This is a genomic window from Pseudomonas sp. CP-1, from assembly GCF_021213715.1.
In the GTDB taxonomy this organism is placed as follows: Bacteria; Pseudomonadota; Gammaproteobacteria; order Pseudomonadales; family Pseudomonadaceae; genus Pseudomonas; species Pseudomonas aeruginosa.
In genome coordinates, this window is record NZ_JAJQKY010000007.1 from 1 (window position 1) to 211,895 (window position 211,895).

285 protein-coding genes (1 of these 285 running past the window's edge) are annotated in these 211,895 nt (G+C 56.3%); 34 read left to right on the top strand and 251 right to left on the bottom strand.

The window, feature by feature from the left end; all coding sequences use genetic code 11:
* From LT948_RS15275 to LT948_RS15305, 7 genes are all read right to left on the bottom strand, one after another.
* Nucleotides 1-138 (bottom strand): type IV pilin protein (locus LT948_RS15275; protein ID WP_232197104.1); only part of this gene is annotated, 138 nt, incomplete at its 3' end.
* Between the two features lie 45 nt (nt 139-183).
* A complete protein-coding gene (locus tag LT948_RS15280; protein ID WP_010792564.1) occupies nt 184-1,941 on the bottom strand; it encodes a GspE/PulE family protein in 1,758 nt (585 codons plus the stop codon).
* A gap of 2 nt (nt 1,942-1,943) precedes the next feature.
* Nucleotides 1,944-2,603, bottom strand: coding sequence for a hypothetical protein (locus LT948_RS15285; RefSeq protein ID WP_019439018.1), 660 nt, complete (start codon nt 2,601-2,603; stop codon nt 1,944-1,946).
* A 2-nt stretch (nt 2,604-2,605) separates the two neighbouring features.
* Nucleotides 2,606-3,082, bottom strand: a complete 477-nt coding sequence (locus LT948_RS15290; RefSeq protein ID WP_010792566.1) for a hypothetical protein — start codon at nt 3,080-3,082, stop codon at nt 2,606-2,608.
* On the bottom strand, nt 3,079-4,014 hold the full coding sequence (locus LT948_RS15295; RefSeq protein WP_010792567.1) for a hypothetical protein: 936 nt from the start codon (nt 4,012-4,014) through the stop codon (nt 3,079-3,081). Before LT948_RS15295 ends, LT948_RS15290 begins: the two co-directional genes overlap by 4 nt.
* Nucleotides 4,014-5,669 carry a type II secretion system protein GspD gene (locus LT948_RS15300; RefSeq protein WP_010792568.1) on the bottom strand — a complete coding sequence of 552 codons (1,656 nt, stop codon included), beginning with the start codon at nt 5,667-5,669 and terminating at the stop codon, nt 4,014-4,016. Before LT948_RS15300 ends, LT948_RS15295 begins: the two co-directional genes overlap by 1 nt.
* 13 nt (nt 5,670-5,682) lie before the next feature.
* Nucleotides 5,683-6,570: a hypothetical protein gene (locus LT948_RS15305; protein ID WP_021018427.1), complete on the bottom strand. Its 888-nt coding sequence runs from the start codon at nt 6,568-6,570 to the stop codon at nt 5,683-5,685.
* 127 nt (nt 6,571-6,697) lie between these two features.
* On the opposite strand from LT948_RS15305, the gene LT948_RS15310 reads away from it, so the two are divergent.
* Nucleotides 6,698-8,191, top strand: coding sequence for an HD domain-containing protein (locus tag LT948_RS15310; RefSeq protein ID WP_019439020.1), 1,494 nt, complete (start codon nt 6,698-6,700; stop codon nt 8,189-8,191).
* 42 nt (nt 8,192-8,233) lie between these two features.
* Here LT948_RS15310 and LT948_RS15315 read toward each other — a convergent pair whose 3' ends face one another.
* The 28 genes from LT948_RS15315 to LT948_RS15450 form a co-directional block, all read right to left on the bottom strand.
* Nucleotides 8,234-8,707: a hypothetical protein gene (locus LT948_RS15315; protein WP_010792571.1), complete on the bottom strand. Its 474-nt coding sequence runs from the start codon at nt 8,705-8,707 to the stop codon at nt 8,234-8,236.
* A gap of 5 nt (nt 8,708-8,712) precedes the next feature.
* Nucleotides 8,713-10,110, bottom strand: coding sequence for a helicase HerA domain-containing protein (locus tag LT948_RS15320; protein ID WP_010792572.1), 1,398 nt, complete (start codon nt 10,108-10,110; stop codon nt 8,713-8,715).
* A complete protein-coding gene (locus LT948_RS15325; protein ID WP_010792573.1) occupies nt 10,074-10,763 on the bottom strand; it encodes a hypothetical protein in 690 nt (229 codons plus the stop codon). Before LT948_RS15325 ends, LT948_RS15320 begins: the two co-directional genes overlap by 37 nt.
* A 47-nt stretch (nt 10,764-10,810) precedes the next feature.
* Nucleotides 10,811-11,716, bottom strand: a complete 906-nt coding sequence (locus LT948_RS15330) for a hypothetical protein (RefSeq protein WP_010792574.1) — start codon at nt 11,714-11,716, stop codon at nt 10,811-10,813.
* Entirely contained in the window at nt 11,710-12,510 is an 801-nt protein-coding gene (locus LT948_RS15335) for a hypothetical protein (protein WP_010792575.1), read from the bottom strand. Before LT948_RS15335 ends, LT948_RS15330 begins: the two co-directional genes overlap by 7 nt.
* Before the next feature lie 155 nt (nt 12,511-12,665).
* Complete coding sequence (locus tag LT948_RS15340) at nt 12,666-13,046, bottom strand: hypothetical protein (protein WP_010792576.1); 381 nt, start codon at nt 13,044-13,046, stop codon at nt 12,666-12,668.
* A gap of 113 nt (nt 13,047-13,159) precedes the next feature.
* The gene (locus tag LT948_RS15345; protein ID WP_010792577.1) at nt 13,160-13,753 is read right to left on the bottom strand and encodes a hypothetical protein; all 594 of its coding nucleotides are present in this window, start codon (nt 13,751-13,753) and stop codon (nt 13,160-13,162) included.
* A gap of 98 nt (nt 13,754-13,851) precedes the next feature.
* Entirely contained in the window at nt 13,852-14,622 is a 771-nt protein-coding gene (locus LT948_RS15350; RefSeq protein WP_010792578.1) for a hypothetical protein, read from the bottom strand.
* Nucleotides 14,623-14,695: 73 nt separating this feature from the next.
* On the bottom strand, nt 14,696-15,961 hold the full coding sequence (locus LT948_RS15355; protein WP_232197081.1) for a DUF3150 domain-containing protein: 1,266 nt from the start codon (nt 15,959-15,961) through the stop codon (nt 14,696-14,698).
* 158 nt (nt 15,962-16,119) lie between these two features.
* Nucleotides 16,120-16,398 carry a hypothetical protein gene (locus LT948_RS15360; protein WP_010792580.1) on the bottom strand — a complete coding sequence of 93 codons (279 nt, stop codon included), beginning with the start codon at nt 16,396-16,398 and terminating at the stop codon, nt 16,120-16,122.
* Between the two features lie 116 nt (nt 16,399-16,514).
* Nucleotides 16,515-18,569, bottom strand: a complete 2,055-nt coding sequence (locus tag LT948_RS15365) for a hypothetical protein (RefSeq protein ID WP_010792581.1) — start codon at nt 18,567-18,569, stop codon at nt 16,515-16,517.
* A gap of 2 nt (nt 18,570-18,571) precedes the next feature.
* A complete protein-coding gene (locus LT948_RS15370; protein WP_010792582.1) occupies nt 18,572-18,787 on the bottom strand; it encodes a hypothetical protein in 216 nt (71 codons plus the stop codon).
* Between the two features lie 167 nt (nt 18,788-18,954).
* Nucleotides 18,955-19,212 (bottom strand): hypothetical protein, encoded by a 258-nt coding sequence (locus LT948_RS15375; RefSeq protein WP_010792583.1) that lies wholly within the window; start codon nt 19,210-19,212, stop codon nt 18,955-18,957.
* A 131-nt stretch (nt 19,213-19,343) separates the two neighbouring features.
* Complete coding sequence (locus LT948_RS15380; protein ID WP_010792584.1) at nt 19,344-20,165, bottom strand: hypothetical protein; 822 nt, start codon at nt 20,163-20,165, stop codon at nt 19,344-19,346.
* Between the two features lie 11 nt (nt 20,166-20,176).
* A complete protein-coding gene (locus tag LT948_RS15385) occupies nt 20,177-21,298 on the bottom strand; it encodes an AAA family ATPase (RefSeq protein ID WP_010792585.1) in 1,122 nt (373 codons plus the stop codon).
* A gap of 159 nt (nt 21,299-21,457) precedes the next feature.
* Nucleotides 21,458-21,895 carry a hypothetical protein gene (locus tag LT948_RS15390; protein ID WP_010792586.1) on the bottom strand — a complete coding sequence of 146 codons (438 nt, stop codon included), beginning with the start codon at nt 21,893-21,895 and terminating at the stop codon, nt 21,458-21,460.
* A gap of 80 nt (nt 21,896-21,975) precedes the next feature.
* The gene (locus tag LT948_RS15395; RefSeq protein WP_010792587.1) at nt 21,976-22,149 is read right to left on the bottom strand and encodes a ribosome modulation factor; all 174 of its coding nucleotides are present in this window, start codon (nt 22,147-22,149) and stop codon (nt 21,976-21,978) included.
* 46 nt (nt 22,150-22,195) lie between these two features.
* Nucleotides 22,196-22,492, bottom strand: coding sequence for a hypothetical protein (locus LT948_RS15400; protein WP_010792588.1), 297 nt, complete (start codon nt 22,490-22,492; stop codon nt 22,196-22,198).
* Nucleotides 22,493-23,111: 619 nt separating this feature from the next.
* Nucleotides 23,112-23,609 carry a hypothetical protein gene (locus tag LT948_RS15405; protein WP_010792590.1) on the bottom strand — a complete coding sequence of 166 codons (498 nt, stop codon included), beginning with the start codon at nt 23,607-23,609 and terminating at the stop codon, nt 23,112-23,114.
* 62 nt (nt 23,610-23,671) lie between these two features.
* Nucleotides 23,672-24,622 carry a PD-(D/E)XK nuclease family protein gene (locus LT948_RS15410; RefSeq protein ID WP_010792591.1) on the bottom strand — a complete coding sequence of 317 codons (951 nt, stop codon included), beginning with the start codon at nt 24,620-24,622 and terminating at the stop codon, nt 23,672-23,674.
* Nucleotides 24,623-24,693: 71 nt separating this feature from the next.
* On the bottom strand, nt 24,694-24,834 hold the full coding sequence (locus LT948_RS15415) for a hypothetical protein (protein ID WP_019439024.1): 141 nt from the start codon (nt 24,832-24,834) through the stop codon (nt 24,694-24,696).
* Between the two features lie 470 nt (nt 24,835-25,304).
* Nucleotides 25,305-26,543: a DUF7146 domain-containing protein gene (locus LT948_RS15420; protein WP_010792592.1), complete on the bottom strand. Its 1,239-nt coding sequence runs from the start codon at nt 26,541-26,543 to the stop codon at nt 25,305-25,307.
* A 342-nt stretch (nt 26,544-26,885) separates the two neighbouring features.
* Nucleotides 26,886-27,023 (bottom strand): hypothetical protein, encoded by a 138-nt coding sequence (locus LT948_RS15425; RefSeq protein WP_153274579.1) that lies wholly within the window; start codon nt 27,021-27,023, stop codon nt 26,886-26,888.
* A 611-nt stretch (nt 27,024-27,634) separates the two neighbouring features.
* Complete coding sequence (locus LT948_RS15430; RefSeq protein WP_223198331.1) at nt 27,635-28,786, bottom strand: ParB/RepB/Spo0J family partition protein; 1,152 nt, start codon at nt 28,784-28,786, stop codon at nt 27,635-27,637.
* Between the two features lie 47 nt (nt 28,787-28,833).
* Nucleotides 28,834-29,733 carry a ParA family protein gene (locus LT948_RS15435; protein ID WP_010792594.1) on the bottom strand — a complete coding sequence of 300 codons (900 nt, stop codon included), beginning with the start codon at nt 29,731-29,733 and terminating at the stop codon, nt 28,834-28,836.
* A 174-nt stretch (nt 29,734-29,907) separates the two neighbouring features.
* Nucleotides 29,908-31,329 (bottom strand): hypothetical protein, encoded by a 1,422-nt coding sequence (locus LT948_RS15440; RefSeq protein WP_223198330.1) that lies wholly within the window; start codon nt 31,327-31,329, stop codon nt 29,908-29,910.
* A gap of 140 nt (nt 31,330-31,469) precedes the next feature.
* Entirely contained in the window at nt 31,470-32,330 is an 861-nt protein-coding gene (locus tag LT948_RS15445) for a ParB/RepB/Spo0J family partition protein (protein WP_010792597.1), read from the bottom strand.
* Nucleotides 32,331-32,391: 61 nt separating this feature from the next.
* Nucleotides 32,392-33,033 (bottom strand): hypothetical protein, encoded by a 642-nt coding sequence (locus tag LT948_RS15450; protein WP_019439026.1) that lies wholly within the window; start codon nt 33,031-33,033, stop codon nt 32,392-32,394.
* Nucleotides 33,034-33,174: 141 nt separating this feature from the next.
* On the opposite strand from LT948_RS15450, the gene LT948_RS15455 reads away from it, so the two are divergent.
* The 6 genes from LT948_RS15455 to LT948_RS15480 all read left to right on the top strand — a co-directional run bounded on the left by LT948_RS15455 (nt 33,175) and on the right by LT948_RS15480 (nt 43,545).
* Nucleotides 33,175-33,561 (top strand): response regulator, encoded by a 387-nt coding sequence (locus tag LT948_RS15455; protein ID WP_010792598.1) that lies wholly within the window; start codon nt 33,175-33,177, stop codon nt 33,559-33,561.
* Entirely contained in the window at nt 33,551-34,039 is a 489-nt protein-coding gene (locus LT948_RS15460) for a chemotaxis protein CheW (protein ID WP_019439027.1), read from the top strand. The genes LT948_RS15455 and LT948_RS15460 overlap by 11 nt, the downstream gene beginning before the upstream one ends.
* Nucleotides 34,040-34,050: 11 nt before the next feature.
* On the top strand, nt 34,051-36,060 hold the full coding sequence (locus LT948_RS15465) for a methyl-accepting chemotaxis protein (RefSeq protein WP_021018430.1): 2,010 nt from the start codon (nt 34,051-34,053) through the stop codon (nt 36,058-36,060).
* Entirely contained in the window at nt 36,057-36,848 is a 792-nt protein-coding gene (locus LT948_RS15470; RefSeq protein ID WP_019439029.1) for a CheR family methyltransferase, read from the top strand. Before LT948_RS15465 ends, LT948_RS15470 begins: the two co-directional genes overlap by 4 nt.
* 2 nt (nt 36,849-36,850) lie before the next feature.
* Complete coding sequence (locus tag LT948_RS15475) at nt 36,851-42,616, top strand: response regulator (protein WP_232197082.1); 5,766 nt, start codon at nt 36,851-36,853, stop codon at nt 42,614-42,616.
* An 89-nt stretch (nt 42,617-42,705) separates the two neighbouring features.
* Complete coding sequence (locus LT948_RS15480; protein ID WP_232197083.1) at nt 42,706-43,545, top strand: chemotaxis protein CheB; 840 nt, start codon at nt 42,706-42,708, stop codon at nt 43,543-43,545.
* A gap of 45 nt (nt 43,546-43,590) precedes the next feature.
* Here LT948_RS15480 and recA read toward each other — a convergent pair whose 3' ends face one another.
* From recA to LT948_RS15500, 4 genes are all read right to left on the bottom strand, one after another.
* A complete protein-coding gene (gene recA / locus LT948_RS15485; protein ID WP_232197084.1) occupies nt 43,591-44,628 on the bottom strand; it encodes a recombinase RecA in 1,038 nt (345 codons plus the stop codon).
* Between the two features lie 37 nt (nt 44,629-44,665).
* Complete coding sequence (locus LT948_RS15490; protein ID WP_079743070.1) at nt 44,666-44,968, bottom strand: hypothetical protein; 303 nt, start codon at nt 44,966-44,968, stop codon at nt 44,666-44,668.
* Between the two features lie 62 nt (nt 44,969-45,030).
* On the bottom strand, nt 45,031-45,993 hold the full coding sequence (locus LT948_RS15495) for a TraU family protein (RefSeq protein ID WP_079278433.1): 963 nt from the start codon (nt 45,991-45,993) through the stop codon (nt 45,031-45,033).
* Between the two features lie 83 nt (nt 45,994-46,076).
* The gene (locus tag LT948_RS15500; protein ID WP_232197085.1) at nt 46,077-46,622 is read right to left on the bottom strand and encodes a hypothetical protein; all 546 of its coding nucleotides are present in this window, start codon (nt 46,620-46,622) and stop codon (nt 46,077-46,079) included.
* Between the two features lie 118 nt (nt 46,623-46,740).
* Between LT948_RS15500 and LT948_RS15505 the strand changes: the two genes are divergently transcribed.
* A complete protein-coding gene (locus LT948_RS15505) occupies nt 46,741-47,202 on the top strand; it encodes a hypothetical protein (protein WP_232197086.1) in 462 nt (153 codons plus the stop codon).
* Here the strand turns inward: LT948_RS15505 and LT948_RS15510 are convergent.
* The 6 genes from LT948_RS15510 to LT948_RS15535 form a co-directional block, all read right to left on the bottom strand.
* Entirely contained in the window at nt 47,169-47,522 is a 354-nt protein-coding gene (locus tag LT948_RS15510; RefSeq protein ID WP_232197087.1) for a hypothetical protein, read from the bottom strand. The genes LT948_RS15505 and LT948_RS15510 overlap by 34 nt on opposite strands.
* The gene (locus LT948_RS15515; protein WP_232197088.1) at nt 47,519-49,087 is read right to left on the bottom strand and encodes a sigma factor-like helix-turn-helix DNA-binding protein; all 1,569 of its coding nucleotides are present in this window, start codon (nt 49,085-49,087) and stop codon (nt 47,519-47,521) included. Before LT948_RS15515 ends, LT948_RS15510 begins: the two co-directional genes overlap by 4 nt.
* 24 nt (nt 49,088-49,111) lie before the next feature.
* The gene (gene dnaN, locus LT948_RS15520; RefSeq protein WP_232197089.1) at nt 49,112-50,218 is read right to left on the bottom strand and encodes a DNA polymerase III subunit beta; all 1,107 of its coding nucleotides are present in this window, start codon (nt 50,216-50,218) and stop codon (nt 49,112-49,114) included.
* A gap of 170 nt (nt 50,219-50,388) precedes the next feature.
* The gene (locus tag LT948_RS15525; RefSeq protein ID WP_057382972.1) at nt 50,389-51,189 is read right to left on the bottom strand and encodes a hypothetical protein; all 801 of its coding nucleotides are present in this window, start codon (nt 51,187-51,189) and stop codon (nt 50,389-50,391) included.
* 185 nt (nt 51,190-51,374) lie between these two features.
* On the bottom strand, nt 51,375-52,127 hold the full coding sequence (locus tag LT948_RS15530) for a hypothetical protein (protein ID WP_232197090.1): 753 nt from the start codon (nt 52,125-52,127) through the stop codon (nt 51,375-51,377).
* Complete coding sequence (locus tag LT948_RS15535; RefSeq protein WP_123085494.1) at nt 52,114-53,526, bottom strand: hypothetical protein; 1,413 nt, start codon at nt 53,524-53,526, stop codon at nt 52,114-52,116. The genes LT948_RS15530 and LT948_RS15535 overlap by 14 nt, the downstream gene beginning before the upstream one ends.
* Nucleotides 53,527-53,681: 155 nt before the next feature.
* Between LT948_RS15535 and LT948_RS15540 the strand changes: the two genes are divergently transcribed.
* Nucleotides 53,682-54,008, top strand: a complete 327-nt coding sequence (locus tag LT948_RS15540; protein WP_123085493.1) for a hypothetical protein — start codon at nt 53,682-53,684, stop codon at nt 54,006-54,008.
* Here the strand turns inward: LT948_RS15540 and LT948_RS15545 are convergent.
* The 10 genes from LT948_RS15545 to LT948_RS15590 form a co-directional block, all read right to left on the bottom strand.
* On the bottom strand, nt 53,995-54,816 hold the full coding sequence (locus LT948_RS15545) for a PRTRC system ThiF family protein (protein ID WP_123085492.1): 822 nt from the start codon (nt 54,814-54,816) through the stop codon (nt 53,995-53,997). The genes LT948_RS15540 and LT948_RS15545 overlap by 14 nt on opposite strands.
* A 3-nt stretch (nt 54,817-54,819) precedes the next feature.
* Nucleotides 54,820-55,512: a hypothetical protein gene (locus tag LT948_RS15550; RefSeq protein ID WP_172688469.1), complete on the bottom strand. Its 693-nt coding sequence runs from the start codon at nt 55,510-55,512 to the stop codon at nt 54,820-54,822.
* Between the two features lie 9 nt (nt 55,513-55,521).
* Nucleotides 55,522-56,898 carry a hypothetical protein gene (locus tag LT948_RS15555; protein WP_232197091.1) on the bottom strand — a complete coding sequence of 459 codons (1,377 nt, stop codon included), beginning with the start codon at nt 56,896-56,898 and terminating at the stop codon, nt 55,522-55,524.
* A 105-nt stretch (nt 56,899-57,003) separates the two neighbouring features.
* A complete protein-coding gene (locus LT948_RS15560; protein ID WP_010792614.1) occupies nt 57,004-57,216 on the bottom strand; it encodes a PRTRC system protein C in 213 nt (70 codons plus the stop codon).
* Nucleotides 57,217-57,227: 11 nt separating this feature from the next.
* Entirely contained in the window at nt 57,228-57,722 is a 495-nt protein-coding gene (locus tag LT948_RS15565; RefSeq protein WP_010792615.1) for a PRTRC system protein E, read from the bottom strand.
* A 33-nt stretch (nt 57,723-57,755) separates the two neighbouring features.
* The gene (locus LT948_RS15570; protein ID WP_010792616.1) at nt 57,756-59,588 is read right to left on the bottom strand and encodes a PRTRC system ParB family protein; all 1,833 of its coding nucleotides are present in this window, start codon (nt 59,586-59,588) and stop codon (nt 57,756-57,758) included.
* Nucleotides 59,589-59,735: 147 nt separating this feature from the next.
* Nucleotides 59,736-60,149 (bottom strand): hypothetical protein, encoded by a 414-nt coding sequence (locus LT948_RS15575; RefSeq protein ID WP_038405153.1) that lies wholly within the window; start codon nt 60,147-60,149, stop codon nt 59,736-59,738.
* Between the two features lie 384 nt (nt 60,150-60,533).
* Nucleotides 60,534-60,998: a hypothetical protein gene (locus LT948_RS15580; protein ID WP_010792618.1), complete on the bottom strand. Its 465-nt coding sequence runs from the start codon at nt 60,996-60,998 to the stop codon at nt 60,534-60,536.
* 8 nt (nt 60,999-61,006) lie between these two features.
* Complete coding sequence (locus LT948_RS15585) at nt 61,007-61,369, bottom strand: hypothetical protein (protein WP_010792619.1); 363 nt, start codon at nt 61,367-61,369, stop codon at nt 61,007-61,009.
* Nucleotides 61,366-62,001 (bottom strand): hypothetical protein, encoded by a 636-nt coding sequence (locus LT948_RS15590; RefSeq protein WP_010792620.1) that lies wholly within the window; start codon nt 61,999-62,001, stop codon nt 61,366-61,368. The genes LT948_RS15585 and LT948_RS15590 overlap by 4 nt, the downstream gene beginning before the upstream one ends.
* A gap of 188 nt (nt 62,002-62,189) precedes the next feature.
* Here LT948_RS15590 and LT948_RS15595 point away from each other — a divergent pair, with 188 nt between their 5' ends.
* A complete protein-coding gene (locus LT948_RS15595) occupies nt 62,190-62,468 on the top strand; it encodes a hypothetical protein (RefSeq protein WP_010792621.1) in 279 nt (92 codons plus the stop codon).
* Here the strand turns inward: LT948_RS15595 and LT948_RS15600 are convergent.
* Nucleotides 62,465-62,797 carry a hypothetical protein gene (locus tag LT948_RS15600; protein ID WP_021018441.1) on the bottom strand — a complete coding sequence of 111 codons (333 nt, stop codon included), beginning with the start codon at nt 62,795-62,797 and terminating at the stop codon, nt 62,465-62,467. The genes LT948_RS15595 and LT948_RS15600 overlap by 4 nt on opposite strands.
* Nucleotides 62,794-63,192: a hypothetical protein gene (locus tag LT948_RS15605; RefSeq protein WP_019484869.1), complete on the bottom strand. Its 399-nt coding sequence runs from the start codon at nt 63,190-63,192 to the stop codon at nt 62,794-62,796. The genes LT948_RS15600 and LT948_RS15605 overlap by 4 nt, the downstream gene beginning before the upstream one ends.
* A 787-nt stretch (nt 63,193-63,979) precedes the next feature.
* Between LT948_RS15605 and LT948_RS15610 the strand changes: the two genes are divergently transcribed.
* Nucleotides 63,980-64,150, top strand: coding sequence for a hypothetical protein (locus LT948_RS15610; RefSeq protein WP_153274580.1), 171 nt, complete (start codon nt 63,980-63,982; stop codon nt 64,148-64,150).
* Between the two features lie 1,004 nt (nt 64,151-65,154).
* On the opposite strand, the gene LT948_RS15615 is transcribed toward LT948_RS15610, so the two are convergent.
* Nucleotides 65,155-66,249 (bottom strand): replication protein, encoded by a 1,095-nt coding sequence (locus LT948_RS15615; RefSeq protein WP_155362354.1) that lies wholly within the window; start codon nt 66,247-66,249, stop codon nt 65,155-65,157.
* A gap of 131 nt (nt 66,250-66,380) precedes the next feature.
* Between LT948_RS15615 and LT948_RS15620 the strand changes: the two genes are divergently transcribed.
* Nucleotides 66,381-66,740, top strand: coding sequence for a histone-like nucleoid-structuring protein, MvaT/MvaU family (locus tag LT948_RS15620; protein ID WP_010792626.1), 360 nt, complete (start codon nt 66,381-66,383; stop codon nt 66,738-66,740).
* A 47-nt stretch (nt 66,741-66,787) separates the two neighbouring features.
* Here LT948_RS15620 and LT948_RS15625 read toward each other — a convergent pair whose 3' ends face one another.
* Nucleotides 66,788-67,222, bottom strand: coding sequence for a hypothetical protein (locus LT948_RS15625; RefSeq protein ID WP_010792689.1), 435 nt, complete (start codon nt 67,220-67,222; stop codon nt 66,788-66,790).
* 157 nt (nt 67,223-67,379) lie between these two features.
* Between LT948_RS15625 and csrA the strand changes: the two genes are divergently transcribed.
* Nucleotides 67,380-67,556, top strand: coding sequence for a carbon storage regulator CsrA (csrA, locus tag LT948_RS15630; RefSeq protein ID WP_010792690.1), 177 nt, complete (start codon nt 67,380-67,382; stop codon nt 67,554-67,556).
* 940 nt (nt 67,557-68,496) lie between these two features.
* Here csrA and LT948_RS15635 read toward each other — a convergent pair.
* The 17 genes from LT948_RS15635 to LT948_RS15710 all read right to left on the bottom strand — a co-directional run bounded on the left by LT948_RS15635 (nt 68,497) and on the right by LT948_RS15710 (nt 77,229).
* On the bottom strand, nt 68,497-68,943 hold the full coding sequence (locus LT948_RS15635; protein ID WP_010792692.1) for a hypothetical protein: 447 nt from the start codon (nt 68,941-68,943) through the stop codon (nt 68,497-68,499).
* Nucleotides 68,940-69,644, bottom strand: coding sequence for a hypothetical protein (locus LT948_RS15640; RefSeq protein WP_010792693.1), 705 nt, complete (start codon nt 69,642-69,644; stop codon nt 68,940-68,942). The genes LT948_RS15635 and LT948_RS15640 overlap by 4 nt, the downstream gene beginning before the upstream one ends.
* A gap of 6 nt (nt 69,645-69,650) precedes the next feature.
* Nucleotides 69,651-69,896, bottom strand: a complete 246-nt coding sequence (locus LT948_RS15645) for a hypothetical protein (protein WP_010792694.1) — start codon at nt 69,894-69,896, stop codon at nt 69,651-69,653.
* A gap of 45 nt (nt 69,897-69,941) precedes the next feature.
* The gene (rdgC, locus tag LT948_RS15650) at nt 69,942-70,862 is read right to left on the bottom strand and encodes a recombination-associated protein RdgC (RefSeq protein ID WP_010792695.1); all 921 of its coding nucleotides are present in this window, start codon (nt 70,860-70,862) and stop codon (nt 69,942-69,944) included.
* A 112-nt stretch (nt 70,863-70,974) separates the two neighbouring features.
* The gene (locus tag LT948_RS15655) at nt 70,975-71,202 is read right to left on the bottom strand and encodes a hypothetical protein (protein ID WP_010792696.1); all 228 of its coding nucleotides are present in this window, start codon (nt 71,200-71,202) and stop codon (nt 70,975-70,977) included.
* Between the two features lie 12 nt (nt 71,203-71,214).
* Nucleotides 71,215-71,901 carry a hypothetical protein gene (locus LT948_RS15660; RefSeq protein WP_010792697.1) on the bottom strand — a complete coding sequence of 229 codons (687 nt, stop codon included), beginning with the start codon at nt 71,899-71,901 and terminating at the stop codon, nt 71,215-71,217.
* Nucleotides 71,902-71,912: 11 nt separating this feature from the next.
* Nucleotides 71,913-72,122, bottom strand: coding sequence for a hypothetical protein (locus LT948_RS15665; RefSeq protein WP_010792698.1), 210 nt, complete (start codon nt 72,120-72,122; stop codon nt 71,913-71,915).
* A gap of 52 nt (nt 72,123-72,174) precedes the next feature.
* On the bottom strand, nt 72,175-72,585 hold the full coding sequence (locus LT948_RS33340) for a helix-turn-helix transcriptional regulator (protein WP_010792699.1): 411 nt from the start codon (nt 72,583-72,585) through the stop codon (nt 72,175-72,177).
* Nucleotides 72,582-73,037: a hypothetical protein gene (locus LT948_RS15670; protein WP_019437999.1), complete on the bottom strand. Its 456-nt coding sequence runs from the start codon at nt 73,035-73,037 to the stop codon at nt 72,582-72,584. The genes LT948_RS33340 and LT948_RS15670 overlap by 4 nt, the downstream gene beginning before the upstream one ends.
* Nucleotides 73,034-73,750: a hypothetical protein gene (locus LT948_RS15675; protein WP_010792700.1), complete on the bottom strand. Its 717-nt coding sequence runs from the start codon at nt 73,748-73,750 to the stop codon at nt 73,034-73,036. Before LT948_RS15675 ends, LT948_RS15670 begins: the two co-directional genes overlap by 4 nt.
* Nucleotides 73,751-74,262: 512 nt before the next feature.
* Entirely contained in the window at nt 74,263-74,664 is a 402-nt protein-coding gene (locus tag LT948_RS15680; protein ID WP_010792702.1) for a hypothetical protein, read from the bottom strand.
* 91 nt (nt 74,665-74,755) lie between these two features.
* The gene (locus LT948_RS15685; protein ID WP_019438002.1) at nt 74,756-75,136 is read right to left on the bottom strand and encodes a WGR domain-containing protein; all 381 of its coding nucleotides are present in this window, start codon (nt 75,134-75,136) and stop codon (nt 74,756-74,758) included.
* A gap of 130 nt (nt 75,137-75,266) precedes the next feature.
* Nucleotides 75,267-75,509: a hypothetical protein gene (locus LT948_RS15690; RefSeq protein ID WP_010792703.1), complete on the bottom strand. Its 243-nt coding sequence runs from the start codon at nt 75,507-75,509 to the stop codon at nt 75,267-75,269.
* 147 nt (nt 75,510-75,656) lie between these two features.
* Complete coding sequence (locus LT948_RS15695; RefSeq protein ID WP_010792704.1) at nt 75,657-76,112, bottom strand: hypothetical protein; 456 nt, start codon at nt 76,110-76,112, stop codon at nt 75,657-75,659.
* 75 nt (nt 76,113-76,187) lie between these two features.
* Entirely contained in the window at nt 76,188-76,583 is a 396-nt protein-coding gene (locus tag LT948_RS15700) for a response regulator (protein WP_010792705.1), read from the bottom strand.
* Nucleotides 76,584-76,684: 101 nt separating this feature from the next.
* Nucleotides 76,685-76,906, bottom strand: coding sequence for a hypothetical protein (locus tag LT948_RS15705; RefSeq protein WP_021018443.1), 222 nt, complete (start codon nt 76,904-76,906; stop codon nt 76,685-76,687).
* A complete protein-coding gene (locus LT948_RS15710) occupies nt 76,903-77,229 on the bottom strand; it encodes a hypothetical protein (protein ID WP_010792706.1) in 327 nt (108 codons plus the stop codon). Before LT948_RS15710 ends, LT948_RS15705 begins: the two co-directional genes overlap by 4 nt.
* Nucleotides 77,230-77,379: 150 nt before the next feature.
* Between LT948_RS15710 and LT948_RS15715 the strand changes: the two genes are divergently transcribed.
* Nucleotides 77,380-77,712, top strand: a complete 333-nt coding sequence (locus LT948_RS15715; RefSeq protein ID WP_019438004.1) for a MarR family transcriptional regulator — start codon at nt 77,380-77,382, stop codon at nt 77,710-77,712.
* A gap of 44 nt (nt 77,713-77,756) precedes the next feature.
* On the opposite strand, the gene LT948_RS15720 is transcribed toward LT948_RS15715, so the two are convergent.
* The 13 genes from LT948_RS15720 to LT948_RS15780 form a co-directional block, all read right to left on the bottom strand.
* Nucleotides 77,757-78,329, bottom strand: coding sequence for a hypothetical protein (locus tag LT948_RS15720; protein ID WP_019438005.1), 573 nt, complete (start codon nt 78,327-78,329; stop codon nt 77,757-77,759).
* 34 nt (nt 78,330-78,363) lie between these two features.
* Nucleotides 78,364-79,113: a tetratricopeptide repeat protein gene (locus LT948_RS15725; RefSeq protein WP_176600778.1), complete on the bottom strand. Its 750-nt coding sequence runs from the start codon at nt 79,111-79,113 to the stop codon at nt 78,364-78,366.
* Between the two features lie 498 nt (nt 79,114-79,611).
* A complete protein-coding gene (locus tag LT948_RS15730) occupies nt 79,612-80,139 on the bottom strand; it encodes a DUF262 domain-containing protein (protein ID WP_019438006.1) in 528 nt (175 codons plus the stop codon).
* 101 nt (nt 80,140-80,240) lie between these two features.
* On the bottom strand, nt 80,241-80,477 hold the full coding sequence (locus LT948_RS15735) for a YheU family protein (RefSeq protein WP_019438007.1): 237 nt from the start codon (nt 80,475-80,477) through the stop codon (nt 80,241-80,243).
* 76 nt (nt 80,478-80,553) lie between these two features.
* Entirely contained in the window at nt 80,554-81,609 is a 1,056-nt protein-coding gene (locus tag LT948_RS15740; RefSeq protein ID WP_021018446.1) for a hypothetical protein, read from the bottom strand.
* Between the two features lie 8 nt (nt 81,610-81,617).
* Nucleotides 81,618-81,950 carry a hypothetical protein gene (locus LT948_RS15745; RefSeq protein WP_010792712.1) on the bottom strand — a complete coding sequence of 111 codons (333 nt, stop codon included), beginning with the start codon at nt 81,948-81,950 and terminating at the stop codon, nt 81,618-81,620.
* An 80-nt stretch (nt 81,951-82,030) separates the two neighbouring features.
* Nucleotides 82,031-82,546: a hypothetical protein gene (locus tag LT948_RS15750; protein WP_171886844.1), complete on the bottom strand. Its 516-nt coding sequence runs from the start codon at nt 82,544-82,546 to the stop codon at nt 82,031-82,033.
* Nucleotides 82,547-82,854: 308 nt separating this feature from the next.
* A complete protein-coding gene (locus tag LT948_RS15755; protein ID WP_019484866.1) occupies nt 82,855-83,259 on the bottom strand; it encodes a hypothetical protein in 405 nt (134 codons plus the stop codon).
* Nucleotides 83,260-83,276: 17 nt separating this feature from the next.
* On the bottom strand, nt 83,277-83,837 hold the full coding sequence (locus LT948_RS15760) for a hypothetical protein (protein ID WP_019438011.1): 561 nt from the start codon (nt 83,835-83,837) through the stop codon (nt 83,277-83,279).
* Entirely contained in the window at nt 83,834-84,175 is a 342-nt protein-coding gene (locus LT948_RS15765; RefSeq protein ID WP_044060644.1) for a hypothetical protein, read from the bottom strand. The genes LT948_RS15760 and LT948_RS15765 overlap by 4 nt, the downstream gene beginning before the upstream one ends.
* 744 nt (nt 84,176-84,919) lie before the next feature.
* Nucleotides 84,920-85,375 (bottom strand): hypothetical protein, encoded by a 456-nt coding sequence (locus tag LT948_RS15770; protein WP_010792716.1) that lies wholly within the window; start codon nt 85,373-85,375, stop codon nt 84,920-84,922.
* Nucleotides 85,376-85,908: 533 nt separating this feature from the next.
* Nucleotides 85,909-86,436, bottom strand: a complete 528-nt coding sequence (locus LT948_RS15775; protein WP_010792717.1) for a hypothetical protein — start codon at nt 86,434-86,436, stop codon at nt 85,909-85,911.
* Nucleotides 86,437-87,660: 1,224 nt separating this feature from the next.
* Nucleotides 87,661-88,227 (bottom strand): hypothetical protein, encoded by a 567-nt coding sequence (locus tag LT948_RS15780; RefSeq protein ID WP_128677596.1) that lies wholly within the window; start codon nt 88,225-88,227, stop codon nt 87,661-87,663.
* Between the two features lie 150 nt (nt 88,228-88,377).
* On the opposite strand from LT948_RS15780, the gene LT948_RS15785 reads away from it, so the two are divergent.
* Complete coding sequence (locus LT948_RS15785; RefSeq protein ID WP_021018453.1) at nt 88,378-89,079, top strand: YcbK family protein; 702 nt, start codon at nt 88,378-88,380, stop codon at nt 89,077-89,079.
* Nucleotides 89,080-89,094: 15 nt separating this feature from the next.
* Here LT948_RS15785 and LT948_RS15790 read toward each other — a convergent pair whose 3' ends face one another.
* From LT948_RS15790 to LT948_RS15805, 4 genes are all read right to left on the bottom strand, one after another.
* Entirely contained in the window at nt 89,095-89,757 is a 663-nt protein-coding gene (locus LT948_RS15790; protein ID WP_010792719.1) for an OmpA family protein, read from the bottom strand.
* 75 nt (nt 89,758-89,832) lie between these two features.
* A complete protein-coding gene (locus LT948_RS15795; RefSeq protein ID WP_010792720.1) occupies nt 89,833-90,114 on the bottom strand; it encodes a hypothetical protein in 282 nt (93 codons plus the stop codon).
* A gap of 18 nt (nt 90,115-90,132) precedes the next feature.
* Nucleotides 90,133-90,642 carry a hypothetical protein gene (locus tag LT948_RS15800; protein ID WP_010792721.1) on the bottom strand — a complete coding sequence of 170 codons (510 nt, stop codon included), beginning with the start codon at nt 90,640-90,642 and terminating at the stop codon, nt 90,133-90,135.
* 86 nt (nt 90,643-90,728) lie between these two features.
* Nucleotides 90,729-91,592: a hypothetical protein gene (locus LT948_RS15805; protein WP_019438016.1), complete on the bottom strand. Its 864-nt coding sequence runs from the start codon at nt 91,590-91,592 to the stop codon at nt 90,729-90,731.
* A gap of 108 nt (nt 91,593-91,700) precedes the next feature.
* On the opposite strand from LT948_RS15805, the gene LT948_RS15810 reads away from it, so the two are divergent.
* Nucleotides 91,701-91,988 (top strand): hypothetical protein, encoded by a 288-nt coding sequence (locus tag LT948_RS15810; protein ID WP_170831735.1) that lies wholly within the window; start codon nt 91,701-91,703, stop codon nt 91,986-91,988.
* Between the two features lie 9 nt (nt 91,989-91,997).
* Here LT948_RS15810 and LT948_RS15815 read toward each other — a convergent pair whose 3' ends face one another.
* From LT948_RS15815 to LT948_RS15825, 3 genes are read right to left on the bottom strand one after another with little or no spacing between them, the layout of a single operon-like run.
* Nucleotides 91,998-92,384 (bottom strand): hypothetical protein, encoded by a 387-nt coding sequence (locus LT948_RS15815; RefSeq protein ID WP_010792724.1) that lies wholly within the window; start codon nt 92,382-92,384, stop codon nt 91,998-92,000.
* Nucleotides 92,377-92,676 (bottom strand): hypothetical protein, encoded by a 300-nt coding sequence (locus LT948_RS15820; protein WP_010792725.1) that lies wholly within the window; start codon nt 92,674-92,676, stop codon nt 92,377-92,379. Before LT948_RS15820 ends, LT948_RS15815 begins: the two co-directional genes overlap by 8 nt.
* Nucleotides 92,669-92,956: a hypothetical protein gene (locus LT948_RS15825; RefSeq protein ID WP_054888504.1), complete on the bottom strand. Its 288-nt coding sequence runs from the start codon at nt 92,954-92,956 to the stop codon at nt 92,669-92,671. Before LT948_RS15825 ends, LT948_RS15820 begins: the two co-directional genes overlap by 8 nt.
* Before the next feature lie 168 nt (nt 92,957-93,124).
* Between LT948_RS15825 and LT948_RS15830 the strand changes: the two genes are divergently transcribed.
* The gene (locus LT948_RS15830; RefSeq protein ID WP_010792727.1) at nt 93,125-93,946 is read left to right on the top strand and encodes a glycosyltransferase family 2 protein; all 822 of its coding nucleotides are present in this window, start codon (nt 93,125-93,127) and stop codon (nt 93,944-93,946) included.
* A 46-nt stretch (nt 93,947-93,992) separates the two neighbouring features.
* Here the strand turns inward: LT948_RS15830 and LT948_RS15835 are convergent, their stop codons facing one another.
* From LT948_RS15835 to LT948_RS15890, 12 genes are all read right to left on the bottom strand, one after another.
* Nucleotides 93,993-94,190, bottom strand: coding sequence for a hypothetical protein (locus tag LT948_RS15835; protein ID WP_010792728.1), 198 nt, complete (start codon nt 94,188-94,190; stop codon nt 93,993-93,995).
* 33 nt (nt 94,191-94,223) lie between these two features.
* Nucleotides 94,224-94,889 carry a hypothetical protein gene (locus tag LT948_RS15840; protein ID WP_010792729.1) on the bottom strand — a complete coding sequence of 222 codons (666 nt, stop codon included), beginning with the start codon at nt 94,887-94,889 and terminating at the stop codon, nt 94,224-94,226.
* 58 nt (nt 94,890-94,947) lie between these two features.
* The gene (locus LT948_RS15845; RefSeq protein WP_019438019.1) at nt 94,948-95,448 is read right to left on the bottom strand and encodes an Arc family DNA-binding protein; all 501 of its coding nucleotides are present in this window, start codon (nt 95,446-95,448) and stop codon (nt 94,948-94,950) included.
* 106 nt (nt 95,449-95,554) lie between these two features.
* Nucleotides 95,555-95,833, bottom strand: coding sequence for a DUF5983 family protein (locus tag LT948_RS15850; RefSeq protein WP_010792731.1), 279 nt, complete (start codon nt 95,831-95,833; stop codon nt 95,555-95,557).
* Between the two features lie 60 nt (nt 95,834-95,893).
* A complete protein-coding gene (locus LT948_RS15855; RefSeq protein WP_010792732.1) occupies nt 95,894-96,463 on the bottom strand; it encodes a hypothetical protein in 570 nt (189 codons plus the stop codon).
* Nucleotides 96,464-96,486: 23 nt separating this feature from the next.
* Nucleotides 96,487-96,951 (bottom strand): hypothetical protein, encoded by a 465-nt coding sequence (locus LT948_RS15860; protein ID WP_019438021.1) that lies wholly within the window; start codon nt 96,949-96,951, stop codon nt 96,487-96,489.
* 20 nt (nt 96,952-96,971) lie between these two features.
* A complete protein-coding gene (locus LT948_RS15865) occupies nt 96,972-97,352 on the bottom strand; it encodes a hypothetical protein (protein WP_010792734.1) in 381 nt (126 codons plus the stop codon).
* An 82-nt stretch (nt 97,353-97,434) separates the two neighbouring features.
* Nucleotides 97,435-97,716, bottom strand: a complete 282-nt coding sequence (locus tag LT948_RS15870) for a hypothetical protein (RefSeq protein ID WP_010792735.1) — start codon at nt 97,714-97,716, stop codon at nt 97,435-97,437.
* Between the two features lie 233 nt (nt 97,717-97,949).
* Entirely contained in the window at nt 97,950-98,579 is a 630-nt protein-coding gene (locus LT948_RS15875) for a hypothetical protein (RefSeq protein WP_021018455.1), read from the bottom strand.
* Between the two features lie 287 nt (nt 98,580-98,866).
* Nucleotides 98,867-99,121 carry a hypothetical protein gene (locus tag LT948_RS15880; RefSeq protein ID WP_019438022.1) on the bottom strand — a complete coding sequence of 85 codons (255 nt, stop codon included), beginning with the start codon at nt 99,119-99,121 and terminating at the stop codon, nt 98,867-98,869.
* 41 nt (nt 99,122-99,162) lie between these two features.
* Nucleotides 99,163-99,759, bottom strand: a complete 597-nt coding sequence (locus LT948_RS15885; protein WP_010792737.1) for a glutathione binding-like protein — start codon at nt 99,757-99,759, stop codon at nt 99,163-99,165.
* Between the two features lie 85 nt (nt 99,760-99,844).
* Complete coding sequence (locus tag LT948_RS15890) at nt 99,845-100,957, bottom strand: hypothetical protein (RefSeq protein ID WP_038405156.1); 1,113 nt, start codon at nt 100,955-100,957, stop codon at nt 99,845-99,847.
* Between the two features lie 358 nt (nt 100,958-101,315).
* On the opposite strand from LT948_RS15890, the gene LT948_RS15895 reads away from it, so the two are divergent.
* Nucleotides 101,316-101,531 (top strand): hypothetical protein, encoded by a 216-nt coding sequence (locus LT948_RS15895; RefSeq protein ID WP_010792739.1) that lies wholly within the window; start codon nt 101,316-101,318, stop codon nt 101,529-101,531.
* Nucleotides 101,532-101,539: 8 nt separating this feature from the next.
* Nucleotides 101,540-101,740 carry a hypothetical protein gene (locus LT948_RS15900; RefSeq protein ID WP_021018457.1) on the top strand — a complete coding sequence of 67 codons (201 nt, stop codon included), beginning with the start codon at nt 101,540-101,542 and terminating at the stop codon, nt 101,738-101,740.
* 125 nt (nt 101,741-101,865) lie between these two features.
* On the opposite strand, the gene LT948_RS15905 is transcribed toward LT948_RS15900, so the two are convergent.
* The 12 genes from LT948_RS15905 to LT948_RS15960 all read right to left on the bottom strand — a co-directional run bounded on the left by LT948_RS15905 (nt 101,866) and on the right by LT948_RS15960 (nt 108,550).
* Entirely contained in the window at nt 101,866-103,041 is a 1,176-nt protein-coding gene (locus LT948_RS15905) for a phosphoadenosine phosphosulfate reductase domain-containing protein (protein WP_010792740.1), read from the bottom strand.
* A gap of 73 nt (nt 103,042-103,114) precedes the next feature.
* On the bottom strand, nt 103,115-103,726 hold the full coding sequence (locus tag LT948_RS15910; RefSeq protein WP_010792741.1) for a hypothetical protein: 612 nt from the start codon (nt 103,724-103,726) through the stop codon (nt 103,115-103,117).
* A 61-nt stretch (nt 103,727-103,787) separates the two neighbouring features.
* Nucleotides 103,788-104,369: a hypothetical protein gene (locus LT948_RS15915; protein WP_010792742.1), complete on the bottom strand. Its 582-nt coding sequence runs from the start codon at nt 104,367-104,369 to the stop codon at nt 103,788-103,790.
* A gap of 3 nt (nt 104,370-104,372) precedes the next feature.
* The gene (locus tag LT948_RS15920) at nt 104,373-105,122 is read right to left on the bottom strand and encodes a hypothetical protein (protein ID WP_232197092.1); all 750 of its coding nucleotides are present in this window, start codon (nt 105,120-105,122) and stop codon (nt 104,373-104,375) included.
* Nucleotides 105,123-105,216: 94 nt separating this feature from the next.
* Nucleotides 105,217-105,618, bottom strand: coding sequence for a hypothetical protein (locus LT948_RS15925; RefSeq protein ID WP_010792744.1), 402 nt, complete (start codon nt 105,616-105,618; stop codon nt 105,217-105,219).
* Nucleotides 105,619-105,633: 15 nt separating this feature from the next.
* Nucleotides 105,634-105,924 carry a hypothetical protein gene (locus tag LT948_RS15930; RefSeq protein ID WP_019484842.1) on the bottom strand — a complete coding sequence of 97 codons (291 nt, stop codon included), beginning with the start codon at nt 105,922-105,924 and terminating at the stop codon, nt 105,634-105,636.
* Between the two features lie 65 nt (nt 105,925-105,989).
* Complete coding sequence (locus LT948_RS15935; protein WP_010792746.1) at nt 105,990-106,229, bottom strand: hypothetical protein; 240 nt, start codon at nt 106,227-106,229, stop codon at nt 105,990-105,992.
* The gene (locus tag LT948_RS15940; RefSeq protein ID WP_010792747.1) at nt 106,226-106,822 is read right to left on the bottom strand and encodes a hypothetical protein; all 597 of its coding nucleotides are present in this window, start codon (nt 106,820-106,822) and stop codon (nt 106,226-106,228) included. The genes LT948_RS15935 and LT948_RS15940 overlap by 4 nt, the downstream gene beginning before the upstream one ends.
* 319 nt (nt 106,823-107,141) lie before the next feature.
* Complete coding sequence (locus tag LT948_RS15945) at nt 107,142-107,345, bottom strand: hypothetical protein (RefSeq protein ID WP_010792749.1); 204 nt, start codon at nt 107,343-107,345, stop codon at nt 107,142-107,144.
* Entirely contained in the window at nt 107,342-107,692 is a 351-nt protein-coding gene (locus LT948_RS15950; protein ID WP_010792750.1) for a hypothetical protein, read from the bottom strand. The genes LT948_RS15945 and LT948_RS15950 overlap by 4 nt, the downstream gene beginning before the upstream one ends.
* Nucleotides 107,693-107,697: 5 nt before the next feature.
* A complete protein-coding gene (locus tag LT948_RS15955) occupies nt 107,698-107,889 on the bottom strand; it encodes a hypothetical protein (protein ID WP_010792751.1) in 192 nt (63 codons plus the stop codon).
* A 19-nt stretch (nt 107,890-107,908) separates the two neighbouring features.
* Nucleotides 107,909-108,550: an HD domain-containing protein gene (locus LT948_RS15960; RefSeq protein ID WP_010792752.1), complete on the bottom strand. Its 642-nt coding sequence runs from the start codon at nt 108,548-108,550 to the stop codon at nt 107,909-107,911.
* Nucleotides 108,551-108,747: 197 nt separating this feature from the next.
* Between LT948_RS15960 and LT948_RS15965 the strand changes: the two genes are divergently transcribed.
* The gene (locus LT948_RS15965; protein ID WP_052437132.1) at nt 108,748-109,146 is read left to right on the top strand and encodes a hypothetical protein; all 399 of its coding nucleotides are present in this window, start codon (nt 108,748-108,750) and stop codon (nt 109,144-109,146) included.
* Between the two features lie 50 nt (nt 109,147-109,196).
* On the opposite strand, the gene LT948_RS15970 is transcribed toward LT948_RS15965, so the two are convergent.
* The 8 genes from LT948_RS15970 to LT948_RS16005 form a co-directional block, all read right to left on the bottom strand.
* A complete protein-coding gene (locus tag LT948_RS15970) occupies nt 109,197-110,552 on the bottom strand; it encodes an ATP-dependent DNA ligase (RefSeq protein ID WP_019484834.1) in 1,356 nt (451 codons plus the stop codon).
* Between the two features lie 130 nt (nt 110,553-110,682).
* Nucleotides 110,683-111,651: a methyltransferase gene (locus LT948_RS15975; protein WP_021018460.1), complete on the bottom strand. Its 969-nt coding sequence runs from the start codon at nt 111,649-111,651 to the stop codon at nt 110,683-110,685.
* Between the two features lie 160 nt (nt 111,652-111,811).
* Nucleotides 111,812-112,525: a hypothetical protein gene (locus tag LT948_RS15980; protein WP_010792755.1), complete on the bottom strand. Its 714-nt coding sequence runs from the start codon at nt 112,523-112,525 to the stop codon at nt 111,812-111,814.
* 67 nt (nt 112,526-112,592) lie between these two features.
* The gene (locus LT948_RS15985; protein ID WP_010792756.1) at nt 112,593-113,033 is read right to left on the bottom strand and encodes a DUF6283 family protein; all 441 of its coding nucleotides are present in this window, start codon (nt 113,031-113,033) and stop codon (nt 112,593-112,595) included.
* A 274-nt stretch (nt 113,034-113,307) separates the two neighbouring features.
* On the bottom strand, nt 113,308-113,736 hold the full coding sequence (locus LT948_RS15990) for a hypothetical protein (RefSeq protein WP_010792757.1): 429 nt from the start codon (nt 113,734-113,736) through the stop codon (nt 113,308-113,310).
* 50 nt (nt 113,737-113,786) lie between these two features.
* Nucleotides 113,787-114,803, bottom strand: a complete 1,017-nt coding sequence (gene yejK / locus LT948_RS15995; protein ID WP_021018462.1) for a nucleoid-associated protein YejK — start codon at nt 114,801-114,803, stop codon at nt 113,787-113,789.
* Between the two features lie 87 nt (nt 114,804-114,890).
* Nucleotides 114,891-115,622, bottom strand: coding sequence for a hypothetical protein (locus LT948_RS16000; RefSeq protein WP_010792774.1), 732 nt, complete (start codon nt 115,620-115,622; stop codon nt 114,891-114,893).
* Between the two features lie 174 nt (nt 115,623-115,796).
* The gene (locus LT948_RS16005) at nt 115,797-116,246 is read right to left on the bottom strand and encodes an ADP-ribosyltransferase-containing protein (protein ID WP_010792775.1); all 450 of its coding nucleotides are present in this window, start codon (nt 116,244-116,246) and stop codon (nt 115,797-115,799) included.
* Nucleotides 116,247-116,414: 168 nt separating this feature from the next.
* Between LT948_RS16005 and LT948_RS16010 the strand changes: the two genes are divergently transcribed.
* The gene (locus LT948_RS16010) at nt 116,415-116,717 is read left to right on the top strand and encodes a hypothetical protein (RefSeq protein WP_010792776.1); all 303 of its coding nucleotides are present in this window, start codon (nt 116,415-116,417) and stop codon (nt 116,715-116,717) included.
* Between the two features lie 53 nt (nt 116,718-116,770).
* On the opposite strand, the gene LT948_RS16015 is transcribed toward LT948_RS16010, so the two are convergent.
* From LT948_RS16015 to LT948_RS16030, 4 genes are all read right to left on the bottom strand, one after another.
* Nucleotides 116,771-117,361, bottom strand: a complete 591-nt coding sequence (locus tag LT948_RS16015; RefSeq protein WP_010792777.1) for a hypothetical protein — start codon at nt 117,359-117,361, stop codon at nt 116,771-116,773.
* Between the two features lie 143 nt (nt 117,362-117,504).
* Entirely contained in the window at nt 117,505-118,137 is a 633-nt protein-coding gene (locus tag LT948_RS16020) for a hypothetical protein (protein WP_010792778.1), read from the bottom strand.
* Nucleotides 118,138-118,229: 92 nt separating this feature from the next.
* Nucleotides 118,230-118,490, bottom strand: a complete 261-nt coding sequence (locus LT948_RS16025) for a hypothetical protein (RefSeq protein WP_010792779.1) — start codon at nt 118,488-118,490, stop codon at nt 118,230-118,232.
* A 3-nt stretch (nt 118,491-118,493) separates the two neighbouring features.
* Nucleotides 118,494-119,369, bottom strand: a complete 876-nt coding sequence (locus tag LT948_RS16030) for a hypothetical protein (protein ID WP_010792780.1) — start codon at nt 119,367-119,369, stop codon at nt 118,494-118,496.
* 155 nt (nt 119,370-119,524) lie between these two features.
* Here LT948_RS16030 and LT948_RS16035 point away from each other — a divergent pair, with 155 nt between their 5' ends.
* On the top strand, nt 119,525-120,373 hold the full coding sequence (locus LT948_RS16035; protein ID WP_010792781.1) for an HNH endonuclease: 849 nt from the start codon (nt 119,525-119,527) through the stop codon (nt 120,371-120,373).
* Here the strand turns inward: LT948_RS16035 and LT948_RS16040 are convergent.
* The 16 genes from LT948_RS16040 to LT948_RS16115 all read right to left on the bottom strand — a co-directional run bounded on the left by LT948_RS16040 (nt 120,370) and on the right by LT948_RS16115 (nt 131,492).
* Entirely contained in the window at nt 120,370-120,708 is a 339-nt protein-coding gene (locus LT948_RS16040) for a hypothetical protein (RefSeq protein ID WP_010792782.1), read from the bottom strand. The genes LT948_RS16035 and LT948_RS16040 overlap by 4 nt on opposite strands.
* Nucleotides 120,709-120,803: 95 nt before the next feature.
* Nucleotides 120,804-122,693, bottom strand: coding sequence for an AAA family ATPase (locus tag LT948_RS16045; protein WP_010792783.1), 1,890 nt, complete (start codon nt 122,691-122,693; stop codon nt 120,804-120,806).
* A 106-nt stretch (nt 122,694-122,799) separates the two neighbouring features.
* Nucleotides 122,800-123,420, bottom strand: coding sequence for a hypothetical protein (locus tag LT948_RS16050; RefSeq protein ID WP_010792784.1), 621 nt, complete (start codon nt 123,418-123,420; stop codon nt 122,800-122,802).
* Between the two features lie 161 nt (nt 123,421-123,581).
* The gene (locus LT948_RS16055) at nt 123,582-124,124 is read right to left on the bottom strand and encodes a hypothetical protein (protein ID WP_010792785.1); all 543 of its coding nucleotides are present in this window, start codon (nt 124,122-124,124) and stop codon (nt 123,582-123,584) included.
* Between the two features lie 102 nt (nt 124,125-124,226).
* Complete coding sequence (locus tag LT948_RS16060) at nt 124,227-124,454, bottom strand: hypothetical protein (protein WP_010792786.1); 228 nt, start codon at nt 124,452-124,454, stop codon at nt 124,227-124,229.
* Nucleotides 124,455-124,463: 9 nt separating this feature from the next.
* On the bottom strand, nt 124,464-124,793 hold the full coding sequence (locus LT948_RS16065) for a hypothetical protein (RefSeq protein WP_010792787.1): 330 nt from the start codon (nt 124,791-124,793) through the stop codon (nt 124,464-124,466).
* A 104-nt stretch (nt 124,794-124,897) separates the two neighbouring features.
* Nucleotides 124,898-125,554 carry a Bax inhibitor-1 family protein gene (locus LT948_RS16070; protein ID WP_010792788.1) on the bottom strand — a complete coding sequence of 219 codons (657 nt, stop codon included), beginning with the start codon at nt 125,552-125,554 and terminating at the stop codon, nt 124,898-124,900.
* A gap of 95 nt (nt 125,555-125,649) precedes the next feature.
* Nucleotides 125,650-125,985 carry a hypothetical protein gene (locus LT948_RS16075; protein ID WP_019437741.1) on the bottom strand — a complete coding sequence of 112 codons (336 nt, stop codon included), beginning with the start codon at nt 125,983-125,985 and terminating at the stop codon, nt 125,650-125,652.
* 9 nt (nt 125,986-125,994) lie between these two features.
* Nucleotides 125,995-126,444, bottom strand: coding sequence for a hypothetical protein (locus LT948_RS16080; protein ID WP_026031883.1), 450 nt, complete (start codon nt 126,442-126,444; stop codon nt 125,995-125,997).
* A gap of 102 nt (nt 126,445-126,546) precedes the next feature.
* Nucleotides 126,547-126,879 carry an Arc family DNA-binding protein gene (locus LT948_RS16085; protein WP_019437739.1) on the bottom strand — a complete coding sequence of 111 codons (333 nt, stop codon included), beginning with the start codon at nt 126,877-126,879 and terminating at the stop codon, nt 126,547-126,549.
* Between the two features lie 158 nt (nt 126,880-127,037).
* On the bottom strand, nt 127,038-127,427 hold the full coding sequence (locus LT948_RS16090; protein ID WP_010792791.1) for a hypothetical protein: 390 nt from the start codon (nt 127,425-127,427) through the stop codon (nt 127,038-127,040).
* Nucleotides 127,428-127,450: 23 nt separating this feature from the next.
* Nucleotides 127,451-129,265, bottom strand: coding sequence for a phosphoadenosine phosphosulfate reductase domain-containing protein (locus LT948_RS16095; RefSeq protein WP_010792792.1), 1,815 nt, complete (start codon nt 129,263-129,265; stop codon nt 127,451-127,453).
* Nucleotides 129,266-129,497: 232 nt separating this feature from the next.
* Nucleotides 129,498-129,923: a phage protein NinX family protein gene (locus LT948_RS16100; protein WP_010792793.1), complete on the bottom strand. Its 426-nt coding sequence runs from the start codon at nt 129,921-129,923 to the stop codon at nt 129,498-129,500.
* 42 nt (nt 129,924-129,965) lie between these two features.
* Complete coding sequence (locus tag LT948_RS16105) at nt 129,966-130,199, bottom strand: hypothetical protein (protein ID WP_019437737.1); 234 nt, start codon at nt 130,197-130,199, stop codon at nt 129,966-129,968.
* 93 nt (nt 130,200-130,292) lie between these two features.
* Entirely contained in the window at nt 130,293-130,784 is a 492-nt protein-coding gene (locus LT948_RS16110; protein WP_019437736.1) for a hypothetical protein, read from the bottom strand.
* Nucleotides 130,785-130,832: 48 nt separating this feature from the next.
* Entirely contained in the window at nt 130,833-131,492 is a 660-nt protein-coding gene (locus LT948_RS16115; RefSeq protein ID WP_019437735.1) for a hypothetical protein, read from the bottom strand.
* Between the two features lie 174 nt (nt 131,493-131,666).
* Here LT948_RS16115 and LT948_RS16120 point away from each other — a divergent pair, with 174 nt between their 5' ends.
* Entirely contained in the window at nt 131,667-132,218 is a 552-nt protein-coding gene (locus LT948_RS16120; RefSeq protein ID WP_043313053.1) for a hypothetical protein, read from the top strand.
* Nucleotides 132,219-132,473: 255 nt separating this feature from the next.
* Here LT948_RS16120 and LT948_RS16125 read toward each other — a convergent pair whose 3' ends face one another.
* The 8 genes from LT948_RS16125 to LT948_RS16160 all read right to left on the bottom strand — a co-directional run bounded on the left by LT948_RS16125 (nt 132,474) and on the right by LT948_RS16160 (nt 136,702).
* Nucleotides 132,474-132,851, bottom strand: a complete 378-nt coding sequence (locus LT948_RS16125; protein WP_023111044.1) for a hypothetical protein — start codon at nt 132,849-132,851, stop codon at nt 132,474-132,476.
* 407 nt (nt 132,852-133,258) lie between these two features.
* Nucleotides 133,259-133,963 carry a hypothetical protein gene (locus LT948_RS16130; protein ID WP_043313051.1) on the bottom strand — a complete coding sequence of 235 codons (705 nt, stop codon included), beginning with the start codon at nt 133,961-133,963 and terminating at the stop codon, nt 133,259-133,261.
* 96 nt (nt 133,964-134,059) lie between these two features.
* Nucleotides 134,060-134,383 (bottom strand): hypothetical protein, encoded by a 324-nt coding sequence (locus tag LT948_RS16135; protein WP_043313050.1) that lies wholly within the window; start codon nt 134,381-134,383, stop codon nt 134,060-134,062.
* Nucleotides 134,384-134,391: 8 nt separating this feature from the next.
* Nucleotides 134,392-135,012 carry a YkgJ family cysteine cluster protein gene (locus tag LT948_RS16140; protein ID WP_232197093.1) on the bottom strand — a complete coding sequence of 207 codons (621 nt, stop codon included), beginning with the start codon at nt 135,010-135,012 and terminating at the stop codon, nt 134,392-134,394.
* A gap of 66 nt (nt 135,013-135,078) precedes the next feature.
* Nucleotides 135,079-135,291, bottom strand: a complete 213-nt coding sequence (locus LT948_RS16145; RefSeq protein ID WP_043313046.1) for a hypothetical protein — start codon at nt 135,289-135,291, stop codon at nt 135,079-135,081.
* A gap of 132 nt (nt 135,292-135,423) precedes the next feature.
* Nucleotides 135,424-135,747, bottom strand: a complete 324-nt coding sequence (locus LT948_RS16150) for a hypothetical protein (RefSeq protein ID WP_043313044.1) — start codon at nt 135,745-135,747, stop codon at nt 135,424-135,426.
* Nucleotides 135,747-136,163 (bottom strand): hypothetical protein, encoded by a 417-nt coding sequence (locus LT948_RS16155; protein WP_023111049.1) that lies wholly within the window; start codon nt 136,161-136,163, stop codon nt 135,747-135,749. Before LT948_RS16155 ends, LT948_RS16150 begins: the two co-directional genes overlap by 1 nt.
* A gap of 314 nt (nt 136,164-136,477) precedes the next feature.
* Complete coding sequence (locus LT948_RS16160) at nt 136,478-136,702, bottom strand: hypothetical protein (protein ID WP_044060656.1); 225 nt, start codon at nt 136,700-136,702, stop codon at nt 136,478-136,480.
* Between the two features lie 421 nt (nt 136,703-137,123).
* On the opposite strand from LT948_RS16160, the gene LT948_RS16165 reads away from it, so the two are divergent.
* Nucleotides 137,124-137,348: a hypothetical protein gene (locus LT948_RS16165; RefSeq protein WP_052267637.1), complete on the top strand. Its 225-nt coding sequence runs from the start codon at nt 137,124-137,126 to the stop codon at nt 137,346-137,348.
* 1 nt (nt 137,349) lies between these two features.
* Here the strand turns inward: LT948_RS16165 and LT948_RS16170 are convergent, their stop codons facing one another.
* The 4 genes from LT948_RS16170 to LT948_RS16185 all read right to left on the bottom strand — a co-directional run bounded on the left by LT948_RS16170 (nt 137,350) and on the right by LT948_RS16185 (nt 142,368).
* Nucleotides 137,350-140,007, bottom strand: coding sequence for a DEAD/DEAH box helicase (locus tag LT948_RS16170; protein WP_043313038.1), 2,658 nt, complete (start codon nt 140,005-140,007; stop codon nt 137,350-137,352).
* Nucleotides 140,008-140,169: 162 nt separating this feature from the next.
* A complete protein-coding gene (locus LT948_RS16175) occupies nt 140,170-141,207 on the bottom strand; it encodes a hypothetical protein (RefSeq protein WP_223218633.1) in 1,038 nt (345 codons plus the stop codon).
* Complete coding sequence (locus tag LT948_RS16180; RefSeq protein WP_043313118.1) at nt 141,204-141,653, bottom strand: hypothetical protein; 450 nt, start codon at nt 141,651-141,653, stop codon at nt 141,204-141,206. The genes LT948_RS16175 and LT948_RS16180 overlap by 4 nt, the downstream gene beginning before the upstream one ends.
* A gap of 85 nt (nt 141,654-141,738) precedes the next feature.
* The gene (locus tag LT948_RS16185) at nt 141,739-142,368 is read right to left on the bottom strand and encodes a hypothetical protein (RefSeq protein ID WP_043313037.1); all 630 of its coding nucleotides are present in this window, start codon (nt 142,366-142,368) and stop codon (nt 141,739-141,741) included.
* Nucleotides 142,369-142,577: 209 nt separating this feature from the next.
* Here LT948_RS16185 and LT948_RS16190 point away from each other — a divergent pair, with 209 nt between their 5' ends.
* Entirely contained in the window at nt 142,578-144,083 is a 1,506-nt protein-coding gene (locus LT948_RS16190) for a Fic family protein (protein ID WP_044060657.1), read from the top strand.
* 2 nt (nt 144,084-144,085) lie between these two features.
* On the opposite strand, the gene LT948_RS16195 is transcribed toward LT948_RS16190, so the two are convergent.
* From LT948_RS16195 to LT948_RS16235, 10 genes are all read right to left on the bottom strand, one after another.
* Nucleotides 144,086-144,634 (bottom strand): hypothetical protein, encoded by a 549-nt coding sequence (locus LT948_RS16195; RefSeq protein WP_044060658.1) that lies wholly within the window; start codon nt 144,632-144,634, stop codon nt 144,086-144,088.
* 39 nt (nt 144,635-144,673) lie between these two features.
* Nucleotides 144,674-145,621 (bottom strand): hypothetical protein, encoded by a 948-nt coding sequence (locus tag LT948_RS16200; RefSeq protein WP_044060659.1) that lies wholly within the window; start codon nt 145,619-145,621, stop codon nt 144,674-144,676.
* Nucleotides 145,622-145,710: 89 nt separating this feature from the next.
* Nucleotides 145,711-145,959: a hypothetical protein gene (locus LT948_RS16205; RefSeq protein WP_043313032.1), complete on the bottom strand. Its 249-nt coding sequence runs from the start codon at nt 145,957-145,959 to the stop codon at nt 145,711-145,713.
* Nucleotides 145,960-145,985: 26 nt separating this feature from the next.
* Nucleotides 145,986-146,207, bottom strand: a complete 222-nt coding sequence (locus tag LT948_RS16210; RefSeq protein WP_043313031.1) for a hypothetical protein — start codon at nt 146,205-146,207, stop codon at nt 145,986-145,988.
* A gap of 90 nt (nt 146,208-146,297) precedes the next feature.
* Nucleotides 146,298-146,639, bottom strand: coding sequence for a hypothetical protein (locus LT948_RS16215; RefSeq protein WP_010792816.1), 342 nt, complete (start codon nt 146,637-146,639; stop codon nt 146,298-146,300).
* A 255-nt stretch (nt 146,640-146,894) separates the two neighbouring features.
* On the bottom strand, nt 146,895-147,263 hold the full coding sequence (locus LT948_RS16220) for a hypothetical protein (protein ID WP_010792818.1): 369 nt from the start codon (nt 147,261-147,263) through the stop codon (nt 146,895-146,897).
* Nucleotides 147,264-147,286: 23 nt separating this feature from the next.
* Nucleotides 147,287-147,781 carry a hypothetical protein gene (locus LT948_RS16225; protein ID WP_010792819.1) on the bottom strand — a complete coding sequence of 165 codons (495 nt, stop codon included), beginning with the start codon at nt 147,779-147,781 and terminating at the stop codon, nt 147,287-147,289.
* Nucleotides 147,782-147,784: 3 nt separating this feature from the next.
* Nucleotides 147,785-147,916, bottom strand: a complete 132-nt coding sequence (locus LT948_RS33160) for a hypothetical protein (RefSeq protein ID WP_010792820.1) — start codon at nt 147,914-147,916, stop codon at nt 147,785-147,787.
* A gap of 16 nt (nt 147,917-147,932) precedes the next feature.
* Nucleotides 147,933-148,424 carry a hypothetical protein gene (locus tag LT948_RS16230; protein WP_010792821.1) on the bottom strand — a complete coding sequence of 164 codons (492 nt, stop codon included), beginning with the start codon at nt 148,422-148,424 and terminating at the stop codon, nt 147,933-147,935.
* Between the two features lie 53 nt (nt 148,425-148,477).
* Entirely contained in the window at nt 148,478-148,816 is a 339-nt protein-coding gene (locus LT948_RS16235) for a hypothetical protein (protein ID WP_010792822.1), read from the bottom strand.
* Between the two features lie 208 nt (nt 148,817-149,024).
* Here LT948_RS16235 and LT948_RS16240 point away from each other — a divergent pair, with 208 nt between their 5' ends.
* Nucleotides 149,025-149,726 carry an ERCC4 domain-containing protein gene (locus LT948_RS16240; RefSeq protein WP_010792823.1) on the top strand — a complete coding sequence of 234 codons (702 nt, stop codon included), beginning with the start codon at nt 149,025-149,027 and terminating at the stop codon, nt 149,724-149,726.
* A gap of 79 nt (nt 149,727-149,805) precedes the next feature.
* Here LT948_RS16240 and LT948_RS16245 read toward each other — a convergent pair whose 3' ends face one another.
* The 29 genes from LT948_RS16245 to LT948_RS16380 all read right to left on the bottom strand — a co-directional run bounded on the left by LT948_RS16245 (nt 149,806) and on the right by LT948_RS16380 (nt 166,278).
* On the bottom strand, nt 149,806-150,534 hold the full coding sequence (locus LT948_RS16245) for a hypothetical protein (RefSeq protein ID WP_042931293.1): 729 nt from the start codon (nt 150,532-150,534) through the stop codon (nt 149,806-149,808).
* Between the two features lie 202 nt (nt 150,535-150,736).
* Nucleotides 150,737-150,913 carry a hypothetical protein gene (locus LT948_RS16250; RefSeq protein ID WP_010792825.1) on the bottom strand — a complete coding sequence of 59 codons (177 nt, stop codon included), beginning with the start codon at nt 150,911-150,913 and terminating at the stop codon, nt 150,737-150,739.
* Nucleotides 150,914-150,916: 3 nt separating this feature from the next.
* Nucleotides 150,917-151,063 carry a hypothetical protein gene (locus LT948_RS16255; protein WP_010792826.1) on the bottom strand — a complete coding sequence of 49 codons (147 nt, stop codon included), beginning with the start codon at nt 151,061-151,063 and terminating at the stop codon, nt 150,917-150,919.
* Between the two features lie 81 nt (nt 151,064-151,144).
* Nucleotides 151,145-151,324 carry a hypothetical protein gene (locus LT948_RS16260; RefSeq protein WP_010792827.1) on the bottom strand — a complete coding sequence of 60 codons (180 nt, stop codon included), beginning with the start codon at nt 151,322-151,324 and terminating at the stop codon, nt 151,145-151,147.
* 245 nt (nt 151,325-151,569) lie between these two features.
* Nucleotides 151,570-151,962 (bottom strand): hypothetical protein, encoded by a 393-nt coding sequence (locus LT948_RS16265; protein WP_010792828.1) that lies wholly within the window; start codon nt 151,960-151,962, stop codon nt 151,570-151,572.
* Between the two features lie 5 nt (nt 151,963-151,967).
* On the bottom strand, nt 151,968-152,345 hold the full coding sequence (locus tag LT948_RS16270; RefSeq protein WP_010792829.1) for a hypothetical protein: 378 nt from the start codon (nt 152,343-152,345) through the stop codon (nt 151,968-151,970).
* 37 nt (nt 152,346-152,382) lie between these two features.
* A complete protein-coding gene (locus LT948_RS16275) occupies nt 152,383-152,805 on the bottom strand; it encodes a hypothetical protein (RefSeq protein ID WP_010792830.1) in 423 nt (140 codons plus the stop codon).
* A 145-nt stretch (nt 152,806-152,950) separates the two neighbouring features.
* Nucleotides 152,951-153,247 carry a hypothetical protein gene (locus LT948_RS16280; protein ID WP_010792831.1) on the bottom strand — a complete coding sequence of 99 codons (297 nt, stop codon included), beginning with the start codon at nt 153,245-153,247 and terminating at the stop codon, nt 152,951-152,953.
* Between the two features lie 26 nt (nt 153,248-153,273).
* Nucleotides 153,274-153,504 (bottom strand): hypothetical protein, encoded by a 231-nt coding sequence (locus LT948_RS16285; protein ID WP_010792832.1) that lies wholly within the window; start codon nt 153,502-153,504, stop codon nt 153,274-153,276.
* Between the two features lie 556 nt (nt 153,505-154,060).
* Nucleotides 154,061-154,246, bottom strand: coding sequence for a hypothetical protein (locus LT948_RS16290; RefSeq protein ID WP_010792835.1), 186 nt, complete (start codon nt 154,244-154,246; stop codon nt 154,061-154,063).
* Nucleotides 154,247-154,256: 10 nt separating this feature from the next.
* Nucleotides 154,257-154,547, bottom strand: coding sequence for a hypothetical protein (locus tag LT948_RS16295; protein WP_010792836.1), 291 nt, complete (start codon nt 154,545-154,547; stop codon nt 154,257-154,259).
* A 207-nt stretch (nt 154,548-154,754) separates the two neighbouring features.
* Nucleotides 154,755-155,018 (bottom strand): hypothetical protein, encoded by a 264-nt coding sequence (locus LT948_RS16300; protein WP_060476988.1) that lies wholly within the window; start codon nt 155,016-155,018, stop codon nt 154,755-154,757.
* 2 nt (nt 155,019-155,020) lie between these two features.
* Entirely contained in the window at nt 155,021-155,398 is a 378-nt protein-coding gene (locus LT948_RS16305; protein WP_010792837.1) for a hypothetical protein, read from the bottom strand.
* Between the two features lie 165 nt (nt 155,399-155,563).
* Nucleotides 155,564-155,737, bottom strand: coding sequence for a hypothetical protein (locus tag LT948_RS16310; protein WP_020193474.1), 174 nt, complete (start codon nt 155,735-155,737; stop codon nt 155,564-155,566).
* A gap of 135 nt (nt 155,738-155,872) precedes the next feature.
* Nucleotides 155,873-156,007 (bottom strand): hypothetical protein, encoded by a 135-nt coding sequence (locus tag LT948_RS33165; protein ID WP_010792839.1) that lies wholly within the window; start codon nt 156,005-156,007, stop codon nt 155,873-155,875.
* Between the two features lie 84 nt (nt 156,008-156,091).
* Nucleotides 156,092-156,382: a hypothetical protein gene (locus LT948_RS16315; protein WP_019438414.1), complete on the bottom strand. Its 291-nt coding sequence runs from the start codon at nt 156,380-156,382 to the stop codon at nt 156,092-156,094.
* Nucleotides 156,375-156,959: a hypothetical protein gene (locus LT948_RS16320; RefSeq protein ID WP_010792841.1), complete on the bottom strand. Its 585-nt coding sequence runs from the start codon at nt 156,957-156,959 to the stop codon at nt 156,375-156,377. Before LT948_RS16320 ends, LT948_RS16315 begins: the two co-directional genes overlap by 8 nt.
* A complete protein-coding gene (locus LT948_RS16325; protein ID WP_010792842.1) occupies nt 156,952-157,167 on the bottom strand; it encodes a hypothetical protein in 216 nt (71 codons plus the stop codon). Before LT948_RS16325 ends, LT948_RS16320 begins: the two co-directional genes overlap by 8 nt.
* Entirely contained in the window at nt 157,164-159,410 is a 2,247-nt protein-coding gene (locus tag LT948_RS16330; RefSeq protein ID WP_010792843.1) for a hypothetical protein, read from the bottom strand. The genes LT948_RS16325 and LT948_RS16330 overlap by 4 nt, the downstream gene beginning before the upstream one ends.
* Before the next feature lie 44 nt (nt 159,411-159,454).
* Complete coding sequence (locus tag LT948_RS16335; protein WP_010792844.1) at nt 159,455-159,712, bottom strand: hypothetical protein; 258 nt, start codon at nt 159,710-159,712, stop codon at nt 159,455-159,457.
* Nucleotides 159,713-159,715: 3 nt separating this feature from the next.
* Nucleotides 159,716-160,321, bottom strand: a complete 606-nt coding sequence (locus tag LT948_RS16340; protein ID WP_010792845.1) for a hypothetical protein — start codon at nt 160,319-160,321, stop codon at nt 159,716-159,718.
* Nucleotides 160,314-161,024: a hypothetical protein gene (locus LT948_RS16345; RefSeq protein ID WP_010792846.1), complete on the bottom strand. Its 711-nt coding sequence runs from the start codon at nt 161,022-161,024 to the stop codon at nt 160,314-160,316. Before LT948_RS16345 ends, LT948_RS16340 begins: the two co-directional genes overlap by 8 nt.
* Before the next feature lie 88 nt (nt 161,025-161,112).
* On the bottom strand, nt 161,113-162,210 hold the full coding sequence (locus LT948_RS16350) for a hypothetical protein (RefSeq protein ID WP_232197094.1): 1,098 nt from the start codon (nt 162,208-162,210) through the stop codon (nt 161,113-161,115).
* 23 nt (nt 162,211-162,233) lie between these two features.
* Nucleotides 162,234-162,989 (bottom strand): head GIN domain-containing protein, encoded by a 756-nt coding sequence (locus LT948_RS16355; RefSeq protein ID WP_019438417.1) that lies wholly within the window; start codon nt 162,987-162,989, stop codon nt 162,234-162,236.
* Nucleotides 162,990-163,396: 407 nt separating this feature from the next.
* Nucleotides 163,397-163,537 (bottom strand): hypothetical protein, encoded by a 141-nt coding sequence (locus tag LT948_RS16360; protein WP_171902180.1) that lies wholly within the window; start codon nt 163,535-163,537, stop codon nt 163,397-163,399.
* A gap of 110 nt (nt 163,538-163,647) precedes the next feature.
* Nucleotides 163,648-164,064: a hypothetical protein gene (locus LT948_RS16365; protein ID WP_019438419.1), complete on the bottom strand. Its 417-nt coding sequence runs from the start codon at nt 164,062-164,064 to the stop codon at nt 163,648-163,650.
* Between the two features lie 364 nt (nt 164,065-164,428).
* Nucleotides 164,429-164,905: a hypothetical protein gene (locus tag LT948_RS16370; protein ID WP_019438421.1), complete on the bottom strand. Its 477-nt coding sequence runs from the start codon at nt 164,903-164,905 to the stop codon at nt 164,429-164,431.
* A 56-nt stretch (nt 164,906-164,961) separates the two neighbouring features.
* Entirely contained in the window at nt 164,962-165,393 is a 432-nt protein-coding gene (locus LT948_RS16375) for a hypothetical protein (protein ID WP_019438422.1), read from the bottom strand.
* Between the two features lie 27 nt (nt 165,394-165,420).
* Complete coding sequence (locus tag LT948_RS16380; protein WP_019438423.1) at nt 165,421-166,278, bottom strand: class I SAM-dependent methyltransferase; 858 nt, start codon at nt 166,276-166,278, stop codon at nt 165,421-165,423.
* A gap of 116 nt (nt 166,279-166,394) precedes the next feature.
* Between LT948_RS16380 and LT948_RS16385 the strand changes: the two genes are divergently transcribed.
* On the top strand, nt 166,395-167,234 hold the full coding sequence (locus tag LT948_RS16385; protein WP_019438424.1) for a hypothetical protein: 840 nt from the start codon (nt 166,395-166,397) through the stop codon (nt 167,232-167,234).
* A gap of 113 nt (nt 167,235-167,347) precedes the next feature.
* Here LT948_RS16385 and LT948_RS16390 read toward each other — a convergent pair whose 3' ends face one another.
* From LT948_RS16390 to LT948_RS16465, 16 genes are all read right to left on the bottom strand, one after another.
* Entirely contained in the window at nt 167,348-167,725 is a 378-nt protein-coding gene (locus tag LT948_RS16390; RefSeq protein ID WP_019438425.1) for a hypothetical protein, read from the bottom strand.
* A gap of 13 nt (nt 167,726-167,738) precedes the next feature.
* Entirely contained in the window at nt 167,739-168,005 is a 267-nt protein-coding gene (locus tag LT948_RS16395) for a hypothetical protein (protein WP_010792853.1), read from the bottom strand.
* A complete protein-coding gene (locus tag LT948_RS16400) occupies nt 168,002-168,478 on the bottom strand; it encodes a hypothetical protein (RefSeq protein WP_019438426.1) in 477 nt (158 codons plus the stop codon). The genes LT948_RS16395 and LT948_RS16400 overlap by 4 nt, the downstream gene beginning before the upstream one ends.
* A 143-nt stretch (nt 168,479-168,621) precedes the next feature.
* Complete coding sequence (locus LT948_RS16405) at nt 168,622-168,909, bottom strand: hypothetical protein (RefSeq protein ID WP_019438427.1); 288 nt, start codon at nt 168,907-168,909, stop codon at nt 168,622-168,624.
* Nucleotides 168,910-168,946: 37 nt separating this feature from the next.
* Nucleotides 168,947-169,303 carry a hypothetical protein gene (locus tag LT948_RS16410; protein WP_010792854.1) on the bottom strand — a complete coding sequence of 119 codons (357 nt, stop codon included), beginning with the start codon at nt 169,301-169,303 and terminating at the stop codon, nt 168,947-168,949.
* Nucleotides 169,304-169,343: 40 nt separating this feature from the next.
* Nucleotides 169,344-169,529: a hypothetical protein gene (locus LT948_RS16415; RefSeq protein WP_019438429.1), complete on the bottom strand. Its 186-nt coding sequence runs from the start codon at nt 169,527-169,529 to the stop codon at nt 169,344-169,346.
* Between the two features lie 51 nt (nt 169,530-169,580).
* The gene (locus tag LT948_RS16420) at nt 169,581-169,838 is read right to left on the bottom strand and encodes a hypothetical protein (protein WP_010794346.1); all 258 of its coding nucleotides are present in this window, start codon (nt 169,836-169,838) and stop codon (nt 169,581-169,583) included.
* 12 nt (nt 169,839-169,850) lie between these two features.
* The gene (locus tag LT948_RS16425) at nt 169,851-170,060 is read right to left on the bottom strand and encodes a hypothetical protein (RefSeq protein WP_019438430.1); all 210 of its coding nucleotides are present in this window, start codon (nt 170,058-170,060) and stop codon (nt 169,851-169,853) included.
* A gap of 76 nt (nt 170,061-170,136) precedes the next feature.
* Nucleotides 170,137-171,132 carry a ParB/RepB/Spo0J family partition protein gene (locus tag LT948_RS16430; RefSeq protein WP_019438431.1) on the bottom strand — a complete coding sequence of 332 codons (996 nt, stop codon included), beginning with the start codon at nt 171,130-171,132 and terminating at the stop codon, nt 170,137-170,139.
* A 189-nt stretch (nt 171,133-171,321) separates the two neighbouring features.
* Nucleotides 171,322-171,702: a hypothetical protein gene (locus LT948_RS16435; protein WP_010792858.1), complete on the bottom strand. Its 381-nt coding sequence runs from the start codon at nt 171,700-171,702 to the stop codon at nt 171,322-171,324.
* A 145-nt stretch (nt 171,703-171,847) separates the two neighbouring features.
* Nucleotides 171,848-172,285 carry a hypothetical protein gene (locus LT948_RS16440; protein WP_019438433.1) on the bottom strand — a complete coding sequence of 146 codons (438 nt, stop codon included), beginning with the start codon at nt 172,283-172,285 and terminating at the stop codon, nt 171,848-171,850.
* Between the two features lie 36 nt (nt 172,286-172,321).
* Complete coding sequence (locus LT948_RS16445; RefSeq protein WP_010792860.1) at nt 172,322-172,744, bottom strand: hypothetical protein; 423 nt, start codon at nt 172,742-172,744, stop codon at nt 172,322-172,324.
* A gap of 211 nt (nt 172,745-172,955) precedes the next feature.
* A complete protein-coding gene (locus tag LT948_RS16450) occupies nt 172,956-173,459 on the bottom strand; it encodes a hypothetical protein (protein WP_019438434.1) in 504 nt (167 codons plus the stop codon).
* 111 nt (nt 173,460-173,570) lie between these two features.
* Nucleotides 173,571-174,017: a hypothetical protein gene (locus tag LT948_RS16455; RefSeq protein ID WP_010792862.1), complete on the bottom strand. Its 447-nt coding sequence runs from the start codon at nt 174,015-174,017 to the stop codon at nt 173,571-173,573.
* 64 nt (nt 174,018-174,081) lie between these two features.
* Nucleotides 174,082-174,651, bottom strand: coding sequence for an oligoribonuclease (orn, locus tag LT948_RS16460; RefSeq protein WP_010792863.1), 570 nt, complete (start codon nt 174,649-174,651; stop codon nt 174,082-174,084).
* Between the two features lie 80 nt (nt 174,652-174,731).
* Nucleotides 174,732-175,136, bottom strand: coding sequence for a hypothetical protein (locus LT948_RS16465; RefSeq protein WP_019438435.1), 405 nt, complete (start codon nt 175,134-175,136; stop codon nt 174,732-174,734).
* A 308-nt stretch (nt 175,137-175,444) separates the two neighbouring features.
* Between LT948_RS16465 and LT948_RS16470 the strand changes: the two genes are divergently transcribed.
* The gene (locus LT948_RS16470) at nt 175,445-175,879 is read left to right on the top strand and encodes a hypothetical protein (RefSeq protein WP_021018564.1); all 435 of its coding nucleotides are present in this window, start codon (nt 175,445-175,447) and stop codon (nt 175,877-175,879) included.
* Here LT948_RS16470 and LT948_RS16475 read toward each other — a convergent pair.
* The 13 genes from LT948_RS16475 to LT948_RS16535 form a co-directional block, all read right to left on the bottom strand.
* Nucleotides 175,859-176,143 carry a hypothetical protein gene (locus LT948_RS16475; RefSeq protein ID WP_019438437.1) on the bottom strand — a complete coding sequence of 95 codons (285 nt, stop codon included), beginning with the start codon at nt 176,141-176,143 and terminating at the stop codon, nt 175,859-175,861. The two genes, LT948_RS16470 and LT948_RS16475, sit on opposite strands and share 21 nt — an antisense overlap.
* A complete protein-coding gene (locus tag LT948_RS16480) occupies nt 176,140-176,499 on the bottom strand; it encodes a hypothetical protein (protein WP_010792866.1) in 360 nt (119 codons plus the stop codon). The genes LT948_RS16475 and LT948_RS16480 overlap by 4 nt, the downstream gene beginning before the upstream one ends.
* A gap of 27 nt (nt 176,500-176,526) precedes the next feature.
* Nucleotides 176,527-176,862, bottom strand: a complete 336-nt coding sequence (locus tag LT948_RS16485) for a hypothetical protein (protein WP_019438438.1) — start codon at nt 176,860-176,862, stop codon at nt 176,527-176,529.
* Between the two features lie 350 nt (nt 176,863-177,212).
* A complete protein-coding gene (locus LT948_RS16490; protein ID WP_010792868.1) occupies nt 177,213-177,662 on the bottom strand; it encodes a hypothetical protein in 450 nt (149 codons plus the stop codon).
* 89 nt (nt 177,663-177,751) lie between these two features.
* Nucleotides 177,752-178,144 carry a hypothetical protein gene (locus LT948_RS16495; RefSeq protein WP_010792869.1) on the bottom strand — a complete coding sequence of 131 codons (393 nt, stop codon included), beginning with the start codon at nt 178,142-178,144 and terminating at the stop codon, nt 177,752-177,754.
* A 51-nt stretch (nt 178,145-178,195) separates the two neighbouring features.
* Entirely contained in the window at nt 178,196-178,840 is a 645-nt protein-coding gene (locus LT948_RS16500; protein ID WP_010792870.1) for a hypothetical protein, read from the bottom strand.
* Between the two features lie 289 nt (nt 178,841-179,129).
* The gene (locus LT948_RS16505; RefSeq protein WP_010792871.1) at nt 179,130-179,504 is read right to left on the bottom strand and encodes a hypothetical protein; all 375 of its coding nucleotides are present in this window, start codon (nt 179,502-179,504) and stop codon (nt 179,130-179,132) included.
* 147 nt (nt 179,505-179,651) lie between these two features.
* Nucleotides 179,652-180,014, bottom strand: a complete 363-nt coding sequence (locus tag LT948_RS16510) for a hypothetical protein (RefSeq protein WP_010792872.1) — start codon at nt 180,012-180,014, stop codon at nt 179,652-179,654.
* Nucleotides 180,015-180,129: 115 nt separating this feature from the next.
* A complete protein-coding gene (locus tag LT948_RS16515; RefSeq protein ID WP_044261477.1) occupies nt 180,130-180,585 on the bottom strand; it encodes a hypothetical protein in 456 nt (151 codons plus the stop codon).
* Nucleotides 180,586-180,593: 8 nt separating this feature from the next.
* Nucleotides 180,594-181,031: a Lar family restriction alleviation protein gene (locus LT948_RS16520; RefSeq protein WP_010792874.1), complete on the bottom strand. Its 438-nt coding sequence runs from the start codon at nt 181,029-181,031 to the stop codon at nt 180,594-180,596.
* Nucleotides 181,032-181,062: 31 nt separating this feature from the next.
* Nucleotides 181,063-181,365 (bottom strand): DUF7740 domain-containing protein, encoded by a 303-nt coding sequence (locus tag LT948_RS16525; RefSeq protein WP_010792875.1) that lies wholly within the window; start codon nt 181,363-181,365, stop codon nt 181,063-181,065.
* A gap of 101 nt (nt 181,366-181,466) precedes the next feature.
* Nucleotides 181,467-182,213: a hypothetical protein gene (locus LT948_RS16530; protein WP_021018572.1), complete on the bottom strand. Its 747-nt coding sequence runs from the start codon at nt 182,211-182,213 to the stop codon at nt 181,467-181,469.
* 149 nt (nt 182,214-182,362) lie between these two features.
* Complete coding sequence (locus tag LT948_RS16535) at nt 182,363-182,875, bottom strand: hypothetical protein (RefSeq protein ID WP_010792877.1); 513 nt, start codon at nt 182,873-182,875, stop codon at nt 182,363-182,365.
* Between the two features lie 112 nt (nt 182,876-182,987).
* Here LT948_RS16535 and LT948_RS16540 point away from each other — a divergent pair, with 112 nt between their 5' ends.
* On the top strand, nt 182,988-183,797 hold the full coding sequence (locus LT948_RS16540) for a hypothetical protein (protein WP_019438440.1): 810 nt from the start codon (nt 182,988-182,990) through the stop codon (nt 183,795-183,797).
* Here the strand turns inward: LT948_RS16540 and LT948_RS16545 are convergent.
* Nucleotides 183,767-184,882: a hypothetical protein gene (locus LT948_RS16545; RefSeq protein WP_010792879.1), complete on the bottom strand. Its 1,116-nt coding sequence runs from the start codon at nt 184,880-184,882 to the stop codon at nt 183,767-183,769. The two genes, LT948_RS16540 and LT948_RS16545, sit on opposite strands and share 31 nt — an antisense overlap.
* A 213-nt stretch (nt 184,883-185,095) precedes the next feature.
* Here LT948_RS16545 and LT948_RS16550 point away from each other — a divergent pair, with 213 nt between their 5' ends.
* On the top strand, nt 185,096-186,625 hold the full coding sequence (locus LT948_RS16550) for a GGDEF domain-containing response regulator (RefSeq protein ID WP_019438442.1): 1,530 nt from the start codon (nt 185,096-185,098) through the stop codon (nt 186,623-186,625).
* 53 nt (nt 186,626-186,678) lie between these two features.
* Here LT948_RS16550 and LT948_RS16555 read toward each other — a convergent pair whose 3' ends face one another.
* Genes LT948_RS16555 through LT948_RS16575 form a run of 5 tightly spaced genes read right to left on the bottom strand, consistent with a single transcriptional unit; the run spans nt 186,679 to nt 190,886 of the window.
* A complete protein-coding gene (locus LT948_RS16555) occupies nt 186,679-187,911 on the bottom strand; it encodes a hypothetical protein (RefSeq protein WP_010792881.1) in 1,233 nt (410 codons plus the stop codon).
* Between the two features lie 13 nt (nt 187,912-187,924).
* Entirely contained in the window at nt 187,925-188,500 is a 576-nt protein-coding gene (locus LT948_RS16560) for a hypothetical protein (protein WP_019438444.1), read from the bottom strand.
* Nucleotides 188,493-188,810 carry a hypothetical protein gene (locus LT948_RS16565; protein WP_010792882.1) on the bottom strand — a complete coding sequence of 106 codons (318 nt, stop codon included), beginning with the start codon at nt 188,808-188,810 and terminating at the stop codon, nt 188,493-188,495. The genes LT948_RS16560 and LT948_RS16565 overlap by 8 nt, the downstream gene beginning before the upstream one ends.
* Nucleotides 188,803-190,173: a hypothetical protein gene (locus LT948_RS16570; protein WP_010792883.1), complete on the bottom strand. Its 1,371-nt coding sequence runs from the start codon at nt 190,171-190,173 to the stop codon at nt 188,803-188,805. Before LT948_RS16570 ends, LT948_RS16565 begins: the two co-directional genes overlap by 8 nt.
* Nucleotides 190,155-190,886 (bottom strand): hypothetical protein, encoded by a 732-nt coding sequence (locus LT948_RS16575; RefSeq protein WP_010792884.1) that lies wholly within the window; start codon nt 190,884-190,886, stop codon nt 190,155-190,157. Before LT948_RS16575 ends, LT948_RS16570 begins: the two co-directional genes overlap by 19 nt.
* Before the next feature lie 448 nt (nt 190,887-191,334).
* On the opposite strand from LT948_RS16575, the gene LT948_RS16580 reads away from it, so the two are divergent.
* The 4 genes from LT948_RS16580 (at nt 191,335) to LT948_RS16595 (ending at nt 195,510) form a co-directional block, all read left to right on the top strand.
* Entirely contained in the window at nt 191,335-191,661 is a 327-nt protein-coding gene (locus LT948_RS16580) for a hypothetical protein (protein WP_010792885.1), read from the top strand.
* A gap of 1,184 nt (nt 191,662-192,845) precedes the next feature.
* A complete protein-coding gene (locus tag LT948_RS16585; RefSeq protein ID WP_010794288.1) occupies nt 192,846-193,859 on the top strand; it encodes a hypothetical protein in 1,014 nt (337 codons plus the stop codon).
* 21 nt (nt 193,860-193,880) lie between these two features.
* Complete coding sequence (locus LT948_RS16590; RefSeq protein WP_225317896.1) at nt 193,881-194,927, top strand: ParM/StbA family protein; 1,047 nt, start codon at nt 193,881-193,883, stop codon at nt 194,925-194,927.
* Nucleotides 194,928-194,934: 7 nt separating this feature from the next.
* Nucleotides 194,935-195,510 (top strand): hypothetical protein, encoded by a 576-nt coding sequence (locus tag LT948_RS16595; RefSeq protein WP_019438447.1) that lies wholly within the window; start codon nt 194,935-194,937, stop codon nt 195,508-195,510.
* Between the two features lie 55 nt (nt 195,511-195,565).
* Here the strand turns inward: LT948_RS16595 and LT948_RS16600 are convergent, their stop codons facing one another.
* The 17 genes from LT948_RS16600 to LT948_RS16680 all read right to left on the bottom strand — a co-directional run.
* Nucleotides 195,566-195,988, bottom strand: coding sequence for a hypothetical protein (locus LT948_RS16600; RefSeq protein ID WP_174218841.1), 423 nt, complete (start codon nt 195,986-195,988; stop codon nt 195,566-195,568).
* Between the two features lie 72 nt (nt 195,989-196,060).
* On the bottom strand, nt 196,061-196,609 hold the full coding sequence (locus LT948_RS16605) for a hypothetical protein (protein WP_019438448.1): 549 nt from the start codon (nt 196,607-196,609) through the stop codon (nt 196,061-196,063).
* Nucleotides 196,606-197,544 (bottom strand): hypothetical protein, encoded by a 939-nt coding sequence (locus LT948_RS16610; protein WP_010792890.1) that lies wholly within the window; start codon nt 197,542-197,544, stop codon nt 196,606-196,608. Before LT948_RS16610 ends, LT948_RS16605 begins: the two co-directional genes overlap by 4 nt.
* A 102-nt stretch (nt 197,545-197,646) precedes the next feature.
* Nucleotides 197,647-199,695, bottom strand: a complete 2,049-nt coding sequence (locus LT948_RS33170) for a hypothetical protein (protein ID WP_010792891.1) — start codon at nt 199,693-199,695, stop codon at nt 197,647-197,649.
* Nucleotides 199,688-201,112 (bottom strand): hypothetical protein, encoded by a 1,425-nt coding sequence (locus LT948_RS16620; protein WP_010792892.1) that lies wholly within the window; start codon nt 201,110-201,112, stop codon nt 199,688-199,690. Before LT948_RS16620 ends, LT948_RS33170 begins: the two co-directional genes overlap by 8 nt.
* A complete protein-coding gene (locus tag LT948_RS16625; protein WP_010792893.1) occupies nt 201,109-202,002 on the bottom strand; it encodes a TlpA family protein disulfide reductase in 894 nt (297 codons plus the stop codon). Before LT948_RS16625 ends, LT948_RS16620 begins: the two co-directional genes overlap by 4 nt.
* A 9-nt stretch (nt 202,003-202,011) precedes the next feature.
* Nucleotides 202,012-202,815, bottom strand: a complete 804-nt coding sequence (locus LT948_RS16630) for a sel1 repeat family protein (protein ID WP_010792894.1) — start codon at nt 202,813-202,815, stop codon at nt 202,012-202,014.
* On the bottom strand, nt 202,787-203,491 hold the full coding sequence (locus tag LT948_RS16635) for a transglycosylase SLT domain-containing protein (RefSeq protein WP_010792895.1): 705 nt from the start codon (nt 203,489-203,491) through the stop codon (nt 202,787-202,789). Before LT948_RS16635 ends, LT948_RS16630 begins: the two co-directional genes overlap by 29 nt.
* The gene (locus tag LT948_RS16640; RefSeq protein ID WP_010792896.1) at nt 203,488-204,147 is read right to left on the bottom strand and encodes a hypothetical protein; all 660 of its coding nucleotides are present in this window, start codon (nt 204,145-204,147) and stop codon (nt 203,488-203,490) included. Before LT948_RS16640 ends, LT948_RS16635 begins: the two co-directional genes overlap by 4 nt.
* Entirely contained in the window at nt 204,128-205,429 is a 1,302-nt protein-coding gene (locus tag LT948_RS16645; protein ID WP_232197095.1) for a hypothetical protein, read from the bottom strand. Before LT948_RS16645 ends, LT948_RS16640 begins: the two co-directional genes overlap by 20 nt.
* Nucleotides 205,430-205,432: 3 nt before the next feature.
* A complete protein-coding gene (locus LT948_RS16650) occupies nt 205,433-205,810 on the bottom strand; it encodes a hypothetical protein (protein ID WP_019438451.1) in 378 nt (125 codons plus the stop codon).
* Nucleotides 205,791-208,739 carry a VirB4 family type IV secretion system protein gene (locus LT948_RS16655; RefSeq protein WP_010792899.1) on the bottom strand — a complete coding sequence of 983 codons (2,949 nt, stop codon included), beginning with the start codon at nt 208,737-208,739 and terminating at the stop codon, nt 205,791-205,793. The genes LT948_RS16650 and LT948_RS16655 overlap by 20 nt, the downstream gene beginning before the upstream one ends.
* Entirely contained in the window at nt 208,739-209,212 is a 474-nt protein-coding gene (locus LT948_RS16660; RefSeq protein WP_010792900.1) for a hypothetical protein, read from the bottom strand. The genes LT948_RS16655 and LT948_RS16660 overlap by 1 nt, the downstream gene beginning before the upstream one ends.
* Nucleotides 209,200-209,523: a TraV family lipoprotein gene (locus LT948_RS16665; RefSeq protein ID WP_010792901.1), complete on the bottom strand. Its 324-nt coding sequence runs from the start codon at nt 209,521-209,523 to the stop codon at nt 209,200-209,202. The genes LT948_RS16660 and LT948_RS16665 overlap by 13 nt, the downstream gene beginning before the upstream one ends.
* Before the next feature lie 9 nt (nt 209,524-209,532).
* On the bottom strand, nt 209,533-211,056 hold the full coding sequence (locus tag LT948_RS16670) for a hypothetical protein (RefSeq protein ID WP_010792902.1): 1,524 nt from the start codon (nt 211,054-211,056) through the stop codon (nt 209,533-209,535).
* Nucleotides 211,053-211,847 (bottom strand): hypothetical protein, encoded by a 795-nt coding sequence (locus LT948_RS16675; RefSeq protein ID WP_010792903.1) that lies wholly within the window; start codon nt 211,845-211,847, stop codon nt 211,053-211,055. Before LT948_RS16675 ends, LT948_RS16670 begins: the two co-directional genes overlap by 4 nt.
* Before the next feature lie 2 nt (nt 211,848-211,849).
* Nucleotides 211,850-211,895, bottom strand: partial view of a hypothetical protein gene (locus tag LT948_RS16680; RefSeq protein WP_010792904.1) — the 3' portion only. 581 nt of this gene lie beyond the right edge of the window; only the last 46 of its 627 coding nucleotides appear in the window; the start codon falls outside the window, past its right edge; its stop codon occupies nt 211,850-211,852.

The window sequence follows — 211,895 nt, forward strand, 5'->3', positions numbered from 1 at the left end:
CAGCTTGGAGTCTTCACGCGCCTTGAGCATGCCCGGCAGGAAGAAAGCAGTCAGGATCGCGATGACCCCCAGCACGATGGCCAGCTCGATCAGGGTGAAGCCCTTCTGGCGCACACGCTTGGTATTACGTTCGATCATTGATCTATTCCTTTCTCTGTGTTTTTCCTGGGATGGACCTGGCGGTTACAGCTGTGGCACCAACGATGAAGTGCTCGCTTCGCGGATGGGGCGAATACCCGCTTTCTCATGTCGATTCTTCGGTGCGCCAACTCGATCCGAGAGGTAGGGCCGTAGCTCTTTTTCGAGCTGCTCGAACCCGATCACACCTTCGAACACTAGGCGCAAACCATCGTCCCAGAGGTCCTTGAAGGTCCCTTCTGCGATTTGGGAGCGTCTCAGCAAACTGGGGGAGATTCCATTCAAAATGGCCTCCTGAATTTCCGGCGTAAGCTCGAGTACCTCGATGACACCGCGCCGCCCTTTCAATCCGCCAGATTGGTGCGATCCGTTGTTACACACCTGACAGCCTTTGGGGTTTGCTCGATAGAGCTTGAGATCGCCGTTGCTGCCAAACACCGGGTTCGAGCCATACAAGGCGAATCGCTTCTCATCAGACCGGAAGAGGTATTCGACTTTGCAGCTTTTGCAGAGGCTGCGGACCAAACGCTGGGCCATGATGGCTTGCGTGTTGGTTGCGATAATGTCTGTCGGAATATCCATCCTGCCGAGGCGATCCAGCGACTCGTGGGCATTGTTTGTGTGCAAGGTGGTCAAGACCAGGTGACCAGTTTGGCCGGCTTTGAAAGCGTACTCGGCGGTTTCGTTGTCGCGGATCTCGCCAAGTAAGATCACGTCGGGGTCTTGTCGTAGCAACGCTCGGAGAGCGGTAGCAAACGACAAGTGCTTACCGCATTCGGTATGCGACATGCCCTCATGCTGGATCTCCACCGGCTCTTCGATGGTGTGGTAGTTCCGGTTCGGGTCCTGGCCATAGATGTCCAGAAGCATCGCATTGAGAGTTGTGGTCTTACCTGAGCCAGTAGGGCCTGTAACGATGATCAAGCCATTGGGGGCCTCACCCAACCGACGGAGCAGCGCCTTGTTTTCGGCTGACATGCCCAGTCTGTCCAGGTTGGCCAAACTCGTGTCGTTGCCCAATAGACGAACCACGACCTTGGGGGTACTCTCCGAGCCCTTGGTGACAGGAAGCGTGCTAACCCGCAGGTTGATTTTCTTATGGGTCGAGACCGCGAAATCAAACTTCCCATCCTGGGCTGCGTTCAGTTCCAGGGTAAGGCCGCAGTTGTTCTCGATGATCACTCGGCAAATGGCCTCGTGAATTTTGGACGTGTAGAGCTTGCGAGTCAGAAGTTCGCCGTCGATTCGCAACCGGACTTGAACCTGATCACCTTGTGTAGGCTGAAGGTGGATATCCGAGGCATTGAGTTTTGCCGCCTCGCGCACCAGGTCTTCAACTCGCTGTGTCGCGCGGGCCTTTAGCTGCTCGCTGTCATGGACCGCGCTATCGTCATCTTCAGTTTCGATCGCCTTGATCGCTTCCAAGCGGGTCAGGCTCACCACACCAACCTTCGGCTGGTGGATGTTGTTGGTCCTGGCGAACCCTGTGGCACGCTCGTGCATCCGTTTGTGGAACGGATTGGCCATGAAGATGGTGTTACCGTAAATGAACCATGGCTCCCCTTCAGGGCCCTGAGTAATCGAGAGCCCTTCCTCCAGCTCGAAGAACACTTCACGGCCGAGCGCCTTGCCGATCGCATGGGCAACTGCTTCGTCGTCCTTGCAGACGCGGAGGATGTCGGGAACAACCTGCTCGATGACTTCGGATACTGGCTGCGTATCTGCTTGCTGTTGCGTGATTTTCCCCGCCTCAACCAGATTCCGCAGGATCTTTCGTTGAATCCCCTGGATGTTATTGCTCATGGTCAGTCGTCCGCATAGCGTTTGGATTTGGTCCAATCGATTACCAGTTCCCGAGTGCCGTCAGGACCTTTGAAAACTGCCTTGTCGAGCCCAAATCGCTGCAGTGTGTAGTCGTTGACCTTTTCGCCATTGCGTACGATTCGGCGCCCTTGGCTGGTCATTACTACGATCGAGTCAGCCCGAACCTCGAGGAGCGCCAGAAAGTGTTTGGCCTTGTCTTCATCGTCGTCGGGGACGTTTTTCTGAGAGGAGCCAGGCTGGACTGGACCGCCTGGAGCAGCCTGTCCATTTGGTCCGCTCATCCCTAACGTAGGCTGGTCGAGCATGAACGGTGCGGCATTGGGGATGACTGGGTTTTGACCGAACGGGAGGTCAGCTTTATCGGGTTTAGTGCCTGCCTTGCGCACCTCTTTACCCAGAGTTGCGATATCTGTTACACCCAGTGGAGAGCCACTTTCGTCCACAATGAAGCCGGCATCCGACATTTTCTTGTAGGAGTCAGCCATTTCAGCCTGAAGTTTCAGCTGATCGCGCTTGTACTCCATGTCTCCAATCTTCCGACTGCGGTCACGATGAGTGTCTGCATCGTCCGCATCTGCAAGAGCATAGATAGGGAGCACAAATTGAGCTGCCATAAGAGTGCCGATGACAAGATTTTTCATAATCAGGTACCCACGACTACAAAGTTAAGTTTCATCACTCCGTTCGCAATGGAGTAATCGTAGAGATATAGGGGAATTTCCTTTTGAAGCGACCGCACACTTGATATCACTACCTGCGGATCGCCTATTACTTGGCCCGGCCAGCCTTTTAGCGGGCCTGAATAAGTATTCCCCATCTCCGAAGAATTGTTCGCGTCGAAGGTTTCGAACTTGAGCCCATCGAGTTCAAATGATGCAGTAGCCTTTTTCCAAGAGGTCACGAGTTTCGGAAGCTTTTCTAGCTCCGTATACCGCTGAACGTCTTGTCTTGAAGTTTCAATTACTGCATCGATCTGATCGAAGTCTCTTGGGAGAGTGCGGCTCTCCCCCATGGTCATGCTGAATCGAACGGCGCCAACTGCCACGGCTGCAATGACAATCAACATCAGATTCGAAAAGCCAAAGGTTGAAATAGACAGTTTTGAGCGCTTGATAATCATTGGTTGTCGCTCCCGCCAATTTCCGAAGGGTCAATTCGAATGACGTAATTCAGGTGGGGAGTGAATTCCGAAACTATGCCTCGGACTTTCTCAGCCGGATCGAATGGCAAGTATTTGCTCGTTACAAATTGGTGCAGCGTCGTGAACCCGACATGAGTTTCACCATCAGGTGAAGTTTCAAGGTTGTTATCGTAAGCAACCAGCTCACTGATCTTGCCGAGCTCAGCAGAGTTGTCCGGCCACTTATCCAGTCGTTCACGCAGTAGCTCGCCAATCTTGGTGTCTAACTCGTCTCTTTGAATTTGCTTGGTTTTATAGACCGCCATATCAGCGTTATACAGCGTGTACATGCCGTAGTTATATACAAGTGTGGCGATCAGCATCAGGCCGCAGATGCTTGCGACCATATACCAGCGTTTGGTTTGATCGTGCCTTTGCTTTTCGAATAGTTCTTGTCGGGTATATGCCGGACTGGTGGGTAACACCAGATCAAGATTATCAAGACTAATGCGAGAAGCATTTGAGAGGTCGTAGTCCATCCACTCAGGGATGAAATTATCTACAAACTCAGAAGAGCTCAGGATGCTCGAAGGCTTATGGACATCCGTACTAGAGTCCAACCGCAGATAAAGCCCGCGGTCAGGACCCATGGGGAAAATAATAACCTCGTTCCCCAGAGGAACGAGGTTGTTGGCGAACAGGAGCTGCCAGAGTCCATACACGTTAATGCCCGGGTACGACTCTCGCATCGACTTTAGTTCATCTTCGTCGATGTAGATCGCTGGCCGGCCGTCTTCGCGTGGCCCCTCAATGATGGTATACACCTCCGACTCGCGGGAGCTGCTGAGCGCCTGCGAGCCGATGGAGTCACGGCAGATGATGACCTCTTCGCCACCAATCTGGATTGGTACGCCAAGAAGCAACTGATTCATTAGAGAGCACCCTCCACCAATGTGGGGGTGACAACCAGGACCAGCTCACGTCTGTCGAGTTGATTGTTGATGTCCTGGGTAAGAGGGTTCAGCACTGCTTTGGTGACCAGATTCTGCCAAGGCAAATGGCGGAGAGCCTGGTTCATCTTTTTGGTGATGAGACCGCCAAGGTGTACTGCGCGACCAGAACTTGTGATCAGTTGTGTGCTGAACTCCTTGAGATTCACACGAGGAGTTTCGAACTGGAAATCACCGATGGCGATCGTGTCGTTGCCACTCAGGTTCGATATCACCGGCCAGATATCAACCAGGAGCTGGTCGTTATCGAGCACCCGCACAGTCACGCTAAGGGTCACGCCGACTTTCAAGCGGCCCAATTTCGGGGTAACGGTTACGTTGCCCGACTCATCTTGGGATTGCTCGACGTCAACAATGTAGGTGAGTTCTTCGCCCGCATAGATTTGGGCCGGGACACCATTCCGGACCGTAATGTTGGGCTGGTCGGTGAGCTCAACTCGACCGAAGGTTTCCAGGAATCGGATCAGAACATCGGCTTTGACATGCTCAGATTCGTAGGTTCCTTGGACATTCCAGAAAGGGTCGGTGGTTTCAGTCTTCGTGTTGAAGAAATGAAGTCCCAGCGGGTTACCGTTTACTGTGCTCTTAACAAGCAGATCCCAGTCGATCCCTTTCTGCTTGTCGTTGTTGAGGATGACGTCGTAGGCCTCAACTTGCACGTTCACAATTTTGGTGGCTTCGCCGATCGCTCGCTTGAGGAAGCGGTCGAGGATTTTCATTTTCGAGGGCTTGCCGCCGGCGGTGATAATGCCAACGGAGCGAATCCCCTCGATGTAGGGCTCAATTTCTTCGCTCGAGGTCAGGAGACCGAAATCTGCTGGCGAGGGCGCATCGAAGTTCAAACCGCTCGTCATGCCATTATTGTTGCTGCTGCCGTTGCTGTTTCCACCGACAGCCGCACTCGATGCACCTGCAGAACCCTGCGTGCGACCACGGCTACCTTTATCAGACTCTTTCTCGGCACCGATAATCGTCCGAGCGCCTTCCATCACTTTCAGCCACTCATCTTCAGAGAGTTGCAGACCGATGGTTGTGCCAGTCGAGACGTTGGAGTCTTGTTGGTTGTTGGAATCGTCGTCGCCTGCTTTAGCACCCCGAGTCTGAGTGGATGCGATGACGTTGTTGACGTTCCGAGTCGACGCAAAAGTGGCAAGGTTCCACTCGCGGGTTTCGAAGTCGCTAACGATTACACGCTTTCCTACGATCTCGATGTTCAGGTCTCGGGTCCCTTCGATGTATTCGATGAAATCTGCAAGGGTCATCCCAGCAGCAGCTACATCGATTGGATCGTTAAGGTTGACTTTGCCCTTCGGAATGATCGCGTACCCAGGCAGCGTGTCTTGCAGCACGCTTCGAAGCGGCTTGCTCTGTGCCGTTAGGAAAATCGGCCGGGCTTTCGCAATATCTTCAGTCCTGATCTCGCGTACGAAAGTGTTACCCCGGGCAGCCTGAAGAGCATCTTTCGCTTCGGGTCGCAGGGGGGCATTTTTCGCTTCTTCGGAAATGTCGAAGCTGCTGGTACATCCCAACAGGCCGGTGGCAACCAGCAGAGCCAGGGCAATGGATTTCATCTTCATGGGTGTGGCTGCCTTAGTTCGGGCGGTCGGTGATCAGGATCATGGGAGACGGATTTCCCTGTTCGTCAGTCAGGTCCCAGAAATACTGGTAGCGAACACGGGCGTCCCGGACGGAAGCCGTGAGCTTGCGCAGGGCGATGTCACGGGCGTCAGTGGAAATGAACTCGTAGCGGCGGGTCTCAAGCTCAGGCTTGTTGTAGAAGGCTGTTTTCACACGCCATCCGACCGGCATGATCCCTTCCACAATCTCCTTCAGAGTTGCCCCTTGGTATTCGGCCTCAACCGGTTCGTTGATCACCACGGTCGGGTCTACCCGCTCCAGGGTCACTCGTTTGCGAGCAGCCGTTTCGATCATCTCCGCGTTGTTCTCGGCCAGCATGAGAAGCTGTTTGCTTTCTGTGCGGATCTGTTCGATGTCCGTGAGCTGTGCGACCTGTACCTGATCAGCCTTCGACTGCGCCGCTCGGTTCAGTTCCAGGGCTTTACGAATCTCGGCCTCTTGCGCCAGCAGATCCTGCTTACGCTTTGCAGCAGCCTCGATCGCCGTCTTCTGCGCAGCGATGAGATTGCGTTCTGCTTCGCTACGTGCGGCAGTCAGGGCCTGGCGGTTTCGTTCCAGGTCTTCGAGAGTTTTCCTGTATTGCCGTTCGGTCTCTGTTTCTTCTACCGAGGCAACGGGGTTATCGATCGACAGGTCGATCATTGCCGCAGGTGCTGAAGGCGTTTGCGTAGACCGCTTGTAGTCGATGGGCTGCATCACCTGCTGCGCCCTGCCGGCTTCATAAGTGCGATCGAACGGTGAGAGAGTTTCGCTCCGCGCGAGGTGAGAATCATCAAAGGCGGAAGCGTAGGCGCCCTGGCTCAGGAGGCTGACGCCCAGGATGAGGATCGATTTTTTCACTGCGGAGTCCCATAGAGGCTTCTGTTACCTCAATAGTGGGAAGGCAGTGCTCCAAATCCGGGGTTTGGTTGGAAAATCTTTTTTAAAACCTGCATCGTGATCTTGTGTTCACCACGTTGAGATAGTCATGTCCGCTTCTACACCAAAGGTCAAAGCCTCATCTGGGGTTGTTGCCCTGATCGTCATGATTGCAGTTGTCATCCTGGGCTATGCGGCCTACTTAGAATCCACGCATAAGGCATTGGACTTCCAGGCTGAAGCCCTGTCGCCCCACTTCTACATGTTCAAGCCTCATGCAGTGGTTCAGCTCATCGCATCTGGTGGTTACGTAGGGACGCTGGTTGCAGTCCTGGTAGAAGTGCTGCACTGCATTTTCGCGGCCGCTATGGTCTACACCATTGCCAGGGTTGCAGCTTCCAGGTATTTCCGACCGCGGAACACTTCGACTGAAGCCACTGCGGTGAGCGACGATCCCTTCGAGTACGAATGCTCTATTCCAGGATCGACCATGATGATCCTGCTCAGGAACAACAAGGACCCTCGAACCGGAGAGGAAATTGGAGGGGTAACAGACCTCAACCCCTACAACCAACGCTTCTTCCGATGCAACCGAAAACAGGTAGCTCTGAGCCGGGAGCCGTCGACGCCCATTGAACACCTCGAACTGGCCGTGCATGAGTTACTAGCTGCTCATCCCACAGTCCCAGCCAGTGTCGGCGCTCACCATGCCGATGCCACGTTACGCGAGCATTCCCTCGCCATCGCCAAGGAGGTCTTGTCCTATCTGAAGCGCCAGAATGTGCAGGAACCTCTCGCTTATCTCGCTGGGCTGTCTCATGACTTGGATAAGTTATTGGCATATGCCGAGAAGGCGCCTGGCCAGTGGGTTAAGAACAAGGACGCAACACACCACAACACTTACAGCGCTTACATCGTGCGTCAGATGCCGGAGTTCGCGAAGCTCCAGCCGGAGGATCAGAACGTACTCACCCTTGCGCTGCGCTACTACCACCATCCTGCAATGCTTCCGGTTTCTTCTGGCCCGCGCGTTGAGAAGTTGGTCCAAGCGCTGAGACACGCTGACGGTTTCGTGATCCGTGCAGAGAAGCAAGATGGTATTCGCGCAGCCAAGGAAAGCTCCCAGACTGAGGAACTGATCAGGGAGGCCATCCTGAAATTTGTCGGCGAAGCCAACATCAACAAGTTCCGGGCGACTGGAGAAGCAGAGGGTTGGACGAAGGACGCCATGGAGTTCGTCATCATTCCGATGTCACGAATCCTTGAGTCGATCGGCTCACATTTGCCGCTGGAGTTGAGCCGTCAGCTTCAGATGGGAGTTGATACCCGTACCTTCACCCACCCTGCTATTCCGGTGATGCTGGAGACCCTCGAGGGTATGGGGCTTTTGCTCCATAGCTACAATCATCATGACAGCCCATCGGGCCTGTTTGATGTGAAGATTGGGGTGATCAACTTCAATGCTTGCGTATTGCTAGACAAGGAAACCCTGCAAGAGCTCCTACCCGGGGTTGTCGACCGTTGGGGTATGGCGAACTACAAAATTCAAGTTCGTCGCCCCACTCGAGATGGTGGCGCAGAAGAGGAATCGGGCGGTGATTGACCGCCCGATTTAGCATGCGAAACTCAAATCACTTGATGCTGCTCATTCGGTCCCGAGAATGCGAAGGGCAGCCTCAGTGCGAATAGTCCTCTCCGCTCTGTCTTCATGGCCGAGGTTGTTCCAGCAGGCATACGCCTCCGGATAATGCGCCTGCCGTTCCGAGAGTCGGCACATAGTGACCTTGTACTCGTCTCCCGAAAGGTATTCTTTTGCGAACTGAGCCAGCGTCTGGTCCCTCCCGGTTTCCCAGAGGAGAGAAATCACAGTGTCGATTGCGATTTTCCTGCTCTCTCCGTTGAGCCCCCAGAACTGGATTTTCAGATCGCCCTTGTCCGTTCTATAGACGTACTTGGAGAGGAGCTGCTCTGCCTCCTGGTACTGCCCTCGTTGAACAGCCTGCTGAGCCCCGAGTATAAGGCTGCGGTCCTGAATGTCCGCCGCGGTGACCGGGAGTATGGTTTTGCCACCAGTGCACCCAGTCAGGGTTAGGCAAAGAAGCAGAGCATATTTCTTCATCCCTACTACTCCTTAAAGTGGGTTACTAGAGTGAAGGCGTCCCCTGCGCTGAAGAGTACGTTCTGCCGGTTCTGCAGTTGCTTCAGAAGCGAAGGCTTGACCCCGAACATCCGACTTACTTCACCGTAAGTCGTCTCGGGGGTCTTGAGAAGGAAGTAGGTTGAGACGTTTTTCAGGAGGTCCGGAGTGACCTGGTCTGGCTGCTGAACCCCAGCCCAAACACCCACACCGTAACCGCGTCCCTCGGTCGCAATTCGGTTCACTGGACTCAGAGGCGAGGACGAAATTTGTTTGACGTGCTTCCCTTCGTCCGCGATCAGGATGTGGCTTGGGTACTCGGGATTGAAGAGACCAGACCTTCGAGTATCCATAACTCCCATTGCAAAGACACGACTTGCCACAATACGCATGATGATCTGCTGGTGTTCAGACGAGATATCGGTCAGGACGTATCGGTTGATTTTGCCCGCCTGTGATTTTGAAGGGTTACCAGTGAATAGACGGGATTTCACCATGCCCTGGATGATGCTGCGCAAGCCAAAAAGGGAATCCTTGGACCAGAACTCCCAGAACGTTCCGTTGCCAGTGGACTTGTTCTGCAGCGCCTGGAAATCCAGATGCTTTTTGGCGTAGCCATGCAGGACTCCTTCCAAGTCATCAAGGATCTCGTTGACCTTGTCCTCGATCTCTAATGGATCTTTGCCATCCGCCTTCATTTTGACGATGGCCTTCTCTGCCTTCGACTTGGCCTGGCCATAGGCTTTCATGATGTCGGATACCGACCCCGAATCCATGCTGGCCGAGATGGAGTTGAACACGAGATCGATCTCATCAAGGACCTGATCTAAGGTCGGGGAAGGTCTGATCCAGGACTCAATGTCGTCCTGGGAAATTCCGGCTTTGCGGTAAACCTCGTTCAGAATCTCTTCGAGGTAGTCCAATTGCCGCTTGCCGGTATTCGGTGCAAAAACCTTCACCAACTGCTTCATACCTTCGACTGTCATCAGTACCCCACCCCCCTCTTTCGTCCTCGGGACTTGGAGTGGGTTGAGGGAGCTGCCGCCCTCGAAGTAGTTGAACGTGATGTCGTTGAAGTCTTCCGGCCGAACCAGGTGGCTGAGACCAGCCTTTTCGAAACTCTCGTAGGAGAAGTCGCCTTTGATGTCCAGGACGTGGAATGTCATGCCACGGCTGTAGACACGCGCAAGTAGATTTTGAATCGTATGGGATTTGCCTGCGCCGCTTGCCCCTTCGAAGAGGACGTTAAAGTTGCTGGACTTTGCCAGCACCCAGTCCACGGTTTGGCCGCGGCTGTCGCTCCCGATCCTGATGGGATCATAGTGAGTGAGTCCGGCAATGGCCTGACTCAGCGCTGTAGGTTGGGATGGTGCAGCTTGATACATTTGATTCCCTCGAGGAATTTCAGGTCCGAGGCGATGCCCTCAGGCAGGGCAGAGTCTTGGGAAAGCCGGTGATATGGAAACTTGCATGAGGAGCACTCGAGCTCTTCTTCCTGAAGCTTCACGGAATTGCCAGTGGTGTCGGCGATAACAGCGATGGCCTCATCTCCACCACACTCGCACTCGACGGCAAGCCCTCCTTTACTGAGCTTTACGGGACGATCGTCGAACGTACCCTTTACCTTTGCGGCAGGCGTAGCGTTCGGTGCCAGAGTGAATAGCCACTCCTGCCAGTCTTCGTCATGCAACTTCCCGATCTCTTCGCCCTTCTGCTTGACGTCTATTGCGTGCAGGATGTGTGCGAGCTCGTGAGGGATTGCTTCGTCCACCATCGTCTGCATGTCCTGCTGCAGATACAGGGGCTGAATGCGGAGTACAGCTATGCCGTGCGCCTCCCCACTGATCATCATCACATCCAAAGCGGATGAAGTTGGGTCAGTCATTGAGGGGTCGAAACGAAGGTCCAGCCAGATCCTTTCAGCTGGGAAGTCGACGTTGGTCAGCAGCCGGTTAATTTCCTTCGCAGCGAAGAGCTCGCGTGGGTATTCGGCGTTGTGCTGTTTGATGCGGGCGAAAATGGGGATTTGGGCATTCATACCCCAATAGTGGGAGTTGAGTGCCCTATTCCGCCTCTAGGTCCGAGTTAGGAGTTTTTGAACATGTCAGCGATGCGGTTCCACTCCGTAAATTCCCCGGCGTTCCCGTCCTTGATTAACCGGTCCATCTGAGCGATAGGAGCAGAGTCCTGGATGAATTCGATGACATCTCTCGAGCCTTTCCAGCGTTGCATCCCAACGGCGTAGATTGCCTTTCTGCAACGCTCCAGCCTCACTGGATCTGGTTCATCCTCAGCCACACCACGATCATCGTCTTGCGTTCGCTGGGGGGCGGCTACGTTGTCCGATTTCGCATGCGAAACTGGGAAGGGAATGCTTGTCAGGTCGGTAGAGCTTGTATGCGCTTTCAGCAGCTCGAGGATCGCCACATCAGTGAATGTTGGATAGATCAGCTTGGCGTAACCAAGGCAGTAAAATTGCAGATGGATCACATCGTCATCCGATAGCCCAACCTGGATGGTCAGCGTACCTACTGCTTCCGAGTCGAACTCTGTTGCAGTAAGCATCCGGGCGAACTGGCCGTCCTGAAGAGTGAAGCCCTGGAGTCGTTTTGGAGATGCGCTCGCACGAACTATTTCGTATTCCAACCGCGGCTGCTGGTCAGAGAGCCAACGGTATAACTCACGTACCGCGCCGAGCCCAAGGTTGAGACTGAGCTTGTCCGGGTCGTCATTTAGTAGGTACCTGCCCTTCGCTTTATGGGAGAACGTGAGACGGAGTGCTGTGTGCACACTAATCGCCTCGCCGGCGGCATTCACGTCGTTTCGGATGTAGATCGCAGCGTTGAGAGCGTTATTGCTAAACACCTGGTGAGCAGCCAGGTACTTCCCCTTGGCCGGCATCTTCGGGTTGGCGGGTGTATACACCCAGCCAGAATCTGACGGCCGCCCTTTAAGATACTGTGTGTGCTCGGCCTTGAAGTCGATCAGCATGAAGCCCCCCTTTTCATGAAACGCCGGCGGTGGAACGCGATGAGGAACAGCGCACCAGCAATCCAGACCGAATGGGCGACTCCGCAAAGCATGTAGAACAGTTCTCGAACCAAATGATGGACCCGGGTGGCGCCCGCGCTATCAATCACGATTCGTGCCTCTCCCTTGTCCAGGTAATAGAGCACAGCTGCGACGCCATCATCCGAGAGGTCGTTGAACACACCGAAACCATGTCCTTGCGGGAATGGCTTGGGGTGAGCCCTGAAAAAGGAATCAACCCCCTTCAATTGCTCCCTAAGTTCGGGTTTGAAGGCCCCATCCTCGAATGCGGTGCCCCGCCAGCAGGTCACTTTTGCTTGCTCACATTTGGGGGCGAAAGACTCTGCAGAGGCTTCAACCAGGTTGTAGTTCGTCCAAGCGAGATCCTTTGCCCAGAGAGGAAGAACACGGTTCACGAGGACGAGGTGGAAAACGGCAGTGGTGAGACAAACACTGATCAGAGCTACCAAGATCAGGGTACGGTCCATTGTTCTCCACCGAGAGCGGGAAACCCTGATCGCCAGGCCGAAGATACCCAATGCCGCGACTCCTGCGGTGATGAACTGAGGATTTGTACCTTCATTCAGCAGTAGGTCGGCCAGGTCGAAAGTCAATTCCAGTTTTACGAATGTCCAGGCGAGCAAAAGCGCTCCGCAAGTGCCGGCGGCACGCAGAGTTGGTCGGATGGATAGGAAGGCTGCGAGGAATGAAACGAAGTAGATTAGGGTGTGATCGAGGTCAGCAAGATCGAGCATGGTAGGGCTTCCAAATGGGATGCCCTAGAGGTTACCGGCAAGGACTTGGCCTTCCAGTGAAAACGGGGGGCTGAGCGCCAGGGGGCTGATTCTCAGCCCCCTTCAGCGTGACCAGGTCCACGCGCGCCCTTGGCCGCTCCGATCTGCCGCGGAAATTACCGCAACAGCCGAACGCAGGCATCGAAGTCCCACAGCGAAGTGAGTACGTCGACTTTCTGGACGCCGCCCATAAAAGCTTTGAAGAAGGAATCATCGGCAAAGAGAACCAGCACGTGGTTCCCCGGATTCGCCATCTCGTCCGCAGGACTGAAAGCGTAATAACCCATGCCAGGAAACAGCCCCTGCAGCTTCCGGTTCCAGCGCTCGATGTGATCGCGAACGAGTTCAAGCGGCATTGAGTCTGGAAACATCAACTTGGGCGCTGTGTGGCGGGCTATGTTGCCTTCCACCCCTTTGGGGAAATGGCTCTCGAGTGTGAGCCCAGAATTCCCGAAGGATTTCAGCAGGTCGTAGGCTCTGTTCGATACACCGTTCATGATTCACCTCTCGATTTCGGTAAAGGGCGGACGCCACCTCCAAACGCCCTCGTCGAGGATGCTTGGAGGTGACGTCCGCCCTCCCCTAAGGGAGAGGCGGTGTCACTTCAGGCTTAGAACATCCGCAGCACTGCGGTAACCAATCCTTCGACGGTTACTCCCACGGACCAGCCGATACCAGCCATGAACAGATACCAGCCGAGAGCGCGAGCGCTACGACTGGATGCGTCATGGTCGGTGTACATATGGAAGAATTCGCGGTCACCGAGGTTGGCTTCGCCAACAATCAGTTCCGCTTCCTCTTCCTTCTTGGAGATCCCCAGGGCCAACTTAGCGTCGTAATCGATCGCCATGGCATCCCGGGGCAAAGGACGACCTTCGTTTGCTCCCATTGCCCACAGAACCACAAAGTGGCCGTTTGCAGGGTTGAAGATCTTCACCAGCTTTTTACGGCTGACGATCCCTGTTTTCTTGTTCTCCGATTTGATGTGCTGCCAGCCCAACCGAACAATCGACTGGCCTGCATCCTCCCGAGGGAGGCTGAAGACTTTGCCGAATGTCACGCCGTTTACAGGTGGTCGCGCGGCGAAGTGCTCCTGGACCGGCCTCGGGTCAAAGACCTTCACCAGTTTCCAGACAGCACCAGCCAGTTTCAGAACAACCACATCGGCAACAGCAGTCAGCTTTGCTTTCAGAACATGAGTCATGATGTTTCTCCTCTGGGAGCCGGAGCCCAGTTCGCACACTCGAGGGTGGCTGAATGAATTTTCAGGCCCCGCCGGCGCAGGGGTCTGTTCGCAGTGAGTTACTCGTCGCAATCAAAGTCGTCGTTTTCCATCTCTCGCATGAGCGAGTCGGAAACCGGTTTCTCTTCTTTTGCTTTCCGTGCCGCTGCACGCTTCTCCCGCATCTGGTCCCGTTTGGTCAACCTGCGGATCGTTTCCCCCGTTCGGGAGTTATCGATGAAGTCGTGCTGCGTCATGACCTGCAGGAAGGCCTGCAGGCATGCATACGGATCTTCATCCTCCTCCATCATGCGCAGCCGGATGGCGAGCACATGGACGGAGTTGATGATGAGCCAGCAGCAGGGGTCAGTGAACACCGGTTCAAGAGCATCCCTCGCGGAGGTCAGCACGAACTGGCGATTGAGTTCCCAGATCATCGAGCCTCGTTTTCCGAAAACTCGACTCCCCTTGAACGGCTTGCCTACTCGGCGGTACTGGTATCCGAGCTCGTCGGTTTGCCACTTGCCATCTTTGATGACCGGTGCCATTCCGAGAGCCTTCTCCAGGCGCTCGATCGTGGAATTGTCTGAACGGGTATCCGACGTCGAGAGTGCATCCGACAAATCATCATCCTCATCCAACTCTTTCACGCCAGGCAAATAACCGGAGGAGGACCAGAGGGCCTTCCTGTCGATTACCAGCCTAGTTGGGGCCTTTCGAACTGCTTTGGGTTTCTCAACTGCGGTTGATTGATTGATGGCTACTCCAAACAAATCCACCGGTGCATCCGCCTCCGAGGAGGGTTGAATGGGGTTGGATAGGATGGGTTCACCAAAGAGATCGACTTGCATAGTGCGCTCCATAGGGCGCACCACTCCCCTGACGGGGTGTGGTGGCCCGTCAGGGGTGGGAGGGAGGTATTGCTTAGAGGAACAGCGCGAAGTTCTGCGACAGAGCCGGTTTCGGCTCCTCATGCACAACAGGCGTGGACTCAACCGCGTCCGGGACCGTGGTTTCGTCCTCTTCGTCAGTAGCTTGTGCCACAACAACCGGAGTTGCGGTGGTTTGAGCTACAGCTGCTGCAGGTGCAGCAGCGCCAGCCTGTACAGTGCTCGCAACCGACGTTGCAGGCATGGACGCCGCGGCCGCCGAAGCGGTCGAAGCAGGCTGGTTCAAAGTTGCTTGCTGGGCTTGCCCAAGATTGGCTTGAGCAGTCGCAGGAGCTTGCTGAGTGATGTTGCTCAAAGCAGCAGTGGTTGCTACCTGGATCAGGGGTTGGCCATTCTTCAAGCGGTCCCAAACGATGGTCTGGTCACGCAGAGACTTCAGGCATTCCCGCAGATTTTGGAATTCACCACCAGTAAGGAAACCGTTAGCCGGCACCTTGTCCATTTCGCTTTTCAGGGCGTCATGGAGGGGACGGATAAGCGGGTGAATGAAAGCCAGGGAATTCAGCTTCACACACATCGCTTGAGCACGACGGACAGTTCGGGGGTTAACCTTCACTTCGCCCGATTGGCTCCCGGTTGTCTTCTTGTCGAGGGTTTCCAGGATCTCCATGGACTCTTTGCAGACGTGTTGAATGACTGCTCCGAGGACACCCTCCCGCAAAGCAACAACGCTGTCGCGTTGTGCTTCATACAGGTCCGCATCGAACTCGCCATCCTCCATTGTTACCGGAGTGACGACAAACTCGAATTTGAACCGTGCGGCTACCTCTTCCCAAGTTGGTTGGCGCTTACGAAGGTGTTCGGCCAGCAGCATTACCTGGGCAGAGTCGGCACCTTTCGCAATTGCCTTCTGGCTCATCTCTAGCAGGTGCTTGTCGCACATTGCCTGATAGCCAGGTTCATCTTTAGCGAGTTGCTGAGCCCACTCCTCCTTGATCTTGTTCAGCTCGCGGATCTTGATGACCGCTTCGCTGCGGCTCATCACCGCCCCAATGGAGCACATGATGGAGCCGTCTTGCTTCAGGAGGGTTTCGCCGTTTTCACGGAGCCGGGCGTAGTTACGGAGAAAGTCTTTCGGGAAGATCTTCTCAGTCACCAGCTTCCGGATCTCATCGTGCAACTCTTCAACCTTGATATTCAGCACGTCGAGGTCGATCTGACGATCGGCCGCCATCGCGGAAACCAGCAGGTTGATTACTACTACTTTGTTGTCATTTGCAGCGCTGATTACTTGAGTCATCGGTATTTCCTCGCACCCGCCGCGCACGGGGCATTGAGATGAACACCCGGGCGCGGAGCCGGGTGGTTTGAGATCAATGACCTCGAACAAACACCCGGCAGTGAGCCGGATGTTTGGTCCAGCTCACTGAGCAAGGAAGGCCCCCGTGGGGGCCACTGTTACAGCAGACGTAGAATCGTGCCCTCTCCCAGCGGAGTGCGTTGGGAATAGCCGTACTCTGTTTTGTCCAGCACATAGCTGTAGGTTGCACGCATCCAGCTGAAGCTCAAGACGAGGGTGTTGCCCTCATCCCGGACCCGAAGATCGCGCGCGAATGTTCCTACCTCCTCGATGTAGCCCTGGAGTTCGGCTTGGGTAAGACGAACTCCTGTGGACTCGCGACGAAAGTGCAAAACGCTGTCTACTGACCGTCCGTAGACTTGAGTTTGAGTTGCCATTGAATTGCCCTCCCCCGTCGCGCACGGGGTGATCATTGAGAACACCCGGGCGCGAGCCGGATGGTTTTCCAGCTCGTTGGAGAGAGGGAGGCCGCCCCGAAGGGCGGCATCAGTGGTTACATCAGCAGCTGCTTGGCTTGCTCCAGAAGAGCTGGACCAACGTCATCTGCGGTTGCAGCAACGGCGTACGGGATACCCGCCTCTTCCAGCCAGTCCTTTCGGACCTCATTGCCGATGAGGAGGTACACCACCTTGATTCCAGCGTCGACCGCTAACGCAGTCTGTTCTGTAGCCAGGGTCGCACACGACGGAGCACCATCCGTGAGGACAAACATCAGCTTCCTCTGTGCCGGATGGCTTGCCAGGCGTTGGGCTGCTTGGAAAACCGCCTCACCAATCGGGGTGTGATTCCCGCCGGTGATGCTGTCCAGACCGCCAATGCGGTCAACCGCGTTTTGATGGGAGTCCCCGAAGGTCCTCACCACCGTGTTGAGATGGCCAGTTTTTGGAGCAAAGCCCAAGAACTCGCGTGGAGTGTCGATCCTGTGGAACACCTTCTCCATGATCAGCAGGCTCTGCTGGATGGATTTGGCAACTGTCTGCACCTCGTACTCTTTTTCATTGATAGCTTCCCCAGCAGCAATGGCCTTGGCTTTCGCCTTCGCCAACGTCGCGAGAACGCTAGGATCAACCCAGCTTGTCGAGCTGGAAAGATCTGCAAGAACAGAGACCGCTGCGGTAGGGAGTACCGTTTCCTCTTTACGTTCGAAGATACGGCTGTCTCCCATACCTGCACGGTAGAGGTGAGATTGTCCGAGCGAACCGCGGCGCGTCGAGTAGACGTCCGCTTCTTCTCGGTTTAACAGGTAGGCCTGCAGTTTCGTGGCCAGTACATTGACCTTGCGGTCTAGCGCATCAGCCAGTTCACGTGCATGTTCCTTGTCAGCAGGGCAAACAAGCATCCCTTCGACCAGGTCCTTGACCGTTCCAGCCCCCAGTGAGGGTTGGTTCTCCACATCGCTCGGTTCAACTTCGAAAGCTGGAACCGGAGCAGCATCCTGATAGTCCGGGTTGGTACCGTTCTGGATGCTAGTCGCGAGTTGCTGAATCACTTTGTCCATATCCAGGACTTCGGAATCGTCACCACCATTGCTGCTGAGCATTTGCTCGATCAACTCGGCGAGGTCGACCCCGTTTTGCCCTTGGCTGTCGCCTTGGGCATTCTCGGATTGGTTATTGGCATCAGCGTCATCCTCGCCCGGCGCACCTTGGCCATCAGCCTTGGAGTCGGACTCGTCTTCAGCTTTACCGTCATCGCTACCCTGACCACCGGTGTCACCGTTGGTAGGTTCTTGATCATCTTTCTGGCCCTGGCCTTGGCCGTTGTCAGAGGTCTGATCGTCTTCCTGATTACTCTCATCATCCCCTTGCGAGGATTGCTGATCGTCCTGGTCATCCCCTTCGTCACCTTCCGAATTGTCGTCTTCAGGCTCCTCTTGGGGCTGCTCATCCTGCTGGTCACGCTGCTGCTTCAGCATTTCGATCAGCCGAAGGGTGAGATCGCCGGCGTCTTGAGTGGAACGAACGCTCGGGTACTCAGCCAGAAGGATGGTTTCCAGGTTTTCGCGCACCTGGTCGGCATGCTCACCGAAGTGGGCATCGAAGTTTTTCCGAACAGCCGCTAGAGGCTGCTGGTACTCACTCCACCGACGGCTGCGAAGGAAGCACAAGGTGTAGCTTGCAAATGCTTCTTGGGGGCTTTGGCTTCCGTCCCGGAACATGCCGCGATCGAACATGATCGCTGCTCCCTGACGGAAGAAACGCTCAGAACGTCGAGAAGACCGAGTTTGAGCGTATTCCATATACACGTCGTCGACAGCGTTCAGCAGCAGGCCCGCGAAGGCACCATGCTCCATGCTGAACTCCTGAAAAAACGGCACATCGCTGTGCATGATGTGGCCGACTTCGTGGTAACCCCAACGCTTGAACAGGATCAAGTCTTCCTCTGTCAAATTCGCCGGCAGAGACGGCAGGTACGCGACCTTACCGTCGGTGCACGGTCTGACATTCGGACGAATCACGAACTTGATCTTGGAGTTTCTTGCCAGAACACGAAGGAAGGAAATCCAACCGTCCTGGAACTGTTTCGCGGTACGTTGCAGCTTACTCATGATCAGACTCCCTTCCGGATTGCGTAGGCTTTCTGGGCGTGCTCATTGGCCTTCTCTCGCAGCACACGAAGTGCTTGAGTGGGGACCTTAAAGCGGGTGTAGATCACTTGGTCTGCAACGTACGTGGCCCGTTTCAGGTACATCCGAGCGGCAACCCGGTGGTACTTGAGCAGGACTTTGTCTTTTGCTGCTTTGATTGCTTTCTGAATCAGGTTCATGGGTATTTCCTCGCACCCGCCGCGCACGGGGCATCGAGATGAACACCCGGGCGCGGAGCCGGGTGGTTTGAGATCAATGACCTCGAACAACAACCCGGCTGTGAGCCGGATTGTTGGTCCAGCTCACTGAGCGGAGTGACTGCCCCCGAAGGGGCAGTCCGCATGGATCAGCAGGTTTCCCCGCGGATCAATTTTGCTTCCAAGTCATGACGCAGGACTTGGTGGCGATGGCTTAAAAACTGATCTTTGGCCCGCACTTGGTAGGCGGGGTTTTGGATCTCGTTTGCACGGCCTTGAACCTTTTGGGCGAGGCGCGCCGCCTTACGGCGGTAATGCGCACTCATCAAACGGTGGTAGGCATGCAGCACAACGCCAATCCAGAACTTATCCAGAGCAGCATCCAGTTTCGCGATTGCGATTTTCATGGTCTTACCTCTCACCCGCCGCGCACGGGCAATGTAGAAAAAAGCCCGGGCGCGGTGCCGGGCTCGTTAGAACAAACCCGGCATGAGCCGGATTTGTCCAGCTCACAAGGAGGGAGGCCCATGGGGCCTAGTTATAGGAACAGGGACATACCGATGTTGGTGGGCACCGAAACCTTGGTCCTGGAGCCACCTAGTAGACTGGCATCTTCAAGCACCTTCAGAAGGCCAGGGAACGTCTTGTACCAGTCCATTTCTTGAACGGACTGGCGTTGGAACGGTCGCTGGAAATCGAGGGTGTAGTCAGAGTCACTCGTTACCGAGAACTCGGCTCCGGCTTTGTTGAGCTCGGCAAGAAAAGCCCGTGCACAGACATCCAAAACCGACTCTTGGGTTCTAAATCGCCATAACCCCTTCCCGCTTGGCAGCAGGTTGGTGCTGTCGATAAAGCCCCTTTCCTCGAAAATTTCTCGCCCCTTCGGGGACATGGTTTCCCAGTCCCGTACCGAGGCGATGCCTTTACGAATCGAAGCCCCGTTCAAAGCGACTTCAAACTCATTGCCTACCATCCTGAAAGCTAGGGGATGACCCGCATCGATGAGCACCCGAACTACATTCTCTAAGTGGGCAAGCCCCTCATTGAACTGCTCTGCAGTGCAGCTTTTGACACGGACATAGATTCCCCGGCTTAGGAGGTCAAACTCAGCGACTATCGACTGGGCTGCATCGAGTTCCACGGGGGAATGATCGATTGGCTGCGACGAATAGCCGTTGCTTCGAGCGTCGGCAACCTGGGCACAAACATGCTCCCAGGCTTCCTCCGCTGTTCCGCAGAGCAACTCCTTCTTACCGGAAACACCTCGCATGACTGAACCTTCCCACACTGTCACGAGGAACGTATTCACGTCCCCACGTACAGCGATGAAACGTCCCGAATCGTTCGTCAGGTAGAACATCACCTACCTCCTTACGCTATCTGAGCCGCATTGCTAACCGCAGCTTTCGTCAGCGCATCCAGCTGGTCCGCCACCGAGGTGGTGTACTCTTCCGGAAGTACGAGGTCGCGATCGAAGGTTTCATCGAAGAGTTCGCGGGCCAGAGCCTGGTCCGCTTCTTCGAGGTTGCCGTAGATAGCGTCGACGAAGGATTCATCCAGATCATCATACAGAGCCATTTTGGTAACCCAGCGTTTGAGCTCACGGAAGGAGATGTTGTCGAACGCCTCCTCCTGCGAAAACGCAACACGGAACCGGAACGCGAACTCAACCATCAGTTGGATGTTGAGATCATCCACTCCAGTGTTCAGACCATGCAGAGCAGCCATCTCTTTCTCAGCCGACATGAAGTTGGCCTTGAAGGAGGTGAAGCGGCTACGTACTGCAGCGTTCTGTCCCTTCGTGCCGGCATACCGGGGATCACGCGAGGACTTACCACCAGTGTTATCGGTTGCGAACAGCCGGAACGACGGGTGACGAACGATGTTCATCCCACCTTCGAGGCCGAGGAGTTCCCTCGGGTCCAGTTCAGGGTCAATCCCGTGGTGTTTCAGCGTCACGACCTCATCACCTTGGAGGATGTCGTTCAGACTGAGAAGCACGCCGGGATTCAGGCTGCAGATTTCGTCGATGGTGCAGCTCAGCCCATGGCGATAGGCATAACTCAGCACACCATCAACACTTTTCACACCGTCCTTCCCAAGGGTACGGAACCCTACCAGGTAACCTTCATCAACACCGGGGCCGGCATTGATTGCGATTGACGGACGGTTAAGACGGCCATTGATCTGGTTGATGAGGGAGGACTTACCGGTCCCCTTCTCGCCTACCAGCATGATGGAGTCTTTCGTCGCCATGCTCAGGAGAACCCGGCGAACCAGGCTCTCATTGAACACGTAATTGCTGTCGACACTCGGCGAAAGCGGATGACGCTCTGCCGGTACCGGGATCGGTTTCTCAAAACCCTTCAGAGGGGTAGAGAAGCCGAACAGCTCGTGGACCATTACCGGCTCGAACTTCTGGCTGGTGACAGCTTGGATGTGAGCGGCTTTGATCTCTTCGACGGTGATGTTCTTCTTGGCTACGTTGTTCATTTGTATTTCCTCGCACCCGCCGCGCACGGGGCATTGAGATGTACACCCGGGCGCGGAGCCGGGTGTTGTGAGATCGGTGACCTCGAGCAAACACCCAGCACTGAGCTGGATGTTTGGTCCAGCTCACAGAGCAAGGAGAGGCCCCTAAGGGGCCCGTTATTAGACGGCTACGCGGTCGTACATGGGGATCGCATCCGAGTCGTAAAACCCGAACATGATCATCCCAGCGCACAGTCGCTCTTCTGCGAGTCCGATTCTCCGAGCCAGCTCGGGAACCGAGAGATGCAGATCGATTTGCAGGTTGTTCAGCACGGCCCAGAAGGAGCGTGCTGGCAATACCTGGACCTCAATGACCGGCAGGATGCCAACCATCACGATCTCTTCGATTTGCTCTGACTGAGGAACGTCGTAGACGGCTCCATGAACGAACCCCTTCTTCCACTCGTCGTAGGAGATGGTGTCGGGAGTTTCAGGGTTGTCAGATAAGGTCCGGCCTCGTAGCGCAGCCTGACGGCCTTGCTCCCAGCTGGTTGCCCCGAAATAGACTTCCTGGATGATCCCGAACAGTTCGTTGTCGCTGTATTGGCGTTGTTGCATTGCTAAAAGCTCCTACCCGCTGCAGACGGGAGAATTGAAGAGTTCACTCCCGCCTGCAGGTCGGGAGGGTCCGACCTGGCTTAGCCTGGTTGGTCGTCGTAGAGGCGTGCGATGTCGTCCCAGTTGCCTGGTTCTTTCGCTACCAACCAGCCCATTGCCCATGCCCTGCCCTCTTGGGACATGGATGGGTACGGATTGGATTGGTTGGAGTTGCCCGAACGATATGCTTCTTTGCCTTGTTGAAACGCCTTCATTGAATGCTCCTTCCCGAAATCCGGGTGATGGCCACCCGAAACCCGATCACCGGGCCGGTTTTCCGATGTGCTTCATTTCCGCATGACAGGCCGCGAGGGCCAGATCCAGGGCAAACCTCGTAGCGAGGAAAGCCATCCCCAGTGGGGTGTGGAGAAGAATCGGTTTGAGCAATTTTCGAATTATGTTCGTTGTCCGCAGCACGTAATCGGCAATGATCACCGACCAATACATCATCGGAACAATTGCTTTTGGTGCTGGTATATCTCCCCCGCAGCCAACATACAGGGCGAACCCGACTGATAGCTTTAGGTTAGAAACGAACTTGGATTTTTTGGTTTTCATGGTATTCACCTTCTAGTTTAGTTAGTTCATGGTTTTTCTCCTGTCCTAACCCCAGAGGTGATCATCCCTAAGGGGAATTTCACCCCCAGGGTATGTCCATGGAATTTATGGCGTGCTGCTTCGTGTACCAGCTACGTCGCCACCGGCACGCCGGCGCTCAACGTAATCACAACCCCAGTAAATTGCGAATGCAAGAAACAGGATTCCGAGAGTCACACTGAAAGACATGGTCGCATCCTCGCGATGAGTAATAAGAGATTCTTTCGATCCTCTACTCACCTAGGGGCTACGTGCACGCTTCTTTGCCCGACGCGATTTACGTTTTACCGTGCGCGTCGGCTTCATTTTAGGACGCTTCTTCCGTCCCTGAGCCGTTGAGTTCAACGTAATGAGTGCAGTCATCAATATGGAAACCACAAAGACTATGCGAAGTTCATTAGTAGACCATCCTACGAACAGGGAGGAGGCAGAAGCACCCATGATGGACGCGATGATCACGACCATCAGGTTTTTTATGTAGCTCATGTTGCCTCCAAAGTTACGCCGTCGCGTGTTATGTGAAACACGACCAGGGCGTCCCGCCGGAAGTGTTGAACTTCCGGCCCGAAAGGGCTGGAAATTAGCCCTCCGGTTGGAGGAATAGCGGTGGCATATCGTCAGTATCCAGAGAGAAGTCGAGCATGCCCTGCTTACGCAGTTCAACTCGGTCCTTAACTCTGGCTTCTAACTTGGCTTTGATTTCATCTCGAAGCTCATTGTGTTTCCACTTGGGCATCGAGCGGGACCACGAACCGAGGTAATGCGCACCGTGGAAGTCGCTCCGAATCCTCGGAGACAGCAACCTGTGCGTTAGTACCTGCTTATTCGAGCCCCATACCACATTGATGCCTTCCTCCCCGTCGGAGCTCATGATGAGTTCAGAGGAGTTGGCAATAAGCTGTAAACGCTCGTGGTACGACACCCTCCCAAACTCTTCAGCTAGTAAGGCGCCTTCGGCCAAGTAATTCCGCATCAGGAAATCACCAATCTTACGACTGGCGAGATCCTCAGCTTCCTTGTCACGGCGAATTCGTACAGCACGTTGAGCGTAGCGCTCCATTCGATAAGACTCACGCATGTAGCCTCCTCGAGGGCGCACCAGCCCCGTAGGGCTGTTTTGCCCCACAGGGTTGTTTAAATTCAGATTAGGTCTGCAAGTGTCAGACCTGCTTTAACGCTGTATCCCGACAAGCAACCTTCGAGGCATAGCCCCGCCATGTCACACCGTTTGGAGTGACTATCGCAGGGTGAGTCGTAGGCCATATGAGGGGCACGGAAAAACTCACCTGCGCGAAGCCGTTTGGCAACTACGCGGGCATATTCCACTGCTTCCTCAATGTCGGCCGCCGTCCGTTTTACCCAGTGGACTGGATGCCAGATGGCGTTCACAACTGATTTGGAGTCCGGTTTCGTGATGTTGGGCTTCTGCCCTGAGGCATAACCACAAAGCTTTGGCTCTCTGATTCCCAACTGCTGGCATGCTAATTTCACTGCCAGCCAGTAGTAGGTCAGCTGATACCCGTATCGGGAAAACAACTCACCCTCAGGCTGTGCAGCGGTTTTCCAGTCCAAGATCACGACGTCGCCAACATCAGCCAACATCTCCCCTTTCGGGTTGAATATTGGTTTTGTGCATTCACCGACAAAGTCGATTACTAGCGTGATGAAGGTACGCTCAGCGATTTTCAACTTGAACTGTCCTTCAATAATCAGTGGCTTGAGGCCAAGATTACGGAAGTAAGACGGAAAGCCTGCAGCTAATTGTTTACCAAGAACCTCTGCTGTTTCCCGAGACTTAGACTTGGCCATGCTTATCAACTTTCCGTCGGATAAACCTTCGAACTTGTTAATAAACTGAGTGGCCATTTCCTCCTCTGGAATGTATCCCTTGACGAACCCTTCGATCACCCAATGCAAGGCTGAGCCGAACAGTAGGTTGAGCGGGGTTGCCTCGGGTTTTACACGAGCTCGGTAGTACCCCAGCAGCCGAGTGCAAACCATGGATTTCATGATCTGCGTTGGAGACAGCGTTATGTCTACTTCATCCGGGAGTGGATTGAAGATGTAATGCGGATTCACGAACGAAGTCATGCGATCACCTTTTCTAGGCGCACACGACTACCCGAGGGCAATCTTGTCGCCCTCGTGGGTTCTTGAATGGTTTAGAAGTCTACGACTTCAGATTCTTTTTCAGGTTGGTCATCCTCTCCGCGGAAAAAACGCCCTTGCGCAATTTCCAATTGCTCACCTTCCGGCTGTTGCCACAAGGATGGAGCTTCGAGAAGTTCAACTTGGCCTGTCATGGTGTTTCCTCCTATATCCCCGCTGCACCGGGAATAAGCTCGCGAAGAGATCCCGTGCAGGGGTAAGCATTGAAGCTGGAGGGTGCCTTTGACTGGTTAGCGTGCGAACACACATACCGAAATGGCGGGGAGATACACGTTCCTGGAACACGTCTACCTTGCAGGAGCAAAGGACATGCCTGGTATCTCGAGATTGTGGACTGATCAGACGATCGTCCAGTCTGTTCCAACAATGTCTGTGCTCATCTAACTCGAATTCGAGTATCGAGTCGCACCCCAGAAAACCTCGGTGAATTCACCAACGTAGTCTGGGTTTGCTCTTTCGGAGAAAGGCAAATGGGACAGACACTTTTTAGCCGAGCACATCCTAGTAGTCAAGATGTCCAAGGTCGAAACAAAGCTACTCTGGGTTTAGCATGCGCAAAAAAAACCCCAGACCAGCAAAAGCTGGACCGGGGTTTCTTGAGCGCTCACGCACAGGCACTGAGCAAGCCATCTGCGTTGACTGGCTTGAAGCCCATGAAGATCCCACCTTCGCATGCTTTCGCACGCAGGAGGTGGAAGCGTTGCGGCAATGGCTGTCCAACGACCTTCTCAACCACGATGATATCTTCCCAATCCTGGCCCTTGGCTCCAGGAGTGTGAATCACATCGGGCAGCATGAAGGCCACCTCGAACCCTTTACGCATCAGCTCAATAAAGAGCTTCCACGCAAAGGTTTGTCCATCGCCATATTTCCCACGTGCTTCGTTGTATGGGTCGTTATCAGACCAGATAACTACCCTATCGAATTCAGCACGATCGACAAACAACGTCGCCAGAGTGGTGCAGGCATGCGCTACTCGAACAGACTCGCCTGTTGCCAGGTGGATTGCCCATCCTTTCTCTACGCCTTCGGTCACATGCAGCGTCCTGCAACCTTCAACGTTTGCTACTCGGATTGACGCTCCTTTGAAGCCAGACAACGGGGAATCAATTTTCTTCACCTTCGAGACACCTTCCAGCTTATGACCATCCGGAGTCAGGTAGATCTTGTGGAAATTCACCACTCGACCAGTCCTGCTCCGAAACGCCGACACGATGGCCGGGAACCGACCGATGAGCTCCTTCACAACCTGACCATCTTTCTTACGGGTTTCGTAATACTCGAGGGCCGGGTGGAATTTCACGTCACCAAGGTTGCTGTTAAGCGGGATACCGCGGTGTTGAAAGTACAAACGGCCAGGAAGAGCATCCGGGTGGGTTAGCGAGATCAAGCCTTCTGCAGTCTTGATGTGCTTCGCCTTCCGCTTCTGCTCATCCTCCGGACTTATGCCAGCCCGTGAATTGACCACTACAGGAGTGACCTTACGGGTATAGCTTTTGCCGTTTGTTAGTGCATCTCTGACTTTGAACATTACGTCGGTGAAGTTGCGACCGACGCCGTCCAGGATCAGAAGCTCTACTGGGTCCCGGCCACCGTCCTGCAAGCAGGAGCAGATAGCGCGGTCTTCGTAGCCCGGCTTGTTTGAGAATCTGAAATCACTCTTCCCTCCCCCATTCCGGTGACGGTGTGGGAAAGGGCAGTCGACCAGATGTCCATGGTTCTTGAGTGCAGCATCGAACGAGCTAGTCAAACGTGGGATCACGTTAAGCCAACCGCCGTTGCTCTTCACCAGCTCCAGGACTTCCTCAGACAGTTTCGGACGATTGTCGTCTTGACGATCCATAGCTACCTCCAATTGCAAGGCAGCCACGTCCCCTTAGGGATGGCTTGCCCTAAGGGTGGGAATTGCGCGAGCGCGAGTTTTTAAAGAACCCAGCTCCAGAATTCTGGGACTGGAATCTTCTCCAGACATCCGTGCGGAATTTCGCATGCGAAAGCTGGGGGAAAGATCACCTCCAACGCTAAGGAGGCCCCCAGCTGAAATCAAGGACATGAAGTCTACAAATGCAGAAAGGCCCGGTGCATCGCTGCGCCGGGCCTTTCGTCTCATCTGTCTAGGGCACCTCTAATACAGCCTGCAAAGGTTGTATTAGGGGTGCCCTTGACTAAGTCATAGGGCACGAGATCAGCATTCAACTCCAGCAGCTTCAAAGGAAGCACATCTGTCGTGTTGGACCTTCGTCATTGTGTTTCGCGCATCATCTCCCTGAAAAAGGAAGAGAGCAGCAGAAAGCGCAAAGGCAAAGGTGAGTGCATATTTCATGTCGTGGTCCTCAATGTGAATTGAGACGACCACTACCCTCCCGAAGGCGATGTGGATCGCCCTAGGGGTCGAGTGAGATTTGCTTAGAAAACACTCTGCGACGGAATAGCGAATGATGAGGCCAAGGGGGCACACACCAAACACCAAACCGAGCGAATGTCACCACAACGCAGCAACCAGCTCAGCAAAATTGGCGAATGGGCGTGTTCACACCAAAACGCAAAATCGCAGAGTGAAGTCCTTTACGAACTCACGCGACACTGACTTGTTAAAGAACGTGAAGCAGGTAGATCACGATGATCAAGATGCAATGCACCTGGAACATCGCAAAACGATGAACCAAGTGAAAAGCACCAGGTTCACCTTGAAGCGAGATGATCAGAACGGCGACTGAATACAGTCACTGAACCAATCTCCCACCACAACCCTTGAATTCAAAGGCGGGGGCGGGTTGTGATCAGCTATCAGTGAGTTCACCAACAGCGGGAGATCACGAGAAAACGCCTTCACGATAGGTCGCCCTACCCCGCCATTCAAGTACGCCGTGTCCCAAAATGAAAAAGGGCGCCTCAATTGCTTGAAGCGCCCTATTCCCCTACTGAAGATTTAGTTCAGCCATCGGTCTCCATCGCTGCGACGCTGACGATATCGATCTGATCCACCTTTATCTGCTTGGGCTGTTGTGATCCGCCGATCATCAGCATGCACCATGCCTTGGAAGGATCTTCGCTGACGCGATCATTCATCAAATACCCGGACGCTACCGCACTGTCCAGTGCAACCTTGATACCGATTACCTGACGCTCCGCAGTAATCGGTATGTATCCCTTACCATTCTTCTTCGAAGAACTATTCGGCGCAGCGGCCGGCCCCTGTTCCTGCGAAGGGGTGGTTACAACTGCTGGCGTATTTGTCTCGCCCTGGCCCTGGGCTTTTGACTGCCCCTCGGGTTTAGCATGCGAAACTGGGGACTGGTCGGTCTGACCAGGAGGGTTCGCCTGAGAAGAATTACCACCCTTCCCTACCCCATCTTGAGCTGGATGCCCGACTTTTCCAGCTTGGTGTTCAGTTTGCGGTTCTTGTGCCGGAGGAGCTTTCGTGGGCACTGTCTTGCCTTTTGCTGCTCTGACCGCATCACGTACTTGCTGCCTGCTGATGGAGCCTTCCGCTTTTGCCCTTTCAATGAATGCAGTGAACGTCTCGGGCTGAAGGTTCTTCAGTTGCTTCATTTCCCGTAAGACTTCGCTGTCGCTCGTAATGCCTCCTTTGATCAGGTCAACCAGTTCCTCGGGAAGGTCTGCGAGTCCCAAATGAATGGAGATGTAGGTCTCGCTTTTCCCCATGTAGGTAGCCAAGTCCTGGTTGGACAGGGGCTCCCCAGCAGCCTTAGCTTCAGCTTTGGCTTCAGCCAAGGCTTGACCAACCTCATAGGGGTTGAGATTTTGCCGCTGCTCGTTTTCGATCAGCTGCGAGAGGATCTCCTTGGCCGGCGTGCGTTTCTTGCCGTCAACGATAGCTTTCAGCTTAAAGCCTGGGCGAAGTACCGCAGCGGCATAGCGACGACCGCCTTTCTTCAAGGGGTACTTCTGAGTTTCAGGATTCATCGGACCAACGATGATGGGGGTTTGCTGCCCTTCGTCATCGTAGCTAGCTGCCAGTTCCTCGATCTCCTTGAAGTCTTTCCTCACCTGAGGTTTGACTTCGATCTGATCTACGCTGAGGAGAATAATCTGATTCTCCTGTGCGGCCCGGCCAAGGTCCATCAGGTCATTCAGTCGAGTCAAACTCCCTAGGTCTAATGTCTTAGCCATTAGATTGCCCCCACTTTCTTAGCGCGCGATTGGCTCTTTTTCTTTACCGGCTTTTTCTTCCGAGGCACCTTCGGTGCGATCACCACAGGCGTGATTTCTACGCCTGCTCGGTGCGCCATTTCCTCCATCAGCCTGATCATTTCTACGCCGGTCTCACGCTCAGCACCATTGGTTCGCATGCTCCAAACGGGCTTGCATTGGCGCAGCGCGGTATCAATTGCCCCTCGGATCGAGAGACTGTTTTGAAGAATTTTGGGACCAACTACTTTTCGCAGGTCCTCCAACGACTCGCGGTGAGCGTTCACGCGAGTGTTGTATTTGTTGCAGATGATCCCAGTAGGAGTGATCTGAGTGCCGAACAACGGCCCGACCATATCGAACGTCTCGATTAGAGAAATCACGCCATCTACAGCGAACGCCGCCAGCTCCACAGGTACAAAGATGTGATCCGATACCACAGATGCCGCAATCATCCGCACCCCATTGGTAGGTGGGGTGTCGATTACGATGTAATCGTAATCCTCTGCCAACTTTTGGATGTGCTTGGCAAAGGGACCTACCGCCGACAAGCCAATCTGCTCTACTGAACTCAACTCATCGTCTTTGTTCAGGGCATAAATCAAGTCGGCGCCGAGTGCCGTCTGGAGGGGCTTGAGATCAGGCAGTTCTTCTTTGAAGAGATGCGCGCTGCGGAGCCCTCCATTGCGGGAATCAGGCGCGAGTCGACTGGAGAAGTTGCCTTGGCTGTCCAGGTCGATACCCAGCACGCGGTATCCCTGCTCTACCAAGTAAACCAGCCAATGGAAATCGATCGTCGTTTTGCCTACGCCGCCCTTCTGGTTAGTAACAGCATGGACGTCGGCGAGCAGTTTTCTCTTCTTGAACGGGATTGCGGCCATGTGAGGCTCCTTGTCTGCAATGGAGTCCACTCTAACCGCATTGCAGTCCATTTCAAGTCAAAACACCTGCTTTGCAGCTTTTTTTCATGGCGGCGACCGCATTGCGAAATCTAAAAACAAAAAGGGGCGAATCCCCTCGCCCCTTCTCACTGAGTTTCGCATGCTAAACCGGCGTTACATCGGCACCTCTTGCGGGTGCACGGTCGCATGATTGGTATTGGTCGTGCGGTTTAAATACTCGACGCGCTTCGCTGCAGCGAGCTTGTCGTAAAAGCGCCCCATGTAAAGGTAGTACGTGCTCCCTTTGTGTACCGGTTCGAAATCCTTGATCCCGTAAGCTTCCAGGTAGCGCTGGAACTTCTGCCAGCTACCTTCATCCTTATAAACGTAGAGGACGTCGTAGATCACACGTGACTTTGGGGATACTACGATCGGTGCTGGGGACTGTACTGAAGATGTCACAGGGCCGCCGGCAAGCACCGCGCTACCAGCATCTGAGCCCCTCTGAATCACAACCGGAGATATCTTAGGCTCGAACTTGGCCACAGTTACTACTGGTGCCTGCTTGGATGCGATAGCCAGAGGCTTCGCATCTTGTTTGACCGGCTTGTCGTCAACCTTGGCGTAGGTGGTTGGCTTTTCACCATAGGAGCCTGCGTAGACCGCTCGACCAGTGACGACCGGGGCCACGACTGTAGCCTTTTTGATTTCAGCGCCGGCCGTCAAGGCCGCTACCTCTGTCCGGGCTTTGGCGGTGATTTCAGTTTTCTCACGCGCGAGTCGTGCTTTGATTTCGGCGATTCGGCTCTCTGTTAAGCTCCCGATCTCAGGCGAAGGCTGATCCGTAATTGCTGCTGTTACCGCCACAGGTGTCTGCAGCTGACGGGAGAGATCAGCCAATCGTTCATGCTCTTTCTGAGCCGCTGCCAATTTCGTCTCAAGCTGGGAGAGTTGCCCTTTCAGCTCACTAATCTGGTTATTGATTTCAACAACCGCATTTGCTGCTCGCCGTTCAGCGTCCGCGTTAGCTACCGCCATTGCAAAGCGTTGCTTCTCAAGAGTGCGGGAGCTTTCCGCCTTTTGTTCCGCAAGCTGAGCTTTCAGTTTCGCCAGATCGGCCTGCTTGGCTGCATCAGCAGCTTTCAACTGCTCAATCTCAGCCATTGCTCGATTCTCAGCCTCGAGTAATGCGCGGTCACGGTCATTCTCAATGATGGACTGGCGTATGGCCGCCTTTGAATTCTCTTCAGCAACCCGGGCCTGTGAGGCCTGGGTTGCCGCTTGGAACTCTTCAATCCGGCTCGACTCAGTTGAGGGAGCTTTACCCGAGCCTAGATCCTGTTCGTAGGCTGTTGTAGAAAGCGACGCCTCCAAGGCCTGCTTTTGCTTTTCGAGCGAATCAATCTGATCCTTGAACTCGTTCAGGCGGCGCATGTAGAGAATCTGCGATTCGGTGTACTTCTGGCTACCGAGACCATCCTGGATACGTTGATCGTACTGGGATTGAGGCTCGATGGAAGCTAGCTCCACCGGCTCATGGGTGGAGGTACAACCGGCTAACACTGCCGTCAGAGCGATAGCCAGCAGAGTTGGCACCGGGAATGGTCGGTTTAGCATGCGAAATTATACCTTCGGCCTCTGGCTACCCGCAGGATGGTCGGCAAGGTTCGGCAGGGCCATAACAATGGCTTCTGTCGTAATAATGGAAACGGAGTGCCCAAATTCGAGGGTAGGGGCTAACACTCGTCGACTTTGATGCCTAGCCGCTCCAGAAGCCCTGCGAATTGATCGTCACCTGTCATGAGAAAGCCCATCTGCCAATTGCCACTCGGTGTCTTCTGAATCACACAGGGATACCCCGTGTGATCGGATACCAGCCGGGTCAGACGTGCGATGTCGGCGTCTTGCTTGGGCAAGTTGACCTTTGGCTTAGGCTTGTTGAGGTGCTTGGCAACCTCATCTTCGATCTTCTTAACGCTCCACCCCAGCCTTACGGCTTTCGTCGCGACTTCACGTTGGATGCCTTTCGAGTCGAGTGAGCACAGCGGGCGAGCCTGAGTCGCCGTGAGTTTGCCGTGGATCAGGAAGTCCTTGGCAGTGATGTCCAAGGTGAGCAACCGCAGGTAGTTGGAGACGTGCGACCTGCTTTTACCCAGCTCCTTGCCTATTTGCTCGTGGGAGAGACCGGTTTCTTGTATGTCTGCATAGGCTTGAGCTTCTTCGATCGGGTTGAGTTGCACCCGGAGAACGTTCTCTACAGCAGAAATGAAACGGGCCTGGTTATCCGTGTAGTGCCCGATCCGACAATGCAGGCGGGGGATCATCTTGAGTTGCGCCGCGCGCCAACGTCGTTCGCCGGAAATGATGAAGTAGCCGCCCTGAGCCCGGGGACATAGCACCACCGGGGTTACATTCCCCCCGGCCTTGACCATGCTGTCACCTAGCTCTTCCAGCTCTGCAAGAGTGAAGTTCCGACGGGTTTGCCAGATGCCAGGCTGCATGAGATCAACATCGACGTCTCGGTGCTCAACAGGTACTAGGTTGATACCCAGGCAATGGGACTCTGTGGGGTTGATTCCGGTCTCTGATTGATACACGTGAAACCCTCGTGCGTTCGTGAAACATGATACACGAGGGATAACGGATTGGCCGCAAAAATCAACGCCCTAATGAGCTGGCCACCTGAATCGTTGCATCTTCGATTAGTCCCCAAGGCCGCCCTGCAGGACGTAAGCAGATCACCAGGCCAGGAGACTCGCCTCTGGAAGTGTAGGGTAGGGGGTGAGCAATGTGGGATGGATCATCGTCCGGCAAGAACCCATTCGAAACAAGTGCATCAATAACCGGTTTGCAGGCCGCGGTAACACTTTCTGGGTCGAGCAAGCTGCTCTCACCTGTGATGTATACCTCCTCGACCAACAAAGGATAGGTCGCAATGGCTATCCATTCCTCGAGAACAGCCTTGTAGGTGTATCGAAGGGCCTCCACTCGTTTCAGCCATGTGTTCTTCAGGCGGGTGGCCTTGGCGTCGTGGACGCGGAGCATGGTGTTGAGAGAGACCAGCTTCGCCCCGGGGAAGCAAATGGTCAGTACCCTGGATGTAGATTCCAGGCTAATCCTGTCTTTCCTCCCATCCATATTGGCGGTTTGGACTTTTTCGAGGCGCTGGACGGCCTTGCTCGGCTTTTTATCAGCAGGGGAGGGCGGGGTAGATGTTGGCTCGCTTTGGAGCTGCCTTGCAATCCGCTCCAGAAATTTGGGATCACTGGCGAATGCAGCCCGGTGGTTTGACTTACGCATAGGTCCTCCAGAAACAAGGGAGGACCATAACCGTGCATTGAGATATGACCAGTTTTTACCTGCTTGAGGTCGGTAAGGGCAGGTACGTCCAGAAGAGGGCACCTCCTGAACATTATTAGGGCATGAATCAGGAGTTGTTCCATGTCCAATATTCGATCTGTCTGCATCGTCGACGACTCCCCCGGAATGCGGAAGATGGGGGCCGGCTTTCTGCAGAAAGCTGATATCGAGGTTCACCTCGCAAAGGATGGGTACGAGGCCCTGCGTGTTATTCGCGAGGCTAGGCCTGATGCGTGCTTCATCGACATCGAAATGCCTAACCTGGACGGATTGAAGCTTGCCTCAATCCTACGAGCTTCGACTCAATTCAAGCACCTACCCATCGCCATGCTTTCCAGTGCGAGTTCACCTTTCGACATACAGAAAGGGCTCTTGGCAGGCGCAGATCTCTACCTGACCAAGCCGTTCACAGGCGACAAGATCGCGAAAGCACTCATTGATATGGAAGCGATTATCGATGAGCAGTGATATCTCCAGCGGTCGTTACAAGTGCATTGGGTATCGGATCGGCGATACCTACTGCTTGAGCCCTTCATTGGCGGTAAACGCCATCACTCAGGTTCCTGTTAGTCCCACGCAAGTGCCCGGAACGAAGCCCTGGTTGCTCGGGGCAACCAAGCTGGATGGAGACATCATTCCTTTCGTGAACATAGCTCGGTTCCTCTCGATCCCTCAGACCATGTCCAGGGCAGAACACAGTAACCCAGTGGCTTTGATCGTCCGGGGCGGAGCTGATGTGGGTGACGTAGGCGTCATCGTAGATCAAGTGGTTGGGTTCATCCCTTCGGGCAACCTCACTGACGCCCCAAATGCCAATTTGAAGATCCCACCCGGGTTAGGTGCTTGCCTAGTCGGAGTCGTAACAGGCGACGCCCGGACGTGGGCTGTCATCGACATTCAGGCGCTAATTGCCGATCCCAAAATGCAAACGATTGACCTCACATGAGACAGGACCGCATGAGCAACAATTTTTCCTTCGTTCCCCTTACCGCGGTCCTGCTGATCGCAACTGGCAGCGCGGCTGCATGGACTGGATACAGCTTCCTTAAAGACACTCGGGCTGATTCCTTTTATGTGGCTGAAACCTACGAACTGAAGTCCGCCGCTATGCAAACCATCTACTTGGCAGACAAAGCAGCGGCTGATGGTGCATATGCAAGCCAGCTCGTCGAGGCGGAAAGTCAGGTAGAGCGCGCCCTGATGCATCTTCGGAATGGAGACCCAATCAAGGGTATTCCCGGCGCACCGGAATCGGTACTGCGTAGCCTGGAGTCCCTGAGTGCTTCCTGGGATGGCATTGCCCCCTCGATCGCCAAACTGATCAGTGGACAGTCTGGGACCGAAGCCTTCAGCCGATCCGCCAAGGAGGCGAAGACGGCCGTTGTGAAAGTGATTGAGAGTGGCCGCTCGGCTGAAGCGCTGCTATCTAAGCTGAATGCTACTTCCCAGCAGAAGAGCCAGCTGGCTCAGGCCCTCACTGAGCTGGAAGCTGACGTAGCGGGAGTCACTGCTACTACAGTGGTCGATGCCACCGGGCTGCAAGGCGCAGAGGCAGGGGTTAGCAAGTATTTAGGCGCGCTCACCGCATTCGGGAATTCGTTGCCTCGTGACAAGGCGATGATGGATGAGTTGATCAAAAGCTACCGAAGCGCTCAATCCGCTCAGAGCCTGATCAGCCAGGCAAGCGGCCTTTCCGCCAACTCGGCCCAGAATCTTCCGCATGCTAAAGAAATCTGGCAGGCACGGGACAAGATCGCGTCTTCGACAGATACCTTGATCGCTTCGGTGAAGGCTTTGCCGGATGCACGAGCCATCAACCCAACTCTCGTGGCAGTCCTGGGTGCTCTAACTATCGGCCTCGCGATCCTGAGTGTCCTCTTGGTGGCTCGTGTATCTGCTTCTCGGGCTCAGGCGGTTGAAACCCGCGGCAGCACGATTGAGGGTAGTCAGCGTGAACGGTCCAAGGAGCTGAGTCTCCTTTTGACTGAAATTGAGCGAGTAGGGCGGGGAGAGTTGGACCTTACCCTGACAGATGATCGCGATTCCACCAAAGAGATCGCGAAACTGCTCAACCAGGTATTCGCGCGGTTCCATGAGATTTTCACCGAAACCAGCCAGACCGTAATGGGGCTTGCTGCGGCGACGGAACAAACCATCACCACAGCTCGCAATGTTGACCGCAATCGTGACGAGCAATTCCGGGCGATCGAGCACATCAGCTCTCTGATCGCAGACATGAATACCTTCATCAATCTGATCCAGCAGCTCATGGGTGATACCCAGCGCGTTGCCAACAGCGTGGCTAACAAAGTCCACGCCGGCAGTGAGTCTGTGAATGGTGTGCACGAAGGTATTTTGGTCCAGACCCAGCACCTGAACTCTATCCAGCATCGAAACAAGCATCTGATCGAACGGTTCCAGATGCTGGAAAGGATCAGTGAGTTCGTAAAAGAGGTTGCGACAAAGTCCGAGCTGGTTGCTTACAACGCCTACCTGGTATCGGACCAAGTCGAGGGCAATACCGAGCTGTCCCGTGCGATGGCTAAGAGCGGTGAAGCGGTCCAGGACCTCAGCACCCAGTCGAAAGCTGTGGTGAGCGAGATTGGGCAACTGCTCAAGGACATGAATGAAGCTGCTCGCGATACCCAGACCGCTGTTGACATATCACTGAGCGAAATGCAGGGCCTGCTGACCCGCTCCAATGCGGCGCTCGCTTCCCTGAAAGACATTCAGAGCATTACTGAGAGCCTCACCACGAGTGTTGACGACGTCAATCAGCGGACCAATAGCCTCATTTCTCAGTCGTCCGAGGTATCCGAGACGATGAGCTCTATTCGTCACTACGCTTCCGAAAACTCGGCTGCGAGCGAGCAGACTGCATCTGCAATGAACAACCTGAATCGCCAAGCTCAGAACCTGCACAGTGGCATTCAAGACTTCTACAGCAAGCAACGCGAACGCGCATGAATACAGTCGATGATCTGATTCTCGATGAGGGGATGGCCAACTCTTGGATGAAGATCATCGAGGAGCGCTTTGCCATCGAAATTGACGAGCACCGGCGTGTTGCCTTTGCGAGGGCCCTTACCAGTTTCGCATGCGAAACTGGTGAGACCCTCGAAAGCCTGTTCAAGCTGTTCGTGTCTGGGCGTTTGGAGGAAGCGCAGAGATTCCAGATTCTGCACCTGGCGACCAATCACGAAACTCGGTTTTTCCGATATCCCCCATCGTTATCTGCTATCCGTGACGCCTGTGCTGATATTCGTAGACCTCCCAGAGTCTTGTCAGTCGGTTGCTCAACAGGTGAAGAGCCCTACAGCATCGCATGCACATTGCTTCGCGCTGGACATGCAGCATTTCATGTGCATGGCACCGATGTGTCCCAGCCATGTATCGATAAAGCGCGGCAGGGGATCTACCGCGGGCACCCCGAGATACGACTCGATGTCGCTGCACCACAAGGCCAGCATGAGGTCAGGTTTCACGCCTGGATACGAGACATGGTCACCTTTGAGCAGCACAACATTCTTGCTGAGCGTCCGGTGAACTTCACCGCTCCTGACGTGATCATCACCCAAAACATGCTGATCTATTACCGCGTCGAAACGCGGCACCTAATACTGCAGAAGCTGGCGGCCATGTTGCCGATTGGGGGGTACTTACTGACCGGCCCCGCAGAGGACGGTAACTGGAATCCGCTGGGGTTGAAGCGACTCCCTAACCACCTTCTCAATCTCTTTGTAAGGGTTGCTTAGCAATGCCCAAGAATGTCCACGCGGCACATCTTTCCTGGATTCGGCCCCCGATCATCAAGAGCGTCGAGATCGCCAAGGCGTCTATCGACACCTACTTCAAAAAACATGCTGATCTACAGAATCCTCCTCAAGGGGCACAGGCTGAATGGTTTGCCAACCAGAAGAAGGCGATGGCCGATGCATTCCGCAACGTCAGTGAACACGTAGAGTTGATTCACTCTGCGCTGACTGTCTGCGATAGCCCCGGAGGCTCGGCTTTATCGGTTGAAATGCGGGTAGTCTGCACCAGTGTCCAAGAAAAACTCCTCGAAGAGGAGAAGGTGGCCCCCGCAATTCTCGCCATGATGTCCGGCATGATCATGCTGCCAAACTATCTCAAGATGGTCATTGATGGAGCCCCTGATGCTCCTGGCATCCTCTCCAGGCAGATCAATGAAATCCGTGAGGTCAGGGGCGTTCCCTTGCTTGTCGAGGACAGCCTCCCCCCTAGCATGCTCTCATTCGAGTTTGTTGATCCTCCCCGCAAGATTCATAACGTTGACGATGCCCGGCAGCAGGAGGTCTTCTCGACCTCATCTCGTCGCTTCCAGACAGCCTTCAGTTCCTACATTGGGACCCAGAACAAAGGGGCGCTGGCGGACATGCGCCAGGTCCTCCGAGAACTCCAGGAAGTTTCTCATAAGCCGGAAGTGGGCGATTTCTGGTGGGTTGGTGAGTGTCTACTCGAGGCACTTGCCATCGGGGGCCTTCGTAGTGGCGGTAACACCGTCTCCCAGGTCCGCATGCTCTCTGTCGCGGTTCAGAAAATCGGTCTAGGTGGTGAAGAAGCCGCCCTGGAAGTCCTGGGTATCGATCGCTTCAAGTCGTTGCTCTACGTACTGAGCCTAAGTTCAAAAAGCACGCCTAGCATCGAAGCCGCGTTGAGGGTGTTCAATGTCGGGAAGTCAGTCGACACCGACTCGTTGGCAAAGCTTCAGAGCAAGCTCGAATCTACTGAGGCTACAACCATTGCTGACGTCGTCCTGGAGCTGAAGCCTCTTCTGGATGCAGCCATGGTCTCTCTGGGGCGGGCCCTGGGGGCACGCTCTGACGACATCTTCAGTGTCCAGCTGTCTGCATATAGCGCGGCGATGCGTTCAGTAGCGAACGTGTTCTACATGGTGGGCGAGGATGAGCTTGCTGGGGTTGCCAACAAGTCCATCGCACTCGTGGCTGGCAAGGAAGGTATTTCTGCCATCGCTGTCGAGGTGGTAGACGATTTGAAGTCTTACATCCTTTACCTCGACGAACGCATCAATCTCATCAACGAAAATGACGCGACAAAGGCACTGAACATTGAGGGTGTCGGCGCTGACGTTTTGGATACTCTCGTTTCGGAGTGTTTGATCGAGGTAGTGAAGACTCGTCGTTCCGTTTCGGTTCACGTTGAAAGTGGCATTGGCCAGGATGAACTCAAGGACGGACTTGCATCCCTCGTCAATACTGCCGCGGCATTGAAGTTTTCGGGAGCCGAACAGGTTGGTGATCTGCTCGGTGCAGTCTGCTCTGGGATGGTAGGTCTCCTAGATAATGCGGAACTCACGTACAGCCCGGAGCTGGATCTGCTGGCGAAAGCCTTGGTGGCGATTGAGATGTACCTCGAAGCCATCAAATCCAAACTTGAACCTGATCCCGAAAACCTGACGAAGGCAGCTGAAGCTCTCCGCGAACTCGGGATAGATTTCACGGAGGTGGCTCCGGTAACCACCAACGAACTTTTGATTAAATTTGAGGCAGCCCAGGAAGAGGTACGCGAAGACGATGATCCGTTCCTCACCGAGCTTTTCGAGCTGAGGAGCGTCTTCGAAGATAGCTTCACGAGCCTCGACCTGCGTAGTCGTTCGTCCATTGAGCAACTCTACAAGGCTGCAGACCGCCTCTCAATGGCCGCCCGTATGCACGGTCATGAGTCGTTCGGAAAGATCGCCAGTGGTGTTGCTGCCTTCAGCAAAGGCGTAACAAACCGAGCCCTCAAAGAGGATTTCGACCATGCGGAGGAGCATGACTTGCTGCGCTCCGGCGTGGAGATGTGCCTCCGCTGCATGGATGAATACTCTCTCAGGAACAAGGTCTCCTTGTTTGTGAAAGATGTGGCCGATGCACTCATGGCAAAAGCTGATCCGGAAATGCAGTTGGCATACACGTCTCATCCAGAGATACCGGCATCGTCTACTAACGCAACTCATCAGCCTGCAGTCCAGAACAAGCTCGAGCAAGTCGTTGCCGAGCCGGATGCAGTGATACTGGCCCATGAGCAAGAACGGGAAATGCCCGAGGGCGTCGATCCGGTCCTGATCGATATCTTCCGTCAGGAGTTCACCGAGCAATACGCAGCAATGAGTGCGTATCTCAAAAGCGGGCGAAAAGACGTCAACGAAGCGTTTTGCCGTGTCGCTCATACCCTTCATGGAATTTCGTCCAGTGCTGATTGCCTCCCGCTTGCAAGTGCATTTGCAGCCCTAGAGACTCGCCTGTTCCAGTTGAGAAGTGATGAGGCCGAACTGCTCCAGGGTGATGTAGAAGCCCTCCTGGATTTCCTGGCAGATGCTGAACGTTTCCAGCAAGCTTTCCCATGGAAGACTGAAACTCCCGCACTTCACTCCTGGCTAGAGGTTGTCCAGGCATTGGGGTGCGGAGCGGAAGAGGCTGAGTACGTTGAGGTCGCTCAGGTCACTCCAGTTTCGCATGCTAAACCGGAACCGGATGCTCCGCAGGAAAGTCATCAGCCGGAAAATTTGAACCCAGTTTCGCATGCTAAACCGGGAAACTCTGAAAGCGATGATGTACAAGAGTCCACCACCAAGCATGCGCAGCAGCCTTCTGCCCCGCCGGCGATTGAATACAACCCGGAGATGGCTGAGTTCTATATTGAAGAAGCCGAGGAAGTTCTCCCTCAGCTTCAGCTGAACGTAGACCGCTGGATGGGCCAGATGGATGACCATGACCTGGTTACCACCATCAAGCGGCAGATGCATACTCTGAAGGGCGCTGCAGCGATGGCAGAGGCAGCTTCGATCAGAGAGATTACCCATTACATGGAAAGCCTCTTCGAGAGTCTTTCCCTGTCCATCATTCCTGCATCAGATGACTGCGCCAGGCTGGTCGAGTATGTGTTGGTCGCATTGGATCAAATGACTAGCGCGATGCGTCGCGCTGTCGGGTACGAAGTTCCCTCGGCCCTGATCCGTTGCGTTGAAGCTGCAGTCCAGCATAATCGAGTGGATCTTGGCCTTCTTGCTCAAGAGCCCTGCACAGCCGGCGAGGTCCTCCTTCAAGATATCCAGCTAGAGAAGGTGGCCACCCAAGATGCCAGGGCCGAAACCCTAGAAGCTTGTGAAGCACAATCTATCGCAGAGCTTGAAGAAGAAACGCCTAAGACTGAAGAGTTCGAGCAAGGCATCGTCCATCCTCAGGGTGAGGAAAACTCATTGGCGGAGGAAGAGTCAGGACACAAAAAGACTCGTCGCAGGTCTCGAGGAAAAGGTGGTGCAAAACGACACGCGGCCCGTATGGCAGCTCACGCTCAACCCGCTCAGGAAGACAGTCTGGTGGTGTCCTCGGAGCCGGAAGACTCAGTCGAGGTCGAGAGTCCAGCTTTGCCCGCCGTCCCGGAAGCTACCCCCGAAGAGTCTGGCAAGTCAGTGCCGGCACCTGTAGCAATTCCCGAACTCGTTGAAGTCCCACCGTCAATTTCTTCCGTTACTGCACAAGAGCAGGAAGTACACCATGAGCCAGAGCGGCAAAGCAGAACTCTTCGCGACTCGGTCGAAGGCATAACCTCTAAATCTGCCCCAACCAAGCCTGTCAGCAGCTCGGTGATTCGCGAGATTCTGGCGAAAGCCCATGACTCCATCCACGGTGTCGGCAGCAAACGTCGAAGCGGTGGTTCGGAAAAAATCAAAGTGGATCAGCGACTACTGGACACTGCAGTCGAGCAGTCCAGCGAGCTGACCGCAGCCCGATATCGCCAACAGGCGCTGCATGCCGAGTTGATGATGATCGTAACCATCATTCGGGAGAAGCTCGAGGCGCAACAGTTGAACCACATGAAGTTCACCAGCGCCCTGCGTCTTCATACAAACCAACCCGTTCCAACCGCCTTGGCCCATCAATCGGCAGGTGATTTTCAGCTTGAGCGATTCAATGATCTTTCAGCTCTCAATGTGACCATGGGTGCTCAACTGGCCCAGACCATCCAAGACGTCGAGGAAATGTTCGCACAGGGCAAGCTGATCAAAGACTCCTACCGTCAACAGGCGGGGCTCATCAGCAGCCTGCAACGAGATCTTCTCGATAGCCGCCTGGTACCGTTCCAAAACATTCGTCCAGCCCTGACCAATCTCATCGAGCGTGAGTCTTCAAAGCTAGGGAAGAAAGTAGACACCGTCTTCACAGGTGGCGACGTAATCGTGGATAAAGTCATGCTCGATGCTGTGCGTGATCCACTGGTCCACCTACTCAACAATGCTCTCGACCATGGTATCGAGCCTGAAGCACAGCGGATTGCTCAAGGGAAATCCGCGCATGGCAGCTTGGAGGTAAACGTCTGCCGGCGAGCTAAGAACATCGTCATCACTGTCAAGGACGATGGCAAAGGCATCGATACCACGATGATCAAGGCTAAGGCACTGGAGAAGGGCATCATCAAGCCGGATGATCAACTGACCGAATCGGATCTCCTGAGACTCATCACTCACAATGGGTTCTCTACTGCAGCAAAAGTCTCTCAGCTGTCCGGCCGCGGTGTTGGTATGGACATTGTCGCTACGACGGTAGAAAGCATGGGCGGCCGACTGGTAATTGAGAGCAAGGTCGGCTGTGGTACGACCTTCACTCTGGAAATGCCGTTCACTATCGGCTCGAACCGAGCTCTCATCTGCCGTACGGGCAGTCAATGGTTTGCGATCCCCAGCTACACCATGTACCAGATCATCCAGTGCTCCCGTGCCGATCTGGAAAAACAGAGGTTGGAGAAGGGGAAAGCGGTACTTCATCACGAAGGAAAGTCCTTCGAGGTTGTGCATCTGGCCGACCTACTTGCGATGCCTGAGATGCGTTCCACTCACGATTTAGACCAGGAGGTCCTGGTCATTCTGTGTCAGCAAGGCGAAACTGCTATTGGTATTGAGGTCGACAGCACTGATTCAATGCCCGAGATCCACATCAGGAAGTTGGACGGCATCCTTTCCAAAGTGCGCGGGATCATTGGCGAGACAGAGATGCAAGACGGTTCGCCGGTCTTCGTCATCGATGTCATGGAACTGGTGAGGCTCAACCTCAAGCGGACAGACACCGGCTTCAAGGTTCGGCAAAACCGCGTTAAGTCTGTGAAGCGAGATCTAAAACCGGTCTGCCTCGTCGTTGACGATGCTACGAGTTATCGCAAGCTGTTGCAGAAGCACTTCGAGGCTCGTGGGTATACGGTCATTACTGCCCGCGACGGTCAGGACGCAATGGACATGCTCCCTCTCGAGAGACTCCCCGAGATCGTCATGGTGGATATGGAAATGCCTCGAATGACTGGCTTGGAGCTCACAAAGGCACTGCGGGCTCGGGCTGAGTTCAATGAGGTACCAATCATCATGCTCACCACTCGCACAAATCTCGAGGACGAGGCCCTGCGAGCTGGCGTAAACGTCTATCTGAACAAGCCGTGCGACAGCATCGCGCTCGATAACGCGATTGCAGAAGTTCGCCCAGAACAAGCATTGCAAGGGTCCGCAGCATGAGAGTCGGTATCATTTCAACTAGCAACGTCCAAGTGGCTCTCATCCAAGAGGTTCTCTCGCCAGTTGTCGGAGAACTCACGGTCTATGACATGAGCCACGTGGAGAATGGAGACCTGTCAGCGACTGGCGTTCACGCACTGATCGTCGACTTCAGCGACGAGGCGATTCTCAACTCCGAAGATGTCCTCGAAATGCTGGGTCGAGATGAGCCTGTCTGTGTGCTCAACGAACGTGAGCTGTATTCGATGAGCGCTGCAGAACGTCAGGCCTGGTGCAACAAGCTTGTCGATGAGCTTAAGCGAAGCATCCCCGACCTTGCAGAAAGCCTTGATGCGAGGAAAGCCGAGATTGAATCCCGAAACGCGAACGACACCTGGGTGATTGGCTGTAGCTCTGGCGGGCCTCAAGCTATCCGTGATTTTCTTGGCGAGTTACCAACGTTGCCAGTCAGTATTTTCTTGGTGCAGCACCTCACAGAAGCTGCATTCAACACCTATGTCCAGCGCGTACGCGAATGTACCTCGCGGTGGGAGGTGGTCGCGGCCGAGCATGGCGCCAAGCTTAAGGCCGGTACCATCTTCGTTGTCCCCCGTGACACCACAGTTGAAGTACGAAGCGGGATGATCCAACTCCGGCCGGTCAAGCCAAACACCTACAGCCCGTCGATTAACAGCGTGATTCGGTCTGTGTTCAGTTCGATTGCAGGGAAGCTTGGAGTGATCATCCTCACCGGCATGGGGGACGACGGTGCCTCGGGAATTCGTGATCTGAAAGGAAAGGCGAAGATCGTTATGGCCCAGGATGGGGAGTCCAGCCAGGCCCGTTCGATGCCTGATGCTGCTAGGGAAACCGGGGCTGTATCCTTCTCGGGTAAACCGGCCGAGCTTGCCCGACATATGTACCGGATGTACGGCATCGGGAATCACTGACCACAAAACAGAAGGCCGCCCCAATTGGCGGCCTTTTCAGTTGGTCTATGCAACCTCTTGATCGTCATCACCAGGAGAGTCGGTGATCACCGCAACACCGGTGATCTTCTGGCTGCGGAGCTTCGCCTCGATCTCATCGCTGACCGCGGAATTCTCCTGCAGATACTGGCAGGCATTCGCCTTGCCTTGGCCGATCTTCTGACCTGCGTAGCTGTACCAAGCCCCCGACTTCTCGATCAAGCCACCAGCTACCCCAAGATCAACAATCTCACCGAGCTTGTTGATCCCCTTCCCATAGAGGATTTGGAATTCAGCCTGGCGGAATGGTGGAGAGACTTTGTTCTTCACCACCTTCACCCGGGTTTCGTTCCCGATCTGCTCATCGCCATCTTTCACCGATCCGGTACGACGAATGTCCAGGCGCACAGAGGCATAGAACTTCAGGGCGTTACCACCGGTGGTGGTTTCCGGGTTGCCAAACATCACGCCGATCTTCATGCGGATCTGGTTGATGAAGATGACCAGGCAGTTGGCGTTCTTGATGTTGCCGGTGATCTTGCGCAGCGCCTGGGACATCAGGCGGGCCGCAAGGCCGACGTGGGCATCGCCCATCTCGCCTTCGATCTCGGCCTTGGGCACCAGCGCCGCCACGGAGTCGACGATGATCACGTCCACCGCGTTGGAACGCACCAGCATGTCGGTAATTTCCAGGGCCTGCTCGCCAGTGTCCGGCTGCGAGACCAGCAGGTCGTCAACGTTGACGCCCAGCTTGCCGGCGTAATCGGGGTCCAGCGCGTGCTCGGCGTCGACGAAGGCGCAGGTGGCGCCCTGCCGCTGGGCTTCGGCGATGACCGACAGGGTCAGGGTGGTCTTGCCCGAGGATTCCGGGCCGTAGATCTCTACGATCCGACCTTTCGGCAGGCCCCCGATGCCCAAGGCGATATCCAACCCCATGGAGCCGGTTGGGATTGCCGGAATGGTCTGGCGCTCGTGGTCGCCCATGCGCATTACAGCGCCCTTGCCGAATTGTTTTTCGATCTGGCCCAGAGCCGCCTGAAGGGCCTTGTTACGTTGCTCATTCATGGAATTTCTCCGTTCTGTGGACGCGGGATGCGTGAGATCAATTTCGGCCGGTTTCAGATGTGCCAGAACCCAAGACTTGTCGAATTGCTTTGGCTTGATCACCAAGGCATTTGCCGAGTGATTGATTGAGCAGCTCAAGAGCTCCAGGGTTTGCCCGGTTGATCAGATCGCGCAAAAAGTCCTCCTGCAGATCTTCATCTGCTGGGAAGGACACTGGATCGAAATCAGCGCGAATAATCGTCGCCACGCCCAGCTTGGTCGTTACCTGGATGGTCTGTGGGTCGAGGCGTGTTGCGAACTGGCGAAGAAGGGGAGAGGTGGTGATTTGGAAGCTGTCCATAGATTGGTCCTCATGTGGCACTTGAGACCAATCTATGGATATCTGGATGTGGCAGAAGCACCTCAACCGCAGATTGTTGGGGAGCAAACCCCCATGATCTCTTCGTACTCCTTGCAGCAGACCACAGGAGTCCACCACACGAAGGCATACAGCTCCTCAAGGGAGACGGGGTATAGCCTCATGGCTGTGTCCAGGAGAGCGCTGCCGGCCTTAAAGCCGACGGTTGGCCAGGGTTGAGTTTGCTGCAGCTTCCCAACAGAGAGTGCCGCGCTGAAGGGGAAGGTGCCGATTGTGAAGCCGCTGAGGTGGATTGCTCGGTAAGCGGCAATCCCGGCAGCGATCGCCGCGTTGTCGTTATGGGAAGCCATTTGTCGGGGATATAGACCACCCCACTGTCCGATGCAGATTTCCATTCCAGGAATGGAGAATGAGCCAGTGAGCGGATTGCAAATTACTCCCGCAATGGCTTCTGCTGCTGCAATGTCCCGACATCCGGTGTTCCATGTCGGGTCGAACTCGGTGCTGTAGAGCAGCTTCGGGAAGCAGTTCGGCAGGGCTGAATTGAACGCACTGACGCCCTTTGACACGATAGGGTTGGCCACTGCTCCGCACATGTCGAATTTAGAGGTCAGGGAAAAGTTAGTGGTGCGCGCAGCATCAACACCACAAAGCTTGCACGACTGATAGCCCATTGCGATGTCGATCGCCCAGTCCGGCAATTGCCAGATACGGACTGCCATCGAAGTGTAATCGTTGTTGTCCGTTCCCACACTGAGTGGGCCACCAATGGGTTGGCCGAGTACCGTATCTCCCCCGCCTTTGATCACCTCCACCAACGCTACTGGCTGGTAATGAGAGACGATCAGATGGTCTGGGCAGAAATGGCAGCAAGGCCCGAAAATTTTGTACTCGAGGGTGATGGGGTCGATGAAAAGAAGAGTGGCGATGCTGGCACTCATCGCGGCTGCTTCCTGAGTTTTCACCCCAAACCCAATGGCGGCTGCAGCGCTAGCTGCAGCCGACATCTTCACGAAGCGTCGACGGGAGACTTCCAATTCATTCACCTACAGAACAAGGGTTTGGTCTAATAGTGGGTTGGGAGTGCCCCTCAGTTGAGGTTCCAGCACATACCCGGGAAGCCCACACTGACCATCGGCATGCTTCCGTCAGAGTCAAACTGGTCATCGCCGTCTGGCGACATCACGTTCACCGTCGGCTCTCCGTCCTGGATGTCGACCATCACCATTACATGCTCTAGGTCGGTACCAGGTTTACGACCCGTGATGTAGACCGCTTCCCGGGATACGTAGGCAGTGAGTCGAGCTCGGAGCCTGTCAGCCCCGAATTGTCCTGCCGCAGGTGCCAGAGCAACCATGGCCCCAGAGACGTTCAAGGCCATGTCATGGCGAACCTCAAATTCAAGATTCCCTACCCGGGCCTGGCCTCTGGTGCTCCATGCCTCTCCGCGGAATTCATAGGAGCAGTAGCCAGACTCACCAAAAGTCACTGGCTGGTTGAGTCGAGCTTTGAACTGCTCCAGCGCCAGCTTTTCCACTTCCTCTGGATGGCAGTGACTGGGCACACGCACCTTCACCGTTCCGTTGAGGTTTACCGGTACCTCGATTGTCTGAAACGCATCGTCGTTGTCACGCATAGAACTACTCCTGTGGCTGATGATGCGCATTTTGGAGATGTTCAGGTGTGCCACCAGCGTGACCGAAAAAGAGGCACCCTCGAGACACTATTAGGACAAGGAAAATGAGGATAGAAACGTGGAATCTCAGATTTTGGGCGTCATCGGATCAGTGCTTCTTCTCGGTGCCATAGCCGCCCTATGGATCGGTCGACTGAATAGTGCCGCGGGGAAGGCTTCAGCTGGCGAAGAAGCGCATAGCAGTAACCACCATCTGGACGAAACACTTCCAGCAAAGCCGAAAATCAACATGGTTCCCCATGTATCTGCTACGCCGATTCAGACTTCACCTACAGAGCCTGAACGGGTGATCGAACTGGCGAAAGCGGAAGTACGTGTGGAAGAGCCCGTACTCGTCACCAGGCCGGAGGTGGATTGTGATGATGCAGCTATGAACCTCCAGCTAGCAGACCAGCTACTGATTGTCGGTGACTTCGAAGGTGTGGCCGAGTACGCCAAGCTCGTCCTTGAGATGGATACCGCATCGGTAAGGCAACGCGATCGAGCTCAGATCCTATTGAGACGAGAGATGGCTCGTTGAAATTTCATTACCGTTACTGCCGCTCGTACATGCCGATCAACTCGAAACGCAACGAATCCTTCATCATCCGTCACATCAAAGCCTGGTGAGCTGCGCCATACGCAGTTCTTCTTCGACACCTGGATCAGACTTGCTCCCACGACTAGGCAGAACTGATCTTCGGCCACCGCGTAACTGTGGGCCAATCGCACATTGGATTCCGGCATTTTCAGAGTGAAGTGGACATCGCCATCATCCATCAAGTCAGCGCCGATGAAGGTGCCAAGAACTCCAAAAGCCTCGATCTCAGCACCGTACAGAGGCAGGCTCAAATTACTCATTCCAAAATCTCCAGCAGACATTCTGCGTGCTCACTTTCTCTCAGCTTTTTCAGGGCCTCACATTCGATCTGACGTACCCGCTCCTTCGAAACACCCATGATCTCGGAGAGGGTCGCAAGAGTCTGGGCTTCCGCTCCTCCAATTCCATAGCGTGCAACCACTACCTGCAGTTCCCGCTGGTTGAGAACGTCCCCGAGCACCTCAGTTATGTAGCCGGCGGCATCCTCCTCCATCACCTCCTCAACAAAGCTGTTGTTCGAGTCCGCGAGCAGATCGTGCATCCCCTCCGCCTCTGAACTGCCACTCTCCTGGAAGGTGGAGTCAATAGACATGGGCTTTCCTACACCCACGAAGTAGAGGAGATTCTCGACGTCATCCATCGAGAGTCCACAAACCTTGCTCAGGTGCTTTTTGGATGCATTCGGTTGCTCCTTCAGAGCAGCTGTAAGCTTGCTCAAGGCTCCATGTGATCCTTCGGGCAAACGGATCAGCTCCTGTTGGGTGAGGTCACGCAGGATCGTTTGACGAATCCAAGTCATGCCCAGGGTCGAAAATTTGAAGCCCATCTCCGGTGCGTACCGGTAGATGCTTCTCACGAGGCCCAGTTGAGCTGCCGAACGGACTTGCTCGAGGTCTGTGGCAAAGCGATACCCAGAAACGATCTGGTCAACCAGGCGCATATTCGCATTGGCAAAGAACCCTACGGTCTCGTGAACAACCCGCTCGGCAGAGTTGAATCCCTCCAAGGCGGCCAGCAGTTGCTCGGCCGGCATATCTGCAGTCGACGCCGCAGAAAGGATGTCCCGCTGCTTTTCAACGATCTCTTGGCGCAGCCGGCGCAACTCTCTCTGAGGATATAGTTTCAACTCGTAGCCCCCAGAGAGCATCAGACCAGGCATCAGCTTGGGTGACGTCCACTTCCCGTTGATGATTCTTGCGACCTTGGAACGAGAAAGGCGAACTTCCTCTGAGATGTACTTCACCAAGCCTTTGCAGAGGCTGGACAGGTCCTTGCACTTGGTTCGGAATTCTCCGGCCGCGCGGTTCAGGATGATGTCGTAGGGCAGGATCTCCAGAACCTTCTTCTGGATTTCGTCTCGGACAGCTGCCACGAACAGATTGTCCTCGAAGCCGGGGAGAGCGAACGCTTTCAGTTCCGCAATCAGGGTCTGGATGGTGTTCAGTTTCTTGCGAAGAATGGATGCAAACTCACTGTCAGGAATTGAGCCCGCGCGAACCCATGCTCCGTCCTGGAAGATCAGTGCGGCGGCCTTATCGACGCTATCGTTCTCCCCAATGGAGTTCCAAATGTCGGTCACCAGCCCTTGGAGAATGCTGGTGTCGCTCGATATTGCTTTCAGCAGGCTGAGTTGGCCAAGAATGATGCGGTAGCCCAGGGACTGTTCCTGGCTCAGAGAAAGCAAAGCCTTGGGGCCTTCCAAAGAAGGCAGGGCCGGGAGTGAGTTAGGCAACAGGAAGCCCTTACGGGCCTCCTGGTTGACTATGCGGCAATCGAGCTTAGTGTTGGTGCCTTCAGTCAGGTTAGAGCGGTCGGTGTGGCTCATTTCTTGCCCCTTCAGAGGTCCGCCTTACAGGCGAACCGGCATGAGTACGAATTTCTGATGGGGGCAGTCTTTGGCCTTGATGAGCGTGCCAGAAGCAGGGCCGGAATAAAAAAGCTGCAGGTCGGTGCTGGATACAGCTTTAAAAGCTTCCTGTGCGTAGCGACTGTTGAACCCAACATCGAAAGGGGCCGCATCGAAGTCACACGGCAGCAGGTCTTCGGCTTCTGAAAGGGCATCATTCGATACAGAGACGACCTCGACCGTTTGTTGGCCAAACTTGAGGCGGACTGCCTGGGACTTAGCATCTGAGAGGAGACTGACACGAGCAACAGCGCTCGTGATCGCATCACGGTTCAAGTTGATCAGTTGACCAGTCTCTGCACGCTCAATGAGAGCGCAGTAGTTAGGAAAGGCCCCGTCGACAAGGCGGGAGGTCATGGTCCCATTGACTGCGGTAAAACTGACCAGATTGCCAGAGTGGGTTATGGTGACGTAGCCGTGGCTGGCAAAGCTGGCAACGTCCTCAAGGCAGGCGACAGGCAGAATGAACTTCATGGATGAGCTTTTCTCGATCTGGAGTTCTACCATGCCCATTCTGTGTCCGTCGGTGCCCACGAGCGTCAGCTTCCCTTCCGAGGCCTCGAACAGCAGCCCGTTCAGGTACTGACGCACATCGTTCCGCGCAACGCAAAATGCGATACCTCGGATGCCGTCCCTCAAGGAATGCGACTCGATAGTCAGTGCCGTTTGGACCTGGCCATCGGAATGCAAAGCCTTGGGGAAAGAGGACGCAGGTAGGGTGGCGATGCTGAATCGTGAACGTCCACAGGTGACAGTGGCTTTCTCCTCGCCCACGGATACAGTCACATCACGATCTACGGGAAGAGAGGAAACGATCTGTTCGAATTTGGATGCCGAGATGCAGACGGAGCCCGCTTCACGAACGATCAGGCTTGGGTCCTGCAGGTGAAGGCTCATCTGCTGGTGGCCATTGTTCGCCGTTACATTGAGGTGGCCATCCTGAACATCGATCAGGAAATTGCCGTTGATATCGCCGGCCTTCTTAGATGCGACACGACCGCACTGTTTGAGAATGGCAGCTAAAGGTGCAGCCTGGACAGTGAACTTCATGGGAGTCTCCTTCTGAAAGATGCTCCCATTTACGGCGATGCGCGGCTGTGCCAGAACCTGTACAGCATGTCCTTTCTGGCTGAAAAACGTCCATACGTGTAGAGGCCAGCTACGGACTGGAATACAGAGAGTTATCCGCCGAGTTATGCACAATTCCTGGGGAAAAAGGTCTAGTGCGAATCGCGGAGGAAGTCAGCTAACCGGCTTGCGACCTCGGTGCGATTGGCTTTGAAACTTGCCTTTTGGGTGAAGCGAGATGCGTCGACCAGCATAGAAGTGACCATCGCCCGATTCCCGGTGTTTCGGTAGTACCGCGCCACCACCAGATAAGCCCGCAAACGTGCCGAATCAGAGCTGAACTGGTAGAAGTCATCGGGTATGGGGCGGTACCCATCGATGACCTGGCCGACAAGATTGAACAGCTTCAGGTTGTCCGCAGACCTCACCCCTGGAATCCCATCAGCGGCCCTGACCAGGAAATCCCGAGCATCGAGTTTTAACCCCTGCGCCAGATAGGTGATTGCCATTTCTGTAGCTGGTTCAACCCCTGTCTCTGGGTCTTTGGCGAAAAAAGCAAGAAGGTGGTTCTGGAGAGCCGAGGATCGCTCCAGATCGCCCTGAGCGAGTAACACCTGCAGGCGAAGAAGCAAAGCATCCATGTAAGCTCGCTCATCGTCTTTGCTTAATACATCCAGGGCTTGACCAAGGGCTTTGTCATCCTTTGCCTCGGAAGAGATCTGCACGATCAGCGAAAGGGCATAGGTACGGGCGTCCTTACCATCGATCTGTTGGGCGGCGGATAGTGCATTCCGAAATCGGCCCTGCTGAGCTTCTTGGACTGCTGCGGAGGCTTCTTCCCAGTAGAACCCTTTGGCAGTGCAGGAAAACGCCTCTACTGAGGATTGAAGCGATTTCAGAGCCTCTGGGAACTGAGCTCCTGCAATTCGAACCGCAGCAGCTGCTCTCCACATAGCGTCATCACGAACCGCTCCGCTAGGAGCTTTCTGTAGGTGGGCCGAAATCAGGTCCGTGAGACATACCTTGTCAGCAGTTTTGTAACAGTACGCAGCGGGCCTATCCGTCACCCAACGAGGTTGTTCAACCGCGCACCCTCCCATGAGAATGGGGAACAGTATGACTCCCAGATTCCACACCTTCACGCTGGCAGCTCGACCTGGTGGGCAACAAGACCAGTTTCGCATGCTAAATCGTATGCTGCTTGAGCAAAGGAAGCTTGGCCATTGGTGCCCAGAAGAAAGACATGGGTGGCCTGGCTGATCGCGTTCTTCGCAAACTCTCCTGCACTTTGAACCCGAGGAAGAAACCGCAGCGGAATGTAGCGTCGTGCCGCATAAGCAGCGGATCGCATGGATACCCCGCCATCAGCCGAGACGATGACTTCGTCAGGCTGTCGCACGTTGAAGATGTGATCAAGGACCTCGTCGAAAGCAGAACTCTTCAAGGCATCAGGCGAGTCGTCCCCGGCGAGCAAGACTTTTCGCAATGGATCGCCAGAATGAAGCCGCTCGTATATCTCTTGAATCGCCTCATTCACCAGGCCCACAGGGCACTCACATCCTGGATGTGTTATGAGCGGCGCCATTGCATCTTTGTGCTGTACCAGTTGCATCCAGAGCCCTGCGCGGACCATTGGTGCTTTGATCTCATCCCAGTCCGGTCGGCGGACACCTTGGGTGATTCCTGCTGTTTCGAGGATGAAGTCATCGCGGTCCTCGATACTCAGAATGTATCGACGGTAGCCCTCGTCCAAACCGCGGAATTTCTCTGCCTCAATGAAGTGCATGAGGGAGAGATAGGTCTCCACCTGCCGTCCGTCGCTGCACATATAACCTTGAAACGGTCTGTGCTCGTATGGGTCGAAGACTGGCGGTGTTTCAAAATCCATCATTGATCATCCCCTTCAAACGATGAAGTCGTTCCCGAAAGCCTTGGACACCTGCTGCCGTCGGGTACTGCTGACACATATCCTCCGCTCGTTCCATGAGCTGTTCCAGCCGAAACGAACCGCTGAAATCTCCCCGGACTCTCTGATCCACATGCCGCAGCCATACTCCTCGGTCGCTAGGCGATAAGGCATCAGGCAGGTATCTACCAAGCATCCGGTTACCGAGATCCCGAAGTCGGCGGTCAGTGCCAGTTAAGAGGAGGTCCTGCCAGGATTTGAACCCCGAAGAATGCAGCTGGCGCATTAGGTCGAGGTCAGTTGAAGGGAAATCACCCGCCCACATTCGGTGGTCAACGTCTGCGGGCTGAGCGTTTAGCTGCAGCACCGGTTCATCCCGCAATCTGCCCACCAGGTGTTTCGCTGATGTCAGGCGCTGGATGTTCGCCTTCACTGCGGAGACATTGATGCCCAGGCGCTTAGCATCATCCGGTTGAATTGCGCTCAGCGGGGCCACGAAGGGGATTCGGGACATACTGATGTGGAAAAGCGGCGCGGAGCGGTCCCCTTTGTTTGCCCTAGACAAATGCTGTAGTGACTCCGTGGAGTCTGAGCATAAGCTTGAAAGGTCAGCCTCTAAGTCCACCATGCAAATCAGGTCGGGATAACTCACGTCAGCTGCTACTGGCATAGCGAGGATTGCTCCACGATTATCGGGGAGCGTGGGATGTACCATCACCACAGGCTTCACACTCCGCAGGTCCCAGACTTCCCCCCCATCAAGGCCCAAGAGTGCCTTGATCTGGGACGGTGAGCTGACTGTGACGGCGTGGCGGAGAAGCTTTGGGCTCGATTCCGAGATTTTGGAAAGAACCTCTTTGACCCGAAGTGCCCGGTTCTCACTGCCGAATCCCGCATCCCACATGAGAAACTGGTAGAGGCCGCCAGCTCCACCAGTAAGCGTCTCAACATTCCAAGGGCATTCTCCTGGTCGGATCAGGAGGATTGCTCGAAGTAGGACATCCAGATCGAGGAAGTGGGCAGTATCAGGTACGCCCAGGCAGGGGTACGGGAGAAGATTCCGGTAAAACGAAGCTCGAATGAATGGATCGTGCCTTGTCGTTGATCCAAAGGCTATATGGAGAGTGTTCGGTCGGGTGAATTCCGCGAAGACCCTTCTGGCCCACTCTACTTCGCTGCAACCCTGGTCGAACGCCAGTAGGGCCAGGTCACTATTCATCACAACATCAGGATCGAGGAAAACGTCGTCTCGGAGCTTGATATGGGTAGTTGAGAGGTCTACCGATCCTCGGGCTGGATAGACTGCGGAGTCAAAGCGAATAACCTGGCCCTCGGTTGGAGAGCGCCCGGCAGTGACTGTGTCGTAGAAGTGTATGGTTGGCATGAGTTCTTCACCTGGTTCGCCCTAATAGTGGGGGCCAGGTGCCCCTGAACAGCTGCCATGGTTCAACATCGAGTAGTAGGTTCCGACCAGGGCCTTCGCTGGAATGCTGGAATCTGCTCGATATACTCGGGAGGAGTCAGTTAAAGAGGTGGCACGTGTTGAATGGTGGCGGTTCCATTGCCCTGGTTTGCCTGGATGGCCGAGTGCATATTGCCTCGGTGCAGGCGGATGTGCTTGCGGTGAATTCAGTTGCAATCTGCGGGGATGAACTGGCAGGTTCCCCTGAGATTGCCTATGTGGACATTGGCGACCTGCCCCACCTTCACACGTTCACAATCTGCCCTCGCTGTACTACGGCGTATTTGCGCTCAGGATATCGGGAGCGGGTACTTGCCGCGCTCCCGGATCAGCCTGCCGACGTATCACCACAGGCTGCGCTGGAGGCCATGTATGTCTCCCACAACCAGCTCACACTTTTCTGAGTTTCGATACCTTCCCTTTCTTGCCTGTTGCCTTCGGCTGTTTCGGCGCAGGAGGAGGGAAGGGGTAACTCATCTGCTCTCCTGTGCCCAAGTTCAACACAAGCCAATGCTTGGACGTTTCACCAGTACGCAGTAGCTCCCACACGATGCCCATCCCTGCCGTGGTCACCGCACGGTTCACAAGGCAGTCCTGAGTACGAATGGACTCGGCTGCTGAGCAAGATTTGGTGTGGTCATCTTCCAACGAGGGTATTTCCGGGTAGGCGTCGAGGACATTCGGGAATCGGTCGCGCATGACTTTGTTGATACCACCGAAAACCACCTGACCATGACGGTGTCCATTCCCGAGGTCGAGCCACATGCAGTTATGTTTGACCGCTTCGCAGGCGCCGATGGCCACTCGGGCCGAGGGTAGGTCTACTGCTGAAATGATGAGATCAGCATTGCCGATAGCGTCATCAGTTGCGCGAGAGGGGAAGCGATAGGGGAGTCCCTCCCATTTCATCCCCAGCAGCAGGTTGTATCGATTGGCCAGACTGATTGCTTTGTACTGGCCGAGGTCGCAAGGCCAGAAACGCTGACGTACAAGATTCGGTTCGCGTACAACGGAGTCGTCGATGATGGTGACATGCAGGCCATGCTTGTGCCCGAGCGAAATCATGGCGTGATGGAACTGGGCGAGGCAATCCACTACTTCGCTGCCGTTCCCACCAGCCCCGATGACGACAATTCGTGGCGCGCTCGACAGCCATGAGTCTGGAGTCTTGAAGCTGATGGTTTCCGGGATCAAATTCTGAACGGCTCCCATGACTCAACCCTCCCCATTGATTGCTGCTTTGAGGGTCAGAGGCTTGCCTTTGACTTCCGTGAGCTTGAGGCAACGGTCAGGGAACTTCTTCGCTTGCTTGGCTGAAAGGTCACGGTAGAACTGCACCAACTCGTTGAAGTCCTTGATACCCTTGAGGGGGATAACCCCTCCGCCGTGGGTATTCGTGCTCTCCAAGACAAAACGCTGCCAGATGGGAATGTTCTCGATCAGGATTTCTCGCGGCAGATTGACGTTACCTGAGCAGAATGTGCCGTTGTTATAGGTGTTGCCCAGCGGAGCGAAGTGCAGTTCAGTTTCCGGCGTCGGACGGCTCTTGCCTTTGTAGGCATAGCAGCGCAGTACACCGCCAGCCAAGTAAATGAGGCCGGGGATTGGTGCTTTGATAATCTCGCCACGGAACGGGATTTCCAGCACCTGGGGCGCGGTGTACCACACCAATTTGTTGCGGCCCCGCACCAGCAGGTTCTCAGGCAGGAACTCGATGCTGGGTTCTTCTTCCCGAAGGAGGTCGATCAACACCTCTTTGTCCAGGCTCGAAAAGGCTCGGCCAGCACCAAGGGTGAAGGTTTTCCCACCCTCCAGAGGCAAGACCTCATGGCTGGTGATATCAAGTCGATGGGTTTCGACGTGGCGATGGATGAGCATGGCGCGGCATTCGACTTTTTCACTGAGCATGATCGTTCCTTAGAGAGCTTGGGTAAGGCGGCTGAGCAGCGATACGCACTGCTTGGTTTTGTCCAGTATCGTCACGGTCTGCTGTGCCAGAAGCTCTCCATCCAGTGGAAGCGCCAAATGCAGGTCGCCCACACCGCTCACCCGGTCATCGAATCCGTTGCAGGCTTCATCTTCGAGCGTGCTGTACTCACCATGAATCGTCACAACTAGCGTCTCGAACACACCTACCCCTTCCTCGGCTGAGCCCTGGAGGTCGTGCTCACTGATTGCTCGGCTGCCCTCTACTGCGTACCGATGGCAAAGCTCAAATGCGTCCTTGATCACTTCCAGAACAGGCTTGAACGGGCTGCCAGAGTTGATGGAGTCCTGAACCTGTCCAATCAACTCTTGAATTTCCACTGGGTGGTTGGAGTCCTCCCCATGCGTCAAGGTGAAATGGGTGCGTCGAGTCAGGTTGTCCATTTCTTTCAACTGATACGCGACCCCCTCGATGAAGTCTTCATCGCGGTCGTCACCCTCGATCCCCATTGCCCATGCCTCAAAGGGGAATTGTTCCTCTGGTGTCTCCAGCAGATAGGCGGTCAACTCTTCAGGGGAAGAGTTCTGAATGCGTTCTTTGATCGCACCATATGCATCCGCCAACCCATGATTGTCGTAGCTGTAAACGCCCATGAAGCTGGAAGGCGTGTGGAAATGAACAAGGTAAGTGGACATGGCGTCCAGTGCTTTGAACAGGAAGACTGCTACCTGACGGAATTCCTCGCAATCCTCTGATGGCAAGGTCAACTCGTACCGGTTGAAATACTTGGCGCTGATGATGAACTTCGCCCCCTGAACGCCGAGGTAGAGCCAATCCTTTACATCCGGGCAATCGGCTGTAGCCAGATCAACAAGGCTTTGTTCCACCTTCTGTATGAGGTGGTAGGCGCAGTTGGGGCCTAGGGCGACCAAGTCCTCTACCGACTCAGCAGTGAAGAGTCCTGCTTCGATGCACGCCAGCGTGGTTTGCGCTGCGGGTTGGAGTTCGTACGCTGGGGTTCCAATGAGCTTGGTACGTCGCTTGACTCCAGGAATCAGCCCGACCTTTGAGAACCCAATTCGGGATTCAATGGCCCCGATCACCTCGTTGGTGACCAGGTGCAAGCCATAGTCGTTTGGATAGGCGTTGAGCCAATCCAACTCCTTGTCACTGATCAGGCCGCCTTCATGCGCATCAAGACAGAAGGCAGCATGGCTCTTGCGATCTACAAGGTGGCTGTATTCGCCAAAAGCGCGGCTATGGGCCTCCCGCATGGCCGTGGTGACCTGCGGGAGAGCCAGAGGGCTCAGCGCGGAACTTGGGAATTGATAGTTCCGGGAGAAGCTGGAGAGTTCAAGAGCGCCCATAGCCGCCTCAACTGTTCGTTGGATAGATCGTGGTCGGGGTTGGTCGGGACGGAGCGGGCGGAGGAATCTCCGTCCGCCCACGCCATGAGGGTGGAGAGGGCGTCCTTAACCCTTGTCTCCGAAGCTGGCTTCACGGAATTCATAGACATAGCGGTCGCCCTCAGAGATAGGTTCAACAATCTTGGCGCCTACCAGTCGTGGGAACTGGCGGCTGTAGTGCTTCAGCACGTCGCTCGGCTCCATGCTCGGATCGGGATCGTCCAAGTCGCGCCCGGCATAACGGAACACTCGGTCCAGGGTGACGATTGCGATGCTCATCGTGTCGCTCCTCAGAATCGTTCAGCGAGATTGGCGAAGGGGGCGGGAGCCGCCGCTTGGGACGGAGCTGGGGAGGCGGACGGCTTGGTTGCCGGCTCAGAGCCACTTTCCAGATCGGAATCGTCGCTATCGTCCTCTGCTGCAGCGCTGTTCCCTTTCGCGGCGGTGGGTGCGCTAGGAGCAGGCTTCGATGCTTGCACTGCCGCCTCGCTCAGCTTGCGGATTTCGTCCAGGGCGGACATGCCGTGGTTCACTACTTCCGCATGACTGCGGACACGCTCGAACAGCGCGGTTTCCACTTCTTCCGGGGTGCCCGACAGCATCATCGGCTTGGCGATGGCTGCGCGCAGTTTGATCTCGGCTTCGGAAGCCTTTGCAGGGGTGGGGCCGATGTTTGCACTCAGCACCACTTTCACACGGCCTCCTTCGAGGCCGGAGACGTCGATGTTGATGCGTTTGTTGCTGTCGGTCAGCGCCTGGCTGATAGCGGTGAAGAAGGTGTTCATTTGAGCGGCTCCTTGGTTTCGATGAGGTTATTGTTAGGCCGAGCGACGTGTGCCAGAACCGGCCTGAACAGAAATCTCAAATGCTTCGGGGAGATACCCGGCCCAAGAGAATTCTTTGAATTCCAGTACCGCTTTGATCAGGGTGTCTGTTTTCTCGGTCGAGAGCTTGACGAAAGCCTTGTCGCCGTGGACCTCGTTGTACTTCGCCTCGAATCCCGAGCGCTTGCAGTCCGCGATAATTCCCGCTTTCACCAGAGATTTGAGGTAGTTCTCGCTCATCTGGAAATGTTCAACCGGCTGCATGCCTTCATGTTTGATGTAGGCAATCGACTGACTACCCGGCAGCGACTTCTCGAAAGAGTCGGCGCTATCGTTACGGAAGGTGGTGCAGGAGGCGAGATTGGTCAGCAGCTCCAGCAGCTCTGATTCCTCCAGCTTGGCCAGTTCTACCTCCACATTGCAGCGGCTGCTGTCCAGCATGGCTTCAGGCATGCCCAGCTTCTTCTTGATCCGGTTGGCCAGCTCGTGAGGCAAGCTGCTGCGCATCTCCAGGTACATGCTGACGACGGCGATGGCCAAGGCGAGTCTGCGATTGCCTTGAACTGCCTTGGAACCCATTTGGCCATAGAGGTTGAATGCCTCACGGCGAATGGACTTTTTCAACGCCTGCGGTTGTGCAGGCTTGTCCTTGCTCTTGCCCGCAGCTTGTTTCGATGCCGGAGTGGTGGCCGAGGCAGTTTTGGACAGCGGTTCAGTCGAGCGATTGTTAGCCGGCTCATGGGTGTTTTGCTGCCCAGCCGCTTCTGCGAGTGCGGCCTTGTAGGCTTCACGCATGTCCTTGTTGCAGTTACGGTCGAAGCAGTAGCCTCCTGCAACGGTCCCTTCGTGACCCGCTGTGGTACTCACGACGGCCCCATAGTTGGAGCAGGACAGGCAGGCCGTGATCTGGCTATCACCAACGCCATTCGGCCCTTTCGCTTCCAGTTGGACATAGCCGTCCTTTGGCAGTGTCAGGTCGGTATGCACTACCCCGAACTCGTCACGGGCCTCGATGAGTTTGACCTCGATCAGTTGGCTAGCTTTCTGATTCCAGCAGGTGGCGTTCTGGCATTTGGCACCGGCTACTGAGGTATCGAACAGGTCCACGTAAGCAGCCGAGTTGTGGCGGCATGACGCGCAGTCCTTGGTATCGAAGCGAGCGGACGAGATATCGCGGGCAATCGTAAAGAGACGGTCCTGGGTGTCTTTAACCGTCAGGTTTTGATCGATGATCTTGGCCAGGATGGGCGCCTGCTCGCTTTCCACCAGACGGCACAGCAATTCAGCGTGGCCGATCTTAATTTGACCTTGCAGCAGAGCATCGCGGACTTCCGGGCAGGCGCGGGAAAGCATGATCCGACTATCGAGGCGGGTACGGGACCAGCCAAGCAGCTTCATCACCTCCGCGTGATCGTTGCCACAGTCAGCCAGAACAACAACGGCATGCTGTGCTTCTTCAATCGGGGTCAAATCCGCACGTTGCATGTTCTCGATGGCCGCGATGATCCGTGCTTGAGCCTCAGTGAGGTCACGGATGATCGCTGGGATTGTCAGGAGTTCCAGATCGACGGAAGCCTGCCAGCGGGTGTTGCCTGCGACTACCTCATAGTCGAACTCGGGCTCATCAACCGGGCGGATGATGATCGGCTGCTGTACCCCATGCTGACGGATGCTCTCTTTGATCTGAGAGTAGAGAGCGGTGTTCCGGCCCTTACGGGGATCGACTGTAGGGTTGCGGCGAATGCGGGCAACAGCTACATGCTGCATATCGGCCTGTTCTGCGGAGGCTGCGTCTTGGGTGGGGATGTGCTGAATCACGGCGGTCATGGTGAGTGCCTCTGTGTGTTTGCGATGGGCAAACTTTCAGGGGTATCGGTGTGTGGCAGAACCGGGCCGCAATTATTTTCCGCAGGGCAGGGCCTAGCGGCTTGGGCTTTGATGTCCCCGCTTCCAAACCGATATGGAGGGTTGAACTTATCGGCGGCTGGATGGATTCCGTTGCATGAACTCGGGAAGGGTGACGCCTGAGAACGCTTCCTCATCGAGGAGCGGGAAATCGTCTATTCGCTTCCGGATGTGCTCGCCCCAACGATTTATCGCGGCCATCTGCTTTGGAGTGAGCATCCAGAAACGGTGGAGGTGCGTTTGCATCTGCTCCAGGAACTCGCGTCGATCCTTATTCGTGTGCTGAACCGCCTCCACAAGCCAGTGGTTGAGGCCAATGCAGCGTTTGACGTTGATTGGGCTCAGGACCGATTTGTTGGCCGCCGCGTTACGCATAGCGCCGCCGATCTGCTTGCGGAGATCATCTTCGATCTCTCCGCTTTGTTTGTACTCGTCGTGAGCCAGCTTCAACACCTTCGATACAGCGAACTTGAAGCCGTTCATTGCTTCACATCGGAGGCGAACGTATTGCACTACCTCGTCTATGGGCGGGAGAGGAGGGCGTTGTGGGCTAGAGGTTGGTGAACTTCCAGCCCCTATCTCTGGAGCTGGACTTGCCGGTGTTGGGGCCGATTCGTTGTGCTGCGCTGGTTCGTCAGCCACAACCAGTAGGGCCAGGCGCGATACATCAAGCAGCCGCTCTTCCGGCTGCCCCAGATGCTTCTTAGCGCAGCTGGGGCCAGCGAAAGCTTCGGTACCGACCTCATCGGTGATGACGATGCCCTTTTCACTGTGCAATGGCCGACGACAAAAAGTGCAAATGGCCAGGGGAGGGAGGAAGTCTCTACGCAAATAGCTCCAAGTCATCTCGATTCCCTCCCGTTTAGGTCAGCGCTGCATTTTGAGCAAGACGGTCCATTTGCCGTCTATGACCATTGGCTTGGTCTTGTTGGGCTGCAGCCGAACAGTGTCAGACAAGGCGGTGTTCGTCAGCTTGACCTCCTGATTGGTCCCGCACTTGAGTTTTGCGCCGTCATTGATGGCGCTGAGAGCGGAAACCATCCCCAACACCTCGATCGGCTGTTCAGTTCCTTCGATCGGAAGCGAACGCAGCTTCAGCACCAGTCCCGTCTTGTATTCACCATCACGGCAGATTTCGCGCTTCGTCGCCGGGTCGACAAATGCAGCGTGGTAGCGATGAGAATCACGGATGTCCAGCTCGTGAGCTTGGCCGTCGAACGGCACAATGAACACCTCCGGCTCATTGGTACCCACGATGACAGAGACTTGAGCTTGGCTTGCCTCGGCACTGCCAGCAATTACAAGAAGCAAGGGGAGAAGTCGCTTGATCACTGAGGTCCTCACAGTTTTTCAGCAAAGGTGCGGGTGATGAGACGCCAGGCCGCTTGTTCCATGAACGAGTCATGGTCCAGCTGGTCTTTGGGGGTTGCTTTCAGGTCTTCGGCTGAGACCACCAATACTTCCACCTGGGCAGGTCCCCAGCTGGTAATTGGTGCCAACCCATAGCCATCCTTCAGGATGTTGTAGAGGAATTCCTCCTTGCCTACCGGGTACTCGATGCGGATGAAGCTTGGGTGCAAACTCTCGTAGTAGCCCAGGATGTACTCCAGAAGCTCATTGGCAGTCAGTTTGCTGAACGGGCAAGCCAGTGCTTTACCTTCAAATTGCAGAACCGACTTTGTCGCCGCAGCGAGTTGGGTCATAGGGCCTCCGCAGACACAGTCACCCGAATCGGATCAACTGTCCCGAAGTCATACCGAACGACCTCACCACTCTCGCCGGCAAACCGAATATTCAAGCGATCCAACCGGATCAGTGGATTGGTGCTGCTGTTCAGGTCAGCCTGCGGTACGTACATCCGATCCACCCCGAGGCAGAAGCTGATCGTGTTGTCCGAGATCTGAGGGCTTGCAGCACGGATGAAGAATCCTTCGGGGTAATGGAAAAGTTCGCCTGTTTTCACCAGCCCATTTGTGTCGACACCCAGCAGCCAAGACCGCTCCTTCTGAAAGTCTTTCATGACTACCTGATGCCCATTGTTCGAAGGCAGAACGAAGTCCAGGTCCTGACCGTGGCTCGAATCCGAGCCGCTATGGAGATTCACTTTCAGCCGGAAGCCAGTCATTTGCTTCAGCCCGGTCGGTTGATACGGCTCCCCATCCCGCCAAAATTTGGGGCACTGATCCGAAGGACCATCAGTACGCTCGACAACCTGGACAGTCCCGGAGTGAGCCTTCGATTCGTAACTGTAGGAGGTCTCTTGCAACTCCTTGTTAGCGCAACCCGACAAGGCTACGGCCAGAGCAGCGAGAGGAACGAGCGTGATGATTCGCATAGTGGTCCTTTTCGAGTGCCAGGGCGGAATTGCCCGCTCCTGGATTGTTGGTTTCCGAAACCAGAACGATTTTAACGATCCAGCATATGGATTCACGCCAAAACGCGGGCTTGAAATCCAGGCTTGCTGATTGGCTTGAATGCGGCTGACGGGCTGTCAGAGTCGGAGTTTTCCGTAGAGGAGGGGACATGAGCACTCCGCAAGAAATGGCCTGGCTCACGACGATTTCTGTGCCCACGGTGCAAGCTGGAGAGAAGTATGTGCGCCTTACAGGACTACCCGATAACCGTAGGAAGGACGCTTGGAAGACGATCACGAGTAACCATCCTGGGTTAGCGGATCTCCTTCGGTCACCTGAGCTAAAGGAAGTCGTCGCGTTCTTCGACGCAGACATTTACGTCGATGCGGAGGTGGTGCCTGCTTTGCCGGCGGAGCCACTCAAAGGGCGAAAGCAGGCCGTACCCTAAAACGGTCTTGCCAACTCATCCTTGAGCGCGTTGAAGCGAGCTCGACGTTCTTCAGGGGTCAGTGAAGCCTCCTCCCCATCTTCATTGGGTATGAGATTTCCTATATCGAGCTGAGCTGTAGGCGCGGGAACGTCAGGGAGTGACACCTCTGGAGGACTCTCCCCGAATTGCTTCATCAGCAATTGTATCGCGGCATGTAAGTCCTTCTGTCCTTCGAGACTTTGGCAACCTGCGAGTTGATGACAGAGGTTGTCGATGGATTGCCTGATTTCATCTGGCGATGGCATCTCACTCTGCAGCCATTGCTGAGCTTGACCTAGAGCGTTCATTGGGGCGACACCTGGCTGGGCCGGGCAAGCATTGCTCGGATGTTCTGAATTGCCTTGGCTTTCTCCTCCATGGTCAAAGGTGGAGTTGGTTGAACGTCAGGACAAAGCGGGGACAGATCTATCACCGAGGCCGTCGTCACGGCCGCTTTGTCGGTTTGGGCACCCTGGTGCTCTTCCGGTGCTTGGTACAGATCGAACATTTCACCGCCAGCGTCCACGTACCCTTCAATCAGTGCCTCGAGAGCTGTTCGACCGTCCTGCGGGTCGATCGACTTATCCTTCTGGGTTTTCTTGACCAGCCTCAAATGAGCGTCCTGGATTTCCTCGAGAGTTCGTGGAGCAGAAAGCCAGGTCTTTGCCCGGCTGGTGAGGGAGTTCTGGCTGTTGTTGGGCATGTGGTTCACCTCCTGAATTGGTAGGTGGATTCCCTCATGATGCTGCTTGTGCCAGAACCCTCAAGACAAAGGAAATATAAGGAAAAAGGAAGAATATAGGAGAGACTCGTAAATCCCTTTAGAAACAAGGGGTTGAGCGAAGAATCGTGAGGCAAACCTGCCTAGAATCATGAGCCAATCCTCACTATGCTTGGTCGGCCTCAAGAGAATCGTGGACCAAACCTTCACTGTATAGAATCGAATCGTGGAGCAGACCTGACTATGCCATCCCGAAACGTGGAGGAAACCTGAGTAGCCGAGCGGCTTTATCGACCCTAGCCCTGTAGATAAGTACCCCATAAAACCCCTGAGTGGAGCAAACCTCAGTACAACCGTGGAGTGAACCTGACTACTGGATAAACCGGTTAGGACGGATTATCCCGGTTGAGCGGATCAGGAATCGATCGCTGGAGCAGTGGGGATCGTGGAGTAAACCTCAGTATCTTTCGGTGGGCCCCCACGCTGGGAAATTTATCCGGTTGGTTACTGCATACGTGATGCTGCCGAGAAAGAAGGGGAATCGTGGGCGAAACCTGAGTAGTAGGAGCCTTCATTAGCGCAGGGTATCGAGCTACATACCCGGTACTGGACCGTGGGGTAAGCCTCGGCGCCGCCGGCGGAAGGGGTAAAGGGCATGACTCAAATCGTGGACGAAGGCTGAGTGTATGCCGGAGGCTGACCGGGACCTGAATCATGGACGGAAGCTTCGTGCGCACCGTTGGCCGGGCCGCGGGCCCAGATCCAGATCATGGGCGAAGCCTCGGTGCTGGCGGCGGCCGAGATACAGGTCATGGTCCAGATCGTGGACGAAGCCGCGGTGTACGCCGGGGGCTGGTTGCGGGCCGGGGCCAGAATCATGGACGGAGCCTTCGTGTGCGACGTTGGCCTGGCGCGGGTCCAGGCCAATATCGTGGGGTGAACCTCAGTGTGTCCCGGGGCTGGCCCGTAAGGCTGACCAAACATCAATCGTGGACTAAACCTCAGTGCTCGATGAGTCCGGAAGTGATGGTGGATCAAAACCAGGAGTGGGAGAAAGGAGGAATCATGTTCCAAACCTCAATAGGGATGCACTAAGGTTTGGCTACCAACTAACGTGGCCAGTCATTCGACCTGGCTCAGAACCCATCGACCAGTCGGTAATGTGTTTGAGACCGGCAAGCGTCGAACCTGGAGCCATAACAACCGGTCTGACTGACCCTATCCCAATGTTGACGAGGTGAAGTACCGAGCCCAATCGCTCGAGCAATTTGCGTATGCCTCGGGTACCGATCCTGCGTCGTGAGCTTCTCCAGTCCGTCTCTGATAATGCGCGATCATTGCACATGCTCAGGATTGCATATCGGGCCTGCTCCAAGACCATCTTGGCCTCAGGGACCTCTAGGCACATTTCATACACCGCAACCCGACAAGCAGTGTCGAGGCAAAGCCATCCCGCTTCATTGAACAGCCGCTCTGAGGTACAAGTCGGATGAGTAGGAGACATTTCCTTATGGCTCCATTCCCCTTCCATGGAATTGAACTGTGGTGTTGCGTAGAGGGCGGACGGCCATTCACTGTCCACGCGGCCATATACGTAGCCTGGTCCGGTGTACTGGACAACTGTGTAGTAGTCCTGAATACGCTCGATCAGTAGGGCTGTCGCCCTACGGACATGGTCTGCAGTGACCTCGTCCACCAATCCAAACTGAGCGCGAATCTTCTTGCGGTTTAAAGGTGCTAGTGCCCCACATTCACGAGCACTAGCAATTGTTTGTGCGGGGGATGGCGCGGCCGACATCTACTTACCTCCTGAGCGATAGGCAGATTGTCTAAGAGAAGAATTGGTGCCAGAAGGTCGTTCCCAGGGGAAGAAACGTGGACTAAACCTGAGTAGTGGAAGGTCCAGCGGAGGTGCCGGCAGGTGAGCTGCCGGCAGACGACAGGTCAACGCGCCCGCTTTGCCATCAACTGGATTTCTCGACGAGCTTCCGCTTGGTGCCCTTTGATGATAGTGGAAACAAACTCATTAGTAGGCCAGAGTTTGTAGGTATAGTCTTTTGCTCCTTTCCCTTTTGATTTGGCAATTTTGGTGTGTTCGTAACGCTGGATAGCCTTCTCTTTAACTAACTGCTCCAACGCAATGTTCATTGCGCGAAAGTCTTCCGGCATGCGGTTTGAAAGTCCTCGGGCCGTGTTAGATAAGAAATCTACCAGTGAAAAAGTATACGGATGGCTTGGAGATGCGTTTCGCCATTTGAAGGAAAGCATCCTGTATAGGACACGAGCAATGCCATTCGTAAGCCCCATGGATGTTGTGTATTGATAAAGCCGGTAATCACCATTTGCGATGCTTCTTGAAATAAGCGGGTGAAGAACAGCTTTGCAAAGCACTGAACTCTCAGGGTCGTCATCCGGAGAGGGCTGCACGTATGCGGAGCTTCTTTTATTTCTACTACGAATAGCTAGGAAAGGAAGGTAGGTCGATTTAATGTCAATCACCTCGCCATCCGCCGTCCGAGTCTGGATAGTAAGAGGAGCTTCGCTGAGGATTTCTAAGGCTTCCCGGAGCTCTGCGTACGTATAAGTATGCTTCTGCGACTGAAGCTCTTTCTGTAGTTCATAAAGAGTAAATTGAACAGAGCACTCAGCCTCGTTAAATTTGGCATTGCCTTGAGTTGAAAATTTGCGAAGTGCCTCTTCAACGAACTCCTCACGAGCGCCGGGGAAAACACCAACATCTTCTACTTGCTTAGATAGCTTGCCATCCACCTTGAGCCGTTTCTGCATTGGAACGGCTTTAAGAATTACACGAAACGGCTCCCCGTTAATCGTACCTTCCTTAACAATAGTCATTTCGGCGACTGAACGTACAGTCTTCCCAGACCATGCGAACCGTGGAAGCGCATCGTAAATGCTCACCAGATTTCCCAGATCGTTATCATCAAGAGTGATCTGGTATGCCGAGAACAAGGGCAGGGTTGATGATGCCGCAGGCTCCTGGATTCTTTTTCCAGTAGCTTTGCTTCTGATGCTATTCAAACGGGCTACGACTCCCGTTTCTTTCCTCGAGAGGGATTGCGAATTACAATCGAGGCCTGTGAGCAAGTCGTTCTGTGATTCGATTACATCCATAGCGGCATGCCATTTACTACAACAGGAAGGGGTACAAAATGGTTTCGAAAGTCCAGCAGGTTGCAGCGATTGAAGCTCAGATCCAGGATCTTCAAAAGCAACGAGAAGAGATCATCAACAGCCCTGGATACCAATCCGAGGCCGAGTTCAACGGCAAGCTGAATGAGCTCCTTGGCTCCTACGGAAAAGGCTTGAAGGACGTCATCGCCATTCTTGATCCAGACCGGCGAGCGCCAGAGAAAGTCGATCGCAAAGGTGCTCGTCGTGCTCGCACGCTGAAGCGCTTCAAGAATCCTCACACCGGGGAAGTGGTTGAAACCAAAGGTGGTAACCACAAAACCCTGAAGGAGTGGAAGGAGAAGTGGGGCGCCGATACTGTCAAGGGCTGGGCACAGTAAGCTGCCAGTGACCGAGGGGCCAATTGAGGCCCCTTTTTCATTTCCCTTCACGGCGTTGCTCGATCGATCAGCGTCAGCACCCTGAAGGTGCAATCTGATACGCCTTCCGGTGCACTTAATGCGAGATCAACCGCTTTTTTGAACTCGACAGCATGGGAGCGCTGTGTGTCCAGCATGCGCGAGATGTCGATGTACTGATCCGCCGTTATCTCGTCCTTAGGAGAGCAAATGTGATAGCCCCCTTCGATGGTGACGTCCGACAGCCTTTTCGCCGCCGTGGAGATGTCGAACTTGGCGGGGGCCTTCAGAAAATCCTCCTGAATTGAAGCCTTCACGATCTCATCGCTCGACTCTGTGGAGGTGGTTACCGGCAACGCGCCTGGCGTTGTGTGGCTGTACTGAATCGCACCAATCGTAGCCGCGATAGAGGCTGCGAAACTCACGATGAGTATCAGTCGTTTGTGGGGGATTACCTGCTTCACATGCTGATCCGGCAAATGATGACTGGCCGAGATTAACCAGTGGGCGGATGATTCCAAGTCAAAACGCAGTCCTGAAATCCGCCCCCCCTCTTTGCTGGTACCAGGACTATTCAGTCGTTAAGGTGAGTCATGGATCAACCACCAAAGAAGGTGCCCTATGCTCATCCTGACCCGTACCGTCGGCGAGACCATCAACATCGGTGATGACATCACTGTAACCGTGGTGGCTAACAATCAAGGTCACATTCGCTTGGGGATCAATGCCCCGAAAGATGTGCCAGTCCATCGCGAAGAGATCTATCAGCGTATCCAGGAAGAAAATGTTGCTCGGTAATCTGATGCGTTCTTATCTCATCATCTGGGCAGCTCTGGTGTCTGGGTGCGCCGCGGGTTGGATTCAGAGCCCGAGCTCAACCACACGTAACCTGGTCGAGGACCTCAAATTAGAGGGGTTCGTCTGCAAGGCGAAGTGGTCAGCGATAGAGTGCCGCCAGGAAACGCCATACGTGAAGAAGGCCCCCAAGATATGCACATCGGAAAAAGGGTGTGTAGAGCAGCCGGGTGAGCTGATTACCAACGTCTACTTGATCGAACAAGACGCCTATGGCATCCCAGCCGTAAGGCAGTGGGTGGAATCTGAGCCCTCACCAAATTGAAGAAATACGACAAAAAAGCCCGGCTCACTGCCGGGCTTTTTCCATCATGCAAGACGCCAAATCAGCGATACGGGTATCTGAGGAGAGGTGTTCCTCGTGCCACCGGCCATGCTCATCACATACGGCCCGAATGATCGAGAGCCTAAGCGGCGCACCCTCCGGCTGCATCGTGATTGTGAGTGCTCGGGGGCCAACCATCTGATCAGTATCAGGGGCCAGGCGAAAGCTGATTCGCAACGAATCTGCTGTGTCCCCGGCAAGGATGGTTCCGCGGTAATACCGACCCAGTTGCTTTGACAGGATGTTGAATAGCGGTACCGCGACTGTCGTTTTCCAGTCAGCTGCAGCACGATGCTCTCGATCAAGGTTGTCCCTTCGATGACGAGCAAGGCTTAGCCGGGTTTCCAGCCGACCACCTGAACGACGGGTGGATGATTCCAACCGTCGAATCTGGGTGTCGAGCTGAAGTGCATGTGACTGACGGCGCTCAACGCTATCGTTATAGCGATGAAGGAGTGCAGAGACTTTCAATTTCCCCTCGCAGCCGCGCGGATAGGAGGCGCGACAGTAAATGTGCGGACCCGTCAAAATGATCAAGTACGCATCGATTTTAAGTTGCTATTTGTCGGCAGTATTCACCGCCTTGTTGATGTAGGCGGTCAGCCCTGGCAGGTCCTCCGACATTGCATACACATCACGGTTAAGCCCCTTCATGTTGAACCGACCGTAGACTTTGCCGCCGGCGGGCATTTTGAGTGGGTTGGTCAGTGTGGCCATAGCCGTCACCTTGACCTTCTGTGGTTCCTTTTCCAGAACACATTCGCCAGCTTTCTCCAGGGCCGTGGCGGAGGCTTGGAAGTAGGACTGGAACGCATTCTGTCCGCCACCCTTCATCGCAAGCGTGCTCCCTTCGTAAAGCAGGAAAAGCGACTCCGGAGATTTGCAGAGAATAGCCTCTACACGCAGTTCCGAAGAAACCGGGTTCTTGAACTCAAGCAGATCCGCCGCGCCGGCTGCCATGGGACTAAGAGTCAAAAGTGCGGCAAAGGCCGCGCGCATGTTCATAGGAAATCGAATCCGCTGGTGGGTAGAAATGGGACGATGCAACCGCTGTGGCAGCGGTAGACGGTTGGGGAATAGCCAAGCTGCTTCGCTTGCTCAGCAGCTGAAAATGGACTGTTGGTATGCTCCAGCTCCAGGAGTTCTACTGAGTTTTCGGTTTGATGCCAGAGCTTGAAGTAGACCGAGCCACGCTGATCGTCCTTCGTGCTGCTATCCATCAGCATGACGAGGGCACACCGAGGGAAGCGCTCGATGGGAGCTGACATAGCGTAGGCAGCTGAGAAGTTCTGGACTGTCTCGATCCACGGGTAGGTGACCTCGCCGAAAGCGATATCGATCAGATCCTGTGCCGTGCAGTCCCAAGGCAAGTAGAAGTAGGTGATCTCACAGTCGTCGTGCGGCGTGGCGGACGGTTTGCATGCCATGAATTTGGCACCCACCATCACAGGAAAAACCGGCATGTCGGTGACACCCCTTGCCAGAGGTTTGAACCAAATAATCGAGGATTGATTACCACGCTCAAGCCTCAGTTCGAGCATGTCCGGTTCTGCCTCTTTCCACTCGGTGACATCGATACCGGTGAAATTGAATAAGACCTTCAGTCCTTGAACCACCTGGTTCCAGGCGATGATTTCCGTGCGACCTTTGGAAATGATCTCAAGCGCAGGCCGAGCGCACAGGTTTCTGGTGACGTCTTGAGTCATGGACTCTTAATCCTCATCGTTGGTAAGGGCCCGCTTTGCCACTAGAGCAGAGACCGGGTCCTTGGTAGCGCTTTCGATGTCAGCCAGTGCCTTACGCAGATCCCTGATGCGAGACTCGTCGAGGTCAGAACGCTGATCACCTGCTGCGGTATGGGCAGCTAGCAGAAGGTCCAGTACCTGCTCCATCGCTAGGGTGTCAGGTAGCTCGTCGGTACCGAGATGGTTCATTGCGAACTGCTTGGGGCTGAACATTCAGTGCTCCTGGAAAAATGCCCATCGATCGATGGGCATTCTAGGTTAGACGCCTTGCGGAACCTCGATACCGCCTAGTGCCTCGAAGAGTGCTGGTAGGAACTCGGCGAAAGTCAGCATCATCAAGGTGAAGCTGGCATCAAATTGGGCTAAGGCATCCTCGCCGCCGTCTTGTTCTGCTTGATCCTGCAGGAGATCTTCAAACCGGAGACGCTTGATAGCCATCTTGTCGTCAAGGATGAAAGACAGCTTATCCGACCAGGCCAGCGCCAGCTGGGTGACCAACTTTCCCGCGGACAGGTGAAGTTGGATTTCCTCGCTGGTCAAATCCTGAGCTTTGCATTTGACCGAGCCACCGTCTTCATGGGTATCTCGAAGCTCGCAGTCACTCAGGACATGGAAGTCACCGGCTGCCTTCTGAGTTTTAACCCAGTCAGTGAGGGTAGCGCTTGGGGCGACCTTGACGCTGACCGGGCGCACCGGGAGGGACCCGAGGACCTCGCGGAGTGTGGAAAGGAGGTCCTCCGCCTTTTTTGCGCTGGAGGTATCAACCAGGATCAGCCCCAGACTTGGAGCAATTGCCGCGAACGTGGTGGAGCGGCGCACAAACGCGCGTGGCAAGAAAGCCTGGATGATGTCGTCCTTCAGCTGATCACGTTCCTTCTTGTAGACCTTCCGGCACTGCGCAGTCTCGATTTCCTCGACCTTCTCTTTGACCGCATCGTTTACCACGCTGCCGGGAAGGATGCGTTCTTCCTTCTTCGCCGCTACCAGGAAAAAGCCCTGACTCGCGTGCACGAGCGGCGCATCAGGCCCTTTTCCCAGAGGGGCGGTAAAGCCGTAGGTAGTGAGTTCCTGATTCTCACAGGGGCGAGCAGGCTTGCCTTTCAATGCCTGTTCGAGAACCTCCGCGGTGAGTTGCAGGTCCTGGGTAAGGGAGTACGCAAGCAGATGCTTAAACCACATGGGGTTGCCTCATTATCAGGGGAGGCAGCCAGAGTAACGATGGCACTGATCAGTTCAACTCAACCAACGTGGCTGGAATTCTCATCAGTGCCGCCACGTAGCCATCGACAGGCTAAATTTTGGCCGCGTCGAGTTTCGCTTCTGCAAGGGAGGGGTGCCGATCGACTCTTCCTGATAAATGCTTCAGGACCCAATGAGGTCGGTTAAGCCCGCCGCCATTTTCCTTGAGAGCAGCCTTGTCGACGTAGTAGATGGTGGCTACACACGGGCCATCCTTTGTCACGTGGTAGCTTTTCTTTCCATTGATCACTCGATCAGTCATGAAAGTGATGCGAGCCATGTGAACTCCCGGTCAGGTAAGAAGGGTCAAGTCAGCGAGTACACCATTTGCGGCTTGCGGGCCGATGGCCTGTGACAGCCACTGCACCCGCTCGAATACCGTACGGTTGCAGATAGTGGCTCCGGTCTGACCGACCAGGCCCAGGATCACATCAGTCAAAAGGCTATCGATGTCGACATCATCATTTCGTGTCGCCAACTGAGCTTTCTGATACTCATCAATGGTGGCCTGGCTCCAGATCAACGACAGAGGTCGATTGTCCTCGAGCATTACCCAAAGAGAGACCTCGCGAATCATCGCTTTGCCGAAACTGCTTACTGCATGATTCGTGGCCATCTCGAGCTCACCGAGAATGTCCAGCGCAGCGTCGGGGCCCCGATGGGTCAGCACCCAACTGATCTGGCTCAACACCCCCTCATTGAGGGAGCTAGTTACCGACCGCTCGAGCTGGGTATGGATCGTCTCGTCCAGCCGGTCGGCATCGACCTGCAGACCAAAGAAGGACGGATCACTGCCGTGCTCAGCGCAGCTGAGCAAGGTCTCAGCGACACCCAGTTCCCGGGTACTGACTTCGTTGACCTTGATGGAAAAGTCAGCCAGAAATTGCATCAAGGCATGGTGAATCAGGTCACCAGGCACCTTTTGGTCCCCCAGGACGTCAACCGTAAACGTCGAACTGGTGGTTTTTGCCAGTGTCATCTCGGTGTCCTTCAGTGCACGGTGATGGTGGTGGAGGTGGAGGTAAGTTCGTTGTTGATTTGGATTGCTTCGAAGCGCATGCCGAACTTGGCCTCTGGGTCTTCGATCGCCTGGACCAGGTAGCCAGTCATGTGTGTCCGCGCGAAGTCCATCATGGCCACTGCAATATCGGTGCTGGCGTATTGAACGGTTGGGCCATTTGGGGTGCTGAGGGTGATCATGCTCTTGAATTCCTATTCGCTGTACCGCTGGCGGAGTGCCTTTGGGTTGTGCTCATTTTGTCGCGATGCGGGCGTGCCAGAAGGGGGCCTGTAACTGCAGCGAAAGGCCGATGAGCGCAATCGGTAACCAGGTGGGAGGAGTTTTGCTCTCCCAGGTTCGGACCGTTCGGACGTGAACACCTAGGTGACATGCCAGCTCGGCCTGCTCGAGGTTCAAGTAACCGCGGGCTGAAATGAGGTCCTCGGCAGTGAGCGCCGACACTGCGCTGCGAAGCACCAGGGTTGTAGGAATCCCCAGGCAGGCCAGGTGTAGCCAGTTGGGTTGGTTCCCTTTCTCCCAGTCGATTACGGTGGTTCGATGAACCCCCAGAATCTCGGCTACCTGTTGCTGGCTCAGCCGAAACGCCTCACGGAGTGCAGCCAGGTCTATAGGCGTTACTAACGGGCGACTCGGAGTGCTCATGCTGCAGCCCTCAAGCTCTGGCCAGGGAACTTGCGTAGGTACTCAACCAGGTCTGAAGGTCTTGCAGCATCATTCAGCGGCATGAACCAAACCCGCCGTACTCGTATTGCTGGATCGAATAGACCATCCGGCCCGGGAGGCATATCAGCAGAGGGTGGGGCTACCCTGAGCATCACCTTCAGGGTTGGAGATCCCTTGCATTCAAATATTCCGATTGAGAGCCCAACGTCTGGAATGTAAGCGCCGGAACGTGGCTCGTAGTAGTTCTGGACTACAGCCAACCCATCTTGAAAAGCCGAATGGAGACGGAATCCGAAATCAAGGAGTTGACCTGCAACCTCCTCGGCCGCGATCGCGACCAGACCGGCGGTTACTCCGCCATACTTCAGATCTGGGTGACCACTCCCCAAGAGATGCTGGATCACCTGGTGATTGACAGTGGATGTGGTCATTTCGATACCTCGAAGTTCTTGAGGATCGACTCCACAGCTCGAATGACTGCTTTGCTGATCAGTCGAGCGTCTCCGCCAGCGATACGGCCCTCTCGCTGGATGCGCTTGATCCTTTTGGCGACGAATGCCTGCTGTGCTTCCTCATCGTCGGCCTTCAGTCCTGGTGTTCTCGGCAGATCCATAAGCTTGAACGACCAGGTCGAATCAAGCTTTCGTCCTTCGAAGATCGAGATCTGGAAGGTTGAGCCATCCAACACCACCTGGGCCTTGAAGGTATCGTCCGCGGCAACCCTTGCCGATGTCAGATGCAGCTTCTTCTGCTCCAAGTAGGATGCGAGCCGACCCGTGAGTACGTCTTTCACATACTCCGGGGCGCGTTCCGGCAGCCGGGAAATTGGGGCATAGCGGAAACCCGGCCGACGGAGACCTTGTCGTCCATCCTCGCTTTCATAGAGTTCAGTGTGTCCGGTACGGATTGCGAAATCGATCAGACTTCGCCAGGTCGTGATCCCCTGGGAGAGCACGCGGTCGTCAACCACCATGTCACCAAGTTCTGCGCCGGCGCTGCGTTTACTTGGCGCTTGGACCTGGTCGTCCTCTTCAGCGCGAACCAGCGCTGGAGATCTGCTGTTGATGGAAACGTGAGTAGGTAGCTGAAAGCTGAAATCCAGGGCCATCTGTGGGGCCCGGACAATAGAGCGTGTGTTTTTCATGCTGGTGCACTCCTCTGAAGATGGCTCCATTGGAAGTGCAGGTTTCGAGTGGCAGAAGCGGCGTGCCTCAAAAATCTACGAATTCTTGGTACGCCGCCCAGGGAGTGTCATTCGATCAGAGGTGGATTTCGGAGTGGACGGTTGTGATCCGACCACGCGAACGCATATACGGCAGCCAGACACGCACAATGCCAAGCAGGTTCGTCAAGACGAAGCAAAGGTTGAGTAGGAGAATCCCGTAAGCGCCTACGATTAGGCCGTAGCTGCACAAGGCCAGGCTTGAGATCAAAAACAACCACCATCCCCAAGGGGATAAGCGAACGTTACTAGCGATCAACGCCGCCCCGGTGATTCCGCAAATCGTACCCACCCACTCGAAGATTTCGTTCATGGCTTCATGCTTGTCTGCAGTTGATTGACTCGCGGGGCTGAGATCCATAGGAGCCAGCTTGAGTGTCCCGCTCCCGAGTTGTAGGAGCAGGATGTGGTCCTAAGAGGTGTGCCAGAACCTGTTAGTTGGAGGCTGGAACTGGCACAGTTTTGAGCTCTTCGAGGCGCTTCAGGATGGCGATTGCCTCATCAGAGGTAGCGGGATTGGCATATGCGGACATGAAGCTGTCGAGCAAGGAGCGCAGCATCCCGCCGGTGCCCTCATTACGAATTACGGACATGAGGCAAAACTGCTCCAAAGGGACCGAGTCGACATTACTGAGGAAGTCTTCACCGACGGTGTTCCCGACGTCATTCATCAGGATGCGGAGGATGTGATCAGGACCTTCCACATTGCCTTCACTGTCGCCGGGAACATCCACGAATGATAGGAAGCGGCCTGAGGTGTGGCCGTGAGGGGTGTTGCGTAGCGCATTCAGATGCTGATCGATGCGCTCATTGAGGGTCGAGCCTCTGTTGGTCATGGTGTATCTCTCATTCACGATACGCCAAGGCTATCAGCCGAAATGCTGCGGTAGTAGCGAAAGCAGTGGGGCGCGCAGATGCGAAGCCCAACTACAACCAAAGACGCATTGGATCGATTTCAACGGCCCGAACTGGCAAGGCCTTGAGCTGGTCAAGTCGTTGTTGCCTTGCTGCTTGATCCTCAGCAGTCATCTCGGACTTGAGTTGCATTTTTTCTGCTGGGGCGTCCGTAGCGGTACCCACGAGCACGTAACCGCGTGCAAGCCTTTTTTTGCAAGCTGCCTCGAATGCCTCAAGAGCCGCGAAGTAGGAGCTCTGGGACTTCACAACCCGTTGAGTTCCGGCTGTCCCAGTACGGCCATAATGCGAGAGGACCACCCAACCACCCGAGGTGGAATTGAGCATCAAGGTGTAGAACTTATTGGAGCTACCTTGCTGACAAAGGTAGTTGTGGGTCTGATTCAGGCTCATGCGGGCTCCCGTTGCATGGGAGTGATGATCCTTCGTTCAGTGAGGTGCCAGAAGCTCGGCTTGGAATGGAGACTCCCGGCTGAGTATCCCCAGGAGGGCCCTGGTGCACTCAGCCGGAGATGGAGGGGAATTACACCGCTGGGGCCAGATCCGGAGCCGGGTGGCCTTTACGGTGGGCGCGGTGGAGATGAGTGGCCCAGGCGACCAGGAGCGCGAAAAGGGTGAACGCCATCCAAAGACTGCCGATGCAGAACCATGCGATCGGATTGAGGGTGGTGCCCTCACCGAACATGAGCGTGGTGGTGAGAGCGCAGGCCACGACAAACAGGGTCATGGCCATGAATGCAACGCGGAGGAAAGACTCGGTGATCATGTGGTAGCTCCTTCGCTAAACCGACATTACTGATTTGGGCTTTCGCCGGGCCAACCTGTCCGGCATGAGCAGAGGTATAACCAGGGTGAGTCTTGTTTCAAGGTGCAGCCTGAAAATACGAACCCCGCCGAAGCGGGGTCACTGTGACTATGGAGTTAGCCGGTCCACGTCGAGTATCGCGTTCAACTGCCCTTGCAGCTGTTTCAAAGCGCCCTCGATGTCACCTTGCTGCAGATTATGGAGTGCACACGATGCCGCAACATGAAGATCCACGTATGCATGCATGAGCGTGTTGTTAGTGGGGTAGGAGGACGCCGGGCCAGGCAGGGAGACCTCGATGTGCTGTGTGTCCTGCTCACTCCAGATGGCCTCACTCTTCAGGCAGGTATCTCCACCTTCAGTCACCAGGACCAACTGGTTGTTGATCTGCAGGAGCTCTTGGCCATTCCAGTTCACTAGGGTTTCGCTACCGTCCTCAAGAGTAATGGTGTCGCCTGTCTTGTGGATTTCACGGGGAACCCAAGCTGGGATCACTTCAAAAGTGCCGGCCAGACGATCACCCGAGATCGGGTGGTAGGGATATAAACGCGAGTTGCTCGACATTCTGTTTTGGCTCCTTATTGATGAACAATGGAGCCATTCTTGAATGCGTTAGGGGGTGCCACCAGCTGAGTGGTGTCAAACCTCAGGTTCAAATTGCGGGCAGTGTTTCCTTACCGCGGAGAGTAGATCGTCCTGGGTAAACGGTTTGGTGATGTAGTCTGTTGCGCCGTGTTTTTTGCCCAAGGCGATGTCAAACAGGCCATCCTTCGACGAAAGCATCACCACAGGAACTGACTTGAAACTGTCCCGGCTACGAATCAGTTGGCAGGTCTGGTAACCGTTGAGCCGCGGCATGAGGACGTCGATGAAAATGAGGTCTGGTTTAAAGTCCAGAGCTCGGCCGAGACATTCGAACCCGTCGACAACGCAAAGCACCTCGCATCCTGCCTTAGCGAGCATGACTTCGCCCGTTTTTCGGATAGTTCGGGAGTCATCGACAAGCATGACTCGCAAGGGGGATAGATTACTCATAGGGGTCCTCGGGATTACGTGCCATCAATGGCAAGACCGACGAATGTTCGCCGGTCTGTTGCTGATAATCCAGTGAAGTCAGTTTGCTACTTTTCACCGCATCAGAAACGCCGTATTTCCGGATCGAATTCCTGAGCAAGACGCATGGCGTCACTCATCGATTTGAAGCCCGATTGCCGCGAGCCATCGGAAAGACGTACTTCCCACTGCAGGGCCTGATTACCGGCTTTGGAAGGCGCGGTATGGCTCCAGATCCGCGCTCCTGTCTCGTGCTGATAGATGCCTGGCCGGCTTCGGTACCACCCTTGAACGGCCTTGCTCACGCCTCGCCTCCGGATTTCAGCGGGTTTCCAGTGGCAGCATGCATTAGCACCTTTCGCTTTGCCCCGCGCACCAAGCGGTAAATCTCCACTTGGCCTGCAGATATCGCATCTCGCAGGTCTTGCTCATCATGGGGCGTGGCTTCAACTGTCGAGATCGTGTCGACAACCTTGTGCATCTTTCCGTCGGACAGAATTGTGAACGTCGGGCCGGGACAGATCCTTGCGAAGGTACTGGAACTGGGACTCTGGCCAGCCTGGTGCTTCCAGCCATAGAGCACACCTTCTACGGTGTCCGAAAGTTGGGGGGTGTGATTGCGATTCATCAAATAGCCTCGTCAGCCAGGAAATTTCGGGGCTATTTGAACGTTCCGAGAGCTGTGCCAGAACCACTTGGAAAGCAGACCAGCATTTCGAGTTGAATCAGTAACTTTCTTCGATAAAGTCGGGGGTGTCCGTAGCAAAGTGCCTTCAGAATGACTCCTCTCACTCAGATCAAGATCGAACGTGGCCTGTTCAAGGCCCCCGCAACCCTCACCGAGGTGGATCGAAACGCTCTTGCCGTCATCCAGAACCTAGGTGGTGAGATCACGGACGCCGGTATGTTAGGCACGCTGGTTTCGACCAAAGTCGCTTCAGCAAGAAATCAAAGGTTGCTGGGGGGCCGATTAATCAAGCGATTGGAGGGGATGGGGCTGCTGGAGCGCCGGCGGAGTGACGAAAGTGTCTCCCGGTTCGCACTTACAGAATCCGGAGCCGAGCAGGCACGGGCTTCGAAGCTCCCGATCACTGCACGAATTCTGGCGTGACTGGGGGGCGCCTTTGCATAAGGTGCCCCAGTCGGAGAGCCCCTCTACTGGTTCGAAGAGCTCAGGACATTCGCGATAACTGCCAGGCCCAGTGCAGTGAGCTTGACGTCGAAACAACGATCATCAGAGTCGAGCCGGTCCGGCATCTCAGCGACGATGCCCTTCTTCATGCAGGAGAGCGCAACGCGATGCTCTTCTCGATCGCACTCCACTGATTCCGTTTCAGTCAGGTCGTTATCAAAGGACCGCACGAACCGCAGCTGAGGCTCAGTGAGCTTTCCCGCAATTTTGTCAGCGCGAAGCCCGATCAGGTGCGTATGGACCTGGTCTGCAGGGATTTCCAGTTTCGCCCAGGCGGCAAAAGAGGTACGGGTGCTGTTGCTCTCCTGTCCGATGTCGGTGGAGGACTTGGCGTTCAGGCAGCGAAAGCGCAGGCAGTCTTCATCTTCGACGCCGGCGTAGAGCTTGTATTGAGGCCCCTCATCAAGCACTTCCCGCAGTCCAACCTTGCCATCGCTGTAGAACCGACCTTTTCCGATTTCTGACTTTTTCATCAGCAGATCCTTGTTTGAGTGGATGTGTTGCAGTCGAGACTGCTCGTGGAACAGGGTCATCATCCGCCCATCTGTTCTGTGCCAGCAGCCGGGATGATTAGCCCTGGTCGACAGCTTCGTTCGTTTCCTGGATGCACTGATCCAGCTTGCCCGGGCTTTTTCGCTCCGAAAGGGTCTTCACTCCGGCCAGCGCGGATAGCTCAGCTGCTGCCTCTGCGTGTCCATGATTTGCAGCTACGGCATACCAGCAATACGCCTCGAACTGGCCATCAATTGAAGGGTATTTCCCCAGGCTTAGCCCCAGGGCAAACCGATACATCGCCTCTAAGTCGCCGTTGTACGCCTTCTGCTTGAGAGACTCCGCTCGTACATCCGCGGGGTCTCCCTCCGTACGAGGCTGCACCACCAGGGAAGCTGACGCGCCGAGCGTGCGCGGTACGCTGAGGCCAGAATTCAACATGCTGAGAGCTCTAGCCGATTCAGAGTCTCCGGCGGCTGCGGCTTGACTCAAGAGATCTTTTGCTCGGGATGGATCGTTGAGGTTGGGTTGGTAAGTGTTATTGAGCAGCAAGGCGAATTCCCGTTTGGCCCTGACGCTGGTCTCTGCAGCTTTCTCCATCAGAGCGGTCCCATATGGGATGTCCTTGGTTACCCCTTTCCCAAGTAGATAGTCCCAGGCCAGCACCCGGGTAGACTCGACATGGCCAAGTCCGGATGCAGTGGTTAGATAAGCCACTGCGAGCTCAGGGTTAGCTGGCACTCCTTCTCCGTTCTGGTAGACCTTGGCCAGCCGGTACAGGGCATCCATGTTCCCCCTGAAGGCGCTTTGCTCCAGCAGTTCGATCATTGCCGTCGTGTCACCGGTGGTAGCTACCTTTTCCGCCTCGGCCAGCGCCTCACGGCCGGAGTCGGGTGCCGGTGTTACTGCAACTGGAACGTTCGGCGTAGAGGAAATCGGGGTCGGAACTGCACCAGCAGGGTAGACCTGAACGTCGGGTTCGATGTCAGCCGTCTGCCTGATCTGAGCGACGGGCAAATCGGCAGGGACTTGCCGCGGTGATGCTTTGAGGATGCGACCAGGTTCCGCGGCGGGTGCTTGGAGTGGTTCTCGCGCAAGAGGCTCGTCGAAGGGGTTTCCCTCCCGTGTGACTTGGGAGGTACAGCCAGATGCGATGAGCGTTAACAGGAAGGTGGTGGGGATGCTCAAGCGTCTCATGCAGAAGGGCTCCTAACCATAGGCTGGCAAGGATTACAGAATCAGCAGAGAGGCCCAACCGAAAGCCAGGCCCGCATTTTCGGGCCCGGCTCTAAACCATAACGGGAAGTATCTGAAGCTCGGTGGACGTTAAGCGTTGAGCAATTCGAGGTCAGCCTCGGTGTGCGGGGTTCCACTGAAGTTCAGTCGGCGATACAGCTCCTTCAGGACCTTCTCGTCATCGGTGTAGTCCATCTCGATGCAGGGGAAGATCAGGTTGTTGAAGCGGCGGCGCTTGTCAGCCAGGCTCAAGTCCTGGAAGAAGATCCCCCCGAAGATGCTGATCTCCCCGTGAAAGAAGCGGGCGATCGCAGTGATTCGCTGTTGACCATCAATCAACCACCCAGACATGGGCTTGTCATGGCCCTGGTCGTCATAGTCGCGCCCATTGATAACGTAGTACCCGGTACCAAGGCCCAAGAAAATCCCCTCAATAAATTGGACCTGTTGGTCGAGGTTCCAGCTGGGCGGACGCTGCCACGGCGGAAGCACCAGGTTCAAAAGCTGACGCTCCTGATCAACGTTAGTGCGGGCCGGGGTCCCCTCCCACAGTGCGCTTATAGAATACGAGCGCTGGTTCCCAGCAAGGATTGGAGCAGGTAGGGCGAGAGAGGACATGGAGATCTCCAGTTGTTGAGCGACCAGGAAAGAGTGGATGCGCACATAATCTGGCAGGTAGGAGTGTGGCAGAAGCCCATCCGTTGAACTGCTGTAGATCGTCAGCTCCAGGCCTTAAGCATCTCGGCTGGAACCTCGGAGCGGAGAGTCAAAATACATTGCTGATAGGTCACATCGTAGAGAATGACCGCCTCACCGATTTTCAGCGCCCTCATCACTCGTTCGATCTTCACGGCCTCAGGAGTGTCGTCACCACCATCAGTTCCGTCCCTACTCACGAAATCGGCCATGAGGTTGTGAAGCGTTTCAGGCTGTAGCTGGTCGTAGGGAATGAGCATGGGATCACCTCTAGTTTGCCTTGAAGGGTGAGGTGATCCTCTGCTGTTGAACGGTGTGCCAGAACCCGCAGTATTATCAGTCCCGACTCTGGCAGTGCTGCACAAAACTTCTGATCAGATCCCGTTCGGACCTGGCGTCAATCAGGAAGCCGTAGAAGGAGTCAGAGCCTGTGGGGTGAAAGCCAAATCCAAGTTGTTCAGCGGACTGCATATCCCAAATCATGCTGGAGTCAGGGGTGAAGGTCGCCGTCAGATAATCACCACTGATCTTGGGAGCGGATTGCAGATGAGGGATGGGGAGAAACTGGCTGTTCACCCTCAGGGTGTAATTCCGCGCATTCCGCAAAATCTCTTGGTTGTTGGTGCCTGCATCGTATAGAGCGGAAATCTTGACGCCGTTGTGACTCGCGCAGGTGACGATCAGCTTGCCGGTACCGTTCCAGGTTTCCTGTTCCCCCTTGAGGTACACAGTTCCTTGCTTGCCTTCGATCCCCCACTGGGGCGATAGAATCCCGTTGTTCACCAATGACAGGCCAGAGGCTTCAGAAATTGGTAAAAGCTGCATCTTGCCGCCACCGACCTGGGCCATCTTTTCGAACAGCAAAGGGCTGACCCCCATACGGATCAGGTAGCTGGTGATGGCAGCGCTGACTACCTGCCCGACATCCAGGTCTGACGTCGAGGTGGTCCGGCGATAAAACCTGTGGATGCCAATACGGGCGTTCTGGTCTGCAAACCGGAAGTGGCCTCCACTGAATGTAAGGACGCAAGCGCTGTAGCAGATCCCGGGCAGAGGCTTGCCATAGTTACCACTGCTTTTTCCGATCGAAGTGTTGATGCCTCTGCGCCGGATCGCTTCACCCAGCTCCATTCCTGCGACCAGGTCCCCACCTGCAGAGTCCAGGTAGAGCATCGGCACCTTCCTGCCTATCTGGTCGAGGGCGGCCAGCATCTCCTGTTTGGTCGAGGTGGTTATTTCGCCTGAAAGGTACAGTTCTGCGGGCGCGGCGGTTCCATCAGGATATGTGCTTTGGAGCACTTTGATCGATGCGCCAGCGGTAGCAGGACTGAACATCAGACCGAGACTAAAGGCTGCGCCAAGAGCCTTCCCGGCCAAGTTTCTGATCTTCATCTGGCGCACTACAGGTCGAACCGTTTGAAGGTCAGCTTTCCTGCCGGAGTGTCTTGGGTGAGGTCTCCATTCTCCAGGATTTCGAAGCGAACGATGCGGTTGCCTTCTTGATCGAGGGCGGTAATTGATCCAGATTCTCTGCTCCAGCTGGACACCTTTACGTCCTGACCATCGGCGCTGATATTCCCTTCTTGGATCACCGCAATACCAACCGTCCTGGCCTGGCCTCCTTCGGATTCCATCGTTGCCTTGTAGGCACCGACAATTGAGTTGTCGCAGCCGGCGATCAGTGTGAGGGACATCACCAAGGCTATTCGTATAAGAGATTGCATGGAGGGCATCTTTGCTTTCCGAGAATAGGGTTTCTACAAAAAGCTAACGGGTTCCCCCGGCCATTCCAGTGAAAATGTATCCCGGAAATTCAGGGCCTACATTTCTGACGCGATCGTGCGGGTAGCGGCTTCGGAATGTCCTGTAGGCCTGCTTTCACCATCCTGCGGTACTGGTCACGTCGGGGAGGGGGAGCAAGGGGTATTTGCTCCGGGGGCGGAATTCCCTCGCGCTGGGCCAGACGAAGCACCGTTTCCTCGTAAGCATCTTGGTAGTTTCGAACGCCAATGCTGACCCTGATTTTAGGGGCGCCGTCGGCGGTTTGATTGGTTGCCCAGTGCGCGCGATAGGGTGGTGACTGGGAAACGATCAAGGAAATACTTGCGATTGGTTTGGAAGAACACGCGGCGCTATGGCTGCCTGGATCGATGCCTAGCTTCTTCTCTGTCAAATCACGCCAATCCATAGCTGCGCGTAGAGCTTCGCTGAGGGAGACCTCGGGGGTGATCTTGAAGGTCTGGTAATAGTCTCGACGATGCTCCTTCGTGCCTTGCTGGATCGTTGGCCTATATCCAACAATCTCGCCGTCCTGGTTCTTCAGAATCACGATCCGACGCATCTGGAACCGTTTGTCATCTCGCCAGCGGCGTTGTCGCATAAGGCGAGGGGCGGTCAGGCGGAGGGTATCAGCGGACGTAGAAGGTATAGGGGCAGGGGAGGCAGAGAGGGGCACTGGCAATGTTCCTTATCCATTGGCCCCACCCATATTGGGTAGGGCCATCCGAAGTTCGATATGTTCGCAAACATCGAGGGGGATTCAATGCCATTTGTCGGTCCGGAATTTCGGACACTGAGGCTCACCAAAGGAACGATGGCGGGCAAGCATTCTCCTTAAAGTGGAGCGAGATGCCGAGGCTACACGTCTATCTCAATGGTTTGCGCCTGGATAACGCCAATCAGTTGGTGAAGGCGATTAGCCAGGTCACGACGCGCATCAGAAGTGACAATTCGACCATCGCCGTATAGGCCCTGCATGATGGATTGAAGGCAGCGGAGCTGCTCACCTTCGAGAAAGAACCCCTTCATGCTTTCAAAGCTCGGTGGAAAGAGGTCTCGCCAGTGAGTGATCTGCTCGGTCACATCCCAAGCTGACGAGCAGGTGGTTTTCCATCGGCCGGAGCACTCATCTTCATCTGGGGGATACCACCTGACGACTGCCTGGGTTCCATCCTTGAATAGCCCCTGAAGTGCTTCAGATCGGGTCGTGTAGTGATCGGTGTTTGTGGCCGCTGGCGCGATGAGTACGCTGATCCAAGGCATGCTGCCTCTCCCGTGTATTAGGCCCGGCGTTTTGTCGTCGGAGATAGTTGTTCGAGGGCGTTCAGCAATCGCTGCGCATCATTCGTGCGGATCTGAACCACCTCTGCGCCACCGGCAATGCCGGCGCGGAGTTGGCTCGGTACTTTCGCTTTGAGCAGCGTACGGACTACTGCTTTTGCCGCGGCGACAGGGCGATCCTTGCGGGGCTTCCTCTGTCTGTCTTCCTCCTGAGCCGCTTCCTGAATCACAGCCATAACGTCCTGGCCTGTGGCCTCAGCAACACGCATTGCCTTGTGTGCTGAGGCAATGGACGCTTTTCGGTTGGCCACCATTTCCACCAGCCCAGTCGGTGCTTTGGAAAACTCAAGTAAGGTTTTCACATGCCGCAATGATCGGCCTGCGATCGCTGCGATCTCGATGTCCATACAACCAGCCTGGCTAAGGTTCATATACACCTGCGCAGCCAGGTGCGGGCGAAGGCCCGCAAGAGCTATCCGGAACGCCTGCACTACTGCTGCAGGAATCGACTCGCCGGAGGTCAGAGAGGTCTTGACCTCTTCATATGGCAGATCTTTCACGCCTCACCCTCCCGCGAAATGATATCGACCTTCGTGCCGGCGCAATCGACTACGTAGGTGTAGTCCTCACTGGTATCGGCGGAGGTGTCAAAAGTGCCCTTGAAGTCCTCGTCGCCGTAGCTACGAGAGCGCGGAACGAGCACCGGGTAGTAGTCGGTGGAATGACGGGTATCGCGGACACCGATCATCAGTCGCTGATCCAGGGTGATGAGCTTCTGCCTTTCCTCGTTGACCTTCACGAGCACGGCCTTCAGGTAGGCGGGCAGAATCTCCAGGTCGAACTGTTGGAGAGCTTCCAGTTGATCGAATAGGGCTTGGAGCTGGTTGGTATGGAACATGGGATTCTCCTTCTGGGAACGTGGAGTAATCCTCACGCCTGCGGGGCTGTGCCAGAACCCCCTTATGGAATGACACAAGGTGTTCTTTTTTCTGGAATTCAGGTCGTTAACTTCCTTAAGGCGAACTGTAATCGCGAAGGAGAGATCAGACTTTGAAGTGGACCTTGGTAGTTGTCACCTTTCTACAAGGTGGTTATGGCACTCCAGCAGGAGTGCAGTACCCCATCGTTTCCGTTACCCCGTACCAAAGCCAGGCCGAATGCGTAACGGTCCTCAACGCCATCATGGATATGTCGGGCTATCAATCTCGGGCGAAGTGCGTCCCGCCGCCGGCAAAGATTCCGGCGAAAGAGGCGGCCGTTAAGTAGATCGGAGTGCGAAAGGGGCCGCCCTTTGGGCGGTCCCTACATTTTCGTGATGTGAGACTGTCTCAGTCTAGTGGAGAGTGGCTGGCGCTCTCAGGATCGGTGCGTAGGGGCTCTCTGCGAGGAGTAGGCGGCGGCGTGTTTTCTTCGCTCTTCTGCTCTCGAGAAGTGCTGGCGTGCGCCGCTGATATTTCTTTGGCGACGATACGAACCATTACGCTATCGGTAATGAGTCCATAGAAGGTGCCGTGCAACTCCAGAGGATGTGCAATTCGATTCAAGAACTGGCTCCGTGTTTCTGATCTCCACAGGGACGAACATACAGCATTGGTGCATGGTCGCCCCTTCAAAAACGGCCACTCAAGGTAGCCCCGTTTCATCATGCTGCTTGGGTTTGGTTCTCAGTGGCACTGCCCTTGACTTTGGCCAGTTTGTCCATGAAACCAGCCAGGGGCATGTCCTGCAGATCGGAAATTCGATCGCGCAGAATCGACCAGCGTTCTTCTTCCTCCATGGCCATGTACTGGCTGCGATAGCGGCATCCATCCAGGATGAGTTCAGTCGCGGTCGCGCGGTCGACTACGAAGACGACCTTGCCATCAAGCTTCAGGTTCTCCCTTGCAAAAACCTCAGAGATGCTGTCTTCCGGGTCTAGCGTGGCGTAGAAGCGGCCGCGGAGAAAGTCACCTTGGAACGTGGTCTGGCCCAGTAGTGGGCGAGCTGCATTCATCAAAATGTGCCCTGAGGGTGTCTCGGTTCCGTGATCCAGGTTGGTAGTAACCGCAACCGGAGCATGGGCCAGGAAGGAAAGCAGGTTGGATTGAGCGTATTGCATGGGGAGGTCCTCTGTCTGGGATAGGCCCAGTATCAGCAGGGAAGGGCTGTGCCAGAACCGCTGTCAGAATTTCACAGGGTCAACTTGACGTGCATCGCTCAAACGCTTCTGTACCTTGGACGCATCACTGGTGACGCCAGATCCTGGCAAAGAGAGGCCCCCTTGATACGTCGAATTGCCGTAATGGCAACCCTTACCATCGCTGCCGGTTGCAGCTCCCACGCTACGTCGGAAACTCCCACGTCCTTGAATGGCCAGGTATCCGCGCAGCCCACTCCCTTGACTGCAAGCCAAGCCCGTTCGTTGGCATTCGATGACTGCAATTACATCGTCGACCACCTGGCTAGCACCCACAAAGATTCCGCACGGGCTCGAGCGTTGAATTACTGCATGGGCGTGGACGTCGCTAAGTTCGGCATGAACTGATCTGGTCGATCAGCCAAGAAAAGAAAACCCCGCACCTGTGAAGGTAGCGGGGTTTTTGTTGGCTCCAACTTTGAAATCCAGCAAACCGAAAGGCCAGCTGGTGACAATCAAGCAGCGGATGCGTACTTGGCGTCGATGTTTTGGAACTGATCCAGCATTTCCCGGTAGCTGATCTCGCCGCAATTGTGCCGCGTGATGAACTCCAGGCGCTCGCACCCTTTCTTCCACTCGACCGTAGATGCAACCCGATCGAGGGTATCTGGAGATGCCACCATACGAAAACCGGCGCAGAAGGCGTCTGATACGACTTCGTCCAGAGTTGTGCAGGTGTGATGGGTAATCCAGCCGTGCAGACCGAAAGCCTGGTAGCGGAATTTACCGGGTTCTGAGGCATCAGGAAGAACCAGCGCCCATTGGTTCCCGGACCAATGTTTGAGGATCAACCCTACGCCAACCCGATCCAGTTCGTTGTACAAGGCGGTCAGGGCTTCGTGCCGCTCCATACTTTCCCGGAGCATTTGGCGGACCGAAGGCGATAGACCAGCTTGATCGGCATGGAGGTCTTCGCCATCCCCGAAGGTTTGGCGGACCGCCCTTGCCTGCTCGATGAAGCGATTTCGAAGGTCTTTATCCATGAGAACTCCAAGGGAGCACTCAAGCCCAGGGCATGATGTGCCCCAGGTTGGGTTAGAGGACGCGCCGGCGGATGCCAGGGCGCTCGAACCACGCTATGCGCGGTGTGCTGCTCCTGGCCAACCAGGTTGTCTTCATCCACAGATTGACTTCACGACATGGCCGGCCGGAAAGGCGCACGTCATCAGGCGAGCAGCTTGAGAGTTGCCCGACAGGTCTCACTTCGAGGATTTGAGTAAGTCGACTGTAGTCGAGTCACTCGGTGTGCACGAATGTGCAGTGGTTGGAGCCAGCGGTGACTCCCCGATTGAAAACTGAAACTCAGGTCTCAGCCGGGGCCAGATGAACACCCTAGAGTTCTAGCGCGTACATCTGGTGCTTAAAGTCCAAGGACTCAAGCAGGAAGCATGTTTTTTGTATCACCACGCCCTACCCATCGCAAGTCAAACTGAGGCCTATTTTCTTACTCTAACGCGGTCGAGCCCGGTTTAGAGGTATGTACTGCGAGTGTTCGTCTCTCAGTACCCGGCCGAGGCTCCATCCTTCCTCAAGCGAAGCCAGGTCATCCCAGGCGATCGGGGTCAGACTGGCATTCCACCCTGCCTTAACGTCGCTGGTGTAATGGAGCGATCCATCGGGATGAAGCCGGACTATCAGTGCGTCTGGCGGTGATTGGATGTTGTGTCGACGAGTGAATCGGAAGCAAGCCGAGCATTCACCGCCGCCGGAGCACACATCGAAATGACTACCCCACTGAGCAATGGCCGTATTCATCGATTCCCGAAGCCCTGCAAATGTCCGCGGCCGGAGTGCGCAGCGGGGTTGAGGGTCAATCGAATCGATGCGTAAGCGATTCCTTCCGTCGCCATCAGGGCCACGCGGATCGCAGCTTGGGCCTTCCAGGTATATTGGCACTGTGGTCTCCTCAGGCAGCTGTGGCAATGGTGCTGGTTGGGCAGGAGCGCTCTGCCAGGCGCAGCTTGCGTGCTAGATCCTTGTCCGCTCGCCAATCGCTTGGCGTGTACGAGGCGAACACCGGAGGGCAGCCTGGCCGGCTGAAACGTAAGTGTGTTCCCCGGGTGATGGAGATTTCCCAGAGAGGATGTGCTTTCTGTAGTTCTCGGAGACGTTTCATGTGATGGGATTCCAGTTTGAGTACGCCCATCGTGATGCTCGAGGATCTGTGCCACCAGCTGATAAAAATCAGGCCCCGAAGGGCCTGACATTCAGAAGTCGATCGGTGATTCTTGGGGGCAGCGCGCCAGATGCAAGCCGAGTTGAATCGAAACGATCTCGGCCAGGTCCTCTTTCGTCAGGGGCGCGTCGCCAATCGCCAAGCCAGAACGAAGTACGTGTGCACCATTCTTTGCCTTCCAATCGATCGCGACAAAATGAAGCCCTGGAACTTCGTTGAGCGGAGGAGCAAGGCCCCAGGTCTGTGTAGTCCGCGCGAAACCGGCCAGGCAAGCGATTACTGTATTTTTCTTGCCTAGATCTCGCTGAGATGCCTCCGGAAGCGAGTCGAATTCGGCTACTGTGCCGAGATACTGCTCGAACGGCTTGTGTTTCGGATCTCGTCGAAGCAGTTCCGCGATGATCCCATCACCACTCACTACGGAGCGGTAGAGATCCTGGGAAACCATTGCGGCCACCCGGGGACCGCGGTGGATGTTCACAGAGTAAAACCAGCATCGAACCGCAGAAATGGCTGGGGTTTCTGGGTCCATCTGCCAGCCTGATTTCTCCATAGCGGCCGCGACACGCTTCCGCATCGCTTCATTAAGTTGGTGCATCGAGGTACCTATCATCTGTTTGGGAGCACCGATCTTGGCATTAACCAAGTGTGCCACCAGCTCGGGAAAAGCCACGGTCGTTTTGAGTTGAATGACGCGATGCGCCAGCTATCGTGGGCTCCGACTTTCGGAGTTCATCGGATACAGGCGTTGAAACCATCGACCATTACCCGACGGCAACTGCTTGCAGCATTTCTCGCCGCGCCAGCCGCACTCACATTGAGCCAAGCCCTCGGCAGTGTCCCCTCAGGACGTAAATACGATTGGCGTGTGGTAGCGCTAAACCGAGATCGTTGGCTTGATCTTGAAAGGCCTGATAGCGGTGAGAAGGCATCTTTCTGCTACTTTCGCGGAGGGAAGGGCTGGGACGTTGGTGGATACCAGAAAGCCTGCAGCATTCTGCGAGACGTGAAATTCAAATCAACCGTTCGCATGAGCCCGAAGCTACTTGATCTGCTTTACCTCATCCAGGTCTGGTTGAGGATCAACCGATTGCCCTACAAGATCCTTGTGAACAGTGGGTACCGCACCCCACAGCACAACTCCAAATTGGAGGGCGCAGCCAAGCAATCACTTCATATCAAGGCGATGGCCGCGGATATTCGCATACCAGGCTTGTCCGTCGACAACCTGGGAAAGCTGGCCCAGGCTATTGGCGTCGGAGGTGTGGGCTTCTATCCCACGAAGGGATTCATCCATGTCGACGTCGGCAAGGTTCGAACCTGGCGCGTGGCCGAATCGACCGTCCTGGAGCCAGAACACTGGATTGTGGAGCTACTCGATCCTTCGACCGATGCTCAGTGGCTGGCCAACCTTGCGCCTGATTGGCCAGAACTTGAAATGCTCGCTTGACCTTCAGCAGCCGCCCTAGATCGCGCTTATTCGCAACTCCACCCGGCGATTGGCTTGGCGACCGGCGGGTGTTTCATTTCCTGCGACCGGCATCGAATCGGCCACCCCGCGAATTGCAATCCGGTCAGCCTGAATTCCACCTGCGTAAAGGAACTGTCCAACCGCCTGCGCTCGGTTGTAGCTGAGACGAAGGTTATTTTGGAACGGACCGGTGTTGTCCGTATGGCCGGTGATTTCAATGCGAAGGTTACCTTGGTTCCGCAGCGATTCGGCCAGTCGCGCTAGGGACGGGAAAGCCTGACTTTGCAGATCTGCCGATCCAGTGCTGAACGTAATGTCCGCGGGCGCGCTCACCACGAGTGCCTGGGTGGTGTTCGCATCATCCACCTGCTTTTCAACGGTGAGGCCTGTCCCTTTCAGCTTTGCCTCTAGCTCGCCATGCTTACGGTCGAGGATGAACCCGGTGCCACCGCCGATACCAGCACCAATTGCCGCACCAATGAGGGCTGCACGACTATCGCCGATCGCCGCGCCAATTAGGCCGCCTGCAACAGTCCCTACTACGGCCCCGACGGCGGTCCGGTTAATTTCACGCTCACCGGTCATGGGGTTGGTCGCACAGCCGGCCAGGCAAGCGAGCATTACGAGGACGCTGAAGGGTTTGAGCAGTTTGTTCATGCTGGAGCTCCTTGAGATGGAGCTCCATGTTGATGGTAGGCAAGGTGTGCCAGAAGCAGCCCCTTGCAATACCCCTCAGCAGCCGATTCCTTGCGCCAGGCGATTGCAGCGCAATGCCAGCTTGTGCTGGTAATCGGTCCCGGTGCAGGTACTCTCAAGTCGAATGAGTTGCTCCAGAGTGACTGCCTGGTTACCCGCTTTGTGGACCGCTTCGGTCAGGCTGGTGCACATCCTCACCACGTAGTTTGGCGCGCTGTACTGGGGATGGCGCGAAAAGTCGTCCGCATCGTGGCCTCGTTTGGTCAACGCTTGCTGGATAATGCTCGAGTACGGTTCGTTTACGGATTGAGTGCTCATGGATTGAGAGTCCTGGAATCAGCCAGCAAAGTGAGAGTGGGCCGTAGTATCCACCACACGGTAGGCCACGATTTGAGCGTGTGGGTTGTAACCACTGTGGTTCCAACCGAAGGCCTGTGCACTGCCGGTGTGCCGCTGGCCGTTGCGGAAGATCACTTCGACTTGGCTCGCTTCACTGAGCCCGTGTGGAAGGTGAGGACCTGTGACAGGCGATCCACCCCAGGTTAGGTATCCATCCTGCAGCGCAGCTTGCAGAGCTTGCTCGGCGATTATGTTCTGCACCAGGTCGAACTCGGCGCGTGCTGCTCCATCTCGAGTCTCAAAGATGAAGTCGCCTTCCTTGCCCAAGTCGGTGCGGCGGCGGTCACAGACAATACGCCACTTACCGTCCGGATAGTTGTTGCTGACGCAGCCGCAAGCCCCGCTTGGGTAACGAAGATTGGATACGTACCAGCCTCCATGACGCCACTTCGAATAAAACGGTGTCCAGCTTTGGTCTTGGGTTTGGTCTCGTTGAATCGGTTGCATTATCTACCTCAGATGAAGGCCTTGTTGGATGGAGTAATCCTGAGGGTGACGGTTGTGTGCCAGGGTCCTCAGCACAACCAGAGCGTCTAACGGGTTAGCTTGAAGGGCCACCCGCAGTCGAAATCTGTCTCACCCATTGGCTTCGCCTGAGGTGAAAAGAAATCCACCTGCCGTTCTGCATGATCCAGGGCGGCATCAAGTCTGGGCAACGTTTTGGAGAAACGGGTAGCACTGGTGCCATCGAACGAATGCGCGCCCGCGGCTGCGCAGAGGTGGATTCGTTTCGCGCTGTTCACCCGGCCAATGTGGTAGTAGCAGTTCCTTCGTCTTGCCAGGACACCCCATGCGTTGGCCGTTGCCAACTTCCACTCCGTCGACCCACCAAGGAAGATTCCGCATGCCGGGTTGAGATACTCTCGTACATCGTCGGGCTCCATGCCATCTTGCACCGCCAGCAAAGTCAGGGTGGGAATCCCTGAAAGTCGTTCCTTCCATTTGAGGCTGAACTCCAGTGATCTCATCCCACCGGCCACAATGTCAGGCAGGATGAAAAAGTCGCTTCCCTCGCCGAGCAGGTCGATTGCTCGCCCAAATGCGCGCTCATCAAATGGACGTCCTTGCTGAAATGCTGTCCAAGCGCCGTTGTCCAGGCAGTACCGGAAATCTTCCGTCCGTAATACTCCAGTTGGACTCACCAGCAGTCGCCAGCCAGCCTCACGCATGGCGGCAAGATTCTGCTTGGTACCAGTTCTGCTTGCGTAGGAGACCATCTCGCGGCGATGTACGGGCAGCCGCTCCTCACATTCCGGTTCCAGATCAGCACTGCCATCGAGGTTGTAGTAGTCGGCATAGGCCATAACAGCCTGGGAGTACCCGACTCGGCTTCCCTCCTTGTAGGGGGTCATCCAGCTTGGCGGGGTGAAGGCGGCGTCTTGCATGTTGAGCTCCATGAGCAGAATTCATGCAAATGGTGACTCGCCCTGAGTGTGCCACCAGCCGGTTATGATCAGGATTCGTATGGTTTTGAGGCTGCAAATATGCGCTACCCGAATTCCCTCATGACAACCTATTTCAACGGCTGCGCCGGCGGGCAATCTGAGCCATGCGTCGTTATTTTTCGCGACGAAGAGGTGGTAATCGAATACACCCGCAAGGGGCAACCCTCCACATATCGGGGACACCTGAAGGACGGCATCTACTCTTTGCGGTACTGGCCAGAAGCAGATGGATTTGTTGGGGAGGCCACCCTATGCGCACCAGAGGGGAACCTCATGGACGGAGACTGGTGCGAGCAGGAAGGCGGCAGCAAGGATGTGGGCACCTGGGAAATCGAACTCAGAAGGTAGGGCCGCCGATCAGCGGCCCGGGTGATGCCTCCGGTTCCACTCTTTGATGATCCCTTCCGGAACCTGAGCACACTCAGCAAGATCGTCGATTCCGAGACGTTGGGCGAATCGTTTGATCCGCCAGGACTCGCTCGGGTAGCTTGCTGCCGTGTACTGGGGTTTGAGCCAGTTCAGGGCCTGGGCGGCATTCTGAAAACAACGCCGCCCGCTATAGCCCAATGCCGGGCCGATCACCACGGCTGTGATGGCCAGTCTGTCACGTGGATTGATCGACTCCAGTAGCGTGATGAGAGGGCTTTCCGGCTTCTTGAACTCAGGTACACGTCCTGTCCGAACATACTGGGCGTGAAGCCTGGGATTCCGTGCCATCAGGTGCAGCGCTTTTCGATCAACCATGATGGTCCTCTTCGATCAGATCCTGGGTCGGCAAAACGGTATTCAGGTTCACCCAGCGCACCATCTGAGCGTCGGGAGATTCCCCACCGTAGACTCGCTTCCTCCAGGCCGGGAAAAGGAATTCGCCGCTCTCCTGATCTTCCTTCTCCTCCGCCTGGAGCCGATCAACCTCTGTGTTGGCGATGTACACGATTGTGTTGCCATCTTTCAGGGGCCGGCCGCGGAGCGCCTCGATACCCTGCTGTGCAATCAGTTCAGCTGCGGAGCCTGGAGCTGGGGTCCTCTTAACCATTGAAGTGCCCCTCGACTACATCAAAGCATCCTTCATGGGAGTAAACGTTCACGCTGTTGCCGTTGGGGAATGGCTCGCCCTGGAGGACGATTGCGCATCGCCAGTTTCCCGCGGCGGTGCGCAGAGTGTTCATTACTCGTCCACGAATTGTCGGTTTCAGCAGGGACTTGTCATGAGGTGTGAAGATCACGTGGTCCATAGGCTGGACTGGACATTCAAGTGCTGGGACAACGCCGGAGGATTTCAAATCCCTGGGGAGGGTGAGGCTGATTTGCTGCATGTCATGGCTCCTATTTGGTCTAGCCATGATCAGGGGGTTAGGGGAGTGGCAGAAGCGAAGAGTGGTACACCGGGACCGCGAATAGGTTGGAAAACAGCACACCTACTTGGCGTGTAGCAACTAGGTAGTTTGTGGACACTTCCGTTGCCGGCCTAAGCCGGGAACTGAATGGGGAATACTGTGTTTCGACGCCTTTCTTATCTGATCGCTGCATGTGAGGCGGAGGAGTGGCTACCAGGGCTTATCAGCAAACTCCTGGGCCAGGATCACGCCAACGAAATCGAGGTCGTTCTCGCGTCTGATGATGGTGTCGACCTACGTACCAGGCTGCCTAGCGATCCTCGTCTTGTACATTGTCCGCCAGCATTTAGAACCGGGCCGGCCGCGGCGCGCACAAGAGCACTTGTAGCTGCGTCAGGAAGTCACGTTGTTCAGATGGACGCAGATGATGATGTATCGGATGGGTTCGTCGAGGCCGTGATCTCGGCTTTGAAAGTAACCCCTGCTGTCGCTCTAAGGACTGTGTATGTCCGAGGAGGGGAGGAGGTGAAGCGCTTTCAGTCCCCAACGCTGGAGCTGGGCTCACTGTTGGATTTTTATGGCAGCGTCATTTGTGCGGCTCCCAGGAACTGGATCAGGCTCTATCCAGCGGCGATTGCTGAAGACGTAGTTGCGAGCATCGCATTTTTGCACCTAGCGGGAGGGCGGCTGCCAGTAGTGGATGCTGACTACAGAGTGAGGCTCCACCCACACTCCTTCTGTGCCCAGAATGCTTGCTCCTTCACCTCGGCTTATCGGTCAGGAGTGGTTCGTGCGGGTTGGCTGGCACAGGAAGTCGGCTGCCCAGGAATTGAGGCTGCACTGATCCGAATGTACCGCTCGCGGATTGCCATGAGCCGGGCCTACGATACGTTCTTGTTAGGTGGGGGAGAGGGGGACTATCACGACTTTGTGCAACAGCACCAAAATCACCCGGTCATGCCTGCTTGAACGATTAGGGGAGTGTGGGGCTCACGCCCCACAAGAACATGCCCGCTTACCCTTCTTTACGCTTGCGGGCGGCCTGATCATTCAAGGCTGACAGTCCACCGGCGAAGAACGCGCAGATCAGGGCAGCAATGGAGATGCCGACGATAATGTTGGACTCTGCCCAGTGTCCGTACTCCACAACGAAGAATTGAAGGCCGGAAGCGAGTAGGACAAAGGCGATGACAGCGAGAACGCGCAGAATCATGGGGTAGTACCTCTGTAAGATTTATCGAAATTCTCAAGCCGCTGCCGGTGTGCCAGGAGCACTCTCGTCATCATTTTTCACCGCCTGCCTGACCGCCCCTTCGTAGAAGCTCAATGCATCGCCTAGCGCCTGGATTCGAGCCGCCACCCGGGCTTCCCACCCGCCACATCCCTCTGGCTTGGTTTTGAGGAGGTGCAACGTTTGGACAACGAGTTCGCTGGACGACAAGTGGTCAGAGTTTTGATAGGAGAAAATCATCTTGTTGCTGAGCAGCAGCGCTTCCATTCGGTCATCGCTCACCTCAAGAGGAACTATCGGACCTCGAAAAGCAGGGTCAGGTCGGTAGAACGAAGCGATGCCGGCTACAGGCACTGCAGGAGTGCTCGTTACGCGCATTGTTGGGTAGATGCTTTCTGCGTAGACCAGCAGCGACTCCGGTGATGCTTTCGGTCCAGCGATATCATTGCCCAAGCAAACCAATCCGTTGCCGTCATAGGTTGCGACCTGAAGCACCTCTTGGCCGTAGTCCATCCAAACGAAACCGGAGGATTTCTGCCGTGCAGCGATATCGATTACCCGCGCTGGGATCGTGTTGATCTCGACAATTGGCTGGTCATAGGAAGGGCCAACAACGAAGTTTCGACGGAGGGCAAGAGCGGCGCTTTGAGTGCGGGGGCAGATAGAGCGGGAGGATGACATGAGGTGGCTCCAGTGAGTGACTGGAGCCATTACCCCATGAGGTCAGGCGTGGCAGAACCTAGGCAGCGGATCGAGCTGGTTGATCGAGCAGTTGAGCTTGGAGTGCTCCTCCTTGGTCAATAATCGCTTCAAGCAATGCGTTCACCTGGCGCGAGACATTCACCCACCACGCCAAGGCTGTGAGCAGCATGCTGTGGACACTCACCTCATGGGATTTGGCTTGCTCTGCCATTCGGTCCCGAATGTAAGGGGTGTAGCGCAGCATGGTCGAAATCTTGTCCGAAGCCAGGCCGGGCTCTTCGGTGACGACAGGCAGTTTTGCCAGAAGCACCGCGACGTCCGCTTCATCAAGTTGAGAAATCAGCATCTTGCGGATCACTGCGCAGCGTTTCTGGTGGTCAAGCCAAGAGATGAGGCCCATGACGCATTCTGCATTCATGCTCCTCCCATGCTGTTGGGCGAGGTCGGTGAGGCCTTCATGGCACTGGCTGTTGAGGCGGACCATGACTTTGGGGGCGGTACGGGAGTTGCTGTCCTTGTTCTTCATCGCTTCGTCCATACTCCTACTTCTGTGGTACCACGGCCAAGGGTGGCCGTGGTACGCATTGTGCCGGTCGAGCTGGCGGAGTGCCCGCCAAACATCTGAGCTGTAATCCAGGCTGAACTTAGCTCTGGTCGTAAACGGCGAGTCCTTCCACGGTATCGAACTGCTCGTCCAGGCGCACCCATCCGAGACGATTATGCGTATTGAGCCAGTGGCGGATGTCGCGCAGAGCTTGCGGGACGGTCTCAGGCAGGTCTTCGATGTAGAGGAACATTCCGTCCTGGTACACCGCACATACCAGCCAATCATTGTCGTCGCCGTGCTTGGCAAGCACGTCGAAAGTTTCCTTGTCCAGGTGCAGGCAGGATAGGCGCGTGACTTGAATTGTTGGTGCAGGCATCGGGCTAGTCTCAGTTGTTGGTTGGAGAGCAAGGGTCTTGAAAACCTTGTCTATGGAGGGTCAGTCCTGAAGACAGGGTTCCTTCTCAATCAGGCCCCCAATCGCATCAGCCACCCGCTGTTCTGCAAAGCTGTCTTTCGGCAGATGCTCCCAAATCTCGTCGAGTAGAGGGATGCAGGTCTTGACGTACGTTGGCTCGTACTTCCGGGTGGCCCGGAGGTGGAGGTACAGCGCTGAATGAACCTCTGCGACCTTGGGACTGGTGGATGCCAGGTTGGCCAGAGCTACCTCGAGCAGCGGCCGCGAGACAAGGATTGTTCTTGGACCTTGATCACTTGCAAGAGATGCAGTGATCTCCGAGTGGGCTGCGAGTAGCTGAGCGTTCAACCAGTCAGGATAGGCTTCCCCGGGCGGGCAATCCTCTCTGCGGAAACCTGGAGTGAGGATGTCGATGTTCCGGGCGGTTTTGTCCATCACGGCTGCAGGGGCATATCCGCAAACCGCGAAAGCCTGATTGATCAGTGGAAGGTTCGAACCGAACAGAAGGAAATCGCCATCCTCGTCTTGGTTCATCGCATCCACCAGACCTTGAAGCACCTCAAGGGCCAAATTCGACTGCGTTGCATTCATTGCGAGTGGTCCTTGCTACTTGATCAGAGGTGCTGGTGGTGAATTTCTACGTAGCGCTGCAGGTAAGCCTGCTTGCGGGTGGAATCGAGGCTTGGGAAGTGAGACCGATAGTGCAAGCCAACCCACTCTTGAAGTGCTTCTTCGCCGCCTCCCACGAATGAGTCATTGGGGGCGTTTACGGTGATCTCGATGTGATCGCCGCTATCGTCGAGTGAGTCCTCGGTCTTCAGCGACATATTGGTCGTGACGAAGCCATGCGCCGCAGCGAAGCTTGCAGCCCCGGCATGGCAGGCGCATTGGCTGAGCCCATACTTCTTGGCATTGGGGTAGCGGTAGAAAAACTGAATTGCGGCTGCGCCCCGCAGCTTCTGGGTATCGACCAGGACCTGGGCAGGGCCATCGGGAGTCAGCACATAGGCTTCAGCCATGACGGCATCATCGAGGCCGTCATCAGTGTTGAAGACGAGCGTGATTGGCGTAGTGGTCATCATGCCTCCTCTGGAGAGTGTCAAGCAGCGAGGCGCTGCAACAATGCGTTCTGAAGATCGGTTTCGGCTCGGATCACGTCTCGGATCGCCACCCTGGACGAAGGGCGGATGAATACGTGCTCAATGGCGGAGTGGATCAGGAAGTAAACAGGCTCCCCGCGGTAAACGCCCTTCCAGTAGGTGACGTGGTAATCGTCCCGCAGACGCAGTCCACGCCCGTAACCGAGCTGTTGCTCAAGTTCCTCAAGGCCGGTGACGTGCTTCGCCAGCGATTTGAAGGTGATCTTGCGCGCAGCCTCGACCAAGTCGCTGATGGCTTGTCCTTTTGATCGTGCGGACTCGCCGTCATGAAGGTCTATGCACCGCGTGTAGTATTCAAACGCCTGGTTGCTGGTGGACATGGAGATGCTCCCTTATTGGATTGGAGACATCTTCAAGCGCGTCAGGGCGTGCCAGAACCCCAGGCGGCTGAGCCGGGGGGACTCAAAGTTGAGTGATCGTCTGGTTCTCCACCTTGAGCCTTCCGGCGACGTTACCTCGACCGGAAATCCGGATTAGCTCCCAAACTTCGGAATGACTCGAGCTACTGGCATCGTCATCCAGCCTGTCGCAACGACCTAGGTAGAGGTTTCGGCTACCCAGGAACTCGGCGGTAACGGACTCGGCCGTGCGCTGGATGAAATTTCGAACCTGGATGCGTTCGCCGGCGAAGTCCAGGGATGAACCATGCTGTGCCACATAGGCTTCGAGTTGTGTGGAAGGCATTGAAGCTCCGGATAACAGTACGTACTGGCGGTGGCCAGTGTTCCGATTGTGGGAAGGGATTCAAGTGAAGTGAGGGTGCTGAAATTCAAGGCGGCCCTCATCCCGATGAATATCAAGGGTGTGATTGAGGAGAGTTGGCCAGGTTTGGTGCAGAACCCGGCCATTAGGGGAGGGGAAAATGCAGGGGGCAACAGCACGCGCTTGCTGCCCAAATGCATGTCAACACGCCAGAGTTAGTCCCAGCCGGCGTGCTCCACGGCCTTGTTGAAAGTATCCGCGACCAGGTGGGCCAGCTCCTCGTGCGTGTCTGCCTTCGGATGCTGCAGGCCGTCTGTAACGATGGCCTTGTGTTGCCAGGCCCAGGCCTTGCCCTTGTCGGCGAAGATGATTGCGCGAGCTTCGGCGATCCAGAATCGGAACTCAGCTCGCACTTGCTTGGGATCGTCATTGTCCGGAACCTTTGGAACCACCCAGGCGGAGAATTGGCGACTCCGGATCGAATCTACCCAGCGGAGGTCGTCCTCGATGTCCATTCGGAACAGGTAGGTATCAGGCAGGACAAGCTTCTGTTCCAGGATCGATTTGATCTTGCCGGCAACATAGCGCCCATGATCCTTGATGTTCCCCTTGAGTGCGTCACGAAGCTCCTGCTTCGAAAATCGGCCTGCCATGTGCGCAACGCACTGGCCATCCCGCATGACCGTAGTAAACCGACCGTCTTTGTTGAAGACGATGCGCGCTTTCTCATAGCTGTCGTGGAAATGGTCGCCGCAGATTGCTTCCAAGGCTGCGTAGGTGGCCTGCATGCTGGACAGGCCGATCATGTCCGCTTCCTTCTCGGTGATAGGTGCAGGTACGTTCATCTTCAGGTTCCCCGTGGTGTGTAATTGGAACCATCTTCCCCGCCGGTTGAGTGTGCCAGAAGCACTGTAATGGCCCGTTTTCCAACCCCTGTCTACCGAGGCAGGCGGTTGAAGATTGCACGTGAGCAGAGCGGGGGATGTTCTAGTCCCAAATGGGGAAGTGAACGGCAGGTTCAAATTCAGGCCCCCAAAGCAGGGACCGGAATGGCACGGGAGCCGCCAGGAAAGCATCGCGGAGTCGAGAATTGGTTCAACCTCACACAAGCCGACTCATTGAACCCGCTTGGTCACTTTTGATTGAACTGGTGTAGAAGGGCGCGGAGGTGGGCAGCCGCCTTTTGCTTCAGTGCCGAGAATTTGCATCGAAGGATGTGCAGCGGCAGATCGCCGATCAGACCGTCAATGAAAGCCAAAATCCAGTAGCGAATGTTGTCACACGAGGTCGGTGGCGGGTCTTTGTAGTGGCTATGGACTTCGGGGGCTACAGCAACGGCGTGAGCTGCATTGTCGAGAGCAAGGTGTAGCTTCTTGCAGATTTTCATGGCGGCACCAGTAGTGCGGCCTCAGAGAGGCCGCATAGGACTTAAGCCAGCTTTTGCTCTTGCTCGGAAAGGCTGGCGATGAAGCTAGGGCGGTTGAATATGCGCTGGCAATATTCGGAGATTCCGCGAACCTTTGTCAGGTTTATCCCAAGGGACTTTACCCGCCAAAGGAGAGGGGCGAGGGTGCAATCAGCGACCGAAAGTTCGTCGCTCATGAAGTATTTCTTCTGCTCAAAGAGCGGTGCCAGCGCCAGCAGAGTGCTTGCCAGTTCCTTGCGCGAATCGGAACAACCATCTTGGGTTTTGTCCAAGAGCGGATAGAGTTCCCGGTGGATACGGCGAGCCAGCATGCGGGTATGGGCGCGGGCAACGGTGGTGCTGGGTAAGAGCGCCGGATGCGGGTAGCGCTCCTCCAGATACTCGACAACCATGTCCACCTCATGAAGTGCGAGGTCGCGCTCAGCCAGCGCGGGTGCCTGCATCGTGGAACCGAACTGAGCCATCAATCGTGCATTGGCTGGTACTGCGACATCTAAGATGCGAGCGTCGATTGCCTTTTCTGCCAGCACCAATCGAACGATATGGGAGAGGTAGCAGGTGCTGTTGGAGAAGAAGGTTAGGGTGTTCAGTTTGCTCATGGCTTTTCCCCGAGGTGTTGTTTGCGATGGGGAAATTTTCAGCTTGGTTGGTGTGTGCCAGAACCATCCGCGAAAAATAATCCAATCAAAGCCGGGCAGCCAGTCGTAGCCTTTTCCCTTGGCAGAGCTGAATAAAGCTACCGATCATGGACGAGGCGCCATCCACCTCAACGTCGAATCCAGCCCGAAGATCAGTCCCGGATTTGCCGTACCGGAACCCAACAGTCCTGGCTCGCGAAATTGCCATCAATTGCTCTGCGGAAGGTTCTGTTGTGAATGTCAGGAATCCGTTCCGGAGCTCAGGATTCAATTCGGCCAAGGCTTGGCCGGTCGGAGCCCCATCGACAGTGAGTGTGATGGTATCCATTCTCCGGAGCAGCGAAGGGGAGTACCAGGACTTGAAAAGGGCAGCTAGTTCGACACTGGCATCTTGACTGCAGGCCAAGGCGATCTTACCTGTACCCTGCACCTTCTCCTGAGTCCCCACCAGTACGATGGCTCCCTGGACCTCTTCGATACCCCACCGCGCCGGCAGTTCACCCGCATTGATCAGGCCCAGGTCATAAGCCTCCTGCGGAGTCAGATACCGCATGCTCTCACTACCAGCCGAGACCATACGGTCCATTAGACTCAGGCTAACTCCCATTGCGCTGAGGTGAGTTGCGATCAGTGTCGACGCGACCTGCGCCAATGACAGGTCGTTTGCTTGCTGCCCGGCAGCCCGATAGAAACGGTGTACGCCCATCTTCGAATCCTCATCCAGGAAGCGAAAGCGCCCCCCAGCGAATGCAAATGGGCAACCGCTCTCACAGCGACCAGGTTGTGGAGTGCCCGCAGAGCCTCGTCGGCCTACTCTCGTTGAAAAGCCTCGTTCTCGAATGAGTTGGCCGAGTTCAATTGCGGCAACCAGGTCCCCGCCGAGCGAGTTGAAGTAGACCATTCCCAGGCCTGCCCCATTGAGATTGCCGACGCGCTTGAATGCTTCCACCGTTGGCTGATGGATATAGCCGTCGATGTAGATTTCAGGGAATCCGCCATCCTCAGACGGTTTGAGGAACGTCACTGCTGCAGGCTGAAGGCGCGGATCGTCCGCCGGCACCGGAGCGGGGGAGGCAGCCAAGTTGATGGAGATGCCGGCTAGAAGAATGGCGATGATGCTTTTCATGTTGTGGCCGTAGTAATTGATCGCATTCAGCATGCGTGCTTACGGCCAGTGCCAGAAGCGTAGCGATCCTGCCATTCAATACCCGGAAGCCCAAACCAAAGCCGCAGTCTGGAATCCATACCCTAGTTACCGTTGCCGACTGACATTCGGGTAGGAGTTGTCGGTGTCTGGAGCCTTGTTATGAGGTTGCATTCCCTATCGCTGTGAGATGATCGGTACATGGAGTGGGGACTGGGCGAACTGCCGTTATCCTGGCTCCCAGTTACTGAGGAAACCGCCGACTACTGACCCTCCAAGTCGCTGCCGAGCATGTTCAGCGAAATGCCTGGAGCGAGGCTTCTGGCAGATCAAGGTGGCACTCTCGGCGATCTCATCACATAGGAAAAAGCCAATGAGCATCGAGCGTGAAGAATTAGATGGTTTTGAGGTCGCTTACAGCGTACAGGTCGACAACAGTCGGATGCTTGAATTGTTAGTTGACGAGATTGAAACAGGTGACTGCTTCTGGCAGATCACGAATTCCTGCGGACAGATTCTGGACCGCTCCGATCGTTATGAGGATCAGGCGCACTGCCTCCGTGACGGTCTGAACAAATCGTTGGCATAGGAAAGCTCATGAGCACAAAAGAACCCGGATCTCTGGAAACCGAGGCATCACAGGCCGCGAAGGAATTGAGTTCAGTGTTGGCAATTGGTGGAGCTCTCACCATCGGCGATTTACCGATAATTCGCCGTCGATTGGATGAGGTCATCCAGGCAACGAATGCTGCCATTCAAGCGTGCGAACAGCATCAATCCGGCCAAACCGTAGAGTAGAAATTTTGACAGCCCAGCCTGGCCCCATCGAAAGTCGATGTAAGAGGATCTACCGAATGCCTGAACAAGCCAGCGGTTAGGCTGACTTTCGAATGCCAGTGGCCGTTGAGATAGGGAGCCTGGCCTCAGAAGGGCCAGGCGTGTTCTTGTGCATCGATCTGCTGAACAGGAATCAGCAGGCCTGAGGCTTGCTGTTCGAAAGTAGGGGAGAGGCCCTTACCCTTCGCCGCGGCCTTGGCCATAAGCTCCTCGTACCGGACGATGATGCTTTGTGCATCTCGATAGTTGATGGCCAAGCCAAGTTCATCGGCAACAGTGCATCGCACCTCGGCAAGCAGTTCGGCCTCCCCGTGGGTAGGTACCGCAACAGGCCATCCCTTCACATACAGCAAGTGCTTCGGAAGGCGAGCCTCCGCATTTTGGCGGGTGATGGCCTTACGCTTTGCATCCTCCAGAGCCTGGCGCATGTCTAGCGTCAAGAGATCAGGCCTCACGTCTCCCAGCCATTTACCGGATTGGAACGAGAAGGTGGATGCGATTTCGAGCCCGACCATTTCCCTGTAAATGTCGTGGTTCCCTTCATACCCAGTCGACGACTTCAGGTCCCCTGCCGAAGCAAGCACGCAAAATGCGCAACTAATCCTGGTCATGTTGTAGGTGGTGTAGCCGACGTGCCTGGCCAGTCCGTATGACTCGATGAAGTCGATCACCTCGTCCCGCTTCATATCGATGATCGCGTTCCAGGTCGCCCCCTCCTTACCCCGGGTGACCAGCGTGCTATCCGGCTTGCTTACGGGTTGCTTTGCCCGGTTCGCGCTTTCTTCGCGTCGCACACCCACCACGTTGATTACGTCCTGGCCGGGAAATCGTTTCTTGAGGGCGCTCGCAATCGGTTTTGCTTTCTTTTCGGAAGTGCAAAAACGCATCGAGGCAGTAGACCAGGGCAGGATCATCTGAACGCACTCGAGGTCGATGTAGCGCCTCACGTTGTTATCAAAGCGCGTCAACCAGCGATCCATCATGTCGCCGCTGCCGGTACGCACGACCAGAAGCTCCCATCCCAGGAACTCTGCCATCTCCTGGCACTTCGGAAGGCTCTGATCCCATTCAACACGGCCTAAGTCCGCATGCACGGCAATGCGGGGGCCGGTATGGCCGATCGAATTGAGATGTTCGTGTACGGCCAGTTGGCAAGCCTGACTGTCTTGGCCACCGCTGACTCCGACAGCAACTGCAGCATTCGCTGCCAGCAATCTGTCGATGTCAGGGGTGGTGCTGATGAAGCGGCGCAGGAAGGACATTTCGTTGATCCTGTGATGAAAGTGTTGGTCACAGGATCAAGGGGTTGGAAGTGTGCCAGAAGCAGGCCAGGGTTCAGACTGGCGTTTCTTCCTCGCCAGGTACCGGGATCGCGTCGATGTCCCTCGCAGCAAGAATCTGTCCCGATTCATCCATGAGAACTACTTGCGTGGGGGTCACCACAAGGCTGCCTTGTGGAACAGGCCGGTACCACAGGGTATCGTCGGGCGAAATCTTCATGAACCCGTAATGTCTGGGCTCAACCTTAAAGCGCCCACACTCGCTGAGCGTTGGGTCGCGGATCTCGAAGTCATCATGTTCGAAGTACAGGTCGCTGACCTCCCCGTAGGGTCTTAGGCGAATGTCGATGAGCTCAGGCTTGTTCAACTGCCGAACAACCCATCCCTCTCCTTCAAAGTCCCAACCTCGGGGATCTAGGCACCCGATCTCATCAACGTCGATCAGACCATCTTCATGGAGTGGTGCAGAGCAGACTTCACCTCCAACCATGAAGTTGACCTCTTTGAAGTGCGGGCTCTCTGGGCAGCGCAGGATGAGCCCGCGCCCCGGCCGGGCAATCAGAATGGCTTCGTTGCCCTTCCAGTAAGCCCGGAAATCCATGGAATCAGTGGTTAGAGGCGGGACAGAATGTGGTTCGCTGGAGTTGGGAAGTCTGTAGAACGGCATGGTCTAATCCTATTGGTAAGAGGCCAACAGGATCTCCCGCAGCTGCATGTGCCAGAAGCGGCTAGGCCACTCGCTCGAACGGATGTTCTGGGTCGCTTCCAAGTCCATCGTCGCCCACATATTCGGTGCCCATTATCAGCGAATAGGCAAGACGTGCGCGCTCGATCCTAGCGTCGGGCATTTCTAAAGTGTGGCGCTCACCAGTTGGGCTGATCAGCACCAGGGGATGAGCAAACGCTGGTAGACCGTAGCTGTCGGTCATCTCTTCCAGCTTGCCTCGACGCAGCATCCAGCCCTGGAACTGAACGATCCAGCCTTTCTCCCCGGTCTCATAGATCTGGCTGGGAGTGATATCGTCCAGGACGAATTCCCGTCCTAGCTCTACACGGGCAAGAAATTCATCCTTCAAGTCGAGTGAGTCGAACAATGGATGGCTGCTCGCATTGATGCTCTGCCGTCGACAGTAATCCGCAAGTTCCTGAATAGCCTTTCGAGCCAGGTCCAGGGTGGAGTAGTAACCTTGTAGGCGAGGCTCATACAGGCTTCCCGTCCCAAAAAGGTCAGAGTAGATCGCACGGCAGACGCGGAGCTGGGCACTGTGTAGTGCGGCGTTGAGCAACAGCGAAAATAACGGGCTGGGCATGCTTCACACCTCCTGCAGCGGCGTTGCGCAAAGATGAATCGACGTTACCCGATCTGGATAGATCTCTCGAACCTTGCGAACAATGCGCATTGCGCCTTGTGTCGTATCACATCCGTGGAACTGTTCGATTTCCGTGAGGTGGTAAGCGACTCGCTCCCTGCGGGCCTTTTCGCTGGGAGCGCAGGCTCGGATCAGATCGGCGTCATATCTTGCGGAAATGATGTCGTACCAATCCACCAGCTGGAACTCGAAAGCGACATCGACTGCCCTGCCGGTGGGTAGTGCCTCATCCCACGCATCTCTCCTGGTGTCCCACTCAGCTTCGCTGATTGTGTCAGGCCTGTCGGTTGAGTTCTGGTAGTGGTAGTCAGTGAATCCCGCGTCTTCAATCAGGCGAGCGAACGGCGCATGGTTGCGCCAATACGTCAGCATCAGAACATCACCGCGGAACGGCAAAACTGATACCGAACCTATGAAGTCCCAATTCATGGTTTTGATCGTATTGTCCTGATTACGGTAGGCGTCCTCGATCTGGCCTAACACATGGTTTCGGGACCAGCGATTGCGGTCCTCATCGACAAGGCAGTAGTTCTCCGCCAGGTCCCGGCCGAAGGCGAGCTTTCGAGCAATGACGGTAGCCACCGCCTTGCGAGCTTCCTGGATGAAAGCAGGGCATATCCGTACAAGCTCGGCAAGTGCCTGCTCCAGGGTTGCGCGGCGTTTGATCCGGCCGTGATTGATCTTGGTACTCATGAGGTGACTCCTTCAATCGATGTCCCATGGTGAGGCTGGACGGTGTGTGTCACCAGCCAAGTGGGTGGCCTATATTTCGTGGGCCATCGTCGGCTCAGTTCAGCAGGTGCAGCAGCAGCGAGAACGCCGGCACTCCAAGAACAATCATGAGGATCGTGGTGTACATGGAGGTAAGCCTCCAGATACGGCGGCCGTCCATTGTTGCCAACGCATCACTGCGCTTTCGAAGCCGTGGGGATCGAGCATCCAAGGTGTCGGCTCTCACCATCAGAGCCAGCAGTAGCAAAACCACGTTGTGCATGGCCAACAACACAACACCGAGGATGGGGCTTTGAGCTGCCAGGCCGGCCGAGGCGACGAACGCAAGTAGATGAGGCACGTTGTCGATCAGCTTTGCCAGACCTTTCGCAGGGGTGAATCCGAATCCTCGCTGAGCCGTTCGTTCGGTGCATACCCAACAAGCCAGCGATGCAGACGCCATGAAGATGGTCAGCATGAGCATTTCCTCTTGTCACACCAGTACCAGGACGCGGCCCTGATCGATCGCGAAGTCAACAATCTTGCTCCCTCGGTTACGAAGGGACAGCACACTCCAGGCTTCGGCGTTGGGACGCCCGATGACACGGGCGGGAATGTTCATCGCAATGAACTCCGCGCGTTTGGTTTTGAACGTGGCAAACAGACCAAGATCGCCCTCGCGGCGGATGTTTGAAACAGCAAATTCACGCCGGCCAACAGTGAGGTTCTGGGAATCGCCGATCAGCTCTTCGAGCTGGGATTTGGGCGGAATCGTAGAAATCATTCGAACGTACTCGTATTTGATCAGGTCTATGCTCGGGAGACCGAGCGCGTGCCGGAAGCCGTGAGCTAATCGGCCAGGGCCAGCACGTTGGCTGGCATGGTCTTGAGCAACGACTGCCCACCCTGGTTCTTGCCGTAGTTACAGCGGACAAAGACGCCCTTTGGGGTATCCCAAAAGCGAATGACCTTTGCCTTGTTCCCAGGAATGCTGTCGGCGAAGAAAATCCGGGTTTGCACGGCTAGCCCCCGGCGCAAACGAGCTACATCAAGAGCGGGGAGGTCGAGCGCTGGGTAGAGCGGGATCATTGCTCAGCACCATTTGCGCCGCAGACGAAGTCCTTCCAGGTTGCCCGGGTCAGGCGCTTGAGGTTTGCCGGATGCCCCTCACGGGAGAACGGGTAACGACGGTCCTCTGTCAGTCGATAACGACTGAGGGTAATCGTGTCTTTGCTGGTACTGAGACTGGTGCACCACCACACCTGCAGGTCCTGGAATCGAGGCATCATCAGGTCGGTGTCATCGCCGGGCACCAGCAGTGCGACACCTGGTGCAACCCGATTGTCTTTCAGGACTTCGGAAGTCGATATCGCAACCAGCGGGGCTTTGAATGGTTTGAAGTCGAAGGCCTTTTCCCACAGCCGGCAAAACGTTCCCCCTGCCAGGCATGCGGTGAAGTAGTTGTGGTCCGAGAAGGGGCGGAAAACGCCGACCGAAGTGGTCATCTGCAAACGTTTCATCGGCTCAACGTCATCCAGATCAAAGGCCATCTTGCCCTTGATCGCGATTTCCATCGCTTCATGGAGAAGTTTGGAGCGTTCCCGATCACCGACCGATTTGCCTATACCGTTGAAAGCGGCACGCATAAAGCCGAGGCCGGCGCTGACGGATGTGTTGTTCATGTGACTTCCTCAGTTGAGTGGACTGAGGAAATCTTCAGGGGGCTGACGGTGTGCCAGAACCGGCGCGGGAGAGAATGATCACTGATCTTGCAAGAAATCGATTTGCCGGTTGTTGAGGTCAGTCCTGGGGGCGTTAAGCGGGTGCCCGAGCTGGCGCTTGACCTCAGAGAGCCACGCTTTGTAAGGCCTGTTTGCGCGGTTTCCCCAGGGGTATGCCTCGGCGAGAGCCTTGCGCAATGCAGTCATGTCTTTCCGGCCAACGCGGTTGATGACTTCTGCCACTATCGGTGCCGCTCGATCTGCCCAGGACATGTTCACCTCACCATGCCGTTTTGTCCGCTGGGCGTGCCGCGGACAACTGGATACGGATGTCTTCTGCAAGGCTGATGAGACGGTTCCCTTCACCCTCAAGTTTCTGGGCTACTGCCTGGACCTGCTCAGCGGTGGCCACCTCATCCCTGCAGAATCCCTCATCTAGAAGCCACTGCTGGACCTTGGCGAACCCCTCTATTGAGAGGCTCATGCTACTTTTCCGCCGGCGGCGATGATCGCCTCCTTGATGGCATCCAGCTTGTCCTTCGGTGCCTGGACCGAGAGGAAAACCGTGTCTTGCTTCTTCTTCCAGCGCTTGAAGTAGGTTTCGAAGGAAACGTCGACAGAACCGTCATTCGACTGCACCCACCCAGCCATGATTCGAACCTGGTCCTCTGGCTTGAGGTCTTCGCCGATGGAGAAGGAGTCATTCATGACCTGGCCGTTAACTTCAAGCTCAAGCTCCTCATGCCAGACATCATCTTCACCATTCGGCTTCCAAAACCCGTCGTCGTTGTAGAAGGCCTTGAGTTCCGAGCCAGTCGTTTTGGTCGGCATTGTGATTACTCCGTTACGGACTGGATCGCGCCCAGTCGCTTTTCAATGGAAATTGCCTGCTGCTGGAGATCCAGTCCCTCGAGACCGAGCAGTCCGTTCTTCGCTGAGCCGAGCTTGGTCAGGGCCTCAACCAGCTCTGCAGCCTGGGCCTTGGCTTTCTCTAGGGTCGCCCGGTCCTGGGCGTTCAGCTTGCACATAGTTCACCTCTTGAATGAGCTACTTGGACTGCGGGCCTTCCAGCTCCAACAGTTCGGATTCGATGTTCGACCTTGCAATCGCTTCCCATGCGGCCGAGATTTCAGGGTGGCCGTACAGCGGGTGAGAGCTCAGCAGTCCCCGTAGGACGTCTGCACGTCCGGCACGGAAAAGGTCATCCGGTACCCAGGCAAATTCCTGTTGAACTGCCTGTTGGTAGGATTTATACGCCTGTGGTGGCTGTGCCAGAACCGCCAAATCAATGTCGAGCACCAGGCCGCAATCATCGGCCTGGGAGCCAGTCTGGTGGGTGGTCGCCATGATCATCGCTTCCACAGCTGGGGCGTACTCGGGAACGCCGGCAGCTGTGAGCAAGGCGATGGCGTACTGAGCGCTGCAAGCTTCATTGTCCACTCGGTGCGTGTCGTAGATCACGTCGTGAAGCCACAGCGCCAGTTCAACCAGGTGAGGTTTGTCGGCCAGATGACGCCAAGAGTCGAAGTGTTCAAGGCACGCGGCTATGTGTTCAAGGGTGTGGTAGTGCCGTCCGGGCTCGCTGTATTGCATACAGAGGTAGTCGAAGGCACCTGCAGCAGGTGCTGCGCCAAGCGCGCGCCAGAGCCGATGCCAACGATCTTCAAGCTCGGTGTGATTCAAAGGCATTTCCCTGCTACTCCAGGCGTTGTGTTGACATTGACGGATCATAACCTTGGGCATGGTAGGGAGCTTGCCGTACCGCACACCGTGAATTCTCCACGCCATGGCTAGTGACACCAGCCACGAACGAATTTCACAAACCTACTTTGGCGTGAGCCGCGGGAGCGGTGTTGTTACGGTTGCCCAGATTCTGGGAGAAATCGATGAAAACCGAATTCATGGGGGTGAGCTCCCAAGATTTGAGCGATGTCGTCAAACAGCAGATCCGGCCGTGGGTTCGAGGAGCTGATGACTGTGTAGTGCAGATGTTGCCGAGCAGAACTCAAAACCGAGTTGGCGAGTTGTACCGCCAGGCGGTAGAGCGATATCCGACGTACGAAATGGTGGTGCTCACCTGCTTTTGCGCTGCCATGCGCAGCGAGTTTGGAGATGAAGAAACCGCGAGCCAAGAGGCGATCGAAGCTTTTCAATATGCCCGGGAGAAGTACGGATACCGTAGTCCTCAAGAAGAGGCTGAGGATCAGGCAGGGGATCGAGAGGAGGGCATTTGCTCGCACGGACTTACCTGGCTGACGTGCCCCTGCGGATGCTTTGAGTTTTAAGAGGCCAATAAGATCGGGCCGCCATTAGGCGGCCCCTTTCGTGTCTGAGATTAGGCAGCCAATCCCAAGGCAGCCATGCGGATAGCGTTTTCGAACTGCTCCTCGATCCGCACCAGATCATCCGCAACCGACTTGTCCAAGCGCTCTTCGACGAAGCGGGGGAGGAAGAGGCTGTATGGTTTGCCTGGCTTCTTCGGACGCATGATCTGGTTGGATCGTACAGTGATGATCATCCCGCGCCACGTATCCCGATTGAGATGGATCTCTTCTCGTTTCTTCTTCTTGAAGCCGCTTACTCCTACAACCAGCTGGCCACAGGAGCTCTTGCAGAGCAGTGACCCGAAGGTCTTTGCGTTTGCTCCTTTACCAGGAAGGAAATCAACCACTTCAAGCTCGCAGGGGGCTTCGAGCTTCAGCTTGACCTGATCCTTGCTGGTACCGTCAAACCAGATAGCCTCGGGCTTCTTGATAATCGTGCCTTCCAGTCCGAGTTCAAGCTGCTCCACATAGTGGTCAATGGCCTCCTTAAAGGAGTACACGATGCGCGTCTCGATCATCGAGATCGCCGAGTGGGCGAGCGCCGTTACGAGATCGGTCAGCTGACCGAAGCGGTCCTTGTATGGGGTGTCGCAGCGCCCACCCTTCTTGACCGAGGCCAGCGGGATCTGATCCCACAATTTGATGATCGGCCGGCAGCCAAGGTCGAACTGGCCGCCCTGGACTACCGAGTTCAGCATGCCGTTGCCGACCTCACGGGGGAGAATCTTGCCGTCGCATTCGACGAGCAGCTCACCATGCGCTTGCCCGGTCGGAAGCTGACGAAGCCCGTCGAGCAGTTCTTGGAACGGTGCTCCAGGGAGAAGGGTGCCAGCGCGCGAGGTGAGGCTGACCTCATTGGCTTCGATCGTCACGTTGACGAACATGCCGTCGGCTTTGACCTGCGAGTAGATACCAGCAGCCCAGTTCCACTCCGAAAGATTGGTGTGGTGAGGGAGGCTGCAGCGCATGTAGCTGAACTCAGGAATAAGCCCGGAACAGACTTTGTTGACGCTGGTTTCGCTGAAGCCGGCGCGCGGGTCCTTGGAAAGGATGCGCCAGAGCAATTCAGAGGACTCTGGGTTCAAGGACGTCAATGCCCGAGTAACCGCCTCCTCAGCGCGGTGTCCGGTGAGGCCTCGGGCGGCCAATTGGTCGAGCATCGACCAGGTTTCCTGGCTGAACTCCTCGGCCCCGAACTGGCTAGCCCGGGCCGGGCGGATGCCAAAAGTGATGAATGGGTTGAGCATGTAGATCAGGACGCGCTGGAAGGCTTCGCTGTCGACGTGGGTCTTCAGTAGCGCCAGCTTGTCGTTGGTGCCAGGGGTATTCGCGATCTGCTCGAGGGCATGGTAGACGGTGGTGCTCATCACGGGCTGATTCTCCAGAGTGGTCTGCCTTAATTGTCCGGATGCTTGGGTTTCATTCCAGCGAAGTCCGGGGACTGATGACCATTCTTAAGGCGCAGGGGGTGTGCCAGAAGCGCCCGGAAAAAGCCCTCTACGCTGCATCAAAAAGGGAGAGCTGGGCAAAGGACTGCGGGTTGGCAGAACCTGTGTCTGGCTTCCTGGAGGCTTTCATTCGGGCCGGTGCAGTTGGTGCTGGCGCTACAGCACGATCGGGCACGGTCGCCAGCGTGGGTTCGCTCTGCGCTGGAGCCGGTGGCGGGATTAGTGCAGGAGGCGCGACTACAGCCTTGGACACGGAATTCTGCTCTGCCTCTGCCGGAGCGGCTGGGATTTCGGCAGGGTCTTGGGTGAAGTCGCACAAGACGATCTCGCAGATCGGACTGACGCCGTGCCATTCGTTCTTGTAGGCGGATGTGTCCAGGCCGCAATTATGGTCGAGCACGATACCGGTCTGACTCATGAACTTCTCACACTCCCGCGTAATCTCGACGCTATAGGAGCGTTGGCCCGAGTACCGGAATGGGGCGGATGTCTGCGGGATGATGAACACGCCGTGATCAGCGATCTTGGATGCGGCTTCGATGAGCTTGTACTCAAAACTTGCCCCTGTGTAGCGACCGTCGAACGCCTGGCCAGTCTTCACAGATCCAAAGGGTGGATTCGAAATCGCAGTACTGAAACGCCCCATATCCGGGATTGAAAACACATCGCTAACGATCCACTCCGCTTCTGGGAGCACTCGCTTCCCAACTTCAGCGTACTCAGGGTTAATCTCGACACACACGATACGCTTTGCACGCTCGCGGCAGGCGAAAGCCAGCCTCCCGATGCCTGCGCAAAGGTCAATCAAGGACTCACACTCCGGGACTTCGATGGAGAAATCGTTGGCCAGTCCCTCTGGCGTGAAGAATGCGCCGGCTAGACCATTCATGTTGGTCGCGGACTCATGGAAATGTTCCAAGATGAAATAGCGGTCCTCGAGACGCAGGCTCTTGTCCGAGTAAACCAGGTCGAGCGCCTGCTTGTGACGCTTCGCCGCTTCTTTGGATAACTTAGCCATTTCATCTCCTCATCGGCTCAGACGGTATGTGTCTGATTCGGGTGTGTATTTGATGAGGGAATTTTCTGACCAGGTAGGTCGTGCCACCATCACCCAGCACAAGGTCTCTATTGAGCACGCTAGAAGCTCGGGTGATGGCGGGTGAGGAGTCAGGGCGCGGTCATGTAGCCACTGACAAGCCAGGGTTCTTCCACTGAACGGCCTTGGGGATCAGGACCTGAAACTCGAAGCCAGGATCGACGGAGAATTTGATAGTGTCGCCGCGGTTTGCTGCCACCTGACGGGCGTACTCCAGAGCTCGATCGAACTCCAAAATGGAGAAGTAGGAGGAATCCTTAATGTTGGCGTTCAAGAAGTCTGTGCAATGGAGGGACGTACCGCCGTGGTTGTTTGACAGGCCGAAGGTCATCACCACATACATGGGTTCTCCGACCGGCAAAAACAGTTGGCCATCGATGATGATCCGATCGCGTGCCCACCTCTCCAGATATTCGTCAATCCCGGCCTTTCCCTGATAGGCGCCGATGTAGATTCCCTGTTCCCAATGGCTCAGCGTGACGCTTTCCGTCACCAGAGAGATCTCAGGCTCTGGCATGCGATGGGTCGCGTTCGGGCCTCCTTCCGCTTTGTTGTCCCGCGCGCCGGCGAAGAGCTTGCAGTTCGTCCAGAGGCAGCCCTCGAAAGTGCGGTATTCCACTGGATCGTGCCCCTGGTCGCTGTTGTTTCGGCTGATGATCGCCACCGGGGCTTGCTCCGGCGGGATTTCCCGAATTTCTACGGTGATCAGTCCGTCGTGCTCGCGGACTGTACGAGGCAGGCGGCAGCGAGGGGGCACGATGCTGTGGTTGTAGCTGTAGGTGAAGGTTACGTTCATCGCATGGCTCCTTATGAGATGGAGCCATGATCAGGGCTGGGCTGGTGTGCCAGAAGCCAGGTCCCGGTCAGGAATAGTTGTTCCTGCAGGGCTTCAAAATCGGATCTTCGGGGTCGACGCCGTTGGCGATGGCCATCTCTGCATAGCTGTCGAACAGATCGACTCCGCCGTCCGAAACCTGGTTCATGTCCAGTTCACCATTGATGAGATTTAACCGAACCGAGAGATTGTGATCGGCCCCCCTGAGGAGGAAGCCCGCGCAGGTAGTTGGCTTCTCCTTCCCGGTGGTATGGCAGCCAAAGGTTCGGTCGCTCATGTCATAGGCGGTTGCCGCGGAAAGTCGGAATGCCTCGGCCGGGAAGACTCCGACGGAATCACGCCTCCATGGGCAATCTTTGCAAGGGACCTTGCAGGCATGTTTGCGCCCGCTCTTGATGGTGACCACCTGGTGGTTCCAGTCAGCCCAGCGAGCATCGAGGACTTCTGGTTTGTTGTTCTTGGTAGTCATTGAAGGTACCGGTTCGGACGGCATGCAGTGATCAGGAGGGCAAGCGCGAGCAGTGCCAGGATAGCTGCCACACCTTGAATTTCAGTGGCAAAGGCTACTGGAAGAGTGTGGGCCAGCCAAGTCATGGCCAGCGCTGCGCAGATGAGGGATGCGAAGAGAGCGATTGGTAGAAGCATGGGCGACTCCCTGTTTGAAAGTCGCCAGTCTCAGGGGGCCGGCTGTGTGCCAGAATCCTCCCGGACAAAGGTCATGCAGTCATCTCTGCCTGGCTTTGCTAAGGGAGCTCCCGATCAGCATATTCTTCTTTGATCTTGTTCCTCATGTCCCGGACGTGAGCGTCAACAGTCGCCTGGTCACCTGCCACGTATGCAGCAGAAATGCTGTCTTTCGGGGCAAACACCATGGCGTCGAGGCCGAACTGGTCTGCAGTGATGTCTACGACGTGGATTCCGCCCTGATATTCGACTTCAACCCAGTAGTGGCCGTGCGGAACCCCATCAATAACCAGGCCACCATCCCTCTTACCGTCACCACCTCGAATAATTGGGTCCAGAGCGGCGAATTTTCGTAGCAGGGCCTCACAGAGGATGGCGGCGTAGAGGCAGGTACCGTTCGTACGCCCATGCCCGAGTGAGGAGTGCAGCATCGACTCGTACGTTGCTCTGACGCCTTTGAGGATCTGGTCCGGTTGCAGACTGGTCACCCACTTCTCCTGTAATGCTGTATTCACGTGGTAAGAGTGGTCGGGGCCGCTTAGGCCCCTTGAGAGTCCTTCCGCTTCGCGAGTTGGTCTTTGAGCTGGCGCGGAATGTTGCGGATGATCAGCATATCCTGCTCTTCATCGTACTCAACCGTCGATCCCAAATGATGGGCTTCGAAGGTGATGGCCAAGCCTTCAGCACGTCCTGTGAAGCGCTGGAACTCCTTCAAAGTCCGCTTGTCCGCAGGAATTTCCGGAGCCAGACCATAGTCCTTGTTCCGGATGTAGTCGTAGAAGGCTTTCGGTCGGTCTTCGTCGATCAGGCTCGAAAGTTCGTCCAGGGTTACCGGTTGCCCGAGTCGCGCTTGGGCGTTGGCGTAATCAACCAGCGTGTCGGTTTTCTCCCTGGCAGCTGCTTCTGGCAGGTCTTCGCTTTCAACGAAGTCGGAGAATGCTTTCAGCAGAGTTCGCGTCTCGCTTGGAGCATCGTGGCCTTCCTCGCAACCGATGAAGTCGCGGAAGTAGTCGAAAGCCTTGCGGCCACCTTTCTTGAGGAAGGAAATGTACTGGCGCGACTTGGGGTTGTTACGCCACTCAGACAGATTGATCCTTGCGGCAAGGTGGAGTTGCCCCACATCGAGATGCTTGATGGCGGCTACCTCGAGGCCTTCGGTCAGCGCGACGCCGTCGCGGTGATGGAGCATTGCGAGCATGAGGTAGTCAGTCATGCCTTGCTGGTAATGCGCCAGCAGGAAATGGCCCCCGACAGTCAGGCTCGATTCTTCCATCAGCCTCACCAAGTGCTCGGCTGCCTGGCGGCTGAAGCTCACGAAATCCTGTCCGCCATCCAGGTACTCGCTCAGCCACCCACTCAGTGGATAGGCCCCCGATTGACCATGGAAAAGCCCCCAACCTTTAGTTGCCTTGGCGTTGTAGGCATCGTTGAGATCGGCAAGCAGGTTATCTGCGGCCTCGTTGTGTTCTAGTTCGGCATCCCGGGAGTGGAGTGCCGCCGGGTTCCCGTCGGGTTTCTTGTCGATGAAATGGACAATGCAATGGCGAATGGGCATGGGGACCTCAGGTCAGACTGATAAGCAGAAAGCGGTTGCCGGCGAGATCCTAACGGGTGAGATCCTGCCGGCAACGGAGGAGGGCGATTAAGCGCAAGCGTCGAACCGGAACTCGCAAACTCGCTTGCGAGTGGTGCGTGCGCTGGGTCGATCGGTGACGAAAGATTCCGTTGGGATGCTGAACAGGCGGAGTTGGTCCCGTTGTTCGTGAACGGTGCAGATACTGCACTGCTCCAGCAGCACGTTGGTCGGCTCAGAATCCCGGTTGAAAACCAGCATGAGCCCCGAGGAGAGAGTTGGGATGTCCGGCGATAGTGAGCAGATACCCCCCTCGAGCTCCAGCATCAGGTCATGGAGTACAGGGGACCGCAGATCGGGGTGAACGATCAGCTGGGTGAAAAGCGTGAAGGTGCCATTACGGCGTGGCCATCCTTGACTGAAGAGTTCCCCGGCTAGGTAAACGTCCTGGCTGATATTGTCCATCGCGATGACCAGATCCAACCCTTTGCAGGTCGTGGCGATGAAATAGCCCTCTGCGCAGAGGAGAGCATTGCCAGCAGTCTGTTCGGTATCGGTTACCAGAATTTTGAATGCTACTGCTCGGGCGTCTGCGCCGAACTGGTTGTATCCGACACTGATGTAGGCATGCAGGTCCTGGGTGGTACCAGGATTCAGCTTGATCAGCCTGCGTTCCGCGGAATCGAAGATTGCCTGCGGAGAAAATGCCTCCTTCAACTCCTGAACGGCAGTGTCCACCGTACGATCGCCATCCAGCATGTAGGTGTAACCGTCGAGAAGTTCGGGGGTGAATTTGACCATTTGCCTGATTCCTTTTGGCTGGGGGTGGGAAGAGGTTGCGCGATTTGACGGGTGGCACAAAGCCAAAATGGCACGCTGAAATCCCGACTCGCCAAGCCGATAATCTGCCACCTGCTGGCGTGCCTGAACCCCCTGAATTCAGAGTGTGAACTCCACGCTTCCTTGTAGGAGACGTCAAGCTGCGCGGCTATCCAGTCGACGAACATCCAGGACCTGTGCAGGGGAAAAGACCACTACCTCGTAACTGCCGTCCGGGTAGGTGGCCACAAGTCCGTCATGACCGAGCTGCTCAAGTCGCTGCTGAATCTCAACTCCAAAATAGCCGTCGGTTTCAATAGCCCTGGTTATCAGCTCAATTGCAGTCTCGATCGAGAAAATCTGCTCGATGAGGGGAACGGCCGGACTGTCCAGGTCGTAGTCATGCTCAAGGCTGGCCAGGCAGTGGAGAGGGTTGCTCATGTTGAGCTTGACCTCCCAGACAGAGCCGCCAGGTCCTGCGTATTCATCGGCACAGGCTTGATCCCCGAAATACAGGCCGGAACCAAAAGTTCCGCGACTTGCGGGCTGGAAGTTAGTGGTTCGGGCTTTGGTCCCTCGGTAGAAGTTTTTTTGCTTCGGGAACATGGTTCTCTCCTGATCGAGTGCTCATGTTCCATGAAGAGGGGAGGTGCCAGAACCGAGGGGAAAATGCCGATCATCAAAAGATTTGGCAGAATGCTTCTGGCACAAGAAGGACGGCTTGATAGTGACTCCATCGCGGGGCAAGGGGCCCCAGCTACAGGAGCCAGCATCATGCAGAACGCCAACAACATTTCCGCATTCGAACAGCGCTACAACGAAAAGCTCGATGAGCTCGCAACCGAGCTGGATGGGGCCCTGCCTTCCTATCGTGAGCTGATGGCCCAGGTATCAGGCTTGCTGGCAGAAGACGGTCATTCTCTTGATGTGATCAGCGGATATGACGACTTCGAGGCGTTCTTCACCTGGCTCGACACGCTGACGGCATACGACCAGATGGATGAGGATGGTTCGCTCGAGGACCATAAGCCTCTCTTGGCAGTCATCTACGAAGCCATACGCGCAGGCGAGGCCTGACATTCGGGAAAAACCCGACACGCCTCTTTGAGTGTGTGTCGGGTTTTTGATTATCAGTCTTTGGCCGGTAGCGGTTCGCTGGGCTGATTGGGCTCCAACCCAGAATCGGCTTCGGGTGATTCTGCCGGCGGGAGCAGCTCCCCGGCCGAGTCGAAGCTCAGTCCATCCGACGTCTCAGAGCTGTTGATCACAGAGTGGTACAGCCCCTCGCCCATCTTCCAACCGGGATATGCAGTCATGCCGCCGACAAAGGCGATTACCAGCGCTGTCAGCACGATTCCGATCCACTCGATTGAGCGCTTGATCACTTTGACGGTGATCGAGTCCGGCTCATGCCGGTAATTCTCTTCCTGCTTTGCCCTTATCTCCAGAAACACCTCACGAAGGCGGGCTAGGAGCTTGTTGGCTTCTACCTCGCTGGTGAACCACGCGAGTGTGTTGTAGCCCTCCTTCACCTGCAACAGGGGCTTTTTGGAATCGAAGGGATTGTCCTCTTGAATGACCGTGAAGGAAGTGTGGCCGCCGTAGCCGCAACGTACAGCTGTGAACTGCCCCAGGGCAGCGAGATGGATGTCGTCCTGGTGGACTTCGATTTGGACTTCGTCCGCGGATTCGAAAACCTTCTTGTCTCGAATGCTGATCATGTTGGCTCCCTGGGTGAGAAAGGCCCTAGTGTCCTGGCCGTGGGCGCGCGCACAAGCGAAATGGCAGGGCTGAAATTCGGCCTAGGCCTCACCCAGGAACAGGAAACCCCGCCGAAGCGGGGTTCATGGAGTTGGGATTGAGCTCAACTCACTTTCTTGGACAGATCCGCGAAGGTGAAGCCTTTAACCTGCTGGAGCTGGCGCTCCAGGTGACCGATCAACTCAGCTTTCGCCCGGCTGAATTGCTCCACTCGCGTTTCCTGCGGTTTGGATTTGGAAGTGACCATGTAGCCGCCGATGAGGCTTTTGACGTTGTCATGTTCATAGCGATTCAGCGGGGAGGGAGCAGCCCCGGTTTGACTCTGCGCCCAGTCTTCCTGAGCAGCTACGACCTTGAATGCGTTGTCCGCAGGCACGCATTGCCGGAATACCGGGTTCTTCAGCCAGTTTTCCATCGTGACCCGGTGTTCGTCCAGATCCTCGGCGGAAAGGCCCTGATAGTCATTCAGGAAGAACCAGTTGACATCACCCCAGCGGCAGTTGTCATGCCAGTCCGGGGTAGAGAAAACCTCGATTCGGCCGGCATACGGGGCTACGAACAGGCACTCGCCTTGGCCCAGATCAGCCATGGTCCCGAGAGGCATCTCTATAAGGATGTCAGCAATCTTGAAGCCGACCTCCTGCATGCGCTGATAGGCCAGGCGCTCCGCCTCGTCACTGGAATAGGTGTTGATGGCGCGATTGAGGTCGAGAGCGTTGGGGTTATTGGTGCTCATGGAGTAGATCCTTCGTTGATGAATTCGATGGACCTATGGTGAGGCTGCGCCGGTTGTGCCAGAACCGGTGCAGCAGACCGAACTGGAAATGCTCAGGCAGAACCATGATCCAGTTTTACCAGCGCTTCCGGGAACGCGATGATGTGGCCCTCCGCATAGCTTTCGACGCGGATCTTGCCGAAATCAGCTCCCAGAGTCCTCCCAAGCTCGAACACCTCGATGGCGTTGGTGGCCCGAACGCCGATGCAGTAACTGCCGATACCGTCGAGGCCGGGGGTAGCTCTCTCCCGCAGGCCAGCTGCTTCGAGGCGAAGTAGCAGATTTCTCGCAGTTTCATTGCAGGGTTGGAGCACAGTTCAGTCCTCCAGGCTCTCTTGCGGTTGGGCAGCCGGTGCGCCAGGCAAATAGTGTTCAGGCCCGAGTTTCTCTGGCGAGATTCGCTGCAACGCCCAGCCGTCAACATATAGCCAGCCATCTTGCTCCTGGAATGAACCCTCAAGGAGGTTTGTCCGGTAGCGATGCGCGTAGGCTTCGACCTCCGCATCAGACGGCACCGCAGGCAGGCCTTTCTCCACTCGGGTCCGCGCATCCCTTACTGCCCGGTCAAGACGCATCTGAGCCGCAGCCCTGTTCATTCGCCCTCTTAGGGTATCTTCTGCATCCTCAAGATCGGGGTCGATCCCCATCAGCTTGACCTCATTGCTGAAGGCGGATACGGCAATTTCAAGGTGCGCCTTCCAATGCTCGGCTTGGTGCCGGCACTCTAGGTCGAGCTGAGCACTGGTGGTGATGCGGCCAACAGCTCGATCATAGTGGGCGATCATGCATGCCTCGGATTGATCTGCGCGGATTGGTTTATGCCAGTAGCGCCATCGGAACCCGAGATCCAGCCAGCCAGGCTGCGAGACGATCATTTCCGAATTGCTAATCCGTTCGACAACAAGCCAGGGGGTCTGATCGATCCATACCGCATCGACGGGCGGTTCGTCCTCAGTCAGCGGCTCGTAAGCGACTGGCCCGTCTAATGGGGCGAAGACCTTTTCGGACTCCACAACGTCGTACCAGGGGTAAGAATGGGACAGGGGAGGAGGCAGCACCAGTGGTTGCTTGCCGGCGAGGAGCCGATGATAGAGCGAACTCTTGTCCGGGAGGTGGTTGGGCATTGCTCCAGCTGCGGCAACGATTTCGAGATAGCGCTGCCACACCGGGCAGCTTTCCGATGGCGTGATCATTGAGCTCCTCCAGGAGTTGCTGAGGCTCATGATGGTAACGGCCGACTCTAGCTTGGCTATGCCAAAACGCAACGGTGAATTTCCCGGTTATCCTCGTCCACCGGTGCCGGTTTAATTGGCGGCTGCTCATTACTTAGAGGCTCAGGAGAAATAGCATGAGCACGACAGATGATGGATTTCCTCCGCGGGTAAAAGAAGATCTACGGCGGGATGTTGGGGGTTACTGTTCAGCCCCATTTTGTGGGATTCAGACCTTTGTCTACGACCGGGCCCGGCGCAAAGACAAGCTGACGGGCGATGCTGCGCATATCTGCGGAGCGCGCCCACACGCGGCCCGATATTACGATCTGCCGATGGATGTGGATCGTCACGGCTATGAAAATGGGATTTGGCTGTGCGCGGTGTGCCATCGCATGATCGATCACAGTGCGTGCCTTTACCCGGTTGACATGCTGCTCCATTGGAAGCGCCTGGCAATAGACGCTCACCAAGCCGGAGGACGCCGCCTTCAAGCTCTGATGGTTGGCAGTGATCTCACCCGCGATCATCAAAACGCGGCGCAATTTCTCAACGACGTATGGCAGGTCAGAGTGAAGTTCCGGGAGGCGAAGTTCAACGTATCGCCCGGGGATCGGTTCAACTCCACTGTAAAGTTCGACACTGAGTTTGCTCGACTGATTCGGAACCGGGCCGGCCTGTACATGGCCAAGCCCTGGAACGCCTACCATCCGCACTGGACATTCACTCCGGAAATTCAGGTTTGGGAAAGTGAGATCGTTCGGATGGCTGGACGCCTGGCCGAAATGCCTGCCCTGGCATTGATGGGTGAGGGAATGTTCGATTTCTACCACCAGGTGGACGAGGAGGGGAATTTGGTGTTCCGCGACGAATCAACGAGGTCCCTGCACATCTTTGTGCAGATGCTGGAGCGCTTCGACGAGTTCCTGACGGATTACAAGGGGCCACAACAGAGCCCCTATGGCTCCTCACCCTATGGCTTCTAGCAGGGTGCGACTGTACCGAGGTGGAAGGTCTCTTGGACCTTCCTGCTCACCAGTTCGAGTGCTTCATCGACGGTCAGCGGGGGAAGGGAGTCGTCTCGGTAGAAGACATGCACTCCGCGCCCGATGAGATTGGCAGTTCCCCGCTCGCGATTGATGCGCAGTTGGCAGGCATCTATCGAGTGTCCGCCGGCTGCACGGCCCATGATGGCGAAGATGCTCTTCGCACAGCCTTCGGGAGATGCGAAATCGAACTCCTCGGGGATAGGAGTCGAGGTGGTGGGCAGCACCGGAATGGTGGTCGATCCATAAAGCAGGTGGGCGTGCTGGAGTTTCATGGCCGTGCTCCTGTTGTGGTTTGCAGTCAGGATCGGCCGCATGCTCTTGTGCCAGAAGCAGCTGGGCCGGAGTAATCCCGGCCCCACCGGCGCCTTCAAGCGACCGCCGCGGACTCCACAATCTGTACCGGGAACCCGATTGGCTCCAGGGCCTGATATACGACTTCGCCGCCAATGGTCTCGTGCGCCAGCAGTTGCTCGACGATGAAATCCAGCTCTGGGCGGCAGTTCTCGATCAGTGCCAACGCCTTTTCATACCCAGCGTTCAGCAGCGTATCCACCTTTTCCATGATGATCCGGGCATCGATCGCTATGCCGAGCTCTCGCATGGTCGCCAGGCTGGTGAGGCTTTCGTCATTGGACATCCCGTAACTGGTCACCATTGAAAGGGCTATCCTAGTGGCTTCTTGCAGGTCCCCGGCAGCGCCAGTGGATACTTCCTGAAAGACGTTAGCTTCCGCAGCGCGACCGGCCAGAACCATAGCGAGCTGCGCCTGAATCTCGGACTGCAAATGCAGTCGCTTGTCCTCGAGCGGAAGAATCAGGGTGACGCCTTGCGCAGGCCCGCGGGGGAGAATGGTGACTTTTTCCACCCGTCCGGTGTTGAGAAGCGCGCCAACCAGTGCATGACCAGCTTCATGAACTGCCACTCTACGACGGTCCTCAGGGCTTGCCAGTTTCTGGTTCTCATCCGCTTCACCCATGCGCTGGATCTCGATTGCTTCCAGGATGTGGTGCATTCCAACTTCGGTATCGCTGCTGCGAGCGGCAAGAAGCGCTGCGTTGTTCGCAACGAAGGCGATAGCTGCTGGCGTCAGCCCCATGCAGTTCTTGGCAAGGCGGTCATAGTTCAGGTCTTCTGCCGGCTTGGTCTTGCCTAGGTACAGCTGCAGTAAGCGTACCCGGTCCTCGAGCGTCGGTAGGGGGACATGAACGGTCCGGTCGAATCGACCTTCCCGGCGAAGAGCTTTGTCCAGGGCATCGACATGGTTGGTTGCGGCGATCAGCATCACCCCAGCATTTTCGCTAAACCCATCCAGCTCGGTGAGGAACTGATTGACGATGCGGTTCCCTTCACCATCGGCAAGGCGCCCTTGGTCGACGCGCCGGCCAATCCCGTCTATTTCGTCGATGAACAGGATGCACGGCGCTTTGCGGCGTGCCTCTCGGAACAGGCCCTTTACCTTCTGGATGCCAACGCCATAGAACATGCTGCTGAAGCTGCTGCCATTCGCTTCGATGAAGTTCACGCCACACTCATTTGCCAGCGCCTTGGCCAAGAGCGTTTTGCCTACGCCTGGGTCGCCGGTAAACAGAACCCCTCTCGGTGGTCGCGCGTTCAGCAGGGCGAAATTCTCTGGGGTCCGCAGCCATGCGGTCATGTCCATCAGGGTTCGCTTTGCCTCATCGCACCCGATCACGTCCTTGAAGGTGACCTTGGATGTCGCTTTTTTCCTACGGATCGTGAGGTAGGGGCTCAACATGGGCCAGAGCATGCACCCGAAGAAGAGGACCATCATCAGTTGAACCGCTACGTCCAGCGAACGGGCTGCGCTGATCTGAGGGCCGATCTTCAGTTCCTGAATGGTGAACAACGGAGTCTTTTCGTTGTAGATCAAGTTGAGCAACTGCCGGGCTACTTGGCCGAACTGGTCGCTCACGACATAGGCCCGTTCGTCCTTGGTCGTGATGTAGATGTCTTCCTTCCCGATGTCAGCTTCGATGACGTTCCCTAGACGGACGTCTTCCATGAGGTTGTCCAGCGTTTTCCTGTTATCGGTCCACCGGGAGGGGTTCTTGCTGATCTGATCCATGATCGTTGCCTGGTGCTGACCAGCAGACGTATCAGGCCCCTGGGGTTGCAGGAATTGGTTGTACGCCCAGTATCCGCCGAACAGCACCAAGGTGAGTGCGCACCCGATCATTGACTGCACATACTTGTTGCGCAGGGACCGGCGGATGCGCGTGAGGAGCGAGTCTTTCATGGAGTTCCCTTTAGGCCGGGCCCAAGGCTGGCCCGCTGGTGATGAAAAGATCATGAGCAGGTGGAGTGTTCAAGCCATCTCCACCTTCTGAAAAGCTGGCGCTTGGTTAAAAGCCCATGCCGAGCTGCTCTGTCAGCTGGGTGGCCGGAGCAGGCTTGGGCGCTGGCGAATGGTTGCCTGCAGGCGCGTCTGCAGGCACGTACACCGGCTCCTTCTGCAGGCCCAGTTCAACTTTGATCTTTTGGACAGCAAGGTAGGCCTCGATGTAGGGACGGGTGTGTTCACCGTGAAGCCCACGAGTGCTCAGGTTGAGCCCTACCTTTCCACTTGCATCAGCCATGAGGTAGCGACGGCCATCCTTGATCACCTGAACGAAGCCCTGTGCGTATCCGCTCTCCGCGAAGCGGGTGAGGCGGTCTACTTCAGAGAAACGTGAGCACAGGCTTGTGTGCAGAACCTGCAGGTGATGCTCGGCTTTCTTGAGGTCGTCTTGCTTCGGATCTACGCCGGCCCATTCGAGGATAGTGGCCCAGGTGCCGGATTGAGTGCGCGGCAGCTGGACTCCGGTAACCGCGGTGAACACTGCCTTGCCGACATTGTTCAATCCGTTTGCCAGGAAATTGAGCGCATACGCATCGCGTGCCAGGAGAGCTTCGGCGAAATGCAGGTGATAGTCCCGCACCTGGATTTCTCGACCGGCGCGCCCGCCCAGCTCGTGAGCGTACATGGCTGCTATCCCTTCGACCGTATGGGTCTCAGGTGACGGTTGGAGTTTGCGTACTGCAGTCATCGTGTATCCCCTGGCTGTGTTCAGAATGGACACAGTTTCAGGGCAGACGATGCGTGCCAGAACCGCAGTGAATTGCCCTGCGGCCCTGGTAGAAGGCCTTACAGGCGCTGAACCTTTACCTTCAGCTTGATCTCATCAGCACCTATTCCGTTAGCAATTTCCACCTCGGAATTAGCCATGACGACCATGCTGCTGTTTAGACTTTGGATACGGAAGGATGCAGATTCGAGTTCGGTGTCTCCGAGTTTGAGTTTTTGCTCTTCGAGGACCTGAACGTAGCTACCGTCGACAGAGACGGCAAATTTGTCGTCGGACGCTTCTCGAGCCGTAATATCGGCCATGAACCCAACGGGCACCTTTTCCTTCTCTCGAGTCGGTTTGTCACAGGCGGGTTTGAAGGGATTCAACCAGCGGCTGATGCCTTCCCGGCACGTCACCGTCACGTTGGTATCGATTTCCTTGAAACGCCCATCGTTGAAATGGGCGGTAGCCCCTTTCGAGATTTCCTGGGTACCGCTGCTGAGCACAACGCCGCCCTTGGTGACTTCGGTCTGGATCGTGATGCGATCGCCGGCGGATGCAGGCACCGAAATTACAGCGGCCGCGACTGCGGCAAGAGCAAGCATGGGGAGTTTTGGCATTCGTTCTCCAAAGGGTATTTAAACCCTGGATTGAGGGGTGAAGCACCTTTTCAGGTGCTTCGTTCAATGAGGCGGATCATTGCCTTGGCAGCTTGAGAGAGCCTACTGTTCTTGGTCGACGGCGCTCCGCTGACCGACAGCCATGCAGCCGGCAACGAACATAAGGATGAGAAGGCAAAGGGCACCGGCCCCCATGGTCGTCAGCAGACCGAAGATTCGATCCGGGTCAGCGGTCATGTCCTGGTCGAACAAGGCGTACAGCCAGTCACTCTTGAAGCGGCCGAGATAGTAGGTCAGAGCGAACACCGCAAAAATGATCAAACGAAGCATCATGAGCTCCTACAGGACTGCTTTGAGATAGTCGATTGCGGGGTCAAGTTGCTGGACGGGATTGACCTGGTGGTCATCCATGAAGCCGATCAGCAACTGGACATCGGAACTGAAGGCTCCCGAAGTCAACAGGGCCTGCGCCAGCGAGCTGCCAACTTCGTATTTGGAAGCTGCAGCCTCCCAGTTACCAACTGGACCGACCTTAGCGATTTGCGAAATGCATCGTTGGGCGGTGAACCCGCTGGTGAGTCCACCGCGGATAGACAGGAGGATTGCCAGTTGCGTCTGAGACGAAACCTCGGTGTCCTGGGGCTTGGTAGCGTCAGTGTTCTGGTTCATATGGATAGGAGTCCAATGGTGGAGACTCCTATCCTATGAAGTGGTGGCGACCCGTACGAGCCAAGTTGAGGGGCTGAAATCCGTTATGGACCGGGACGGCGGACTCACTTCTTCGAGATGATCTCCAGTACCCGCACGAACAGGTTGATGATGTCCAGGTAGAGCGATGCCGCGCTGTCCACCGCGTTGTCGACGGTCCGCTCGATCTGGTTGGCCCGCCCCCAATCCACACCTACGTATCCACAAAAAATGGCTGCGACGATCCAGTCCATTACGCCCAGTTTTACGTCGAACACGAAGATCTGCAGCAGCTCAACCACGATCGTGATGCACAACGCCCAGAAAAGCGCAGCCTCGATCCGTTTGAAGAAGGCCGGGAACAGCGTTCCCAGAACCATCATGGATACCGTGAGGAGGGTGGTGACACGGACTGCCGCGATGATGTTTTCCTGCGAGTGGCCGGGAATGAACATGACCAATACCAGGCCGATCGGAACCACGATCATGTTGTAGCCGAAGAAGCTAATGATCGGGTTCTTCGAGCTGAAGATAATGATGCAGCCGACGATCGCACTGGCGAAGTATCCGATGATGAACACCAACGGGTTGATCGCTTTGATGGTTTCGGTCGGGATGGTTGCTACCATCCACCAGTTCAGGGCGAAGCCCCAGAGAAGTACCGCTCCGAGGATCAGGTTGTAAACCGACGCGGATATCTGGTGATAGCTGCCGATGCGGCTGAAGGTATCGTTCTTGAACATGATGGTTCCTTTCGCTCGACGAGCCCCCCATGGACATCGTCAGGTCCTACATTCAATTACCTGGTCGCGTGTGCCACCAGCTGGTTCATAGCAACTTAGAGATGCTCAACTACATCCCCGCTCTGAGAGTAAAAGACGGTTTTGTTGACGACGTTGAACTCTCTATCTTGGTATGCAGCTCGCCACATAGACTCCGGGACGTCGCAGCCCAGTTCACGGACCACCCCCTTGAAATAGCCAAGCTCCTGGGCATGAGAACGTGGGTCGTCGAGGTTGGAGTAAATGATCCGTTCATCGCTGTATTGCTGGCCCGCAGGCGGCTCCGCGAAAACGACTAGGTAGAACTCTGCCATTGGCTTGTCCCACCCAAGTTGAACCCGGACCAAGCCATTGGACTTCGCGCACGGCACGCAAACAATGTGTTGGCTCATCCGAAATCCCTAGAAGTTGATGAATGTTGGCGCATCGGCCAGCTTGAAACGGTACGAAATGATAGGTCCGCGCTTGATTCCTCCCCAGAACGTGGACGCATTTGAGGTCTGATCCGGCACCACCAATGTGCGCGAAAGCAGTGTGAGTTCCTTTGCCTGGTCGAGCAGCCACACTGGTTCATAATCTGGCTCAGGGCGATCTGCGCCGATGAATAGCAGATACACCCGCTGAAGCTCGGTGCTGTAAGCAACCCCTACATTCTTTTTGCCCATGAAGTCGGGATAACAGATCAACTCATATCGATCAATGTCCGCGCCGACACCATCGTTGAGGGCGTGACGATACTCGGCCAACATCATTTCTGCTTCCGCATATGCGTCAGCAATGGGAGTTTTCCCTTTTCCACTGAATGGTATCGGATCGCTGAGAGTGCATTTTCCTGTGGGCGTATCAGTCATTTGTCATTCCCTACATTATCGCGGGCGCGAATAACACGCCTCTTTTACGGCCCAAGCCCCACACTTGATGGGGCTTGGGATTCAACAGACGGGCTTAACCGATCAGGATGCTTTGGCGAGGTGAGGAGCCTGGGCCACTGGTGTGAGGAGTTCGACCAGCGCGGACTGCTGTTTCACGTCGAGCTTCCTGAAACGGGCAATTAGGCGAAGTTCATCCGCGGACAGACCTTCGCCGTTCGCTGCAGGAAGGTTCTCATTCCCATCCTGAGATTCGGCCTCAAGGCTCGCTTCGAGCCGAGCAAGGATTTCTGAGTTCATGCTGCGGAAGTTCCCCCGGGCAACGTCCGCGATTTTGTTGCGCATTCCGTCCGGGAAGCGAACCACGAATTTGTCTGCGATTCGTGAGGCATATAGTGGGAATTGACTGTTGCTCACTTTCTTTCCTTCATTCTGTCCACGTTCATGCGACTGAGGACCTCTCAGGGCAGTCCATGGGGTTGTTAGTCTATCGGCCCGCTGGCGTTATTCGAGCCAAACCGAGGCCCAGGTTTTCAGGCTGTACTACTGAAGCGCTTGGTCATTGTCGGCCGGTGCTAGTCTGGGATCGGGTTGGTTTCGTTCTCGTCGCGGATAGCGCGGCACAGGTTCAACAGCGCTTCACGGACCTTCGGGGAGCGGCCGCCGCCGGAGAAGGGCACACAGAACTCGACGTCTGCCATTTCACCCTCGTCGCTGATCACTGCTACGCAAACGTCAGAGTCCCCGTCCAGGATCAACCGCAAGCGTCCTTGGCCCATATCCTCCCTGCGTTCGAAGAACTCACCCAGGGGAAGCGGCGGCCCCTGATCCTCGGTCTGCTGCTTGAGCAGTGCGCGGGCAGCCTCAATGACCTGGCCGCCAAAGAGTGTGTCGCCGAAGCGACCTCCGTCCTCGGTCAGCGTTTCTGCTGCCTCTTCGATTGCCAGGCTGGTGATCAGGACCATAGTTTCATCCTCGTAGTTCGGGTTTAGAGAAACAGCGCCAGCTGCCCGATCAGGGCATTTCGCTTGTCTTCTTCCTTTTTCTGGAACTTTGCTTGCAGGGTTTCGACCAGCGCATGCGGGTCATTGATGATCGGCATCAGCCCGTGGAACCAGGCCTGGTTGCCCACGCGCATCATCCGATCCCACTCTCCCAGGCTGCCCTTGTAGAGGGTTACAGTTCCGAGACCGACCAGGTAATGGACAACGCCAGAGGGGTTATCCAGCACCGAGATTCGGTTCAGGGCATAGTCGAGGTCGAACTCCCAGAACAATGCCGCACCTTCTTCGTCGATCTCGAACTCGTCACCTACGTTCGCGTTCTGAACGATCTTGCCGTTCGGAAGAACGGTGGTGTCTTCCCAATCCACGGCAGCAGCTTCCACATTGCGGAATCCGCGCCACGCGGCGAAATATTCCTCATCCGCGAAGGGAACCTCTGCACGGAAGGAAACGTCCTTCTCGGTGTACTTAGGAATCGAGGCAAGATCGGGAATGTCATAACGCTTGCCTTGCTCGTAGATCTCTTTCCAGGTGCGCAGGGCCATGAAGCTGCGTTGGTACTGGTACCGGCCCCAGAGGCAGTCCAGAGCGATTAGCTGGCGGTGGTCAAGAAGATGGAAGCGGGGAGCAATGCCCAGCTTGCGTGCAGCGATCTGCTCCCGGACTTGTATCGTCAGAATCAGGCGCAGCAGCTCCAGGGTATATCCCGGAGCGTAAGCGTTGGGTACGACCTTAATTGTCCCGGTTTCTTCGTTGATCGTACGCGCCAGCCAGCAGCGCGCAGACGGATCGAAGTGTCGCGCCAGCATGTAGTTCCGCAGGTCGAGCAGGGGCTTCATCCAAGCGTGCTTTCCGCCCTCAGCCGAAATCATGTTTTCGGCGCTGGTGTCCTTCGAGATACGTCCGCAGGCCCAGCAACCTGTCCTGGCGGAGCAGGGTGGGCGGTTCTGCTCCCGGCCCGAGATGTACTGGTTGACCATGCAGTCCCCGCCGTTGGCGTCCCGGTAGATATCAACCAACTCTTCGAAGTCGGAGTAGGCCTCAATCTTCTCGGAGCGGACGTGCCCGATGTAGGTGAAGATGTCGAACGCATCCCATTCGGCGATCGGGCTCAACACGAGTTGACCATCTTCCATCGCATCGACAGCTTCCGTAGAACTCTCACCTCGAGCCTTCATCCGTGCAGCGCGCTGCGCGCTTTCCTCGAAGCGTGTGCCGATCAGGCTTACCAGATTTGCGTCTTTCGCTTTGACTCCATCCTTTTCGGCTATCCAGGCACGCACTTGGCGCTTGATTCGGTCCAATGCTGACTTCTTCATCATCTGTTGGCACTTGGTGTTGTTGCCCACCGACATGATCGTGCGGCCGGACAGCAGGCCAACGAGATAGTCGTTGGACAGATTTGGGGAGGCCACCCAAACACGAGTCTCGATACCGGCAGTTTTGGCGTAAGCCTTGATCGCCCTGATCTGGCCTTTGTTGTAGATCTCGATCACTGGATTTTCGAGACCAGTGTTCGAATGGATTACGTGCAGTGCCGGAACACTGTGGCCTTCAGCGATCAGATCGCGCAGGGCGGTAAACGCCAAATTCAGTGTCACGCTGCTGTCCTTGCCTCCCGACCAGGCCACCACTAGGCGACGACCTTCGCGCACCTGCTGCTTGATGGCCTCAACCGCGGCTTTCACCTTCTCGTCGAAGGTCAGGTCTACCACCTGCAGAAGAACCGGGGCAGGCTCTGCGGCGTCGAATAGGCCGGCTTGTATCGACTGGTTCAGTTTGGTTTGCGCGGAGGTCATGGTGCTGGGCTCACTGCGATGAATATCGGAATGAGCCCAGTTTCAGGGGCACTTGGTTGTGCCAGAACCGGGGTAAAGGAAAAGTTTCGAGTTGCTGCTCAGGGGAGGTATGGGAGCCGCTGGGCGCAACTCAGGGGCTAAGTTCAGTGCCAATAGCTGGAGTTGAACCAGGGTTAGGGGGCAGGCGCCCCCTCAGTTAACGGACGGGATGATCAGGAGCCGAGATTGCGGTTCAGCCCGGCTGGACCAGCACTATCGGGACTCGCACTACGGGGCCCATCTCTTTGGCGACGATAGCGCGGCAGGCGGCCACCTTGACGCCCTTGTAGGTTTCAAAGCTGGTGCCCGAGTCGAAGCAATGAGCGCTCCCCCAAAATTCACCTTGGCGGCTCGGGTCTCCCGATTCGTGGTTGCCCAGGACGATGGCGCGCTTCTCGATCAACGGGCCAAGTTGGCTCCAGTTGCTCGAGGGGCTGTATTTGTCGCCGATCTTGGCCATCATGCCGCCAGGCGCTTTATCCCAGATCCAGTAGCCTCCATTCGCTGTATTTCCGAAAGCCATCGGGTCGTACTTTATCGGCAGGCCTTCAATCGTTGCGATGGCCCAGTCCAGTGCCGCGCCGATCAGCTCCTCAGTTTGTACTTCAACCATGTTCATCGTTGTGGTCCTTCTTCTAGAGACGCGCTCTTGGGGGGTTGGTTATGCGATGACGCGATTCAAGAGGATCGCCGGGGCGGTGAGCTGGGGAGTTTGCTTGGCGGCTGTGATAGCCAGGATGCCCTTGCTGCAGCTGATCTGCAGAATGGCACCCTGATCGTCACGCGCCAGGATGGACACGCCCATCGACATTGCGACGTCTAAGCGCATGGCTCCAGATGCCACGGCGTAGCCGAGGGCGGTGAGTTGCTGGAGTGGGGAGTGCTGCTGGCTCATGGCTCATTACTCGCTTGTTCGTTGATGTAGCCATGTTCGAGCGGCTCAGCCTGTGCCACCACCAGGGGCTGAATTTTCTTTCAGGCCCCTTACTCAGTCGATGAACCGACGGAACTGAGCCCTTTCCGGATGCTTTGCCATCGGCATAAGGCGATCCGCTTCTGTGGGTTCCTGCAGCTCTCCGTCCCTCAGCACGCAAGTCATGAGACCATCGACCGCATCGCGCAGTACGTCGTTGAGATTTCGCAGGTGTAGTGCTTCTTCCTCATGACCATGAAAGGCCGCTTGTTCGCAAAGGCCTACGAGAAGCATGGAATTCGCGATGAGGGACAGGGCCTCCAGGGACATCTCCAGATTGCGCTGGCAAGCCTGCGATGCGACCACCACACGGTCTGCTTGCGGCAGAACCATGGCAACTGCACCGTTGTTGTACTCGCGGAGCTCCCAGAGACCGCCAGAAAACTTGCCCTCCATCAGCGAATTCATGACCGAATACAGGTTGTTTGCGAAGTTCGAGCTTTGGCGACCGATCTTCAGTTCCAAATGCTGTACAGCATGCTCATTGGGGATTACGCGGTAGGACACGTGGAAGACTCCAGGACGATGAGCCCCGGTCAGCCCGGGGCGTAGGGGTTAGATGGTGCTCGCGACCGGGGTGGCGACCAGTTGGGAGGTGATGATGTAGTGCTGACGATGACCTTCAGCAGTGGGGTCCGGGCTAGAGCCCGCCTCTTCGTAGAGGTTGCGGATTGCCACTTCCTGGGCGGTTCCCTCATCCGCACAGCGCACGTGATAGACAGAATCATCATCATCATCTGCGAGTCTGCAGGTCACGGCATACAGGCTGCCATTCGGGTCCACCTCATGAACGACACTGCGCAGAGGGACGAGTACCGAAGTGGAGGGCTGGATCGAATCATTGAGGGCAGTTGCCAGACGCTCGATGTGCTCGCGGCAGCCGCTTGAAAGTACCTCGATCGGTGAGTCCGGGTTGTCGGTGTTTACGCAGAGCTCCCAGGCAATCCCAAGCCAGGTGCTGGCGCTACTGGCAGCGCGATAGAAATTCTGGTGCTCACTTGGAAGGAGGTTGACCTCCTCTTGGTCATAGATGAGGACATGCTCGTCGTCATAGAGCAGGGCAAGCCCGGGAGCCAGGCCCACGTCGTGTTGAATGCTGCTCAGCAGATCTTGGTCCTGGGCAGGATGGATCGACCTGAACAGGATCGGGGTGGCTGGATCATCAGTGTTCTCCAGCTGGCCAACCTGGCGGGTGAATGAGTTCGTAATCTTCATAGGTGGACACCTGTGGCCGTTGTGTTGATGAGGTCATTACACGGTGGTCAGGGGTGTGCCAGAAGCGGTTCGTGAATTGGAGACGGGTACTTTGGTTGGTACCAGCTATACAGGCGGAATAGCCTCATGGATGCAAGGTCGTCGCGCCTTGCCAATCCCTAATAGGAGGCCTGAATGGCAAAGCCGGAAATCGACTGGTTGGTTTATGTGAATGGCGTGGAGGTAGGGCAGGTCCCCCACGAGGAAATGGAGCAGATCACCGCGACGGTGAAGCGCGACTGGGTGGTGTATGTCTCCCAGGGTGTGGAAGTCCTGAAAACGGCGCTTCGGATGCTGAAGCTCGCAGTGATGTGTGCCCCGGCGGTTGCGTTGCTTCTACTGGTGTTCGACGCTCTTAGCTCGCCAGTTGAATTCGATCGTGACTTCCAGCTGCGATCTCCTCACGAGCTGGTTCTGGCATATGCTGCGTTCGGATACCTGATCGCGGGCGGCACCACGCTGGTCATGCTGGCTATGGGGTGCCGGTTTGGCTTCCAAAACCAGTTTACGGCCCGCGTCGTGCGCTCTACCAGGAGATTCCTGGCGGTACCAGCGGACGGTGAGGTGCAAATAGAAGGGATTCACCGCCATCCACAACCGCCCGTGATGAGTTGGTGGCAGATTCTCCGTGCAGCACTCAAACCGCTGTGCAAGAGAGGGGAGGTGCAACCACCGGCGCAAGGATGATCAAGGCAAAGACACGAAGGCCGGCTTTGCCGGCCTTTTTGATGGGGCTATCTGAGTCGCACCAGGAAGCCTGCGAGGGCGTTATCGATGCAGCTCCTGGCATCTAAGCCGACAGCCATGAACATGCCCGAGAGCCCATCAGGTGCCGCTGCAGCCTCCAGTCGAACACGAAGGAAACCGTCAGAGAACTCAGGTCGATACTTCAGAACCCAATCCAGACGTTCAGTCTCTGACCGTTCGACGCCCAGCGAATGATCAGAACAGCATTTCACCGCGCTCACCTTTTCTTCGGGCTTTCTCTCGAGCCTCTTTCAGCAATTCGTCGGGCCACGGAACCATGCCCGTGACGGTGCATTCTTCTATGGGGGCGATTGCGCCGGCGATACCGGTCAAGGTCACATGCGTTGCCTGCTCGCGAAGGCAGTAACGCATCTTGCCGCCCTGGAAGTCCCTGCAAGAGTCGAAGAGGATCTCGCCAAGGAAGTCGTCACCGAAATCAGGTTTCGATTCCACGCGGCACATGTAGCCGGTTACCCGGTACCGACCTGGTTCCTTGCCGAAACTGTCGGTGCCGTAATTGACAAGAGCCCCTACTTCTGGGGCCAGGATTTCTGCGGGGATAAGGTTCGACATGACAGTAGCTCAATGGTGAATTTGAGCCATGCTCACCCACTCTGCGCGGTGCCACTATCCCCGCCGGCGAGCCCATTCATTAGTCGCTCAAGCGCCTCACGGGTGGCGTCTTCAGCTTGCTCGAGAGCATCCTTGTGGCCCTGCTGATATGCGGTGCGAAGATTCTTTGCACTGAACTCCGGGTCACACCGTAGCTCACGAATGGCTCTACAGAGTTGCTCCCCAAAGCCCTGAACATGGTCCAAGGTCACGGCGGGGAGTGCTGGCGTCTGACGGTGATTCTCGCTTTCCATGGCTTGCCTCTCGGGAGCACGGTAGGAAACGGACGTTTATAGGGCCAGGAGCCCTAGCCTCTATTTCATTCCCTGATCTGGGCCATGAAAAGCGAAAATGGGGGGCGGAAATTCCTAGACTGGGCTGAAGTCTCTGGCTTTCTCGTTCAAGGCCCGTAGCAATTGCTCGCCGGCAGCGTCACCGAAACCCCGCTGTAACCTGGTACCAACAGCTTCGTTCCCAACGAATGCCATTGCCTCCGCCACACGCCTTCCAGCTTCTTGATGGCCGATTAGGAAGTCGACCGCAACCACGAAATGCGAATGTCGATTGCCGCGGCTGTCTTTCGTCTGGTGGCTGTCCCTGGTCACACCATAGACAGTCAGGGAGGGAATGGAGTCTGGGTCAAGCTCTCCATGAACAGCCGTGATCTGAAGTCTGTCGAGCGGGAATGTCTGGATTTCCAGCTGCAGAACGCCATGGTCGACGCTGATATGGTCATACGAACCCTGGGCAAGCCAGTTGTTGAGGAGGGCGGCCTGGCGCTTATATTCCCTTGTTATCTCCATGGCCTTGCCGATCCGGTTGAAGGCAAGCAAGAGGCATATCGCTGCAATGGTGTTCGATATCCAGAAAACGACTGCTGTGGATAGGCTTGCTTCCAGCAGTTGACGACCATCACCGATAACGCACCAGGTCATCCAACCTAAGCAGATCAGGATATCGCCCAGGGCGAAGAATGTGCGTTTGTCGATAGGGGCGTGGAGCTCCCATTGGGTGCGAAGATCAGTACCTTCGAATATCTCGTCCGCCATCAGAGAGCGTCGAAACTTGTGCATGGTGAACCTCATGGACTGTTTGAGTTTCGCCCAGTCTCGGAGGCGGGCTCGCGTGCCAGAAGCCGTAGCCGGCGCTGCAGTCACCGGCTGTGGAATTCACGCAGCTTGGGTCGGCTGGTGTTGGGGAGGGGTGGGTACAGTCTTGAGGCTCTGGCCCTTTTTCGGCGTCAGCGCGCGGACGGTGTTCGTCATTCCGTCGGCCATGTCGATCAGGTAGGTCGTCGAGAAGACACTCACGATCATCCCAACCAAGCCCAGGTGGCGAGCAACAGCGGAGGGAGCCTGGTATCCGATGAACCCCAGCGCGATCGCAGTTGCGGCCAGCGCAAAGGCATACCTGTCGATTTTGCTGCGACGTGCGATCAGTTCGTCCAGACTCCGGGTGCATGTTTGTGGGCGGGCACGGCCAACAGTATCCATACGGTGGTTCATTTCCTGGTTTGGGGATTGGGGAAGTAGTGCCGAACATTTTCCATCGGCGACACGTGCATCACGGACATGTATCCGAACCAAAAGTCATTGAGGTTCAGATTGATCGCCGTCGAGTCGACAGGGGCGATGCGCGTATCGCACATAGCATTGGTGCCCGAAATGGAGAAGTGAAGCCTGCACGCCATGGGCCTGGAGTTGTAGATAGAGCAGGCATTCTGCTTCAGGAAGGGACAGGGTTGCCGGAAGTAACGGTTGGCGAGTTCACCTACCGGCTCCCCGGAGGGAGACTGGGTGCGCTTCCTGCCAGTCGCCTCGGCGATGATGTCGGCCTCAACTTCATGGATGGCCACCGCGATATGGCAGCAGTGGCTGCAGGTCTTCTGGCAGGCCGAATGAGGGCCGATGGCCTCTGCAATCCGATCGCCAAGCTTCCGAAGACGCATGTATTTCGCCTTGAGACTACCCTTCTGATCACCGATTTCAGCCGCCATTTCGCCTGCATTCACTATCCAGGGAGCGTCCCGTGCGATGCGGAAGGCATTTTCCTGGGCAGTCGCCTCCAGTGCCTCTCGCTTCGGCAAGCTGGAAACGTCGATGGTTGAGATCAGTTCATTCATAGGTTCGGATCGGGGAGTTAGATGGCCGACATCATAACGCCAAAGCCCCGAAATCCGAGGGGCTGATCAGCTTTCCGCTTGGTATTGCTGCGGAGAGAGCCCCGTCAGCGCGGTGAATTTGGAGTCGATGCTCACGAGTTGGCGACGCCAGCTCGTCAGGGATAGCTCCAGCGCTTGAATTCCGGGAGTGCGCTCTAGGGCTCTTTGGTCAAGGTCGATGAAAGCGAGGATGCGCTCTCTGGCGCGAAGAAGTTTTTCGATTTGAACAGGGTCTTGCATGAGGGTAGTGCGTTCCTTCGTGGGGAAACTCCATTTGATGGAGATGAGGTAGGCATGAAACGGGCCAAAAGTTCGTTCCGTACTTGAGGCCCAGCTCATGCCCAGTGGCATGGACCATTGAGGGGATGCCAGTCAGGATTGCTGAACGTGGTGCCGCGCGAGATCCCGCTGCTGCCGTACATGCTCGAGCAACTCCGGGCAGACTAAACGCCAGATCGGTGCAACGGCATGACCGGCAGTACAGGCGAGTCCGGTGTCCTCGAATCGGCCGGTGGCCAGGAGCTGCTGTGCCAGGTCTTCGTCGACATCCCAGTTGACGCAGAATTCATCCGTTTTCAACAGGGCATCCGGAATGTTCACAGAGAGTGTGCAGTAGGGAAGGCTTTCCTCATCCCAGACCTGGAGTGCGATGCCGAAATTCTTGTAGAGGTGCGCGGTGAAGGTGAACTCTGCCATCAGTCGAACACCTCTTCAGGTTTCCCGTGGATGATGGGAAGGGCGCTGCCTTCCATCCTGACGGCGGACATCGCCTCGTCCTCATAGCCCCAGATATTGGACTTGTCGGACTGTCGCTGAAAACCGAGCCAGAACACGGGGATCTGGCGGCCGTGTTGGATGTAGTCACGCATCGCTTCAACCAGACTCCGCATGGTTCCGCCGTGGGTAAAACCGTGCCAGCCGTTCCCGAATGTTGCAGGGTGGGTGTAAACCCGGGCTTTGGAGTAGTGGTCGTGAAACCACACTTTGCCGCGCTGGTCGAGCTCCAGTCGGGCAGTGGTGTTGGTCGTATCATCGAAGAAAAAGCGCCGGCCGTGCCGGGCGATGACTTGGATCAGCTGGTTGGCGTGCTCCAGACGTTCTTGCTTGCTCACCTAGTTTCCTCCTTGGGGATAGGGCAGCTGGAGCCGATATCCTCTCGCAGGACTTGGTGTGCCAACAGCATCCAGTGGCGGATAGGCTATGCCTCTTGCCGGCGGGTTCAAGTGAAGTGGAAGGGCTGGAGTTCATCACCTGGGATGAAGGCGATCGACAAAGGCGAGATAGATAGAGAGGGCCGCAGAAAAAGGAAAACCTACCCCTGGCGGGGTAGGTTTAGAGGCATCACAACTTCACCCTGATGGTGCCGGTCCCGAGGGAACTGCACCCAGGAAACCTAGCGCAACAGCCAGGGGCGAGCAGCTTAAGGTCAGCCCTGAGGAGCAAACACCGTTTTCTCTTTATTGGATTCAAAAGAGATGCAGGCGAGGTTCCGCTTAGGGATCGAATCACCCGGCTTGTGGTTCAGTGCAGCGAGTCGTTCAGCGTTGCAAGCCTGAGCGAGTGCAGCATCTTCTGCAGCCTTCTCCACTTTTTGGGAGTGAACTGCATAGATCACGAGGCCGATGAGGGCGATCAGGAAAAGGTTTTTCATGAGGAGTCTCCATTCCGAGCAAAGGACGATGAATCCCAGGGCTCGGTTGCCAGGGATCTAAGGCAGATTCCTGGCGCGCGGCCAAAGAATCAGCCGCGAGGGGACTGGCAGTCAGCAGGTTGCATGACTGCGCGTGGTTGTGGTGCCTGGGTGGATCTATCATCAGATTTGCAGAATTCTGCCAACCGAGTGATCCGCTCAAACCCCCTTGAATGCAAGGGCGTAGGAGCGGTGCCTAAAAGCAATTTCAGGCAGTAAACGAGGCGAATTTATCAAGGGTCGGCGAACAGATCAACGTGATTTGCTTGCAAAAGGCCACTACTCGGCCACCTTTCCGAATCAGCCGAGGCTTCTGGCACAATCTGCACCGAGGAATGATGCCGACTCTAGGCAATCAAGCCACCAACAAGGAGTTCAGAACATGGTCGCCATCACCGCGCTGAAGAAGGACGATGTCCTTTACGATGTCGTCTCGCAGAAGGCCGGCAATACCACTCTCCGCCGGCAGGCGGTCTACAGGGTTCTCGTTACCGAGGTGGCTGAAGATCATTCCTATGTCATGGCCCGCTGGAACGGAAACGCGGAGCGAAAGTACCGCGAGGGCCAGGTTAAGAAGTGGCGACGCACCGCTCCCAAGAAGGACTGAGTCAGGCCAAGCCTGAATCTGCAAGCAGCCTGGCCTGCTCCTCTGGCAACGTGCCCTTCTTCAGCTTTTGCTGTTGCCGGTAGAGCCAGGCTCCCACCTTCTCACCGGAAGAGGCTTGGTAGGTAGAGGGCATTGAGCCATGTTCGGCCACGTACGCCGTGGCTAGGGTGAAATGCTTTTCCCAGGCTGCTGCAATCGGGTCCATCTTAAAGCCCAGATCAATCAATGCCTTTGCCCGCGGATCTTCGGGCCGGGATTTCAACCTGGTGCGTTGGTTCGAACACCACGAGCCGAGTTTGTAGCCGGCCGCGGTCACATAAGTGGTCGGAACGTCGCAATGGCCATGAGTGGACTGGAACAGACGGAGTTGCATCAGGCCGTCTTCGAACGCGGCTGACTCCATGTTGAACACGAACCCGAGGCGCTCAAGCCTGGATACGCGGTTCAACTCCAGCTTTCCGGCTTGATAGCGCTGGCGCTGGTAACTCACCCAGGTGCCTAGCGCAAACCCACCGGGGCTCTCGTATTCCAGAGGCGGGCTGGGACTCAACGTGTCCTCAAAGTATTCAAGGAGGGCTTCAAAACCATCCTCCCAGGATGATTCAGCTACAGCCTGCAGGCTGACTCCCACCCCTTCGAGCCGCCGCTTTCTTGCCAAAGTGATTCGGCGCGTTCTCTGGTTCCTCAACCAGTCGGCTAGCTTGATGCCCCGAGATCCCTCTACGGTTTCCGGGACGTTGCTGTGTCCATTCTGCTCGATGAAGGCCTGCAGGGCCTTGAAGTTCTCTTCCCAGAGGTCTTCGTTGACATCAAAAGCGAATCCTTCAGACCGGAGCTGCTCCTCGCGACTATCGGAGAGCCTGCCAGCGCGGTAGGCCTTTCGCTGTTCGCTGCACCAGGTCCCGAGGTTGCGCCCGGTCCCAGTGACGTGGCCGGCTGGGACGTTTGCATGGCCCTGATTCCTCTTGTACTGCCTCAGTTCCTGGAATGCTTCGGCCCAAGACGTGGCGTGTGGATCGAAATCGAATCCGATCGCTTCGAGTTGAACGCGCCGGTCATCTGCCAGAACTCCTTGAGCGTGTAGGGTCCGCTGCTGGGCGCACCAGAGCCCAAGACGGGAGCCATTGGCTGTCACGTACCGCTTAGGCACGGCGCAATGCCCAAACTCCTCCAGATACCGTTGCAGATGACCGAATGAGGTTTCCCAAGACACTGTGAGGCGGTCAACCAGTTGGTGCTGGATGAACTCCTTCACCGCCTCGAGCAGTTCGGCCGGGGCGTGCACCTCCAGCTTGTCGAGCAGGGAGCTGACTGGAGTAATTCCCCACGAATCGGGATCAACCCGCCGGCGGATCTGCACCAGTTCGTCCTTTATCCGGTCATCCAGCTCGGCCACCGTCGAGAGCACTCTCCAGATGTGCTTCATCGAAGATCGCGCAAGGGCCTGTTGGACGGTTTCTCCGTGCCCAAGCTTCAAGCGGACAGGGAGCAGAACATACCCTTTCAGTTTTCCAGGGGCACGACGCAAGGCCCGGCCGAGGGCCTGGACGATATCGGTTGAAGACTCCTTCGGATCGAGGAAGCCGACCATATCAACGACCGGTGCATCGGTCCCTTCGGAAAGGCAACGGGCATTCGAGACGACGCCCATGTCGCATTCTATGAACTGCCTCAAGATCAGGTGACGTTCGCTACCGGCCATCCTGCCGTCGACGTGCCAACCCTGAATACCGGGGGCGAGTCGATCTCCCACCTTGTTCAAGGTGTCACTGAACAGGCGCGACTGTGAAATGAAATTGTGGAACGTGAAGGCCTTGCGGGCTCCGACTTGCTGCATCGCCCTGACCAGTTCTACGGCATGGATTGTAGCGTTGGCCCCTGCCCAGTCTTCCTCCACAACTTCGTACGCATCGCGTAGCTTGGGCCCTGAGTCCCCCACAACGGTGATGATCACCTGGAAATCGCAAATGATCCCGCGGGCGATCGCTTCCTGCATCGAAAGGTGGTAGGCCACCGGGCCGTACACCTCTTCGTTGCACATCGAGTAGACCTCGAAGCCTGCTCGCGCGGTTTCCGGCAGATGCTTTGGCGTCGCGGTGAGGAACAGTCGTTTTCCAATTTTCAGGGTCGAATGGTCATGGAGCGCGAAGGTGAAGCCAGCGTCGACGTAGCCGGCGGTCCTATGCGCCTCATCGAAAATTCCCAGGTCGAAGAGAAACCCGACCGGTAGGCCTGCGGCGAGGGTGGGAACTGAGTGATAGGTGCAGAAGACATAAAGCGGGCCGGTCGACCGCCGCTCGATAAACGTCCCAATAGCCAATGGATCTGTCGTGACCTCTACCGGCAGGTCCACGATGCCCACATCCTCATCCTCACTCTCCGCAACGGATGGGTCGCTGCAGACGCATAGGATGCGATCCAAAGGGAGTTGACCAAGGCTGATCCAGGCGGCCAGTGTCTGGCTGATCAGCGAAAGCGAAGGCAGGAGTACCAGGACACAATCAGCAGCAGTCGCGAACGCCACTGCTTGGCCCAAGCGGGTCTTGCCCGTGCCGCATGCCATGTGAACCTGGGCACGGTTCCCCCGTTGGAATACCTGCAAGGTGCCGTTGAGGCCTTCGTGCTGATGCTCAGCAAGGGAATTGAGATCGAAATGCATGGGAGAGTGTCGGTTACGTGGCCAACAAACTTCCGATTATACGAAACGGAGAGGTACTCGGGGGCTTTGAGCCGGTTGAAGGGGAGTGGGGCCGGTAGCGCCCCACTGGGTTTGCGCGGTGTGAGGCGTTCAGGCTTGCCCGATGCTATTCAGCAGAAGGCATCACACCTTGTCGCGGTGCGCTGCCTTAAGGCGGTCCAGATCGGCGTACATATGGTCGAATGCCCTCAACTCATGCTTCCAGAATCCACGTTCATCACAATCAGGTTGATGGCTTTCTGGTTCCAGCTCAATCAGGCGCTCGAACGCTGCACGCCAGCTTTGTCGGTGACTGAGCAGATTGTCGGGGATCAGCAGGACACCGTTCTTTACTTGGGCCGCCAGGTAGAGAGAATGCCGCCCCTCGGGCAGCACTTGGCGACCATAGTCCGTCAGGTGGCAGAAAGAGGCCACCGGGCCGCGGCCGCACTTCGCAACCGGTTCAACGCCTTGAACTGCGTCCGTCGAGATCTCGGCCAGCTGGTGCTGGAGCTGACGGAGCGAGCCGCGGAGCTCATCGATGGTCATTTCCATGCCGCCACACTGCAAGCGTAGATCTTGGTTCTCCTGCTCCAACCCCACCCGTACAGCGTCTTCAGGGAGGCAGTACATGGTACGAACCTCCAGGCCCTCTGCGCGCGCCTTCTCAGCGTCTTCAGTAGTGCAATCTTCCCAAAGCGGGTTGTGCATCTCTCGACACTGGTGAATTGGGGTAGTGGTCGGGGAGCCCAGGAGCGCCAGCAGTTCGGCTTCCCGACGTTGCCAGGCAGCCCGATCGCTGTCGTAGTTAAAGTCAGCCTGGGAGACCTTGAGTTCCAATGCGCGAACGAGTTGTGCCGCATGTTCATAGCGGATGAAGGCGCCTTCACCAGACAAGCGAGCAGTTTCACTTTCTTCGCAAAATTGGTCGAAGCGTGGGAGTGTGGCCAGATCGTAGGAGGCGTCTTCAGCAACCAGGTCCTGGGGGCGCTCCGCGAAAATCATCAGGTGCTCCAGGGCACGATTGAACTCGTGGTCGACGTCGGCTTCCTCGCACTGAGTGGCAGAGTTGAACCATTCCTGGAGCATTTCCTGCATCTCTGCTCGAACCCGAGCAGACCAAGCGCGGGAATCAGCACCAAGCCGGTTGGGAGTAGTCTGGGAGGGAATGTAGGTGTTCACGCCTCGGTCTCCATGGCCTGATCGATGTCTTCCTGGGTAAGAACGTGCTCCTGGACGTTCTCGACAAGACCGAAGTCGGGACGGCAATGCAGGCGCGCCCAAGCTTTGATCGGTTCAAGCAGAGCCTTCAGCTCGGCTTTCGCTTCATCAGAAGGCTCCGGGTAGTCCTCCACCCATTCGCCGCAGTCACTTCCCTCTGCCTCTTCTTGCATGTGAATGAGGACGTCATCGACGTCGGGGACGTAGTCTGCAGGATCGGGATACTGCATTTCGCCGCGGAAGACGGTGGAACCCACCAGCAGGTGGTCGTTGCGCTTGAGGACTTCGGCCAGGGTTTCGTTGTGCCAGGCCTCTCCATTGTTGCTCCAGATGACTTTCCCATCGCGGGGATCGCGGTAGGTCTGGGTCGGAAGGGCTTCGGTTGCCATGAGGGCTTGTTCGGTCATATCCATTCAACTCCGCAAATTCACAAGGTCGAGCGAGTAAACCATCCGGGCTGCCAGGGCTCACTCCAAGTCAGGGCGCTGAAAATCACTCTGCAGGTTGCAGGTACTGGATCTCGTCGGAGGCCAATTCGATGAGGCGGTTTTGAAGTGCAGATGCACTGGCATTGCCCAGTTCGTCTTTGTTGAACAGCACAACGGCGTAGCCCTGTTCACGAAGCATGGAGATGGTCTGCTGGGAGGTATGGAGCACCTCGGCGACGCAGATGCTGACCGATTTGCTGTCGACGACGGCCGGAGTGTCCCCGGTCAGGCCACCATTGCCGATCATGGTGTTGATGGAATCGCTGATCTGGCGACCGAGTTCGCTCTCGGTGACGCTCGGGCTACCTGGTTTGCCATCGTTCACGTCCACGCTGCCATGGATGGTTGCTACGAAGTGCAGTTGGCGGACGCCTTTCTCGTCAGCCACCAGGTCCATGGAGGGTTCAACCACCTTGCTGGCGCTGGGCTCGAGAAGGGAGTCATCAAGGAGCGACTGGATCTGGCCATTTACCCAGGACCAGTAGCCGCTGGTGGTGTCGTCTGCTACGACGGCGTTGCGCCAGTCTTCACGGGTGAACGTCGGGTGTTGGCCGCCGCCGGCGGGGCTGTATTTCTGCTCGAGCTGATCGGCGGACAGGTGGATGTCTTGGTCGGTGGTGTTGCGCAGTTGCATGATGAAAACCTCATTCGTGGTTGATGAGGCATATCGTCAGCGGGTGAGGGATGTGGCAGAAGCGACGGAGGGTAAGATTTTCGTTACCCCTGTTTCGGATTGAAGCTGGCAGGTAAAGAAAAAATCGGCATACTCCCCAGAACTAAAGATTTTCTTGGCCGAGTGAAGAAAAACTTGGGAACCAGGGTGGAAATGTAAGGAATTCCAGGATGCAGGCAGCAGGATACGCACTTCTTCACGAGCGGCTGGCGCTCTCGGCTGTACCACTAAGTCTTCCAGCCATTGTACAGCCTGTGACTCGTCTTGAGCGCATCGGCCAAACCCTGGCCGTACCGCCTGCCATCGCACCAGCCCCGGAGGACATACTGGGGAATGTGCTGTTTGCCCTAAAGCATGAGGGCATCAACCTTTCGATTCTCGCACAAACGCTCCCGCGGATTCCGGTTGAAGAGTTTGAGCGGGCGCTACAGGCCGCACCCAACGGGATCTATATCAGAAAGGCCAGCTTCTTGAGAGAAGCCTTCACCGGCGAGCAACTGGCCCAGCATTCCCCCGTCCGCGGGCCCTTCGTCCACTTGTTCGATCCGGAGCGCTACATCACAAGGCCGGGCAATCGGAACTCGAAGTGGCGAGTTGAATTCAATGGCCTTGGCGATCTCACCTACTGCGCCACCGTGGAGCGGACGCCTGCCATAACCGAGCTGCTCGAGCACGATATTCTTGGCCGCGCGAAAGCTTTCATGGAGTCTCTTCCGCCGGGAATGATGGATCGCGCCATCAACTGGGCCTACCTGAGCGAGACGAAGGACAGTTTCGCGATCGAGCGTGAGGCTCCAACGGAAGACAAGTCACGGCGCTTTATCCAACTGCTGCGCCAGGCCCATGAGCGCCAACCGCTGACTGAGGAATACCTGGTTGGGCTCCAAAACGCGACAGTCGCAAATCCTTACGATCTTGCCGCTGCCTTCCGGCATGAACAGAACCACCTCGCTGGCGCTCTTCAAGGTGCTGCAGGGGTGACATATGTGCCGCCGCCACCTGAGCTCTGCAGGGAACTGATGGAGAGCCTGATGGGGTTTGCCAACGAGGCCCCCATGCAGATCGATCCACTTGTTGCCGCGGGAATCATCTCCTTCGGTTTCGTATTCCTGCATCCATTCATGGACGGCAATGGCCGGCTTTCTCGTTTCCTCATCCACCAAGCGCTTTGCCGTGCCGGCGCGCTGGAGAATGGTCTACTGCTGCCTGTGTCCGTGGCCATGAAGCGAGAAGAGCGCATGTACCTGGAAGCGCTACAGACGTTCTCGCGCCCGGTACGAGACTTCTGGGATGTGCAGTGGATCGACTATGGCCAACTAGCCTTCCAGTTCCGCGGGCACCCGGCGGTATACCGCTTCTGGGATGCTACGCCTTGCGTGACCTTCACTATGGTAATGGCCAGACATGCATTGGAGGTTGAGCTAAGGGAGGAAACTGCGTTCTTGGAGTGCTTTGACGCTGTCTATAGGGCCGTAGACGAGCGATTTGATGTTCGCGGCAGTGAGTTGGCACAGCTGGTAATGATGTGCCTGACCAACCAGGGGATCGTTTCGAAAAACCGGCGAAAGCAGTTCCAGTACACGGTGCCTGAGGAGGTGTTCGAGTTCATCGAGCAGGTCGCCCAGCAGGTACTGGGCGACCAACGCAACGAGGGCAGCGTTGGGGAAGGCGAGTAGGGTTAACCCTTCCGGAGACCATGCTCCGGGTGCCGGCTGCATTTGCAATTGTCCATGTAGAGCTTCACTGCGTCTTCGTTGGACATTTCGGCTGGCGCTTTCTGCAGGGTCTTGTCCTTCAGGATGCAGAGGCAACCACTTTCGAAGTAGTCGCGCATCTGTGCGTCATTCTCATCCCATGCCGTGATGTAAACGCCAGCCAGCTTCACCAGGTAGGTCAACTGCCGGTTAGCTGATCCTGCACGGCCAGCATGAGCCTCCGCCGGTTCATCTCCACGGCGAGGAGTGATGGTGGCCAGCGAGTATTCGAAGGTGTTGTCGCAGCGGCTCAGGAAGTCGTAAGCCTCTTCCGGAGCGTCTTCACTCACTTTGCGCTTCAATTCGCGCACCTCCCGCAAGGCTTGCTCCATCGCGGAGTGCGCTTGCAGGGCCTCATCGTCGACCAGCGCCAGCCAATCGCCGGCACGGGGTTTGGCCAGTGCCTCCGACAGCACCTTGGCTGCATGCGTGGAAACGGTGCTGACGAGACGGACAACTTCGTGGAATTCCATTTGATGATCCTGATCTAGTAGTTCGGACAAGTCATATCGTCAGGCTACCAGAGGTGTGCCAGCATCCCTGCGGCGACGATAGACCTTCTTTTTCGGGTCAGGTATCGACCACCCCCCAGGGATCAGCGCGCGAAGGTCATAGCCCATCATGAAGAGCCCTGCTTCGAAGGCATGGCACCGGTGAGCCAGGGAACTGTCCTCACCTTTGAACAAGGTAGTCCGCTCGAGCACGGCTCGCATGATCCAGCCCAGGATCAGCTGGCGCTGCGCCCAAATGTGAGGGCTTTGGTAGAGGAGCTGGGGAGTCCCGTTGTAACCGCGCCCGAGCATTGCGGGATTGCGGATCTGTCGAATCCTGTCAGATTCTGGATCGTCGAGCCCCGGTCCCCAGCCGAACATCCGGTGCGAAGCCTGGCCGGCGGCCCGAGCCTCTGACGAACCCCTATACAGGTGGTAGAGCATAGCGATCGCCGCCCCGACTCTTCCGTCATAGATGGGGGAACCATCCGTATCCAAAAGCGCATGGACTTTAGTCAGGCCCGAGTTGAATCTGCTGAACCGTTGTTTGGTGAGATCTGAAAGCTTCTGAGTGCCTGCAGGGCTCAAAAGGGGTTGCCGGTCGGTCAGGTACTTGACCAATTGGCCATTCTGGCTGAGTTCCAGGAGAAAGCCCTTCGAAGACGGCACATTCCCCCAATCGAGAATGGCGGCACAGGCGCTGAACGTATCGTCCTGGTCTTCGGCCTGTACTGCCGATCTGAGGTCTTCCCGAAGAGCATCCAGCCGGACTTTGACTGTTGCCCATTTGCCCTTCCATTGGTATTGGCCCTGTACGGCTTCGATGCCTTGAACTTGCACATCTAGCCCCCTGGGAACGAACTGACTGGGAAGGCACTTGAGGTGTACTTGGAGAGTGGGTAGGTGGTTGGTCAGCCAGCGGACAAATTGTTCGACATCTGGCTGGGCGAGGAAGTGTTCCCTTTCCATGATGGCTCCTGAGGGATGGAGCCATCGAGGATACGACCACCACTACCTAACTGCGAGTGGCTAACGTACGCCGGCGGCAATGAAAGATGTCATGGCTGGGTAAGCCTGGCTTCAAGTACATCGGCCGCGACCAACATCGCCGTCTTGGCATCCCCCATATTCCGATGGGCCAAGCTGCCGAGGGCCAGGTGGAGAGGTCTGCCTTTGAAGTCTGCCGGCGTGCGATTCTGGATTGCGTCGGCGGCCAGGACCATGACGGTCTGACAGTCGCCGATGCTTTTCCTGGCCAACCGGCGTAGCTCGTCGGTCAATGGCCGACCGTTGAACTCTTCCATCATGCTCAACTCCTTCCTGCAGTCTGCCGCTACTTGAAATCTTCGCGGTAAGGTTGTTTTTGGGTCGGGAAGGGAAGGCCCTTCTTCTTAAGCCGGGAGCGAACTGCCTGAGCCTTCTTGGTGGCCTTCTCCCGGCTCTCCGCCGGGATCTGGTACACCTCGCTGAATTCGTAGTCAGAATCCTCTGGCCTTCCACCTGTGGTCCAACTACCAACAGGGAAGCGGGCAACAGTCCAGAGCCTGGTTTCCATGTGAGTCTCCTTGTGATTTTTTGTTTTGACAGCGGATTGGAACGCTGCGCCCATGATCTTGCTGGTCGAACGGTGCCACAACCATCGTTCTTAGTAGAACTCGACCTTCCCGTCAGCGCTCCGGCGCTCTCCAGAATGAGTCTCTCGATGCCAACCTTCGGGCCTGGTCTCGTAGTCATCCCAGTCCTCTAGGGCGCAGAGGGTAGCCATCAGGTCGGAATAGCACCAACGCCTTGAATAGCTCGTTACGGTGACGTCGGCCACGATGGCGTAGGTGAACATGAACTTGATAACGCCGGCGACGCGCCCGCAAGGGAATCTCTTGGTGTCCAAGAAGTAGCCGCTGGCCTTCATGTCGGCCAGTTCGTCATCACTGGGTGGCGGCAGGCTGGTCGGGTGGCTTCCCAGGACAGTTTTCTGTTGAGGGCGCATGATGCAGCTGATCCTTGCTCAAAGCTCGAGGGCGCGGCGCGCATTCTGAAGGCTGCACCCCGTCTAAGCACGGAAAGCCTTGATAGCGTCAATCACCTTTCCGTTGGCGATAAGCGCCTTGCACTGTTCCATCAGGCTTTTGGGAACGCTGATCCCTGCATAGGTGGTTTCGTTGATCATCGTTAGACCTCTGTTCTGGTAGGTAGCCATGTCGAATTTGTACTGCCGGCCAGACTGTGCCACCAGGTACGAGGATCAGAAGCTCGCCAGTACGCTGCGAGCTCGAGGCTCATCAGCACCTGTGCGGCGCATGTAGGCATGCAGCGCGCGCTCATGGCCTTCCTCGGCAACCAGGCGTTTCGCCAGCCGCCGCGCGAGTGGCTCCGTCGCCGCGGTGCGCAGGTCAGCAAGCCAGGGGCGCTTGTCCCAGCTGGCAGCGTATCCAGAATGCGCATCGATGATGGTCAAGGCTGCAGCTTCGATTGCCTGGCTGTCATCAGCAACGAATGCTTGGCTTGCAGCCTGAATCCAGCCTTCAGGCAAGGCAGGTACTGTGGCGCGCTGAGTCTCGGCCGTCTTGAGTGCGACCGCCAGGGCCGCTTTGAGATTGAGGTTCGCATCCATGAGTTCAGTTTCCAAAATGGAGATCAGAGGGCTTCTGCGTCTGCCACTGCTTTGCACTTACGTGCGGCAGGGGCGAGGACCTTCTCGATGATGCGGCCAGAACCATCCTGCCAGTCCCTGAAATTCAGGTCAGGGTCCAGACGAGCCAGAATCTTGGCCGCCGCGGTACAAGCCTTTACCACCTTGTCGTAGTCCGAGGCTTTCACACACTCCAGGTCTTCTTGTCCCGGCCGGAACACTTTAAGGCGCGCGGCACGCCGAGAGCTGGTTTCTCCTTCACGCTCCGTGACTACACGGCAGCGCCGGGCAGCATCAGCGAGTGCCCGCTCAATGCTGTATCCGGTGGTGCCTTCCTCCCAATCCTTGAATGCCAGGGTGGGATCGATTCTCTTAAACGCCGCGACCGCATCTGCGCAGGCCTTCACGTTGAAATCGAAATTGTCGGAGGGAACACAAACCAATTCTGCCGAGCCTGCACTCACCTCAATCCGGCGCGCTTTCTCTACTTTCCGAGCCATCAATTAATCCTCGGTATCCGTCCATGTGGATGCCAGTTCATCGTCCTGGGCATCAAGGGCTTCTTCGTCAGCGTCGATTTCCGAAGGATTGTCGTCCATCCGGTCAAGCGACAGATCATCATCGTCAACGAGCATTGAGGGCCTCTACGATTTACCGAGCCGACTGGGCATGCTTTAACGCTTCGATTTCAACGAGGCGCTCGGCTTCCTGGTACTCAGAGCCACTACTGGCATATTCCGCGCAGATGCGGGCCAAATCTCTGAACTTGCCGCTCTCAGGGAGGCAGCCAAGCTGTCGCCAGTGCAGCACCTCGCCGGCGAGAACTGCGAGATTGATGTGCGCTACACCCTGTGCGCGCTTCTTCGACTCAGCTTTCAAGGCTGTCTGCAACTCGTCGACGATCGCATGGTTGTCCAGCAAGGTGAATTGCCGGCCAACGTATGCCTTGATGATGTCCTCGGAACTGGGCATCTGGCCCTTGTTGATGTTCACGTTGCACCGGCCAGCAATCTGGGCGGTACCGTTGAAGAACACGACTTTGGCGATCACGTCGTCGCCCTGGTAGTCCTCTGCCAGGGTTCCATAGGCGAAGCGGTGGCCATCCAGGGGTGCCTGTACCGAATGGAAAATGCTGATGTGCATGTTTTGTCTCCGAATGCTGGGTTTGGCCAGGCCGGTTCTAGACCTAGACCGGATTACTTTTGGCTGCGTGCCAGCAGGCGCAGCATGGCCGCCGGCACATTGGGTTTCTTGGCGACATGAGCCGGAGTCACGCTCATCCCACCTTTGCTGTCGCAGGGTTGCCGATCATTGCGGCGTACCATCATGGCGGGTACGGTCAGCCCTTGCTTTGCCACGGCAGCGCCCACAACCAGCTTGCCTTCGTTGCAGCTGATCTGCAGGTCATTCCCATTTTCGTCACGGACAATGATCGAGGCGCCCATCGACATCGCGGCCTCAAAGCGCATGGCACCATTGACCAGGTCGTAGCCGAGATTGGCCAGTTGTTCTACAGGGGAAGTCAGGGTGTTCATGGAGATCTCCACAGCGCGTATTTGGTTGATGAAGCGATCTTTACAGTGATGAGAGTGTGCCGCCACCCCTACCCTGAGAAATATCGAGCCTGCCAGACAACTGCTTATCGCCTTGAATGGCCTGCTCTCCAGGGCAGTGTTTCGACGTGGTCAGAGCTGAGTCACCCGTTATATTGAGGTCGATCCCCAAATTCGGTCAGGAAAGGCAATGGTCAAGATCTTTGTGGACGCCCGGGAAGTCCCTTCACGTATTCCCGATGCCCTGCGCGAGATGGGCGCAGAGGTTGAAATCGTGAACCTGGAGGTTGGGGACTACGTCCTGAGCGCCGATCTAGTGCTGGAGCGGAAAACCGCCATAGACTTCTGCATGAGCGTTACCGATGGCAGATTCATCAACCAATCCAGCAAGATGATGATGAATTTCAAGCGCCGAATCTGGCTGATTGAAGGCGACGTCTATTCCACCAGGGCCCAGATTCATCCTGACGCACTGGATGGAGCACTGAGTTACCTGGCAGTCGTGCTCCAACAGACAGTGCTCTGGTACAAGGCCCCCAGGCGTGCGGCCGGAATGATCTACCGGCTAGCCAAGCACGAGCAGGAAGGACTCGACTACGTGCCTGCCACTCGCAAAGGTAAGGTGCCCGCCGGCGTTGGCCAGTCTTTATTCACCTTGGAGGGTTTGAATGGTTGTGGCCCAGTTGCCGCGCGCAAACTCCTCGAGCACTTCCGTTCCGTACATGCGGTGATCAATGCGTCGGTGGAGCAGCTGTGCGCGGTGAAGGGGATAGGTCCGAAGAAGGCTCAGGCTATCTACGACGGGATTCACTTCCAAGTTTCGGAAGGCATGTCTGTTGAAGAGCAGCCCAGTCTCTTTGCTGATCCGCCGGCATCAGATCCGTTGGTTTGAATCCTAGTAACGGCGAAGAAAGCCCCTGCAAAGCAGGGGCTTTTTGCTGGCGTAGGTCTTTGCACTTGAGACCAGTGTCCTAGTCTTGCCCGTACTCGAAGTACACCGCATGGAAGGCGTGGTGAGAGGCGGCTTCTGCAGCAATACCAGCAGCGGTGAGAGCTGAAGCCAGGATCTGACTATCAGCCCTGTTGCCCACCTGGATCGACCAGCGACGCCCAGGCTCCTGGGGTTTGATCTGGACAACTTGGACTCCGAGGAAGAAAGCGGCTTGCATCAGCGGGCCGGCCTGGCTGGCATCTAGGGGCGATGTGCGCAGTATCTCCGCTGCTTTCTGAACCTGCAGAGGCTGCACAACCCCGTCAAAGTCCACCGAGGTGTCGAGCGGAACATTGTAGTGCTCCAGAGGGACACAGCCTGCCCATGACGACTCAAATACGTCCGGAACCTCGGGACCGAACTGATTCCAAACGATGGCCAGGCAGTATCCGTGAATAGGGTCTGCGACGCGGAAAGCTTGGGATTCACCGGCCGGTTGATCAGCAGCCCCGATCGCGGAAGGGGACTGCCCAGGTAAGGATATTGACCAGAGCCCATCATGGTCGCAGTGAGTCGAAAGTCGGAGACGCAGTACCTCAGGCCAAATTGTGGCGATGTCGGTGAGGGGACTGAACTCCTGATCCCGATATCGGATTGTGCCTTCCCAATAGTCGAAGGGTGCCCAGCTGCCAGAGGACTCGTCGAAGCCTCCCATTGCCAGGGCCACGTACAGGTTGAGCAGATTGCCTTGAAGATCCAGCGTTTTCATGTGGTGTGTTCCATGGCAGAAGATGCTGCCATAGTCACGGCCCAGAGGGAGTGCCACTATCCCTGCTCTTGATATTTGGAGTGAAATTGAGGCCTCGGAGCCCTATTGGCAGTTTCGCATGCGAAATTTGAAAGGGAGCATGGCTTCATAACGCAAAGGCCCCTCAATTTTGAGGGGCCTTTTACTAAGCGGTCGCCGAGAATTACTGCTGGCGCTTTGAGGTCGCTGCCTTCGCGCTATCGTAGCCGTCAACATAATCTTCGTACTGGGAACTGCCGATGCGCAGTTTGCGGAGTGCGCTCTGCTCAAGCGGAACTCCGCAGTGGTAGGCCTGGCGGCCTGCTTCGAAAGCGATCGACTTCTCCTGCTTGGCGGCCATAGGTCAGTCCTGGATTTCTACTTCGACATTGAACCCGGGCAGATCGGGTTGCGCGTCATCCAAGGCTGCCACTACGTGGTCATGAAACTGTTGCTCAGTCATGTCCATGTCAGCGAGTTCGTCGGCGGTGAGGGATACCTTCACGATCATTTTCTATTCCATCCAATGGTTGAGTTGATGGGTCTATCCTACTGGAGCTGTCGCGTGCCACCAGTAGCTGCCGGAATGTGTCTAACCACGATCCTTGGTGGCATGGTCCACCAGAAACTCCAGCCATAGCCCGTCGTTGTTGTCGTCGAGAACAAGCGGGAAGTGCTCCGGGTTTTCCGCGTGGGACTTGCGGTATTCCGAGGCGAAGGACTCCAGGTCCTTCTTCATCTCTTCGATGAATTCGTCGAGGCTCTGTGCCATATATTGGGCCCTGATTGCATGAAATGAACTGTCACCAGTATGGGGCTGGCTATCGGGGGAGGATTGGAGAGCAGCCTGCTGACACCTGCCAGCGCTCTCTGCCGCCGCTGCGAGGGCGCATCTTGCGCTATCCCAGCCTCATCCCTGGGGCCGTGTCCGCGGACGGTGCTACTGGGTTCCGGTCAGGCCGCTCTCCGATCCTCCCTATTCCAACCATACCGGGGAGGGCGGGTGCCACAAGGGCATCAATGCAAAGGAAGGTTCAACTGCCAGTTTGCATGAGCCTCCTCGATGATCTTCGATGCCTCTTCATCATCGGTATCGCAGCCTCGCCCCGCGCCGAGGCCCTCGGCGTTCATCTTCTTCAGCGCCTCCTCGCCAGCATTGCTCCCGCTCATCTCATCGATGATCCGCCAGGGCTTAACGGCATCAGCGTCCAAGTAGCGGTAAGGGTCGAGCACCAGGCCGCAGGAAAAGGTGTTGTCCGCATTCTGGATCAATGCACGGCAGTTCCGATCGTCACCAAGCGCGACACCGAGGTCACATACCTGAGCGATACAGCAGAGACCGCACCCGTTGCACGAATCGCCCTCTGCTGGCTTGTCCAAAACTACTGCTTCAATCAGCTGCCAGCGCAAGGCGATTACCTCCAGAACTTCAGAGTAAAGACCGACAGAACAGAGGCCATGCCGAAGATGCAGGAGCCAAACATCACCTTGTTGAGAGCTGATCGGATGATCGGCTCCCTGTTGGCAGACATCCCGTTGAGCCTGGCCCCACTAAGGAATAGGGCCGAGTAGAGTTTGTGCAGAAAATAGACAACGACCAGATTGAAAACTGCACCGAACACCATCTGGAGCTGGATTCGTTCAACCAATGCCGTATCTCCCTTTTTGAGGGCGAGGAGATAGAACTCTTCGAACAGGTTGGCGCAGATGTACATGCTGCCTGAGGCAAGCGCAGCAATGACGATGCCGGCAATGACAAGCTCGAAGATTGGGTTTGAGAATATGCTGCGCATGATTCGTCTCTAATTATTTGAACTGACGTGGCAGCTTTCAGCAGCTTCCAAGCGCACGGGTCACCGATTTTACCTCATCAGTGGAAGCGCGGATGAACGTCTGTCCGTCGTGCTTCCAGACCTCACCCGTCTCCAGGTCCACGAAGGCCCATTTTCTAGGGCAGGTCGTATGGATGGAGACGTCGATCGGTGCGTCCAGGACAGGAACAACTTCGGAAGTTCGCAGTGCACGGGTTTGACCGCCGGGGCCGTCTACCACCAGTTCCCGTTTCGCAGACCTCCGGAAGTAATGCACCCACTGGGTACCGCCGTGCTTGCCCTGGCGCTTCTGACCATCGGCGTACTCCCACTCCACGTTGAACCCGGTACCGAGCGGCGGGGAAAGCTTCACGACACGGCGTGCGCCGCCTGGGAATTCGAAGACGCGGCCAACCTGAATAGAATCAATCGGCACAGCCATGGATCTGCTCCTGAACAGCCTGGTTGAGGTGAGGGGTATTGGAGAGTGGCCGGCTTACGCTGGTTATCGCACTCTCCGATACCCCCGAGGGGGTAGCGGGCCTGCGGCGGGGACCCGGCAGGCGCGGGCGATGGAACAGGTTGGATCAGCTGGCGCTGGCCAGCAGTTCGTTGAGTTTGGCCATTTCCTTTTCGATCGACTTGCCGTTCTTCTTCCGCCAAGCGATCTTCATTTTGTAGAGGTCGATCAGGCCGGCCCTGGTGCAGCGGTAGTAGTCCCCCGAGTCGTCCGAGCCGCATTTTTCCAAATGGCCGGCGGCGAGTCGCTCCTCGACGATTCCGTCCAGGTCACTGAAGCATGCGGCTTCCTTAGGGGATACATGCAGGGGCTTCTCTTGGGCTGCGAGCCACAAGACCTTTTCGGCATTGAACAGCTTGCTCATGGATTCCTAACCTCGGGTTCGTGGGATCAGGTGCGAGCTTGCTCGACCAGAGCCAGGGCAGCCGGGTGCGGCTCTTCCGGCGCGGTGCTGTACTCTTTCAGTACCGCCCGGGCCTGCCGCTTCGCAGCAGCTTGCTCGGAGGTGTCATCACCAACCTCCTCCAGGCAGAAACTCTTCTGCAGGGCTTCCAATGCGCTGGTAGCAGCATCGCGTTGAGCGACGAGGTTGGCGTATTCGGCGTTCGGGATATTGACCACGACTCTTTACCTCTGACAGTGGCCGCGGCGGAGAGCTATCCAGCGGCTGGGTTGGGTTACACCGGCGTGCAGTGGCCGATCGATACGCAGCCGGAAACACCTTCCAGCCATACCACGGCAGTGTGGCCCTGGAGGACCTCGGCCTGGGCGGTGGTTACCGTGCCCACCGGCTCCGCGTCTTTCCGGGAACGGTACTCCACTTGAACGCCGACCTCATGGTGCTGATTCCAGGCTGTAACTGCTCTCGCAGGATCGGGCCATGCCGTCATGTCTCTATCTCCTGACTGAAAGGATGGCCTACCGACCGTTTGCCTTGTTTTCTTTGCGCGGCTTGCAAACCAGGCAGTAACCCTTCTGGGAGCCTTTCTGGAATACGTCTTTCCACTGGTTGCAGCCTTTGCAATGGAAATCATCGATCTTCATTCTGTGCCTCAAGGTTCTGGGTGTATGGGGGAGCGCGCTGTTTGGCGGTCTTGCGCCGCGCCTCGCTATGGAGGTCAATGTGCTTTCCGAAACATCCGGGGTGAATCTCCTCTGCCCACGGCAGAGGAGGGCGTTACCGCTTCTCGACCAGTTCACCGCCTTCTGCGATTCGCCAGGTGTATCGCTGGCCGTGGTTCACATGGTCAGGCGGGCAGCTGTAGGTGACGCTGCCATCCTTGTTCAGGCTGCGCGGCTTCGTCAGTCGCTCGCACAGAGGGCATTCCAGTGGGGGATAGTCCCGATGGGTTTCGGTGGTCATGACCGGCGCCTTACTCGGTACCGGCCAGCCAGCCAGGTTCCTTGGCCTCGGCAAGCCATTGACGTAGCGTACCTACAACGACGCCCGGCTGGTCTTCTTCCTGCCAGGGTTTGTCGAGCAGCTCGCCGACAACCTCGGCGCAGCTGTCGACATCCGAAGATTCGATCTCGTTGAGGTCGCAGTGCAAGCGGCGGGCTTCGGCCTCATCAGCTGCGGCGTAGTAGTCATGGTCGTCAACCTGGAAGCAACGAAGGCTGATGGTCTTCTCGACCGGCTTCCCATCGATAGTCAGCTGTTCCATATCGGTTCTCTCTCTGGTTGCTCCTGAACAGAGCGGTTCGTTATTCGGTTCCGGCGATGATCGCCTGTGCCCAAGCACGTGCTGCGTGGAATGCGTAGCCTCGGGTCGCCTCATCGGCGCATCCGCTAAAGCGCCAGCCAGTCACGTGGTGGAGTAAGGTCTTTGCTGCATCACTCATGCACATGTCCTCTGATTGGCGCGCGGTACTCAGCTTTCGCCCCGGAGAAGTCCGTCCTCGTCGTAATCCGATGCACCGTCACCACCATTAAACGATCCATCCAGGCGTGCCAGAATCAGTCCTGCGCGTCGGGCGTCTGCTTCGGTACGAAGGTCACCTGTTCCTGAACCGCCGAAGATCTCCAACCCCAGAGCTGCAGCCTCGCGGGCATAACGGCTCAGACCGGCAGCTATCCTGCGGACCTCCTTCGGATCAAGCCCTGCGGCCTCGCATTCGCGCGCGTTGACTTGCATGATCAGGCCAGCCGGGCTTTGAAGCCGAACATCGCAGTTGCGTCCTCGAAACAGTCATCCAGTTCCTGGTACGCCTTGTATTTGGCCTGGGCATGGTTGGCAGCCCAAACTTGCATGGTTTGCCGTGCAGAATCCCACCAATTCCTCCCCCAGATCAGGACTTCAAACTGGCGGAGGGGGAGGTCATTCGTAACTTCCCCGTACACCATCTCGTCCGTGGGGTGGTAATTCCGAATCCGCTTCTTCGGGTCGCTATCCAAAACCACGCCGATGTAATGGCCGCGGTCCGCCATGATCGTGCCTGGTTCACCGTAAGCGGTAACGCGCCGGCCAACGCATGCTGGGACTTGGTAGTGCTGGCGCACATATTCGAATGCCATAGGGGCTCCATTACGCCCTGCAGGGCGAACTAATTTTCCGGGCTGCATGGGAGAACGAGCTGGTACCGCGATTCAACTCTCTCTCCGATGCCCCCTGGCAGAGCCGTGACGAACTGCCAAGGGTATCGGGCCTGTTTTACCTGGCAGGCTCAGGCGGGGAAGCCGTTAGTCCAGGCACTTCAACTCGTATCCGGCCGGGGTATGGGACAGCACCCACCGGCGTTCATCGATGTCCGTCAGGTTGGCATTCCCCCTGGTGCGTGCGAAATACAGCAAGTTCGACGGGGTTGGCTTGTGCAGGTCCGAATAGCAGGTCTGCTCGTCGATCCATGCCAGCACTTGGGACTCCGTCATGGCCGTGAGGGAGGCGGTTTCAGGGGCGTGATGCACTGTCGGGGTTCTCCTGGAGTGATTTGACTTCAGCCCATCTTCAATTTGATCAGTGCGTGCCAGAAGCCGCCGGTAGGCCTTTGTCTAGTCAGCCAAGCTGTCGATCAGGGTTTCGATTTCGCTCTGGGCTTCTTCAAGACCTTCGCGGGTGGCCTTGCGACTGCGGCTGGTATCGCCGTAGTAAGCGCGGATTGCATCAAGCAGTTGGTCAAGATCCATCGTGCTTCTCCTGTTGGATAGGGTTAGACAATAACGCCCGACATTGGGAAGTGAAGGGCGCATGATGGTGAGGTGAAAGGGTGGTTAAGATGGCTTAAGCCAGGCCTTGAGCTCTTCCACTGCTGCCAGGCGATCAGGCTCCAGGGCGTCCCAGTTCGGTTTCCCCGAATAATCCTTCGTCACACGCTCCAACAGGTCCCTAGGCACCAGCATCTGGTCGGCGGGGATGACGTAGAGCTCCTGAGTCTCGTAGTCGGGCCATTCCTTCGGGTTGGCCTTGACCATGTCATGGTGCTCCTTGCTGCATGGTCCCCAGTGCTGGGGAGCGCTCTGGAAGAACGCACGATGACAAACCGGCTTCAGCTTCTCAGGCATGGCCGGACTCCGCGCCCTTCAGTACAGCGTCCAGCTCTGCAATGACCTCCGCAGGGGTCGGCACTGCTTCTTCGCTGAACATCCTGCAGTCGCCGAAGCATTGCCAGGCGATGACCTGTCCAAGTCGACGCAGAAGCTGTTCATTACCCGTTCGGGCCTGGCCGCACTTCACCATGACGCTCTTGTGAGAGCTGGTGCCATCGACGGCCATGCCGGTGATGAAATAGTGGTTTTTCCCACGGTTGTAGACGATTTCCTCGCGGCCGGTTCCCTCGTGAAGTACCAGTTGCGCTTGCGCTTCGATCTCGCTGTCACCGACCTTAAAGCGAAGCGTGTCCCCTTGTTTGACCTGCCCCGGGCCATTGAGGGCCATCCACTCCGGTGTCATCCCCAGCATGGCGCGGAGAGTGGCAATCTCTTTCTGTGCCGCTGCGAGCGCATTGGCGTTTGCCTGGGATTCGCCGGCTACCTTATCGAACTCTTCGACGTAGACGACCTCACCAATACCCTGGCCGGTCAGGAAGCCTTTTGGGTGCAGATGCCTGGCATCCACGCTGTAGCGTTGCACCTTATTCATGCTGCTCTCCTTCTGCCTTGGGGCACTTACACGGACCGATTTCCGCGGACCAGGTGCCGGCGAAGCGCGGTTCGACGGTGCAACCGTCGTACAGCCATTTGCCGAGCAGCCTGCCCGCATCCGCTCGCTCAGTGCGATTGATGTCCATCGCACCAACGACAACGCCGCACTGGCAGGTCGCAACGAACCCAGTTGGACGGCGCTTCATGCCTCGTCCTCCTGGGCGACAACGCCATCACCAACCAGGTCGGAAGCGAGGAGGAACAGTACCGACTCGGCAATACCGGATTTACCCTCACGGGAAGCGGCATAGCCGGCACCGTTGTGCTGGTGCTGGACGATGATGCGCTCGCCGGTACGTTCGATCTTCCAGTTCGCCGGGATCACGCGGTCTTGAGCCGCCTGGCTGGCCAGGGCAGTGTCCCGTTCAGCTTGGAACGAGTCGGCCAGGGCCTTGTTGGCGACCGCCAGGCGGTCGAAGAGATCCACACGTGCTTGCAGACCAGCGACGTCGCGAATGTACTGGTCGGCAGTTACCAGCTCGACCACTACATCGTCTTCGGTGGTTACACGTTCGGCCTGGAGCCGCTCGACGACCTTGGAGTCAACCTGAATGTCGTTGTCGCCGTACTCCGAGCCGCTGATGCCTCCCAGCAGCAGAGCACCCACAACGTCAGGTTTGAGTTCCGGAATCAGCCAGGCCGGGCGTGTCATGTCTACAGCCGGGATGGATTTGTCGAGCAGGACCTCCTGGGATTCCCCCCAGGTGTATTCGATAGCACCATCGACCGTCGTCTTGCACCCGATCATCCCGAAACTAACGATAGGATTCCGAGTGTGCCGACTCAGCGGGATGCCGGCAGTAATCAACTGCTGGCGCGTCGGTTCGTGGTAGTTGAGCAGGCTGCTGCAACCGGTGGGTTCGCTGTCGGGATGCTTCAGTCGGACAACGATCTTCTTCGGCCTGCCTTCTTTGGCGACGGACTCCAGTTCGCTCATTCGGGAGAGAATGTCGTCGCGAGGTGCCAGGGGCTGTGCTTTGGAAAGTGCGCCGGCTAGCATGTGGATGCATTTCTCGTCATCCGCAATGAGTGCCATTTCTTCGAACAGCTTGCGTGCCAGCTCGATATCGCCAACAGGCACCGGGCTGGTATTTTCGTCCTCGTCCAGGCGCAGGTATTCCGCGTGCTCCGCGGCATTGCATTTGGGGCACGGAATATCACCGCCGTTGAGCAGCGGACCACCAGGCTCATCGCAGCTATCCTCGTCCCAGAGGTAGCCGTTCTGGCACTGGGCATCCAGATACGGGGCTCCGAAATGTTTGCCTCGGTAATCACACCCAAGCACAGGGGTAGGGGAGGCTTGCCCGGCTTCGACAGGGCGAGTGGCGTACTCCAACATTTTCCCGATGAGGTCAGCATCGAAGGTGCTGCTCTCGCGCAGATACTCGATGACGAAGGTTGGATCGAAGCGCGACCAATCAGAAGGGCGTTGATCCTGAACTGCCTCATGCGCGCCAGCTTGCTCAACTGCCGTTTTGATTGAGGACAGGACGTGTGAGCCCACTACTTTTTTGATTGCGGCAAGCAGATAGGACCAAGCAAAACCACGATCTTCCGAAGGGATGAGCCCCAAGGCGCGACCGACATCATCCCGGCACTGCTTGTCGAGCGCCAGCAACTGGTCGGAGTGGGCGAGCGGGAGGCTCTTCCCGATTGCGCGCAGTTTGTCGCGCAAGTCGTCCAACTTCTCCCACCATTTCTCGCCATAGTGGTGCCGCAGATTCGCGCCGCTGTCGTGCCCGGTGAAAACCTGGATGGCATCTGCAGCCTGTTTCACTAGCTCGAGGGTTTTCGCAATCTTGGTCTCGTAGGTGTCCTCTTTACCACCTCCAGCCGGCACTCCTTCCTGGTGGTCGAGCAGCAGTATTGCCCCTTCCTCAGGGCACTCCTCGTGGTAGGCGTACAAGCCTGCCATAGGGAAGTCCTCGTCCTGCTCATGCAGCTCGATCACCAGCGTCTGCTCGAACTGCTCAGGAGTGTTGTCCGGGGCCAGGAACTCGATGGCGTTCAGCAACTGATAGCCGTTCAGCACGAGGCTGGGCACATTTCGAGGTTGATCGTCAGCATCGGGATCGTCCTTGTCGTACGGCGCCATACCCTGGGTGGGCAGCACCTGGGCGGGCTCATGGTCAACCAGGTAGATGGCGATGTCCTCTGGGAATCTCTCGTGGCGCGCGTAAAGGCCGGACTCTGGACAGCGGATCTCCTGAGCTTCGGAGTGCAGTTCGATAACCAGTCGGTGGCTCATCTGCTCAGGGGTGCGCTCAGGGGCCAGGAACTCCAGAGCATTTCGGATCTCATAGCCGTTCATGGCAAGGCCCATGGCTTGCGGTGTTGCGTGGGCTTCGGTTCGGCCACCGGATTTCGAGGGGGATGGGATGAAAGACATGTTGGCTCCACGAGATTGGGAATGAAGAGATGCTGGCGCGCCTGTCACTGTGCAGAGAGCGAGGTGTCACCCGTGCCGGCGTTCGATTCGGAAGTGATCTTGAGGATCTTCTGCACGTCCTGATTTCGGCGGGCGAGGATCTTGCTGTTCATTTCGTGGGCGGTGTGGTTCTTGCCCTTGAAAACCCACCCGCCAGAAGAAAAGAGGGACTTTTTTTCGTCGTACTTCCATTCCTTCAGGTAGGCGTGATACGAGTCCAGTACCTTGGCGATTTTGTCTTCGGCGGTTTGTTTCCGGCTCATTTGCTAGTCCTCCTGCATTTGCTTGTCGAGGATCTGCTCCGTAGCCTCCTTGAGGCCCCGGGAATAACCCAGCCCTTCAGCGCGGCTTAGCTCAAGTTGATGCAAGCTTTGCTGGCGCTCCATGGCATCCGCGGCGTCCTTAAGGCCCCGGGAATAGCCCTGCTCTTCAGCCCGGCGAAGTTCGAGCTGATGTTGGGTTCGCTGGCGCGCCATTGCTCGGTGGATTTCGGCATCCTCGTCGTTGTAGCTGCGCATACGTGCTTCCATCTCGCGGTACTCCGCCACGTCGATAAGGCAGGCCGGCGATTGCATCTCATGAGTGCCGAAGTGAAGGGCGGCAGCGGCCTCGTCGAGGAAGTGCTCGCCACAATGGAAGCAACGCCAACCTGCCGTCCGATCCGCGCGCAGCGCCTGCAGCTCCGCGCGCATGGTGTCGGTTTCGGCCTGCTCTTTTGTCAGGTGCTGGGACAAAATGCAGGCGAAATCAGCAGCCAGGCGATCGCGGATGTATCGGGTGAAGTCGTAGCGCCCGAGTTTGGTCTGGAAGTAATCCACCAGGTAGCCGCGGCCGCCGGCCGATGTGCTCAGGTTGTGCTGGGTCTCACTCATGGGCGTTCTGCTCCGGTTGGGCCAGGCTGGCGAGCAGGGCCATGGACTTGTGAGCTGCCCCGCTTGGGTTGTACTTCGCGCAGTTGCTGGCCCTTGAGTCCTGCTTCCCATCCTCGTAGCCGGACACGTAGGTGTTCCAGAAGGCGGTGTAGGTGACCAAACCGACATGCCCTTCTACGTCGGTGGGTGCAGGTATGGGCCTGGGCACCTTGGACAGTGCGTTCCACAGCTGGACGAGGCCGGGCTCGGTGAAGGTCGATACCGAATGCTTGCAGGCGGGGCATGCAGCTTTCCAGAAAGGTCCCAGGGAGTTGCGTTCCAGGGTCACGGCCGGAAGACGTTGATCGCCGCAGCGGCACAGGTTGAAGGTGGGCGTGGCAGTAAGCGTCTTGATCTGCGAGAGAGCCCCCTCATACAACCCTGCGAGCTTGGCATGGGCCTCATTCATCCCAGCAATGGTGACCTTGTTACGCTGCAGCTCGGCTTGAGCCGTAGCCAGGTCCTGCAAAGCGATGTCCAGCTGGGACGTCAGGGCATCCACACTCTGGTGGTACTGCTCAACGGCCATCAGCTGCTTGCACCGCCCTGAAAGTGGCGAGAAGGAAAGGCCGGCGACGTCCTGCTTGTGGTAGTTGAGGTACGCGAGAACCTCCGGCTGCTGGGGGAGGGTCGCCGGTATCGGGCTTTCCGTTTCGTTACTCATCGCTTGCAGTTCCTGAAGAGGTGGAGGAATGGGATGTCACGGAAGCAATCATCGGCGTCCTCGGGGTGTGCCAGAACCAGGCCCCTGCTCAGGTAGGCTGGGCTTCGGCCTGCGAAATCGTGGCAAGCAATGCAGTCAGTTCTTCGCTTGAGCGTTCAAGCCGAGTCATGTCTTTTGGCGCGATGTCCGACCGGCAAGAAATCCAGTTGATGATCTCCAGCGCCCGCTGAATTGGACCTTCCTCGACTGACTCCAACCTCGGTCTTTGGGACTGATCCGCTGGCGCGCGGTCGATGTTCTCTCTGCTCACGACCGAAGGTGAGGCCTGAACTTCGACTTGGCTCTGGGATACGACGGACCCGTCACCATCGGTATCGATCGCGTAGCGACAGACATTTGGTTCTTGAGCAATTGAATCGAGGACCTCGGTCAACTTGGTTACCAGACCTTGATGCAATGCTTTGTAGCGGCGGGTAGCCCACTCTCCCTGCTCTTCCCCTTTCCAGTACCAAAGATAGGAGTGGAGCCAGTCTGTCCATCTGGCAACGTCGGCGTGCATCTGAGGAGCAGAGTTGACCAGCGCCAGCATCTTTTCCAGATCGCTAAGGATTGTCAGGATGTCCTTCAGTTGGACATTGCTTGACTGTGGCCGGTGGAGTTTGAGGACGATGAGCGCTGCGGCCAAGGAATGGTGGGAAACATTGGTCCAGAAGTCCTGCTTGCTGATCGGGAGGAGCGCATTCCCTGCCAGCATGCTCACCTTCACCTCGCCTTGACCGGCGTAACGAACGGAGAGCCCTGGCATGTCGAAGTTCAAGAAAAGCACACGACCTGGGTCATCCAGTGATTCAAGTTCTATCTGGCGTAGGTCGGACTTTGGTAGGAGAGGCGAAGTAACGGACTCCTTCGACTGCAGATCTAGAGACGAGATCGGGGGCGCGTTGGTTGGGAAATCTGGCGTACTAAGCGCCTGAAGGGCGAGGTCGTAAACAGTAGCTTCGGCAAGACTCAGCGATGCAGCGGGGCCAGCGATCTCGGAGCAGAGTTTCGCCAATTCCCGAACGCGGCCATCGGTGGGGAGGAGTGAGGTCTTTTTCCAGCGCAGCAACTCAACTGCACACTCCTGCAGGTGGAGTCGGGCGAAGTCATTGGCTCGGTCCCGGGCCAAAGTCAGGGTATTGTTCATGGTTCTGTTCCTCTGGGCCGGGTTTACTTGAACTTGATCTTGCCGGAGCCGGCGACACGGTGATCGCGTTGGGCAGGGTTCCCGTACACCACGATGTCGCCGGAGCCCGCCACCCGGGCGCGGGCCGACTGACTGGCATAGGCGCTGATGTCACCCGATCCGGCAACACTCAGGTCCACCGTTGCCGCAGTAAGTTCACGGGCGTCGACGTCGCCGGAACCTGCAACCTCGACTTCAAGGCTCTGTACCGTGCCTTGCACAGTCACATCGCCCGAGCCCTGGACACTCGCTTCGAACTCATCTTGCTGCAGGCCGTAGAGAGTGATGTCTCCGCTGCCTTTTACCCGGACACGAGGGGCGATCGGCAGGCTGATGGCAACCAGAACGCGGCCGGTACCAATCGAGGCACCTTTGATGTCGATGGAGCCCACCGGGCCGTTGAACTGCATTTGCACGCCGTTGATACGGATGTCGCGGCCGACCACGATGTTTCCGTTGCCGGAAACGTTGATGCTTCCACCTCCGGCGATGATCACGTTACCTTCCTGCTCGATGACCAGCTTGTCGCCCGACAGGGTGGTATGAACGCGCTCGACGGCTTCTTTTGTTTCCCCAGCCACTACCAGGCGCGGGGTTTGATCGCGAAAGAACACGACATCAACTGCACCTTTGATGATGAGTTTTTTCACCTGGTGGATGGGTCGGGATTCCTTGATGAAGCTCTCGGGCGGGCTCCATTTCGAGTTTTCAGGGAAGAAGTCGGTAAGGGAAGTGGTCATCGCTCGGTCCTTCTCGGTTTCGCTCTGCGCGGTGGCGGTGTTTGGTGTGAGAGATGATCGGCTGGGTTGAGGTGTGCCACTACCCCAGCAGAAGCTGATCACTCCTGCCATCGTTGCCAGGATCACGAACACGCCGAGATGCTTTCGGTGTCGTCTGAGCACGGGTTTTCTCCATGGATTGCCCCCGGATTGTCCCGCGACCGAAATTTGGGTACCAACGAAAGCCACCCGCTGAAATTCACAGACAGGTAGCGGAGCGAGCAGCCGGGGCGGGAAGTGCCACCGGCTGGAGATGAGGTGAAGCGGAAGATGAAGAGGGAATAGCGGATGGGGCGGCTGTAGCACCTGCCGACGTATTGCTTACCTGGCGTTACCTGTAGCAAGCGCCATTTCGATCTAGCCAGCAATCACTCGATAAAGCCACTCCTGCGCTTGATCTCGGCCTTGAGCGCCTTGTGCTGGGTCTTGAGGTATCGGAGATGTTCTGCACGGCTAAGGGAACCTTTCGCCCGGATGGCTGCAAGGTCATCCGGGAATACGGTGCCCATCAGTTTCTCCAGGTCGGGAAACTCACTAAGAGGGCGCTGCTTGTAGTTCTCGAAGAACCACCAGGGCACGCATATCAGAAACGCGACCAACGTCGCCAATCCAAGTTCTGTCATCGGGGGGTATTAGGGCACAGTGGGAAAAAGCGAATGCACGCAATGGAAAGCAGCAGGCTGATCCCGGCCGACAAACAGATAGTCGGGAGGATGAAGAACAAGCCTGTCTCCCAGGGTGTGGGACGCATGTCGAATGGGCGCATTATCAGCACCTGCTTGTCGCCCACCTTGCTCTGTTGCATCACAGCATCGCTGGCGGGGCGAGAGACAAACAGGTTTTCGGCTTGAATCCTGTATCGAATGGAGGCGTGGTCACTGTCCTCCTTGGAGTATTTCGAGTCTACCACCGCGATTACGCTCCGCTCGGTCATGTAGTCCGTATGCCAGAGGAACCATGCAGCTAAGAACAACAGGGTTGCGAAAACTACCTGGCTCACCGGATTCTGGAGCTGCGATTTAACGACCAGGATCATAGACGGGTACCTCAGGGCAAGGGTGATTGCCCTTGGATGATATAAGATAACGTTTGGGGGCTAAAGGGTCTTCGGTCGCACCCCTCACCACGGGATAGTGTCGTCATCCTCGAGGGCTTCCCGAAGCGCTCGATTCTTCAGCGTCTCTGTCGATGGGCAGGGTGGGTAGGCCTTTACCACCTGCTTAAAACCTCCCGAGTAGCCGACCTTCACGGCCAGCGCGCTGATTTCCGGTTGGGTCGCCGCAACGTAAGCAACACCGCACGCTCCTACCCGGTAGTCTACGAACTCGAAGTGCTCAGAATGCCCCATTTCCCACCTCCTGCAGGTCAAGCGGGCCTCGCAATAAGAGGCCCTGGCTATCTCAGAATTGAGTCGACACCGATACGAAATAAGGCTCGGCAATCCATTTGCGCGTCTGGCGGAAATCCTCATCCATCCAGCCCCCAATGCAGGTATTGAACGCGCTGCTGTCGAAGTCGTAAGGCTCAGCCTCGTCGATGGTGCTATTCCGGTGCACAGTCAAGCCGATCAGCTCCCCGCCGGCGCAGAGGTAGGCATACTGGGAGTCGCCGATTTGCAGTGCCATGCCGGATTTCCCCGCCAGTAGGCGGCGGTACTCATCGAGGCAGCCCTGGAAGGTGTAGACCTCAACCCGAAGCTGGCAGTAGAGGTCGATTTTCTGGTCGTGAGTCAGGCCGAGATCACCAGAATCGTACTGTTCCCACCAGGTCATGAACGCTGGTGCGTCGTGAAACTCGTGGATTGACCGGCTCGCGTTGTCGAGGCAGCTGAGAACTTCGGTTTTGGCTTCGTCCATGATCATTGGATTGAGGCTCATGATGGGGCTCCATGGCGTGTTAGCGATGAGACCAGTCTGAGGTCAATCGGAGTGTGTCAGAAGCGGGAGGTCAGCAATCGGAGCTGGCGCTTGATCCGCGCCCACATCGTCTGGTCCTGGGTGTATTGCTGCCAAACGCCTTCATCGCTGATCGATTCCAGGACCACAGGGCTTTCCCCTCGGACTCGGAAGAGAAATGCTGTGATGCAACGGCAGGACCGGCACACTCCGTGGCCATCGATCACCACGACATCCGGCAGTACCTGGTTCCAGCTCCCCCTAAAGTCCTGCTTTCGGATTTCACTCCCGCACAGTTTGCATTGCGGGACCACCTCAGTGAGCTTAAAGCCCGAGGGGAATGTGAAGGGTAGCCGGGACGCAATCACTTCTCCGGCCTGGTACTGGGCGATCATGGCTTGCAGTTCTTCGGGGCTGATCTTCTCAGGTTGCTTCCCTTGAACCGCCTGCTGTTGATTGGTTGTGGTCATGCGGTGTCTCTCCAGATGTTCGATCAGCTATGCGGCCAGCATGTCCAGCTGCTCCGGCTTCGCATATCGCCCGGGGCCCACTCGGCGCGCAGTCTGCTGGCAGACCTTACGGACCTGCTCCTTCCAGTACGGGTTTGCCGTCGGCCGGCGATCAGCAACGTATTCGTAGATTTGGCTCAGGTGGGCCTCACCCTCGAACAGATCGAGGGCCTGCCCGACGACCTCGCGCCAGGTGGCTGGGCCCTGATTCATGGCCTCCTGCACATCTTTCGGCAAGCCCTGCAGGTACGCCAGTTCGTGGTATAGGCTGAGGCCGATCATCAGGCGCTCTTGGTCTTTGGTGAACGTCACGAAAGTCAGGGGATGCTTCAGCCCGGCGTAGAGGTTTCTGGGCAGCATCTCCTGCTGGATGGCCCAGCGTTCGTTGTACCGACACACTCTCGCCGCTGTCTGGAGGAAGTAGCAGGGTAGGACGAATGCCACCTGGCCATTGTCGACCAGCAGGCCGTGTACACGATCCAGCAATCGCTCGATGAATTTGGTTTCGAAAGGCGGATTACCGAGGACCAGAGTTGGACGCTCTTCGAACTCCACCTGGAAGAAGTCGCCGGTAATGACCGGCCTGCCGGTCAGGTCACGTGCTTGCTGAGCGAGATGCGGATCGATCTCTATCCCCAGCGCCGGCACATATTGGGGAACCGCTTGCAGAAAGCGCCCTGGGCCGCACGTTGGCTCAAGGACGAAATCCTTGGCGCTGAGGTGGCTGAAGTTCTTTCGTACGATCGCGGCTGCAGCCCAGGCCGGGGTTGGGTACTGGCCGAGTTCGATCTGTGTGTTTTGTGTGCTCATCGCCTCAAGTGCCTGTTCGTTGATCAACTGAGGCAAGAATCGGGCTGGTCCTCCCGTGCCACCATCTGCGATCCGGAAATCAGCCGTAGCCTTTGAGCATGTACCTCCTCAGGATTGCAGTAGCCTCGGGGAATCAATAGGGGAGATTTCCTATGCCGTGGATTGATCTGAAATCAGCACTGAAAAGCGAGGCCGGATTCCTGGAGTTCATCAGGAGCAGCTATAGGCACGGCACCGTCGTGGCCCTGTGCGCTGGCGCGATTGGAATCCTGAACCGCAGGTTGGAAGCCGCGGTGGCTCGCAAAGACCGTGACGGTCAGCGTTACCTCTATACGCAGATCGAAGTGTTGCGAAGCGAGATGCATGTACGGCTGGAAATCCGAACCGACCAGGCGCTTGCCCGTGGCGTTCTACATCTCGCCGGCGAGGCCGCCCTGGCGCGCGTGCACGACTACCAACGAGAGCGATACCTCTCCGAGTTCTCGAAGCTGTACCCGGAGATCGTGGGCGCTGTGGGAGTGATCCGAGCAAAGTTCTGGGAAGCGGGTGTATATGGTCAAGATTTTCCGCTCTGGGCCCAGCAGAACGGTTTCACCGATACACAACTCCTGCAAGCCATCCAGGTATCGAAACTCAGGGCCTATGACGCCCTGGTCGAACTGAACCGTGAGCTGGAGGAGAACGGGAAAGGCGCCCGGAGTTGGAAACTGAAAACCGAGTGGGACCGCCGGCGGAAGGAGATCAAGTTACTCTCTGATCTGCAATTCAGGTCTGCAATCTACAAGTGCATACGCGATGTGCTTGGCGAAGGCTTCATGCCCGAGCTTGAAAAATGGATGACCCTGAATACTCGGATACCCCACTTTCGGAAGCTTCGAGACCGATCTCGGGACTCGAAACCGAACCTCAAGCTCCAACTGCTCCCGGGCCGGAAATTTCGGCCTGAACGCACTCCTCATCGAAGCACGGTGAGTTCGGAACCTCGGGCATGAATCCGAGCCTCACTACGGCTAGTGCGTAGCTTCAGGCCCAACCGTAGGGCCCGACCTTCCCTGCAGGAACGAGAAGCCCGCCAAATCGGCGGGCCTTGATCGGGGAGGGTGGGTCAGTTCGGGAACCAACGCTCGGCCAGCTCGCGGAACTTCGGCTCAACGGCCTTGGCCTGCTCGATGCCGGCACAGACATATCCATGGTGCCCGCCGGCCTGCCCTCGCTCCCAGTAACTGCACGCGGCGGCCACCATCTCATCTACTGAACCGCCTTCAGCTCCAATATTCAAGCAGCGCACTGCGGCACCGACGTGGTCCCCGGCTCCAGGGATGCGGCTATCGCTCAGGGCGGCGCACCAGCCATGTTCTGTAGGCGCATTTGCCGTCGGAAAGTCGGAGTAGAACTCCATGATCGCAGTTGCCAGTACCAGGGGATGGCCGGGGTAAACGGGGTAATTCCCGGTCACGCTCTTGATGAACTGTCTTCCTTCCATCAAAACCCTACCTTCAGTCAGGAGTTGCTGCCTTATGGATTCGCTTGACGTATTCGTGCATGGGTTGGCAATCGCTGTCCTGGTAGCCGAATCGGTTCACGAACGTCGAGAACGAATCCCCACACTCTTCATCCTGTTGCAGCCAGGCTTCGTACTCAGCGGCCACCTTGAGGGCTTTCAAACGGAATGCCAATGCCGCGGCACGCTGGGCCTTCTCGTCGCGATGCCGACGGATCATTTCTTCTTCTTCGGGGCTCAAAGGGCCTAGGGAATCGGTCATGATTTAGTTACCGGCTGCTGGCAGGAGTAAGTGACCTTGACGCCTTCAACAGCTATCTCAGCCTTTTGAACATTTGAACTCTCTTGAATGACCTTCAACAAATCATGTTTCGTCATTCGATAGTCGTCCTCGTCACTGTAGGGGTATATGACCTCGACAGACTCTCCGGTGAAGCTTGCAGTCCAGGGGGAGCCGTTCGCTGTTTGCTTAGGCGCTCCCCTCTTCATTAGCTCTTCAGAAGTGATTGGGATAGTGGCACAGGGGCCGCGACGGGCCTCAAGCAAAATCAAGGCATTGGGAATTTCATAAGTCAGATGCTTCGCAGCCAGTTTACCCATGCCTTGAGTAGCAGTGGCCATGATATTTTGGCCATAAAACAACATGCCAATTACGGCACATATAATTAATAGAGCAACTGCTAAAGCGTTGGATGCAAAGCTTTTGTTTTTTGAACTTTGTTTGTCTTGTTGCATAGCTAACCTTGTATTTAATATCGCTTTATTGCGTGAGCGCAATGAAATAGTACGTTATGGCTTGGTTCATTTTACTATGACTAACGGGTGTAATCCCAACCATCAGTTCTCTGTCTAGCTTAACGAGGCAGTTGCCTCGATTCTCAGGGGTAGTGATCTTCCAGAGTTCTGAGAACTGCTGGCTTGATTGTCCAGCCCGTCGCTCGCTTATACCGCTCGGCGAAGTCTTTGACCGTTGCACCATGGAAGTCCCTGTCGCGACTTCGACGCTCGATGATTCCTGCGCAGTCCTCGCCGACATGTCCAATCTCAACGATGAAGCCTTTTACGATTCGCAAGCCGCAGCAGGCGCAAAGGCGGCGCTCATTCATGGGCGGGCTGATCTTCTTGCCCGAGTGAAAACAGGTTGCTCGATCGTCAAAGCGTTTCATCGTACTTTCCTTCGTGGTGCTGGGTGGAAGAGGTGGATCAGCTGATGCCTGCGGTTTCCAGCGTTCCGGCCTCTTGCAGCTCGGCCCAGGTTTGAGCAAAAGCCTGTTGCATGCTCCACTCGTCACGCCAAGCACTACTTGCGCGATCGTAGGTGTCACGGGCCTTGTTGATCGCTTCAGCCTGAGTGCGTGCGCTCACGTTGTAGAGGCGCCCGATTTTTCCTGTCTCGCGGCTGTGCCCGAAGACGGCCCATTTGACAGCCCTGGGCTTGGGCTTAGTTTTCTGCTTTCCGCTGCCGCCGCATTGAAAGCAGACACCACCGAGAACGGCAGTGAACAGCCAGATTTTCCCAGCGCCATCACAGCGGCTGCATTTGTAGAGTTTGTCTGCCATGTCCATTCCTCGGTCATGCGCCGGCGAGCCGGAAGCTTGTTCAGGGGTAGTACGCCTTCTGGCGTTCAATTTCTTCGCGGATCTCCTTGGCAATCCGCCATTCACCCTGTTGCTCCGCTTCGTGCTCGGTCTCCTCGAGCTCTTCGGCGCACCATTGGCTCAGGTCGTAATACTTACGTTCGCGCATGCGGCGAATCAGGTCTTCGTGAACATTGACAACAGCCATTGTCTTGCCCTCCTCGGGCATTGTGGTTGCCCAGCGACTTCCGTGGAGCGTTCAACTCAGAATGTGGCCAGTCTGTGCCTCATACAGCTTCACACAGTTCGGACACAGCATGCCTTTCTTGCCCTGGGCAAGCTTGGCTGCCTTCCAGCCCTTACGGGTGGCCAGGTCCTGAAGGTACTTGTAGGCCCGGATCAGATCGGCCTGAGTATCGTCAGCAGTTTCGAACACACCCTGCTCGTTCATGCTGTAGCAGTCGTCGGTGCTCGGGTCTTCCTGGTTGATGCACTGCAGTTCCAGGCGAATGCTCATCGTGTATCTCTCTCAAACTGACGGAGCTGATTGCCGGACATGGTCTAGCCTGACCATCACCTCAGAGGCCAGATGCCCCCACTGCGCTGGACTCACATCCAGATATCCAGCATTAAATTGCTGATCGATCTGGTCGATCAGGGTGGTGATGGATGCTTCCGTAATGGCTGACCTCAAAACATCTAGCGCGTCATCGAAGTCACAGAAAGCAAATGTGGCCATTCCGTTTGTCTCTCCGTAAGTCCCGGCCGCCCATAGCCCCCAGTGGGTGGGGGCGATAGTTGTCAGGGGGCTTGGATTAGCCGACGTTCGCCGCCGGCTCGGTGCCGCTCTGGGCAGATTTTACGGCCGCGCGGATGTTGGCCAGCGCCTTGGCCAGGTCCTGCAGGTTCAGGTCGGCACCGCTGAGGGTCAGTTCGACCTTCACACTCTCCGGGGTGGCCATGAAGGGCAGAGCTTTCTCCAGCTGGTCGGCCAGCTGGACCAGCACCGGGGCTGCTACGTCCAGGTCCTTGCGACCGTACAGGGCGGACGGCGCACCAACGGACTTCGCGGTGATCTTCGCGGAGCCGTTGCGCTGGGCCTTGGCGAGCTGCTCCTGCATATGCACCACAGTGTCTTCGCCGTTGGCCTTGCACTGCTTCTCTGCGGCCAGGGCAGTAGAGACGGAAGCTTGGCCCTTCTCGACCATCTCCTTGACCTCAGGGGCCACGTTCACCAGCGCCAGCATCTTGCGAACGTGGCTGACCTTGCGGTGCACCGCGGCCGCGACACCGGCGACAGTGAACTTGTGGTCGTCGATCAGCTCGCGGTAGGCCTCGGCCAGATCAAGAGGGGAAACCGGCACCTGCTGGTTGCTCACGCACTGACGCACGATCTCAACGGCGCGGCCACCTTCCACCTGGCTCACCCACACGCGCTTGATGTCGGCGCCTTCGGCGATGGCCAGCATCAGGCCGGCGTGGCGGGTGAAACCGGTCACTACGCGCAGTTTGCCGTTTTCGGCGACAACGCCCAGCGGTTCGACGGGCTCGCCGGCCTTGTAGGAATCGGCGAAGCCGCGGATGGCATCCTGGTCGAATTCGCTGCGGATTGCCTCTTCGACATTGCAGACGAGGAGGGCGGTGGGCATTTCGAAGGCGTTCTGGCGCTTCGGATCGAAGTCTAAGCCCAACTGTTTGCCGGTGATCAGCTTCTTGGCGGTGTCGTGGATGCTGCGCAGGGAGTTGCAGCCAGCCAGAGCAGCTTGGGCGGTTTCGGTGATCAGGTTGGCGGCGATGGTCTTGGTGGTCATGGGGTAGTGCTCCTGTGTGGTCGATGGAGCCATCTTCAGGGGAGGTCGTGTGTGCCAGAACCGGCGCCGAGAAAATTTCGAAGTATTTTTCGAACCCCTATCGCCTGACATCAATTCCCGATATTCGGACCCTAAAAATGCGCAGAGCCCGCTCTAAGGCGGGCCCTGGGGGAGTGGCTACTACTGCTATCAGAGCAGGAACAAGCGGCGGGCGTAGCTGCGGTTGACCTCGCGGTCGACCTTCTCCAGGAATTCCGGCACTTTCTCGGCGATCTGTTCCGAGGTCATGCCGCTGGGGATGTTCAGCCAGGTGGTGCTCAGAACGTTGTTGCCCTCACTCTGGTAGTTGCCTACCAGCTGGAAGCCTTCCGATCGCGGCTCGAGGCTGAGCGTGGCGGTCTTGATGCCAACGGCGGTCTCGTAGTCCTGGGAGGCCACCAGGCAGCAGATGTCCATATCGAGCTGGCTGGCGGCGGTCCAGCCATGCGCCACCAGGTTGACGGCGATTACTTGCTTGACTGCCTTGTACTCGGGGGCCTGGATGGCGATGTGTGCTGGAGTGTGTTTCATGGCGGAAGTCTCTTGGCTCGGTGGCTTGGATTCGATGTGGCTATCTTCCCCCGAGCTCATGTGTGCCAGAACCGGGCATTTCGTCGATGCCAGAAAGCACGAAGCCCGCACTGTGGCGGGCTCTGGTGTAACTGCTGCCTCCTGATCAAGCCCAGCTGGCCAACTCCCGCCAGAAGAATGCCCTGACCAGGAAATGCGCCACAAAGTGGGCGGTGAAAACGACCAACACAGCGCCGATGAGGCTGACATCGAAGTCACTGAGCGAGGTAACGTCGAACGCTAGCGCTACATCCGCCTTGAGGCCAGCGGCGACCACGATAAACACCGCAGAAAAGACAATGCCGGAGACGATGGCCATGAAGGACATCAAGGGGGTGCCGTATGCAGCTTTCAGGGTTTTTCGTCCAGTACCGACCAGCATTACCAGGACCAGCGCGAAGCAATTCGAGATAGTGCTACCCACCGGGCCCGAGATCAGCCAGGCGGCTAGTAGAGACAGCCCCACCAGAATCGCGGAGTAGGTCAATACGCCAATCACGGCCAAAGATCGGGCCGGAGCGCTGCCAGCTTCAGTAATGGGCATCCTTCAAATCCTATGTCTGTCAGGGAAAGGCCTAGCTTACCGCCCAAGTGCCCTGAAACCTGGCCAAAAGCTCCGTCGCACCAGTAACTCGGCCAAGATGCCGAGAGAGATGACGATCAACGCCGCGGCGAAAGGGCGTAGATCGAGGAAGTCGACGTCCTCGGGCAACGGCTGCACCCCGAACACACTCCGGAGAAGGGTGAAGCCGATCACCAGGCCGGCGACCAGCAATGCGCCAACTCCCCGCCCGATTTCCTTGAACTGCCTGCCTTTGGCGATGACGGGTAATGCCAGCAAGCACCCGACAACAGCGTGGCAGTGCGTGATGTAGGTGCCGATGTCCCATGGGATGGTCATCCCGGCCACCAGCACTGTGGTGCAGAGGATGAATGCGTAGATGAGGACTGCGAACACGGGCGTGTAGCGCGGTCTCTTTTCGGTTGGGCTAGCGTGGCTCATGGATCTCTTCAAGACGCTGGTTTGGTTTCGAGTTGGGGGCCTTATCTGCAAGATCATGTAGCGTTGCGCAGTTGCCGCAGGAGAGGTAAACCGCCGGGAACAGCTCACCGTCGATGTCAGTACCCTTCGGCTCAATGCAGTGGGTCCACATATCGGCGCACCCGCAATTGCCGCAGATCAGGTGGAGTCGGGCACGTGCCACTGGTATCTCCTAGGCGTCCTGGTGATGTTTGACCACGGCGCTACGCTCGGGCAGCGCCGGTTTGAGATCCTCGTACGACTGCTTGAGGAGGAGAGCACGGGCAACACCGTGATCACCAACGGTATCCAGAGTGAGTTGGCTGCGCGCTCCGGTGAACGAGTCCTTGACCTCGTTCAGAGCTTTGATCCCCTCCCGTCGCAGCAGTCCTACGGTTTGGAGACTGCTGAGCTTCGCCAGAGAGTCGTTGACGATGTCCACCTCAATCCACTCGGTCAGGTCCGACAGTTGGGTTTCGATTTCGCTATAGGCGTCACGGACGCGAATCAGGCGGCTTCCACCGTTCTTCGCAATGGTGTCCAGGACGAGGATGCACCCGTCCCCCAGCATCTGGTCGGAGTAGCCGGTGATGGTGCGAATGCTGGCCTCGGCGACGGTAATCCTGCCGCCTTCGACAACCGGCAGCCGGGCGTCCGAGTCTGCGAGAAGTTCCAGTTCAATCCATTTTTTAGTCATAAGCGTTCCTTGATGAGGTAATTGGGCCTGCCACTTAGCACCAAGTGGATAAAAGGCGACATAGTCATGAGGGATGGTGTTGGGATTTGGTTCCACTGCCATGCAATGGACTTACATCAACCCCAACTCCAGGTTCTCAACCTGAACATCATGCCATAGCTCCTGCTCGATCAAAGCGTAGGTATCTGCAAGCTCCTGGGCGTGCTGGCGCTCGTTCGCGGCGCGCTCTTCCTCGGCCACGATGAAGTCAATCAAGGCGAGGTCGTAAAGGTCGTACGCACGTTGCCAGCGGCCGGCAATCGCAGTGAAACCCGGTTCGTTGCTCAGCAGCGCATGCGCCTCAGATGCCATGGGGGCAAGATGACTTTGTTCTGCGGGGAGAGTTGGCAGATCAATTGACCTAGCAACCTGCTGGAGGGCCTTCTCACCCTCCGGACACTGGAAACGTACGAGGAGACTTACCGGCAGAACGGCACGGGCGAAAGCCAGGCAGGCCTGGAGTGCTGACTCTTCTTCCTGTTCGGCTGCATTGAGCGCCTCCAGCTCTGGGATGACCATGTCTCGTCCTCTGGTGAATGTCTTGATGAGCACATGGTCTACGCTGGCGGGGTGTGCCACCAGCTCAGGCTGCGAGGATAGGCGCGAGTAGATCCCGGTACAGGCGGGCCTCTTCGACAGATTCCAGAATGTCGTCGAGCGCGCGGTGGCTCTGGCGTTTGGCTGGTTCGAATGCTGGGCTGATCGTCTTGAGGAATTCCTTCACCGCGCTGATATCCAGATTGCGGTAGTGAAGGTGCGCATTGAGCGCCGGCATTTGGGCCTCAAGGAACATTCGGTCGAAGTGGATACCACTGCCGCACAACGGTGAGGCCTTGGCTTGCACGCCGTGCTCTACCAGGAACTCGATGATTTGCTGTTCAGCACTGGCCAAGTCGGTTGAGGAAGCCGACACATCGTCGAAGAGGCCATTGCGAGTGTGCATGCTCCGTACAATGTCGTCGCACAAGGGAAGGACGTCAGCCGGGTCGTGATGGACAACCACGACGTGTTGGGCAAGGACGTTGAACTGGCCGTCGGTTACCAGAACCCCGACTTCCAAAATTCGGTGCCGGTACACCATCTGCTTATGCAGCTCAGTGAATCCGGTTGACTCAAGATCAAGCCAGGCCAGCCGGCGATCATTATTCATCATGGGGGAGGGCTCCTGTGGTGGCAGTACATGGATATTCTCCATGCCAGGGGATGTGCCACCAGCCAGGCCAGGGTGACCTATCAGATCGTCTCCCCGCGCCCCGGTGCACGTTTTGCCCTGCGTGCTTGAATGCGCCAGCTGATCAGCGGGCCGAGGAGCGTGAGCAGAGCGGTCACCACCACCAAGGCTATGGTGGCCGGCTTGCCGCCGCGGATGTGGTAATCATCGGGGCTGTAGAGATAGGGGAAGGAGCCCTCCGGCAGGCGAATGTATATGTCACCCGCATCCCTCGGTTGAAGCCACCAGGTCCCGTCGAGATTTGCCTCCACCCGACCAACCACACGGCATGAGGTGTCGTAGGGGATCTGCAAGGCTTCGCAGGCCGCCTTGTCGCGCACGATTACCTTGGCAGGATCGATTACCTGAAGAGAGTGGCCGACCTGCAGAGCGGCCCAGATGACCAGCATTGGCCAGACGAAGGCCATGAGTAATCTGAACAAAGGATTGAACTCCTAAAATACGAGGCGAAGGCAGGGTATCCAACAGGCTGGCGCATTGCCATCCAAACTTAGGCCCTGAAATTCAGCCTTTCGGCGAATGAGGCTCCCAGCCAAGGCATCTAGCGATCTGGTGGCAGGGCCATTCGTCAGCTGGATACCCTCAGGGGGCTTGTTGGCGTTAATTGTGGGTGTTGGACCGCTGCAGAGTCATCCGAGCCCCACATCAACCGTTTATCTGGTGACGCCGTCAGGGCGTTCCGCATAATCACTACAGCCCTTTTTGAGGAAGCATCATGATGAATCCTTTAAGAGAACCCTCTGCGTTCAGCCCCAACTATTGGGCTGAACGCGCAGCTGTGCTGCGATCGGCAGTTAATAACGCAAATCCTGATATCGATCCGGTTCTCCTGGAGATAGCCCTTGAAGGCGCTGAGGATGTCCTGCAGATGGAAGTAGAGTTGGCCGATCAACCGCTTGTCGGTTGGACGTACAACGACAACGAGATAAGCGATCTGGTTGCGGCCCGTTCCGCTGCCCAGGCCCTGGCGATCCTGCATGCCAGTTTTCCTGACCACACCTACTACCCCGAGTGCCTTGAGCAGGTCGACGAAAATGGCTTTCGAAATCGTACCTGGTGCTTTGATGAAACTCCTGACGTGAAGCTGCCTTGGTCGGAATTCATCAAACGAATCACAATTCCCCGCCATCTAACCGGCGTTTACTTCTAAGTTTTTTGCATCGTACAACCCAGATTTTCGAGCCGAGGATCGGATGCGTTGCGCTGCCTTGAGCGGGGTATCTGCAACAGTGCTCCAGTCATGATGCCACCAGGCAATGACCATGCTGGCTTCCTTCGCCGTCGGCGCCGATATTACGGCTCGAATTTCAGCGCCTACAGCCTCCCACCAGTCCATGCCCTCGGAATCACGGGCGTTGGGATCGATTGCCGACCGATACACGGCCTTGATTTGTTCTTGCGTCAGTTCGTTCATTGCGGGGTGTCCAGTTGCGCCAGCAGGTACTTGGCCATCGGTAATTCGTGCTTGCCATACCGGTCGTAGTCGGCCAGGCGGGCCGAGATATAGGCCGCCAGCGGCTGCTGCCACTCCGCACTGCTAACCGAGTAAGCGTACTCCTCGTAGAAGCGCACGATATCCCTGCTCATCGAGTGGCGATAGGTCTCGGCAATCTCCTGGGCGAGGGCAGGTGCGGTGCCGAGGGCAACCAGATCACGCTCCAGATCCTCCGGGAACGTGGTCTGCCGAACCCAAGATAGGGCGTTGAAGAAGTGAGGTCCGAGATTCAGATGTGGCTGGACTTTGCTGGCGCTGGGAGTGTTCATGGTCATCGTTTGGTTCCTGTTCTCGGACTTCGACTAGGCGGCTGCTGGGGTGCGGGCTGCCCGGCGCGCCGCAATGCGCTTCTGGATGCGCTCGCGCGCGGCCAATGCTTCTTCGCCGGAGCTGGGGAGCGACAGCTTGATCTGGTTCACCCTGCGCAGTTCGTGTTCGTGCATCCAGTCCATAACCGATTCCGCGGTCCCCACGTCCTGGTAGCTGCGCGGGCCGCCCAAGCCCATCTCAGCCCGGGAGCCGAATTGCTGGCGCTGCTCTGCCAGATGGCTGATAGCTCTCATCTCTGCGAGCATCTCGTCGAAGCTGAAGCGAGCGCGCATGTGTTCGCGAATGTCCATGTCGCTGATCTGGAGCATGGGATCATCCAGGGCAACTACTGCGTCCGGTAGGAGGTGCGCCGGGCAGAGGGCTAGAGCAGGGCTTGCTGGGGGCATTTCCGCCGAGAAGGTCAAGCTGAACTGAGTGGGAGCGTGGGGGTGTTGCATGGGATAACCTCCTGAAGTGATGAGGCTATCTTCAGGGCAGGCTCACTGTGCCAGAACCGCTGTGCGCACACTTCTCGCACAGGATGGTCACGTCGATTGTTCGAACGATGATTCGGGGCCATGCCTGAACAGGTATTGGAAACCGGTATTGTGGCGTGGCAGGAAGCCCCCTTGGGAACCAAGAGTAAGGTTCCAAACTGGTGCTCCCGCCATCCTGTTGATCAAAAGAGGCCTTGCTGGTGTGAGAGCCTGGCCATGATCCGGACATCCATCTGCTGGCGCTCCTCTCGCATTGCGGCTTCACGCTGGGCCCCGACGCCGTTGTACTTCTCCACCAGGTAAATCAGGTTGGTGGGAGTCCATGCGTTGCGCCAAATGGTGTTCCAATCGCGGATGACCGAAGCCCTGTCGTCGCTCGGTAGGGCGAAAAACATGCTCCTGGCTTTGCGCCAGACTCGCGCTTCCCGAGCTCGCCAGTTGATCAAGGTTGCATCATCCCTTCGCTGGCGAATCTCCTTCTCGGTTTCCCAGTCGTGCTGTTCCGCTCGGATCATTTCAGCAAAGAGCGGCAAAGCGTTCGCCTCACGTTGCTGCTTTCGCTCGAACAAGGAAGCCTTGCGCTGGTTGAAATCGAGTCGGCGCAAGCGATGAGGAAACGGTTTGAACTTCATTGTAGAACCCCACACGTTGGAATTGGAAAGCCCAGTTGTTCGGCCGGTGCGTCGGGCGGAACATCTTTCGCTTCGATGTGACCAGCAAATCATCGGCGCGAAGCATGCGTGCCAGAACCCATGCGAACCCACTCCGCGATAAGGTCCTCGCACAGGACAATTACATCGAAGGTGGGGTTGATGAAGCTGGGTATGCTGGCGCTGACCTTGGAGTCCGGCATTCGGGTCTGGCAAGCGCCAGCATCGGGAACCAATAATCGGACTTCAACGTGGTGTTCCCACCATTCGCCGTCGATGTAGAAGGCTGGGTCATCGTGCTCGAACAACCAGGGCGTGCTGTCGAGAGGTGCAATGGAAGGTGCCCCCGTGGCCAGCGTCACTTCGAAGGTGTGCCCCTTGTAGGCAACTCGGACGGTATGCGGCTCGTCTGGCCGTTTCATTTGCAGCGCCCGGGCCGCGGCGTCGGTTGTCAGCTGAATCATGGTCACCCCCCTTTCTTTGAACAGCCTGCTTTTGCGGTAGCAGTGTTGGCGCTAGTCCACCAGGCCCAATTCCACGCACTCTTCGCGCCAGCCAGCCCAGAGGTCTGCCTCTATGGAGGCGTATGTATCCTGGATGTCTTCCCAGTGCGCCTGGCGCTCTTCCTCCTCCGCTAACTCCCTCTCGTACTCACGTTCGATGTGCGCCTGAACTACGGCCTCCGCAGCCTCGTCTGCATCCATCCCCCGGCTCCAGGCCAGCAATAAGGTCTTGGCTTGCCCCTGGGTAGCCTCAGCTACTTGCGAGTAGGAAATTTCCATCAAGGCCGCTACCTGCTTGTCCACCGCCACCAGCCATTTCGTGTACGGCTGATCTAGAGGCGAGGCCGGTTTCAGCCACCCAGCCGAGAGCTGACCAATCGAGCCGTTGCGGTAGTTCTCGTAGTACAGCTCCGTGTACAGCTCGTGTGCCAGGTTGTACTGCTCAGCCAACTCAGGCACGTCCAGAAGGAGCAGCGGGGCCCGGGGTCCATAGTGGCGGTGAATCAGTACGTCATCGCTCGCCAGCTGGTGGACGGCGTCATATGCCTCTTGCAACGCCTCCTCGGCCTGGGAATCACACCCTTCGATGCTGGAGAGGACAGCTACGTTGATCCACAGTGAGCGGGCGGCTAGGGCTTGTGCGAATGCGGGGTTCATGAGGGGGCTCCGTGACTGGGGTAGGTCAGATGGAGCCATCTTCGGACCTGACTGGCTGTGCCAGAACCTCCTGCGGATGTTGGCCGATGCCGGGCAAGGCGATCACACCCGAATCAGTCAGAACCGAAGATTGGTAGCCAATCGGCATACCAGGCAGGCGCGATCTGCGCCGAGGATGAGGAGCAATATGCGGAGCTGCACCGCAAATATGCGCAGGACCGGGCGAAATATTCGGAGCACCTTCGAATGTATGCGGACCTCCTCCGCACATTACGGCCGCCGGCGGAACCTAGAACGGGTTCTCCTTCATCAGCTGCCGGCAGTCCTCGAGCACCAGGTCGTAGTGATCATCGGAAGAAACTAGTCGTTCATGTCGAATAATCGAGAGTGGATCTCTCTCGTTCGGCTCCTCCGTTAGGTTCAGGAAGGTTACGACCATGCGGTGGTACCACCACTCTACGTTTTCCCCCGCGGCGGGCTGCACCAACGCATTGGTTTCCGATGTTTCGGGCTGAACGCATTGCTTCGGGTCTTCGGGGATGAAGGTGACTTTGAAGTCCAACCACCAGCCTTCGCCGCGATGTCGGAGTTCGACAGTATGTTCCTGGTCCTGACGCGGCATGCGCAGCGCCTGGCGTGCGGCCGGGTCGTCGAGGTTCAGCATCGTTCGGAGTCTCCTTCGGGTCAGGTTGCAGGAGCCCCGGCGCTATTCAGCGCCGAGGAATGAGGTTCAATTTCTGCAGGGTATCAGGGGGCAGGAGGGGTTCCAGCGAAGTGTCCACCCCCTAATCTCGGGGATGATTGTGCGAGATCAGAAGGGGTGTTCTTTCAGGAGCTCATCACAGAGGCGAACAATGATGTCGTAGGATTCGGCGAAGCTGGGCAGGCGGCTGTAGCTGTCACAGGTGGCCTTCACATCGTCGATCTCCGAGCCGTCATGGTTGCGGATATGAACCATGATGTGGTGATACCACCACTCTCCGCGCAGCCATCCTTTCGCCTGCTCGTCGGTTACCGGGTGATCGTTGGGGTCGGTGGGTTGGGTGCCATCCTCGTCAGGGAGGAACGTGATGTCGAAGATCCGGCCTTGATATCGCACCCGAACTTCCATTTCCTCATCAGGTTGCTGCATGCACAGAGCCTGACGTGCACCGGCGGTGTTGAGATCGAACATGAAGGCTACTCCGGAGTGTAGTGGTTACAGCAAGCCAATCACCTCGTTCTTGAAAGGCCTGCTTTTGCTCTTGAGCCTCGCATTCTCCCAACCCCGCCCTGTGCCACCAGCTGTTTCAGGCTGGCGCTTGGGATGCCGAGGGGGCGCCCGCTACCTGATCGCGATGATTCTCCAATCTCGCCACCTGCTTGAACTCGGCCAGGGTGACGCGCTCGCCGGCGGCAGCTCTCGCCCTCACGCGATGGCCGACCATGCCAGCCAGATCGGTTGAATCCGCCAGTTGGTCGGCGGAGCGCCTGAAAATCGCTTGGGTCAGACGCTGCACCAGGACAACCTTCTGGGCTTCTGGCAGATCCGAAGCCATGAAGTGCTCCATTGCAAGTATGAACTGGCTGCGGGTTTGCACCGCTTCGGGTGGCACGCGAAGATGGGCGCAAAGCTCCCGTATCGCTGCGTCAACCTCCGGCAGACCTAGGATGCGAATACCACAGGTGTCTTGGAAGGGGCGGCCCTCAACGATCAGCCGAAGCGTATTGAAATCGCCATCTCCTTTCCCGTCGAAATATTCCATTTGGCCTCCTATGTCGAGCTAACTGTTGATCCCAAAGATGGGGTCCAAGTGTTGGATGGAGACTTAGGGTCTACTTCGAGAGTCAGCAATGACTGCCCAGCCTCTGCGAGTTCAACCTGCGCCTGAGCATGGTCATAGCGGACAACGGCGATCGCGCCGGTAGGGATCATCCTGGCTTTGTTGAAACAGGTGACAGCTACATCGGCATCGGTTAGGAGTGCCTCCACTGCCTCGGTACTGAGGAAGCCGAGCACCTGCAGGTCGCCGGTGGAGTTTGAGCGCGATTCGTCTACCCCATTCCAGGCGGCAATGGCTTCTGCCTCGGAGTCCTTGATTGGGCCGCGCGCTCCACAGCACTGGCACTGGATGAAATGGCCCGCCAGACTCTGTTCGGCGAGCAAGTTGATGGTCTTGCAGTACGGGCAACGAGCGTTCTGTTGGCTCATCCGTCGCTCCTTTTGCGAGTTGATTCCGATGTTAGGCGGCAGGTGAAGGTTTCTGGATGGCACTGGCTGCTTGAGCCTTGGCCATCGACAGCTTGATGTGTGGTGCTACGCGCTCAGCCGGCAGATCCATACAGATGACCTCATCGGGAAGGTTCACCAAGTGGTGGATGATGTAACGGCACGGCGTCTTGTGGTTGATCACATCAAAGAGCGATTGCCTGTCCCGGCGCTCTACTCGCTTGAGTAAACGCTTCGCCGTTGCCACGACGGCAGCGTCGGTCCGATGGTAAGTGGCTGCCAACGCGAGGCAGAGAATTACGTCTAATGGGCGCATAGGGTTCCTCACGATAGGAAGGCCGGAGCCCCGGATACTACCGGGGGACCGGTGTCATTCAGAGCCAAAGTGGTGGGCTGTAATCCACAGCTGGCGCGGGGTTAGCCAGTCACGGTGGAGTTATCCACGCTTGCGGTGCCGGCAAAGAACTTCTCGATAGATTCCTTGCACTCGATGTAGAAGGGGCCTTGCCAGTCGCGTACCCACTCAGGTGCGAGCCGAGCGTGAATGAAACCGTCAGACTCGTGGGTGTTGTCCATGATCGCCAATACATAGGGCCGGTCCATCGCAAGGACCTCGGGCGTCACGTCAATCTGCGTAGGGCCAGGGTCTACGCCTACCGCGTTGTCGTTCTGCCAGGCTTGAGGATGAAAAGTTGCGTAAACCCGGGGCCCATCTTCCGAGGTGTCATCGTTGGCCAGGTATTGTGCGAGCGGAGCAGTTACCGGTGGGAATGAGGGTTGCCTTGCGGGTGGAACAGCCTCGAGCAGGAAAATTACCTCTCGACCTTCAGACGTCCTGTCCTGGCCGTAGCCGGCGCAGATTCCCTCCAGGATCTCCAGTTCGGCCGTCTCTGCAAGACGGAGCAACTCCCCGCTGGTGTCGGCGACCAGGGTTTTGGGCACCATGCCCAGATCGCTCAAGGCATCCAGGAACTCTCCTAGGCCACCTTCCTGCTCCAGTCGTGGGGATAGGTACTTCAGGTATTCGATCAGCGCTTCTCGTTTGCTGCTGAAGAAGAGCGGCCCCTGGATTGCGTCCATGGCGGGCTCACCCAGTGGATAGTCTGCAAACACCAAGCACCACTGTTCGGGTATCGGATACGTGATGTGGGGCTGTTGCGTCATGGTGTACTCCGCGTCTGTGTCGATGGAGTCCATGTTCATGTCTGGCGGAGGGTGCCAGAAGCCGGGCATTGCGAGTATCTGGGCCAGGCGGGTCGCCAATACTGGTCTTCGGTGCCCAACAATCGTATTGGAGGCCCGCCCAGCCCACACTACAGCGTGATCCCCTTCAACTGGTTGTTCAGGACAGCCTCAAGCTGATCGCCGAACCGCGATTGGAGGGCGTGCTCCGTCTTCTCGTTGTACAACGCGAGGATCAGACGGAACGTTCCTTCCTCGTCACCTCGGATGCGGAACAAGGTGTTGGACTTCAAGAGCGGCTTCGCCTTGTTGAACCACTCCACCTCGTCAGCCATTTGCGGTAGAGCCTGCTCCAGGAATTCGTGGGTATCGCTGGCGTCGATCCGAGAAGCAGCCTCGAGGTTGAGCTGATACCCGTGCTCCTTCAACGTCTTTACCATTGCCACTTGCTGGATGGAGTCGATCTCGATCGACAGGGGCTTTTCTTCACCCGGGTCCTGAACGCTCCCCAACCGCTTCCCCTTGAGGAATACGATGCAGGACCAAGCCAGATTTTCGCCCTCACCATCTTCGTGAGTGTGCAGGTCCTTCAGCCGTATGCGGGCAGCAGAGATGGCTTTGAGGTTGTTGATGGTTGTTTCCATGTGAGATGCCTTTGTGGTTTATGGCATCTACATCCTCAATGGCGTCTCTGCGTGCCAGAATCACCCTCTGTGTAGATCCATCTCCCCCCACAACCTAGGGAACCATGCACCCGTGCTGGAGCAAGAAATCAACTCATGGCCGGCAGTCAGCCGTCACCCGCGAGTCAGTTCCACTGTCTTGGTCATCGGCAGCAGAAATGCGCCGGAGTGTGAGGTCGCAAAGGTCTTCGTGACCTGTACTGAAGTGATCACCCCGCACGAGGCAGGTTTCCGAATCGAGTACACAGCCTCAGGCAGCAGCCATGCCTTGACTGGTAAGGGGAGCCTGGCTGCAGGTGTGAACAGGAGCATGAACACGGTGTCGATCGGAGCCAGCGACGGCTTCAACCGTGGGTTCATCACGGTAACGCCTGATGCCCTCCAAGGGCACCGTTTGGGGACCTATCTCATGTGGCGAGTGGTGCAGTTCCTGCACCAATTTCCAGATGCACAGGTTAACCCCATCAGGTTGAGCGATGCCCAAGCATACGAGTCCAATCACGTGCGCAGAAACCGGTTCTACGAGCAGATCGGTCTCCAGTTCGATTATTACGATGGGAAGCATGAGAACGGTAGATCGCGACCGGTGCGCGCCGGTGACCTCATCCTTGTCGAGACCTGGAAACAGAACATTCAAGAACTGGGAATGGCCGACTATCTCAAGCACCAAGACAGCCACGTACGTGGTCTGTGCCACGAGATCAGCACGCTGGCGAATCGCTGCAGTAGCCTTCAAAACGCTCTTGATGATGCGCGTCGACGTCCCATCCGGTGGGGAGTTGTCACCTTCATCGCTAAGCATCTGCACATCATCGGGCCGGCGGTCCTTGTCATGATGGCGGCTTTGGCCGCCTATAGGGCCCTTAACGGCGATTCCAGCTGAGACGATTGGTTCGACCTGAAAACGTCTCCTAGGCCCCGCGGCGGGCCTTCCTGGGCCATCTCCTCCCTCATTCGCTCGACTTGGGCAAATGCGCTGTGTTCGCCTCGGTGATACGAGTCCCAGCACGGTTCCGCCCGTTCGAGGGCCTGGTCCAGGGCCAAAACGAAGTTCACCAACTCGAAACCATCGCGCAGCTGGTGCCTCGCACCGACCTCATGAAGGTCACCGAGATCAATTACCAAGCTTCCCTGCCAACGTTTCGCCCTGAATCTCCAATCAGCCGACTGGAGACGCCGGGTAATAGTCGCCTGGTGGTAAGACGGAAGGCTCTCCAGAACCGAAGCTAGGGTGCGAATTTGTGCGAATCGCCTCCTCCACGACTCACAAACGTGGTCGGTATGTTCCTGGTCTCGTCTCGCGATCCTGTCCAGATATTCGGTAACGGTAAGATTCCCGACCTGGACCTGCCAAAGCCATCCTTGTTGCTCCCTGGGGAGGTAGCTGGGGCTGGTAGCCACCAGAATCGGTATCAGGAGGTGGACGCACTTAGCCCGGTTCAGGTGTTCAACAAGGGCGCCCACGTCTACGGATTCAGCCAGGACCCAATCCGGCTCAAGACCTTGCATTTCGTCTTGAATCCGCAGGCACACCTTCTGGGTATCCTCAAGGCATGAAACCAGAAGCTCGGGGCCGAATGCGCCGGCCTCGAAGCTCAGCGGTAGTCGCGCGACCCGATGGGGGAGGGCAAGTGCCTGGGTGAGGGGAGAAGTCAGCTTCCGTCCACCTGAAAACAGACGTTCAAATCTGGCACCGAGGCGGGCCCGCAACCTCTCGTCAAAATCTCCAGCCTCATGTTGGATCTGCTTCACCCAGGGGGCCGCGGCGAAGCACTTATCAAAGGCCTCAAACTGCCGTTTGGTGTAGTTACCCTCACGTCCAGCTGGGATCAGAAACCAGCCAGCCTCTAGGGCACGTACTACGTCATTGGTTGCTTCGTCAGAATCCTTCCACATCCCTTTGAGGCGCAGCCGGGCGGTACGAAGGTGCATCGGGCAGACCAGTGCATCACGGTTGATTGGGTACATGCTGTTGTCTCCTATGTAGCCTCCATATTCCAGGGACGGGCGCTGTGCCAGAACCTGTCTCTGACCTTGAACAGCCCTCAGGACGGATTCCGACCTGCACCGCCGGGATGGTGTAGGGATTCGTCAGCAGAGGAAATTCCTTCCCACGCGAATTCGCGGGCAGCGGAAAAGGGGCACCCAAAGGACACTATTAGGGTGAGGAGATCCTCCCCAATGATCAGTTCTGTAAACCACGCTTTGCAAACAACCTGGTGGGTACAAGTGCGGCCGAGGCCAAGCCTTCGTCACCGCGATGCGTTTATCCAACTCCTAGCTTCCGCAACCCACATTCTGAGAGACGTCGATGGCAGCTATGTCACTGGAGTACAAGACGTCCTCACCGCAATCCGTAAGGCGCCCTCGTTGACTGAGGCCGTATTTTCTGAGGTCGATCGCATGATGGAAGAGCTTCAATCCGCAAGCCGGCGAGTGAATGACGCAGCCGCTGAAACGTCAGGGCCGGTGGCGCTATTCGTCCCTGGCTTTGGGGTCAGGGCGCAAGAGTTAGCTCGTGGCCTCCAAGGTATGGGGGCGAAGGTCATCACGCTCTGCCACCAGATCCCCTTCAACCCCGAAGATGAGGCCGGAATTCGCCGCTCCAGTATGCTCATCGTCGGTGACGGAGTGCTCAACGATCCAGAGGCCATCCCCTTCATCTCCAAGATCGTGATGACCTCTGAGTCTGATGCCCTGGTCGTGCTTGTCGTGGAGTCCTGCCCTCTGACATTCGAGCAGCGTCGGACAGCCACGGAGCTCGGACAAGTTCGTATCCTGGGACTCGATGATGACATCCGCAACTTGCGCTCCCTATTCCGGAGCCGAAATCGTGACATCGAGATCGAAGGGTATCGGGTGCTGCTTCTGGATGACTCCAGGACCGATGCCTACCTCGCCCGGAAATTCCTCACCGAGGAAGGCCTGATCGTTGAGCACATCCAGCATCCAAGCCAAGTGCTGGAAGCTCTATCCCGATTCCGACCTGATGTTTTGGTGACTGACTTCCACATGCCGGAGGCGAACGGGGACGTCGTTGCCTCGATCATCAGGCAGGACAGGGACGCCACCATTCCCATTATTTTCCTGAGCCGGGAGTCCAACGCCGAGAAGCAACTGCTCGCCTTGTCCCGAGGGGCGGACGGCTTCGTCCAGAAACCTCTGAAGCGAGGAGCCTTCATCAAGGCGTTGAAGTCGATAATCAGCAGGTCCAAGGGATTGGAGTCCAGGATGAGAAGAGACCCCCTGACGAACCTCCTGAATCACGGCCAATTTATGGCGTCCGCCGCGACTGTTCTTGCCGAAGGCCCGCCAAGTTCGTTGGTTCTGATCGACATCGATCATTTCAAGTCGGTCAACGATACCTTTGGCCATCCAGTGGGGGATAGGGTGCTGGTTGGCCTGGCCGAGGTGCTCACCGATTCGCTGCGGACTGATGACTATGTCGGGCGGCTTGGGGGAGAGGAATTCGGCATTGTCATGGTAGGTGCCAATCCAAGCCAGGCGAAAATGGTTGTGGATCGGCTGCGGTCCATCTTTACCGCGATTCAGTTCCAGTCCGAAGATGGGACCTCGTTCAGTTGCTCGTTCAGTGCCGGTGTTGCGATTCTGAATGTAAGCGTGAAGGAAGCGCACCGTGCCGCCGATGAAGCGCTCTACAGTGCGAAACGGAGTGGGCGAGATCGTGTTGAGATCGCCTTGCTTGGATAACTTATCCGCAAAATGAAAGCCCCGCACTCTGCGGGGCTTTTGGTTTCCAGTCTTCAGGCCTGGAGTGTGGTGTTGCGCGGCTGAAACTCCCGCACATTGTCCGGTCGGGTGCTTGGCGGTTGTTCGTCCAGGGACGATGTTTGGGAGTGATCATCCTCTTCCACAGGTTCGGCCTCATGGACGAGCCCGAGCAGCGCGCGCTCCATCATCTCGTCGGTATCGAACTCCGCTATGGGGAAATCAAGCGGCATCTCGACCTTCTCAAGCAGGTGTTTGATGTCTCCATGGGTGAGGCAAGGCTGAATACGCATCAGGCGTACGAGTTGGATAATGGCCTCTTTGTTCATCTCAACGGCAGCCATGCAACGCGACCATACGTTCTTGCGGATCATCGCCAGGCGTGAAGCCTTCAGCGTTGCTTCGGCATCATTTGCTGGCCTGTAGAACGCATGGCGGCCGTCGCCCAACATCAAGAACTTCGAAGCAAGGTCGTCGAACGACTGCAGGTCATCGAAGGCTGCTTCGCTTGCGGTGCCGCGGATGACCTGTTCTGCTGCGCTACCAATCAGAAGCATGTGCATGCGCCAATTGATGAATTGGCCAGTAGCAATCAGGTTCATGTCCGAGAAGATCTTGGCGGTACGGGCATTGAGATCGAGGTCTGCGTAGAAACTGCCATCGATCAGGCAATTGCTGCCTTTGTAAGCGATGATCCGTGCGGCTTGGTGTATGGCCAAGCGTGTTGTATCAGCCATTGTCACCTGAAAGGCCGGCCGTTGGGCTGGCGTCTGCGCGAACGTTTCAGGGAGAGCAAGTGCTTTAGACATCCCGGAAATCGGGTCCGTGGTTTCTGGCTTGGTCTCTTTCTTGGAGGACGTAGCCCAATAGGCGCCTCCCAGCAGGGCAGCAACCAGGAGGGCAGAGATGCTGAAACCCAGGTTGTCTGTCACCGCTCTGTAAATGCCAGCTGCGCCTACGTAGGTTGCCAGTCCTGCTGATGCTGTTGCCCAAACGAAGTGAAGGCCGCGAGCGAAACCATCGCTCATCGACTTCCCCAGCTTCCCGGGATCGGCTTTAACAATCGCCGACACCAGGAAAGCGAAAGCAATCACGATGGAGAGGACGATGGCAGCCGTCGTTGCCGTCTCTACGAGATCACTCGGTCTGTCCTTATAAGTGAACACGGCCAGTACATACAGACCAACTACCAGGCACGACAAAAGGAACGGAGGTACCCAACCCGGCAGCAGCCGGGTTGCCTCCTTTAAATTGCTGAGACTGCTCATCATCCCTCCTTTCTTATGCCTGGGCTTCAGCGGCTGCTTCCGGAGCCGGAGTAGCTTCCTTCACCGCTGGTGCAGTAGGTTTCTGTGGCTTGGAAGCCGCGCCCGCTGGCTGTTGAGGTTTGCCATTAGGTTTCTGGCCGGCGGCGGTCTTCTGTTGCTGACCCTGAGGTTTGGCGTTGCTGCCTTGCTTCTGCTGACCGGTCTGAGTTGCCTTGGCGGTGCCCTGGGCTTGAGCTTGTTGCTCTCCACCCTTTTTCGCTTTCTGGAGGACAGGTTTAGGGGCTTGCTTCGATTGGCCAGACTGTTGCGCGGATCGAGCGGACTGCCCGCCGCCGTTCCGGTTGAGGTTCAGGTCTTTGTTCACCTCTCGCATTTCGGCATCGAACGCGTTCAAGGCGCGCTCGAATCGGTCCGCAGCCTCATTTGCTCGGCGCCGAGTCTCAGGTGAGCCGGCCATTTTCATCTGGAGGATCGTGGTATCAACGCGGGAGGCTTGGATTGCCATGCCCACCAGGGTTGCAGATCGTTCGCCAGTGATCCGAACCTCTTTGGTCGGGTGTAGAGCTTCATTGCTGCGTTCATCAGCCATTGTTGTCACCTTGGTTGCTTGGGCCAAAAGACCGGAGCCAGGTCCAGTGCGCAGTGCGCTGGACGCAGGAGTTGAAGAATTCCTCAAGGTCGCGTGAGTGCTTGAGATATGAGGCGGTGTCGTCAGGCACCAAAGCGCCCCACACATCAACCCAGAAGAGATGGGCAGCCTTGTGGGGCAGGTAGCAGACCTCGATGTGTCGATACTCCGGCGTACGGAGGTAGATCTTGCCGATGTAAAGGACCAGCGTGACCGAGAGGATCAACGTGAGGATCTGACGAACAGGGCTGCTTGCTTTTCCTTCAGCCATTGACGGTTTCCTGTGTGAGCGTGATGCGGAAGCCTGTGCGTTTGAGGACCAAGGCAAGAGCCTCGTCGAGATCAAAGCCACCATCGACCAGTGAGGAGAGGAGGCGCACCGAGGCGACGTCCTTAGGCTCACTGACTCCTAAGGTTTGGCTCCAGTCCTTCCAGTGCTTTGTTGAAACTGGGGTAAGCATGGGAACGATCGCGTGGATCTTTCGAATGCCGGAAATGTTCGGGGGAGATTCCGATGCATAGGTGTGGCACATGCGAGCCAGGAACTCGCCTGCGTTCATCCTGGAGGCAATGAGCTTCTCGAACTCGGCGGTGCGTCCAGCTTTTCGGAGTGCATCAGGGTCATCCATGCCTTGGCCAAGCGGGACGATGGCTGTGACGATGCCAGCAGGTTCGCAGTTTCTGATCGAGACGATTCCGCCTTCATAACCCGCGATGTCGCCGTCCACCATATGTGCCACCTCGGTGACACCTTCACCTGCGAGGAAGGCCGCCTGACCAGCATTGATGGAAGCCTGCCCAATAGCGGTACCCCAGAACCCCATGAACTGGATCGACCAGCCATCGAAAGTACCCTCAACAGCAATTAGGGGACCGGGCTTCCTCATGCTGAACAGATACGGGGTGTCCTTCTTGAGCGAGTCGGCGAACATATACTTCTTGTTCCATCGATCGCCTTTGCCGGAAGGCAGGCGTCCCCAGAGACGAACGTCCCCATCAGGATGCGGCCAGTAACCGATGACACGATTGTTCATCGTTCGCCGGTACTTCGAAGGGTTGTTCTCCTCGACCAAGATGTATCCCTTGGCGATGGCTACTTCCCGGGAGATACCGCGCTCCTCGAGTAAAGCCAGAACCTCTTCGGGGGACGAATAGACGCCAAGTCGCATCGTCGCCATCTGCTCATCGTTGTAACCACGATCCGTCTGCAGCTGCTGAAGAAGGTCCGGATACTTGCGGGCCAGGATTTGGGTCGCTTGGATAATGGCGCGCCCTGGGGAGAGGGGGGCAGGGGAGCCATTGATACGACCTTCAGGATTTTTGTTCGAAGGGGGGTCAACTCGGGCCAGTTCGCATAGGCGCTCTACGATCTCCTTCCTCGAGTAGCCCGATTTCTCCATCACGTCCCACAGCGACGTCGACTCGCCACAGTTCTTCTTACGCGGACAATGGATCAAGTGGGTTCCAGGATGATGGAAGGCCTCATGCATTCCGCAGGCCGGGCAGAGCATCCGGTATGTCCCTGAGGTCTGAAGCTTTGTCGGCTTCAGGTGGTCGAGCAAGCCTGCCGAGACTGCATCTATTTCGGGATACACCTTTTCATGGAGGAATTCGGTTATTGACTGGCGCTGCATTCGGCTGCTCCTGTCGAAACCGCTCGGATGAACTCCTTCGAGGCGCCAGCCTCACTGGCTATCTCAGCTAGCTTTCGCTTCAGGCCGCGACGTACCTTCCATGTCTGCTTTCTTGAGATCTTCAGGATCTCAGCAATCGCGCCGGACTCCTGATTCTCAATAACAGCCAGCCGCAGGATGTGGTGCTCTCGGGCAGAAAGAAGGTGGCGGATCTGTTCGATGTATTGGTGGCAGGTTTGGCCCGTCTCGTCCGGTAGAAGGACCCCATCAGCCAGAAATTGAGGTGCGTATTCCAACGCCTCAGAAAACTGTGCAGATGCGAGCATGTAGTCGGACTGCAGAGAATGGGAGCGAGGACCAAGTTCGGTTACTAGGTCACCCATATTGATAGCCGAGCTGCCAGGAACTTCAGCAAGCACATCCCCGCGTCCGTCCCAACGTATGTAGTTGAGAGCCGCGCCGATGATATGGGCAGCACGTTGATGAGGCTCGACATCTTGATAAAGCTCGATCGCGGAAGCGACGGCCTTGTAGAGCCCGATCTGCAGGATGGACAGGATCTCGTCGTCCGTCAGGCTGACGCGCAGCTTTGAACGAACCTCAGCGATCCACTGTGGTCTTGACTCGGGATGGCAGACGACTTCCCACGGATCGAGCTGCGCGAACTCCTCGCGTGACAATCCCGTCAGCCAATTATTGCGCTGTGAGCGCATGGCCCCTCCTCCGGCAAGAACAGCCGGTCCTAAGCGTCGCGGTGTCGGAAGCCGACACCGCAACAATCTCCAATCGGCTGATTGCCAATTGGCCCCCCCCTCAAACAGTGAGTGCAGCTTTTTCAGCTGTCACTGCACCAACTCCAGTGGCCATCCGCAGATTGTCCGCTGGTAGTTCGCGGCGATTTTATGGGGCAAGAAAAGGACAGGCAACCCAAAAAAGGTGGCTGAAATCCCGCGAAATAGGCGGGTCCGAGGCCGATTTGGTGACATGCGCGCCTAGTTTGTGTGGGCTGGGTCAAAGCCATGGTATGGCGCAACGCCAGTATTCATCAGGGTTTTGGCGCCTGAAAACCGTCAGCGCGTGACACGTTGGTTTTAGCTGCTGGCTGGAAATTGCACCGATCGTCGTTAAGGTCGGGAATGTGTAAATGGGAGTACAAAACTGATGATCGGTGTACACAGCGATGCAATGAAGGCTGTAGCGGGGCATCACGCCTTCGGCGCGCAGAGAGTGAGGGGTTGGTTGGTGGAAAGCGTGGACGGTGTCCCGTCAATAATCGCTCTGGTCTATCAGGACAATGGCGACGTGTGCGCAGAGGTGGTCTGGATGGACCACACCCATGCAGCAGATCTCGACCTCATTGTTGCTTATCTGAATGAAAGAGCTGGCGGGGGAGAGCACCTGGTTGGTGCCCTTCGCAACATCTACTGCGGTGCGCGGCCAATTGATGCTGGTACGAAACTGGGTTTTAACGGCAGCACTAAGCACTGAGTGAGCCCTTGGTCTGCTTCCTATATAGAGGGGAGCTTGGGCGCTACCCTGATGACAGCGCCAAGTCCACAAGAACGTCCCCCTTACCAGGCTGCTCAGCAGGGCAGGCAGCAATCCTTCTGCGCCGGTTAACCGAACAAGCCATCGTGCCAGCGCTCGCCTTGGCATCAAGACCTTGGCCATCCTCAATGGGCTACACGAAGTAGCCCACTGCGTGCGCCCGTAAGCGGCATCAGGCCTTCCCTTGCAGTACGACGGCAATCCCGAGGTCGTAACACAGATCAGTGACCACCGCGGCGGGGGGAGTCAGCACCCGCTGAAATGGGAGGACCACCGCGGCTGGTTTAACCCTCTGGATCTCATTGAGGACCTCGATCAACTGCTCTGTCCTGGTTCCAGATGCTGGCCGGTACTCCCTTAAGTGGACGTCTTTCAATAGCGGCATGGTTGTCACGTCACCGCCAAGTCCAATCCCGTCAACAACGCACGTGATGTATAGGGCAATGGCTTTCTGCGTATCTAAGCCAGCTCGGTAGTTATCGAGCGTGCTTCGGTACCAATAGGGCCTGCCACTGCCTGACACCTCGTCAGGAGGGAGAACGGTGTTGCGCAGTTTCCGCATGGTGGGCCGAGAAATGTGGAGGTGGTTAGCAGCCTGGACGGTGGAGAGTCGTTCCATATTGGGGAAATTGGGCAAGTGCCTTGAAGAAGCAAAATCCTAAGAAATCCGTACTATTACATTAGACGGGGTTTTAACCAAAAATAGGGGAACGCAGTCGGCCCGCGTCCTGCCGTTTCAATGGTGAATTGCTTGCCTAATTTACCCAAAAAACCTACTGAAGAGGTCATTTTGCGAAATTCTGGCTCTCGAAGGCGTTCGTGTGGGGCCATAAATGTCGTAATGGGGCGGGATAAGGGATTTAAGGGCCGGTGTTTGCCTGGAGATGCCTAGAAAGGACGGCTAAGGGCATTTATGGGTGATTTTCAGACTCATTGCGGCAACGGAATTTAGATCGGATTCCGGGCGTAAAAGGGCGTGAAATGGGCCTTACGGGGCGATATGGGGGAGTTCTAGGGCGGGAAAAGGATGGTTGCGCCGGTTAAGGCCGATTAGAGGCGAATAAGGGGAGAAGAAAATGCCCAGAATTTCCGAAAATTACAGAAAACATTCAGTAGGGTGACTTTTGAAGAAGGAAATCCGTGATGCCCTGGCTAAAGGGTATGTTGATGAGTACGAGCACTCGGTAAGGCGCCGGTCAGAGACATTTCTGGCGCTCCTCAATTCCCTGCGTACCGCAGCCCGGTCTGCTACCGAAAAGCTCATGCAGCTTGAAATCGCTCTTTCACGTTTTCCAATTGAGCAAGACGGGAGAACCATCTCCACATTCTGGAAATGGAGAGCCTCCCGAAAATCGTCTGGCTCTCTCCGGCTCTACCTTAAGTGCAACGAGCGGATTGAGGGGCGACTGCAGAGCTACCGAAAGGCCATCCTTCCTGATGCCGAGCCTGACGTAATCGATCTGCTAACTTCGCTCCTGGGGAAACGGCTTACCACTGAATTTCTCAACGACCTGGGTGACCTTCTCCACTTTTCAGAACGTGTGAGTCGATGGGCGCATACGTTGGGAATGCCTCTAGACATCGACGTCGTTCGCTTTGGCTCGGTGATCAGCGCTTGGGTTGGTGCGATTGAACGGCTGGGGGGCAGCGCTCCAATGAAGCTTGAAACCTTGATTGGCCGTTTCGAGTTGGTCGACTCAGAACTTCAGGAGGCCTTAATCGAGTTCAACCAGGCCAGGCAGCCTGTACGATATAGGTCGATCATCTGCCGCCAGGATGTCGATCAAAGTGATCCGCTGGGCCCATCGCAGCCGATCTTCAGGGTGGTCAGAATTTTTAATCGGGTCACTGGGGCCCGGAAAACTGAGCCGATCGAAGAGTTCAAGCGGAGCATGCTCCGCGCGGAGATGAAAGCGAGCTTGGCTAAAGAGTTGGGTCGAAACCCGACACCTGGTGAGGTAGCTGAAGCAATAGGGCGTCAGAAGAGGAGGCCGCCGACGCAGTGGATCACGAGTGATGTCATCTCTCACTGCTACCTGGGTAAGCATTCAGGCAGCATCCTTAGGCAACAAAAAACTATCGCAGCGTCTATGGATGAATGGCTCGCACTACGCGGCCTTTTTCAAGCGTTGCTTTGACCATGAGGGGATTTAATGTCTATGAAGCTTGAGCAATTGGTTGCCATAGATCTGGGCAACGGCTCGACGAGCTACAAGGCCGGTAACGATGCCAGCGGGGAATATCCATCCTTGGTTGCACCCTATGCCGGCAGCAGTCTTGGTGGAGCCCTCAGTCGGGAAGTCTTCACCACGAAGAACGGTCGTCGCTACCTGGTGGGTGATGATTGCAGGGAAGAGGGTGCGCGCTCTCGAAGCACAGACTCGAGCTTCTACAAATCCGACGAGATTCGAGTGCTCTTTCTGAAGGTGCTGAAGGATGCGAACATCAAGAACCCGGTCATCGCTACAGGATTGCCGACCGAATTCTTCGCCACCCACGCGGCTGAGTTCGAGGCCGATCTGAAAAAGTGGGCACGAGAAGACGGCTACCATCCTGAGCTGGTCAAGATCCTTCCCCAGTTCGCTGGCCCATGGTTCGATCCAGAGCTCGAGGACGAAGATGGTAACCCGCTTGATCCCAACGAAATGGTCAAAGGTAAGTACGGCATCATCGATATCGGCTACGGCACCATCGACGGTGGGCAGTTCAATAATGGTCGTGTCAGTGATATCCGATACGGCGAATCCAGTGGAGTCTCTGACATCCACAAAGCGATCTACACCTCTCTGAGTAACCCTGAGCAGTTGAACGAGCTCATCACGAAGAAGGGAGCGAAGCTTCCGAAAAACTTCGCATTAGACAACCAGATCAACGAGTACACGATGGATGTCTGGCTGAGGGAAGGCCACTTCATCTGGCGTGGAACCAAGATCGATATGGAACCGATCAGCTTTCCCGCACGCCAGGCTTTCACCGATCAGACCATTCCTCGCTTCATCAAGCAGTTGTGGGGCTCAACTGATTTCCTGAAAGGGATGGTAGCCGCCGGCGGTGGAACTACCGTTCTTGGCCGCACTCTCTTGAAGCGCCACATCACCTGCCCGATCTACAGCGCAAAAGACCCTGACAAGTCGATTGTCCGCGGGTACTACCGCTTCATGGTCAGTCAGTATTTCAAAGAGCATGCTTTGATCCGCCAGGGGTAACGCACAGATGAGCAAAGTCGTGATCCGAGCGGAGCTCATCCCTGGCCACCACGATGCGTTGATCGAAGCCCTGGGCCAACATGGGCCCAGAGCCGGAAATCAGATGGTGTTCAGCATTTCAGCGGCCTGCCAGAAACAGTGGCCTGTCACGTTGAGTGACTTCACCCCGCCGGCGCATTCTGACGAGCGCGCAGTCGAGGTGAAGATGACTCTGAGAGAGGATTACTACCCCGAACTCTTCCGCCTCTACAAAGGCTTGGGGCATGGCAATCGGCAAACTGTCTTCCTCAACATGCTCAACCGCCACGTGTCGTTGAGCTTTGGTGCTCCAGAAGCGGTGATGCAGGCAATGACAGATTATGCTCTTGCCAGATCGTGCCCCGAATCTACACGGACGATGTTGAGTCAAGATGCTGCCGCTGGGGTGGCTGAGCCGTCCGGAAATCCCAGGCAAGATGAGCCAGTGGGGCATGCGAACTCGGTCGCTAGCGCGATCTCGGCTGCTCCGCAAGACGTGACGCCTGAACCTCCGGCTCCTTTATTCGTGCCTGACCCCATGGCATCAGTGGACATAGGCCTCTGAGACTGGCAATAAAAAAGGCTATCTGGAACTCCCGATAGCCTTTTTTTATCTGAATTTACTCGGGCAGGTGAACCCAGAAAAGGCCGTCAGCTCGAGCAGAGAGCTTGATTTTCGGACGCTCTTTTGCAAACCAGCGAAGGGCGTACTTAAAGAAGCCAGCGTTGTCCGCAGAGATAGGGGGATTCGTGCTGGCGATCGAGGTGATGGCAGCATCGACAAGCAGGGTGTCCCTATCGCGAAGGTGAACCTCGTATGTGACAGTCTCACGCGGTCGAGCGACAGCCGTAGAGCCAACCAGGTCCATGAAGTCCTGCAGGCGTAGAGCTTCGAAATTCGCACCCTGGCCCAAAGTGTTGGCCAGGCGTTTCACAAACGCATTCTTCGTCGTAGGCCATTCCGAGAGCATTTCGTTCACCGAAAATGCATCGTCTTGCTGAAGGTAGCTGGTGTCTGTATCGAAATCGAAGTCGTTGTTCATCTGAATGCTGCGCATTGGATTCACCAAAAAATTTCAGGTGTTGGGCTGGTGGCACACGTTCGGACCCGTAACCTAAGCAGAACGAACCAGTGCTTTCCGGTACACCTTCATGTTTGAAAACCAGCCATCTGCGACCTTGACGACCCCCCCAACGCAAATCTCGCCGGCGCGGGCCTGATGAAGATTCTCGTTGTAGTTACCGCTCACAGGGATTGGGTGGATACCGTGGATCGCAAGAGTCTCTCTTACCGCCTTGGCCGACTCTTCATCCAACCCGGGCAGCATGTCGATAGCCTGAATTATCGATTCTTCAGTCTCATCCGTTTCTACCTGAGGTGCGAACGGCATGAGGATCTGCTGAACCGAATTTCGTGGGTACGCACGGCCGACCTCTGGCACCAGAGGAGCAACCTTTGTGACTCGGGACATTACCGTTTCGGGCGTTACCGACCAGGGGCGTGGAGCAATCACTTCAGCCGCCGGAGTCACCAACTCAACGGCGTAGGGGATAAGCGTAAGTGGAGAACCTACGGCCGCTCGGCGAATCAGGTTCCCAACGATGTCAAGGACATAGCAGGGAACCGACTCTTCGTTGATTTGGAAGTGAAGCGATCCAATCATCCTGAAATATCCTCAAGGATCTTGGCGATATCCTGGACCGCCTTGTCCTCCATGCTGGTGCCAAAGTATGCATGGTTGGGGAAGGTGGTGTACTGGGCTGGGCGAGCCCCGGTCAATGAGACTGTCTTCGGGTCCACGTCCATTTCCTCCACTACAGCGCGAAGAATGGTATGTGGTGTTGCGGCGTTACCGGTTTGAGGAAGCCAAGCGCGTACGACTTCATTGTCGGGGTTGACCAGAAAAACCATCGTTGGCCACCAGTCGTAGAACGCCGACGATTCGTCTGCACCAAATCCCTGTGCCAGCATCGTCCGTTGATTCATCTGGCCCCACTCGTTGTCAGGGAAGTAGCTGTAAGGGGCGAGCCACTCTTTGAACGATACCTTACCGCGCTCTTTCAGCCGTAGGGCCGGCGAGTAGTAGTAGTGGTCGACACACTCCCGGAATCCAGTGCCACATTCGTCTCCGAAGAATGTCATCCCAACGCCATGGTCACGTTGAGCTGTACGCACAGTGGACATAGGCATCTGGCCATACGACAGATAATTGATGGACACCGGAAGCCCAGCATTTTTTAGGAGCAGCTTCAGATCCCACATAGCCCGTCCTTCTCGGCGAGCTCGAACATGGCTTTGCTCGGCTTGGCCGGCATTATTAAGCTGTGCCTTTGCATCGGAGTAGGTGTTGGACGCAACCCAAACTGTCCATCCTTCCGATTCCCAGTCCTTGGTTCGTTTGGCACGGAATTCATAGCCATACGTAGCCTTTTTGTTTGGACTGTTCACAATCTCGTAGACGGTTGAGTTAGGCATTTTCCAGTCTGGGTGCCCATCCACCTGACCTGTGGAGGCAACCCCGGCGGCATTGTTCTCGACTTCCCCATTCCCGCATGCGCTTACCAGAAGGCATGCCAGCAACATCATTTTTCCCTTCATCGTTCATTCTCCATCTTCGGATGGCGATGGTTATACCGCCCGGTGTTCGGATTTCAAGCAAAAAAAAGGGCCCAATATGGGCCCTGAGCAGAATTTGGTCTATCAGATGAGATCGTCCAGGCTCGAACGCTGGCCTTTGGAGGACTGAGAAGCCTGCGGAGTTGGAATTTTCACTCCCGAACGTGCGTTGGCACCCGATGACCCAGGGCCACCGCCATTTTGTCCACCGCCACCACCTCCCAGCCCTCCGGCGATCCCGCCCGCAACCTGGGCCGCAGTTTGTACTTTCTGCTGCGCTGGACCACCGCCGCCACTACCGCCACCCCCACCAGGTGCAGGATTACCTCCGGCAGGGGCACCCGCAGCACTGGCACCGCCACTGGCTAGAGCCCCAGCTGTACCTGCAATTCCGCCAGGCAAAGCAGCTCCCGCAATTCGTATTGCTGCTCCCACGACCGCCATGCCGGTTGCCGCCAATCCTGTAGTTGCACCGGCAGGATTGAAGCCTCCAAGACTCTTAACATCGTCCCAGAGCAAAAGTTTAGCGAAGATGATTTCAATAACGGTTAGTGCAACAAAGATAATGTACTGGCCTGTTCCGGCCGATATTAATAGGGTTGAGTTTTGAGCATAGTTGCCCATGTTGTAGCCTTGCATGGTCTCAGCATTAACTGCAAGCATTGTGGAGGCCATTGTTAAGCAGAGGTCATTAACGAACGCAACAATAAAGCAAAAAGCAATAATTTTAACAGAAGTAAAAATCACCCTTGTCGACCAGAAGATGCCGAAAACTGCAAAGATGGGGAATGTAATACCCATTAGTGCAGCGAGCATGGCGGCACCGTTTATCATCATTGGGATTTTTACAGTAAGCATCCATTCTCTGAAGGTTTTGCCTATATCCATAAATTTCGTTGTTCCGCTCTCGAACAACATGGTCATTGGATCGCGGACGTCGGAATCTTGGTAGTACATACCGCCATAGGTAAGTAATTCCGACTGTCCTTTTTTCCGCTGAGATGCTTCATTTCGTATGTGATTGAGCATTATTGCCGCCGCATCATCACCATCCCGTCTGAATGAGTTTTCCTGATAAGCAGGAGCATGTTTTTGGACGGCAGAGTTGAAATTTCTCTGTGCCATATCGATCATCAAGAACATGTCTTTGCAGGTCTTGGGATAGAAGTTCTGCTTTGCGCCAGTAGTTGGTGCTTCTTTGAAGCCCGAGTTCAAATATTTTTTGTACTTCGAGTCGCTAGCGTCAAGAGACAATGCTTGGTCAGCAACTTCCCCAGCTTTTTCTGGAAAGAGCTTCTGCACCCAATAAGCTTCGGTTGGGATCTCGAAGCCTTGGGGTGGGTTCGTGCCGTCATAAGGATTGCTATCACCCTCGATCTTGTCGAGCATAGCCATACCCTTCTTTGTACCTTCCACTACTGCATTGCCACCATCACGCTTCAGCCAAGTGGAGTTGGTAGGGTTATCATAATTGGCCTCGCCATTGCCCGTGACCTTGTCCAGAAAGCCTCTGCTATCTTCGAACTCAATCTCATTAGCACCGATTCCGGTAGACCCGAAGAAGCCGACATATCGTCCTGCACTTAACGCTTCGGGGGACTTCCCATTAGCAGCAATGAATGCAGGCTCGCACTTGTTTAAATAGTCCGAATAAAGTGGATACACAGGGCTGTCAGCAAAACGTTTTAGGGTGTTTTGGTTTGTTACGTGGTAGGCCCTGCTGAATGCATCTTCCGTAATCTTTCCTTCATTGACCTTGTCAAGTGCAGACTTAAAGATTGCGTAGATGTTGCCGACTATAGTCAGGGACCATCCCCCCCCGCGCGCCATTTGAACAGAGCTACCTGTGCCGGGGAATGTGAATGTAGAGACTGAAAGAAGCAAAAACATTAGGCAGGTGCCCGTGAGACCGGTGAAAACCGACCTCAGCTTATCCTCAGGGCTCCTCATCATAAGGATGGAGGTCCAGGCAAGACCTAGACCTCCGATAATGACTCCGGCGGAGTTAACCAGAAGAGTGTGGTAGTCCTGCCAAAGACCAAGGTAGTAACCGACCAAGTCAGCAAAATTGGAATCTACGAGCTTGAGGAAGTCGTAGTCCTTGACGGAATTATCGACATCAACATCAGCCATTTATTACCGCCTTAGCTGTCTGCTCGATTAGTTTGTTTCGCTCCATGTCATGCTTAATCTTGTTCTGGAGCATTTCATATTCTTTGCGAAGTGAGGACAATGCATTTGAATACCGAGCCTGATCATTGGAGCTTATTGCTTGGTCATCAACTTGGTTCGCCAGCCCGGTCATTACCCCCACTTCAAGTTTGGAAATGACCTCGTCTAGCTCTTTCATCATGGCCAGCGTGGCGAGATTTTGTTGGGCTTTGGCAAACAATGCGGGATTTGTAGTGCCTAGTTTGCGCATGAATTTAAATTCAGTCTCGGTGATGACGATGCCGCCGCGATTCACCAACTCCTTATAAGCGTCACTTTTTTCGAAGGTTGCTGGGTCTGCTTGATATACGTTCGCGTAGAGGCTTTGATACTCCTGAGTCAGCTTCTTCGATTCATCTTCAAGCGAAATGGTCCGAGGAGTGACCGTATGCGCGTCCTCTTCGGTACTGTAATTTGGCAGTAAGCCCGAATATTTCTTGATGTCTTCACAACCAAGCTCAGATGCAGCCAGCACGAGGGAGGTTTTGCCATCTTCGGGCTTGGCACCGCAGTTCTTGCTGGGCAATGGAGCAGAACCTGCGCCTGAACCAGAACCATTTCCTGATCCTCCCCCGCTCGATCCCGACGAACTCCCACTTGAAGAGCCTCCACCTTTCACGCCAACCAGGCCGCCGGTCATCCCTGACACGCCATTCATCAATGATGTCGCTCGGCTTGTAATTGTGTTTTTGGTGTCCTTCATTCGGGTAATGAGGCTGCTGGTGATCCCGTCACCAGACATGCACTTCGCGGACTTGTAGCCCTCTTCGACAGTGCAGTCAGCTTCGGCCATCACCTGCATGTTTTCTTCGTAAGCCTTGTCGGCACGCTGCCGTACACCACTGCAGGTGAGGTTCGAAAGATCCAGGCCAAACTGTCCGACAGCGTTAAGCTCGTCGATTACCGATTTCACGGTTGGCTGGCTGTAAGCGAGGTACATGATGGCGAGCGCCGGCGCGTTCTGAATGAACTGCTCAACCATGTCGCCGTACTGCCCGATCTGACCGTCCAAGACTGTGCCGAGGTTGAGTCCATCACAACCTACACCCACCTGGGTAGCGCCATACGCTCCAACAATGAACTGCTGCTTATCCTGGAAGGGGGTGAAGGTATCGAAACTACCGCTTCCACCACGACCAGCTTTGTTAACGGCACTCCCACTAAGCCTTGCACCGAACAATCCGGTCACATCATCCATTCGCCGGGACCAGGGCGAGTCAGAACTGTCGCTTTTACCGTCGCCATCAATAGGACCGTATCCATAATCGGCAAACGCCGTTGCGGTGCTGAAACTGATGAGAGCACTGCAAACCATGACGGCAAGTTTGTTCAGCTTCATTTGGAATCCTTCTTCGCAACAGTGGTGTTCTTCACGTAAGTCATTGCCATCAGTCGGCCTTCCAGCTGGTTCATGGTTCTGTTGCCAACCAGAGTTTCTCTTCGGCTAACTTTCATGTTGTCGATCCAAGTGATGGGCCAGGCTGTGATGCCCATCTTCGTGACGTTGTCTCTTTCTGCTTGGCTGAGCATCCGCCCGGTCAAGCCACGCGCGGTCACTTTCTCTGCGAAGACCTTTGCATCTCGATCGAGTTGGAAGACTCGCACCTTCAGCTTCGGATATTTCTGAACTAGCCTGCCAAGAGTGGCCAACTGACGGTCGCAGACAGGGCAGGTGGATTCAGTGAATACCGAGATGCTCAACGAGTCGGTGTCGATGGGCTTCTTCGCCGCGGACTCTTCCATGGCCGCGTCAAGCCCCTTGATGTGTTGTAGGTCACCGCGTTGCCACATCGCCATCTGGTAGAGATTCGCCGCTTGCTTATACTGGCCCCAGGTTTGGTCCATGTAGCTGACCAGCTCGTTGGCGGCCTCGGGAGACTGTTCTAGCTGTAGGCGAATGACTGCACTCGGGGTGCCCGGTTGGAAGTTGAATTCGAGCCCTTTGTTGTTGGTAATTCGCAGAGGCGCGTTCGGGTTTTTCTTCGCGTTTCGATTGAGCTCTGTGCAGTTTTTCATCCACTGCATGTTTTGGCAGTCGAGGATGTTCGGGAGTTTGTCGAGTTCTTCAATCTCACGATCCCGTGCCGTCCGATTCACCTTATCCAGCGCCGAAGACAAGGCTTCCGCGAGGACATCCTGGCCGTTGGGCACGTTGGACATGACAGTGCCTGCGTTGGAAATCAGTGCGCCGGCGACGAAGGCGAGCCCGATTTTGAGCTTGTGGTTCATAGGGTGACCTCAGTTCAGGAACGATGTGAGATCGGCAACCAATGAGGCAGGGTTGTTGACGACCCTGGGTTGTCCGTTCTTGGGAATGAGGACCAGTGCCGGCGTGCTTCGCACACCGTACTGGCTGGCAATCCGCCCACCCATGTCAGGGGTGAACCCCAACATTGGAAGTTGGCCGGATTGCTGATTGAAAACTCGCTTGGGGTCCCATGTGGCCTGATCGATTACGACGTAGAACTGAGCGTCTACTCGATCACCAAAACGGGCCCGGACCTCGTCGATCGCAGAGCGAATCTTTTCGACCGCATCCGAGTTGTCGGACACGAACGACATGATCGTCACTTCTGCAGCGGCCTCACGTAGAGGATCTATGAAACGGCCAACCTGTTGCCTCATGCGTTCGGCTTGCCGTTTAGCTCCTTCCAGATCTGCCGGGACCGGGAGGCCGCTTCTCCCGGCAATCGAGGGGAGGGTGCCTGGCGTGGCTGCAGCTAAGGATTTCTGTACCTGCAGGAGCATTGCCTCACTGCCCTTATGGCCACGCTTGGCAGCTGCCTCGAAGAAGGTCTTTGCCCTCTGCAAATGATCCGGGGTATTTGTTGCCCGCATCATCATCATCCCGAGGTGGTACATCGCCGTAACGTTGCCTGCTTTGGCTTCGGGGAAAAGAAGATCCCAGGCCTTCTGGTTTTCCCCTTTGAGCATGAGTACCAGGCCTTCGCCGACGCGCTGATCCTCTGAAGGACCTTTCTCCGCTGCGTTCAGTGAGGTACTGATCAGCAGGCTACTTAGCAGCAATAGAAATACCCGCACGGGCTCTCTCCTCGTGATAGATCGGCATGAACTCTTTCATGTAAATGTCGCGGTACTTTTTGGTCTTGGAGTGGTAGTAGCCGACCGCCTGAAGATCTGATCCGTACCGCTTTTTCAGGTCCGTGAGATGGCGGGCTGCGTAGTCAAGATTGAAAGCAGGATCGAGCCACTGCTGGACAGAGGCCTTTCCCTTGCCGTGAAAGCGGTAGTTGATTTGCGCGATTCCGAGATCGGTATTGAGTAGCCAGACTTTGCGCACGCGCAGTTGCCCATCGAGGACCTCTTTCGTGTCATCCATTCGTTGAAGGAGAGCGGGGAAGCCCTGGGCCTGTCTGCTGCGCTGATAGCTATTGGCGAAACTCATTGCAGCTCGTTCAGATGGGAAGAACCTCCGTATTGCTTTGGAGTTTTTGTCCGGGATGATCTTTACAAGCCAGGGTGCGGAGGTGAGTGCCCACAGGGCATTGACGGCCTGGTCTTTGGTTTGGAACCAAAAACCTTCGCCGTCTACGTTGAATACCCACGGCTGTTTTCTGGATTCCTTCTGCACCATTGCCCGGAACACGAGTCGATCATTTCCGTATCTGGCTGCAGTAGCGTCGATGAGGTAGTCATAGTCCTGGGCCGAGACAGTGGCCGAGGTGATCAACAGGAGTGCAATCAAAATCCATCTCATCGGGCCGAATCCTCGATCGTTGTGAAATGGTTCTTGCGCAACCACTGCAAAGCGCGTGACCGATCACGTGCGCAGGCATCAAGACGTCGAAAAGCTTCCGGGTGAGGGTCCGTAGAGGAGGTACCAAGGAACTTGTGAACCATCTCGTGATGGATGATGTACCGGATGACGAAAATCGGTGCTCCATTGCCGGCCGATCTTGAGAGGATCGGATGAACCAGAAGCGACTCCTCGCCGCTGACCATTTCGATGCTGCCCGGGGCGACGTAGATCGTGTCGTCGCAAACTCTGTTCACCGATTTGGCCACATCCGGCCAGGTTGGATCTTTCAGCAGGGTGAGCACTCGTACGTACAGCAGTGCTGCGTCTCTTGGGCCGTTAGGTGAAAACTGCTCCAGGAGTGTTTTGGCTTGTTGAAGATCTTTTTTGTGGTAGGCCTCAACACCCGCCTGCAAATCCTTCAGCTCCTGTGGAGAGAGATGATTGATCTCAGTCTTAGGCTCTGGGGACTCGCAGGCGCTGGGGATGCCCCAGCGCGGGCGAATGTTGATGGAATTTCCGAAGTAGCTGCGATTCACCTCGTCGGCCAGGCGCTCCAGATTGAGTTGCTCATCCGGTGAGACCTGACGGAGGACGTTAGATCGCGCTACAGCCATTTGGTGAACTCCAGAACTTGTGGGCCACTTGACCGTTTTTGTCTTGCAGGTCCAAGCGATCGCCCACGATTGAAACGCGGTACCCATCAAGGAAATCGCCTTGGCCAACCATGTCCTCTGCTCCCGCGTGCACGATGAAGGCGTGTGCAACACAGGTGCTGCAGTTCCTGGCCGCCTCTGCTACTGCTTTCACACAAATCCGCGGACGAGCCTTGCTTATCGCGACTGGCGACGACTTCGCCACTGGGGTTCTTGTCGGCGCTTTGGTGATGCGTTGCTGAACAGCCGGTTTGGTTTGCTTGGCCTTTTCAGCTTTGAGTTGGGCTTCCATCTTGCTGAGCTTCTGCTCGAGGGCTGAGATCTTTTCAGCCTGAGCGGCAATGTCAGCGTTAGCCTTTGTCAAAGCCTCATTGCTTTTCGGCGCTTCCTTTACGGGAGCACTATCCGGGTTGACGCTGGGGGTTCCAGCGAAAACGGGGGGCTGCTTTTCCGCGCCAATCGAAGAGGTAATTGCGGCCCCAGATTGGCTTGCTATTGGTGCTTGAGCACCGAAAGGATTTGCCGGCGAATCCTCATGCGGCGAGAAAGGCTCCGCGACAGGAGCAAGAGCAGGAGCAGGAGCAGGAGCAGGAGCAGGAGCAGGAGCAGGGACACCCAGGTCAGGGGATGCGGTGGTGTGGGGTGCCGCCTCGCTCAATGGCTGGTCCAGCCCACCGAATGCTGGAGGAGCCGAACTGATTTCAGTTGGTTTTTGGAATGGCTCTGGTTCAGAACTGAGACTCCGCGAAGTTTGACCGGGACCATCAATAGGCAGAGACAGATCATCCTGGGCGCCAAGTTCTGCTTGGGTGTGATCGGCGGGTTCTGTACCAAAGGCCATTCCTTCCTCGCTGGAGGTAGGGGCCTCCTGCGCTGCTTCATTCTCAGAAGGCGTTTGGCTTGTACTGGAACCCTCCATCTGACCTTTGGCGAAGAGGACAAGCCCCACGACCAGGATCGCTGCAATCAGCTTTTGCCCCATCGTGAGTTGGGAAAGCTTGTTGGTCTTCTTGGGTTTCTGATCATCTTCTTCCGCAATGATCGGTTCCAAGGGCTCCAGTTCGTCGCTGTGTGCGTCGGCTTGAGGCGACTCTTTCGCGGCCGCCGAACCAAGGTCAATGGTGGGCTCTGTGCCTTGGCTGGCGCTGTCCTGTCCTGGCTTTTTACGTGCGAGGTTGCCAACCCCCGAGCTGATCTTATTGACGAGGTCCTTCAGGGAAGGTTTTTCTTCGTTGTTGCTCATGGCTTAATTTCCCAATACCGGCAGATAGGTTGGTGCTTCTTCGGTCCAGCGACCTGGAGCGATCTGGACGCATTCCTTGTGGCCAGGGACCAGCATTCCGTTTTGCACCCGTGCAGGAATATCAACACCGCACTGAATGATCGGCGGGTCCCAGGTGAACCGATCGCGTGCACGCATCTTTCCCTTCAGATCTGTGAGGACCTGTGTGACGCCTTCCTCGTAAGCGCGGCGCTCGAGTTCGGTTTTGGGGGCGTAGAGGGGCTTAATAGGCTTGGCCTGCTCCTCGATGATCGTTTCGCGCGGTTCGTACTTCGACGAACAAGCTGCGAGCGAGGCGAGTGCGGCTACCGCCGCGAGGGTTTTAAGCAGCTTGATTGACATGGTATCGAGCACCATACGGGTGAGATTTTGCGAGCTCGGAGATTGCTTTCTGGCGAGCTTTTGATTCGGAGATGGAGTGCTTCTGCACAAGCTCCTGGGTCTTGCGCTCGCGCATTTGGTAGTCGTCCGGATGGGACGAGGCGATCCAAAGCGCCATGGGGCTGGCGAAGAGCCGGAAGACACCGCTGTAGTATTCGGATTTGGTTGTCCGCATCCGGTAAAAGACTTCGCTGTACAGCGGGGGCAGAGATGCAAGCGATCGCCAAAGCTCAATCTCCTCGGCAGTAAATGCGAGGAATTCCTTCGCGATGTCGTAGTCCGACTGCGAGCAGGCCAGGAAGAAGTAATGGCTTGTGTTCTCGAGGATGCCGTCCTGTGACTCGCCATTCCCACCTGACTCAGCACGGATCAGGTTGACGAAGTCCTTCACGGTCTGAGAAATCAGCAAGCAGCCGGCACCATAGCGGCGGAGTTCTCGATAGAAGCTGGAGAGCGCCGATGCGGCAGTCGGGTCAGAAAGGGTTGCCCACGCTTCGTCGACAGCCACGATCTTCTTGCGGCTACGTTCAAGCTTGAACTTGCAGTACAAGTCGATCTGGCGGAACAGGGCCAGAGTGACTACGGGTAGGGCAGGAGACTTTGCCATCCGCTGGGTTTCGAGAACGGTAAAGTCGTTCTCCCATTGGACCTGCAGGAAGCCGTCAAAGAGAGCTGCAAATGGCCCGGCCCCGTAGTAGAGGGTGAGCGCCTGGACGAGCGATCTGCCCGACTGTTCAGTGAACTCAGTTTTGTCGAGGTAAGGGATGAAGTCCCTGAAACGAGGTTCGTCCTTCGGCTTGGTAGCTACCCAGTCGGTATAGAACTCGTTGAGTGCCTGATACAGCAGAGGCACTGTCACTGGGGTAATGACCGATGTTTTGGACTGCTCTGCAGCGCTGGAGGTGATCATCATCACCAGCATGCGAGCAATGAAGAACATGTCTTCCAACGTCGGCATTTCGTTGTTGCCGTCGTCGTTTTTACCGATCCAGAACGGGTTGATACAGATGGGGTTGATGGTCCGCCCGGTGATCGGCTCTTTGAACGGCTCGGTCGCAAGGCGAATGTAGTTGCCATCGAGAACCAGGCAGAGGCTCTCGTAGGAGTCGCCCTTGTCGATGATCCAGACTTTAGGTCGGTACTTCACCCTCAAGGCCATCAACAGGTTGTTGAAGGTGAACGACTTACCAGTACCGGTACTACCGCAAATCAGGCTATGCGCGGTGTTCGTCATCTGGCCCCACAGGTCCAGATAGATCGGCTGTCCCGCCCTGTTGTTCATCAGGATTGCAGGGTCGGAGCAGCCTTGGTATTCAACAAAGAACGGACACAGATGGGACAAGCTTTCCGTGAGGTGAGGGGTGTCACGACGGAAGAGCTTCATGCTGCTCTTGCGGAAGTTCAACGGCATGCTGTTCCTGACAGCAGCGTCGCCGCGAAGGGATTCTTTGTGCCCCACACGCCAAAGCATGTTCTCCAACTGCATGGCTTGATCATCGACCTGGGCCTCGACGAACCCCATCAGGTTGATGTGAAGCGACACGTCAAAAAACTGCTCGCGGTTGTTGGCGTTTTCCGCACTGATCTTGGATTTAACCTTCTCCAGGTCATTGCGCTGCTGAGCCAGCAGATCCTTGTCGCCAATTTTCATGGCTTCTTTCCCGGATTGCATGCGCCCACGAGTCCATAGGCGGCTCATCATCGCTACTGGGGAGGGCACGCTCCAGTTGATGGTGATCAGCGATTCGCTCTCGATGCCCGACATGGCCACCTGCAGCATGCCCGGGAAGCTCGAGGTTGGTTTACCCAGTACCGAGACTGGGCGGATGAAGTAGGGGACGCCAGAATCGTGAATCGTCCAGCCTTTCTCCTCAGTTTCGACAGAGGCGAACATCGGGGCATTGTTGAGAGTTTCCCGGTACGCGACTTGGCTCGGGTTCTTCAAGCAATCCAGGATGGGCAAGTCAGGCCGGTACTTGGGCGGGTCGACCTTGAAGCAGCGAACGGGGTTGAAAAGCTGGTACTGAAGGTTGATGAGGCCTTGGCCGTTAAGCGAGCCCGGCTGGAACCCGAACGTGGCCAAAGCCTGGCCGATCTCATGACAGAGTTGGCCAAAGCGTCTTGCGTGCTTCGTGTATTCCTTATGAGCCAGCTTGTTGGCGTCGATAAGCCCCATCGAAGCCAGTGCGTTCTTCGCGGTGTTGTCGATGAACTTGCCGAAGAGGTAATCCGGACTCCAGAGCAAGACCAGGTAGAAGTCCGTTACAAAGGGATAGCGACCTTGGCTTACTTCGCGCTCAATCTGCTCGGTGACATTGGCCCGAACGTCATCCTCTCCCTCTTCCGCCCAGGGGTCTCCGCCCATGAGAAGAGTCCGCACATTATTTCGAAGCTTCTCATCCTCGATCTCGGCCAGAGAGTCCTCACGCATGCGCTCAAGGACCTCGGTGGAGAGCTTTGTGAAGAAACCTTCAGGCGAGCTTGCCGCAACAATCTGTCGTTCGACGATCGAGTTCGCGATTTCGAGAGCGAACTCATCTTCTCCGCCTTCAATACCTGCACGGTAGATCCCAAGAACTTCGCGAATATCTCGATGGGTGTGACGAATGAATTGACCGGCCGATCCAGATGGATACTTGTTCAGTACATCACCAAGACCTTTACTGAGGGACCACAGGTCATCGTTGTTCAGGAGCGAGGCATCCATACCTCGTAGCTTCCAGATTTTGGCGAAGCGACCATCGATGGTGTGGAAATAGCTGCCATGCTTCTCGTACAGGAATGCATCGGAAAGCAACTGGATGGGCATGCCGCCCTGATACCCGCGGCGAGCCAGGCCAGCCAACTCAGTGTCGTAGAGATGCAGGTCGTCAATTTTTACCTTGGCCATCAACCCTGCCCCTTGAGTGTTGCTGTAACCACGCGCCCTTCCGGGTAAACGGTCACACGAGCGCCACTGACTCGGGTGAGGTATTCCGCAAGGTCGCGCAGCGAGTTGGGATGCGAGTTGAGCTTGATCACTTGGTCTTGGTTGACTTGCGGATCGAAGCGAGAGTCGTAGCCGGACGCTGCGGCCGAGAGTCGGACGATTTCACCAAGGGTGAGGTCTTGGTTCTTGAAGAGTTGTGCCCACGGGATTTCGTCTGCCTGAATCAGCTCGCGGTGATCGGTTGTGTTTTCCTTTTGGAAAATTTTCCGATAGAGAACGACGTCAGGTTGAAGAACAGTCAGGTCTTGGCCTGATCCCAGGATCATCTTTGTGTGGTGTTCGCGAATGGCATCCTTGTACATCTGGGGAACACCCTCAGCCAAAGCCGTGGATGCCGCTGCCAGGAGACAGAAGCCGATGGTCAGTTTGCCCAATCTGCTTCCTCCACGATGATGTAATCCCAGCGGCCGCCATGCTTCACGCCGGTTTTAGCGTCGGCGTATGGCACCACCCATACCGGCGCTACAACGTCCGGGTTTCGGATCGGAAAGTACGGTTCCGATGAGCCAAGCTCTGGCCGCGCGCGCAGGCCTTGGCGCAGGAGCGAGACCGTGTCTCTGCTGGCGCTGCCATGGACCGCATCGTAGATCTGGTCCATCGAAGCACTGTTTTTGAAAGGCTCCTCACTGGCACAACCGCTGAGAAGCAATGCGGTGGACAAGGCCAAGAATGGGCGGATGTTCATGGCTGGTTCCTAGATCAGGGTGTCGTACATGCCGGGGTCAATGTCGAACGCCTCAGCTGGTTTCAAAACACGGAAGGTTTGGTCTGTTACGAAGCGCAGCTTGATGCCCGGCTCGACGATGACGGTGTCTACCGCAGCGTTTGCTTCTCGCTCGAATCGCTCCGAGATCTTCTTGAACATCCCGGCGATGCCCTCGTTGACCGCCGCCTTCGTGGCGTTCCCGGTTAACTGGCTGGTGGTTGAGCTGGTTCCGTTTTCCATCGCGCTATTCGTAGTGAACTCGGCCTGGCTCAGGGTGGAGGCATATGCCGCTGCGGCTGCTGCAGCTGACTGGAGTGCGAGGGTGCGGCCTGAGGCCTTGTCCAGGCGGCCGTAGACGTCTTGCTCGTTGTCTCGCGTATCGACGATGTACCCGGTTGCAGGGACCGTCTGGGCACCACCGGTCTCGTCCCAGTAGGAGAGTTGCTCGATGCGAATGGTCGCGCGGCCCGTATTCGAGCTGGAGTTGCGGTTGCCAGAGCAGAGGCCCATCAGGTGGATAGTGCCGAGATCTCGTTCGGCGCCGTTGGGACCCTTGAAGATGCCGCGCACCGGAAGGACTACCGGTCGAGCGGGAATTTTCCCTTCTTCGGATGCCCCAGGAGCGTTGGCGCCGATCGGGCACGCAACCCCGTGAAGCGTGGTGACTTCCACAAAAGAGAAGGCGGGTACTTCATACGTTTCGCGCGGACTCTGGGTTGGCAGGGAGGCGTTGAGAGACTGGGCTGCCGGCATCGGGTCCGGGTTCGGCTGGCGGCCGTTCAGCTTTGCCAGGGTCGCGTCGGTCTCGTTGTAGGTATTCACGCCAGCGCGCTGAATGCCATTCGACTCAGGAGCTGACATGTTGGCAAACAGCTGTTGCTCGGTCTCAGCAGTTGAGCCCGCGCCGCCTCCGCTTTTTCCGTTGAATTGCTGACCGCCCGCGTCCCCGCCATTGAGCAGGAAATAGTTCGGACCGTAACGGTTGGAGTTCGATGGGTTTGCAGAGACTGCCGGCATTGGCGGCTCGAGTGAAAAGTCCTCGAGGTTTAGTCCTTCAGAAGAGGAGGGTGGCAATGGCATGCTGGAGCCTTTGTCCAGCTTGTTGATACCACCGTAAACACCGTCAACCTGATCTTTTCGTAGTTGTGCAACTTCTTCACTGAGAGCTCGAATCTCAGTGTTCGATTTCTGCTCTGCTTTGCGTTGGTCCTCAAGCATCTTCGCCTTGAGAGCCTCGCGATCCTCCTCGCCTCGCTTGATTTTGTCCTCAAGGGTTTCGATCTTCTTGGCGAACTGAGTCAGTGCAGCATCTTTATCCTGGATGGTGATCGAGTTGACTTTGTCACTGCCAACCTCAACTGCCTTGGGTGCGTCAACCGAAGTCGCACCTGTGGTTTCGCTGTTGCCGCCCATGAAGTTCATGGCAACACCAAGCGCACCAACTGCAGCGACGATATATAGGCCGCGTTGCTTCGTTATTACGTTCTTCTTCTGATCGTTATCGGCGCTCACTGTACTTTCTCCGATACGATGAATAGCAACCCGCGATGTGACTCTCCGTAGACCTCGGTAATGTATTCGGGGGAGGGGCCTAGTATCCGAGAGGAAGGGAGCATGGAAACTTGTCTGGCAATTCCAAGGGACTCGCGTACGGCCTTGTTGCCATAGTCGATTTGATCAATGGCGACTTTTGTTGACGTGCGACCGTTGTTGATGACTTCGTAAGTAGTGCCGATGTACTTCGGACCCACAACTTGGGAGCGAAGTTTGAATTCCAGCGAGCCCTGCCGAAACACAACACGATCAGTCTCTGAAAGTCGGGAAAAATCCTGTTCGCGATATCCCGAAGGCAGTTTCCCATCGTAGAGATAGTTCATCAGACCTTTAATTCTTCCGCGGGAGTCTCGCGCCATGGCGGACCTATCAGCGATCGGCTGGCCCGAAATAGTGACTTGGCTGTCTGCGCAACCAGGCCGGGTTATAAGTTTGAGAATGTACGTTTGCTTGGACGGCGCATCGACATAAACAAGGCCCGTATACAGCGGATCTGTCGCTTGAAATGCGAGCTTGTTTTTGATAGGGGACGGGTAGAAGTCCATGCCCTGAGTTACCTCTACATAAATACCGTCGAGGTAGGGCTCGGGGAACAAAACCTCTGCACGCTGGGTGTCGTTTGAAATGTAAATGTCAACTGGCGAGTTGTTGTAAACAACAGTGCGCGGATTCCGGTTGCACTCGTCGCTCGCAAATATCGTGGTTGACATGGCTGCGCAAAGGCCGGCAGCTATCAGTCGCTTCTTCAACCCTAAATCTCCTGGATGTCGAAGTCATCAGCCACAACCGCCCACTCG

What these genes read in the sequence shown, in the direction of transcription:
- LT948_RS15280 (WP_010792564.1), bottom strand. Translation starts at nt 1,941, where the DNA reads ATGAGCAATAACATCCAGGGGATTCAACGAAAGATCCTGCGGAATCTG.
- LT948_RS15285 (WP_019439018.1), bottom strand. Translation starts at nt 2,603, where the DNA reads ATGAAAAATCTTGTCATCGGCACTCTTATGGCAGCTCAATTTGTGCTC.
- LT948_RS15290 (WP_010792566.1), bottom strand. Translation starts at nt 3,082, where the DNA reads ATGATTATCAAGCGCTCAAAACTGTCTATTTCAACCTTTGGCTTTTCG.
- LT948_RS15295 (WP_010792567.1), bottom strand. Translation starts at nt 4,014, where the DNA reads ATGAATCAGTTGCTTCTTGGCGTACCAATCCAGATTGGTGGCGAAGAG.
- LT948_RS15300 (WP_010792568.1), bottom strand. Translation starts at nt 5,669, where the DNA reads ATGAAGATGAAATCCATTGCCCTGGCTCTGCTGGTTGCCACCGGCCTG.
- LT948_RS15310 (WP_019439020.1), top strand. Translation starts at nt 6,698, where the DNA reads ATGTCCGCTTCTACACCAAAGGTCAAAGCCTCATCTGGGGTTGTTGCC.
- LT948_RS15315 (WP_010792571.1), bottom strand. Translation starts at nt 8,707, where the DNA reads ATGAAGAAATATGCTCTGCTTCTTTGCCTAACCCTGACTGGGTGCACT.
- LT948_RS15320 (WP_010792572.1), bottom strand. Translation starts at nt 10,110, where the DNA reads ATGTATCAAGCTGCACCATCCCAACCTACAGCGCTGAGTCAGGCCATT.
- LT948_RS15325 (WP_010792573.1), bottom strand. Translation starts at nt 10,763, where the DNA reads ATGAATGCCCAAATCCCCATTTTCGCCCGCATCAAACAGCACAACGCC.
- LT948_RS15330 (WP_010792574.1), bottom strand. Translation starts at nt 11,716, where the DNA reads ATGCTGATCGACTTCAAGGCCGAGCACACACAGTATCTTAAAGGGCGG.
- LT948_RS15335 (WP_010792575.1), bottom strand. Translation starts at nt 12,510, where the DNA reads ATGCTCGATCTTGCTGACCTCGATCACACCCTAATCTACTTCGTTTCA.
- LT948_RS15340 (WP_010792576.1), bottom strand. Translation starts at nt 13,046, where the DNA reads ATGAACGGTGTATCGAACAGAGCCTACGACCTGCTGAAATCCTTCGGG.
- LT948_RS15345 (WP_010792577.1), bottom strand. Translation starts at nt 13,753, where the DNA reads ATGACTCATGTTCTGAAAGCAAAGCTGACTGCTGTTGCCGATGTGGTT.
- LT948_RS15350 (WP_010792578.1), bottom strand. Translation starts at nt 14,622, where the DNA reads ATGCAAGTCGATCTCTTTGGTGAACCCATCCTATCCAACCCCATTCAA.
- LT948_RS15355 (WP_232197081.1), bottom strand. Translation starts at nt 15,961, where the DNA reads ATGACTCAAGTAATCAGCGCTGCAAATGACAACAAAGTAGTAGTAATC.
- LT948_RS15360 (WP_010792580.1), bottom strand. Translation starts at nt 16,398, where the DNA reads ATGGCAACTCAAACTCAAGTCTACGGACGGTCAGTAGACAGCGTTTTG.
- LT948_RS15365 (WP_010792581.1), bottom strand. Translation starts at nt 18,569, where the DNA reads ATGAGTAAGCTGCAACGTACCGCGAAACAGTTCCAGGACGGTTGGATT.
- LT948_RS15370 (WP_010792582.1), bottom strand. Translation starts at nt 18,787, where the DNA reads ATGAACCTGATTCAGAAAGCAATCAAAGCAGCAAAAGACAAAGTCCTG.
- LT948_RS15375 (WP_010792583.1), bottom strand. Translation starts at nt 19,212, where the DNA reads ATGAAAATCGCAATCGCGAAACTGGATGCTGCTCTGGATAAGTTCTGG.
- LT948_RS15380 (WP_010792584.1), bottom strand. Translation starts at nt 20,165, where the DNA reads ATGTTCTACCTGACGAACGATTCGGGACGTTTCATCGCTGTACGTGGG.
- LT948_RS15385 (WP_010792585.1), bottom strand. Translation starts at nt 21,298, where the DNA reads ATGAACAACGTAGCCAAGAAGAACATCACCGTCGAAGAGATCAAAGCC.
- LT948_RS15390 (WP_010792586.1), bottom strand. Translation starts at nt 21,895, where the DNA reads ATGCAACAACGCCAATACAGCGACAACGAACTGTTCGGGATCATCCAG.
- LT948_RS15395 (WP_010792587.1), bottom strand. Translation starts at nt 22,149, where the DNA reads ATGAAGGCGTTTCAACAAGGCAAAGAAGCATATCGTTCGGGCAACTCC.
- LT948_RS15400 (WP_010792588.1), bottom strand. Translation starts at nt 22,492, where the DNA reads ATGAAAACCAAAAAATCCAAGTTCGTTTCTAACCTAAAGCTATCAGTC.
- LT948_RS15405 (WP_010792590.1), bottom strand. Translation starts at nt 23,609, where the DNA reads ATGCGTGAGTCTTATCGAATGGAGCGCTACGCTCAACGTGCTGTACGA.
- LT948_RS15410 (WP_010792591.1), bottom strand. Translation starts at nt 24,622, where the DNA reads ATGACTTCGTTCGTGAATCCGCATTACATCTTCAATCCACTCCCGGAT.
- LT948_RS15415 (WP_019439024.1), bottom strand. Translation starts at nt 24,834, where the DNA reads ATGACAGGCCAAGTTGAACTTCTCGAAGCTCCATCCTTGTGGCAACAG.
- LT948_RS15420 (WP_010792592.1), bottom strand. Translation starts at nt 26,543, where the DNA reads ATGGATCGTCAAGACGACAATCGTCCGAAACTGTCTGAGGAAGTCCTG.
- LT948_RS15425 (WP_153274579.1), bottom strand. Translation starts at nt 27,023, where the DNA reads ATGAAATATGCACTCACCTTTGCCTTTGCGCTTTCTGCTGCTCTCTTC.
- LT948_RS15430 (WP_223198331.1), bottom strand. Translation starts at nt 28,786, where the DNA reads ATGGACCTTGGCCGGGCCGCACAGGAGAATCAGATTATTCTCCTCAGC.
- LT948_RS15435 (WP_010792594.1), bottom strand. Translation starts at nt 29,733, where the DNA reads ATGGCCGCAATCCCGTTCAAGAAGAGAAAACTGCTCGCCGACGTCCAT.
- LT948_RS15450 (WP_019439026.1), bottom strand. Translation starts at nt 33,033, where the DNA reads ATGCGTAAGTCAAACCACCGGGCTGCATTCGCCAGTGATCCCAAATTT.
- LT948_RS15455 (WP_010792598.1), top strand. Translation starts at nt 33,175, where the DNA reads ATGTCCAATATTCGATCTGTCTGCATCGTCGACGACTCCCCCGGAATG.
- LT948_RS15460 (WP_019439027.1), top strand. Translation starts at nt 33,551, where the DNA reads ATGAGCAGTGATATCTCCAGCGGTCGTTACAAGTGCATTGGGTATCGG.
- LT948_RS15465 (WP_021018430.1), top strand. Translation starts at nt 34,051, where the DNA reads ATGAGCAACAATTTTTCCTTCGTTCCCCTTACCGCGGTCCTGCTGATC.
- LT948_RS15470 (WP_019439029.1), top strand. Translation starts at nt 36,057, where the DNA reads ATGAATACAGTCGATGATCTGATTCTCGATGAGGGGATGGCCAACTCT.
- LT948_RS15475 (WP_232197082.1), top strand. Translation starts at nt 36,851, where the DNA reads ATGCCCAAGAATGTCCACGCGGCACATCTTTCCTGGATTCGGCCCCCG.
- LT948_RS15480 (WP_232197083.1), top strand. Translation starts at nt 42,706, where the DNA reads ATGAGCCACGTGGAGAATGGAGACCTGTCAGCGACTGGCGTTCACGCA.
- recA (WP_232197084.1), bottom strand. Translation starts at nt 44,628, where the DNA reads ATGAATGAGCAACGTAACAAGGCCCTTCAGGCGGCTCTGGGCCAGATC.
- LT948_RS15490 (WP_079743070.1), bottom strand. Translation starts at nt 44,968, where the DNA reads ATGGACAGCTTCCAAATCACCACCTCTCCCCTTCTTCGCCAGTTCGCA.
- LT948_RS15495 (WP_079278433.1), bottom strand. Translation starts at nt 45,993, where the DNA reads ATGTCGGCTGCAGCTAGCGCTGCAGCCGCCATTGGGTTTGGGGTGAAA.
- LT948_RS15500 (WP_232197085.1), bottom strand. Translation starts at nt 46,622, where the DNA reads ATGCGTGACAACGACGATGCGTTTCAGACAATCGAGGTACCGGTAAAC.
- LT948_RS15510 (WP_232197087.1), bottom strand. Translation starts at nt 47,522, where the DNA reads ATGAGTAATTTGAGCCTGCCTCTGTACGGTGCTGAGATCGAGGCTTTT.
- LT948_RS15515 (WP_232197088.1), bottom strand. Translation starts at nt 49,087, where the DNA reads ATGAGCCACACCGACCGCTCTAACCTGACTGAAGGCACCAACACTAAG.
- dnaN (WP_232197089.1), bottom strand. Translation starts at nt 50,218, where the DNA reads ATGAAGTTCACTGTCCAGGCTGCACCTTTAGCTGCCATTCTCAAACAG.
- LT948_RS15525 (WP_057382972.1), bottom strand. Translation starts at nt 51,189, where the DNA reads ATGTGGAGAGCAGCTGCTGCGGTTCGAATTGCAGGAGCTCAGTTCCCA.
- LT948_RS15530 (WP_232197090.1), bottom strand. Translation starts at nt 52,127, where the DNA reads ATGATGGATTTTGAAACACCGCCAGTCTTCGACCCATACGAGCACAGA.
- LT948_RS15535 (WP_123085494.1), bottom strand. Translation starts at nt 53,526, where the DNA reads ATGCCAACCATACACTTCTACGACACAGTCACTGCCGGGCGCTCTCCA.
- LT948_RS15545 (WP_123085492.1), bottom strand. Translation starts at nt 54,816, where the DNA reads ATGGGAGCCGTTCAGAATTTGATCCCGGAAACCATCAGCTTCAAGACT.
- LT948_RS15550 (WP_172688469.1), bottom strand. Translation starts at nt 55,512, where the DNA reads ATGCTCAGTGAAAAAGTCGAATGCCGCGCCATGCTCATCCATCGCCAC.
- LT948_RS15555 (WP_232197091.1), bottom strand. Translation starts at nt 56,898, where the DNA reads ATGGGCGCTCTTGAACTCTCCAGCTTCTCCCGGAACTATCAATTCCCA.
- LT948_RS15560 (WP_010792614.1), bottom strand. Translation starts at nt 57,216, where the DNA reads ATGAGCATCGCAATCGTCACCCTGGACCGAGTGTTCCGTTATGCCGGG.
- LT948_RS15565 (WP_010792615.1), bottom strand. Translation starts at nt 57,722, where the DNA reads ATGAACACCTTCTTCACCGCTATCAGCCAGGCGCTGACCGACAGCAAC.
- LT948_RS15570 (WP_010792616.1), bottom strand. Translation starts at nt 59,588, where the DNA reads ATGACCGCCGTGATTCAGCACATCCCCACCCAAGACGCAGCCTCCGCA.
- LT948_RS15575 (WP_038405153.1), bottom strand. Translation starts at nt 60,149, where the DNA reads ATGAACGGCTTCAAGTTCGCTGTATCGAAGGTGTTGAAGCTGGCTCAC.
- LT948_RS15585 (WP_010792619.1), bottom strand. Translation starts at nt 61,369, where the DNA reads ATGACCCAACTCGCTGCGGCGACAAAGTCGGTTCTGCAATTTGAAGGT.
- LT948_RS15590 (WP_010792620.1), bottom strand. Translation starts at nt 62,001, where the DNA reads ATGCGAATCATCACGCTCGTTCCTCTCGCTGCTCTGGCCGTAGCCTTG.
- LT948_RS15595 (WP_010792621.1), top strand. Translation starts at nt 62,190, where the DNA reads ATGAGCACTCCGCAAGAAATGGCCTGGCTCACGACGATTTCTGTGCCC.
- LT948_RS15600 (WP_021018441.1), bottom strand. Translation starts at nt 62,797, where the DNA reads ATGAACGCTCTAGGTCAAGCTCAGCAATGGCTGCAGAGTGAGATGCCA.
- LT948_RS15605 (WP_019484869.1), bottom strand. Translation starts at nt 63,192, where the DNA reads ATGCCCAACAACAGCCAGAACTCCCTCACCAGCCGGGCAAAGACCTGG.
- LT948_RS15610 (WP_153274580.1), top strand. Translation starts at nt 63,980, where the DNA reads ATGGGCGAAGCCTCGGTGCTGGCGGCGGCCGAGATACAGGTCATGGTC.
- LT948_RS15620 (WP_010792626.1), top strand. Translation starts at nt 66,381, where the DNA reads ATGGTTTCGAAAGTCCAGCAGGTTGCAGCGATTGAAGCTCAGATCCAG.
- csrA (WP_010792690.1), top strand. Translation starts at nt 67,380, where the DNA reads ATGCTCATCCTGACCCGTACCGTCGGCGAGACCATCAACATCGGTGAT.
- LT948_RS15635 (WP_010792692.1), bottom strand. Translation starts at nt 68,943, where the DNA reads ATGAACATGCGCGCGGCCTTTGCCGCACTTTTGACTCTTAGTCCCATG.
- LT948_RS15640 (WP_010792693.1), bottom strand. Translation starts at nt 69,644, where the DNA reads ATGACTCAAGACGTCACCAGAAACCTGTGCGCTCGGCCTGCGCTTGAG.
- LT948_RS15645 (WP_010792694.1), bottom strand. Translation starts at nt 69,896, where the DNA reads ATGTTCAGCCCCAAGCAGTTCGCAATGAACCATCTCGGTACCGACGAG.
- rdgC (WP_010792695.1), bottom strand. Translation starts at nt 70,862, where the DNA reads ATGTGGTTTAAGCATCTGCTTGCGTACTCCCTTACCCAGGACCTGCAA.
- LT948_RS15655 (WP_010792696.1), bottom strand. Translation starts at nt 71,202, where the DNA reads ATGGCTCGCATCACTTTCATGACTGATCGAGTGATCAATGGAAAGAAA.
- LT948_RS15660 (WP_010792697.1), bottom strand. Translation starts at nt 71,901, where the DNA reads ATGACACTGGCAAAAACCACCAGTTCGACGTTTACGGTTGACGTCCTG.
- LT948_RS15665 (WP_010792698.1), bottom strand. Translation starts at nt 72,122, where the DNA reads ATGATCACCCTCAGCACCCCAAATGGCCCAACCGTTCAATACGCCAGC.
- LT948_RS33340 (WP_010792699.1), bottom strand. Translation starts at nt 72,585, where the DNA reads ATGAGCACTCCGAGTCGCCCGTTAGTAACGCCTATAGACCTGGCTGCA.
- LT948_RS15670 (WP_019437999.1), bottom strand. Translation starts at nt 73,037, where the DNA reads ATGACCACATCCACTGTCAATCACCAGGTGATCCAGCATCTCTTGGGG.
- LT948_RS15675 (WP_010792700.1), bottom strand. Translation starts at nt 73,750, where the DNA reads ATGAAAAACACACGCTCTATTGTCCGGGCCCCACAGATGGCCCTGGAT.
- LT948_RS15680 (WP_010792702.1), bottom strand. Translation starts at nt 74,664, where the DNA reads ATGACCAACAGAGGCTCGACCCTCAATGAGCGCATCGATCAGCATCTG.
- LT948_RS15685 (WP_019438002.1), bottom strand. Translation starts at nt 75,136, where the DNA reads ATGAGCCTGAATCAGACCCACAACTACCTTTGTCAGCAAGGTAGCTCC.
- LT948_RS15690 (WP_010792703.1), bottom strand. Translation starts at nt 75,509, where the DNA reads ATGATCACCGAGTCTTTCCTCCGCGTTGCATTCATGGCCATGACCCTG.
- LT948_RS15695 (WP_010792704.1), bottom strand. Translation starts at nt 76,112, where the DNA reads ATGTCGAGCAACTCGCGTTTATATCCCTACCACCCGATCTCGGGTGAT.
- LT948_RS15700 (WP_010792705.1), bottom strand. Translation starts at nt 76,583, where the DNA reads ATGAGTAATCTATCCCCCTTGCGAGTCATGCTTGTCGATGACTCCCGA.
- LT948_RS15710 (WP_010792706.1), bottom strand. Translation starts at nt 77,229, where the DNA reads ATGAATCGCAATCACACCCCCCAACTTTCGGACACCGTAGAAGGTGTG.
- LT948_RS15715 (WP_019438004.1), top strand. Translation starts at nt 77,380, where the DNA reads ATGACTCCTCTCACTCAGATCAAGATCGAACGTGGCCTGTTCAAGGCC.
- LT948_RS15720 (WP_019438005.1), bottom strand. Translation starts at nt 78,329, where the DNA reads ATGATGACCCTGTTCCACGAGCAGTCTCGACTGCAACACATCCACTCA.
- LT948_RS15725 (WP_176600778.1), bottom strand. Translation starts at nt 79,113, where the DNA reads ATGATCGAACTGCTGGAGCAAAGCGCCTTCAGGGGGAACATGGATGCC.
- LT948_RS15730 (WP_019438006.1), bottom strand. Translation starts at nt 80,139, where the DNA reads ATGTCCTCTCTCGCCCTACCTGCTCCAATCCTTGCTGGGAACCAGCGC.
- LT948_RS15735 (WP_019438007.1), bottom strand. Translation starts at nt 80,477, where the DNA reads ATGCTCATTCCCTACGACCAGCTACAGCCTGAAACGCTTCACAACCTC.
- LT948_RS15740 (WP_021018446.1), bottom strand. Translation starts at nt 81,609, where the DNA reads ATGAAGATCAGAAACTTGGCCGGGAAGGCTCTTGGCGCAGCCTTTAGT.
- LT948_RS15745 (WP_010792712.1), bottom strand. Translation starts at nt 81,950, where the DNA reads ATGCCCTCCATGCAATCTCTTATACGAATAGCCTTGGTGATGTCCCTC.
- LT948_RS15755 (WP_019484866.1), bottom strand. Translation starts at nt 83,259, where the DNA reads ATGCCTTGGATCAGCGTACTCATCGCGCCAGCGGCCACAAACACCGAT.
- LT948_RS15765 (WP_044060644.1), bottom strand. Translation starts at nt 84,175, where the DNA reads ATGTTCCATACCAACCAGCTCCAAGCCCTATTCGATCAACTGGAAGCT.
- LT948_RS15770 (WP_010792716.1), bottom strand. Translation starts at nt 85,375, where the DNA reads ATGCAATACGCTCAATCCAACCTGCTTTCCTTCCTGGCCCATGCTCCG.
- LT948_RS15775 (WP_010792717.1), bottom strand. Translation starts at nt 86,436, where the DNA reads ATGGATAAAGACCTTCGAAATCGCTTCATCGAGCAGGCAAGGGCGGTC.
- LT948_RS15780 (WP_128677596.1), bottom strand. Translation starts at nt 88,227, where the DNA reads ATGCACCAACTTAATGAAGCGATGCGGAAGCGTGTCGCGGCCGCTATG.
- LT948_RS15790 (WP_010792719.1), bottom strand. Translation starts at nt 89,757, where the DNA reads ATGAACAAACTGCTCAAACCCTTCAGCGTCCTCGTAATGCTCGCTTGC.
- LT948_RS15795 (WP_010792720.1), bottom strand. Translation starts at nt 90,114, where the DNA reads ATGAGCACTCAATCCGTAAACGAACCGTACTCGAGCATTATCCAGCAA.
- LT948_RS15800 (WP_010792721.1), bottom strand. Translation starts at nt 90,642, where the DNA reads ATGCAACCGATTCAACGAGACCAAACCCAAGACCAAAGCTGGACACCG.
- LT948_RS15805 (WP_019438016.1), bottom strand. Translation starts at nt 91,592, where the DNA reads ATGGAGCTCAACATGCAAGACGCCGCCTTCACCCCGCCAAGCTGGATG.
- LT948_RS15810 (WP_170831735.1), top strand. Translation starts at nt 91,701, where the DNA reads ATGACAACCTATTTCAACGGCTGCGCCGGCGGGCAATCTGAGCCATGC.
- LT948_RS15815 (WP_010792724.1), bottom strand. Translation starts at nt 92,384, where the DNA reads ATGGTTGATCGAAAAGCGCTGCACCTGATGGCACGGAATCCCAGGCTT.
- LT948_RS15820 (WP_010792725.1), bottom strand. Translation starts at nt 92,676, where the DNA reads ATGGTTAAGAGGACCCCAGCTCCAGGCTCCGCAGCTGAACTGATTGCA.
- LT948_RS15825 (WP_054888504.1), bottom strand. Translation starts at nt 92,956, where the DNA reads ATGCAGCAAATCAGCCTCACCCTCCCCAGGGATTTGAAATCCTCCGGC.
- LT948_RS15830 (WP_010792727.1), top strand. Translation starts at nt 93,125, where the DNA reads ATGGGGAATACTGTGTTTCGACGCCTTTCTTATCTGATCGCTGCATGT.
- LT948_RS15835 (WP_010792728.1), bottom strand. Translation starts at nt 94,190, where the DNA reads ATGATTCTGCGCGTTCTCGCTGTCATCGCCTTTGTCCTACTCGCTTCC.
- LT948_RS15840 (WP_010792729.1), bottom strand. Translation starts at nt 94,889, where the DNA reads ATGTCATCCTCCCGCTCTATCTGCCCCCGCACTCAAAGCGCCGCTCTT.
- LT948_RS15845 (WP_019438019.1), bottom strand. Translation starts at nt 95,448, where the DNA reads ATGGACGAAGCGATGAAGAACAAGGACAGCAACTCCCGTACCGCCCCC.
- LT948_RS15850 (WP_010792731.1), bottom strand. Translation starts at nt 95,833, where the DNA reads ATGCCTGCACCAACAATTCAAGTCACGCGCCTATCCTGCCTGCACCTG.
- LT948_RS15855 (WP_010792732.1), bottom strand. Translation starts at nt 96,463, where the DNA reads ATGAATGCAACGCAGTCGAATTTGGCCCTTGAGGTGCTTCAAGGTCTG.
- LT948_RS15860 (WP_019438021.1), bottom strand. Translation starts at nt 96,951, where the DNA reads ATGACCACTACGCCAATCACGCTCGTCTTCAACACTGATGACGGCCTC.
- LT948_RS15865 (WP_010792734.1), bottom strand. Translation starts at nt 97,352, where the DNA reads ATGTCCACCAGCAACCAGGCGTTTGAATACTACACGCGGTGCATAGAC.
- LT948_RS15870 (WP_010792735.1), bottom strand. Translation starts at nt 97,716, where the DNA reads ATGCCTTCCACACAACTCGAAGCCTATGTGGCACAGCATGGTTCATCC.
- LT948_RS15875 (WP_021018455.1), bottom strand. Translation starts at nt 98,579, where the DNA reads ATGAACGTACCTGCACCTATCACCGAGAAGGAAGCGGACATGATCGGC.
- LT948_RS15880 (WP_019438022.1), bottom strand. Translation starts at nt 99,121, where the DNA reads ATGAAAATCTGCAAGAAGCTACACCTTGCTCTCGACAATGCAGCTCAC.
- LT948_RS15885 (WP_010792737.1), bottom strand. Translation starts at nt 99,759, where the DNA reads ATGAGCAAACTGAACACCCTAACCTTCTTCTCCAACAGCACCTGCTAC.
- LT948_RS15890 (WP_038405156.1), bottom strand. Translation starts at nt 100,957, where the DNA reads ATGCTGAATGCGATCAATTACTACGGCCACAACATGAAAAGCATCATC.
- LT948_RS15895 (WP_010792739.1), top strand. Translation starts at nt 101,316, where the DNA reads ATGAGCATCGAGCGTGAAGAATTAGATGGTTTTGAGGTCGCTTACAGC.
- LT948_RS15900 (WP_021018457.1), top strand. Translation starts at nt 101,540, where the DNA reads ATGAGCACAAAAGAACCCGGATCTCTGGAAACCGAGGCATCACAGGCC.
- LT948_RS15905 (WP_010792740.1), bottom strand. Translation starts at nt 103,041, where the DNA reads ATGTCCTTCCTGCGCCGCTTCATCAGCACCACCCCTGACATCGACAGA.
- LT948_RS15910 (WP_010792741.1), bottom strand. Translation starts at nt 103,726, where the DNA reads ATGCCGTTCTACAGACTTCCCAACTCCAGCGAACCACATTCTGTCCCG.
- LT948_RS15915 (WP_010792742.1), bottom strand. Translation starts at nt 104,369, where the DNA reads ATGCCCAGCCCGTTATTTTCGCTGTTGCTCAACGCCGCACTACACAGT.
- LT948_RS15920 (WP_232197092.1), bottom strand. Translation starts at nt 105,122, where the DNA reads ATGAGTACCAAGATCAATCACGGCCGGATCAAACGCCGCGCAACCCTG.
- LT948_RS15925 (WP_010792744.1), bottom strand. Translation starts at nt 105,618, where the DNA reads ATGCTGACCATCTTCATGGCGTCTGCATCGCTGGCTTGTTGGGTATGC.
- LT948_RS15930 (WP_019484842.1), bottom strand. Translation starts at nt 105,924, where the DNA reads ATGATTTCTACGATTCCGCCCAAATCCCAGCTCGAAGAGCTGATCGGC.
- LT948_RS15935 (WP_010792746.1), bottom strand. Translation starts at nt 106,229, where the DNA reads ATGATCCCGCTCTACCCAGCGCTCGACCTCCCCGCTCTTGATGTAGCT.
- LT948_RS15940 (WP_010792747.1), bottom strand. Translation starts at nt 106,822, where the DNA reads ATGAACAACACATCCGTCAGCGCCGGCCTCGGCTTTATGCGTGCCGCT.
- LT948_RS15945 (WP_010792749.1), bottom strand. Translation starts at nt 107,345, where the DNA reads ATGAGCCTCTCAATAGAGGGGTTCGCCAAGGTCCAGCAGTGGCTTCTA.
- LT948_RS15950 (WP_010792750.1), bottom strand. Translation starts at nt 107,692, where the DNA reads ATGCCGACCAAAACGACTGGCTCGGAACTCAAGGCCTTCTACAACGAC.
- LT948_RS15955 (WP_010792751.1), bottom strand. Translation starts at nt 107,889, where the DNA reads ATGTGCAAGCTGAACGCCCAGGACCGGGCGACCCTAGAGAAAGCCAAG.
- LT948_RS15960 (WP_010792752.1), bottom strand. Translation starts at nt 108,550, where the DNA reads ATGCCTTTGAATCACACCGAGCTTGAAGATCGTTGGCATCGGCTCTGG.
- LT948_RS15965 (WP_052437132.1), top strand. Translation starts at nt 108,748, where the DNA reads ATGAAAACCGAATTCATGGGGGTGAGCTCCCAAGATTTGAGCGATGTC.
- LT948_RS15970 (WP_019484834.1), bottom strand. Translation starts at nt 110,552, where the DNA reads ATGAGCACCACCGTCTACCATGCCCTCGAGCAGATCGCGAATACCCCT.
- LT948_RS15975 (WP_021018460.1), bottom strand. Translation starts at nt 111,651, where the DNA reads ATGGCTAAGTTATCCAAAGAAGCGGCGAAGCGTCACAAGCAGGCGCTC.
- LT948_RS15980 (WP_010792755.1), bottom strand. Translation starts at nt 112,525, where the DNA reads ATGAACGTAACCTTCACCTACAGCTACAACCACAGCATCGTGCCCCCT.
- LT948_RS15985 (WP_010792756.1), bottom strand. Translation starts at nt 113,033, where the DNA reads ATGACTACCAAGAACAACAAACCAGAAGTCCTCGATGCTCGCTGGGCT.
- yejK (WP_021018462.1), bottom strand. Translation starts at nt 114,803, where the DNA reads ATGCCCATTCGCCATTGCATTGTCCATTTCATCGACAAGAAACCCGAC.
- LT948_RS16000 (WP_010792774.1), bottom strand. Translation starts at nt 115,622, where the DNA reads ATGGTCAAATTCACCCCCGAACTTCTCGACGGTTACACCTACATGCTG.
- LT948_RS16005 (WP_010792775.1), bottom strand. Translation starts at nt 116,246, where the DNA reads ATGTTCCCGAAGCAAAAAAACTTCTACCGAGGGACCAAAGCCCGAACC.
- LT948_RS16010 (WP_010792776.1), top strand. Translation starts at nt 116,415, where the DNA reads ATGCAGAACGCCAACAACATTTCCGCATTCGAACAGCGCTACAACGAA.
- LT948_RS16015 (WP_010792777.1), bottom strand. Translation starts at nt 117,361, where the DNA reads ATGATCAGCATTCGAGACAAGAAGGTTTTCGAATCCGCGGACGAAGTC.
- LT948_RS16020 (WP_010792778.1), bottom strand. Translation starts at nt 118,137, where the DNA reads ATGAGCACCAATAACCCCAACGCTCTCGACCTCAATCGCGCCATCAAC.
- LT948_RS16030 (WP_010792780.1), bottom strand. Translation starts at nt 119,369, where the DNA reads ATGATCACGCCATCGGAAAGCTGCCCGGTGTGGCAGCGCTATCTCGAA.
- LT948_RS16035 (WP_010792781.1), top strand. Translation starts at nt 119,525, where the DNA reads ATGAGCACGACAGATGATGGATTTCCTCCGCGGGTAAAAGAAGATCTA.
- LT948_RS16040 (WP_010792782.1), bottom strand. Translation starts at nt 120,708, where the DNA reads ATGAAACTCCAGCACGCCCACCTGCTTTATGGATCGACCACCATTCCG.
- LT948_RS16045 (WP_010792783.1), bottom strand. Translation starts at nt 122,693, where the DNA reads ATGAAAGACTCGCTCCTCACGCGCATCCGCCGGTCCCTGCGCAACAAG.
- LT948_RS16050 (WP_010792784.1), bottom strand. Translation starts at nt 123,420, where the DNA reads ATGTACGCTCACGAGCTGGGCGGGCGCGCCGGTCGAGAAATCCAGGTG.
- LT948_RS16055 (WP_010792785.1), bottom strand. Translation starts at nt 124,124, where the DNA reads ATGCCAAAACTCCCCATGCTTGCTCTTGCCGCAGTCGCGGCCGCTGTA.
- LT948_RS16060 (WP_010792786.1), bottom strand. Translation starts at nt 124,454, where the DNA reads ATGCTTCGTTTGATCATTTTTGCGGTGTTCGCTCTGACCTACTATCTC.
- LT948_RS16065 (WP_010792787.1), bottom strand. Translation starts at nt 124,793, where the DNA reads ATGAACCAGAACACTGACGCTACCAAGCCCCAGGACACCGAGGTTTCG.
- LT948_RS16070 (WP_010792788.1), bottom strand. Translation starts at nt 125,554, where the DNA reads ATGTTCAAGAACGATACCTTCAGCCGCATCGGCAGCTATCACCAGATA.
- LT948_RS16075 (WP_019437741.1), bottom strand. Translation starts at nt 125,985, where the DNA reads ATGAGCCAACACATTGTTTGCGTGCCGTGCGCGAAGTCCAATGGCTTG.
- LT948_RS16080 (WP_026031883.1), bottom strand. Translation starts at nt 126,444, where the DNA reads ATGACTGATACGCCCACAGGAAAATGCACTCTCAGCGATCCGATACCA.
- LT948_RS16090 (WP_010792791.1), bottom strand. Translation starts at nt 127,427, where the DNA reads ATGGTCCTGATCACCAGCCTGGCAATCGAAGAGGCAGCAGAAACGCTG.
- LT948_RS16095 (WP_010792792.1), bottom strand. Translation starts at nt 129,265, where the DNA reads ATGACCTCCGCGCAAACCAAACTGAACCAGTCGATACAAGCCGGCCTA.
- LT948_RS16100 (WP_010792793.1), bottom strand. Translation starts at nt 129,923, where the DNA reads ATGAACATGGTTGAAGTACAAACTGAGGAGCTGATCGGCGCGGCACTG.
- LT948_RS16105 (WP_019437737.1), bottom strand. Translation starts at nt 130,199, where the DNA reads ATGAGCCAGCAGCACTCCCCACTCCAGCAACTCACCGCCCTCGGCTAC.
- LT948_RS16115 (WP_019437735.1), bottom strand. Translation starts at nt 131,492, where the DNA reads ATGAAGATTACGAACTCATTCACCCGCCAGGTTGGCCAGCTGGAGAAC.
- LT948_RS16120 (WP_043313053.1), top strand. Translation starts at nt 131,667, where the DNA reads ATGGCAAAGCCGGAAATCGACTGGTTGGTTTATGTGAATGGCGTGGAG.
- LT948_RS16125 (WP_023111044.1), bottom strand. Translation starts at nt 132,851, where the DNA reads ATGTCGAACCTTATCCCCGCAGAAATCCTGGCCCCAGAAGTAGGGGCT.
- LT948_RS16130 (WP_043313051.1), bottom strand. Translation starts at nt 133,963, where the DNA reads ATGCACAAGTTTCGACGCTCTCTGATGGCGGACGAGATATTCGAAGGT.
- LT948_RS16135 (WP_043313050.1), bottom strand. Translation starts at nt 134,383, where the DNA reads ATGGATACTGTTGGCCGTGCCCGCCCACAAACATGCACCCGGAGTCTG.
- LT948_RS16140 (WP_232197093.1), bottom strand. Translation starts at nt 135,012, where the DNA reads ATGAATGAACTGATCTCAACCATCGACGTTTCCAGCTTGCCGAAGCGA.
- LT948_RS16145 (WP_043313046.1), bottom strand. Translation starts at nt 135,291, where the DNA reads ATGCAAGACCCTGTTCAAATCGAAAAACTTCTTCGCGCCAGAGAGCGC.
- LT948_RS16150 (WP_043313044.1), bottom strand. Translation starts at nt 135,747, where the DNA reads ATGGCAGAGTTCACCTTCACCGCGCACCTCTACAAGAATTTCGGCATC.
- LT948_RS16160 (WP_044060656.1), bottom strand. Translation starts at nt 136,702, where the DNA reads ATGAAAAACCTTTTCCTGATCGCCCTCATCGGCCTCGTGATCTATGCA.
- LT948_RS16165 (WP_052267637.1), top strand. Translation starts at nt 137,124, where the DNA reads ATGGTCGCCATCACCGCGCTGAAGAAGGACGATGTCCTTTACGATGTC.
- LT948_RS16170 (WP_043313038.1), bottom strand. Translation starts at nt 140,007, where the DNA reads ATGCATTTCGATCTCAATTCCCTTGCTGAGCATCAGCACGAAGGCCTC.
- LT948_RS16180 (WP_043313118.1), bottom strand. Translation starts at nt 141,653, where the DNA reads ATGACCGAACAAGCCCTCATGGCAACCGAAGCCCTTCCGACCCAGACC.
- LT948_RS16185 (WP_043313037.1), bottom strand. Translation starts at nt 142,368, where the DNA reads ATGCAACTGCGCAACACCACCGACCAAGACATCCACCTGTCCGCCGAT.
- LT948_RS16190 (WP_044060657.1), top strand. Translation starts at nt 142,578, where the DNA reads ATGCAGGCAGCAGGATACGCACTTCTTCACGAGCGGCTGGCGCTCTCG.
- LT948_RS16195 (WP_044060658.1), bottom strand. Translation starts at nt 144,634, where the DNA reads ATGGAATTCCACGAAGTTGTCCGTCTCGTCAGCACCGTTTCCACGCAT.
- LT948_RS16200 (WP_044060659.1), bottom strand. Translation starts at nt 145,621, where the DNA reads ATGGAAAGGGAACACTTCCTCGCCCAGCCAGATGTCGAACAATTTGTC.
- LT948_RS16205 (WP_043313032.1), bottom strand. Translation starts at nt 145,959, where the DNA reads ATGATGGAAGAGTTCAACGGTCGGCCATTGACCGACGAGCTACGCCGG.
- LT948_RS16210 (WP_043313031.1), bottom strand. Translation starts at nt 146,207, where the DNA reads ATGGAAACCAGGCTCTGGACTGTTGCCCGCTTCCCTGTTGGTAGTTGG.
- LT948_RS16215 (WP_010792816.1), bottom strand. Translation starts at nt 146,639, where the DNA reads ATGCGCCCTCAACAGAAAACTGTCCTGGGAAGCCACCCGACCAGCCTG.
- LT948_RS16220 (WP_010792818.1), bottom strand. Translation starts at nt 147,263, where the DNA reads ATGGATGCGAACCTCAATCTCAAAGCGGCCCTGGCGGTCGCACTCAAG.
- LT948_RS16225 (WP_010792819.1), bottom strand. Translation starts at nt 147,781, where the DNA reads ATGGCTCGGAAAGTAGAGAAAGCGCGCCGGATTGAGGTGAGTGCAGGC.
- LT948_RS33160 (WP_010792820.1), bottom strand. Translation starts at nt 147,916, where the DNA reads ATGCTCGTTGACGATGATGATCTGTCGCTTGACCGGATGGACGACAAT.
- LT948_RS16230 (WP_010792821.1), bottom strand. Translation starts at nt 148,424, where the DNA reads ATGCACATCAGCATTTTCCATTCGGTACAGGCACCCCTGGATGGCCAC.
- LT948_RS16235 (WP_010792822.1), bottom strand. Translation starts at nt 148,816, where the DNA reads ATGAACACCCTGACTTCCCCTGTAGAACAACTGGCCAATCTCGGCTAC.
- LT948_RS16240 (WP_010792823.1), top strand. Translation starts at nt 149,025, where the DNA reads ATGGTCAAGATCTTTGTGGACGCCCGGGAAGTCCCTTCACGTATTCCC.
- LT948_RS16245 (WP_042931293.1), bottom strand. Translation starts at nt 150,534, where the DNA reads ATGAAAACGCTGGATCTTCAAGGCAATCTGCTCAACCTGTACGTGGCC.
- LT948_RS16250 (WP_010792825.1), bottom strand. Translation starts at nt 150,913, where the DNA reads ATGGCCGCCAAGCAGGAGAAGTCGATCGCTTTCGAAGCAGGCCGCCAG.
- LT948_RS16255 (WP_010792826.1), bottom strand. Translation starts at nt 151,063, where the DNA reads ATGATCGTGAAGGTATCCCTCACCGCCGACGAACTCGCTGACATGGAC.
- LT948_RS16260 (WP_010792827.1), bottom strand. Translation starts at nt 151,324, where the DNA reads ATGGCACAGAGCCTCGACGAATTCATCGAAGAGATGAAGAAGGACCTG.
- LT948_RS16270 (WP_010792829.1), bottom strand. Translation starts at nt 152,345, where the DNA reads ATGCGCAGCATATTCTCAAACCCAATCTTCGAGCTTGTCATTGCCGGC.
- LT948_RS16275 (WP_010792830.1), bottom strand. Translation starts at nt 152,805, where the DNA reads ATGGCTGTGCCGATTGATTCTATTCAGGTTGGCCGCGTCTTCGAATTC.
- LT948_RS16280 (WP_010792831.1), bottom strand. Translation starts at nt 153,247, where the DNA reads ATGAGCAAGCTGTTCAATGCCGAAAAGGTCTTGTGGCTCGCAGCCCAA.
- LT948_RS16290 (WP_010792835.1), bottom strand. Translation starts at nt 154,246, where the DNA reads ATGACCACCGAAACCCATCGGGACTATCCCCCACTGGAATGCCCTCTG.
- LT948_RS16295 (WP_010792836.1), bottom strand. Translation starts at nt 154,547, where the DNA reads ATGGAACAGCTGACTATCGATGGGAAGCCGGTCGAGAAGACCATCAGC.
- LT948_RS16300 (WP_060476988.1), bottom strand. Translation starts at nt 155,018, where the DNA reads ATGCAAGTCAACGCGCGCGAATGCGAGGCCGCAGGGCTTGATCCGAAG.
- LT948_RS16305 (WP_010792837.1), bottom strand. Translation starts at nt 155,398, where the DNA reads ATGGCATTCGAATATGTGCGCCAGCACTACCAAGTCCCAGCATGCGTT.
- LT948_RS33165 (WP_010792839.1), bottom strand. Translation starts at nt 156,007, where the DNA reads ATGGATCTTGACCAACTGCTTGATGCAATCCGCGCTTACTACGGCGAT.
- LT948_RS16315 (WP_019438414.1), bottom strand. Translation starts at nt 156,382, where the DNA reads ATGCCTGAGAAGCTGAAGCCGGTTTGTCATCGTGCGTTCTTCCAGAGC.
- LT948_RS16320 (WP_010792841.1), bottom strand. Translation starts at nt 156,959, where the DNA reads ATGAATAAGGTGCAACGCTACAGCGTGGATGCCAGGCATCTGCACCCA.
- LT948_RS16325 (WP_010792842.1), bottom strand. Translation starts at nt 157,167, where the DNA reads ATGAAGCGCCGTCCAACTGGGTTCGTTGCGACCTGCCAGTGCGGCGTT.
- LT948_RS16330 (WP_010792843.1), bottom strand. Translation starts at nt 159,410, where the DNA reads ATGTCTTTCATCCCATCCCCCTCGAAATCCGGTGGCCGAACCGAAGCC.
- LT948_RS16335 (WP_010792844.1), bottom strand. Translation starts at nt 159,712, where the DNA reads ATGAGCCGGAAACAAACCGCCGAAGACAAAATCGCCAAGGTACTGGAC.
- LT948_RS16340 (WP_010792845.1), bottom strand. Translation starts at nt 160,321, where the DNA reads ATGAGTGAGACCCAGCACAACCTGAGCACATCGGCCGGCGGCCGCGGC.
- LT948_RS16345 (WP_010792846.1), bottom strand. Translation starts at nt 161,024, where the DNA reads ATGAGTAACGAAACGGAAAGCCCGATACCGGCGACCCTCCCCCAGCAG.
- LT948_RS16350 (WP_232197094.1), bottom strand. Translation starts at nt 162,210, where the DNA reads ATGAACAATACCCTGACTTTGGCCCGGGACCGAGCCAATGACTTCGCC.
- LT948_RS16355 (WP_019438417.1), bottom strand. Translation starts at nt 162,989, where the DNA reads ATGACCACTTCCCTTACCGACTTCTTCCCTGAAAACTCGAAATGGAGC.
- LT948_RS16360 (WP_171902180.1), bottom strand. Translation starts at nt 163,537, where the DNA reads ATGGGCACCGTATTCCCGGATGACCTTGCAGCCATCCGGGCGAAAGGT.
- LT948_RS16365 (WP_019438419.1), bottom strand. Translation starts at nt 164,064, where the DNA reads ATGATCCTGGTCGTTAAATCGCAGCTCCAGAATCCGGTGAGCCAGGTA.
- LT948_RS16370 (WP_019438421.1), bottom strand. Translation starts at nt 164,905, where the DNA reads ATGAGCCTCAATCCAATGATCATGGACGAAGCCAAAACCGAAGTTCTC.
- LT948_RS16375 (WP_019438422.1), bottom strand. Translation starts at nt 165,393, where the DNA reads ATGACCACAACCAATCAACAGCAGGCGGTTCAAGGGAAGCAACCTGAG.
- LT948_RS16385 (WP_019438424.1), top strand. Translation starts at nt 166,395, where the DNA reads ATGCCGTGGATTGATCTGAAATCAGCACTGAAAAGCGAGGCCGGATTC.
- LT948_RS16390 (WP_019438425.1), bottom strand. Translation starts at nt 167,725, where the DNA reads ATGGAAGGAAGACAGTTCATCAAGAGCGTGACCGGGAATTACCCCGTT.
- LT948_RS16395 (WP_010792853.1), bottom strand. Translation starts at nt 168,005, where the DNA reads ATGACCGATTCCCTAGGCCCTTTGAGCCCCGAAGAAGAAGAAATGATC.
- LT948_RS16400 (WP_019438426.1), bottom strand. Translation starts at nt 168,478, where the DNA reads ATGCAACAAGACAAACAAAGTTCAAAAAACAAAAGCTTTGCATCCAAC.
- LT948_RS16405 (WP_019438427.1), bottom strand. Translation starts at nt 168,909, where the DNA reads ATGAAACGCTTTGACGATCGAGCAACCTGTTTTCACTCGGGCAAGAAG.
- LT948_RS16410 (WP_010792854.1), bottom strand. Translation starts at nt 169,303, where the DNA reads ATGGCAGACAAACTCTACAAATGCAGCCGCTGTGATGGCGCTGGGAAA.
- LT948_RS16415 (WP_019438429.1), bottom strand. Translation starts at nt 169,529, where the DNA reads ATGGCTGTTGTCAATGTTCACGAAGACCTGATTCGCCGCATGCGCGAA.
- LT948_RS16420 (WP_010794346.1), bottom strand. Translation starts at nt 169,838, where the DNA reads ATGAGCATTCGCCTGGAACTGCAGTGCATCAACCAGGAAGACCCGAGC.
- LT948_RS16425 (WP_019438430.1), bottom strand. Translation starts at nt 170,060, where the DNA reads ATGGCCACATTTGCTTTCTGTGACTTCGATGACGCGCTAGATGTTTTG.
- LT948_RS16430 (WP_019438431.1), bottom strand. Translation starts at nt 171,132, where the DNA reads ATGACCACCAAGACCATCGCCGCCAACCTGATCACCGAAACCGCCCAA.
- LT948_RS16435 (WP_010792858.1), bottom strand. Translation starts at nt 171,702, where the DNA reads ATGAAACACACTCCAGCACACATCGCCATCCAGGCCCCCGAGTACAAG.
- LT948_RS16440 (WP_019438433.1), bottom strand. Translation starts at nt 172,285, where the DNA reads ATGCCCATTACTGAAGCTGGCAGCGCTCCGGCCCGATCTTTGGCCGTG.
- LT948_RS16445 (WP_010792860.1), bottom strand. Translation starts at nt 172,744, where the DNA reads ATGAGCCACGCTAGCCCAACCGAAAAGAGACCGCGCTACACGCCCGTG.
- LT948_RS16450 (WP_019438434.1), bottom strand. Translation starts at nt 173,459, where the DNA reads ATGACTAAAAAATGGATTGAACTGGAACTTCTCGCAGACTCGGACGCC.
- LT948_RS16455 (WP_010792862.1), bottom strand. Translation starts at nt 174,017, where the DNA reads ATGGTCATCCCAGAGCTGGAGGCGCTCAATGCAGCCGAACAGGAAGAA.
- orn (WP_010792863.1), bottom strand. Translation starts at nt 174,651, where the DNA reads ATGATGAATAATGATCGCCGGCTGGCCTGGCTTGATCTTGAGTCAACC.
- LT948_RS16465 (WP_019438435.1), bottom strand. Translation starts at nt 175,136, where the DNA reads ATGGCCTTCGTCTGGCCAATGCTGGTCATCTGGGCCGCTCTGCAGGTC.
- LT948_RS16470 (WP_021018564.1), top strand. Translation starts at nt 175,445, where the DNA reads ATGATGAATCCTTTAAGAGAACCCTCTGCGTTCAGCCCCAACTATTGG.
- LT948_RS16475 (WP_019438437.1), bottom strand. Translation starts at nt 176,143, where the DNA reads ATGAACGAACTGACGCAAGAACAAATCAAGGCCGTGTATCGGTCGGCA.
- LT948_RS16480 (WP_010792866.1), bottom strand. Translation starts at nt 176,499, where the DNA reads ATGACCATGAACACTCCCAGCGCCAGCAAAGTCCAGCCACATCTGAAT.
- LT948_RS16485 (WP_019438438.1), bottom strand. Translation starts at nt 176,862, where the DNA reads ATGCTCCAGATCAGCGACATGGACATTCGCGAACACATGCGCGCTCGC.
- LT948_RS16490 (WP_010792868.1), bottom strand. Translation starts at nt 177,662, where the DNA reads ATGAAGTTCAAACCGTTTCCTCATCGCTTGCGCCGACTCGATTTCAAC.
- LT948_RS16495 (WP_010792869.1), bottom strand. Translation starts at nt 178,144, where the DNA reads ATGATTCAGCTGACAACCGACGCCGCGGCCCGGGCGCTGCAAATGAAA.
- LT948_RS16500 (WP_010792870.1), bottom strand. Translation starts at nt 178,840, where the DNA reads ATGAACCCCGCATTCGCACAAGCCCTAGCCGCCCGCTCACTGTGGATC.
- LT948_RS16505 (WP_010792871.1), bottom strand. Translation starts at nt 179,504, where the DNA reads ATGCTGAACCTCGACGACCCGGCCGCACGCCAGGCGCTGCGCATGCCG.
- LT948_RS16510 (WP_010792872.1), bottom strand. Translation starts at nt 180,014, where the DNA reads ATGTTCGATCTCAACACCGCCGGTGCACGTCAGGCTCTGTGCATGCAG.
- LT948_RS16515 (WP_044261477.1), bottom strand. Translation starts at nt 180,585, where the DNA reads ATGGAATATTTCGACGGGAAAGGAGATGGCGATTTCAATACGCTTCGG.
- LT948_RS16520 (WP_010792874.1), bottom strand. Translation starts at nt 181,031, where the DNA reads ATGAGCCAACAGAACGCTCGTTGCCCGTACTGCAAGACCATCAACTTG.
- LT948_RS16525 (WP_010792875.1), bottom strand. Translation starts at nt 181,365, where the DNA reads ATGCGCCCATTAGACGTAATTCTCTGCCTCGCGTTGGCAGCCACTTAC.
- LT948_RS16530 (WP_021018572.1), bottom strand. Translation starts at nt 182,213, where the DNA reads ATGACGCAACAGCCCCACATCACGTATCCGATACCCGAACAGTGGTGC.
- LT948_RS16535 (WP_010792877.1), bottom strand. Translation starts at nt 182,875, where the DNA reads ATGGAAACAACCATCAACAACCTCAAAGCCATCTCTGCTGCCCGCATA.
- LT948_RS16545 (WP_010792879.1), bottom strand. Translation starts at nt 184,882, where the DNA reads ATGTACCCAATCAACCGTGATGCACTGGTCTGCCCGATGCACCTTCGT.
- LT948_RS16550 (WP_019438442.1), top strand. Translation starts at nt 185,096, where the DNA reads ATGATCAGTTCTGTAAACCACGCTTTGCAAACAACCTGGTGGGTACAA.
- LT948_RS16555 (WP_010792881.1), bottom strand. Translation starts at nt 187,911, where the DNA reads ATGAGCAGTCTCAGCAATTTAAAGGAGGCAACCCGGCTGCTGCCGGGT.
- LT948_RS16560 (WP_019438444.1), bottom strand. Translation starts at nt 188,500, where the DNA reads ATGGCTGATGAACGCAGCAATGAAGCTCTACACCCGACCAAAGAGGTT.
- LT948_RS16565 (WP_010792882.1), bottom strand. Translation starts at nt 188,810, where the DNA reads ATGGCTGAAGGAAAAGCAAGCAGCCCTGTTCGTCAGATCCTCACGTTG.
- LT948_RS16570 (WP_010792883.1), bottom strand. Translation starts at nt 190,173, where the DNA reads ATGCAGCGCCAGTCAATAACCGAATTCCTCCATGAAAAGGTGTATCCC.
- LT948_RS16575 (WP_010792884.1), bottom strand. Translation starts at nt 190,886, where the DNA reads ATGCGCTCACAGCGCAATAATTGGCTGACGGGATTGTCACGCGAGGAG.
- LT948_RS16580 (WP_010792885.1), top strand. Translation starts at nt 191,335, where the DNA reads ATGATCGGTGTACACAGCGATGCAATGAAGGCTGTAGCGGGGCATCAC.
- LT948_RS16590 (WP_225317896.1), top strand. Translation starts at nt 193,881, where the DNA reads ATGAAGCTTGAGCAATTGGTTGCCATAGATCTGGGCAACGGCTCGACG.
- LT948_RS16595 (WP_019438447.1), top strand. Translation starts at nt 194,935, where the DNA reads ATGAGCAAAGTCGTGATCCGAGCGGAGCTCATCCCTGGCCACCACGAT.
- LT948_RS16600 (WP_174218841.1), bottom strand. Translation starts at nt 195,988, where the DNA reads ATGAACAACGACTTCGATTTCGATACAGACACCAGCTACCTTCAGCAA.
- LT948_RS16605 (WP_019438448.1), bottom strand. Translation starts at nt 196,609, where the DNA reads ATGATTGGATCGCTTCACTTCCAAATCAACGAAGAGTCGGTTCCCTGC.
- LT948_RS16610 (WP_010792890.1), bottom strand. Translation starts at nt 197,544, where the DNA reads ATGAAGGGAAAAATGATGTTGCTGGCATGCCTTCTGGTAAGCGCATGC.
- LT948_RS33170 (WP_010792891.1), bottom strand. Translation starts at nt 199,695, where the DNA reads ATGGCTGATGTTGATGTCGATAATTCCGTCAAGGACTACGACTTCCTC.
- LT948_RS16620 (WP_010792892.1), bottom strand. Translation starts at nt 201,112, where the DNA reads ATGAAGCTGAACAAACTTGCCGTCATGGTTTGCAGTGCTCTCATCAGT.
- LT948_RS16625 (WP_010792893.1), bottom strand. Translation starts at nt 202,002, where the DNA reads ATGAACCACAAGCTCAAAATCGGGCTCGCCTTCGTCGCCGGCGCACTG.
- LT948_RS16635 (WP_010792895.1), bottom strand. Translation starts at nt 203,491, where the DNA reads ATGAGATGGATTTTGATTGCACTCCTGTTGATCACCTCGGCCACTGTC.
- LT948_RS16640 (WP_010792896.1), bottom strand. Translation starts at nt 204,147, where the DNA reads ATGGCTGTAGCGCGATCTAACGTCCTCCGTCAGGTCTCACCGGATGAG.
- LT948_RS16645 (WP_232197095.1), bottom strand. Translation starts at nt 205,429, where the DNA reads ATGAGCAACAACGAAGAAAAACCTTCCCTGAAGGACCTCGTCAATAAG.
- LT948_RS16650 (WP_019438451.1), bottom strand. Translation starts at nt 205,810, where the DNA reads ATGTCAATCAAGCTGCTTAAAACCCTCGCGGCGGTAGCCGCACTCGCC.
- LT948_RS16655 (WP_010792899.1), bottom strand. Translation starts at nt 208,739, where the DNA reads ATGGCCAAGGTAAAAATTGACGACCTGCATCTCTACGACACTGAGTTG.
- LT948_RS16665 (WP_010792901.1), bottom strand. Translation starts at nt 209,523, where the DNA reads ATGAACATCCGCCCATTCTTGGCCTTGTCCACCGCATTGCTTCTCAGC.